175 protein-coding genes and 1 pseudogene are annotated in these 203834 nt (G+C 59.7%); 78 read left to right on the forward strand and 98 right to left on the reverse strand.

All coding sequences use genetic code 11. The features are described from left to right. Positions 1 to 171: 171 nt before the first annotated feature. From ACP7B1_RS21005 to ACP7B1_RS21025, 5 genes are all read right to left on the reverse strand, one after another. The gene (locus tag ACP7B1_RS21005; protein ID WP_346306882.1) at positions 172 to 1194 is read right to left on the reverse strand and encodes an aldose epimerase family protein; all 1023 of its coding nucleotides are present in this window, start codon (positions 1192 to 1194) and stop codon (positions 172 to 174) included. A gap of 2 nt (positions 1195 to 1196) precedes the next feature. Continuing rightward, positions 1197 to 2174, reverse strand: coding sequence for an ABC transporter permease (locus ACP7B1_RS21010; RefSeq protein ID WP_288194655.1), 978 nt, complete (start codon positions 2172 to 2174; stop codon positions 1197 to 1199). After that, positions 2171 to 3172 (reverse strand): ABC transporter permease, encoded by a 1002-nt coding sequence (locus ACP7B1_RS21015; RefSeq protein ID WP_346306883.1) that lies wholly within the window; start codon positions 3170 to 3172, stop codon positions 2171 to 2173. Before ACP7B1_RS21015 ends, ACP7B1_RS21010 begins: the two co-directional genes overlap by 4 nt. Next, positions 3169 to 4707 carry a sugar ABC transporter ATP-binding protein gene (locus ACP7B1_RS21020; protein WP_346306884.1) on the reverse strand — a complete coding sequence of 513 codons (1539 nt, stop codon included), beginning with the start codon at positions 4705 to 4707 and terminating at the stop codon, positions 3169 to 3171. Before ACP7B1_RS21020 ends, ACP7B1_RS21015 begins: the two co-directional genes overlap by 4 nt. Positions 4708 to 4810: 103 nt before the next feature. Continuing rightward, positions 4811 to 5791, reverse strand: coding sequence for an ABC transporter substrate-binding protein (locus ACP7B1_RS21025; RefSeq protein WP_403182079.1), 981 nt, complete (start codon positions 5789 to 5791; stop codon positions 4811 to 4813). A 176-nt stretch (positions 5792 to 5967) separates the two neighbouring features. Between ACP7B1_RS21025 and ACP7B1_RS21030 the strand changes: the two genes are divergently transcribed. Then, entirely contained in the window at positions 5968 to 7119 is a 1152-nt protein-coding gene (locus ACP7B1_RS21030; protein ID WP_346306885.1) for a LacI family DNA-binding transcriptional regulator, read from the forward strand. On the opposite strand, the gene ACP7B1_RS21035 is transcribed toward ACP7B1_RS21030, so the two are convergent. Both ACP7B1_RS21035 and ACP7B1_RS21040 read right to left on the reverse strand, forming a co-directional pair. Continuing rightward, complete coding sequence (locus ACP7B1_RS21035) at positions 7088 to 8452, reverse strand: sigma-54-dependent transcriptional regulator (protein ID WP_346306886.1); 1365 nt, start codon at positions 8450 to 8452, stop codon at positions 7088 to 7090. The genes ACP7B1_RS21030 and ACP7B1_RS21035 overlap by 32 nt on opposite strands. Before the next feature lie 2 nt (positions 8453 to 8454). Then, entirely contained in the window at positions 8455 to 10326 is a 1872-nt protein-coding gene (locus ACP7B1_RS21040) for a sensor histidine kinase (protein ID WP_426137236.1), read from the reverse strand. A 232-nt stretch (positions 10327 to 10558) separates the two neighbouring features. Here ACP7B1_RS21040 and ACP7B1_RS21045 point away from each other — a divergent pair, with 232 nt between their 5' ends. Next, on the forward strand, positions 10559 to 11884 hold the full coding sequence (locus ACP7B1_RS21045; RefSeq protein ID WP_223614765.1) for a dicarboxylate/amino acid:cation symporter: 1326 nt from the start codon (positions 10559 to 10561) through the stop codon (positions 11882 to 11884). Between the two features lie 47 nt (positions 11885 to 11931). Here ACP7B1_RS21045 and ACP7B1_RS21050 read toward each other — a convergent pair whose 3' ends face one another. The 7 genes from ACP7B1_RS21050 to ACP7B1_RS21080 form a co-directional block, all read right to left on the reverse strand. Continuing rightward, positions 11932 to 13293 carry an FGGY-family carbohydrate kinase gene (locus ACP7B1_RS21050; protein ID WP_346306888.1) on the reverse strand — a complete coding sequence of 454 codons (1362 nt, stop codon included), beginning with the start codon at positions 13291 to 13293 and terminating at the stop codon, positions 11932 to 11934. Positions 13294 to 13299: 6 nt separating this feature from the next. Beyond that, positions 13300 to 13623 (reverse strand): L-rhamnose mutarotase, encoded by a 324-nt coding sequence (gene rhaM, locus ACP7B1_RS21055; RefSeq protein WP_346306889.1) that lies wholly within the window; start codon positions 13621 to 13623, stop codon positions 13300 to 13302. Continuing rightward, a complete protein-coding gene (locus ACP7B1_RS21060) occupies positions 13620 to 14621 on the reverse strand; it encodes an ABC transporter permease (RefSeq protein ID WP_346306890.1) in 1002 nt (333 codons plus the stop codon). The genes rhaM and ACP7B1_RS21060 overlap by 4 nt, the downstream gene beginning before the upstream one ends. Beyond that, positions 14618 to 15616, reverse strand: a complete 999-nt coding sequence (locus ACP7B1_RS21065; RefSeq protein ID WP_346306935.1) for an ABC transporter permease — start codon at positions 15614 to 15616, stop codon at positions 14618 to 14620. The genes ACP7B1_RS21060 and ACP7B1_RS21065 overlap by 4 nt, the downstream gene beginning before the upstream one ends. 11 nt (positions 15617 to 15627) lie before the next feature. Continuing rightward, a complete protein-coding gene (locus tag ACP7B1_RS21070; protein ID WP_346306891.1) occupies positions 15628 to 17148 on the reverse strand; it encodes a sugar ABC transporter ATP-binding protein in 1521 nt (506 codons plus the stop codon). Between the two features lie 68 nt (positions 17149 to 17216). After that, a complete protein-coding gene (gene rhaS / locus ACP7B1_RS21075) occupies positions 17217 to 18212 on the reverse strand; it encodes a rhamnose ABC transporter substrate-binding protein (RefSeq protein ID WP_346306892.1) in 996 nt (331 codons plus the stop codon). 44 nt (positions 18213 to 18256) lie between these two features. Continuing rightward, positions 18257 to 19069 carry a DeoR/GlpR family DNA-binding transcription regulator gene (locus ACP7B1_RS21080; protein WP_346306893.1) on the reverse strand — a complete coding sequence of 271 codons (813 nt, stop codon included), beginning with the start codon at positions 19067 to 19069 and terminating at the stop codon, positions 18257 to 18259. Positions 19070 to 19283: 214 nt separating this feature from the next. On the opposite strand from ACP7B1_RS21080, the gene ACP7B1_RS21085 reads away from it, so the two are divergent. The 7 genes from ACP7B1_RS21085 (at position 19284) to ACP7B1_RS21115 (ending at position 27981) form a co-directional block, all read left to right on the forward strand. Then, positions 19284 to 21374, forward strand: a complete 2091-nt coding sequence (locus ACP7B1_RS21085; protein ID WP_346306894.1) for a bifunctional rhamnulose-1-phosphate aldolase/short-chain dehydrogenase — start codon at positions 19284 to 19286, stop codon at positions 21372 to 21374. Positions 21375 to 21396: 22 nt separating this feature from the next. Further along, the gene (gene rhaI / locus ACP7B1_RS21090) at positions 21397 to 22689 is read left to right on the forward strand and encodes an L-rhamnose catabolism isomerase (RefSeq protein WP_346306895.1); all 1293 of its coding nucleotides are present in this window, start codon (positions 21397 to 21399) and stop codon (positions 22687 to 22689) included. 143 nt (positions 22690 to 22832) lie between these two features. Beyond that, the gene (locus ACP7B1_RS21095) at positions 22833 to 24362 is read left to right on the forward strand and encodes an ABC transporter substrate-binding protein (RefSeq protein WP_346306896.1); all 1530 of its coding nucleotides are present in this window, start codon (positions 22833 to 22835) and stop codon (positions 24360 to 24362) included. Positions 24363 to 24449: 87 nt separating this feature from the next. After that, positions 24450 to 25391, forward strand: coding sequence for an ABC transporter permease (locus ACP7B1_RS21100; protein WP_346306897.1), 942 nt, complete (start codon positions 24450 to 24452; stop codon positions 25389 to 25391). Further along, positions 25391 to 26260: an ABC transporter permease gene (locus tag ACP7B1_RS21105; RefSeq protein WP_105733398.1), complete on the forward strand. Its 870-nt coding sequence runs from the start codon at positions 25391 to 25393 to the stop codon at positions 26258 to 26260. Before ACP7B1_RS21100 ends, ACP7B1_RS21105 begins: the two co-directional genes overlap by 1 nt. Positions 26261 to 26262: 2 nt before the next feature. Continuing rightward, on the forward strand, positions 26263 to 27474 hold the full coding sequence (locus ACP7B1_RS21110; RefSeq protein WP_346306898.1) for an amidohydrolase/deacetylase family metallohydrolase: 1212 nt from the start codon (positions 26263 to 26265) through the stop codon (positions 27472 to 27474). 9 nt (positions 27475 to 27483) lie between these two features. Continuing rightward, on the forward strand, positions 27484 to 27981 hold the full coding sequence (locus ACP7B1_RS21115; RefSeq protein WP_346306899.1) for a RidA family protein: 498 nt from the start codon (positions 27484 to 27486) through the stop codon (positions 27979 to 27981). Positions 27982 to 27983: 2 nt separating this feature from the next. Here ACP7B1_RS21115 and ACP7B1_RS21120 read toward each other — a convergent pair whose 3' ends face one another. After that, the gene (locus tag ACP7B1_RS21120) at positions 27984 to 28817 is read right to left on the reverse strand and encodes an IclR family transcriptional regulator (RefSeq protein ID WP_374042759.1); all 834 of its coding nucleotides are present in this window, start codon (positions 28815 to 28817) and stop codon (positions 27984 to 27986) included. Positions 28818 to 28930: 113 nt separating this feature from the next. Between ACP7B1_RS21120 and ACP7B1_RS21125 the strand changes: the two genes are divergently transcribed. Next, positions 28931 to 30142, forward strand: a complete 1212-nt coding sequence (locus ACP7B1_RS21125) for an aminotransferase class V-fold PLP-dependent enzyme (protein ID WP_346306900.1) — start codon at positions 28931 to 28933, stop codon at positions 30140 to 30142. 40 nt (positions 30143 to 30182) lie between these two features. Further along, on the forward strand, positions 30183 to 32033 hold the full coding sequence (locus ACP7B1_RS21130) for an ABC transporter ATP-binding protein (RefSeq protein ID WP_346306901.1): 1851 nt from the start codon (positions 30183 to 30185) through the stop codon (positions 32031 to 32033). Between the two features lie 4 nt (positions 32034 to 32037). Here ACP7B1_RS21130 and ACP7B1_RS21135 read toward each other — a convergent pair whose 3' ends face one another. From ACP7B1_RS21135 to ACP7B1_RS21145, 3 genes are read right to left on the reverse strand one after another with little or no spacing between them, the layout of a single operon-like run. After that, complete coding sequence (locus tag ACP7B1_RS21135) at positions 32038 to 33234, reverse strand: ABC transporter substrate-binding protein (protein WP_346306902.1); 1197 nt, start codon at positions 33232 to 33234, stop codon at positions 32038 to 32040. Positions 33235 to 33264: 30 nt separating this feature from the next. Beyond that, positions 33265 to 34284, reverse strand: a complete 1020-nt coding sequence (locus ACP7B1_RS21140) for an N-acetylglucosamine-6-phosphate deacetylase (RefSeq protein WP_346306903.1) — start codon at positions 34282 to 34284, stop codon at positions 33265 to 33267. Then, on the reverse strand, positions 34281 to 35018 hold the full coding sequence (locus ACP7B1_RS21145) for a glucosamine-6-phosphate deaminase (protein WP_346306904.1): 738 nt from the start codon (positions 35016 to 35018) through the stop codon (positions 34281 to 34283). The genes ACP7B1_RS21140 and ACP7B1_RS21145 overlap by 4 nt, the downstream gene beginning before the upstream one ends. Before the next feature lie 124 nt (positions 35019 to 35142). Between ACP7B1_RS21145 and ACP7B1_RS21150 the strand changes: the two genes are divergently transcribed. From ACP7B1_RS21150 to ACP7B1_RS21165, 4 genes are all read left to right on the forward strand, one after another. After that, positions 35143 to 36321, forward strand: coding sequence for an ROK family transcriptional regulator (locus ACP7B1_RS21150; protein WP_346306905.1), 1179 nt, complete (start codon positions 35143 to 35145; stop codon positions 36319 to 36321). A 79-nt stretch (positions 36322 to 36400) separates the two neighbouring features. Then, positions 36401 to 37591 carry a glycine C-acetyltransferase gene (locus ACP7B1_RS21155; protein ID WP_346306906.1) on the forward strand — a complete coding sequence of 397 codons (1191 nt, stop codon included), beginning with the start codon at positions 36401 to 36403 and terminating at the stop codon, positions 37589 to 37591. A gap of 10 nt (positions 37592 to 37601) precedes the next feature. Next, positions 37602 to 38639: an L-threonine 3-dehydrogenase gene (tdh, locus tag ACP7B1_RS21160; protein ID WP_288194286.1), complete on the forward strand. Its 1038-nt coding sequence runs from the start codon at positions 37602 to 37604 to the stop codon at positions 38637 to 38639. A gap of 102 nt (positions 38640 to 38741) precedes the next feature. Continuing rightward, complete coding sequence (locus ACP7B1_RS21165; protein ID WP_426137237.1) at positions 38742 to 39848, forward strand: (5-formylfuran-3-yl)methyl phosphate synthase; 1107 nt, start codon at positions 38742 to 38744, stop codon at positions 39846 to 39848. A gap of 14 nt (positions 39849 to 39862) precedes the next feature. Here ACP7B1_RS21165 and fae read toward each other — a convergent pair whose 3' ends face one another. The 5 genes from fae to ACP7B1_RS21190 all read right to left on the reverse strand — a co-directional run bounded on the left by fae (position 39863) and on the right by ACP7B1_RS21190 (position 46109). Continuing rightward, the gene (gene fae / locus ACP7B1_RS21170; protein ID WP_223614787.1) at positions 39863 to 40345 is read right to left on the reverse strand and encodes a formaldehyde-activating enzyme; all 483 of its coding nucleotides are present in this window, start codon (positions 40343 to 40345) and stop codon (positions 39863 to 39865) included. 72 nt (positions 40346 to 40417) lie between these two features. Beyond that, positions 40418 to 41158: an FkbM family methyltransferase gene (locus ACP7B1_RS21175; protein ID WP_346306908.1), complete on the reverse strand. Its 741-nt coding sequence runs from the start codon at positions 41156 to 41158 to the stop codon at positions 40418 to 40420. 321 nt (positions 41159 to 41479) lie between these two features. Further along, positions 41480 to 42745 (reverse strand): glycosyltransferase family 1 protein, encoded by a 1266-nt coding sequence (locus tag ACP7B1_RS21180; RefSeq protein ID WP_346306909.1) that lies wholly within the window; start codon positions 42743 to 42745, stop codon positions 41480 to 41482. Continuing rightward, complete coding sequence (locus ACP7B1_RS21185; RefSeq protein ID WP_346306910.1) at positions 42742 to 44865, reverse strand: capsular polysaccharide biosynthesis protein; 2124 nt, start codon at positions 44863 to 44865, stop codon at positions 42742 to 42744. The genes ACP7B1_RS21180 and ACP7B1_RS21185 overlap by 4 nt, the downstream gene beginning before the upstream one ends. Further along, entirely contained in the window at positions 44862 to 46109 is a 1248-nt protein-coding gene (locus ACP7B1_RS21190; RefSeq protein ID WP_346306911.1) for a capsular biosynthesis protein, read from the reverse strand. Before ACP7B1_RS21190 ends, ACP7B1_RS21185 begins: the two co-directional genes overlap by 4 nt. A gap of 477 nt (positions 46110 to 46586) precedes the next feature. Between ACP7B1_RS21190 and ACP7B1_RS21195 the strand changes: the two genes are divergently transcribed. After that, complete coding sequence (locus tag ACP7B1_RS21195) at positions 46587 to 47789, forward strand: Wzz/FepE/Etk N-terminal domain-containing protein (protein ID WP_346306912.1); 1203 nt, start codon at positions 46587 to 46589, stop codon at positions 47787 to 47789. Then, complete coding sequence (locus ACP7B1_RS21200) at positions 47786 to 48532, forward strand: ABC transporter ATP-binding protein (RefSeq protein WP_426137238.1); 747 nt, start codon at positions 47786 to 47788, stop codon at positions 48530 to 48532. The genes ACP7B1_RS21195 and ACP7B1_RS21200 overlap by 4 nt, the downstream gene beginning before the upstream one ends. 17 nt (positions 48533 to 48549) lie before the next feature. Here the strand turns inward: ACP7B1_RS21200 and ACP7B1_RS21205 are convergent, their stop codons facing one another. After that, positions 48550 to 49308 (reverse strand): class I SAM-dependent methyltransferase, encoded by a 759-nt coding sequence (locus ACP7B1_RS21205; RefSeq protein WP_426137239.1) that lies wholly within the window; start codon positions 49306 to 49308, stop codon positions 48550 to 48552. Positions 49309 to 49361: 53 nt separating this feature from the next. Further along, entirely contained in the window at positions 49362 to 50171 is an 810-nt protein-coding gene (locus ACP7B1_RS21210) for an ABC transporter permease (RefSeq protein ID WP_346306915.1), read from the reverse strand. A 240-nt stretch (positions 50172 to 50411) separates the two neighbouring features. On the opposite strand from ACP7B1_RS21210, the gene ACP7B1_RS21215 reads away from it, so the two are divergent. Next, positions 50412 to 51506, forward strand: coding sequence for a capsule biosynthesis protein (locus ACP7B1_RS21215; protein WP_346306916.1), 1095 nt, complete (start codon positions 50412 to 50414; stop codon positions 51504 to 51506). Positions 51507 to 51536: 30 nt separating this feature from the next. Here the strand turns inward: ACP7B1_RS21215 and ACP7B1_RS21220 are convergent, their stop codons facing one another. The 11 genes from ACP7B1_RS21220 to ACP7B1_RS21270 form a co-directional block, all read right to left on the reverse strand. Next, positions 51537 to 52376: a tetratricopeptide repeat protein gene (locus tag ACP7B1_RS21220; RefSeq protein WP_346306917.1), complete on the reverse strand. Its 840-nt coding sequence runs from the start codon at positions 52374 to 52376 to the stop codon at positions 51537 to 51539. Beyond that, positions 52373 to 53353, reverse strand: a complete 981-nt coding sequence (locus ACP7B1_RS21225) for a hypothetical protein (RefSeq protein WP_346306918.1) — start codon at positions 53351 to 53353, stop codon at positions 52373 to 52375. The genes ACP7B1_RS21220 and ACP7B1_RS21225 overlap by 4 nt, the downstream gene beginning before the upstream one ends. Then, positions 53331 to 55598, reverse strand: coding sequence for a glycosyltransferase family 4 protein (locus ACP7B1_RS21230; protein ID WP_426137240.1), 2268 nt, complete (start codon positions 55596 to 55598; stop codon positions 53331 to 53333). Before ACP7B1_RS21230 ends, ACP7B1_RS21225 begins: the two co-directional genes overlap by 23 nt. Positions 55599 to 55809: 211 nt before the next feature. Further along, entirely contained in the window at positions 55810 to 57003 is a 1194-nt protein-coding gene (locus ACP7B1_RS21235; protein WP_346306920.1) for a Hint domain-containing protein, read from the reverse strand. Between the two features lie 61 nt (positions 57004 to 57064). Beyond that, on the reverse strand, positions 57065 to 57769 hold the full coding sequence (locus tag ACP7B1_RS21240) for an outer membrane protein (RefSeq protein WP_346306921.1): 705 nt from the start codon (positions 57767 to 57769) through the stop codon (positions 57065 to 57067). 147 nt (positions 57770 to 57916) lie between these two features. Continuing rightward, positions 57917 to 59059, reverse strand: a complete 1143-nt coding sequence (locus ACP7B1_RS21245) for a hypothetical protein (RefSeq protein ID WP_346306922.1) — start codon at positions 59057 to 59059, stop codon at positions 57917 to 57919. A 9-nt stretch (positions 59060 to 59068) separates the two neighbouring features. Further along, positions 59069 to 60400 (reverse strand): glycosyltransferase family 1 protein, encoded by a 1332-nt coding sequence (locus ACP7B1_RS21250; RefSeq protein ID WP_346306923.1) that lies wholly within the window; start codon positions 60398 to 60400, stop codon positions 59069 to 59071. Between the two features lie 54 nt (positions 60401 to 60454). After that, complete coding sequence (locus ACP7B1_RS21255) at positions 60455 to 61318, reverse strand: FkbM family methyltransferase (protein ID WP_346306924.1); 864 nt, start codon at positions 61316 to 61318, stop codon at positions 60455 to 60457. 109 nt (positions 61319 to 61427) lie between these two features. Then, a complete protein-coding gene (locus tag ACP7B1_RS21260) occupies positions 61428 to 62579 on the reverse strand; it encodes a polysaccharide biosynthesis/export family protein (RefSeq protein WP_346306925.1) in 1152 nt (383 codons plus the stop codon). A 114-nt stretch (positions 62580 to 62693) separates the two neighbouring features. Beyond that, complete coding sequence (locus ACP7B1_RS21265) at positions 62694 to 63686, reverse strand: helix-turn-helix transcriptional regulator (RefSeq protein WP_346306926.1); 993 nt, start codon at positions 63684 to 63686, stop codon at positions 62694 to 62696. A gap of 491 nt (positions 63687 to 64177) precedes the next feature. After that, complete coding sequence (locus ACP7B1_RS21270) at positions 64178 to 64450, reverse strand: hypothetical protein (protein ID WP_346306927.1); 273 nt, start codon at positions 64448 to 64450, stop codon at positions 64178 to 64180. Positions 64451 to 64839: 389 nt separating this feature from the next. On the opposite strand from ACP7B1_RS21270, the gene ACP7B1_RS21275 reads away from it, so the two are divergent. Further along, positions 64840 to 65739: an alpha/beta hydrolase gene (locus ACP7B1_RS21275; protein ID WP_346306928.1), complete on the forward strand. Its 900-nt coding sequence runs from the start codon at positions 64840 to 64842 to the stop codon at positions 65737 to 65739. Positions 65740 to 65765: 26 nt separating this feature from the next. After that, positions 65766 to 66533, forward strand: a complete 768-nt coding sequence (locus ACP7B1_RS21280) for a 4'-phosphopantetheinyl transferase family protein (protein ID WP_346306929.1) — start codon at positions 65766 to 65768, stop codon at positions 66531 to 66533. On the opposite strand, the gene ACP7B1_RS21285 is transcribed toward ACP7B1_RS21280, so the two are convergent. The 3 genes from ACP7B1_RS21285 to ACP7B1_RS21295 are packed head-to-tail and all read right to left on the reverse strand — an operon-like array spanning position 66530 to position 72142. Next, a complete protein-coding gene (locus ACP7B1_RS21285; protein WP_346306930.1) occupies positions 66530 to 67876 on the reverse strand; it encodes a lysine N(6)-hydroxylase/L-ornithine N(5)-oxygenase family protein in 1347 nt (448 codons plus the stop codon). The two genes, ACP7B1_RS21280 and ACP7B1_RS21285, sit on opposite strands and share 4 nt — an antisense overlap. Before the next feature lie 36 nt (positions 67877 to 67912). After that, positions 67913 to 71896 (reverse strand): non-ribosomal peptide synthetase, encoded by a 3984-nt coding sequence (locus tag ACP7B1_RS21290; RefSeq protein ID WP_426137241.1) that lies wholly within the window; start codon positions 71894 to 71896, stop codon positions 67913 to 67915. 39 nt (positions 71897 to 71935) lie between these two features. Further along, the gene (locus tag ACP7B1_RS21295) at positions 71936 to 72142 is read right to left on the reverse strand and encodes an MbtH family NRPS accessory protein (RefSeq protein WP_346306931.1); all 207 of its coding nucleotides are present in this window, start codon (positions 72140 to 72142) and stop codon (positions 71936 to 71938) included. A gap of 260 nt (positions 72143 to 72402) precedes the next feature. Between ACP7B1_RS21295 and ACP7B1_RS21300 the strand changes: the two genes are divergently transcribed. From ACP7B1_RS21300 to fhuB, 7 genes are all read left to right on the forward strand, one after another. Then, positions 72403 to 73344 carry a GNAT family N-acetyltransferase gene (locus ACP7B1_RS21300; RefSeq protein ID WP_403182557.1) on the forward strand — a complete coding sequence of 314 codons (942 nt, stop codon included), beginning with the start codon at positions 72403 to 72405 and terminating at the stop codon, positions 73342 to 73344. Further along, a complete protein-coding gene (locus ACP7B1_RS21305) occupies positions 73341 to 74768 on the forward strand; it encodes an MATE family efflux transporter (protein ID WP_403182225.1) in 1428 nt (475 codons plus the stop codon). The genes ACP7B1_RS21300 and ACP7B1_RS21305 overlap by 4 nt, the downstream gene beginning before the upstream one ends. Continuing rightward, a complete protein-coding gene (locus ACP7B1_RS21310; RefSeq protein WP_346307731.1) occupies positions 74765 to 75952 on the forward strand; it encodes a PLP-dependent transferase in 1188 nt (395 codons plus the stop codon). The genes ACP7B1_RS21305 and ACP7B1_RS21310 overlap by 4 nt, the downstream gene beginning before the upstream one ends. 185 nt (positions 75953 to 76137) lie before the next feature. Beyond that, positions 76138 to 78300 carry a TonB-dependent siderophore receptor gene (locus ACP7B1_RS21315; RefSeq protein WP_346307730.1) on the forward strand — a complete coding sequence of 721 codons (2163 nt, stop codon included), beginning with the start codon at positions 76138 to 76140 and terminating at the stop codon, positions 78298 to 78300. 13 nt (positions 78301 to 78313) lie between these two features. After that, a complete protein-coding gene (locus ACP7B1_RS21320) occupies positions 78314 to 79093 on the forward strand; it encodes an ATP-binding cassette domain-containing protein (protein ID WP_346307729.1) in 780 nt (259 codons plus the stop codon). Positions 79094 to 79110: 17 nt separating this feature from the next. After that, positions 79111 to 79980 carry an ABC transporter substrate-binding protein gene (locus ACP7B1_RS21325; RefSeq protein WP_346307728.1) on the forward strand — a complete coding sequence of 290 codons (870 nt, stop codon included), beginning with the start codon at positions 79111 to 79113 and terminating at the stop codon, positions 79978 to 79980. Then, positions 79981 to 81978, forward strand: coding sequence for a Fe(3+)-hydroxamate ABC transporter permease FhuB (gene fhuB, locus ACP7B1_RS21330; protein WP_426137242.1), 1998 nt, complete (start codon positions 79981 to 79983; stop codon positions 81976 to 81978). Here the strand turns inward: fhuB and ACP7B1_RS21335 are convergent. Then, on the reverse strand, positions 81965 to 82483 hold the full coding sequence (locus ACP7B1_RS21335) for a sigma-70 family RNA polymerase sigma factor (protein ID WP_346307284.1): 519 nt from the start codon (positions 82481 to 82483) through the stop codon (positions 81965 to 81967). The genes fhuB and ACP7B1_RS21335 overlap by 14 nt on opposite strands. Positions 82484 to 82806: 323 nt before the next feature. On the opposite strand from ACP7B1_RS21335, the gene ACP7B1_RS21340 reads away from it, so the two are divergent. Next, positions 82807 to 83286 carry a class I SAM-dependent methyltransferase gene (locus ACP7B1_RS21340; RefSeq protein WP_346307285.1) on the forward strand — a complete coding sequence of 160 codons (480 nt, stop codon included), beginning with the start codon at positions 82807 to 82809 and terminating at the stop codon, positions 83284 to 83286. A gap of 34 nt (positions 83287 to 83320) precedes the next feature. Here ACP7B1_RS21340 and ACP7B1_RS21345 read toward each other — a convergent pair whose 3' ends face one another. Then, positions 83321 to 85054 (reverse strand): adenylate/guanylate cyclase domain-containing protein, encoded by a 1734-nt coding sequence (locus ACP7B1_RS21345; RefSeq protein WP_346307286.1) that lies wholly within the window; start codon positions 85052 to 85054, stop codon positions 83321 to 83323. Positions 85055 to 85319: 265 nt separating this feature from the next. On the opposite strand from ACP7B1_RS21345, the gene ACP7B1_RS21350 reads away from it, so the two are divergent. Beyond that, positions 85320 to 86411: a glycosyltransferase family 4 protein gene (locus ACP7B1_RS21350; protein WP_346307287.1), complete on the forward strand. Its 1092-nt coding sequence runs from the start codon at positions 85320 to 85322 to the stop codon at positions 86409 to 86411. Beyond that, positions 86408 to 87178 (forward strand): polysaccharide deacetylase family protein, encoded by a 771-nt coding sequence (locus ACP7B1_RS21355; RefSeq protein ID WP_346307288.1) that lies wholly within the window; start codon positions 86408 to 86410, stop codon positions 87176 to 87178. Before ACP7B1_RS21350 ends, ACP7B1_RS21355 begins: the two co-directional genes overlap by 4 nt. Here ACP7B1_RS21355 and ACP7B1_RS21360 read toward each other — a convergent pair. After that, positions 87175 to 88005, reverse strand: coding sequence for an MBL fold metallo-hydrolase (locus tag ACP7B1_RS21360; protein ID WP_346307289.1), 831 nt, complete (start codon positions 88003 to 88005; stop codon positions 87175 to 87177). The two genes, ACP7B1_RS21355 and ACP7B1_RS21360, sit on opposite strands and share 4 nt — an antisense overlap. Before the next feature lie 200 nt (positions 88006 to 88205). On the opposite strand from ACP7B1_RS21360, the gene ACP7B1_RS21365 reads away from it, so the two are divergent. Next, the gene (locus ACP7B1_RS21365; RefSeq protein ID WP_346307290.1) at positions 88206 to 89975 is read left to right on the forward strand and encodes a metallophosphoesterase; all 1770 of its coding nucleotides are present in this window, start codon (positions 88206 to 88208) and stop codon (positions 89973 to 89975) included. Positions 89976 to 89993: 18 nt separating this feature from the next. Here the strand turns inward: ACP7B1_RS21365 and ACP7B1_RS21370 are convergent, their stop codons facing one another. The 3 genes from ACP7B1_RS21370 to ACP7B1_RS21380 form a co-directional block, all read right to left on the reverse strand. Next, positions 89994 to 90443 carry a cyclic nucleotide-binding domain-containing protein gene (locus ACP7B1_RS21370; protein ID WP_105733445.1) on the reverse strand — a complete coding sequence of 150 codons (450 nt, stop codon included), beginning with the start codon at positions 90441 to 90443 and terminating at the stop codon, positions 89994 to 89996. A gap of 45 nt (positions 90444 to 90488) precedes the next feature. Further along, a complete protein-coding gene (locus ACP7B1_RS21375) occupies positions 90489 to 93203 on the reverse strand; it encodes an ABC transporter ATP-binding protein (RefSeq protein WP_346307291.1) in 2715 nt (904 codons plus the stop codon). A 287-nt stretch (positions 93204 to 93490) separates the two neighbouring features. Then, complete coding sequence (locus ACP7B1_RS21380) at positions 93491 to 94549, reverse strand: histone deacetylase family protein (protein WP_346307292.1); 1059 nt, start codon at positions 94547 to 94549, stop codon at positions 93491 to 93493. 220 nt (positions 94550 to 94769) lie between these two features. On the opposite strand from ACP7B1_RS21380, the gene ACP7B1_RS21385 reads away from it, so the two are divergent. Both ACP7B1_RS21385 and ACP7B1_RS21390 read left to right on the forward strand, forming a co-directional pair. After that, positions 94770 to 95450 carry an outer membrane protein gene (locus ACP7B1_RS21385; RefSeq protein ID WP_223614829.1) on the forward strand — a complete coding sequence of 227 codons (681 nt, stop codon included), beginning with the start codon at positions 94770 to 94772 and terminating at the stop codon, positions 95448 to 95450. A 55-nt stretch (positions 95451 to 95505) separates the two neighbouring features. After that, complete coding sequence (locus ACP7B1_RS21390) at positions 95506 to 95922, forward strand: SMU1112c/YaeR family gloxylase I-like metalloprotein (protein ID WP_346307294.1); 417 nt, start codon at positions 95506 to 95508, stop codon at positions 95920 to 95922. Here the strand turns inward: ACP7B1_RS21390 and ACP7B1_RS21395 are convergent. Beyond that, positions 95906 to 96796, reverse strand: a complete 891-nt coding sequence (locus ACP7B1_RS21395) for a LysR family transcriptional regulator (RefSeq protein WP_346307295.1) — start codon at positions 96794 to 96796, stop codon at positions 95906 to 95908. The genes ACP7B1_RS21390 and ACP7B1_RS21395 overlap by 17 nt on opposite strands. A 113-nt stretch (positions 96797 to 96909) precedes the next feature. On the opposite strand from ACP7B1_RS21395, the gene ACP7B1_RS21400 reads away from it, so the two are divergent. Both ACP7B1_RS21400 and ACP7B1_RS21405 read left to right on the forward strand, forming a co-directional pair. Next, complete coding sequence (locus tag ACP7B1_RS21400; RefSeq protein ID WP_346307296.1) at positions 96910 to 97650, forward strand: SDR family oxidoreductase; 741 nt, start codon at positions 96910 to 96912, stop codon at positions 97648 to 97650. 305 nt (positions 97651 to 97955) lie between these two features. Next, a complete protein-coding gene (locus ACP7B1_RS21405; protein WP_346307297.1) occupies positions 97956 to 99707 on the forward strand; it encodes a cation:proton antiporter in 1752 nt (583 codons plus the stop codon). A gap of 18 nt (positions 99708 to 99725) precedes the next feature. On the opposite strand, the gene ACP7B1_RS21410 is transcribed toward ACP7B1_RS21405, so the two are convergent. From ACP7B1_RS21410 to ACP7B1_RS21425, 4 genes are all read right to left on the reverse strand, one after another. Continuing rightward, complete coding sequence (locus ACP7B1_RS21410) at positions 99726 to 100367, reverse strand: response regulator transcription factor (protein WP_346307298.1); 642 nt, start codon at positions 100365 to 100367, stop codon at positions 99726 to 99728. Continuing rightward, a complete protein-coding gene (locus ACP7B1_RS21415) occupies positions 100364 to 101797 on the reverse strand; it encodes a HAMP domain-containing protein (protein WP_346307299.1) in 1434 nt (477 codons plus the stop codon). The genes ACP7B1_RS21410 and ACP7B1_RS21415 overlap by 4 nt, the downstream gene beginning before the upstream one ends. An 18-nt stretch (positions 101798 to 101815) precedes the next feature. Beyond that, complete coding sequence (locus tag ACP7B1_RS21420; RefSeq protein WP_346307300.1) at positions 101816 to 102163, reverse strand: hypothetical protein; 348 nt, start codon at positions 102161 to 102163, stop codon at positions 101816 to 101818. A 262-nt stretch (positions 102164 to 102425) separates the two neighbouring features. Beyond that, positions 102426 to 103127 (reverse strand): acid phosphatase, encoded by a 702-nt coding sequence (locus ACP7B1_RS21425; protein WP_105733456.1) that lies wholly within the window; start codon positions 103125 to 103127, stop codon positions 102426 to 102428. Between the two features lie 214 nt (positions 103128 to 103341). On the opposite strand from ACP7B1_RS21425, the gene ACP7B1_RS21430 reads away from it, so the two are divergent. From ACP7B1_RS21430 to ACP7B1_RS21455, 6 genes are all read left to right on the forward strand, one after another. Then, positions 103342 to 105432 (forward strand): FUSC family protein, encoded by a 2091-nt coding sequence (locus ACP7B1_RS21430; RefSeq protein ID WP_426137243.1) that lies wholly within the window; start codon positions 103342 to 103344, stop codon positions 105430 to 105432. 74 nt (positions 105433 to 105506) lie between these two features. Then, on the forward strand, positions 105507 to 106703 hold the full coding sequence (locus ACP7B1_RS21435) for an RHE_PE00001 family protein (RefSeq protein WP_346306033.1): 1197 nt from the start codon (positions 105507 to 105509) through the stop codon (positions 106701 to 106703). A gap of 157 nt (positions 106704 to 106860) precedes the next feature. Next, entirely contained in the window at positions 106861 to 107955 is a 1095-nt protein-coding gene (locus ACP7B1_RS21440; RefSeq protein WP_346306034.1) for a siderophore-interacting protein, read from the forward strand. Between the two features lie 190 nt (positions 107956 to 108145). After that, entirely contained in the window at positions 108146 to 109114 is a 969-nt protein-coding gene (exbB, locus tag ACP7B1_RS21445; protein ID WP_426137244.1) for a tonB-system energizer ExbB, read from the forward strand. 12 nt (positions 109115 to 109126) lie between these two features. Further along, positions 109127 to 109576 (forward strand): TonB system transport protein ExbD, encoded by a 450-nt coding sequence (gene exbD / locus ACP7B1_RS21450; protein WP_346306036.1) that lies wholly within the window; start codon positions 109127 to 109129, stop codon positions 109574 to 109576. Further along, a complete protein-coding gene (locus ACP7B1_RS21455; protein ID WP_346306050.1) occupies positions 109576 to 110439 on the forward strand; it encodes an energy transducer TonB family protein in 864 nt (287 codons plus the stop codon). Before exbD ends, ACP7B1_RS21455 begins: the two co-directional genes overlap by 1 nt. 20 nt (positions 110440 to 110459) lie before the next feature. On the opposite strand, the gene ACP7B1_RS21460 is transcribed toward ACP7B1_RS21455, so the two are convergent. The 8 genes from ACP7B1_RS21460 to ACP7B1_RS21495 form a co-directional block, all read right to left on the reverse strand. After that, positions 110460 to 110897, reverse strand: coding sequence for a type II toxin-antitoxin system VapC family toxin (locus ACP7B1_RS21460; protein WP_426137245.1), 438 nt, complete (start codon positions 110895 to 110897; stop codon positions 110460 to 110462). Next, positions 110897 to 111136, reverse strand: a complete 240-nt coding sequence (locus ACP7B1_RS21465; RefSeq protein ID WP_346306038.1) for a FitA-like ribbon-helix-helix domain-containing protein — start codon at positions 111134 to 111136, stop codon at positions 110897 to 110899. Before ACP7B1_RS21465 ends, ACP7B1_RS21460 begins: the two co-directional genes overlap by 1 nt. Positions 111137 to 111197: 61 nt before the next feature. Further along, positions 111198 to 112790 carry a GMC family oxidoreductase gene (locus ACP7B1_RS21470; RefSeq protein ID WP_426137246.1) on the reverse strand — a complete coding sequence of 531 codons (1593 nt, stop codon included), beginning with the start codon at positions 112788 to 112790 and terminating at the stop codon, positions 111198 to 111200. 1 nt (position 112791) lies between these two features. After that, entirely contained in the window at positions 112792 to 113721 is a 930-nt protein-coding gene (locus tag ACP7B1_RS21475) for a branched-chain amino acid ABC transporter permease (RefSeq protein WP_245421075.1), read from the reverse strand. A 55-nt stretch (positions 113722 to 113776) separates the two neighbouring features. Then, positions 113777 to 114664 carry a branched-chain amino acid ABC transporter permease gene (locus ACP7B1_RS21480; protein ID WP_223614846.1) on the reverse strand — a complete coding sequence of 296 codons (888 nt, stop codon included), beginning with the start codon at positions 114662 to 114664 and terminating at the stop codon, positions 113777 to 113779. 3 nt (positions 114665 to 114667) lie between these two features. Then, positions 114668 to 115378: an ABC transporter ATP-binding protein gene (locus ACP7B1_RS21485; RefSeq protein ID WP_223614847.1), complete on the reverse strand. Its 711-nt coding sequence runs from the start codon at positions 115376 to 115378 to the stop codon at positions 114668 to 114670. Continuing rightward, positions 115371 to 116114, reverse strand: coding sequence for an ABC transporter ATP-binding protein (locus ACP7B1_RS21490; protein WP_223614942.1), 744 nt, complete (start codon positions 116112 to 116114; stop codon positions 115371 to 115373). The genes ACP7B1_RS21485 and ACP7B1_RS21490 overlap by 8 nt, the downstream gene beginning before the upstream one ends. Positions 116115 to 116197: 83 nt before the next feature. After that, on the reverse strand, positions 116198 to 117403 hold the full coding sequence (locus tag ACP7B1_RS21495) for an ABC transporter substrate-binding protein (RefSeq protein WP_346306042.1): 1206 nt from the start codon (positions 117401 to 117403) through the stop codon (positions 116198 to 116200). A 303-nt stretch (positions 117404 to 117706) separates the two neighbouring features. Here ACP7B1_RS21495 and ACP7B1_RS21500 point away from each other — a divergent pair, with 303 nt between their 5' ends. Then, positions 117707 to 118618, forward strand: coding sequence for a LysR family transcriptional regulator (locus tag ACP7B1_RS21500; RefSeq protein ID WP_346306043.1), 912 nt, complete (start codon positions 117707 to 117709; stop codon positions 118616 to 118618). On the opposite strand, the gene ACP7B1_RS21505 is transcribed toward ACP7B1_RS21500, so the two are convergent. The 10 genes from ACP7B1_RS21505 to speB form a co-directional block, all read right to left on the reverse strand. Beyond that, a complete protein-coding gene (locus tag ACP7B1_RS21505) occupies positions 118600 to 119724 on the reverse strand; it encodes an NAD(P)/FAD-dependent oxidoreductase (protein WP_346306044.1) in 1125 nt (374 codons plus the stop codon). The genes ACP7B1_RS21500 and ACP7B1_RS21505 overlap by 19 nt on opposite strands. Further along, a complete protein-coding gene (locus ACP7B1_RS21510; protein ID WP_426137247.1) occupies positions 119721 to 120500 on the reverse strand; it encodes a carbon-nitrogen hydrolase family protein in 780 nt (259 codons plus the stop codon). Before ACP7B1_RS21510 ends, ACP7B1_RS21505 begins: the two co-directional genes overlap by 4 nt. After that, a complete protein-coding gene (locus tag ACP7B1_RS21515) occupies positions 120497 to 121297 on the reverse strand; it encodes an ABC transporter permease (RefSeq protein WP_346306046.1) in 801 nt (266 codons plus the stop codon). Before ACP7B1_RS21515 ends, ACP7B1_RS21510 begins: the two co-directional genes overlap by 4 nt. After that, positions 121294 to 122148, reverse strand: a complete 855-nt coding sequence (locus ACP7B1_RS21520) for an ABC transporter permease (RefSeq protein ID WP_346306047.1) — start codon at positions 122146 to 122148, stop codon at positions 121294 to 121296. Before ACP7B1_RS21520 ends, ACP7B1_RS21515 begins: the two co-directional genes overlap by 4 nt. Further along, positions 122145 to 123182: an ABC transporter ATP-binding protein gene (locus tag ACP7B1_RS21525; RefSeq protein WP_346306048.1), complete on the reverse strand. Its 1038-nt coding sequence runs from the start codon at positions 123180 to 123182 to the stop codon at positions 122145 to 122147. Before ACP7B1_RS21525 ends, ACP7B1_RS21520 begins: the two co-directional genes overlap by 4 nt. A 129-nt stretch (positions 123183 to 123311) precedes the next feature. Continuing rightward, a complete protein-coding gene (locus ACP7B1_RS21530; protein ID WP_403182323.1) occupies positions 123312 to 124400 on the reverse strand; it encodes an ABC transporter substrate-binding protein in 1089 nt (362 codons plus the stop codon). A 68-nt stretch (positions 124401 to 124468) separates the two neighbouring features. Next, the gene (locus ACP7B1_RS21535) at positions 124469 to 125116 is read right to left on the reverse strand and encodes an amino acid ABC transporter permease (RefSeq protein ID WP_346306049.1); all 648 of its coding nucleotides are present in this window, start codon (positions 125114 to 125116) and stop codon (positions 124469 to 124471) included. Next, complete coding sequence (locus ACP7B1_RS21540) at positions 125113 to 125781, reverse strand: amino acid ABC transporter permease (RefSeq protein WP_223614856.1); 669 nt, start codon at positions 125779 to 125781, stop codon at positions 125113 to 125115. Before ACP7B1_RS21540 ends, ACP7B1_RS21535 begins: the two co-directional genes overlap by 4 nt. A 3-nt stretch (positions 125782 to 125784) precedes the next feature. Then, positions 125785 to 126594, reverse strand: coding sequence for a transporter substrate-binding domain-containing protein (locus ACP7B1_RS21545; RefSeq protein WP_223614857.1), 810 nt, complete (start codon positions 126592 to 126594; stop codon positions 125785 to 125787). 75 nt (positions 126595 to 126669) lie between these two features. Beyond that, complete coding sequence (speB, locus tag ACP7B1_RS21550; protein WP_346306392.1) at positions 126670 to 127734, reverse strand: agmatinase; 1065 nt, start codon at positions 127732 to 127734, stop codon at positions 126670 to 126672. A 223-nt stretch (positions 127735 to 127957) separates the two neighbouring features. Between speB and ACP7B1_RS21555 the strand changes: the two genes are divergently transcribed. Next, the gene (locus ACP7B1_RS21555) at positions 127958 to 129004 is read left to right on the forward strand and encodes a LysR substrate-binding domain-containing protein (protein ID WP_346306393.1); all 1047 of its coding nucleotides are present in this window, start codon (positions 127958 to 127960) and stop codon (positions 129002 to 129004) included. Between the two features lie 11 nt (positions 129005 to 129015). Further along, complete coding sequence (locus tag ACP7B1_RS21560) at positions 129016 to 130191, forward strand: aminotransferase (RefSeq protein ID WP_346306394.1); 1176 nt, start codon at positions 129016 to 129018, stop codon at positions 130189 to 130191. 39 nt (positions 130192 to 130230) lie between these two features. On the opposite strand, the gene ggt is transcribed toward ACP7B1_RS21560, so the two are convergent. Then, complete coding sequence (ggt, locus tag ACP7B1_RS21565) at positions 130231 to 131976, reverse strand: gamma-glutamyltransferase (RefSeq protein WP_346306395.1); 1746 nt, start codon at positions 131974 to 131976, stop codon at positions 130231 to 130233. A gap of 149 nt (positions 131977 to 132125) precedes the next feature. Between ggt and soxR the strand changes: the two genes are divergently transcribed. Next, positions 132126 to 132596: a redox-sensitive transcriptional activator SoxR gene (gene soxR / locus ACP7B1_RS21570; protein WP_346306396.1), complete on the forward strand. Its 471-nt coding sequence runs from the start codon at positions 132126 to 132128 to the stop codon at positions 132594 to 132596. Between the two features lie 58 nt (positions 132597 to 132654). Here soxR and ACP7B1_RS21575 read toward each other — a convergent pair whose 3' ends face one another. The 6 genes from ACP7B1_RS21575 to ACP7B1_RS21600 all read right to left on the reverse strand — a co-directional run bounded on the left by ACP7B1_RS21575 (position 132655) and on the right by ACP7B1_RS21600 (position 138840). Beyond that, positions 132655 to 133794: a Gfo/Idh/MocA family oxidoreductase gene (locus ACP7B1_RS21575; protein ID WP_346306397.1), complete on the reverse strand. Its 1140-nt coding sequence runs from the start codon at positions 133792 to 133794 to the stop codon at positions 132655 to 132657. A gap of 14 nt (positions 133795 to 133808) precedes the next feature. Further along, the gene (locus tag ACP7B1_RS21580; RefSeq protein WP_346306398.1) at positions 133809 to 134555 is read right to left on the reverse strand and encodes a sugar phosphate isomerase/epimerase; all 747 of its coding nucleotides are present in this window, start codon (positions 134553 to 134555) and stop codon (positions 133809 to 133811) included. A gap of 22 nt (positions 134556 to 134577) precedes the next feature. Further along, positions 134578 to 135678, reverse strand: coding sequence for a sn-glycerol-3-phosphate ABC transporter ATP-binding protein UgpC (locus ACP7B1_RS21585; protein ID WP_346306399.1), 1101 nt, complete (start codon positions 135676 to 135678; stop codon positions 134578 to 134580). 50 nt (positions 135679 to 135728) lie between these two features. Then, entirely contained in the window at positions 135729 to 136625 is an 897-nt protein-coding gene (locus ACP7B1_RS21590) for a carbohydrate ABC transporter permease (RefSeq protein WP_426137252.1), read from the reverse strand. A gap of 2 nt (positions 136626 to 136627) precedes the next feature. Next, the gene (locus ACP7B1_RS21595; RefSeq protein ID WP_105733483.1) at positions 136628 to 137521 is read right to left on the reverse strand and encodes a carbohydrate ABC transporter permease; all 894 of its coding nucleotides are present in this window, start codon (positions 137519 to 137521) and stop codon (positions 136628 to 136630) included. Positions 137522 to 137595: 74 nt separating this feature from the next. Further along, entirely contained in the window at positions 137596 to 138840 is a 1245-nt protein-coding gene (locus ACP7B1_RS21600; RefSeq protein WP_346306401.1) for an ABC transporter substrate-binding protein, read from the reverse strand. 350 nt (positions 138841 to 139190) lie between these two features. Between ACP7B1_RS21600 and ACP7B1_RS21605 the strand changes: the two genes are divergently transcribed. Further along, positions 139191 to 140237 carry a LacI family transcriptional regulator gene (locus ACP7B1_RS21605; RefSeq protein WP_426137248.1) on the forward strand — a complete coding sequence of 349 codons (1047 nt, stop codon included), beginning with the start codon at positions 139191 to 139193 and terminating at the stop codon, positions 140235 to 140237. A 12-nt stretch (positions 140238 to 140249) separates the two neighbouring features. Here ACP7B1_RS21605 and ACP7B1_RS21610 read toward each other — a convergent pair whose 3' ends face one another. The 5 genes from ACP7B1_RS21610 to ACP7B1_RS21630 are packed head-to-tail and all read right to left on the reverse strand — an operon-like array spanning position 140250 to position 145635. Next, on the reverse strand, positions 140250 to 141017 hold the full coding sequence (locus ACP7B1_RS21610) for an SDR family oxidoreductase (RefSeq protein WP_346308511.1): 768 nt from the start codon (positions 141015 to 141017) through the stop codon (positions 140250 to 140252). 35 nt (positions 141018 to 141052) lie between these two features. Beyond that, a complete protein-coding gene (locus ACP7B1_RS21615; RefSeq protein WP_346308510.1) occupies positions 141053 to 141910 on the reverse strand; it encodes a PCC domain-containing protein in 858 nt (285 codons plus the stop codon). After that, complete coding sequence (locus ACP7B1_RS21620) at positions 141903 to 142706, reverse strand: SDR family oxidoreductase (RefSeq protein ID WP_346308509.1); 804 nt, start codon at positions 142704 to 142706, stop codon at positions 141903 to 141905. The genes ACP7B1_RS21615 and ACP7B1_RS21620 overlap by 8 nt, the downstream gene beginning before the upstream one ends. After that, positions 142706 to 144607, reverse strand: coding sequence for a TRAP transporter large permease subunit (locus ACP7B1_RS21625; RefSeq protein ID WP_346308508.1), 1902 nt, complete (start codon positions 144605 to 144607; stop codon positions 142706 to 142708). Before ACP7B1_RS21625 ends, ACP7B1_RS21620 begins: the two co-directional genes overlap by 1 nt. An 11-nt stretch (positions 144608 to 144618) precedes the next feature. Then, the gene (locus ACP7B1_RS21630; RefSeq protein ID WP_288192232.1) at positions 144619 to 145635 is read right to left on the reverse strand and encodes a TRAP transporter substrate-binding protein; all 1017 of its coding nucleotides are present in this window, start codon (positions 145633 to 145635) and stop codon (positions 144619 to 144621) included. Positions 145636 to 145872: 237 nt separating this feature from the next. On the opposite strand from ACP7B1_RS21630, the gene ACP7B1_RS21635 reads away from it, so the two are divergent. Both ACP7B1_RS21635 and ACP7B1_RS21640 read left to right on the forward strand, forming a co-directional pair. Further along, complete coding sequence (locus ACP7B1_RS21635; RefSeq protein ID WP_346308507.1) at positions 145873 to 146730, forward strand: IclR family transcriptional regulator; 858 nt, start codon at positions 145873 to 145875, stop codon at positions 146728 to 146730. After that, the gene (locus ACP7B1_RS21640) at positions 146727 to 148334 is read left to right on the forward strand and encodes an acyl-CoA synthetase (protein WP_346308506.1); all 1608 of its coding nucleotides are present in this window, start codon (positions 146727 to 146729) and stop codon (positions 148332 to 148334) included. The genes ACP7B1_RS21635 and ACP7B1_RS21640 overlap by 4 nt, the downstream gene beginning before the upstream one ends. A 2-nt stretch (positions 148335 to 148336) precedes the next feature. Here the strand turns inward: ACP7B1_RS21640 and ACP7B1_RS21645 are convergent, their stop codons facing one another. Continuing rightward, entirely contained in the window at positions 148337 to 148957 is a 621-nt protein-coding gene (locus ACP7B1_RS21645) for a class GN sortase (RefSeq protein WP_346308505.1), read from the reverse strand. Beyond that, the gene (locus tag ACP7B1_RS21650; RefSeq protein WP_426137253.1) at positions 148957 to 151179 is read right to left on the reverse strand and encodes a marine proteobacterial sortase target protein; all 2223 of its coding nucleotides are present in this window, start codon (positions 151177 to 151179) and stop codon (positions 148957 to 148959) included. Before ACP7B1_RS21650 ends, ACP7B1_RS21645 begins: the two co-directional genes overlap by 1 nt. A gap of 221 nt (positions 151180 to 151400) precedes the next feature. On the opposite strand from ACP7B1_RS21650, the gene ACP7B1_RS21655 reads away from it, so the two are divergent. Beyond that, positions 151401 to 152180, forward strand: a complete 780-nt coding sequence (locus tag ACP7B1_RS21655; RefSeq protein ID WP_346308503.1) for a helix-turn-helix transcriptional regulator — start codon at positions 151401 to 151403, stop codon at positions 152178 to 152180. Here ACP7B1_RS21655 and ACP7B1_RS21660 read toward each other — a convergent pair. The 4 genes from ACP7B1_RS21660 to ACP7B1_RS21675 all read right to left on the reverse strand — a co-directional run bounded on the left by ACP7B1_RS21660 (position 152177) and on the right by ACP7B1_RS21675 (position 157035). Next, positions 152177 to 153145 (reverse strand): ABC transporter permease, encoded by a 969-nt coding sequence (locus ACP7B1_RS21660; RefSeq protein WP_223614879.1) that lies wholly within the window; start codon positions 153143 to 153145, stop codon positions 152177 to 152179. The genes ACP7B1_RS21655 and ACP7B1_RS21660 overlap by 4 nt on opposite strands. Continuing rightward, entirely contained in the window at positions 153142 to 154656 is a 1515-nt protein-coding gene (locus tag ACP7B1_RS21665; RefSeq protein WP_346308502.1) for a sugar ABC transporter ATP-binding protein, read from the reverse strand. The genes ACP7B1_RS21660 and ACP7B1_RS21665 overlap by 4 nt, the downstream gene beginning before the upstream one ends. Before the next feature lie 92 nt (positions 154657 to 154748). Continuing rightward, a complete protein-coding gene (locus tag ACP7B1_RS21670; RefSeq protein WP_346308501.1) occupies positions 154749 to 155648 on the reverse strand; it encodes a substrate-binding domain-containing protein in 900 nt (299 codons plus the stop codon). A 226-nt stretch (positions 155649 to 155874) separates the two neighbouring features. Then, positions 155875 to 157035, reverse strand: a complete 1161-nt coding sequence (locus ACP7B1_RS21675) for an FUSC family protein (RefSeq protein WP_346308500.1) — start codon at positions 157033 to 157035, stop codon at positions 155875 to 155877. Between the two features lie 118 nt (positions 157036 to 157153). On the opposite strand from ACP7B1_RS21675, the gene ACP7B1_RS21680 reads away from it, so the two are divergent. Next, complete coding sequence (locus ACP7B1_RS21680) at positions 157154 to 158536, forward strand: FAD-containing oxidoreductase (protein WP_346308499.1); 1383 nt, start codon at positions 157154 to 157156, stop codon at positions 158534 to 158536. A 166-nt stretch (positions 158537 to 158702) separates the two neighbouring features. Next, entirely contained in the window at positions 158703 to 159092 is a 390-nt protein-coding gene (locus ACP7B1_RS21685; protein WP_223614884.1) for a nuclear transport factor 2 family protein, read from the forward strand. A 33-nt stretch (positions 159093 to 159125) separates the two neighbouring features. Here ACP7B1_RS21685 and ACP7B1_RS21690 read toward each other — a convergent pair whose 3' ends face one another. Further along, positions 159126 to 160166 (reverse strand): dipeptidase, encoded by a 1041-nt coding sequence (locus ACP7B1_RS21690; RefSeq protein ID WP_346308498.1) that lies wholly within the window; start codon positions 160164 to 160166, stop codon positions 159126 to 159128. A gap of 335 nt (positions 160167 to 160501) precedes the next feature. Here ACP7B1_RS21690 and ACP7B1_RS21695 point away from each other — a divergent pair, with 335 nt between their 5' ends. The 7 genes from ACP7B1_RS21695 to ACP7B1_RS21725 all read left to right on the forward strand — a co-directional run bounded on the left by ACP7B1_RS21695 (position 160502) and on the right by ACP7B1_RS21725 (position 168112). After that, entirely contained in the window at positions 160502 to 162100 is a 1599-nt protein-coding gene (locus tag ACP7B1_RS21695; protein ID WP_346308512.1) for an ABC transporter substrate-binding protein, read from the forward strand. Beyond that, positions 162097 to 163110 (forward strand): ABC transporter permease, encoded by a 1014-nt coding sequence (locus tag ACP7B1_RS21700; protein ID WP_346308497.1) that lies wholly within the window; start codon positions 162097 to 162099, stop codon positions 163108 to 163110. The genes ACP7B1_RS21695 and ACP7B1_RS21700 overlap by 4 nt, the downstream gene beginning before the upstream one ends. Then, positions 163107 to 164009 (forward strand): ABC transporter permease, encoded by a 903-nt coding sequence (locus ACP7B1_RS21705; protein ID WP_223614888.1) that lies wholly within the window; start codon positions 163107 to 163109, stop codon positions 164007 to 164009. Before ACP7B1_RS21700 ends, ACP7B1_RS21705 begins: the two co-directional genes overlap by 4 nt. 8 nt (positions 164010 to 164017) lie before the next feature. Next, positions 164018 to 164848, forward strand: a complete 831-nt coding sequence (locus ACP7B1_RS21710; RefSeq protein ID WP_426137249.1) for an ABC transporter ATP-binding protein — start codon at positions 164018 to 164020, stop codon at positions 164846 to 164848. Then, positions 164845 to 165585, forward strand: a complete 741-nt coding sequence (locus ACP7B1_RS21715) for an ABC transporter ATP-binding protein (protein ID WP_346308495.1) — start codon at positions 164845 to 164847, stop codon at positions 165583 to 165585. The genes ACP7B1_RS21710 and ACP7B1_RS21715 overlap by 4 nt, the downstream gene beginning before the upstream one ends. A gap of 11 nt (positions 165586 to 165596) precedes the next feature. Further along, entirely contained in the window at positions 165597 to 167111 is a 1515-nt protein-coding gene (locus ACP7B1_RS21720; RefSeq protein WP_346308494.1) for a serine hydrolase domain-containing protein, read from the forward strand. Between the two features lie 92 nt (positions 167112 to 167203). Further along, positions 167204 to 168112, forward strand: a complete 909-nt coding sequence (locus ACP7B1_RS21725) for a LysR family transcriptional regulator (RefSeq protein ID WP_346308493.1) — start codon at positions 167204 to 167206, stop codon at positions 168110 to 168112. Positions 168113 to 168165: 53 nt separating this feature from the next. Here the strand turns inward: ACP7B1_RS21725 and ACP7B1_RS21730 are convergent, their stop codons facing one another. The 6 genes from ACP7B1_RS21730 to ACP7B1_RS21755 all read right to left on the reverse strand — a co-directional run bounded on the left by ACP7B1_RS21730 (position 168166) and on the right by ACP7B1_RS21755 (position 173781). Next, positions 168166 to 169035 carry a D-amino-acid transaminase gene (locus ACP7B1_RS21730; RefSeq protein WP_346308492.1) on the reverse strand — a complete coding sequence of 290 codons (870 nt, stop codon included), beginning with the start codon at positions 169033 to 169035 and terminating at the stop codon, positions 168166 to 168168. A gap of 41 nt (positions 169036 to 169076) precedes the next feature. Further along, complete coding sequence (locus ACP7B1_RS21735) at positions 169077 to 170147, reverse strand: P1 family peptidase (RefSeq protein ID WP_346308491.1); 1071 nt, start codon at positions 170145 to 170147, stop codon at positions 169077 to 169079. 138 nt (positions 170148 to 170285) lie between these two features. Then, on the reverse strand, positions 170286 to 170606 hold the full coding sequence (locus ACP7B1_RS21740) for a DUF982 domain-containing protein (protein WP_346308490.1): 321 nt from the start codon (positions 170604 to 170606) through the stop codon (positions 170286 to 170288). Positions 170607 to 170647: 41 nt separating this feature from the next. After that, entirely contained in the window at positions 170648 to 171319 is a 672-nt protein-coding gene (locus ACP7B1_RS21745) for a hypothetical protein (RefSeq protein ID WP_426137250.1), read from the reverse strand. Between the two features lie 331 nt (positions 171320 to 171650). Continuing rightward, positions 171651 to 172976, reverse strand: a complete 1326-nt coding sequence (locus tag ACP7B1_RS21750; protein WP_346305090.1) for a GGDEF domain-containing protein — start codon at positions 172974 to 172976, stop codon at positions 171651 to 171653. A gap of 46 nt (positions 172977 to 173022) precedes the next feature. Further along, positions 173023 to 173781, reverse strand: a complete 759-nt coding sequence (locus ACP7B1_RS21755) for a transporter substrate-binding domain-containing protein (RefSeq protein ID WP_223614896.1) — start codon at positions 173779 to 173781, stop codon at positions 173023 to 173025. Positions 173782 to 174056: 275 nt separating this feature from the next. Here ACP7B1_RS21755 and ACP7B1_RS21760 point away from each other — a divergent pair, with 275 nt between their 5' ends. From ACP7B1_RS21760 to ACP7B1_RS21775, 4 genes are all read left to right on the forward strand, one after another. After that, the gene (locus tag ACP7B1_RS21760) at positions 174057 to 176147 is read left to right on the forward strand and encodes a putative bifunctional diguanylate cyclase/phosphodiesterase (protein WP_346305089.1); all 2091 of its coding nucleotides are present in this window, start codon (positions 174057 to 174059) and stop codon (positions 176145 to 176147) included. Positions 176148 to 176310: 163 nt separating this feature from the next. Continuing rightward, on the forward strand, positions 176311 to 177327 hold the full coding sequence (locus ACP7B1_RS21765) for an ABC transporter substrate-binding protein (RefSeq protein ID WP_223614898.1): 1017 nt from the start codon (positions 176311 to 176313) through the stop codon (positions 177325 to 177327). Positions 177328 to 177430: 103 nt separating this feature from the next. Next, positions 177431 to 178249 carry an ABC transporter ATP-binding protein gene (locus tag ACP7B1_RS21770; protein ID WP_223614899.1) on the forward strand — a complete coding sequence of 273 codons (819 nt, stop codon included), beginning with the start codon at positions 177431 to 177433 and terminating at the stop codon, positions 178247 to 178249. A 17-nt stretch (positions 178250 to 178266) separates the two neighbouring features. Next, positions 178267 to 179145 (forward strand): ABC transporter permease, encoded by an 879-nt coding sequence (locus tag ACP7B1_RS21775; RefSeq protein ID WP_346305088.1) that lies wholly within the window; start codon positions 178267 to 178269, stop codon positions 179143 to 179145. Between the two features lie 16 nt (positions 179146 to 179161). Here ACP7B1_RS21775 and ACP7B1_RS21780 read toward each other — a convergent pair whose 3' ends face one another. Together ACP7B1_RS21780 and ACP7B1_RS21785 are read right to left on the reverse strand one after the other, a co-directional pair. After that, a complete protein-coding gene (locus ACP7B1_RS21780) occupies positions 179162 to 180604 on the reverse strand; it encodes a sensor histidine kinase (RefSeq protein ID WP_346305087.1) in 1443 nt (480 codons plus the stop codon). Next, complete coding sequence (locus ACP7B1_RS21785) at positions 180594 to 181262, reverse strand: response regulator (protein ID WP_105733521.1); 669 nt, start codon at positions 181260 to 181262, stop codon at positions 180594 to 180596. Before ACP7B1_RS21785 ends, ACP7B1_RS21780 begins: the two co-directional genes overlap by 11 nt. Before the next feature lie 236 nt (positions 181263 to 181498). Between ACP7B1_RS21785 and ACP7B1_RS21790 the strand changes: the two genes are divergently transcribed. Continuing rightward, positions 181499 to 182485: a DUF1402 family protein gene (locus tag ACP7B1_RS21790; protein ID WP_426137251.1), complete on the forward strand. Its 987-nt coding sequence runs from the start codon at positions 181499 to 181501 to the stop codon at positions 182483 to 182485. Between the two features lie 11 nt (positions 182486 to 182496). On the opposite strand, the gene ACP7B1_RS21795 is transcribed toward ACP7B1_RS21790, so the two are convergent. Next, positions 182497 to 183210: a transglutaminase-like cysteine peptidase gene (locus tag ACP7B1_RS21795; protein WP_346305086.1), complete on the reverse strand. Its 714-nt coding sequence runs from the start codon at positions 183208 to 183210 to the stop codon at positions 182497 to 182499. Between the two features lie 248 nt (positions 183211 to 183458). Here ACP7B1_RS21795 and ACP7B1_RS21800 point away from each other — a divergent pair, with 248 nt between their 5' ends. The 5 genes from ACP7B1_RS21800 (at position 183459) to ACP7B1_RS21820 (ending at position 189278) form a co-directional block, all read left to right on the forward strand. After that, positions 183459 to 184025 carry a DUF4337 family protein gene (locus tag ACP7B1_RS21800; RefSeq protein ID WP_346305085.1) on the forward strand — a complete coding sequence of 189 codons (567 nt, stop codon included), beginning with the start codon at positions 183459 to 183461 and terminating at the stop codon, positions 184023 to 184025. 95 nt (positions 184026 to 184120) lie between these two features. Further along, the gene (locus ACP7B1_RS21805; RefSeq protein ID WP_346305084.1) at positions 184121 to 184399 is read left to right on the forward strand and encodes a metal/formaldehyde-sensitive transcriptional repressor; all 279 of its coding nucleotides are present in this window, start codon (positions 184121 to 184123) and stop codon (positions 184397 to 184399) included. Beyond that, complete coding sequence (dmeF, locus tag ACP7B1_RS21810) at positions 184396 to 185334, forward strand: CDF family Co(II)/Ni(II) efflux transporter DmeF (protein ID WP_346305083.1); 939 nt, start codon at positions 184396 to 184398, stop codon at positions 185332 to 185334. Before ACP7B1_RS21805 ends, dmeF begins: the two co-directional genes overlap by 4 nt. A gap of 316 nt (positions 185335 to 185650) precedes the next feature. Further along, positions 185651 to 188428 (forward strand): autotransporter outer membrane beta-barrel domain-containing protein, encoded by a 2778-nt coding sequence (locus ACP7B1_RS21815; protein WP_346305082.1) that lies wholly within the window; start codon positions 185651 to 185653, stop codon positions 188426 to 188428. A 343-nt stretch (positions 188429 to 188771) separates the two neighbouring features. Further along, positions 188772 to 189278: a Csu type fimbrial protein gene (locus ACP7B1_RS21820; protein ID WP_346305081.1), complete on the forward strand. Its 507-nt coding sequence runs from the start codon at positions 188772 to 188774 to the stop codon at positions 189276 to 189278. A gap of 50 nt (positions 189279 to 189328) precedes the next feature. Here ACP7B1_RS21820 and cfa read toward each other — a convergent pair whose 3' ends face one another. Then, positions 189329 to 190519, reverse strand: coding sequence for a cyclopropane fatty acyl phospholipid synthase (gene cfa, locus ACP7B1_RS21825; protein ID WP_346305080.1), 1191 nt, complete (start codon positions 190517 to 190519; stop codon positions 189329 to 189331). A gap of 96 nt (positions 190520 to 190615) precedes the next feature. After that, positions 190616 to 191701: a diguanylate cyclase gene (locus ACP7B1_RS21830; protein ID WP_346305079.1), complete on the reverse strand. Its 1086-nt coding sequence runs from the start codon at positions 191699 to 191701 to the stop codon at positions 190616 to 190618. A gap of 455 nt (positions 191702 to 192156) precedes the next feature. On the opposite strand from ACP7B1_RS21830, the gene ACP7B1_RS21835 reads away from it, so the two are divergent. The 10 genes and pseudogenes from ACP7B1_RS21835 to ACP7B1_RS21880 all read left to right on the forward strand — a co-directional run. Further along, entirely contained in the window at positions 192157 to 193185 is a 1029-nt protein-coding gene (locus ACP7B1_RS21835) for a substrate-binding domain-containing protein (RefSeq protein WP_346305078.1), read from the forward strand. 69 nt (positions 193186 to 193254) lie between these two features. Next, a complete protein-coding gene (locus ACP7B1_RS21840) occupies positions 193255 to 194790 on the forward strand; it encodes a sugar ABC transporter ATP-binding protein (protein WP_346305077.1) in 1536 nt (511 codons plus the stop codon). 22 nt (positions 194791 to 194812) lie between these two features. Further along, a complete protein-coding gene (locus ACP7B1_RS21845) occupies positions 194813 to 195802 on the forward strand; it encodes an ABC transporter permease (RefSeq protein WP_346305076.1) in 990 nt (329 codons plus the stop codon). A gap of 2 nt (positions 195803 to 195804) precedes the next feature. Next, positions 195805 to 196809: a sugar-binding transcriptional regulator gene (locus ACP7B1_RS21850; RefSeq protein ID WP_288192261.1), complete on the forward strand. Its 1005-nt coding sequence runs from the start codon at positions 195805 to 195807 to the stop codon at positions 196807 to 196809. Continuing rightward, positions 196806 to 197798, forward strand: a complete 993-nt coding sequence (locus ACP7B1_RS21855) for an aldo/keto reductase (RefSeq protein ID WP_346305075.1) — start codon at positions 196806 to 196808, stop codon at positions 197796 to 197798. The genes ACP7B1_RS21850 and ACP7B1_RS21855 overlap by 4 nt, the downstream gene beginning before the upstream one ends. An 11-nt stretch (positions 197799 to 197809) precedes the next feature. Next, positions 197810 to 199554, forward strand: a pseudogene (locus tag ACP7B1_RS21860) (glycerol-3-phosphate dehydrogenase/oxidase). Next, entirely contained in the window at positions 199527 to 200369 is an 843-nt protein-coding gene (locus ACP7B1_RS21865) for a class I fructose-bisphosphate aldolase (protein ID WP_223614916.1), read from the forward strand. The pseudogene ACP7B1_RS21860 and the gene ACP7B1_RS21865 overlap by 28 nt, the downstream one beginning before the upstream one ends. Positions 200370 to 200402: 33 nt before the next feature. After that, entirely contained in the window at positions 200403 to 201932 is a 1530-nt protein-coding gene (locus ACP7B1_RS21870; RefSeq protein WP_346307343.1) for an FGGY-family carbohydrate kinase, read from the forward strand. Next, positions 201929 to 203545 (forward strand): GMC family oxidoreductase, encoded by a 1617-nt coding sequence (locus ACP7B1_RS21875; RefSeq protein ID WP_346307342.1) that lies wholly within the window; start codon positions 201929 to 201931, stop codon positions 203543 to 203545. The genes ACP7B1_RS21870 and ACP7B1_RS21875 overlap by 4 nt, the downstream gene beginning before the upstream one ends. 146 nt (positions 203546 to 203691) lie before the next feature. Further along, positions 203692 to 203834: FAD-dependent oxidoreductase (locus tag ACP7B1_RS21880; protein ID WP_426137254.1), on the forward strand; the 143-nt coding region annotated here is incomplete at its 3' end.

Consider the following 203834-nt stretch of genomic DNA (forward strand, 5'->3'; position numbering starts at 1 on the left):
CCATCTCGCCCGAGCCGATCAGCCCGATGCGGATCGGACGACCCGCATCCGCCCGCGCCTGCATGTCCCGCGCCAATCCCGTCAATGCCACATTGCTCGCCATACCAAAACGCTCCTCATCCGGCTGCTTTGCGTTCCGGCATAGGACGGGAGACGGCGCTTGGCAACAGGCTAGATCTGCAAGAAGCGGAATTCCGTCTGCTGCCGGTAGGTCTCGCCGGGCCGCAGCACGGTACCGGGGAAATGCGGCTGGTTGGGGCTGTCGGGAAAGTGCTGGGCCTCCAGGCACAGGCCCGCATGCGGCCCGTAGCGCCTGCCGCCAAGGCCGGTCAGTCCGGGGGCGATCATCCGGCCGTCGTAGAATTGCAGGCCGGGTTCGCTCGTATGAACCTGCAGTTCAAGGCCATTATCCGCGGCGAGCGACGCGGCATGGCGCAGGCCGTCCCTGAGTGCGCCGCTCAGCACAAAATTGTGGTCATAGGCCGCGGGCGGCTGCGCGCCGATCAGGCGCGACGCGCGAAATTCGAAGGGCGTTGCGTCGACCGGCAGGATGTCGCCGGTCGGAATGAGGTCGTCCGCGACCGGCGTATAGCTGTCGGCGAAAATCTGCAGCCGGTGGTCGCGGATATCGTCGGACGCGTCGAGATTGAAATAGCTGTGCTGGGCGAAACTGGTGACTGTCGGCGCATCGGTGGTCGCTGTGATGTCCATGCACAGCGTCGAATCCGCGGTGAAGCGGTAGGTGCAGCGCACCTTCATTGCCCCCGGGAAACCCTGGTCGCCGTCGGGCAGCCGCAAGGCGAGCGTGACCGACGAGGCGCTCCAGTCGGCGATGGTCCACAGGCGCTGCGACGTCCCCATCGCGCCGCCATGCAGGGTCTGTTTCCCGCCTTCATTGCGGTCGAGCTGGTATTCCCTGCCGTCAAGGGTAAAGCGACCACGGGCAATCCTGTTGGCGTAGCGCCCGACCAGCGCGCCGAAATAGGGCGACTGGACGGGATAGGGATCGAAGTGGTCGAAGCCGAGCACCACCCGTTGCGGCGTGCCATCCGCCAGCGGGATGTGCAGGTCGCGGATAACAGCGCCCCAGTTCAGCACATGCGCCAGCGCACCGGATGGCGACTGGATCGTCGCCTGAAACACCGGTTCCCCGGCGAACATTCCGAAGGGCTGGGGGCCGAGCAGCGCGCGCACGCTCAGTGGTCCCGCACGGCTGCATTGCCGCGCGCGGCGAGCTTCGCCTGCAGGACAACGACAATGAGCAGAAACAGGCCGCGAATGACCGACTGCCAGTAGGCGGAGAGCGAAATCCAGCCTTTGCCGTTCTCGAAATTGAGAACGTTGAAGAGAATGCCGAGGAGCAGCACACCCGCCAGCGTTGCCCCGACCGAACCGACGCCGCCGGTCAAAAGGGTGCCGCCGACGACCACGGCGGCAATGGCAAAAAGCTCCCAGCCGACGCCCTCAATCGGCTGACCCGCGCCGAACTGCGAGGCGAGGATGACGCCGGCCAGACCGGCGAGGCCGCCGCTGGCAAGATAGACCAGGAACTTGATCCGGCCGACCGGCAGGCCCATCATCCGCGTCGCATCCTCATTGCCGCCGACGGCCAGCACGCCGCGTCCGGTGCTGGTGAAGTTGAGGATGATCCAGCCGGCGATATAGGCGGCAAGCGCTATCCATGCCGGGATGGGGAAGCCGAAAAAGTTGTCCTGGCCGATGCTGGTAAAGCCGCTGTCATAGGAGACCGAAACCGACTGGTTGTCGGCGAGCAGCAGGGCGGTGCCGCTGGCCGCCAGCATGGTTGCGAGCGTGGCGATGAACGGCATGATCTTCAGCCGGGTCACCAGCGCGGCATTGACGAGGCCGACGCAGAGCCCGGCGCCGACGCCGGCACCAAGCCCGATCCATGCACCCTGCGGGCTGAAGAGCGCGGCGACCACGCTGCCGAGCGCTGCGGTCGACCCCACGGAGAGGTCGATGCCGCCGGTCATGATGACGAAGCACATGCCAAGCGCCACCAGCGCGAACATCGAATTGTAGCGCAGCACGCTCGATATGTTGAAAAAGCCGAGGAAATAATCGTAGCGCAGCCAGCCGAACAGGACGAGCAGCAGCAGCGCGACCACCACGCCGTACCTGCCGAGCAGGGATATCCATCGTGTCCGGGTCATGCGTGCGCCCTGCCTTGCTGCTGGATCCAGACGGCCAGGATGATGATCCCCGCCTTGACCACCAGTGCGGCGGCATCGGGCACGCCATTGGCGAGCAGCGTGTAGCGCACCAGCTGGATCGTCATGGCGCCGATGAGCGTGCCGATGATGGTGGCCTTGCCGCCGCTCAGCAGCGTGCCGCCGACGGCGACCGCGGCGATGGCGTCAAGCTCCATGCCGAGCCCGACCAGATTGGCGTCGCTGGAGGAGTTGATGGCGATGACGACGAGCCCGGCCAGTCCCGCGCACAGGCCGCTGATTGCGTAGACCAGCAGCTTGACCTTGGCGACGGCAATGCCGGACAGTTCTGCCGCCCGCTCATTGCCGCCGATGGCGATGATCTGGCGGCCAAACACCGTCCGTTTCAGCATCCACGCGGCGGCAAGGACAATCAGCAGCATCAGGATGACCTGCACCGGAATGCCGAGCACCCGGCCAAGCCCGATGAACTGGAACTGCGGCACGCGGAATGTCTGCAGATTGCCGTTGGTCATGACCTGCGCGATGCCGCGCCCGGCAATGAACAGCACCAGTGTGGCAACGATGGGCTGGATGCGGAAGGCGGAGATGAGCCAGCCATTGAACAGGCCGAACAGCCCGGCAACGGCGATGGAAACGAGCATGGCAGCGGCAACGGCGAGATAGATGTTGCCGATGGGCATGATCTTGCCGAGGAAGATCATCGGGGCGAGGGCGCCCGAGATGGCCATGAGCGAGCCGACGGAGAGGTCGATGCCGCCTGTTGCAATGACCAGCGTCATGCCGACAGCAACGATGACGATGGTGCAGACCTGGGTGAGGTTCACATTCAGCGTCTGTATCGTTGCAAAATTGCGGGTGAATACCAGGTTGAACAGGATCAGCAGCAGCAGCGCGATCAGCGTGCCGTAGCGCGCGAGGAAGTCGAAGGGATCGAAACGCCGGGCTGTCGTGCGCGCCACTTGGGGTGTGCCGGTCATGCCAGGGCCTCCTCGACAGCGGGCGCGTTGCCGTGGGCCATGGCGCCCATGAGCGCATCTTCGGTGGCGGCGGCGCGGCCGAATTCGGCGACGCTGATACCGTCGCGCAGCACAAACACCCGGTCGGCGCCCTCGATGACCTCTTCCAGCTCGGAGGAGATCATCAGCACGGCCAGTCCCTGATCCGCCAGCGATTTGATCAGCGACTGTATTTCGCCCTTGGCGCCGACATCGATGCCGCGCGTCGGTTCGTCGAGAATGAGCAGGCGCGGGTTCATCGCCAGCCAGCGCCCGAGCAGGACTTTCTGCTGATTGCCGCCGGAAAGCTCGCGCACCTTCTGGTCCGGTCCGGAGCATTTGATGCCGAGCTGTTTGATGAAACGTTTCACGATCTCCTGCTGCGCCTTCTCGTCGATCACCCCGGATTTGGCGAGTTTCGGCATCAGCGCCAGCATCATGTTTTCTGCGACGCTCATGTCCGGCACGATGCCTTCGCTCTTGCGGTCTTCTGTGCAGAAACCCATGCCTGCGGCGATGGCGTCGGAGGGCCGCCGCGGTTCGAACGTCTTGTCGCCATAGGTCATGGCACCCGCCTTCAGGCGGTCGATGCCGAAGACCAGCCGCGCCGTTTCGGTGCGGCCCGCGCCGAGCAGTCCGGCAAAACCGGCAATCTCGCCGCTGCGGATGGTGAAGGAGACGTCCTGAACGATCTGCCCGACAGCGAGATTGTCGGCGGACAGCAGGACCTTGCCGATGTTCTTTTCATCGCGCGCGGTGAAGGCGGTGGCGTGGCCCTCGGTCTTTTCAATGCTGCGCCCCAGCATGGACGAGACGAGCTCGATCTTTTCAATTCCATCCATGCGGGCGGTCCTGATCGTCCGGCCGTCGCGCATGATCGTCACGCGGTCACACACCGCATAGAGTTCATCCAGCTTGTGGCTGACGAACACCACGGAAACGCCGTCCTGTTTCAACTGGCGGATGACGTTGAAGAGGACGCCGACTTCGCGCTCATCGAGCGAGGAGGTCGGCTCATCCATGATGACGAGCTTGGCGGAAAACCCGATGGCGCGGGCAATGGCCACCATCTGCTGGGTTGCCGTGTTGAATTCCATCAGGGGACGGCGGACATTGACCCGGATATTGAAGCGCTGCAACAGGTTTTCAGCCTCCCGGTGCATGCTCGCCCAGTCGAGCAGGCCGAAGCGGCGTTTCTCCCGTCCAAGGCAGATGTTCTCCGTCAGGGAACGGTAGGGCACCAGATTGATTTCCTGATAGATGGTGCTGATGCCGTTCGCCTGCGCCTGCTGCGGCGAGGCGACTTCAAACGGCTTGCCGTCGAAACTCACGTCGCCGGCGTCCCGCCGGTGATAGCCGGTCAGCACCTTGATGAGCGTCGATTTTCCCGCGCCGTTCTGGCCGATCAGCGCATGCACCTCGCCGCGTGCCACGGTGAACGAGGCGGCGGAAAGGGCAGGGATACCCGCAAAGCGCTTGTCGATGCCTGTCATCGACAGAAGAATATCGGTGTCCATTGCAAAGCCGTTTCTGAAATCATCCGGAGCTTTTGCCTGGATGCAGGGTTGCACCAGACATGAAAAAGCCAGCGCTCCATGGAAGCGCTGGCTTCGTCAGATATCAATAGGCGGAGCTCAACAATTTTGCCGCATTGCCGGCATCGTAGAACTGGTCCGGATTGATGATCTTCGGGGCGATTTTCTCCCCGGCGGCATAGGCGGCTGCCGTATCGTAGGCCTTGGGGCCGAAGCGCGGATTGCATTCGACCACCGCGGCAATCTTGCCGTCGACCACGGCCTGGACCGCTTCCTTGCCGCCATCGATCGACAGGACGAGGATGTCCTTGCCGGGCACCTTGCCTGCCGCTTCAATGGCGGAAATCGCGCCGATCGCCATCTCGTCATTGTGGGCGTAGATGACATTGGCGTCGGGATGCGCCTGCAGCAGGGTTTCGGCGACCTGACGGCCCTTGTCACGGGCAAAATCGCCGGTCTGCGAGGCAACGATCGAGAAATCCGAATGCTTGGCGATGACGTCGTCAAAGCCCTTCTTGCGGTCGTTGGCCGGCGAGGAGCCGGTCGTGCCTTCCAGTTCGATGATCTTGGTCTTGCCCTTCGCATTGGCCACCAGCCATTCGCCGATGCGCTGGCCCTCTTCGATGAAGTTGGAGCCGATGAAGGTTACATAGTCGTCGCCGGCCTTGGCGAGGGATGGATCGACGCTGCGGTCAAGCAGGATAACCGGAATGCCGGCGCTCTTGGCGGCCTTGATCGCCGGAATCAGCGGCTTTTCCTCGCGCGGGGCCAGGAAAATCAGGTCGACGCCCTGTGCGATCATCGAATTGACGTCGGCAACCTGCTTGGCCGCGGAGCTTGCCGCATCCGTGTAGACAAGCTGCCAGCCGCGCTTCTTGGCCTCTTCCTGCATACTGGCCGTCTGGGCCAGACGCCACGGATTATTGCTTTCCGTCTGGGCGAAGCCGACCTTGTAGGTGTCTTTCTTCTTCAGCGGCGGCGACGCGGCGAAAACACTGCCTGCAGCCATGGCGGCGACGAGGCCGGCGGCCGAGGTGAGCAATAGGGTACGACGGGTGATGGACATACGAATTTTCCTCCCAGAAATTCAGAGCGTGGAAATTCCACTGGTCTGATCATCTTCATTTATAAAAATTAGTCAATAATTATTTATGTTGATTAGCCGGTGTTTCGCTGCATAATCATTCCCACGCGGTTTGATTGATTCAGCCGTGCTTGCATGTGGCAAAGGGCTGTTTTCGAATGAATGACACAGTGGATGATGTGACCACTGAAAAGAAAAAGCCCGTCCGGGTCACGGCCCGGCGCAAACGCGTCAACAAGCGCGTGACGATGACCGATATCGCGCGCATCGCCGGCTGTTCGCAGGCAACGGTTTCCTTCGTGCTCAACAAGACGCCGGGCATCAAGCTGGCGGCGGAAACGCGCGAACGCGTGATCGAGGCTGCCCGCTCGCTCGGCTATGCCGCGCCCAACTTTGCCCACCTGGACAGCCATGATGCCTATGCGCCTGCGGTCGACGGCAAGATCGGCTTCGTGGTCGACCAGCTGGCAACCAGTCCCGAAGCGGTCGTTGCCATTGAGGGCGCGCGGCAGGCCTCGTGGAATGCAGGCAACATCATTCTGGTTGCCCAGACATTGAATGATCCCGAGATGGAGCCGCGCACCATCCGCGCCCTGCGCGAGCAGGGGATTTCCGCGCTGATCTATATGGCGATCTTTACCCGCGAGGTGACGTTGCCGGATTACCTCTACAATCTCGATATCCCGCTGGTGCTCCTCAACTGCTATACCGCCGACTATGCCTTTCCGGCGGTCGTTCCGAGCGAGATTGCCGGCGGCCAGCACTCGACCCGCCACCTGATCCAGCATGGCCACCGGCGCATCGGCATCATCACCGGTGAGCCGTGGATGGAGGCGGCGAAGGACCGGCTGCGCGGTTATCGCCGGGCGCTGGCGACCGCCGATATCCCCTTCGATCCGGAACTGGTGATCGAGGGCGACTGGTCGGCAAGCGCGGGCTACAAGGCGACGAAGACGCTGCTGGCGCTGAAGGACAGGCCCACTGCCATTTTCTGCCAGAATGACCGGACCGCCATCGGCTGCTACGAAGCGTTGAAGGAAGCGGGCATCCGCATCCCGGTGGACATTTCGGTCATCGGCTATGACGATGAAGAAATATCACGGCACCTGCACCCGCAATTGACAACATCCGTTCTGCCGCACCGGGCGATGGGCCGCTGGGCCATCGAACAGCTCGACAGCTATGCCCCGGGGAGCGAAACGCGCTACCCCATCACCAAGCTCGAATGCCCGCTGGTCGAGCGTCTCTCGGTGGCGGAGCGCACCAGGCAGATATCCGCTAGATCTGGTCCGGGGGTGACTTTCCTTTGACATAATCAGCCCGGTCGATGCCGTGGCGCTGAAGCTTGTCGTAGAATGTCTTGCGCGGAATGCCCAGGGCCTCGATCGTTGTCCTCACATCGCCATTGTTGCCCGTCAGGGCCTCGCGGATGAGCCTTGCCTCATGGCGTTCCATGGCTTCGGGCAAGGTGAGCGTGCTGGTCTGCGACGGCGTCTGTTCACTGGTCATTTCATCCAGACCCAGCGCAACCCGCTCGGCGAAATGCGCGAGTTCGCGCACATTGCCGGGCCAGTCATGATCCATCAGCCGCGCGCGCATCGCCGCGTTTATGTCCTGCGGTTCCGTCTTGAAGCGGATGGCGGCGCGGTGCAGGAAATGCGTGAACAGCAGCGGAATATCCTCCTTGCGCTCGCGCAAGGGCGGTATTGAAACCGTGACCACGTTGAGGCGGTAGAACAGGTCTTCGCGAAAATTGGCGCGTTGTTCGGGGCTGCCAAGATCCACCTTGGCAGCAGCCACGACGCGCAGGTCCACGGGCCTGTGTTCATTGGTGCCAAGCGGCGTGATTTCCCGCATTTCCAGAACGCGCAGCAGTTTGACCTGGGTGGCCAAAGGCATGCTCTCGATCTCGTCGAGGAACAATGTACCGCCGCTGGCATGTTCGATCCGCCCAATACGCTTGTTCTGCGCGCCGGTGAAGGCTCCGGCCTCGTGGCCGAACAGCTCGCTCTCGATCACCGATTCCGGCAGGGCGCCGCAATTGAGCGCGACAAAATTGCCCTGCCTGCGACGGCTCCATTCATGCAGGAGACCGGCGGCCACGTCCTTGCCGCTGCCTGTCTCGCCGGCAATCAGCACATCCACATCGGCATTGGCCACATGACGCAGCGTCTTGCGCAGATTCTGCATCACGGGTGTCTGGCCGATCAGCGGCACCGTTTCGTCGGAGGCCTCCATGAATTGCCGCAGCTGGCGATTTTCCATGACAAGCTGGCGCTTGTCTGCGGCGCGGCGGATGCTCTGGACGAGGCGCTCGGCCGGATAGGGTTTGGCGATGAAATCGTAGGCGCCTTCCTGCATGGCCTCGACGGCCATTTCGATATCGCCATGCCCGGTGATCAGGATGACGGGCAGATCCGCGTCCATCGCGCGCAGGCGCCGGAAAAATTCCAGCCCGTCCACATGCGGCATGCGGATATCGCTGACGACGACGCCGGCGAATTCCGGTGTCAGGAAGCGCAGGGCACTCATGGCATCGGCGAACGGAATCACGCTGAACCCGGCAAGTTCCAGCGTCTGCCTGTTGGCGTTGCGCAGGTCGTCATCATCGTCAACAAAGGCGATTTGCGGCTGGAAACCCATGATCAGGCAACCCTTTTGAGATGGACGGTGAATCGGGTTCCGGCGCTGCTGCTGTCCACTTCGATGCGTCCGCCATACTCGGCGACGATGTCATGGCAGATGACCAGGCCAAGCCCGAGCCCGCGGTCCTTGGAGGTATTGAAGGGGGTAAACAGCGCCTGCATGATGTCCTCGGGAATGCCGGGGCCGTTATCGGCCACGGTCAGCTGCACCTCGTCATCGGCAACGGCATAGCCGACGCTGATCCGGCTGGATGGCCCGCCTTCGGTTGCCTCCAGCGCGTTCTGCATCAGATTGATCAGCACCTGTTCGAGCCGGATGCGATTGCCATGCACCCTCAGCCCGGCCGGCGGCGTCTCGGTCGTGATCTTGCCGACGGTCTGGCGGAAACGGCTGCCGAGCAGCAGCAGCGCGCCTTCGATGACGTCGCTGACGTCAGCCGGACCGGCATCGCCTGTGCCCTTGCGCGAGAAGGTGCGCAGTTCATCGGTGATGCTGCCGATGCGTTCGGTCAGGCCCGCGATGGCCGACAGGTTTTCCCTGGCCGGTTCGACCTGATTGCGCGACAGAAACGTCCCGGCATTGTCGGCATAGGCGCGGATGGCTGCCACGGGCTGGTTGATCTCATGCGCAACGCCCGCCGTCACCTGCCCGAGAATGGCAAGGCGGTTGGCCTGCACCAGTTCCTGCTGCACCGTCTGCAGTTTGTTTTCGGTTTTCTGCCGCTCCTCCGCCTGCATCACCAGTTCGGCATGGGCGGTGCTCAGCGCTTCGGTGCGTTCCGCCACGCGGCGCTCCAGTTCGAGGCGCGCCAGTTGCTGCTCCTGCAGGCGCTGCAGCGCCAGGCCGCGGCGATGCAGGAAGAACGCGGTAAAGCCGAGGACAGGCGCAATGACCGCCAGGGCGGCGAGCTGCGCCGCGCGGATGGCTTCGCTCACCGCCGCGCCGGCAGGCGTCAGCAGTTGCAGCGTCCAGCTGGTTGTCGGCACGGGGACGCGGACCCGGACATATTCCGCGTCCTGGCTGGAGCCCGGCAGCTGGGCGGTTACCCTGTCCGGTGTCGCCTGGGTCAAGGCGGGCGCAACGTTCAAGGGTTCGAGCGGCGCACTGCCGAACTGCAGGCTTTCTCTGATAGGGCCGACCTGTTCGTCCGGGATCGGCGCCTGCGCCATGAACCGCCACTCGGGAAAGCTTGTGATCAGCACGATGCCGCGCGGGTCGATGACGTAGGAAGGGTCGCTGCTGCGACGCCAGTCGGCCTCAAGTTCGTCGAACTCGACCTTGACGACAATCACGCCCAGCAGGCCGGATGGGCCGTCGATGCGCCGCGAAATATACAGGCCCGGCCGTTTGCTGATCGTGCCGAGCGCATAGTGCTCGGCACTGCCATTGGCGAGTGCGCGCAGATAATAGGGGCGGAAACTGTAGTCGACGCCGACAAAGCTGGTCGGTTCCTGCCAGTTGCTGGCCGACAGGGCCGTGCCCTTTGCATCGAGGAGATAGATGACGGACGCGTGCGTGCCTTCGATCAGGCTTTCCAGCTTGCGGTCGACAAGATGCAGCATGCTTTCGCTGCGGGATGACAGCGCGCTGATGAGGTCGCGGTCCTGCGAGAGGACGAAGGGCAGGGAGCGTTGCTTCTCCAGCACGGTCCGCAGCAGGACGGCATTGAGTTCCGCCGCGCTTCTCGCCCGGGTTTCCAGCGCGACATAGGCGCGGTTGCGGCCGTAGTCATTGGCGGCCAGCAGGGCGCCGAGAATGATGAAAACGGCCAGGGCGCCATAGACGATTTTGCCCATGGTGCTGAATCCCCCGGTTCGGGGCAGCATATCGGCATCGTTTGGCAGGGGGCGGTCCATGGCTAATTTGTGCATATATCCGCACGATTGACAATCTGTTTGTGCGAAATTCCGCACGTTTTTATATCCTGCGCCCGAAGGATAAAAATAATATGTAATAAAATCAATATTTTATCAAATAAATCAAGATTGGCACGGTGCTTGCTTATGCCTTTTCAGAGAACGCATGCGTTGTTCTCGAGAACAAGAAGGGCCCGGGAGGCTGACAGGGTTTCTGCCAGACGCGGCTCGCACCATGGAGGAAGACATGAGTCCTGTGACCATCAGCGCAGCACCGCAGCCGCGCGTCAAGAAACCTATCTATACCCATCTGTATTTCCAGGTCATCGTTGCCATCACCATCGGCATCGCGCTTGGCCACTATTATCCCGATGTCGGCACCAGCATGAAGCCGCTCGGCGATGCCTTCATCAAGCTGGTGAAGATGATCATCGCTCCGGTCATTTTCCTGACCGTGACGACCGGCATCGCCGGTATGAGCGATCTGCAGAAAGTCGGCCGCGTCGCCGGCAAGGCGATGATCTACTTCCTCACCTTCTCGACACTGGCGCTGATCGTCGGCCTTATCGTTGCAAATGTCGTGCAGCCCGGTGCCGGCATGAACATCAATCCGGCAACGCTCGATCCGGCCTCGGTCGCCACCTACACGCAGCAGGCGCATGAACAGAGTGTCATCGGCTTCCTGCAGAACATCATTCCGACGACGATCGTCGGTGCCTTTGCCTCCGGCGACATTCTTCAGGTGCTGTTCTTCTCGGTTCTCTTCGGTGTATCGCTGGCCATGGTCGGCGAGCGCGCAGCGCCGGTCACCAACTTCCTGCACGTGCTGTCGGCACCGGTGTTCAAGCTGGTCGCCATTCTGATGAAGGCTGCTCCCATCGGTGCCTTCGGCGCCATGGCGTTCACCATCGGCAAGTACGGCATTTCGTCGGTTGCCAACCTGCTGTTCCTCATCGGAACCTTCTACCTGACCTCGATCCTCTTCGTGGTCATCATCCTCGGTGCCGTCGCCCGCTACAACGGCTTCTCGATTTTCGCCCTGATCCGTTACATCAAGGAAGAACTGCTGCTCGTTCTCGGCACCAGCTCATCCGAAGCCGCCCTGCCGACGCTGATGGCGAAAATGGAAAAGGCGGGCTGCAAGAAGTCCGTTGTCGGCCTCGTCATCCCAACCGGCTATTCCTTCAACCTGGACGGCACCAACATCTACATGACATTGGCTGCGCTGTTCATTGCCCAGGCAACCAACACGCCGCTGACCCTGACGGATCAGGTTCTGCTGCTGCTGGTGGCCATGCTCAGCTCCAAGGGTGCTGCCGGTATCACCGGTGCCGGCTTCATCACGCTGGCGGCAACGCTGTCCGTGGTTCCGGCCGTGCCGGTCGCCGGCATGGCGCTGATCCTCGGTATCGACCGCTTCATGTCGGAATGCCGCGCGCTGACCAACCTCGTCGGCAATGCGGTCGCAACAATCGTTGTCGCCCGCTGGGAAGGTGAACTGGACAAGGGTCAGCTTGACCGCGCACTGCATGGCGGTGTCAGCGAAGACGAAGCCCTTGCCTATGCCGGCTGACAGCCGGTAACTACTGAAAGGGAAAGGCGGGCTTCGGCCCGCCTTTTTCATGCAAGGTGGTCCCGCCATATCGCCGCATAGGTGTCGAATGCGGCATCGAGCGGCTGCACGTTTCCCGCCTTTGCCTGCACAGGGATTGTCGCGCCCGCCAGAATCGCCGCGCCAAGGCTGGTTCCCGTCGAACCCGGCAGGGCCGCCACGTCACGCCCCGTCAGGCTGCGCAAGGCAGACAGATACACCGCATTGCGGGCGAAGGGACCTTCGACCATCGTGGTGCCCTCAGCCCCGATCAGCCCGAGGCTGACATGAGTCATCAGCGCGGCATAGAGCGAGGCTGCGGCGGTCCGTTCGGCAGGTGTCCGGGCTTCGCCGTTCGGCCATACGGCCTCCCGGTCTGGAAACGGCCCTGTTCCCTTGACGAGACTTGGCAGGAGCATCAGCTGATCGCGGATGACCCGGTCGAGCGTTGCGGTATCGGGCGCGACGGCATTGCCGCCCGTCAAAAGGTCAAACTCCCGCCCACCCATGAAACGGGCTGACGGCACCGCCTTGCCATAGGCGTCGACATTGGCAAGCGTGTCACGCGCCTGATCGAGCCTGTCCAGTTGCCCGCCCACGGCAAACAGCACCACCCACGTGCCCGTTGAGACGACGGAAAATGGCGAGCTGCGCGTCATCAGATGCGGCAGCAGCGACGCGTTGGAATCGTGAATGCCGCAAAAGACCGGCACAGGATTTCTGATGCCCAGCTGATGTTGAAGAGTGGGCAGCACATCGCCGATATGATCGAAGGCTGGGCGGATCGGCGGCAGGAGCGGGCGCAGGTCCAGCGTTTCGACAAGGCTGGAATAATCACCTTCCCGCGGATTCCACAGATCCGTATGGCAGCCGAGCGACGTCACTTCATTGACCGCAATGCCGGTCAGCCGCCACACCCAGTATTGCGCATAGGTCAGGGTGGTTCTGACATCCCGGAACCGTTCGGGAAACTGCGACTTCTGGTAATGGATTTGCGCGCCGACATTCAGTCCGCCGGCCAGATAGGGCGAGGCGGTCTCGGCAAAGTCCGGCCGCATGTCCGCATAGGCGCGGCGCACCGCGTCGGGATAGCTGTGTTCATAGTCGATGACGGGCATGGCCAGGCCGTCGTCTCCGAGCAGGGCTACCGCTGCGCCATGGGCTGTGACGGATATCGCGTCGAAGCCGGGTGTTGCGGCGAGTTCCGTCAGCGAGGCCAGAAAAAACGTCCAGAGGGCGTCGGTATCGTAATGCGGATAGGGGCCGCCAGTGACCACGCGGTTGGGCGTGCTGCGTGCTGCAAGCTCAACACCGCTGGCAGCATCAACCACAACGACTTTGGCGTTGGTCTTGCCAACGTCAATGACAGCGATATGGCGCGGCTTGCCCATACCGGTTCAGGCCAGATGGAACAGGCAGACCAGATCGGTCTGCACCGGCGAATTGTCGGGGTTCGTCATCATGATATCGGCCATGTGCGCCCACCATTTTTTCATCATGGGATGAGCGGGAAGATCAGCCATCCCATGCACTTTCGGGCGGTTCAGGACACCGAACAGGGTATGGGTGTCGCGATCAAGGTGGATCGAATAGTCCTGCACGCCCGCATTGTGCAGGAGATCGGCCAGTTCCGGCCAGATGGCATCGTGCCGCCGGCGGTATTCCTCTTCCATGCCCGGATGGAGGGTCATCTTGAACGCATAGATCTCTTGGTTGCTCATGCGTGTTTCCTGTGCCTGAAGCGGCGGATGATGATCGGCAGGGTGATGGTGATGATCAGGAGCAGGCCGATGAAGATCGACATGACGATGCCCGGCACATTGAGCAGCCCGAGCCCGAATGTCACCAGCCCCATGACAAAGGCGGCGATGACCACGCCGCCGATGGTTCCCGAGCCGCCAAGGATGGAGATGCCGCCGAGAACCACCATGGTGACGATTTCAAGTTCCCAGCCTTGCGCGATGGACGGCCTTGTCGAGCCGAGGCGCGAGGTGAGACAGACCGCGGCGATGCCTGACATCAGCCCGGTCATCAGGAACAGCGTGAACTTGATACGCTCGACGCGGATGCCGGAGAAACGCGCCGCAAACTCATTGTTGCCGATGGCAAAGACGCGCCGGCCGAAATTGGTCGCGTGCAGGAGAATGGCAAAGAGAATGGCCAGGGCGGCAAACAGGGCGAATTCGAAGGAAATGACCCAGAAGACATACCCCTGGCCGAAATAGGCGAAGGAGGCGGGGTAGCCGCCATAGGCCTTATCGCCAAGCACGATATAGGCGATGCCGCGAAACAGGCTCATCGTGCCGATGGTCACGACAATCGACGGCAGGCGCAGCCCGGCGACGAGAATGCCGTTGATCACGCCGCAGCCGATGCCGACCCCGAGGCCGATGGCAATAAGGCCTGGCGTGCCCACGCCCATCTGGGCCGCAGCGCCCATGGCCGTCGAAGCAAGCGCAATGATCGCCGCGACGGACAGGTCGATTTCACCGGCGATGATCAGGAGCGCCATGGCGAAGGCCACCATCGCCTTCTCGGTGAAGTTGAACGTGGCGTCGGACAGGTTCCATGCATTGAGGAAGTAAGGGGATGCAAAGGAGTTGGCGATGAAGATCAGGATCGCGACAACCAGCAGCAGCGCTTCCCAGCTGGCAAACAGCCGCGTTGCGGAGGTGCCGAGCCGGTCCGGGATGTGACGTTTTTCGCTGACCACACTCATGCGATACCCTCGATTGTTTCCGATGCCCCGCGGTCACGCAGGATGATGCGGCCGCGCCGCCGTTCCTGCCGCGCGTTGAAGATCACGGCGGCGATGATCACGCCGCCGGAAATTGCCATTTGCGAGAACGGCGAAATGTTGATGACCGGCAGGGCATTCTTGATGACGCCGAGAAACAGCGAGCCCAGCACCGCTCCGGCCACCGAACCGATACCGCCGAGGGTCGAGATGCCGCCGATGACGCAGGCCGCAACACTGTCGAGTTCGAAGCCTGCGGCAATGTCCACATAGGCCACCGCATAGCGCGATACCCAGAGGTAGCCGCAGAGCCCGGCGAGCGTGCCCGATATGACAAAGGCGAAAAAGCGCGTGCGCCCGACATCGATACCCGCATAGACCGCCGCCGTTGGGTTGCCGCCGGAGGCGTAGATTGCCCGGCCGAGGAAGGTGCGCGACATCACGATATAGATGACGGCGACGATGACGATGGCCGTCCAGCCGAGCACCGGCAGGCCGAGGAAAAGCTGGCGCGGCGTCTGCAGGAAAGGCTCGGTCATCTGGTGGGCGTTGACCCAGCCGCCACCGGACAGAACGAAGGCCATGCCGCGATAGATGGTAAGCGTGCCGAGCGTGACGACAATCGAGGGAATGCCGAGCTTCCAGACGAACAGGCCGTTGATCGCCCCGAGGACCGCACCGACGCCAAGCGCGATGACAACGATCAATGCCAGCGGCAGGCCGGGATGCGCCGCGTTGAGCATGGCGACGGCCATGCCGGTAAAGGCCACATTGGACGCGACGGAGAGGTCGATGGACTTTGTCAGGATGACAGTCATCTGCCCAAGGGCCAGAATGATCAGGATCGACGTGTCGTTGAAAATATTCGACAGGTTCGACGGGCTGGCAAAGCCGGGCGAGCGGGAAGAGAAAACGCCAAGCAGCACGGCGATGATCACCACCAGCAGCATTTCGCGAAATTTGAACAGTTGCTTGATCATCCCGATCCTCACGCGTTGCCCGTTGCGGCGCGAACCAGCGTCTCGGCGCTCATGTCAGCGCGCTCGAAGAGACCGGCGGACAGGCCTTCGCGCATCACCAGCACGCGGTCCGACATGCCAAGGATTTCCGGCAGTTCCGACGATACCATGATGATGCTGAGGCCTTCGCCGGCAAGTTCGCTGATAAAGGCGTGGACCGCTGCCTTCGAGCCGATGTCGATACCCTTGGTCGGTTCATCCAGAATGAGGATTTTCGGTTGCGTGGCGAGCCACTTGCCGATGACGACTTTCTGCTGGTTGCCGCCGGAAAGCGTGCCGACCGGCACGGAAAGCGCGGCGGCCCTGAGGTCGAAGCGTTCGGCGTATTTTCGCGCCAGCGCCAGTTCTTCGGCGGCGCGCAGGAAACCCGAACGGGATGTCCGTCCAAGCGACGGCAATGAAATGTTCTGGTAGATCGGCAGTTGCAGCACGGCACCATGGCGGCCGCGCTCTTCCGGCACATAGACGATGCCCGCATGGATTGCATCGCCGGGCGAGCGGATCTGAATCTCTTTGCCGTCCAGTTCCAGCCTGCCGCCGGACGGCCGGGTCACGCCGAACAGGGACTGGCAGATTTCCGAGCGGCCCGCGCCGACAAGGCCGTAGATGCCGAGGATTTCACCCTTCCTGAGTTCGAAGGAAATATCGCGAAATTCGGTGGGATGGCTGTACTTCTCGACTTTGAGCACGGTTTCGCCGAGCGGGATGTCGACCTTCGGGAAGGCATGCTCGATGGAACGGCCGACCATGAGGCGGACAATGTCGTTCTGGCTGATCTCAGCGAGAACCCCGTTGCCCACGGCCTTGCCGTCACGGAACACGGCATAGTTATCGGCGATTTCATAGACCTCGTCGAACTTGTGGCTGATGAAGAGAATGGCCTTGCCCTGCGCCTTCAGCCGCTTGACGATCTGGAAGAGGTCGTCCACCTCCTTGCGCGACAGGGCGGCCGTCGGCTCGTCCATGATGACGATGCGCGCATCGACCGACAGCGCGCGGGCAATGGCAACAAGATGGCGCTGGGCGATGGAAAGATCCTTCAGCCGCGTGCGCGGGTCGATATTGCTTTCGAGCGAATGGAGGAGGGCGAGCGCCCTGGCGTTGACGCCCTTCCAGTTCACCAGACCCAGTGATGTCTTCGGCGCGTGGCCGATGAAAATGTTCTCGGCGACCGAGAGTTCGTCAAACAGCACCGTTTCCTGATGGATGGCGGTCACGCCGTGATCGATGGCATCCTGCGCGTTGCCGAAGGTGACGGGCTTGCCGTCGATATAGATCTCGCCTTCGTCGGACTGGTAGATGCCGGTCAGAATCTTGACGAGCGTGGATTTGCCCGCACCGTTCTCGCCGATGAGCGCCGTCACCTCGCCGGGAAACAGGGCGATGTTGACGTCATTCAGGGCTTTCACACCCGGAAAGGTCTTGGAGATGGCCCGCATTTCCAGAATGGGGGTTGCAAGGGGTGATTCAGCAAGGGCTGCGGTCATCATGGGCAATACCGAAGGGTTAAAAAATGCCCGGCAGACGGCCTGCCGGGCTTTGCGGCGCGATTGCCGGATCAGAAAATCTTGGAGAACTGATCGATGTTCTTCGCGTCATAGACGAAGGGATCAGCCATGGCGGCCTCGCCATTGTCGCCGATCTTGATCTTGCCCATGCGTCCGGCAGTGATTTCGCTGCCGGGTTTGCCGTCGGTATCACCCTTGACGAGGTGATAGGCGATCTGCGTGGCGGAGTAGCCAAGATCGATCGGGTTCCAGATGGCGAATTCCTTGGTGGCGCCTGATTTGATGGCGCCGGCCATTTCCGAAGGCAGGCCGAGGCCGGTCACGTAAACCGTGCCGATCTTCTTGGCATCGGATACCGCCTGCGAGGCGGCCAATACACCCACAGTGGTTGGCGCGACAATGACCTTGACATTCGGCTGCGAGGTCAGGAGGCCCTGCGCTTCGCGGTAGCTCTTGTCAGCGAGGTCATCGCCATAGACTGTCGTGACGAGGTTGAGGCCGGGGAAATTCGGCAGCTGCTTTTTCATCTCGGCAATCCAGGTGTTCTGGTTTGTCGATGTGGTCGTGGCCGAGAGGATGGCGAAGTCGCCCTTGCCATCAGGCAGATGGGCAGCGGCAAGCTGCAGGCACATCTTGCCGATAAGCTCGTTGGATGACGGATTGAGATGGACGATGCGGCCATCCTTGGCCACGGCGGAATCCCACGAGATCACCTTGATGCCGCGCGCCATGGCCTTCTTCAGAGCCGGGACGACAGCGTCAGGGTCGTTGGCGGAAATGGCGATGGCATTGACGTTCTGCGCGATCAGCGCATTGATGACCTCGATCTGGCCTTCGGCCGTCGTCGATGTCGGTCCGGTGTAGATGACTTCGACGCCGCCCAACTCCTTGGCGGCTTCCTGCGCGCCCTTGTTGGCTGCTTCAAAGAAGCCGTTGCCGAGTGATTTGGCGACGAGACCGATCTTGATCGTTTCTGCCTGTGCATGCGATGCGAACATGGCAAGGGCCAAGGCCGATCCCAGTGCGAGTTTCTTCAACAGTTTCATTTCATCCTCCCTAGATTGAAATACGCCGCTTCGGCGCCTGGTTTTTATGCGATCGAAGCGGAATCCCTTGATTTGTCCTGAGCTCCCACCTTTGCGATGATGAGCTCGACCCCGGCATCCTCCACCATCTTCCGGTCGGCATCCGCAATGCCGTCATCGGTGATGATTGTTGCGACCCGCTGCAACGGGCACAGGATCAGGCTCGACCGGCGCTCGAACTTGCTGGAATCCACCAGCAGCACCAGTTCATCCGCCTGATTGATCAGCTTCTGCTCGCCCTGAATGATCAGCGGGTCCGATTCCATCGCGCCGAACGGACCGACCCCGACAGCGCCCATGAACATGCGCTTGCCGTAGAAATTGCGGGTCACGTCATTGTCGAACGGCGAGAGGATCATGCTCTGCTCGCGATAGATCATGCCGCCGGGAATAATGACGGTGCTCTTGGAGTTCTTCACCAGATGTTCGGCGATGGCGAAGGAATTGGTCATGATCTGCAGGCGGCGGGTGGCGAGATAATGCACCATCTGGAATGTCGTGGTGCCACCGTTGAGGATGATAGCGTCGCCCTCGTTGCACAGGCCCACGGCTTCGCGGGCAATCGCCCGCTTCTTGTCGATGTTCTCGGCTTCCGAGACGCGGAATGGCCGACCGGCAAGCGCGGTCTGCTGCGGCGGGTGAATGGCTTCCGCGCCGCCGCGCACCCGGCGCAGCTTGCCCTGGACATGCATGGAGGCGATGTCACGGCGGATCGTTGCTTCCGACGCTTCCGTCAGTTCGGCAATGTCCTGAATGGTGATGAACGGCTTTTCCTGAACGGCACTCAGGATAATTCGTTGGCGCTCACGTTCGTGCATTTTTCCCTCCACTGCTGCGAACATTGCGCAAAGAAATGCGCGGTGTCAATCAACTTCAGTCAAAATTATTCATACTGCACTGCACAATTGCAATTTTATGATTGAATTTGATCATTTATGATTGACAGCAAATCACTCCCTGCTTCATAGCTAGAGAAAATTCACATGGCTGCGGCGCGTTGTCAGGCCATCAGATCGTCTTCGGGAGGCAAGCATGGCGAACAAGGTCCAACTTCTGGATAATCGTTGGGATGATCAAAAGGCTGCCACGCTGGATGAACCCGGCAAGCTGCTCTACCGCTCCAATCTGCTGGGTGCCGACAAGCGCATCACCAATTACGGCGGCGGCAATACCTCGGCCAAGGTTTCGGAAACCGATCCGCTCACCGGCAAGCCGGTGGAGGTGCTGTGGGTGAAGGGATCGGGCGGCGATGTCGGCACGATCAAGCTCGATGGTTTCGCCACGCTTTATATGGAAAAGCTGGAATCGCTGAAGTCCATCTACAAGGGTGTTGCGGACGAAGACCGCATGGTGGGTTTTCTGCCCCATTGCACCTTCAATCTCAACAGCCGCGCCGCATCGATCGACACGCCCCTGCACGGTTTCGTGCCGTTCAGGCATGTGGATCATATGCACCCCGATGCGATCATTGCCATTGCCGCCTCGAAGAACTCGCGAGAGCTGACGAAAGAAGTGTTTGGCGACGAAATCGGCTGGCTGCCCTGGCGCCGTCCGGGCTTTCAGCTCGGCCTCGATCTTGGCGCCTATGCGGCGGCGCATCCCAATTCAAAAGGTGTCGTGCTGGAAAGCCATGGTCTGTTCACATGGGCCGATGACGCCAAGGAATGCTACGAGCTGACGCTCGATATCATCAACAGGGCGATTGTCTGGTTCGACGCCAAGACGGCGGGCAAACCCGCATTCGGCGGGGAGGCAACGGCGAGCCTCGACGCGTCGGCGCGCCGCGCCATAGCCGCGCGGCTGATGCCGGAAATCCGCGGCAAGATCGGTGTAGCCGAACGCAAGCTCGGCCATTTCGACGATCAGCCGGCGGTGCTCGAATTCGTCAACTCCCGCGACCTGCATCCGCTGGCGGCACTCGGGACCAGCTGCCCCGATCATTTCCTGCGCACGAAAATTCGCCCGCTGGTGCTGGATGTCGATGCGGCCAATCCGGACGCCGCTGTCGAAGCGCTCGATGCGGCGCTGGAAGCCTACCGCACCGACTATGCCCGCTATTACAACGCGTGCAAACATGACAACTCGCCAGCCATGCGCGATCCCAACCCGGTCATCTTCCTCATTCCCGGCGTGGGCATGCTGTCCTTTGCCAAGGACAAGGCAACGGCGCGTATCGCCGGGGAATTCTATGTCAACGCCATCAATGTGATGCGCGGCGCATCGTCTGTTTCGGACTATCAGGGACTACCGGAACAGGAGGCCTTCGATATCGAATACTGGCTGCTCGAGGAAGCCAAGCTGCAGCGCATGCCGAAGCCGAAATCCCTGGCGGGCCGCGTGGCTTTTGTCACGGGCGGCGCCGGCGGCATCGGCCGCGCCACGGCAGAACGGCTGCTCGGGCAGGGCGCCTGTGTCGTCCTTGCGGATATCGATGCGGAGGCCCTGAAGGCAGCCCATCAGGATTTTGCCGCGCGCTACAGCGCTGATGCCGTGCGCGGTGTACAGCTCAACGTGACGGATGAAGCGGCTGTGATCGCCAGCTTCGCCGAGGCCTCGATCGAGTTCGGCGGCGTCGATATTCTCGTTTCCAATGCCGGCATCGCCTCATCCGCCCCGATAGAGGTTACCGAGCTTGCCATGTGGAACCGCAACATGGACATTCTGGCGACAGGCTATTTCCTCGTATCGCGCGAAGCCTTCCGCCTGTTCCGGCGCCAGAAGATTGGCGGCAACGTGGTCTTCGTCGCATCCAAAAACGGGCTTGCCGCCTCGCCCAATGCCAGTGCGTACTGTGCTGCCAAGGCCGCGGAAATCCATCTCGCCCGTTGCCTCGCGCTGGAGGGGGCGGAAGCCGGTATCCGCGTCAACACCGTCAATCCGGATGCCGTGCTGCGCGGCTCGAAAATCTGGAACGGCGAATGGCGCGAACAACGGGCGGCCTCATCCAACCTGCAGGTGGATGAGCTGGAAGAGCATTACCGCAAGCGGTCGCTGCTCAAGCTCAACGTGCTGCCGGAAGACATTGCCGAGGCGATCTATTTCCTTGCCTCCGACGCGTCTGCCAAATCGACGGGCAATATCATCAACGTCGACGCTGGCAACGTGCAGAGCTTCACGCGATAAAGGCAGTCCGGGGGAGGACAACATGGCTGAACAGCATATTTCCGGCGATCTGATCGCATCCGAGAACGACAGGCGCGGTGCGGCGCAGAGCAGCGATTTCGAGGCGCTGGGCGCGCATCTTGCCCGCCGCAACATCGATATCGAGGCGATCACGGCCAAGGTGGCCGATTTCTTCGTTGCGGTTCCCTCATGGGGCGTCGGTACCGGCGGCACGCGCTTTGCCCGGTTTCCGGGGCAGGGCGAACCGCGCGGCATTTTCGACAAGCTCGATGACTGCGCGGTCATCCACCAGCTGAGCCGCGCGACACCCAATGTCTCGCTGCACATCCCGTGGGACAAGGCCGACCCGCAGCAGCTCAAAGCCCATGCGGAGGCGCTCGGCCTCGGTTTCGACGCGATGAATTCCAACACCTTTTCCGATGCGCCGGATCAGGCGCATTCCTACAAATACGGCTCGCTCAGCCATGCGGATGCGGCGACGCGCAAGCAGGCCATTGCGCACAATATCGAGTGCATCGAAATCGGCGACGCCATCGGCTCGAAGGCCCTGACGGTATGGATCGGCGACGGATCGAATTTCCCCGGCCAGAGCCATTTTGCCCGGTCGTTCGAGCGCTATCTCGACGCCATGGCGGAAGTCTACAAGGCGCTGCCGGACGACTGGCGCATTTTCTCCGAACACAAGATGTTCGAGCCCGCCTTCTATTCGACCGTGGTGCAGGACTGGGGCAGCAACTATCTGATCGCCCAGACACTGGGGCCGAAAGCCTTCTGCCTCGTGGATCTCGGCCATCACGCGCCGAACACCAATATCGAGATGATCGTGTCGCGGCTGATCCAGTTCAAGAAACTGGGCGGCTTCCACTTCAACGATTCGAAATATGGCGATGACGATCTGGATGCGGGTTCCATCGATCCGTACCGGCTGTTCCTGGTTTTCAACGAGCTGGTCGATGCGGAGGCGCGCGGCGCCGAGAATTTCCATCCCGCGCATATGATCGATCAGTCGCACAATGTGACCGATCCGATTGAAAGCCTGATCTCGAGTGCCAATGAGATTCGCCGCGCCTATGCACAGGCCCTGCTGGTCGACCGGGCAGCTCTGGATGGCTATCAGGACGGCAACGATGCGCTGATGGCATCGGATGTGCTGAAGCGCGCCTACCGGACGGATGTCGAGCCGATACTCGCCGAAGCCCGCCGCCGGGCGGGGGGCGCCATCGATCCCATCGCCGCCTACAGGGCCAGCGGCTACCGGCAAAAGGTCGGAAAAATCCGGCCGGCCAGCACGGGCGGCAGCGGCGGCATTATCTGAACGGTTTGCCGGCTGGTTGCATGATCAAGGCAGCGCCCCTCGCGCTGCCTTTTCTTTTTTGTTTGACAGCGCCTGATACATTTGGTCTTATTCTACTATAAAACATTATATAACATAATAATAGAATAACAAAGGGAACTGTCATGAAATCACTGAAACTCGCACTCCTGTTGGGTTCGGCGCTGGTTGCCCTCAGCCCTGCGGCCTTTGCCCAGACCAAGGGCGGCGTCATCAATGTCGCGACCATCGGCGAGCCGCCGACACTTGACGCCATGGCATCGACGGCCGATCTGGTCGGCATTGTTTCGCAGCACATTTTCGAGACACTCTACACCTTTGATGAAAACTGGAACCCGACCCCGCTTTTGGCGGCAAGCCTGCCGGAGATTTCGGCGGATGGCAAAATCTACACGATCAAGCTGCGCACCGGCGTCAAGTTCCATGACGGCACCGACATGGATTCCGCCGACGTTGTCGCCTCGCTGAAGCGCTGGACCCAGATCGCCTCGCGCGGCAAGCAGGTCGCGCCTCTCATCACATCCATTGACGCGGTGGATGCCTCGACCGTCCGCATCACGCTCAATGCCCCGCATGCACCGCTGCTGTCGCTGCTGGCGTTCAACAATGCCGCAGCGATCATCCTCCCAAGTGAAAAGCAGCAGAACCCGATGACCGACCCGGTCGGCACGGGCCCTTACAAGCTGAAGGAGCGCAAGGCGGACCAGTATATCCAGCTTGTCCGCTTCGACGGCTACAAGTCTCCGGAAGGGCGCGAGAATGGTTATGGCGGCACGCGTCATCAGTATCTCGATGAAATCCGTTTCGTTCCTGTCCCTGATGCCAATACCCGGGTCGAAGGCGCGATTTCCGGCCAGTTCGACTATGCCGACAGTCTGCCTGTCGAGGCCTATGACCGCCTGAAGGGCCAGAAGGTCACAGAGCCGGTACTGCTGAAGCCCTTCGGCTGGCCGGTCTTCGTGCTGAACACGGCGCAGGGCCTGACCAAGAACCAGGATATGCGTCTGGCGATCCGCGCTGCGCTCAACGTCGAAGACATGCTGGCCGCCGCTTTCGGCAGCAAGGACTTCTATGCGCTCAATGGATCGTTCTATCCGGCGTCCTATAGCTGGGCCAGCGATGCGGGCGTCAAGGATGGCTATAATATCGGCGATCCCGAAAAGGCGGCGACGCTTCTGAAGCAAGCCAATTACGACGGCAAGCCGGTGCGCATTCTCACCAGCCGCCAGTATGAGTTCCATTACAAGATGGCACAGGTCGCGGCGGAATATCTGAAGGCCGCCGGGATCAATGTCGATCTGCAGGTGGTCGACTGGGCAACGCTGACGCAGCGCCGTGCCGACCCTGCACTCTGGGATATCTATATCAGCCACAGCCCGTTCCTGCCGGAACCCGCGCTGATCGGCGCCCTGTCGACCAGTGCGCCGGGCAATTGGGATACACCGGCCCGCAAGGTGGCGGTGGATGCCTTCAATGCCGAAACGGACCCGAAGAAGCGCATCGCGCTGTGGGCGGACGTTCAGAAGGTGATCTACGCGGAAGCGCCGATCATCAAGATCGGCGATTTCAACGCGCTGTCGGCCAAATCGCCCAAGCTGGAGCACTTTACCCCGGCGCCCTGGCCCTATTTCTGGAACGTGTCGCTCAAGCAGTAATCTGAAGCGTTCGGGCGCGGGCGGTCGCAAGCCGCCTGCCGCCAGTCCCTTCGTATCGTAGCTCCCGCAGCAGGATCCAACCGGCCCATGCTCCGTTACATCTTCCAACGCTTTATCGGCATGATTGTCGTGATGTTTCTGGTGGTGACCATCGTGTTCATCATCGTGCGCGTCACGCCCGGCGATCCGGCGGCCGTCATGCTCGGACCGGAAGCGACCGCTGCCGATATCGCGCAGTTGCGGACAGCCCTCGGACTCGACCGCTCTATCCTTGTCCAGTACGTCTATTTCATCGGCCAGCTGCTGCAGGGCGATCTCGGACGGTCGATCTTTCTCGACCAGCCCGTGCTGACGGCATTGGCGCAGCGCGCCGAGCCGACATTTTTCCTTACGGTTTTCTCCATCCTCATCGCCAGCGTCATTGCGATCCCCATCGGGGTCTATGCAGCCTACCGGCGCGGATCGGTCTTCGATCAGGCCGCAACGGCGCTTGCCATGCTGGCCGCCAGCATTCCCAGCTTCTGGCTCGGCCTGATCCTGATGCAGGTGTTTGCCGTCCGCTTCGGCATCTTCCCGGTCTCGGGTTATGGCGGGCCGGACACGACGCTGGGCGAGCGGCTGTATCATCTCGTTTTGCCGGCTTTTGCGCTGGGTATCGTTTCATCGGCGCTGATCATGCGGTTTACCCGCGCTTCGATGCTGGATGTGCTGGGGGATGACTACATCCGCACGGCGCGCGCCAAGGGCGTTGTCGAACGCAGTGTCGTGCTCAAGCACGCCTTCAAGAATGCGCTGATCCCGATCATCACCGTCGTCGGCCTGACGGCCGCCGTGCTGATCTCCGGTGCGGTGGTAACGGAGACGGTCTTCGGGCTGCCCGGTGTCGGCAATCTCGTCGTCTCGGCCGTGCTGCGCCGCGATTACCCCGTCATTCAGGGCGCACTCCTCATCATCGCTGGGCTCTACGTCCTCATCAATTTCGCCATCGACATGCTTTACCTCGTCGTTGACCCAAGGGTGCGCTACTGATGACCGATATCGTTTCACCCGTTCCCGCCAGCGAGCGCAGCAAATTCCTGCGGGTTCTCCTGCGCCGCAAGACCGTCCTGTTCGGCCTGATCGTTCTGGCAATCTTCATCACGCTTGCCATTCTCGCACCGCTCATTGCCCCCTATGCGCCGAACAAGCTGTCGATTGTCAACCGGCTGAAACCGCCGAGCGCCCAATGGATTTTCGGCACGGACGAGTTCGGACGCGACGTATTTTCGCGCACGATCTATTCCGCCCGGCTGTCGCTGCTCGTTGGTTTTGCCGTGGTGGTGCTCGCCTCGCTCATCGGCGTGACCCTCGGCATTCTCGCCGGTTTCTTCCACAAGCTCGATGCGCCGATCACCCGGCTGATCGATGCGATGATGGCATTCCCCGATATCCTGCTTGCCATTGCCCTAGTTGCAGCGCTCGGTCCGTCGCTGACGACGGTGATCATCGCGCTCAGCATCGTCTATGCGCCGCGGCTTGCCCGCGTGGTGCGGGCCTCGACACTGGTCATCCGCGAACTGCCCTATGTGGAAGCCGCCCATGCGCTTGGCATTTCGACGCCGCATATCCTGACGCGCCACATCCTGCGCAATCTGCTCTCGCCTATCCTCGTCCAGGGAACGTTCCTGTTTGCCCATGCCATGCTGGCGGAAGCCGGCCTGTCGTTCCTCGGTCTTGGCGTCAGCCCTGAAGTGCCGACCTGGGGCACGATGATTGCCGCCGGGCGGCAATATGTCGGTCAGGCCGACTGGATGACCCTGTTTCCCGGCATTGCCATCGTCCTCTCCGTTCTCTCCCTGCAGATGGTCGGCGACGGCTTCCGCGACCTCCTAGACCCCCGCCTCAGAAAGGATCTCTGATCATGCCCGCCCCCTCCGCAACCGACGGCCGTTTGCTGCTGACCAATGTCAAGCCGGTTGCCTTTGGCCCCAATACACCTTCCGGCACCATCGATATCCTGATCGGTGCGGACGGAAAAATCGCCGAATTCGGCCCCTCCCTGAACGTCGTCGGCGATGCCAGACGCATTGACATGAAGGGCGCCTGGATTTCGCCCGGCTGGACCGACCTGCATGCCCATGTCTGGCATGGCGGAACCGATATCTCGGTCCGCCCGCAAATCTGCGGTGTCGAGCGCGGCGTGACGACCATCGTTGATGCGGGCTCGGCCGGCGAGGCGAATTTCCACGGCCTGCGCGAATATATCATCGAACCGGCAAAGGAGCGCATCAAGGCTTTCCTCAATCTCGGCTCGATTGGCCTTGTCGCCTGCAACCGCGTCAGCGAACTCAGCGATATCCGCTCCATCGATCTCGACCGCACGGTCGCCTGCGTCAACGAAAACCGCGACCACATTGTCGGCCTGAAGGTGCGTGCCAGCCATGTCATCACCGGCTCCTGGGGTGTGACACCGGTCAAGGTCGGCAAGAAGGTGGCAAAAATTCTCAAGCTGCCGATGATGGTGCATGTGGGCGAACCGCCGGCGCTCTACGACGAAGTGCTGGAGATTCTGGGACCGGGCGATATCATCACCCATTGCTTCAACGGCAAGGTCGGCGCCAGCATCATCGAAGACGAGGATCTGTTCGAACTGGCGGAACGCTGCGCCGGTGAAGGCATCCGGCTCGATATCGGCCATGGCGGCGCGTCGTTCTCGTTCCGCGTGGCGGAAGTCGCCATCAGCCGCGGCCTGCTGCCATTCTCCATCTCGACGGACATCCACCTGCACAGCCTGAACTATTCCGTGTGGGATCTGGGAACGACGATGTCGAAGCTGCTGAGCGTCGGCATGCCGTTCGACAAAGTCGTCGAGGCCGTGACGCTCTCGCCGGCATCGGCCATCGGCCTGCCGACCGACAATCTCCTCTCCGTCGGTAAGCCGGCCGAGTTCACCATCTTTGAACTGGTCGATTCAGATCTCAGCGTCATCGATTCGCTGGGCTATGAAGCGACGCTGCACAAACTGTTCGAACCGCGCATGGTGATTCTGGGCACCGAAACCATCGCGGCGAGCCGCTATCAACCGGTGAAGCCCGAGCTGGTCAATCACCGCCATACCCATTCATACCGCTAAGGAGCTCGCGTGAATCCTTCATCCAGTCCGGCTGTCGACGCCGGCACATCTCCTTACATCAGGCTGAAGGCGCTGGGCATCGTGCTGCCGCCGGCACCGCGTCCGATTGCCAATTTCGTCACCCACATCCAGGAAGGCAACATGCTGTACCTCTCGGGCCAGGGCCCGCGCGAGGATGACGGCTTCATGCATACGGGAAAAGTGGGCGATAATGTCAGCGTCGAGGACGCCTATGCCCATGCCCGGCTGACCGGCATCAACCTGCTGGCGGTCCTGCAGTCCGCCCTGGGCGATCTTGGCCGCGTCAAGCAGGTGGTCAAGCTGCTCGGCATGGTTAATGCCGTGCCTGACTTTGCCGATCATCCGCTTGTTATCAACGGATGCTCCGATCTGCTGATCGACGTGTTCGGCGATGCGGGACAGCATGCCCGCTCGGCCGTGGGCTTCGGCTCACTGCCGGGCAACATCACCGTGGAGATCGAGGCGATCATCGCCTTGAGGGACTAGGATCAGGAATGACTGCGCCAGCCCATCACCGTTTCGATCCGTTCGGCAGATGCCTTGACCTCGGCCGTGTAGCGCTCGGGGTCATCGGCAATCTTCTGCTCGGGCAGAACAATGGAGATGGTGGCAACGCAGGTGCCCTTGTCGTCGCATACGGGCGAGGCAACACAGGCAACGGCGTAGTCGGATTCGCCCGCCTGGATGGAAATGCGCGATTGCAGCGCCTCGGCAGCGGCTTTCGACAGCGCTGCCGGTTCGATGACGGCCCGGCCGGTGGGCGAGGATTTGGCGCAGCGCTTGAACAGATCCAGCCGTTCGGCTTCGGGCAGATGGCCGACAAGCAGGCGGCCGGATGCGGTCCAGTTCAGCGGTACGCGCGTGCCGACGCGCGACGTGACATGGAAATGGCCGGGACCATCGGCCATGGCCAGAACCATCATGTGATCGCCGTCGCGACCGCAAACCTGTACCGTTTCACCCGATACGCGGCTGAGATTGTGCATTTCGTGGTTGGCGACGTCGAGAAAATCCAGCGAGCGGGCATAGGCGAGACCGTAGTGGTAAAGCCGTGCGCCCAGCCAGACGGAGCCGTCATTGTTGCGGGAGAGAAGGTTCTTCTCAACCAGATCGTCAATGATGACGTAGACGGTCGACAGCGGCGCACCGATGGCCTTGGCAATGCCGTAGACACCGGCCGGGCTGCCGGTTTCGTAGAGATAGTCCAGAACCTGCAAGGCCCGGTCGATGCCGCTGACACGGGAACGGCGGCCCGTCGCTTCCGGTTGTTCGGTTGTCTCAAGACCGGGGGCAGCGCCCATGTCTGATGTCTTTGCGTCCACGTTCAGGCTCCTGGCAGGCTCGATTGATGTTCAAACAGTTTATTACATTATAATGGCATATATGCCTAGAAAATGGAATGTGTTGCAAGCGGCAACATTTCGAGGAGATTAGCATGACAGACTCTCACAACCCCGACGATATTCGCGAAACGCTCGGGTTGCGACCCGTTATCAACGTGTCCGGCACGATGACCTCGCTGGGGGCGTCGATCGTGGTTCCGCAAGCGGTCGCCGCCATGACGGCAATCCTTCCGCAGTTCGTCGAGGTCAACGACCTGCAGAAGAAGGCGAGCCCGGTGATTGCCCGGCTGACCGGGGGCGAGGCCGGCTTTGTCACGGCGTCCTGCTCCGCCGGCATCAGCCTTGCGGTGGCGGCGGCCATGACGGGGAACGATCTTGCCGCCGTCGAACGCCTGCCCGATACCACGGGTCTGAAGGACGAGGTGATCATCCAGATGGGCCATGTGGTCAGCTACGGCGCTCCGGTCGATCAGGGTATCCGGCTGGCCGGTGCCAAAGCCGTTCTGGTCGGTCAGGCGACATCCTGCTACCCCTATCATCTCGATGGGGCGATCAACGAGCGCACCGCCGCTGCCGTCTTTGTTGTCTCGCATCACACGGTTCAGTACGGCCTCGTTGCCCTGCAGAAGTTTGCCGAAGTCTGCCACGCTCGCGGCGTGCCTGTGATCGTCGATGCGGCGTCGGAATATGATCTGAAGATTTTTCTCGAACAGGGCGCCGACATTGCGCTCTACTCGTCGCACAAGTTTTTGGGCGGTCCGACCGGCGGTATCGTCGCCGGCGCCAAGGATTTCGTCCGCAACACCTTCCTGCAGAACATGGGCATTGGCCGCGGCATGAAAGTGGGCAAGGAGAGCATTCTTGGAACCATCGCTGCGCTCGAAGCCTGGGAAAAGCGCGACCATGCGGGTATCCGCGCGCGGGAAACCAGCTATCTCAACCTCTGGCAGCAGACGCTTGCGGGCAAGCCGGGCGTCACGGCAGTCATCGAGCCCGATCCGACACACAATCCGCTCGACCGCCTGCGCGTCACCATCGACCCGCAGGCCGCCCATATCTCCGCCTGGGATCTCGCCGATGCACTGGCACAGGGCGCCCGCCCGGTGATCGTCCGGGACCATGAGGTCGAACACGGCTACTTCTATATGGACCCGTGCAATCTGCATCCGGGAGAAGAAACCATTGTGGCCAGCCGCCTGACCGAAGAGCTCGGCAAGGCGCGCGCCTCCAACGCGATCATCTCGACCCCGGTTGAAAACCGCTACGCGCGCCGCATGGCCGGCCTCATGCGCTGGCCCGACTGACCGGCGCATCGCCATCTGCCAAAGGAAAGGATTTGTACTCATGGACAATCGTCAGCCTTCCCATCCCGGCAACAGGGGCAATGCCCCTGCGCCGGTTCTGTCGGTCGCCAATCTGACGACATCCTTCCAGTCTGACGGCAAGTGGCGGCCGGTCGTGCGCAATGTCTCGTTCGACGTGGCGCCGGGCGAGACGGTGGCCATCGTCGGCGAATCCGGTTCGGGCAAGAGCGTGACGTCGCTGTCCATCATGCGGCTGTTGCAGAAGGACAAGAGCCGCATCGAAGGCCGCATCATGCTGGACGGCAAGGACATTCTTGCGCTTCCCGAGAGCCAGATGCGGGCGGTGCGCGGCAATGATGTCGCCATGATCTTTCAGGAGCCGATGACCTCGCTCAATCCGCTGTTCACCGTAGGCCAGCAGATCAGCGAAGCCCTGCTCTGCCATTCCTCCATGTCGCGGGCGGAAGCCAAGGCCGAAACGATCCGGCTTCTGGAGAAGGTGCGCATTCCCGCCGCGCAATCGCGCTTCGACGAATATCCGCACCGCTTCTCCGGCGGCATGCGCCAGCGCGTGATGATTGCCATGGCGCTGGCCAGCAAGCCGAAGCTGCTGATCGCGGATGAGCCGACGACGGCGCTAGACGTGACGATCCAGGGCCAGATTCTTGATCTGATCAAGCTGCTGCAGGAAGAAGAGGGCACATCCGTCCTCTTCATCACCCACGATATGGGCGTGGTCGCTGAGATCGCTGACCGCACCGTCGTCATGTATAATGGTGAGGCGGTGGAAACCGGCAGGACCGAGGACATCTTTGCCCGCCCGCAGCATCCCTATACCCGCTCGCTTCTTTCCGCTGTTCCCATTCTTGGCTCGATGAAGGGACACAAGCGTCCGTTGCGGTTTCCGGTGGTGGACCGGGCAACCGGCACGTCGGACGTGCCTGTCGAGGCCGCCGACACCGTCAAATCGCAGGTAAAGCCATTGCTCGAGGTGAAGAACCTCACCACCCGCTTCAATATTCACTCGGGGATGTTCGGACAACTGGAAGGCCGCGTGCATGCGGTGGAGAATCTGTCCTTCACCCTGCAGCCGGGCGAGACCCTGTCGCTCGTCGGTGAATCCGGTTGCGGCAAGTCGACGACCGGACGCTCGATCATGCGTCTGGTGCAGCCGCTCAGCGGCGAGGTGCTGCTGAACGGGGAAGACGTGCTGACCATGGAGCCGAAGCGGCTGCGCGATATGCGCCGCACCATGCAGATGATCTTTCAGGACCCGTTCGCCAGCCTCAACCCGCGTATCACTGTCGGCGCTGCAATTGCCGAACCCTATCTCGAACACAAGCTGGGAACGCGCGCGCAGGCAAAAGAGCGTGTTGCCGATCTCCTGGAGCGGGTCGGGCTGACTGCGGATATGGCAAGCCGCTATCCGCATGAATTTTCCGGCGGTCAAAGGCAGCGCGTGTGCATTGCCCGCGCACTCGCACTCGATCCGAAACTGATCGTTGCCGATGAATCCGTCTCGGCGCTGGACGTGTCGATCAAGGCGCAGGTCATCAACCTTTTGCTCGATCTGCAGGCGAGCCTCAACCTCGCCTATCTCTTCATCTCGCACGATATCGCCGTGGTGGAACGGGTCAGCCATCGCATCGCGGTGATGTATCTCGGTGAAATCGTCGAGATCGGATCGCGTGAAGCCATCTTCGAGAACCCGCAGCATCCCTACACACGCAAGCTCATTTCAGCCGTGCCGGTGCCCGATCCGTCGCGGCGCGGCATCAAGCGGCCGGTCTCCAATGACGAGATCAAGAGCCCGGTGCGCACGCCGGACTTCATTGTGCCTGTGCGGCAATACAATGAAGTCTCGGCGGGGCACCTGGTTCAGGTGCAGTAAGCCCTTACTTCGCTTTCTTGGAACCGACCAGTTCGTCCCATTTGCGGAAGGCGATGACCATCTTGTCCGGCTTCAGCGGCAGTTCGATCGGGTTGTTGGCGATCAGCCCGGCATATTCCTCCCGGCCGAACTGCTTGATCACGTCCTGGCTGTGCTGCGGTGCCATGGACAGCGGCACGTTCTTCACCGCCGGACCCGGATAGAGATAGCCCTCGTCATAGGAATAGGCCTGCGCCTTGGGGGTGAGCAGGAAGGCCATCAGGTCGAGGACGACAGCGGCCTTGTCGTCGGCGATGCCCTTGGGCATGCACATGAAGAAGGCGTCGGAAACCCAGTGGAAACCCTTGAGGGTGCCGATCTTTGCCGTTTCGGGCACGATGCCGAGCGCGCGCGGATTGATGTCCCAGCCGGTGGTGCTGATGATGATGTCGCGCGATCCTTCGCCGAATTCCTTCATCGTCGCGCCGGTTCCAGCGGGGTAATAGTCGATGTATTGGCCGAGATCGGCGAGATAGGCCCAGGTCTTGTCCCAGCCATTGACCGGATCCTGCGGGTCCTTGTCGCCGAGAATATAGGGCAGTCCCATCATGAAGGTGCGGCCGGGACCGGAATTGGTCGGGCGGGCATACATGAAGCGCCCCGGATTTTCCTTGGCATAGGCCAGAAGTTCTTCCGCGCTGGTCGGGACCTTCTTGACCCGTTCCGGATCATATTCGATCAGCGGGCCCGAGGGATAATAGTTGACGACGACACCGTAGCCGTCGCCCTGCGCCTTGTGCAGGGCGAGCGCGGCGGGTTCGTAGTTTTCCTCGATCCCCGGAAACTTGTCGGCGAAATCCGGCAGGATTTTCAGCCATGTCTCATTGGCAAGCCCGGCCGCCAATCCGTCGCTGCCGGTCAGAACGATATCGATATCGACGCGGCCCGCGCTCTGCTGCGCCTTGAGCTTGCCGGCGAGCTCCGTCACCGGCGCCTTGGTGAAGATGATCCGCGACGCCCGTTCCGGGTAGGTTTTGGCATATTCCTCGAATGCGGGCTGGATCAGCGCCAGCGCACCGCCCACGTCCATCACGGTGATCACGACCGGCGTGGAGGGCAGGGCGGGTGTCTTGGCCCAGGCGGGCATCGCGCCCGCCATTGCCGATGCGGTCATGCCGCCCAGCAGCACCCGGCGGCTCATTCGAAACTGGTCATTTCCCATTTGCATTCCCCTTTATTGTTCTTGGATGTTTCAGTTGCAGTTTCTGATCTCGTCGCCGACGCGGACGCTGCGGATGGCCATGCTGTCCGACCAGTCGATTTCCGCATGCGGCAGGGTGATGTTGCGGGCGCGCAGGGCCGGAGCGAGCGCAACCAGCAATCGTGTCGATGCCATTTCAACCGCCTGTTCGAAGGACGCGATGCCCCAACGGACAAGATTGCGCACCCCGTCATCGAGACAAAGGGACGATCCGGCTAGCCCCGTCGTTCCAGGCAGGCGCACGGTGCCGTCTGCGGTGCGTTCGATGCGCATGCCGGCGAAATCATAGGCGCCTGTGGGAACGGCGGCTGCGGCAACGGCATCGGTCACCAATGCGGAGCGCTCAAAGCCCTTGGCCCGCAGCAGTGATTTCAGCGCCTTGGGCGGAAGATGAATGCCGTCGGCAATGAAGGTCGCCAGCAGCCGGTCTTCGCCGAGCTGGGCAAAGAGCGGATTGTCGAGCTTGGGCATGATCTGCGGCAGGCCGTTGCCGAGATGCGTCGACAGGCTCGCCCCGGCCAACGCCGCGGCCTCCACCATGGCGAAATCCGCAGCGGAATGGCCGATTGAAACCAGAATATCCCGTGCCGCCATGGCCCGGATGAAATCGAGGCCGCCGGATATCTCAGGCGCGACGGTCACGAGAAGGATGGGCCGCTTGATCGCCTCTTGCAGACGCGTGACCAGGGCGGGATCAGCCGATGTCATGGCCTGTGCGGGATGGCACCCGGAAAAGCCCTGCGCCGGATTGAGAAACGGCCCCTCCAGATGATATCCCGGACACATCAGCGGACCGAGACGGCTCGTACTGACGCAGCGGTCGAGCGCGGTAAAGCGCGCCTCCAGTTCATCGGGATAGGCGGTGATGATCGTCGGCAGGCATGTGGTGACGCCCGTTGCCAGCATGGCCTCCAAGGCGTGGTCCAACGCTTCCGGCGTCAGGTCGGCGGCGTTGAAATCCACCCCGGCAAACCCGTTGACCTGGATATCGACGAGGCCCGATGTGATCATGACAGTTTTGACGCCGAATCCGGATCGAGCAGCAGGATTGCCTGCTGATGGGTCTGGACGATCGAGGCGGGATGACGCGGGTCGACCGGACCTTCCAGTGCGTCCTTGACAGCCTGCGCCTTGCGCGCATCAGGCACCGAAAGGATGACGAGGCGGCTCTTGAGGATTTGCCGGATGCTCATCGAAATGGCCTGCTCAGGCACGGCGTCCAGCGACGGGAACCAGCCTTCACCCATCTGCTGCTTGCGGCAGGCCTCGTCCAGCGTCACGACGATATAGGGCTCTTCCGTATCGAAATCGGCGGGTGGGTCGTTGAAGGCCAGATGGCAGTTTTCGCCGATACCGGCAAAGCAGACATCGATATCGTGTTCGGCGATCACGGCACTGAGTCGCTTTGCTTCGGCCTGCGGATTGCCCTCGGCATTGACCGGATGAAACGTTACATCGCCGCCGAGCGGCGCAACGAACCGCTCCTGCAGATATTTGCGGAAGCTGGCGGGGTGGGTGATGTCCATGCCGACATATTCATCGAGATGGAACGCCGTAACCCGCGACCAGTCGATCTCCTCTGCCGCAACGAGATTTTGCAGGAGTTCGAACTGGCTGGCGCCCGTGGCGACAATGATCGACGCCTTGCCCTTTTGCGCAATCGCCTGACGGATCGCCGCTGCGCCAAGCGCGGCGCCGGTCGCGCCAAGGACCTGCTTGTCGGATAAAATACGCGCATCGACCATGGGCTTTACCAACCTTCTTGCATATGCTTTTCACCGTGGCCGCCATTGTAAGCATAGCTGTCCATGGCACTGCAAGGTATTTTAGAATAATATTGTTCAAAAATAAGAACGAAGGCGTTCCCGCATGATTCTGACCGTTGACGAGACACATTATGACGATGCCCACCAGCGTGACTGCGCCCGGGTCGTGGCGCTTGTCTCCGACGGCGGTCAGCATTCCCGGCCCGGCATTGCCGAAGCGCTCGACATGACCTCGACCACCACGTCAAAAGTGGTGGGGGACCTGATCGCCCGCGGCCTGCTGGTGGAAACGGCCGGCGAAAAAAGCGGGCGGGGCCGCCCTGCCATCCGGATCGGCCTCAACACGCAGCGTTTCGCCGCAACGGTCATTCACGTGTCGAGCCGTTCCCTGCGCGGCACGCTGGTGGATTTCGGCGGCCGGACGCTGGAACGCTTCAGTCTCGATATGCGGGCCGACGCCGACTGCGGCCAGATGACGACCGCCATGCAGGATCTGGTCGCGCTTCTGGCGGACAAGTGTCCAGCGGGAATGCAGCACATCGGGACATCCGTGTCCGTATCCGGCGTTGTCGATGTCGAAAGCCGCACCTGGCTGCTCACCTCGCGCTGGCCGAAGATTCGTGATTTTGACCTGGCGGCGGCGCTGGCGCCGGTCACCCCGGAGGTTCTGGTCTGCCGGCACCTTGATGCCGAACTCAATGCCCGCATGCTGCAGGACCCGGTTTACGGCACCGACAATACATTGCTCCTGCACTGGGGCTGGGGCATCGGCCTGGCCTATAGCGTGAATGGCGATCCGTTCATCCGTGCGGGCGGACCGTTCGGCGAAATCGGCCATTGGCGTTTCAACCTGCTGGAAGACCGCCCCTGCGGCTGCGGCAATCATGGCTGTCTTGAAACGGCGGCGTCGCTCTGGGCGCTGCTGCCCCGGATGCTCGAACGATGGCCGTCCCTGTCCGAGAACGAGGAAGTGCTGGCCGGGCAAATGGCCCGGCGGCCCCTGCTCGACATGGACGATATGCGCACCGGGGTCGAGCTCATGGCGCGATCCCTCGCCAATGTCTGCCGCCTGCTTTTTCCCAAGCGGGTTATCGTGACCGGGCCATTCATTGCCAATGCGGATGTCTGGCAGGCGTTTGAGCAGGCTTTCCAGGCGGAAGGCCTGATCGGCACGCTGGAACTGCCGGTTCTGATCGCGGACAAATCAAGCGAGGAGTTCGCCATTCTCGGTGCCGTCCGGCCGCTGTTCAATCTGGGGCTTGAGACATTCATCCGATCGTGAGATGACACTGCCTGCGAATATCCGATTGCACCAACGCCACGGCCCCGCCGGAAGAACACAGCAGGACATCATACCGATCATGACGCAGCAATTCATCGATCACCTCACGAGCGAGCTGAAAGGCTTGAAGGAGTCCGGACTTTACAAGTCCGAACGTGTCATCACCTCCAAGCAGGCCGGGCAAATCGAGGTCTCCGGCGGTGCCCGGGTCCTGAATTTCTGTGCCAACAATTATCTCGGTCTTGCCGACAATGCGGAGCTGGCGGAAGCCGGAAAAGCCGCACTCGACCGTTACGGCTATGGCATGGCGTCGGTCCGTTTCATCTGCGGCACGCAGGAAGAGCACAAACAGCTTGAGTCGCGCATCTCCAGCTTCCTCGGGCTGGAAGACACAATCCTCTATTCCAGCTGCTTCGATGCCAATGGCGGCCTGTTCGAGACGCTTTTGGGTGAAGAGGATGCGATCATTTCCGATGCGCTGAACCATGCCTCGATCATTGACGGCGTGCGCCTGTCGAAGGCAAAGCGCTTCCGCTATGCCAACAACGATATGGCGGCGCTGGAAGAAGAACTGAAGAAAGCCGAAGGCAGCCGGTTCAAGCTGATCGCCACCGACGGCGTCTTTTCCATGGACGGCATTATCGCCAATCTCGGCGGCGTGTGCGATCTCGCTGAAAAATACGGCGCCATGGTCATGGTCGACGACAGCCATGCGGTCGGTTTTGTCGGCAAGCATGGTCGCGGCTCGGCCGAACATTGCGGCGTGGAAGGCCGGGTTGATATCATCACCGGTACGCTGGGCAAGGCGCTGGGCGGCGCCTCCGGCGGTTATACCTCCGGGAAGGCCGAAGTGATCGACTGGCTGCGCCAGCGGTCGCGACCCTACCTCTTCTCCAACACGCTGGCGCCTGTTATCGCGGCAGTCTCGCTGAAGGTCTTCGACCTGATCGACCGGGGTGCCGACCTGCGGGCGCGCCTCAGTGCCAATGCCGCGCATTTCCGCAAGGATATGAGCAAGCTCGGCTTCACGCTCGCCGGTGCCGATCATCCGATCATCCCGGTCATGCTGGGCGACGCATCGCTGGCGCAGGAAATGGCAGCACGCATGCTGGACAAAGGCGTCTATGTCATCGGTTTTGCCTTCCCGGTCGTGCCGAAAGGCCAGGCGCGCATCCGCACCCAAATGTCTGCTGCCCACACCACGGAAGATGTCGCCCGCGCTATAGACGTCTTTGCCGAAGTCGGGCGTGATCTCGGCATCATCAAATAGGAAAAACACCATGTCGAACATGATGAAGGCACTGGTAAAGGCCAAGGCGGAACCCGGCATCTGGATGGAACATGTTCCCGTGCCGGAGCCGGGTCCCAACGATGTGCTGATCCGCGTGAAGAAATCCGCGATCTGCGGCACCGACGTTCACATCTACAATTGGGATCAGTGGGCGCAGGCGACGATTCCCGTGCCGATGGTTGTCGGCCATGAATTCTGCGGCGAGATTGCCGACATTGGCTCGGCGGTCACCAAATACAAGGTCGGGCAGCGGGTTTCCGGCGAGGGGCATATTGTCTGCGGCACCTGCCGCAACTGCCGGGCGGGCAGGGGGCATCTGTGCCGTAACACGCTGGGCGTCGGTGTGCATCGTCCCGGCTCGTTCGGCGAATATGTGTGCATTCCGGAATACAATGTCGTGCCGATTCCAGACGATATTTCCGACGAGATCGCCGCGATTTTCGATCCGTTCGGCAATGCGGTTCACACCGCGCTGAGTTTCGATCTGGTGGGCGAGGACGTGCTGGTCACGGGCGCCGGGCCCATCGGCATCATGGGCGCGCTGGTTGCCAAGCGCTCGGGCGCCCGCAAGGTCGTCATCACAGACATCAACCCGTCCCGCCTTGCGCTTGCCAAGCAGTTGGGCATCGATCACGTGGTCGATGCGTCGAAGGAAAACCTTGCAGATGTCATGCGCCAGATCGGCATGACGGAAGGTTTTGACGTCGGCCTCGAAATGTCCGGCGCGGCGCCGGCCTTCCGCGACATGATCGACAAGATGAACAATGGCGGCAAGATTGCCATTCTCGGCATCGCGCCGACCGGCTTCGAGATCGACTGGAACAAGGTCATTTTCAAGATGCTCAACCTGAAGGGCATTTACGGCCGGGAAATGTTCGAAACCTGGTACAAGATGATTGCCTTCGTGCAAGGGGGGCTTGATCTGAGCCAGATCATCACCCACCGCCTGCCGATCGATGATTTCCAGGCGGGCTTTGATGCCATGCGCTCGGGAAGCTCGGGCAAGGTTGTTCTGAGCTGGCACTGAAATACGTGCCCTGTTTCGCAATGACGCCATTTCATGGCGTCATGATCGGCGCGGATATGCGCCGATAGATGTAGTTCATGGTGCATCCGGAGGTTTTTGCCCATGACCAAGATGCTTGCCATTGTCCGCAGTCCTGAAGAGGCGGACATCGTCCTTCAGTGCGGCGCCGACATCATTGATGTACCGGCATCTGATCTGCAAGCGCTGCAGACCTATGCAAAAGCCGCGCGCGGCAAGGCCGTGCTGTCCGCAACACTGCCGGAGGCGGCGCGCGCATCCCATGCCGGGGAACTGACCGGTGCAGGACTTGGGTTCATCGGCATTCCGGTCGAGACGTCCACGCCGCTGCATTCCCTCCCCGACTTGCCCGCTCCGGCAAAGTGGATGGCGGTCGTTCATGTGGACCTGATGAGCACGTTGCCCGACGTGTCCAGCCTGTCGTCCCGGGGCTTTGCCGTGATCATGCTGGATACGAGCAACGGATCACGGCTTTTGAACCATGTGTCGCTCGCCCAAATCGATGCTTATGTCCGGGAGTGTCACGCGCTTTCGATCCTGGTCGGCATCGCCGGTGCGCTTGAAACGCCGGATATTCCGCGTCTTCTCAGTTTTCAGCTGGATATTCTGGGCTTCAGGCAAGCATTTTTCGAGAATGCCCATGCGGGCACGATCAACGTTGAGGCGGCTTCGCGAATCCGCGATCTCATTCCTCCCGAGCGGCAGGACAGTCTTGCGCCCGGTGTCGATTATCAATTGCTGGCGGCGCGCGGCTATTTCCCCGATCCGGCCGAAGAGGGGCTTGGGACGGACAAGATTTTCGTGCGTGATTTCGTCCTGCCCGTTCATATCGGCGCGTACAGTTTCGAGCACGGCATTGCCCAGAAGATGCGTTTCGACGTCACCGCCGATGTCCTGCGGGTAACCCGCAATCCCGAGGACATGCGCCACATCGTGTCCTACGACCTGATCATGGACGGTATTCGCGCCATCGTTGCCCGTGGTCACGTCGAGCTGTCGGAAACACTGGCCGAGCGCATTGCTGCGTTCATCCTCGAGAATCCGCGTGTCACTCGCGTGGTGGTGCGGGCGGAAAAGCTGGAACTGGGGCCAGGGGGCGTGGGCGTCGAGATCGAGCGCAGGCGCGAGACACAGATCGCGCCGGTCCTGCCCGCGAACGCGCCCGTGCCACATCGCAGGCGCGATCACTGATCATCGGGCGGCGGTTATGATTTCAGGCCGAGTATTTCCGCGGCGGTCGGCCGTCCGGTCACCGCGCGCTGAATGGCCTCTTTTGTCGCCTGGTAGTTGTAGTCGTGTATCCTGCTGTCGTCGCGCGCCTGCCAGTGAATGAAAACACCGACGCAGATAAACAGGTTGTCGGCTTCCTCGAGCGGGATCACACCTTCCGCCACGCAATCGCGAACCGCCTTGGCAATACCCGATTGCGCCGGTCCGAACAGCTGCATGGCCTGGCCGGATCCGCGGATTGTGACCTTGTTGTACATCACCGTATTGGGCTTGCAGGGCAGATTCGGTTCAATGACGGCCAGAACCGAGGTAAAGCCGTCCTTGTTGTTGGTCAGCGCGTTGCAGAATGCGGTTTCCACCGCACTGCCGCGCGGCCCGATCAACAGATCGATATGGGCAACCTCATTGCCTTCGCCGACCAGGGATTCGCCCACCATGACTCTGTTGATGATCTGCATGCCGATTCCTCCATCTCGCGCAGCTATAGCCCAAGATGCGGATGCGGGGAAAGAATTGTATTCTGCAGCCCGTCAGAGTGTCAGATCGAGCGCTCTCAGCCGTTGCGCGACGTCCTGTTTGCGGTCGGGGTGGACGGCAAGGATGTTCGCCACATGGTCGGCCGGAAAGGCCATGTTTGTGGCGTGAGCGGTCGTCAACGGCCGGAGTGCCCCGGAGAGGACCTCCCACATGTCGTAACCCCAATCGGCCAGGTGTTCGAAAATCTTGCCGGGCGTTGTCTTTGACAGATTGGCAAGGAGCTCGCGATTGATCTCGACGAGGATCGTTGGTTTTGAAGCGCGAATTGTGGCCGCCGCGCCGATGAGAAACAGCCCTTCGGCTCCCTCGATATCGACCTTGATGGAATCGGGTTTCAGCCTCTTTGCCAGGGCATCGAGCGTTTCAACCTTGGTGCTCCGCTCGCATTGCGCACCACTGGAGCCGGGGACGAGACTCGTCGCGCCGGCATTGATCGTGTATTCGGCGCCGTTCAGCTGCATGGTGCCCGACGCATCGGCCAGCGCGAGCTGGTGCAGCTTTATGGTTTTTGCAAGCCTGTTTTCGGCAATCGATTTGTTGAACAGATTCCACAGATACGGCAGTGGTTCAAACGCGACGATCTTGCCGCGGAAGCCGGGTTTGCTGGCCAGCGACAATGAATAATATCCGACATTGGCGCCCACATCGACGAATATGCCGTCATCGGGCGCAATCGCCTTGATGATCTCGACGTCGAATTTCTTGTGCTGGCCGCTGAAAATGCCGAAACTCATGTAATACTGTCGAAGGTCCAAATATATCTTGAAGTTACTTTTTGTTTCGTAGAGTACCTCCACGTTTTCGCGCACGAAATTCTCGAAAACAACGTCCGCATGCCTATGGTGAAATTCCGGGGATGAGAGAAAGCGCCGCCGGTGCTCTTCAAGCGATAGATCCGAGACATCAAGCAAATTCTCTGAAATTAGTTTCACTTCTTCAGCATTTGCTTCGCGTCCAAGGATAAATTTGTAGCAACTCATAATGTCATTGTAACTCGTCATGACGCCTTCACATTCATTCGAATTGACCTGCTACGGAAATAGAAACTCTGCCTGCTAGCGTGCAGTCTGAACAGCACTTGCTAACAATTCATCCAATACTTGGAAATGCCCGTTCCAATCTTGTGGTGTGTGTCGTGATTTACTGCGGTATTCGCCGGCATGCGCTTCGATTGCCGCCCGCCAGCCAAGGCCATCACAGGGATCGAGCAGCGTTGCCTGGTCGCCGACAATTTCCTTATGGGACGGAATGTCCGACGCGATGACAGGCGTTCCCGTCGCCATGGCTTCGGCAACCGGCATGCCATATCCCTCGACGAAGGAGGGGGCGAGCAGGGCGGCGGCACCGGACATCAGATCGGCCAACGCGGCATCGCCGAGATCCGGCACTTCGAGCACCATGTTGCGCAACTGGGGGCACCGGTCCAACGTGGCAAAGACCTGCGCGTTTTCCCAGCCGCGCTTGCCCGCGATCACCAGGCGCGGCGCGCTGTCGCCATCGCGCTCGACGAGCCAGCGCCACAATTGCAGGAGCAGGATGTGGTTCTTGCGCGGTTCAATGGTTCCGACAATGACGAAATAGGGGTTTTGGGTGCGGGGCGTGCCTGTGCGGCGGACCTGGCGAAAGCTGTTCTCGATCCCCGGAGGCAGAATCGCCATGGGCGGTGCCACGCGTCCGCGTTCATCGGCAAATGACCGCAGCGAACGCGCCGTTGTCTGGGAATTGCACAGGATAAGACCGGCATGCCGCAGCACAGTCTCCATCCGCTGCAGGTGGCGCTGGGGCTCCTTCCTGCGGACAAATTCGGGATGGGTGACAGGGATGAGGTCGTGGACGTAGAAAACGCCGCTGCGGCGCTTTCCGTCAAGCCATGAAAAGGCGGCAGGCCTGTCGAGGTTCGTATGCGAGACATGGACGAAAGGGGTGTTGCGCGCCATCGGCCCGGCCGGAAACAGGGTCCGCAAGGCCTTTCCGGCGACCAGACCCCATTGTTTCACCTTTGCCGGCTTTGATCCGGCCGCGGCGGGCCTGATATCACACCAGGATATCCGTCCATCGATGGCCGCATAGAGCTGTTCCAGCTCGGCAGACTGCTTCGGGCTCAGCGCCGTGCCGGACCAGCGCGCACTCAGGTCGGTTATCAATCCCGTTGCACGGCCCTCATTGATCGCAATCGGCTTGTTCCGCCCCATTTCGACAAAAAGCGAGCAGCGTTCCCTGGCCCAATGGGCGTATTGCAGTTCAAAGCGATCAATCCCGGTCGGCGTCGAATAATGCGCGCGCCCGATCAGGCGGGAGATGTCCATGGCTATTGCGTTCATCGTGCCCACCCAATCCGGCGTAATGACCGGCGCAACACGCCGGTCCTGTTGTGTCGCGTTGCGTGAATTTCATCGATAACGTCTTCCACCTCGCAGGGCAGACCGGTGTTCCCGGAGAGATAGCGGGGATAGAGAATGAGAACGCCGGCCATGAGCGCATCGAGCGATAGCGTGCGGCGCAGGCGAATCGGCGTGACGGCGTCATGGGTCAGGCCCCAGCCCGCATAAAACGGCAATCCGTAGCACCACACCGGCCGTTGCCGGACCAGGGCTTCGAAGCCCAGCTGCGACGTGGCGACGTGCACCTCGTCACTCGCATCAAGCAGGGTGTCGAGCGCGACATTGCCGACGACAAGGTCGGCCAGCGTGCCAAGTGCAGCGGCATCGGCAAGGCCTTGCCGCTTTCCCGCCAGCAGATCGGGGTGTTCCTTGTACACCACGAAGGCATCCGGGCGGCGCGTGCGCACCATCTGCAGCAATTGGAGGTTCGAGATGCCGCCGGTGAGGCCAAGCCGCAGGGAGGCATCGTCCGGCACCTGTCCGGCGATGGTGACGATGCGGCGGCCGGCGGCGAGCGTGCGGTAGTCGGGCGATGCGGTGGCGTCGAGATTGTATTTGCTGATCCCGTATTGAATGATCCGCTGGCGCAGGCGGGCCGCCCGGGCGAGCAGCAGCGGGTCGAACGATGCCGTGCGCAGCAGCCTCTCCAAACCGCTTTCGCGGGCGGCATCGTAGTAGAGCGCCTCCCGGTCGATGCAAAGCGAAGAGGCGGGCGTCAGGTTGGCGCCGAGCCCCGCAGACCGGATGAACCCATCTTCGATGCGCAGAACCGGCAACGGTGCGGAGAAGGTATTCCCCCGATGGGGTTCGTCGGCATTCTGACCCCAGCGCACGAGACAGTCCGCCTGTGCCAGCTGTTTTTTCGTCGGCACCTCACCGCAGAAACTGACGCTGGACCAGGGGCCCTGCAGCAGACGCCGGATTGTCGGCCGCTTATGGCGCGAGAAGCCGGCGCAGAGATAGTTGCCGCGCCGTTCCAGCGCGTGGTGCCGCCAGGCGACAAGCCGGTCGATGGCCTTTTCGGCCGTGGTTTGCCGCCTTGTCACGGGGTCGACATAGAGGGCGTACTGAAGCAATGTTGCCGCGACAAAAGCATCGAGAGTCACCCGGTGTGTGCGGCGGTTCAAAGCGGCATTGGCAACAGGGCCGTCGGCCCAGTCCCGTGTCAGACCCCAGCCGGCATAAAACGGAACACCAAACGTCGTGACGGGGATTGACCGCAACAGCGCGTCGAAACCGAACTGGCTGGACACGGTCCAGACTTCATCGACGACATCGAGCAAGGCATGCGGCGATACGTTGTCGTCGATAAAGCGGATATTGGGTCTGCCCGCGAGATGGCTGAGATACCCCCTGGCATAACCGGCAACACTATCCGGATGGCTTTTGACCAGGACCGTTGCCCCGGGCACGGCGCAGGCTTCATTGGCCATATGCCGGAACGCGTGTTCATCGGCACCCGCTCCCCTCACCGAATGATCGCCGGCCACCTGATCGATGAGCAGGATCCGCCGGCCATGGGTTGCGGGCAGGGCGACCGGCCGGTCGGGGAAATGATTGTACTTCGTCAGCCGGTGTTCAACGATCATGGCGCGCAGCGTGCGGGCGCGGGCGAGGTCCGGCTTGTCGGCACCCCACTGCAGCAATTCTTCCAGGCGCGATGGCCTGGCGGCATTGAAATAGATGCCGAGATCGTCCGCCACCATCGAAACCGGCGGCGCCCCTGCCTTGCCAAGGCCAACCGAGCGGAGAAAGCCGTCTTCCAGCGACCAATAGGGAATGCCGCGCATGGTAGCCAATCGCTTTCCCAGACGGGCAAGCGGCTTTTCACCCCAGCCGACAACACCGTCGGCGCGGTTCCAGACCATTTCAGCCGACCTTATCGCGGCGGTGCCGAGCGCTGGTCCAATGAGGGGAAACCGCAGCCTCGTCGGCAGAAATGCCAGCAGCGCGGCGCCCTGCGGCGGCAGCCAATTGGCCTGCTCTGCCGCTCCAATGGCCGCCGCGCCGGCGTTTGCCGGGCCTGTTGCTTGCAAGGGGAGTGATCGGGCGAAACTCATGGCGTTCCGTTCGGAATGTCGGGCGACAGCGCGGGTATATTGACCGCAATCATCTTCAGATCCCGCTGGATGCGTTGCACGACGCGTTTGCTTGTGGCTTCGGTCAGGTTGCGCAGGTAGAAACTGCCGTTGACGAGGCTTTCCTCGTGCATGCGCGCATTGAATGCCTTGACGGCGTCGCGGCGGGGCGGAACCGGCGATGTCCAGAAGCCATCCATTCCGGCCGTGTCACCCGGCTCGCCGCCATGGCGGCGGCCCCAAACCAGATCGCGCTTGTTGTAGATTGCTTCGCCGAGGGAAAGCACGGGCTTGCCATGGTTCAGCGCCAGCAGTCCCGAGGTGCTGTTGACCGTTATCAGCCCCAGGGAGTGCCGTATCAGCAAGCCGATGGAGCCATCATCGACCACATGGACCCGCTCCGCGCAGCCGGCGATGCGTGCCAGTTCCATGGCAAATGGCCGGTAGCTCTTGTGGCCGCGGTCCATCGGATGCACCTTGATCACCAGATGGTGCGCCGGGGCGGCATGTCGGCGGAATGAGCGGATGCTTTCGGTGATGAGCTTTTCCATTGTCCAGCCGCGGCCATGCCGCAGCAGCTGCTGGTCGTCGTGCACCTGCAATGCAATGACGAAATACTGGTTCTCCAGATTCTCGATCAGATTGAGCATCATCGCGTTGTTCGCGGGATAGTGGCGTATTTTCCGGCAGAAATTCCGCGTCCAGAGAACAGCTTCCGACAGAATGCCGCGGCTGCGATGATGGACGTTGCCGCGAAAGAACACGGCACCAGCCGTCTTTGCCAGGTAGTAGCGGACGGCAAACAGGGTCATGGCGCGGAAAAGGTTGCCCTTGACGGGTTCTATCGGGAGCGCCGACGATGCAGGCCGCGCCGGCTGGGGCCTGCGAAGGGGCGACAGCGCATTGTTGCCATCCCATTCGCAGGTGATGAAATTGGGGCGGATATAGCCTTCCTCAAAGCAGGAGACGGGCACGCCGGCGCGCAGCGCAACCATGATCGCCTGGCGGTGGTAGGGCCGGCTGTCGCCGAACAGGATGATCGCCTCCGGCCGCCTGCTGCGTATGAACGCGTCCAGCCAATCTGACCAGGCATCCATGGAACCGCAGAAGTTGAGCGTGCCGGGACCATGCGAAAACAGCCAGTCTCCGCCGTTGAAGTTGATCTTGAGGACATCAAAGCCCTGTGTTTCGAACGTGCCGGAGAGGATGCGAAAGAATGGGCCCACGGGCCCCTGAAGCAACAGGACAAGGGGTTTTTGCGAGGAGATGCAACGGTTTGCCCGTCCGCGGATCGGAAAAGGAACGATTGTGCCAGATTGCCCGGATTTCTCCTCCACAGGTCGTCAAGCCCCTTCGCAATCGGTTCCGCATTGACGTTATGTCAGCAGAGCCCAAAACAAACGCAATTTCAGGTAGTTATTCCATTCGGATTTTTGCGGCGCTATACTAATTCCGCCAGAACAAGTATATTTACGACAATAAGATGTGTATTTGTCTTTTCATTGTTGTTGATGAACATTTGTATTTTATCATATTTGATTATATCAATAGTTATATTCAGTTGTAATTGCAGAATATTTATTTTCATTATATCTTGGCGTTGTAGTGGATGGCATCAGGCCACTGGCGGAGATGAATATGAGTTTGGCATTATCCGGCAAACATTCTGAACCCGATGCCGCGACAACCGGGTGCTTCTTGGCATGACGCGGCTCAGTCCCAACGACGAATTCATCGACTACCTGACGCTGGTTGATGTCAGCCAGTCCGAAGCTGCGAAAGCGCGCAAAGACCATTGGACGATACGCCTGATGGCGCTGTTGCGCCGGCATGTGCTGCTTATCCTGATGGTCATTCTCCCGACGACGCTTGCCACGGTGTATTACGGGGTCATTGCTTCGCCCCAATATGTATCCGAAACGCGCTTTGTCGTGCGCAGCCCAAACAGAAATGCAGCGGGCCTGCTCAGCGGATTTTTGCAGAGTACAGGCTTCGTTCGCGCCCAGGACGACAGCTATGTGGTGATGGAATATATTGAATCGCGCGCCGCCGTTGCCACGCTTGAAGCGAAAACCGACCTGCGCGCGATACTGTCCCGGCCCGACATCGATTTTCTGACGCGCTTTCCCCGCATCTGGGGCGATGCGACGGAAGAGGCGCTTTACAAGCACTATCTCAAAATCATGAAAGTCGGCACGGATTCGGGCGGCGGCATCACCACCCTTGAAGTGCGCGCGGCACGGCCTGAGGACGCGCAAAAACTGACGGAAGTGCTGCTCGACGGCGCAGAAGCGCTGATCAACCAGCTCAACGAGCGGGCGCGCCAGGACGCCATACGCTACGCCAAGCTCGAGGTTGCCGACAGCGAAAACCGGATGGCGGAGGTGCAGAAGTCGCTGACGGAATTCCGCAACAAGGTTGCAATGATCGACCCCGGCAAACAGTCGGCGGTCATGCTCGACATGATTGCGAAGTTGTCGGACGAGGTGGCGAAGAACAAGGCCCAGTATACGGCGCTGATCCAGCAGGCGCCGCAAAGCCCGCGGATACAGTCGCTTCGCAGCAGCATCGATGCAATGGAGACGCAGATCAGCATGGAGCGGGCCCGGGTCGTAGGCGGGGATGCTTCCATGGCGCCATTGATTGCTCAGTATGAGCAATTGCTCCTGCAGCGCGAACTCGGCATGCGGATGCTGGAATCGTCATCGACGTCGCTCGAGAATGCAAAGATCGAGGCGCAAAGGCAGCAGCTTTATCTCGAGCGGATCGTCAATCCCAATCGCCCTGACCATGCCTTGTATCCAAGGCGCCTGTGGTCGATCCTGCTGACCTTCGTGATGTGCTTTGCCGCATTCTGGATCGTCCGTTTCATGCTCAACCAGATCAACGAGCACGCAGAGACATGAGCAATTCGGACACACTGACGTTCACCCATCCCGGTGGTGCTCCGCCTGCATTCACCGCCAATATCCCGTCACCCGACGGATCGCCGAAAGACGGCACCATCGGCGTGTATAATCTGGTCAAGGAATATCCGGTCCATGGCGGAACCCGGCGCGTGCTTGACGATATCACTTTCGAAGTGCGCCCCGGGGAGAAGATCGCGATACTCGGCCACAATGGTGCGGGCAAATCCACGCTGGTCCGTTTGATTGCGGGCATTGAAAAACCAACGGCCGGCCGGGTCGTGCGCTCCATGTCGCTTTCGTGGCCCATCGCCTTGAGCGGTGGTTTTGGCGGATCGATGACCGGATATGACTGCATGCGGTTTCTGTCACGCATCTATGACAGACCGCTCGATGAGATACGCGACAGTGTCGAGACCTTCAGCGATCTCGGCAAATATCTGCAGATGCCGATCAAAACCTACTCCTCCGGAATGCGCGCGCGCCTCTCCTTCGGTCTGTCCCTTGCGATCGATTTCGACTGCTACCTGATCGATGAAGTCATCGCGGTTGGCGATCAGCGCTTTCAGCGCCGGTCATTTGACGAGCTGTTTGTGAAGCGCAGGGATCGCGCGATGATTATCGTTGGCCATACCCTTGATATCATCGCCGACCAGTGCAAATCGGCGCTTGTCCTGAAAAGCGGAAGGGGCCGGGTCTTCGACGATGTCAAGTTTGCGTTCAGTATTTACGCTTCGTTGTAGATGGTGCAGGCGCTCGTTCAATCGCGCCGGGCGATGAAGTAATAGGCATGAATACCCGTTGCCGACTGATCGTGGAGAAGATGGACATTCGTCATCTGGTTCTTGTGGAACAGAGCCAAAACCGTATTCGCATCATAGTCATACATCTGTATGTCCGGATGGCTGTAATTATCCCGGTCAACAAAGACTGTTTCGTTCTTGTAGTAGTCGTTGCGAAAATACATGACCCGGTCATTGTAATACTCGGCCTTGTTCGCTGTCTTGAACAGCGGGATATGCAGTGAAGCAACCCCTCCGCTTTTCACACATTGCAACAGATCGTTGATGATGAAATAGCCGCGACGCGGCTCGATGTGCTGCAACACGATGTAGCTGTTCAGCCAATCGACTTTGACGCCTTCCTTGACGAGCGTTTCAGCACTTTCAACACATCGGACGTTATCAAGGCCATGACGGGCAACGTTCTGCAGGGTGATGGAGCGCATGGTCTCCGATATATCGATGCCGATGGCGTTTTTTGCCTGCTCTGCCAGCGGAATGAGCAGCCTGCCGACGCCGCAGCCAAAATCGATGACGGATTCCGTCGGCGTCGAAAAGCCGGGAATAAGACTTTTGATCTTCGCCCTGAGATTAGCGATATCGGCGCGGCCCGTGGCGAAAAACGTCTGCAGATGTTTTTTTGTCAGTTTCTTTGATTTGAACTCGTCCTCGGTCAGTACCGCCCAATAGGCATTGTCTTGCGCCAGTTTTTCCCAATCTTCATTTGTATCGCGCATGGGATCCTCCGCTGTTGCTGGTCAGCTTGTTTGGTAAACGGCAGCCTTTGCTCTCATTCAAACTTGACGTGTCCTTTGACGCGTTCAATGAGGTAAAAGCCCACGGCATTTGTGAGCAGGCATGCCGTGAAAATGTATGAGACATCGTAAAAGGGCTTGATCGTATTGCCAAAGGTGCCTGCCCGGAACATCTCGTAACAATGCACTGTCGGCACATAGAGCGCCAGTTTCTGGGCTTCGTGGGGCAGCCAGGACACCATGAAGAACATGCCGGAGATAGGCAGCATCAGATACTGAAGCGGCGCGACCAGCTTTTCAACAACCTCAAATATTTCCGCCAGCGCGGCCAGAACGAGCCCGACGGAAAAGGCAAACCATGCCATGAACAGCCAGCCGGCCAGGACGAGGCCAAGATCGGCAAACGGTTCGATAAATCCTGCCAGATAGGCGCCGTGATAGACAACCAGCAGGGCGAAAGTGGTTCCGCCGATCTCCAGCAAAGCCCGGGACATCAGCGCATCGGCGAGGCCGATCTGCCGGTGGTACATCAAAGGCAGATTTTGACGGATGCAGCTCACCATGTAGGACGAAACGTGCCGCCACAGGGTCAGGGGCATATAGCCGCTCAGAACGAAGGCGGTTACCGTCAGCCCGTGCGCCTCATGACGCATCAGGGTCCACATCAACATGACGCCGCATGTCAGAATCATCGGTTCAAGTATCAGCCAGAGGAAGCCGATGTTTTCGCGTCCATAGCGGGTTATCATCTCCCGCATGATCAATGCGCCCAAAACACGCCGCTGCGCGCGCAGGCCAGTAAAAAAACGGGATCTGGTGTTATATTGAGGCAAGACAGCTTTCATGGAATGTCTTCTTCAAGTTATATCCGCAGAACGTCAAATGAAACTTTATACGTTCTTTTCGTCTGTGCAAGCGCGATCTAAATACTTCACAAGTCATATATTTTAGACATATACTCTTTTTGTTTCAGTTTGAATGAAATGAGACGTGCAATATTCAATTTCGTTGCTGCAAAGGATTAAAATCATAAATAGTCTGGCGCATAATTCTTTTGTTCCGTCCTCAAGGGGGAAAAATGGGGCGTGTTTGCCAGGCTTTGGCAGATGCGGCTGCCCTTGGTCGTCATCGTGCTTCCCGTTCTGTTGGTCAGCGTCTACTACGCATTCATCGCGGCGCCGATTTATGTTTCACAATCGTCTTTTGTCGTGCGTGTCTCGGCGCCACCCTCGTCGTCAAGTTTCGGCAACCTGCTGCAGAACAGTGGCATTACCCGATCCCAGGACGACACATTCTCCGCGCAGGAATACATCCGGTCCCGCGACGCCTTGCAGCGGATGAGTGACGACCTTCCCATCCGCACCTATTTCGATCGTCCGGAGGCGGATGTTTTTGCGCGCTTCCCGGCGCCGTGGCAGACCGGCCTGTTCGAAGAGCTCTACCGGTATTTCTCGCAGCGGGTGCAGGTCATTCACAACGACACAACCGGCATCACGGTTCTCCGGACATCGGCGTTCCGGCCGGACGATGCCTATGAGATGAACCAGAAGTTGCTTGAACTGGGCAGCGAGCGGCTTCTGAAAATGAATGAGCGGGCGCGCGGCGATGCCATTCGCTTCGCCACCACCGAGGTGGGCAATGCCGAGCAGCGCATGATCGATGCGCAGAAGGCGATCACGCTTTTCCGCAACAGGGAATTGATGATCGATCCGGGGCAGAACTCCGTATCGCTGGTTGAACTGATGAGCCGGCTGAGCGCCGAGCTCGCCGCATCGCGCGCCAGTCTTGCCGAGACGCGGGAAACGGCGCCGGATTCCAGTTCGATCCCTTTCATCACCAGCCGTATCAGCGCCCTGGAAGAGCAGCTGAAACTCGAGCAGCAAAAGGTGGCGGGAACGGACAGCTCCATCGCCCCCAGAATTGCGGATTATGAAGGGCTGATCCTGCAGCGGGAATTTTCCAACAAGGCGCTCCTGTCCGCGCTCGATTCGCTGAAGACAGCAAGGGCGGATGCCAGGCGGCAGCAGCTTTATCTGGAGGTTGTCGTGCCAGCCAATCGTCCTGACAAGGCGGAACTGCCGACGGCCATACGGAACATCACGATTGTTCTGCTGGTGACGTCCATCGGCTACCTGCTCGCCTGGCTGCTGCTCACCGCAATCCGGGATCACAGCAACTAGGGTGTATTGAACTGAGACGCCCGCCATCGTTCACGCGGAGAAGCAGGTGTATATTTCGCTGATGCAGGCTTGAATTTCGCGCTCATGCGATGAGGTTGCATCAACGTAGCCGGAACGTTTGAATTGATGGTTCCGCGCCCTGATGTAGTGGGTGAGCGCTGTTCGATAGTCGCCGGCAATCTTGTGCAGATGCCCGAGCTGAACCTCCACATCTTCCAGGCTGTCAGGGTTGAACGCATTGGCATAATCGCGGTACTGGCCATAGAGCTTCAGCGCCGCGTCGAAATCCCCGTCTTCCTTCGTGACATTGGCGAAGACGGCAATCATGTCGGTCTGGCCATTGTCGACGACCAGTGCACGCAGGGCAGCGCGGGCCTGTGACCATTTGTTTTCCTCCACGAGCCGCATGGCATCGCGGCGGCTCTGGTCGAGGCCGGGGCGGCTGGAACCGTTGCGCGCGATATTGACGTGGCGGGCGATTTCCCGGTCATCGGGGGCAAGCTGATGGGCCTTTTCATACCAGATGAACGCGGCCTTCAGGTCACCCTTGCGATTGAAGAGGTGGCCGAGCTGAACGTGAATATCGACATTGCGGGGATGCAGGCCCTGATATTTGCGGTAAGCGGTTTCTGCGCGGTCGTAATTCCCGAGTTCCTTTTCGGCGTGGCCAAGCTGCACGAGCAAATCCGTGCGTGCCGGGCTATCGGCAATGGCGCGGCGGTAAAAGGTGACTGCGCTTTGCCAGTCACCGCGATTGCGGGCGGCATCCGCCTGTGCCCCGGCGGACAGCTGTGTCTCAACCGCAGCACCATTCTCTGCCGGTTTCGGCTGGCGTCTGGCTGCCTGCCCGGAGAATGGCAGGCGGATCATGACTGTGCCTCGCGAACCATCGATATATCGCGCAGCCGTACCCACGACGTCTCGCTGTGTGTATCGACAATCTTTACACGCAGTTCAACGAAGCGGTGTTCGGCACGGATCTCGGTTGAAAGATTGCCGGTGAAAGAGCCTGCTATCGTCACTTCCTGAAGAATATCGAGGCCGGAATTGGCAACCAGCTGTATGGCCAGCTTGGCATTCATTTCCTGAACCAGATCGATCTGGATACGCCACGACCCCGTCTGAAAGCTGCGCTTCGGCCCGACGAGCAGCCAGCCAGGGCTGACCTTCCATCCATTGTCGACAACGTTGACCGGCTGGCGCAACAGGTCCGGCCCGATCATCCAGCCGGACCCCGGAACCTCGCGCACGAAAATCAGCGTCTCCTGACCGTTCAAATCATAGGAGAGGCCAGCCGGCATGGTCCGCGCGGCACTGCTGTCGTCCTGCACGCCTTGCGCATGGCCCGATTCCGCCAGTGTATCCCAAAGCGACACCCGGCCTTCGCGGCGGGCAACACCAACAATCGTCTTGATGACCTCCTCGCGCGCCATCGTGCCCCGCCGCAGGTCGAACTCGAACGCGAGCCGCTCCTTGTCGGTGGGCTCGCGCCCGAGAATCTTGGAAAAACTGTACCGCAGAAATGCCACATCGCTGTCAGGTGCAAAACGGGCAAAATTTTCGATCAGCGCGAACTGGTCTGCTGGCCGGCGTATGACCTGTGCCGAGAAGTCGCCAATCTTCTCGCTGGTTTCGGGGGCAACGGACCGAAGGGCGTCGATGACTTTCATCCTGTTGGTTCCGTTGCGAATGGCCTGCGCCAGATCATGCCGGTCGTCCGCGCTCAGATCCGTTTCTGCGAGGTTGAAGGCGGCGGCCCAGGCGTCGACGAATGCGTCGGCCGGCAAGGAAAAGACATCCTTGGGCAGGGCTTGCAGCGGTATCTTATGCAGCTCGGCGATTGTCATGTTTGCGTCCCAACATCTGTTCGATCATCACAACGTGCCGCGCAGCCACGCGCGGATAGGAATTCCATTCCGCCGCCTGCCGGCGGTCGGCGTCACGCAAACCCAGAAGGTCCGGGTTCTGGGCGAGACTGACCAGAGCTTCGGCGACGCAATCCACATCCACCGAGCGCACGACATGGCTGATAGGCCACATGTCCCGCAACACCGATGAACGGGAGCACAGGAGGGGGCGATCCGCCGTCATGGCAATCCGTGCGGCGCCGGTCGCCGTCTCGGTCGAGGCGCCGTAGAGAAAAGCCAGCAGGTTGCATTGGGCCAGCTCGTCGCTCAGCTCATTCTCGTCGATGAAATCAAAGCGGGCTGTTGCAACGTCATGCAGGTCAAAGTGTGTCAGAAGATTCTCGATCAGCACCCTGGATGCCCGGGACTCGTCATTCGGAACCATGCAATTGAGCAGTTTGAGGCGCAGTCGCGGTTCGAAAAGCCGCGCTTTTGCAAATCCCTGCACCAGGATGTCGATGTTCTTGTGCGGCATCAAAAAGCCGAACGAACCGATGGTGAATGCGGATGGATCGGGTTGCGCACCCCCGCCCATCGCCTCACGCACCCCGTGGGGAACAACAATGGCGTTGGGATGTCCCGCCTTGGCCAGGAGGCCCGCGTCCTCTGCCGAATGGACAAACACGATATCGAAGCTCTTCGTCCAGTCCAGATTGCCGCCGCGCTGCGTTTCCTTCACGCTGTGCATGGTTATCACGCGCAGCTTGTGGTTGATCTGCAGCAGGGTTTTCAACAGCAGTTCCATGTCCGGTGTTGAGAAGTGGCCGGGATGATGCTGCATCCACAGGACGTCGCCCTTTGCCTCCTCGATTTCCGCGATGAACCGCATGAGCGAGGTAAGATCATAGCCCCACGGCCGCGATGTGATATCGGCGGTTTCGGCCGTCCTGGCGGCTGCGCTGTCCGGCAGGGCATCATCGAGAATGCGGCGCGCATAGATATGGGAGAAACGGCCGGCCAGCGCCGGGGTGGAAAACAGGTGCCCGGCATAGGTCGCAAGGCCGCACTGCTGTTGCCACGACGAAATGAGGTCGATGGTCCATGGCCGCTTGGGGGAGACGATCAGTTTTACCGGTTTGGCGATGGCCGCAAGAACCCTGGCAGCCACCGAATTCCATCCGGTGTGCGCGTCCAGAAAACGTTGCGCATTTTTGCTGCGCATGCGCGCCTCCTCCTCATTGTCGAGCGCTGCGCGCATTTGCGCGCCAAGATGCAGGGTGGAAGGCTCGGCCCACAAGCTCAATGAGCCCGATACATGGGCCAGCGACGGCGCCATGTGATAGTCAACCAGCCATGCGGTTGAAGGGGTGCAGAAATCCACCTGGCCGCTGTAGCCGGTGGTTACAACGGGGATTCCCAGGCGCATTGCCTCCGCCAGGGGCAGGCCGAACCCTTCGCCCCTGCTTGGTGCAACGACAAGCGATGCGGTCCGGTACAGCGCAAGCAATTGCTCGGGATCGCAATAATCTTCGATCAGAATGACGGGTGGCGCCTGTTTCAGCTGCTCTTCGAAGCGGGCCATGACGGATTTGAGGATATTGTCCGGATTGGGAAAAGTCTTGATGACGAGCTCAACGGGCTCATCGTGTTTGAATGTCCTGGCGTAGGCCTCGACAAGCGCATCCACGCCCTTGCGCGGAAAACAGGATGACACGTGCAGAATCCGTGCCTTGCCATGCGGCGGCAGCGGCGATTCCGCGGCAAGTCCGGCATGGGCCTGGATGTGGTCCGTCCCGTTGCCGACAACTTCGACCGGAATGGTCAAGCCGGATTGAATGAAGGCCTGTTTGACGAAATTGGACGTTACCATCAACAGATCAAGATCGCGGTTGAAACGCGAGACAAGATATTGCGGTACTTCCAGCTCTTCCCAGGCAAAATTGACATAGGCATTGAAGCGTCCAAGCATGTCATGGGTCGCCGGCGGCCAGGTGTTGCGCACGTGAATATCGAATGTCTCACCGACGGGATAATGGGCAAGCAGCCGGCGTTTGACGTCCGGCATGGCATTCAGGCGGGAATCGGTTTGCCAATCGGATTCGTGCGTGTAGCAGACGATTTCAACGCCTGATGCAATCAGTGCTTGTGCAAGGAAGCGGTTGACGATGGCCAGGCTGTAATCGCCCTTGAACACGCCATCAAAGAAAATGCGCTTGCCTGCAAACCTGGCAAGCAAACCTCTCATATCGTCTATATCTGCATCGAGCGAATAAGGTGAAGTAAATAATTCACTGCGCATTCACTGCTCTCCGAGTATATTTGAAGCTTATTTCATACTGAAAAATAGAATTTGTAAATAAAATATATTGTTATTTATAAGGGTATTATTTCACGTGTGGTTAAAATTACAGATTGCAGCGACATATACCGCTGCAATCTGTATTTATGTTTTTATATTAAGACGCTTTTGCTTCACTCGTGGTGTAACCAAGAGCGGCTTCACGTTCGGCGATCAATGCGCGTGCTTGATCAACGGCAGGGCCCCAGTAAGCCAAGGGATAGCAAGCCTTCGCCTGTTTCGCCTTGGGAGATGTGAACTGGATAACACCCGGTTCTAGGAATGCGCTCTTGTTGCCGAGATCAAGATAGGTCTCGGTCTGGGCGCCTTCAGCCCAGATCACGTCATGTTCTTCGAGTTCGACATGATAATAGTCTACAGGCGTGAGCGTGATTTCCTGCGTCACTGTCGTTCCGTTGATCAGCAGTTTTGCTGGAACAAGCACTCCATCCAAGAACATGCAATGGTCCGGCGAAACGGAAAGATCTCTTTGCGGCACGTTGTCTGCAATGGCACCGGCACGGATGCGAACCGGCAAATCATTGCGAGGTTTATCAAGTGTTTTGGGATCAATGGTGCGGCGTCCGATCCACGTCACTGCAACCGGTCCTTTGTTCAAGCTGAGCACGATATCCCCGGTCTTTAGCCACTCGACGGCAACTTGGCCGTCCGGTGTGGCAATCAATGTGCCTCGAACGAAGCACGGCGTGACAAATGTCAGGGTGTCGGTCGAGTCGACAAAATTGTACGTCGCGCCGGCTGGTATTGTATAGGTTGCGAGTGTAGGTCCCGGCAGACCAAGACCTGGGCTAGGTCCAAGGAACGAGACGACATTGCCAGATTGGGTGACAGACGCCGCACCGTTGACGGTGACCTTGTCGCCTGTATTGGCGTTGATGATATTTGGGGGCGTGCTGAGTGTAAGCGCCAACAACGGAGGATTGTATGTGAAATGTCCTGTGCCAGCGGCATTGGCAAAGTCGATGGTGGTGCCGTTCAACAGGCTGGCAGCAACAGGAGCAGCGAGGATTGTCAGATTGGTACCCGCGCCAATATTGTAATGGAATGTTGAGCCTGCTGTTACGCTGAGAAGCGCGGTATCGACCGTAAGATTGGCATTGTTCACGAGATTGATCGTCGTGCTGGTGACAACACCGGCACCCGCGACATTGGTCAGCGTGACATTGACACCATCCACAGTGAGGATGCCGTTTGAAACCAGGCCCAAATTCACCGTATCGCCGTTACTGGCATTGCTGGAATTGATGGTCTGGTTGGTGTTGGATACAAGTTGAACGTTTAGCAAAGTCATGACAAATCCCTCTCTGTTAAGAGCTGAGTGTTCGTTTCTTGCATTCCCAGAGTGGGGCGGATCAGAACTTGTAGTTCAGGCCGACGCGCACGCTGTGGAAGTCAGACGTTGCGTCTGTCGAAATGAAGTCATTCCCGACCGTATGCGTGCCGAGATTGATGTACTGGTATTCGAGTTTGGCTGTGAGGTGGTCTGTGAAGGCATGTTCGATACCGGCGCCCGCAACCCAGCCGGCCCGGGTCTTGCTCTCGCTGGCGGCGTTGCCGATGCTGTCGGAAATCGAGTATTTGACGTTGCCGTACGCCAGGCCGCCCGTTCCGTAAATCATCGTGCGGTCAAATGCATATCCGAGGCGCGGACGAACGGTACCGAACCAGTCGATCTTTGAGTGGGCATCGAAGTTCACGCGGCCAAGCGGACCGGAAATGCTGTCGCTGATGTCGCCGCCCTGGAAATCCGCTTCCAGGCCGAGAACGAAATTGTTGATCTGATAGTTGTAGCCGACCTGCGCGCCGCCGAGAAAGCCGTTATCTTCCAGGGTGCCGATGCTGCCGAGGAAGTTTCCGCGCTCACGGAATCCAACGCGATCATTTCCAGAAAATGCATAGCCAGCGTTCACACCGGCATAGAAACCCGTCCAGGTAAAAGCCGGTGCCGTGAACACTGCTTCCGGGGGAGCTGTATCAGTGACGGCATCGGCGGCATAAGCATTGCCCGATAAAACTGCGGCTGCAAAGAATAGACCGATAGCACCAAGTTTCTGCATAACTTTCACCTTCAAGAGACCAACTTCGAGGTGAAGATTGCCATAGATTATAATTACGATATATACTTTAATTACATTGATTTATCTAAATATAGTCGCCAGATGTCTGTGCTTGTCGCGTTTTGTATTGCGGTGGGAAATATCGCATCAGTCCTGATGGTTAACGGATTCCAGTTTCATTGCGTCCGCATCTTGTTCGGGCTCCGGATCCGAACCAGACTGGTAATCTTCGGGAGTGCCAATCTCGCTATCGACCGGACTTAAGTCGACATGCCAGTGCGCTATTGCGCCCTCGATGGAGCCTGTTTCTGTAAAGAGGCGAATTTCAATCGGTATTTTAGGCCGTTCAACCCGGAAGGTGGTTTCCGCTGCGAACGACCCTGTTCCGGATGGGCGAATGCGGATTTTACCCAGTACGTCCTCGCTGTAGATTTCGATCGTAAAAATCTGTCCGTAGATATTCTGATCAATATCCAGAAAAAACCGGACGTTCCATTCGCCGGCCGGAAGATGGAAGTAGGGACCATAGACGAGGCAGCGGGCCCGTCCAACGAGGTCGATTTCACCTGTCGCGGGCTCGCCTCCCTTGTCGGCAAGCAGGAAGCTTTCCTGTGGCCAGGTGAGAGAAGCGACCTGTCCCTTGAGTATTTTGCCATCAAACGGTTCAATCGCGTGCTGTACAATCTTCAACAGCCCTTCCACCTCATCCGGCTGATGCACATCGTGCGGGCTGATCCTGGCGGCGGACTCCTCAAGGGTCGGAATGTGCCCGGTTTCTGTGGTTGAACCGGTGCTGTCCATGCCCAATTGTTCCAGGCACCGGATCATGCCGGCGGGTGTCAGCGAGACACCGAGCTGCCGGCACAGTTGAGCGATGATGCGGTGGATGCGCACATTGCCGATTTTTGTACGGTCCAGATGGACGAGAAAGGGGTGTGGGCGCATTTGCGAAACGCAGGCAATGCTGGCTGACAGAGAGCGAACGAGTGCTATATCCTGCTCCGCGAACTGATGGATGAGATGCGCAATGGAATCCAGGGCGCTCTCGCTGAAGATGATGTAAGGAGTCTTGGAGCGGCATAGAAATGCGCACAACGCCGCATCGGGGTAGAGCGAAGACAGGATGACATTCTGGCTGCTCCGGCTTGTCCAGGCATTGCGCATGTCGTCCAAAGTTTCCACGGACGCGTAATTGTAATCGTCGAATGCTTCGTCCGCTATGACTTTCAGGGCATGGATTCCCCAGGTCGACATCAGACCTGGTATCCCCAAAGCAATCTGAAGGGTCATCTGGCCTGTCTACCTCCCGCCGTTGAAGACGTTGTCGTACAGTGAACTGACAGCCTGATGATAACGCGCAGGCGAGAAAAGTTCAGCCTGTTTGGGTCCGAGATTGGCAAGATGGTTGCAAAGGTCGTCATCGCGGGCAAGCGCCCTGACCGCATTGCGCAGGGAATCCGTGTCGTAAGGATCGATCAGCAGGGCAGCGTCACCGGCAATCTCCGGAACGGACCCTTCCGTTGATGTCAGGACCGGTGTGCCAAGCTGCATGGATTCGAGGACCGGGAGACCAAAGCCCTCATAGAGGGATGGGAAGAGCACGGCGCGGGCGCCGCGGACAAGACTGATGAGAAGAGAATAGGAAACGAAGTCGAAACGATGGATGCGGCGGCCAGGAATAACCCGGTTTTCGACGTGTGTGTAGAAGCGAAACCGCTCGTCGTCGATGAGGAGCTGTGTCTGGTCGCCTTTCCAACCCGGCGCGCCGACGATGATCAGGGGAAAATCCACCTTGGCCGAGAGATAGGCTTCAACCAGCCTGGACAGGTTTTTCTTCGGCTCAAAGGCGCCAAAGAACAGAAAGTATTTCTTCCAGTCGAGATTGAAGATGCCGGCAATCTCATCGGCCGCCACGCCCTCCGGTTTTTCACGTAAATCCAGAGGGACGTGGACAGCCTGATACGTATTGGTGATGCGTTTCTCGTCTACCCCGAGGATGCGAATGATATCCTGCTTGGAGGTTTCGGAGACCGTGACAATGTGATCGGCCGATTTGGTCAGATGGCGCAGCAGCTTGTAGTGGTATCGCTTGTTGTCCTCGGTCAGATAGGGCAGGCGCAATGGAACCAGGTCATGAATCGTGCAGATGTTCAGGCCTTTGCGCGCTCTGAGCGGCAGCGGATATGTGCAGTGAAGAAGATCAGGAGCCTTGTCGAATGACAGCGGCAGGCTTTTCCCGAAAGTCTTGAAGTGCTGGCGGGCCAACGCAAAAATATCATTGTGCGCATAGAGAAACTCTGAATCCATCAGGTTTCCTTGCAGCGATTTGACAATGACGGTGCCGGTCAGCGGAATGGGGGTAGGGGTCGCCCCCAACGGGGCGCCAATCTGCCGGCGCAGCCAGCGTTTCGCCTGCGCAACCGGAGCCAGTTTTCTGTTTGAATTATCGTCGAAAAGGATGACTTCCCGCAGGGCCGGATCTTTGGGGAGCTTGCCGCGAACCGAATGCACAATGCCCGTCTTGTAGTCGAGCTGGCGCGCGGTTTGGATCAGACCGCGCGTATAGGTGGCCACGCCTGTGCCCTTTTGCATGGATAGATTGAGACCATCATACAGTATGGTTCTTGCCAAGTCGGCTTCCTTTCAGGGCAGCGCAGAAATGCAAATCAGCCCAAAATCGTACAATCATGCCGGTTCATGAGCCGACAAGACAAGCAGCCAGTCATCGCCAGTGTCGTTTGCAGAGAGCTGTTCGAGCGTCACAACATGGGTCTGCCCCTTGAAATCGAGGTGCCGCAACGTGCCGTAGACCGCCGTCAGCCGGCGAATGAACTCAACGCTGTCTGCATACCGGAGCGCATTAAACTCCATGACAATCATGGGCTTATGGCGTTCGATGGTTTCTTGCATCGCATCAAAAATATGTTCCTCGGCACCTTCCGCATCGATTTTTATGAAGTCCACCCGCTCGTAGGACTGACACAGCTGATCGAGCGTCGCCGTGCGAACATTGACGAGGGACCCCGAGACGGCGTCCGCGGCGAAGCCGGGCTCCACCACTGCCGCGTTCTTGGGCTCATTGTGAGGGATGTAGAGGGAGGCAAGCTTGTCGTTGGTATCGTTGAGTGCGGTTTGTTCGAGGCGGGTACGACGCAGAAAACCGTTCAGATCGATGCTGCGCCTGAGAAAATCCATGGCATGGGGGTTGGGTTCGATCGCAAGCAACTGCCCCGACGCACCGACAAGCTCCGCCAGCAGGACAGAATAGTAACCGAAATTTGCCCCCACATCGACGGCGACCATGCCGGTGTGCACGTTCCGGGCACAAAACTGTGTCAGCCAGATTTCCCAGTACCCGTCCAGGAGAAGGTGTGATCCAAAACCGCGGTCCCGGGTGTCGATATAGAATTTGTAGCGGCCCAGAATGCGCGCAACCGCTGTGTAGTCGCCGAGATAGGCGCTGCGTGCGAGGTTTTGGACGGCCAACTCCAGATCCGGGCGCTTGAAGCTTGCAATCTCATGGAGGTGAAGCAACGATTGGGATGGCATTGTTTACTCTCACGGCTGCTGCTCCCCAGGGGAAGCATAGGACGGTCATGGTCTCGTTGTTCAAGTCCCCGCATATCGGCGGATCAGGCGTTACTTTCTCTTGCCAGTTTCATTTCGTTGCCGCCGCCGCGCTTATGCCGATCGAGGTGGCGGACAGGGCAGGGGATGCGACACCCTGGAAGATGGCCATGACCTTCTGCCATTCGGCCCCGGACGCATTGGCAATGTAAATGACGTCGCGCGGCTGCATTTCGAATCTTTGCATTGCCAGCATCGTGCTCGTGTTCTTCATGTTGAAGCGGTACACCACGGGAATATATTCGCCGGAGTTGAGAAGCGGGTTGCCGGCGGCAAGAAAGCGTCTGGCAACGGAGGCGAGTTCGTAGCGCAGGACGAAGACGCCATTGGCGTCTGCGCGGTTGTCGTTCAGGCCTGCCGCCTTGGCCAGCGCGTCGGCCATGGAAATCCGGGATGCTTCAAACGGAATCTCGGCATTGCGTCCAGCCGCACCCAGCACAAGAATGGTGCGCGGTTCGCGCACGACAGTGATGAGATCGCCGGATTTCAGGCGTATGTTTTCCGCCGGATTTTCGATAAGCACATCGAACGGAATACGGGCGGTCGCGCCATTGCGCGTCAACCGGATGATGCTCTCGCTGGCTGCTGCCCGGATGCCGCCCGCTGACGCGATGGCATCCAGTATGCGTTCGCCGGCACCCGAAAGGGAAATCCGCGCGCCGGAGGCAACTTCGCCGGTGACGGTGACGGAATTGGCCGTGCTGCGCTGAATGGTGACAAGCGCCTGGGGCTGGACGGCCTTGCCGTCAAGGGCCGCTGCGATCTGGCGCTCCACTTCGGAGGGAGTCCGTCCGGCGACGGCAATGCGCCCGGCATAGGGCACGGCAATCGTGCGATCACCCGAAACGGTTTGCGGCGGAATGACCGTCGATCCGCCGGAGGATTGTTGAAAGCCTGCTGCGGTGATGTTGCTGCCGAACAGGCTGCCGGGCGGCGCTTCCCACAGGTTGACGCCAACCACATCGCCGACCGCAATGCGCAGATCGCTCGTGCGCGGCCCGGCGCCAAAGCGATTGACGAGGCTTTCGCGCGGCCGCGTTGCCGCATAGGAAAGCACGGCGTCGTTCACATCGACCATGGCGTAGTTGGTGCGCGTTTCCGTTTTCCGCTGCTCGACGATCTGGGCGGTTGAAGGACCCGAACCGGGAAGTGCGCAGCCGGAGAGGGCAATGGCAGACATCATGGTGAGAACCAGCCCCGCCGATGCGGATCGTCTCGGCTCCAAATACCGATGAAAGGGATAGGGTGGCATCACGATGCTTGGCAGTGAAGGTCCAGCTTGCCTTTTCAGCATGTCTTACGTGCTCTTTTCGTGAAATCGCATCATTGCCGACGGGCTCATTCCATAGGCATTCCGATACAGGGACGAGAAACGTCCCGGATTTGAAAACTGCAGGTGCATGGCCAGGTCGGTGACATTGCGCGCACTGCCGCTGACGATTGCATCATGCGCCGCCGACAATCGGTATGCGCACAGAATGTGCATGGGGCTGGTATCGCGATATTCCTTGAACATACGCTGCAGTGCGCGGGAACTGCAGCCTGCCGCCGCCGCAATGTCATCGAGCGTGATCGAATCATGAATGTTCTCACGCATGAATGCTTCGGCGCTCTGCAGATAGCGCGGTGAAATTCTCCGGGAGGACTGGCTGCTCAGGGCGCTGACATTGTCAGGCCTGGTCATGAACAGCTTGGCGAGCAGCAATCGTTCATAGACGCCTGCCAGGACATCGCGGCCTGAACCTGCCGCCGCCGCTATATCCTCGCTCACATAGCAAAGCGTCTGGTACAGCGCGGAAGCGCTACCGGTACGGAAATCATGCAGGGGCGAAAATGCGAGCTCCTGAAAGTACGGGCGCCGCATCAGGCGTTCGAAGTGTTCACGCAATGTCGGTACCGGAACAAGATAACTCACCCAGGAGCTGGCCGGATAAAGTTTCGCCTTGACCCCCGGGCGGTCGAACACGCCGGTGGCGGTTCCAGCCGGAATATTCTGTATCTTGCGGTTCTTGGTATCGATGAGATCAACCGCGCCCTTGAGCACGAATACAAAGCTTAACGTTGCACCAATACCATTGGACGCAACTTCCAATCGGCCGCTTGTTTCACCATAAACAATGGATGTCTGATGTAATGGACACACCTGGCGTTTGAAGCCATAACGTCCCTGTTCATCAGGGTAGCCCGACCAGCGCCAATTCCCGTCCATCTTTTCAACGTTGCTGGATATGTCACCGCTTGAGCTCGAAAGAGATCTGTATTCAGAACGTTCCATCGGATTCTTATACATTCACTCCCCCCAAAAAACCCAAATACCTCAAGCAACTTCTACAACGGAAGTTCAAGATCAACTTTAGACGTTCAAGGAAGTTCAGACTACGAGAAGTTTTACAGAAATAGCAACTAAAGAAATTGTCATCACAAGTTTTTCACTTATTTTGATTAATTCAGAATTTAAATACAAGTTTACATATCCCGTACAATACAAAACAATTGTTCAAGTCGTGAGATTTTTGAACACTTTTTTCAATATATATATTGACGTAAGCGAGAATAAATTGACGTTTATTATATATGTTTGTCGTGATGTGTATAATTTACACGTGCGATGCCAAATCGCGCACGCCGGGGGCGGAGGGCACCTTGTATGGATGAAACGCCGCGGCGAATCAATGCAGGGATCGCACCCGCGATCCCCCGAAGGCATTTTACACGACCAAATTATGGGTGTCCGTGACGGGGCAGAGGTGCCCCACGGTGCCGATTCTACCGGAAAATGCGCTATATTTTACCGTTCGGATTGAGTGGCGATGCATCGACGGCCGCCTGAATCGTTCTTGACGTGACGGATGGGCGCGCTCGGTTGGCGGCATCGATCATTTCGTTGGTTGGATCACGCAAGACATTATACACGATCGTAATGGCCGCCTTGGCATATTCCCGGTATGTCTGACGGATAAAATCCGGAATGCTGTCCCAGCTCTGGTTTCCAGTATATTTCTGGGCGTGGATAGCCTTTGCCATGGATTCGATTAGCTTTTCATGTGCATTCATATATTTCTTCTCACTTCTTTGATAACTCCAAGGCAAAAAGAACGATCAATATGTAATTTACTTATACATACGAAGAGAGAGAATTCCTGTATCTGAGTAAACATCGGAAATTAACTGCGTTGCTGCAAGGGGCTTTCCATAATTGTTCCAAAGGAAATGGAATATATGGTTAGCGCAGCTTTGTTGCAGGCGAGAGCCTATGGTCCCGCACCTGTTTGGCGATGATGATGTCCAGCACTTGGCGCCGCGTCGCAACGGTCCTTCCAGCGCCAGTGGATAATAAATATTGACCATTATAGTCATGTTTAATAACAGGGTAGCCGGATTTGCACTATGCAAGCTGCTCCGATGGCGGAAGGGTTCTCCTTCCCTTCACAAGATACGGACCAATGACAGCATTCTCCAATTCATCACCGGCCATGATAGGCAACACCACCTTTCATGACGTGGTCTCGAACCAGAATGGCCTGGTGTACCGCGTTTTCATCTACCGTCCGGGCGGGGAGCCGCCAAGCGATGGATGGCCGGTGCTTTATATGACCGATGGCAATGCGGTGATCGGCACGGCGGTCGACGCGATGCGGGCGCAGGCGAGTTATCCCAGCGGCACCAATGTGGCTTATGGCGTGATTGTCACCATCGGCTATCCCGTGGACGGCGCCTATGATCCGTTGCGACGTTCCTGGGATCTCGGGCCGCCGCCCGGACAGGTCTATCCGCCGTTCTATGAAAACACTCCTGAAGTCAGGACCGGCGGGGCCGGGGAGTTCCTGACGTTCATCGAAGATCAGATCAAGCCAATGATCGAAGCGGATAGTCCCATTGACCGCAATCGCCAGGCGATCTTCGGTCATTCCTTCGGCGGCCTCTTCGTGCTCTACAGTCTCTTCACCCGCCCATCGGCCTTCACAACCTGGATTGCGGCGAGCGCGTCGATCTATTGGGAAAATTGTGCGATCAACGCCTTTCTTCCCCAATTCGAAGCTGCGCATGCGACGCGGCCGGGGGCGGCGCTTTATCTCTCCTGCGGCGAGTACGAGACGGACAAGCTGGCGCCATTCCAGCGCGGTGCGGCCGACGAGGCGGAGCGGCTGGCACAGAAGAAAATCACGTTGAATGATGTTCATTCCGTCGAACTCATGCGTCGGTTGAACGCTCTGCCTGACCAGCCGGTCCGGACGCAGTTCGAGATTCACGCCGGTGAAAACCACATGTCTCTGCTGCCGGTCGCGGTCAATCGTGCCATTCAGGCTGCTTTCGCCGTTGTAAAGCTGCGCGAGGACGGTTGAACACAGCCGGGGAAGGGAGCGGCCCGATGTTGCCATATGATCGTCTCACGGATTTGCCGGAGGCCAGCCCGGCCCGGACCCTCGGGAATCCTGCTGCGATTGATATCTGGTGGTGGGCCTTTACCGAAGGCCAAACGGATTGGAATGAGGTCAGGTCCGCACTCACGCTGCCGGAACAGGAGCGGGCGGCTGCGTTCAGGTTCGACCGGGATGCCATCGGGTTCATGGCAGGGCGTTACCTCCAGCGCAGCGTCCTGTCGCTCTACACCGGAGATGCGGCGGAGGACTTGAACATTGCTGCCGGCGAACACGGCAAACCGTATCTTGCCGGCGAAACGGCGCTGGCATTCAATCTCAGCAATACAAACGGTCTGGCGGTGCTCGCGGTCAGCCGGGATTGTGCCGTTGTCGGGATAGATGCCGAAATGCGCTCGGCGACACTTGAGGCCGGGACGGCGCAACTCATCTGCTCTGCCGCTGAATCTGCGACGCTCTCCATGCTTCAAGGCGCCGAGCGTCAGGCACTGCTGCTTGCGCTCTGGACACTCAAGGAGAGCTTTTTGAAAGCGACAGGCCACGGGCTGGCTGTCGAGCCACATCGGCTGACTGTGCGGGTCGATCCGGTAAGCCGGGCAATCCGCGTGGAGCATGATCTGCCGGGAGATCGGGACAACTGGTGCCACCGGCTGCTTCTGTCCCCAAGCGGGCATATGATTGCGGTTTGCGCACAATCGGATCGGACAGGGCTGGTATTTCGCCAGCACAGCCTGCCCGACCCCATTTTCCAATTCTAATAATCTACGGCGATGGACTGGCCGAGAGTCTCGTGACCGCTCGACAGCCAATTGACCTGCGAGTCATGCGGCTCCAGATCGAAGTGCTCGTGGCCCGTGAGCGTGTTGATGATGTGGGCGCTGCGCCATGCCATCAGGCTCAGTTGAGAATCGGCAATGCCATGGCTGTAGCGCCCGGCGTTCTGGGCAAAGATGCGGTTCTGCTTCGGACCGTTCCAGTTGAGACAGTATTCGTCATTGAGGGCGGGGCGGCTGTGACGGTCGAACTGGATACGGTCCTGCAATCCGGCGAGGGCCTCGGGCAGCTTGAACTGGTAGCCTGTGGCGAGAATGATGGCATCGGCATGGGCAACCTCGACACCGCCATCAAAGCGGTTGCGCACGATCAGCCGATAACCGTCCTTGTCCGCTTCCACCTGAATCACATCGCGATTGGGCGAGAGCTTTGCCTCGATGCTGCGGCCTTCCAGATAGCGCAGACTGTACAGCCGGCGGTAGATCGCATTGATCGTCGACAGGGAAAGGCCGTCGCTGGTCAGGATCGAAGCTTTCAATGCTTCGAGCTTCTGGTCATTGTTGAGGTTGAGGTAGGCATAGACATATTCCGGCGAAAACACCTGATTGGAGAAGGCCGTGTCGTTGATCGGTTCGAAATTGTGCCGGCGGCTGAACCAGTTGAGCTCTTTCAGATTGGCTTTGGAGTTGAGCAGGGATTCAACCACTTCGCCGCCGCTCTGGCCGCCGCCGATCACCGCGATGCGGGCGGCATTGAGGTCCGGCAGCCGGAATTTTGCTTCGCAATTGTGGAAGCAGCGTTCGCCGAGGAACGGTGTCGCCCAGGAGGGCACGAATGGGCTGGTTCCTGTTCCCAGCACGATGTTCTTTGCCGCCACACTGCCATTGTCGAACTGCACCACGAACCTGTCCTTGTCGTGTTTGACCTCGCGCACGGCAGCATCAAATGAAACATTGTCGAGCTGTCCGGCGACCCAGGCGAGATATTGCGCAAACTCCCGGCGCGGCACGGCATCGTAGTGGGCGTTGAGGAACGCATAGAGGCGCTTGTGCGCCACGAGATAGGACACGAACGACCATGGATTGGTCGGCATGACGGGTGTAACGAGGTCCTTCAGATAGGACGATTGCAGTTCGACATCGGGCAGCATCATGCCGGGATGCCAGTCGAAATTGGCCCGGCGCTCGTAGAAATGCGCCTTGAGGCCGCCGACGCTGTCGAGCAGCGCCGCAAGGCTCAGGTTGGAAGGTCCGACACCGATACCCGCCAGATCGAGGGTCTCGTTCGGCTGGCGCGTATGATCATTGTTCGCAAACATGGCAGTCATCAGAATTCCTTTCCGTGATCTTGATTCCAAAGGCCCCTATCGGGCCTCGTCCAGCCGGTGGGAGAGGCGGCTGTGGAATGCCTGTGATCCGATTACGTGCAGATGGTTGGTGCCAGAGATGATTTCCGCCGGATTGGCCCGGGGGGAGTAGCGCCGCCAGTCGATCAGGTTGAGACCCCGATTCAGGCTGTCGTCGGCCGCCCAGGAATGGATCGGCACGTCATGCGGCTGCAGTTCGTGACGCCTGAAAATCAGAGCGTTGTCGATGAGGATCCAGAATGTGTGTTCGCGGCTGCTGATATCGGGACCATCCGTCGGCAGATCGTCTTTCTCATCGCCGACAAAGCGCAGGAACTGCTCATAGGTATCCTCGTCCATGACGTTGAGCAGGCGGTCCCATTCGGTGCGCATGGCGGTGCGCGACAACCATTCCTGCACGGTCGCGTGCAACTGGTCGCGTTCGCCCGGCTTGAAGCGCGGCTTGGCACCAATGGCGAACTCGGTGCCCAGATCACAGACGTCGACCATGGTGATCAGCCGCAGATCGATCTCGTTGCCGAGCTTGCGCGCGGTTTCATAGGCCAGAAGTCCGCCCCACGACCAGCCGAGGAAATAGCAGGGCTGGCCTTTGCTCTCGCGGCGGATGTAATCCACATAGCCTTGGATGATATCGTCGACGGATGAGCCGATTTCCTTCTGTTCGGAGAGCGAATAGCAGATGAAGCCGGTAGCAGGCTGATTGGCGCCGAGATAGTCGACGAGTTTGACATATTCGCGCGTGCTGACGAGAAGGCCGGGGAAGCAATAGAGCACGGGTTTGGTTCCCGATGCGCGCAGGACAATCACTTCGCTGCCCGCCTCGCTATTGCCGTTTTCAACCACCTCCGCGAATGCGCGGATCGTCGGATTGTTGAAGAGGTCGGCAATGGTCGTGCGGTTCTGCGGCTTGCGCTGCCGCAGGGCGGTGAGGATGCGGATGGCCCCGAGGGAATTGCCGCCGATGGCAAAGAAATTGTCCTCGACGCTGATCGGGCTGGTTTTCAGGATGTCCTGCCAGATATCGCGGATTTCTGCCTCGATGGTGTTTTCCGGTTCGACAATGTTGCGCTTCATGGGTGTGGGCGCGGGTAGGGCGAACCGGTCGAGCTTGCTGTTGGGATTGATCGGCATGGCTTTCAGCGGAACGATGGCCGAAGGCACCATATAGGCGGGCAGCATGCGTTCCAGCGCGGCGTGCATCTGCGCTACGTCGAGCTCGAAACCCTGCTTCGGCACGACATAGGCCACCAGCATCTTCTGCCTGGTGGCTTCGTCGTCCCGCAGGACGACAAGAGCCTCGCCGACACCGTCAAGCTGCAGCAGCGCTGCTTCGATCTCACCGAGCTCGATGCGGTAGCCGCGCAGCTTGACCTGATGGTCGACACGCCCGACAAACTCGACCGTGCCGTCTTCGCGCCAGCGGGTCAGATCGCCGGAACGATAGAGACGCCCGCCCTCCTTGGAAAACGGGTCGGGAATGAAGCGGTCGGCAGTGGTATCGGCTTTGCCGATATAGCCGCGGGCCATGCCTTCGCCGGCAATATAAAGCTCGCCCGTCACGCCGATGGGGCAGGGATTGAGGTCGGGATCGAGGACATAGACGCGGCGATTGCCGACAGCACGGCCGATCGGCGCATAGGTGCCTTCGAATTTCTGCCCGGCACGCACTTTCCAGACCATCGGTGTCATGATGGTCTCGGTGGGGCCGTACCCGTTGATCAGCCATTCCGACTTCAGGGCCGTGGACAGGAGATCGAAGGTCTGCTGTGCCAAACCCTCGCCGCCGAAGGAATAAAGCCGCATCGGCGGCGCGCTGTCGGTGAGATCAGCCCATTCCGCCAACTGCTGCAGGTAGGTGGTGGGAATGCTGGCATTGTTGGCGCCGTGCTTGCGCATGGCGGTCAATGTTTCCTCCGGGGTCCACAGGGGCTGGTCTGGCAGAATGATGCTGCCGCCTTCCATCAGCGGGTTCATCCAGCGCTCGTGTCCGCCATCGGAGCTGAAGGGCAGGAACGGCAGTTCGCGCGAGTCCGCGCTCATGCCGTAGACGCGCGAGGTGTTCTGCATGTGATGGGTCAAGGGACCATGCTCGACGGCAACGCCCTTGGGCAGGCCGGTCGAACCGGATGTGTACATGATATAGGCAAGCTGGTCCTTGTGGACTTTGACGTCGGGGACGCTGTCCGGCTCCTCTGACAGATCGAGTTTGTCGAGTTCGAGGATGACCGCATCGAGGCCTTCCGGAATGCGGTCAAGCAGCCAGCTGTGGGTGAGGATGACCTTCACGCCGCCATCGCGCAGAATGTGGTGGTTGCGGCTGGTCGGATGATCCGGCTCAACGGGGATATAGGCGCCGCCCGCCTTGAGCGTGGCGAGAATGCCGACGATGGCTTCGGGAGAACGCTTGACGGCGATAGCCACACTGATGTCGGCACCGATGCCGAGCTTGATCAGCCGGTGCGCCAGCCGGTTGGCGCTGCGGTCAAGCTTGGCGTGACTCCAGACTTCGTCGGCAAAGATGATGGCGGTCTTGTCAGGCGTGCGCTGGGCATGGGCGGCGATGTGTTCATGCACCGCCCGGTCGTCGTTGATAGTGTCATCCTCATAGGGAGCCGAGAGAACATCGAGTTCATCCTCGGCGATGAGGTCGATATCCTTGATGCGGACCTGTTCGCCGGCAATGGCCTGGGAGAGACCGCGCTGGAAATGAATGGCGGCGCGCTCGATCAGTGCCGGCTCATAGATGTCTTCGGCATAGTCGAACAGACCGGCGAGCGCACCGTCTGTCTTCGGGGTCAGCACCAGTGCCAGTTCCGCATCCGAGCGCGGCGCGACGGCCGGCACATGGTCTTGCGCCAATGCGGAATGCCGGGGCGGCTGACGGAACTCGAACAGGGATTTGACGATCGCGTCCTGTTCCCGTTCCTCATGCGTCTGGATTTCCTGCACGAGGCGTTCGAACGGAACGAGATATTCCGTTCCTGTGGCAACCGCCGATGCAAGCGCTTTGCAAACATCCAGGAAGGCAGTGCGCGACGTCAGTTCAAGCTTCAGCGGCAGGATTTGCTCGCTGCGCGCTATGGTCTCCTGGCTCGTGGATCCAAGCAAGGCTCCATACTGCAGCGAATAGGTGCCGCTGTAGCGGGCCAGGAGAACAGCAAAGGCGGCGGAAAGCAGCTCTTCAACCTTCAACCCTTTCAGCGTTGCATAGGACTGGATGCCGGTCCAAAGCTTTGCGTCGAGTGTGAATGGCACGCGTTTGCGTCTGGCGCCGGCATATCCGGCAGCATTGAAGCGTGTGGGCAGGGTCGTCGCATTGTACTCCTCGCCAATCAGATCGCGCCAATGGGCGAGGGCCGCCGCAAAGTGCGGCGTTTCCAGCGCTTCTTCTTCGCGCACGCCGCGCTGCAGGCTGTCGCTGGGAAGCACGGGCAATTCCCTGCCCTCGGCGAGCGCGATGAGATCGCCGCGCAGGACGGCAAGCGCTGCCTCATCGCAGACGATGGGATGCAGCACGATTGTCGAGATCAGTTGGCCGTCATTTCCGGCAATCAATTGATAACGGGCGGAAACACCGTTCAGGAGATCGAAGGGGCGGGCAATGAAGCCCGCCTTTTCCGTTTCGGCTTCTGTCGCGCTCAGGGGATTGCTGTCACTACCAACAATCTCATTGGAGGGAACGTCGCCAGGAACGGAAAACTGCTCAATGCGGCCGCCGGCAAAGCGGCGAAAGCGCGTGCGCAAAGCGCTGTGCCGCTGCGCCAGCCGGTCGAGGGCGCCCTGCACCTGATCAAGTGTAACGCCCTTCTCCCATTGCAGGGAAAGCACCTGGAAGGGAAAAACCGTTGCGTTGCCGATCTGCTCGAGCGACCAGATGCGCTTTTGCGCCAATGTCAGTGGAAAGCTTTCGGCCACGCCGCTGGCGATGCCATCCATGGCAACCGGTTCATTGGGTTCGGGTTGGGCGAAGAGTTTGTTCATGGTGTCACCGATCTGTTATCTGAAAGGGATTGCCGGCAATCACGCCATGGCCTGCCGCAGGGCAAGCGGCCGCGGATCAACCCAGATTTTCTTGATTTCAACCAGGCATTCCTCGCGGGTGCCGCAAAAACTTTCCTTGCTCCAGCCGACGGGCAGAGCCTTGTCATTGGACCAGACGGAATAGCGGTGTTCCTGATCGCGAACGATGCTCCAGGTTTCTGGCGACGTCTCGGCATTCGACATCATGCGGGCTCCTTGCAGAATAAAGACATGACCAAGAGACGGATGAACCCGCGCCCGATTTAAGCGGAACGGGAGAAAAATTTTTCAAAGTTTTGGCTAAATCGAGCGGTGCGCCGGCCGTCTCTGTAGCAACCATCTTGTCAAAACTTGTCAGCGAGCAGGCTGCGGAGCGCACCATGACCCTTGTTTCCAATATCTCCCAAGAAGCCAATGTTTCGCCGCTTCCAGCTTCTGGTCTGTCGTGCTTCCTGAAATCCGCCGAAATGAAAACGCCGGGCCAGATGCTGATTTCGACCGTGGCCGGGCGCTATCTCGCGGATGTCGAGCCAAGGGCTGGAAGTGTCAGGGTTCGTTTGCCGGATTTGAATGCCGACGAAACCGTTTCGGTTCTGGCCTCGGCCATCGAATTTCTGTCGGCGCAGTCGCGCAATATCAGTCTGGTTGAAGTTGACAATGTGCAGTCATCGGATTTTCCGCTGGGGACGCACAGCGGCAATTCCTTGACCGTCGATACCAGGGAATTCTGGCAATGGCCGATGCCATGGATTGCCAATCCCGCCTGGCCGCACCCGCAGGTGCACATCATGACCAATGGCCAGTATCATCCCAAACGCCCGCGCAAGCCGGTCGGTGTTGTCTATGAACGTTACATTCCCTGGCTCGATCAGGTGCTTTCGTTCCGGGCTGCGGATCCGCAGACGGATCTCGAGCATTTCCATCGCTGGATGAATGACGAGCAGGTCAATGTAATCTGGGAAGACGGCGGGGACAGGGAGAAGCACGCGGCCATTCTCGAGGAGCGGCTGCATGATCCGCATGTCCTGGCGCTGATCGGCTGTTTCAACGGTGTGCCGTTCGGCTATTTCGAGGTCTATTGGGCTAGGGAAAACCGGCTTGGACCCTATTACGATGCGCAGGATTACGACCGTGGCTGGCATGTCGCCATCGGTGAGCCTGCCTATCGCGGCAAGCAGTGGATCACGGCGTGGCTGCCGTCGCTGATGCATTTCATGTTTCTCGACGATCCGCGCACCCAGCGCATTGTCGGCGAGCCGCGCGCCAGCCACGAGCAGCAGATCCGCAATCTCGACCGCTCGGGCTTTTCCAAGGTGAAGCACTTCGATTTCCCGCATAAAAGGGCCATGCTGGTCATGCTGCTGCGCGAGCGCTTTTTCGACGACAGGCTTTGGGTGCCCGCACCATGAATCCTGAAGGAATCGGGCAAGAGAAGCCAAGGCGCACCTATTTTGCGCCCGACGATCTCAACGATCCGGCGCTGACGCGCCTGATCTTCCGGCTCGGCCTGCCGGCCGTGGCGGGCCTGTCGATCAACGCGGTGCATCATACGATCAACATGGTGTTTGTCGGCATGATCGGCGCCCACGAAATTGCCGCCATCACAGTTGTCCTGCCGATCCTGATGATGATCGGTGCCATCGGCGAGGGGCTTGGCGTCGGGGTGGCGACCGCCGTCGGGCGTGCGCTGGGCAGCGCCAATCCGCAGCGCGCCAATGTGACGGCATCGACGCTCGTGGTTCTGACCGTGCCGCTCGGTATCGTGCTCACCGCAGGCATCCTTGTCTTCCGGCGTGAACTGCTCGGCCTGTTCGGTGCCAGCGAAGCGATCATGCCGCTTGCCGAATATTATCTGATCATCGTCGCCTTTTCCGTGACGCTGACGATGCTGCAGATCGTGTCGGATTTCATCGCCATCTCGGAAGGCAATACGCGTTTCAGCATGTGGACACTGCTCGGGTGTTTTGCCCTGAATATCATTCTCGATCCGATCATGATCTTCGGGTTTGGCTTCGGGCTTGCAGGCGCCGCCATGGCAACAATCCTGTCGCAGATCGCAGCGATTGCGGCCTACGCGCTGTATTTTCGCAAGCGCATGGGCACATTGCACCTGTCGGCGCGCTTTGCCGCATTCCGGGCGGATATATTGAAACCGGTATTCTCCATCGGCCTGCCGACGACGCTGACCAGCATGCTGAGCAGCATCAGTTTCGCCGTGCTGTTTACCTATGCCGGGTTCTATCGCGGCGACAGCGGCATTGCCGGTGTCGGTATCGCACTGCGGGTTCTCACTCTGGGCATGCTTCCCATCGTCGGTCTGTCGCTCGGCGGCCAGGCGGTCCTGAGCTTCGCCTGGGGCGCGGGGAAGACGCCGCGATTGCTGGCGGCATCGAACCTGCTCCTGATGCTGACCTCGGTTTTTTCCGTGGCGTACGGGCTTGGTGCCGTTCTCCTGCGCTACCCCATTGCAGCCATTTTCACCGATGATCCGGAGATCGCCCGGATCGCCGCGCTGACCATCATCGTCACCCATATTCCCTTCATCTTTTTCGGCATGCGGCAAATCCTTGTCGTGCTCCTGCAGGCACAGGGCAGAGCGCGGCTCGCCGCCACGATCAGCATCGCGCAGAACGGCTATTTCCTCCTGCCGCTGCTGTTTGTCCTGCCGCATTTCCTCGGCTTTGACGGCCTTCTTGCCAGTCTGTTTCTTGCCCCGGCGCTGACCGCACTTCTCTCCGCCGTCATTCTTTTCACCGCGCTGCGCCAGCTGCGCGGCGACACCGATCTTCCCATCGCAACCTTCAACAACACCGTGTCTGAGAGGGCATCATGAACAAATCCATGCCACCCCATGAATTCGATCCAATGGAAATGCCGGATGACCTGTTTTCGCCGGTCGATGCGGCTGCTTTCAACGCGGTTTCGCCGCCGATCTTCCAGACGTCGCTCTTCACCTACGACACCTATGAAGCCATGGAAGATGTGTTTGCCGGGCGTGCGCGCAACTACATCTATTCGCGCGGCGACAACCCGACGGTGCGCGAATTCGAACTGCTGACCGCCCGCCTGGAAGGCGCGGAAGACGGACGCGGTTTCTCCAGCGGTACGGCCGCGATCACAGCGACCATTCTCAGCCTTGTCGAGTCGGGCGACCGCGTGGTCGCCGTCCAGCATCTTTACAACGACATCTACCGGCTGTTCGTGAAGCTGCTTGCCCGGTTTGGCGTCACGGTGGATTTCGTCGATCCGTCCAACCACGATGAAGTGCGCGCCGCCTTGCCGGGCGCCAAGCTGCTTTATCTGGAAAACCCGACATCGATGGTGTTCGAATTGCAGGACATCGAAGCCCTGACGTCCATGGCCAAGGAATATGGCGTGACGAGCGTCATCGACAATTCCTGGGCAACGCCGCTCTTCCAGAAGCCGATCCAGCACGGCGTCGACATCGTCATCCACGCCGCTTCGAAATATCTTGGCGGCCACAGCGATACGGTGGCGGGCGTCGTCGTCGGGCCGCGTGACCTGATCGCCAAGATCAACAGCTCGACCTATCCCTATATCGGCGCAAAACTCTCGCCATTCGAAGCGTGGCTGCTGCTGCGCGGCATGCGTACGCTGAAAGTGCGGCTCAAGGAACACATGCACAACGGGCTCGTCCTCGCCAAGCACCTGCAACAGCACAACGATATCGCCCTTGTCCGCCATCCCGCTTTTTCGGATCATCCGGGCAAGAAGACGCTGACGGGCTTTTCCGGCCTCTTTGCCTTCGATCTGAACCCGGACATCGATGTCGCGCGCTTTGTCAACGCACTGCGCCATATCCGCCTTGGCGTCAGCTGGGGCGGACCGGAAACGCTGGTTGTTCCTGCCAAGGCCGCCTTGCAGATTCCTGACCGGATGACCTCCTTCGTGCGCTTTGGCGTCAATCCGCAGACGATCCGTTTCGCTGTCGGTCTGGAGGAGCCCGAGGTCATCTGGAACGACATTCAGCAGGCCCTCCACGCCGCCAGGTTGTAGGCAGGACACAGGCAAAACAAAGTTGGTCAAGGCGGGTGAAAAAGACGGACATTTCGTCGAACGCGCCTTGACTCGGACAACATGACAAATGTAGTCATGTTTTGAATATGAGAATAATACTCATATTAAATATCAAATAGTCTCAGGGTTTTAACGGGGGTTTGGTCATGCGGGGTTGCAGGACGATGATTTGGAACGGGGTCAATTCAGCCGGGCGCAAACAGCGTTCGCACAAACGTCTGCTGATGACCACATCGCTGGCAACGCTCATGACTGCCCATCTCGCCTATGCGCAGCAGGCGCCGACCATCGAGCTCAATCCGATTGTCATCAACAGCGGCGACGATGCCACTGGCCCCGGCAACGGCTATCTCGCCAACAGCACCTTGACTGGAACAAAGACGAGCACGCCGCTGCGCGAAGTTCCCCGTTCTGTTTCCATTATCACGCGCGAGCAGCTGGATGACCGTCCGTCGCAGCGAATCGAGGATGCGCTGGCCTATACGGCGGGGGTGACCAGTTCGCCCTGGGGTGTTGACGAACGCTATAATCAATTCATGATCCGTGGTTTTGACGTCGGCCCTTATGCGGTATCTCGCGACGGGCTGCCGCAGCGGACCATTGATTTCTCCGGCTTCAAGGCTGAGCCCTACGGACTTGAGCGCATCGAGGTGATCAAGGGGGCAGCGTCGGTGCTCTACGGTCAGAACGGTGCCGACGGTCTGGTGAACCTGACCACCAAGCGGCCAACCAAGGACCCGCTGTATAGCGCCTATGCCGGTTATGGCTCGCATAATACCTATGAAGTCGGTCTTGATGCCGGCGGTCCGCTGGACAAGGAAGGCGTGTGGACCTACCGCCTGACGGGTCTGTTCCGCGAGGGGCATGAGGCGATTGATTTTTCCAAGAACAACCGCGTGTTCATTGCACCGGCGATCACCTGGTCGCCCAGTGCCGACACCTCTCTGACGGTCTTCGCCAACTATCAGTGGGATAAGCTTCCGCCCAATACGTTCCTGCCCGTTGCGAGCCCGCTTCATCCCAACCTGCCGAAGTTCTCGCGCAATTTCACAACATCGGATCCGGATTTCGACCGCTTCAACGCCAATCATGGCTCGATCGGTTATTCCTTCGAGCACCGCTTCAACGATGCCTGGACGGTTCGCCAGAACGTTCGCTATACCTCGCAGGACACGGATTACCGGCACCTCTATTACACGCAGATGCTGGATGAGCAGACCCTGGGCAGAGCCGCCTTTACGGTTGATGAAACGGCGACCATCTTCAGCGTCGACAACAGTGCGCAGTACGACTACCAGTCCGATCATATCAAGAACACGCTGTTGATGGGCCTCGATTACAATCGCTACACGGTTGACGGTCACAACGGATATGCACCCGGACCCGGTCTCAATTTCGAGAACCCGGTCTATGGCATTGACGTGCCGATGCCGGGCACGATTGTCGACCGGAAGACCACGACAGACCAGGTTGGCATCTATGCGCAGACACAGACCAAGATCAACGATCGCTGGCTGCTCAATCTCGGCGGGCGGCAGTCCTGGTTCGAGGAAAAGACGGATGACCGCCTGAGCAATACGAGGACGGATACATCGGACAATGCCTTTACCGGCAATGTCGGCCTCGGCTATCTCTTCGACAATGGCATCACACCCTATGCCAGCTACTCCACCTCGTTCGTGACCAATATAGGCCAGGACGCCCTGACCGGTTCCCCTTATGCGCCGTCAAAGGCGCGGCAATACGAGGTCGGCGTCAAGTATGATCCCGATTTCATGCCGGCGCATTTTACCGCTGCCTTGTTCGACATCACGAAAACCAATGTACTGGCCTTTGTCAGCGACGGTGCATATCGCCAGATCGAAGAAGTGCGCCATCGCGGCTTTGAGTTCGAATCCACCGTCGATCTCTTCCACAATGTCAGCCTGACAGGCAGCTACACCTATCTCGACGCTGAAATCACGGCCAGTTCTCTGCCCGAAGTCGGCAACCGCACGCCGATGGTGCCCAAGAACCAGGCATCGCTCTGGGCCAAGTACACCTTTGACTCCGGCCTTCTTCAGGGGCTGAACATCGGCTCCGGCATACGCTATGTCGGCAGTTCCGTCGGCAGCGGCGCCAGTGGCAAGCAGGTGAACGTTCCTGACTATACGCTGGTCGATGCGGCCGTCAGCTATGAGAAGAACGGATGGAAGGGCGCGCTCAAGGTCAGCAATCTCTTTGACAAGGGCTACTATTCCACCTGCTCGACCGACTATGACAATGCACCGATGTGTATCTACGGCGAAGGCCGGACAATCAAGGGTACCTTGTCGGTCAAATTCTAAGGTCAAATATCAAATGAACGGAACGTCCTTTTCCCTCAGTGGTGTCGGTTTCGATATCGACGGAAGAACCCTGCTTCATCCACTGACACTGGACGTTCCGAAAGGGGAGGTGGTCGGCATTCTCGGCCATAACGGTTCGGGCAAGTCGACGCTGCTGAAAATCCTGGCCCGGTTCCAGGCGCCGACGCGGGGGCAGGCTGACTATCACGGCCAACCGCTCGCCTCGTTCCGCCCCAAAGACTATGCCAGGAAGGTTGCCTATCTGCCGCAACAGACACCGGACACCGATGGCATGACGGTCAGGGAAGTGGTTTCGCTGGGGCGTTATCCCTGGCACGGGGCGCTTGGCCGCTTCTCGCTCACCGACCGCACCAAAGTGTCCGAAGCCCTGGAGTTGACGGGACTGACGCCGTTTGCCGACCGTATCGTGGACACGCTGTCCGGCGGCGAACGGCAACGCGCCTTTCTCGCCATGCTCATTGCGCAGGATACGGAATGTCTTCTGCTGGATGAGCCGATCTCGGCGCTCGATATCAACCACCAGATCGAAGTGATGAGCCTCATCCGCATGCTGGCGCATGAGCATGATCGCTCGGTGCTGATCGTCCTGCACGATATCAACATGGCCGCGCGCTTCTGCGACCGGCTGATCGCCCTGTCGGGCGGCAGGCTTGTGGCCCATGACGAGACCGATGCGCTGATCACGGCCGACAAGCTCAACGCCATTTACGGGGTCCGCATGGGTATTTTCCGGCATCCGGAAACACAGTCGCCCATAAGCTACGTTCTCTAAGGATCGGGATATTGATGATGGCCGCGCTGCGCCGCCGCGATTTTCTGTTCGGCTCAAGCCTTCTGCTCGCATCGCCGCTGCTCGCGCGTGCTGCCAGGGCTGCGCCGCCGCGCATCATTTCGCTGGACTACGGTTTGGCACAGACGCTGATCGAATTCGGCACGCCGCCCGTTGGCCTGATCGACACACAGGGCTGGTATGACTGGGTCATGGAACCGCCCCTGCCGCCGGGCATTGCCAATGTCGGTTCGAACTATGAGATCAATATGGAAATGCTGCAGCTGCTGCAGCCCGATTTGATCATTTCTACACCCTATCTCGAATGGATCAGGCCGCAGCTCGAGACAATCGCGCCGGTCAAATCATTTCCCATCCATGCGCTCGGATCATCGCCATATCCGCACATCGTTGCCGCAACGCTGGAGCTGGGGCAGATCGTCGGGCAGCCGCAGCAAGCGCAGGCCCTGATTGACCGCACCGAGCGGGATCTGCTGGCGGCGAAGGCGGCAACCCGGCGTCTCGCCGAGCAGAAACTGGCCATCATGACGTTTTTGGACGCCCGCAACATTCGGGTGTATGGCCCTGGCGGTATCTTTCAGGACGTTTTCGACCGGCTCGACCTGCACAATGCCTGGACAAGACGAACCAATGAATGGGGTTTCAGCGATGCCGGGCTTGCCGATCTCATTGCCATTGGCGACAGCCGCATTTTCTACATGGATCCGGTTCCGCCGGATGTTCTGGCCGGCTTGGCGGGAAGTCCTCTATGGCAGGCCATGCCCTTTGTTCAAAGGGGCCATGCCGAGCGCATGGCCAGTGTGCTGATGTTCGGCGCCTTGCCGTCGGTCTCCCGCTTCGCCCGTCTTCTGGCGGAGGTAAAAGTCTAGATGTTGCGTACATCGTCATCCCAACGTCTGATCTGGACCGGTGCCCTGTGGCTGGTTGCGCTCGGCGTTGCTGCTTTCAATCTGTGGCCGATGATCGGCAAGCTCGGTCTTGATGCCGTTTTCCTGCCTCCGCAGGCAAGCGACGGTGAGGCGGTTCTCCTGCACTACAGCCTGTTGCCGCGCCTTGCCATGTCCGTCGTCTGCGGCTTTGCCCTCGGGCTGTCCGGCACACTATTCCAGCATGTGCTGCGCAATCCGCTGGCATCGCCCTCGACGCTGGGCATCGAGGCCGGGGCGCAACTGGCGCTTGGCGTGGCGATCCTGTGGTTTCCGGCCTTGCTTGGCTGGAGCCGGGACCTCACCACTGCCATTGGCGGGTTCGCGGCCATGGCCATCGTCTTTGCTGTGGCGTGGCGTTTCCAGTTCCAACCTGTCACCGTCATCCTGACGGGTCTCGTCATGGGGCTTTACTGCACCGCAATCACGACCATTCTGGTGCTGATGAACAACCATTATCTCGCCGGTCTGTTCGTCTGGGGCGGCGGTTCGCTCAATCAGAATGACTGGCGCGATGTGAGCGCACTCCTGCCAAAAATCGCTTTCTTCACGTTTCTGGCGTTTCTTCTCGCCCGGCAACTGAATGTACTGACCCTTGGCGACGCGGCACAGGGGCTCGGCATGAAGCTTCAAACCACGCGTGCCTTGACCCTCGTGGTTGCCGTCGCGTTGACGACATTCACCGTGAGCGTGGTCGGCATCATCGGCTTCCTCGGCCTTGCCTCGCCGGCCATTGCCCGGGCGATCGGCGCGCGGCGCATCAAGGATCGGCTGATCGTCGCGCCCCTTGTCGGTGCGGGGCTGCTTGTCCTGATCGACCAGCTCCTGCAGATGCAGGCGGCCGTGACCGGCATCCTGCTGCCGACCGGCGCCGTGACGGCGTTGATCGGGGTGCCGGCATTGCTGATCGTCATGTTGCGCCGCAAGGCCGTGGGGCAGCCGACAGCCGCTGCATCGCCGGTGCGCAGGAGCCGGAATCCGGCGCTGATCCTGACCGCGCTTGCCGGTCTGCTGCTGCTTGCCTGCATTGCCGCCATCTTTGTCGGCCGCGACATCGATACGGCCTGGGCCATTCATACCGGCGCCACGCTGGACGCCCTGCTGCCGTGGCGGCTGCCCCGGCTGATTGCGGCGCTGTCTGCCGGAACCATGCTGGCGCTTGCCGGCAGCCTGCTGCAACGGCTGACCGGCAATTCCATGGCCAGCCCCGAGGTGCTTGGCGTCAGCGCGGGTACGGCCTTTGGGCTGCTCTGTGTCCTGTTTGTCGTGGCGCAGCCCGATTATATCGGCAGGCTGCTGGGCGGTTTTCTCGGCGCATCCGCCGTGCTTGTGGCGCTGTTTGCCATGAGCTGGCGCAAGGCGCAGTCGGGCAACCAGTTCCTCATTATCGGCGTCTCTCTGAGTGCGTTCCTGACAGCGCTGATTTCAGTCATTCTGGCATCGGGCGATCCGCGCGCCATGTCGCTGATCAGCTGGATGACGGGATCGACCTACAGTGTCACCGGTGCCGCGGCGGTTATTTCGCTGATCTGCGCTGTAGCGGCAATGGCGGTGGTGCCGGTGTTCCTGCGGCCCTTGCAGCATTTTGCGCTGGGCGAAATGTCCGCCCATTCCCATGGCGTCAATGTCAGGACATTCCGCATCCTTATCCTCGGTTTTGCCGCCCTGTTGACGGCCATCGCTACGCTCGTCGTCGGGCCGTTGAGCTTTGTCGGTCTGATGGCGCCGCACCTGGCCCAGCGCATCGGACTGACACGCGGATTTCCGCATCTTCTCGGTACGGCTCTGTTTGGCGCGTTGTTGATGGCGGTCGCGGATTTCATCGGCCGCACGGCCTATTTCCCCTGGCAATTGCCGACGGGATTGATCGCGACGCTGCTGGGCGGTCCGGTGTTTGCGTTGCTGCTCCTGCGCCCGCACAAGGCGGCTAAGCGACTTTGAGCGATTGCTCGCAGTAGCGGTGGGCATCCTTGATCATGAAGTTCACCAGGGTGCGCGAGACGCCCAGTTCTTCCGCAATATCCTTCTGCGGAACACCTTCGATGCGGTGGCGGATGAACGCGTCATGGGTGCGCTTGGGCAGGTCGTTCAATGAGGTCATGACCCGGTTGAGCGCCTCTGTCATCACGATACAATCGAGCGCGTTGACGCAAGGCGCCGGCACGGAATCCACACCGTCCATCGGCATGAGATTCTTCTTCTCGTATTGCCGCTTGCGCGCCTCATCGAGCGCAAGATTATAGACCATGCGGCAGGCATAACCGACCGGGCAATGAATGCAATTTGTCTGCATGGTGCAAGCTTTGACGATGGCGTCATGAAATATATCTTCCGCCTGTGCATGGGAGTGCACTACACTTTCGGCAATAGATATCAGTTTATTTTTATATTTAACCAGTGCATCAATAAGAACATTTTCATCATGAAGACTCTTTTCTTTAGGCATGATCTTTATTCTTTTTTGCATAGGATTGTATTGCCGCTCATGGCAACATGAGATACGGCCAGAAATATTTCGAATTTTGAAATATCCAGCTTTGCAACTATCGCGAGTGCAGCTATACAAGAACATGAGAAAAAGAGTCAAGTTAAAGAAAATACGATTTGGAGAGGCGCCGTGAAAGCGCCGGCAAGCCGGGGATTCGAGGGTGGTTCCGCCCGAAGCGATCAAAAAGAATCTACCGGATATGTCGTTCGGTGCGGTCGACCCGGCTGCATCGGCCTGCTAAGCCAAGCCTGTAGTGAATTGACAGTGGATACCCGATCACCATGAGCCGTCTTGACAGCTTCATCCGCCGCGTGACGGCCCAACGCGATGTTCTCAACCATATCAGCGACACGGTCAGGGAATTGCCGGGGCCGGTGCTGGAGCTGGGTCTCGGCAATGGCCGCACCTACGATCATTTGCGCGAGCGGTTTCCGGATCGGCGGATCATTGCGTTTGATCGGGCATCCCATGCCTACAAGGCTTCCACGCCCGATCCGGAAAACATGGTTATCGGGGAAATCAGGGAAACCGCACAGAGCTTTACCGGCATCGATGCGGCGCTGGTGCATGCGGACATCGGCACGGGCTATCCGGACCAGGATGCCATTACCCAGACATGGCTGCCGCAGCTGGCCGCCGGATTGCTGGCCCGTCACGGTATCGTCGCCAGTGGCCTGGCGCTGGATCATCCCGCGCTCGAACTGCTTCCCTTGCCTGCCAGCGTCAAGCCGGGACGTTACTTCCTTTATCGCCGCCGCTGATCTCGCGTGCCAAAGGGCATGTGCCGCGCGCCCTTTACGCGAAACGAATGCTGCTTTCCTGCGGAACAATGTAGACCCGAAGCGGAAGCGCCCGCCCGCGAATGGCAACATCCCTGACCTCAAGCCCTGCGGTATCGGAAGCGGCGAGGGTGACGACCGGTTCAGAAACCACGAGGGTCACGTCGAATTCCTTCGCAACGGCTTCCAGCCGGCTGGCGACATTAACGGTGTCGCCAATCGCGGTCAGGCTCTTCACCGCCCCGTACCCCATCGCGCCGACAATGGCCGGACCTGTGTGAATGCCGATGGCAACGCGCAGGGGCATGCTCAGCTCACCCGCTAGCTCATCGTTCAGCCGTTCGATTTCCTTGACGATGATTGCAGCCGCCTTCAACGCGTTCTTGCAACCGTCGGCGGCAGAACCCGTCAGGCCAAACAGCGCCATTGCCCCATCGCCGATGAATTTGTCGAGCCGTCCTCCCGAACGCTCGACGGCCTGGCCGACGATGGCGAAGTACCGGTTGAGCAGGAAAACGATATCATAGGGCAGCCGGGCTTCCGTCAGCATGGTGAAACTGCGGATATCGCAAAACAGGATGGCGATTTCGCGCTCCCGTCCGGGGCTCGCCTGCTGGCTGCCTGCCGGTACGATGCTTTCAAGACTGGGCACGAGAAGCGGTGCAACACTGATATTGGCGGTTGGATGCAATTGACAGGCGAGACGCACGCCATAATCCGCCCCGATACGGGTGAGGGTGGTCTGCTCGATCGGTTCGGGCGGAGGCAGCGTCTCGGCGCCCTCCAGAACCTGGACACGGCAGGTTGAACACCGGCCTTTGCCGCCGCAGACCGCGTAATGCGGTATGCCGCCGAGGCGGCTGGCTTCAAGGACGCTGAACCCGAGGGGAACGCGCACGCTTTCGCCATCGGCATAGCGGATTTCAATCTGGGTCGCGCGCTCGCGCCAGCGGCGGCGGATTCGCAACGCGACAACCAGCGCCAGCCCGCCGCCAAAGGCGCCATACAATCCGGTCTTGATCAGAAATTCGTCTTGCTTGACCTCGGCGCGTTCGGCCGGGGAGGCGTAGCGCGTGGCATTGAAGTTCTTGTGACCCTGATAGCCCGACGAAGGGAACGCGCCGTAGCCCGAGGCGGGCGACATGTTGGCGATGGTCCGGCCGGTATTGGCAAAACCAAGCAGGGCGAGCACCGGCAAAAGGATGGCGACGGTCAACAGCACCGGTGCAGCGCTTTGATACCATTGCCGGTAGCGCAGCCAGAAATGGATGCCGATACAGCCGTGGCACCAGATGACGATCAGGGCGAGGGTCTGCTTGACGCCGTTGAAGGGCGAGGTGATCCAGAAACCGCGTATGATCGCTTCGTAGCTGTCGTAGTAGTTGGATATCTCATGGCGGATGCGCGTGCCGACCACGTGGTCGATGATGAGCAGCGGGATCACCAGCCCCAGAATGATCTGCAGCGCTTCACCCACCGGCATGTAGAACGTGCGTCGCAGGTAGAGTGACCGCATCGCGAGCATGACATGCGTGACCGCAGCGCCGTAGAAAAGTGTGGTGCCGACGGGATTGCGCCAAATGGCGAGAAACCATCGGCGCCCTTCCTCGGCGGCGGCAAGCGAGATGAGGTTGAGCGCATGATTGGTCAGATGCAAGGTCAGGAATGTGAGCATGATCAAGCCCGATACCAGCCGCGCCCTGCGCAGGGACCGCTCGGAAAGCATGGGTGCTATCGTTGTTATCGTCATGAATACCGCATCAATTCCCGCATCTTGTCAGCCATATGGGTTCCCCTGTCCTCCGTCGCCGTGCAAAGCTTATGCGAGCCCATCTGATTTGGCGAGCGGGAGGCGAGCGATCAAGCGCAATGATGGCTTTTTGACAAACAATCATGGCGGCACAGATCAAAAGATTGTTAGTGTCAGACGTCAGGAACCGGCTATAGATTTGGCGGAATCGGCAAGCGTTCGCCGAAATGGTTGAAACGATTGTGAAATACTGGATTGCGTGCGCATGCAGGTTGCCTTTTACGCGCCCTTGAAATCACCCAATCACCCGACGCCGTCGGGCGATCGTGAGATGGCTCGGCTGCTCATGTCAGCGCTGCGCAAAGCCGGACACCAGGTCGAAGTCGTGTCGGAGCTGCGCAGCTTCAGCGCATCGCCGGCAATCGAAGAGCGTGAACCCATCGCCGCGGCGGGGCGCGCCGAGGTTGAGCGCCTCGCAGGCCTCTGGCAGACTGGACGAAAACCTGATCTCTGGTTTTGTTATCACCCCTATTACAAGGCGCCGGACCTGATTGGCCCCGTCATGGCAGCGGCGATGGATATTCCCTACATCACCGCGGAAGCATCCTATTCGCCGCGCCGCAATGCGCTTGGCTGGGCCGGGACGCAAATTCTCGTGGCCGAAGCGGTGCGCGCAGCAGCGGTCAACCTGTGTTTTACGCAGCGCGACATGGATGGGCTCGCAAGCAATATTCCCGGCGCGCGCCTTGCCCGGTTGCAACCGTTTATCGATACCGCGCCTTTTCGTGAAAGCAGCATCGGGCATGATCCGCATCGGCTGGTCACCGTGGCGATGATGCGGCGGGGTGACAAGTTCCGCAGCTATGAAATGCTGGCCAAGGCTCTGTCACGGATTGCCGAACGGCCCTGGACCCTGATGATTGCCGGCGACGGTCCGGCCCGCAATGACGTGCAGGCGCTGTTTGCCGCATTCGGTGATCGCATTCAATGGCTCGGACAGCGGAACGCCGGTGACATTGCCGCGTTGTTGGGTCAGGGTGGTACCTATGTCTGGCCCGGTTGCGGCGAAGCCTACGGCATCGCCTATCTTGAGGCACAGGCAGCGGGTTTGCCGGTTGTTGCGCAGGCAACGGCTGGCGTTCCTGAAGTGGTCGAGGATGGTGTGACCGGTTTCCTGACGCGGGACGATGATGTGCCGGCTTACGCCGCCGCCATCGCCAGCCTTTTGGATGACAATGATCTGCGGCAGTCCATGGGTGCGCGGGCGCGGCGGTTTGTTCTGGAGGAGCGATCGCTGGAGAATGCGGTACGACAACTGGATGCTGCGCTGACACAATTCATGGGACGGAGCCGATGACGGAAGACCCAATCTGGCAGCCTCTGCAGGCGGAACTCGCGCGCTGGATCCATGCCAGCCGCAGTGCAAAATTCTGGTTGCGCGATGACGATGCAGTCGAGCCGACCGCCGCGCTGGACCGCCTCATCGGGCTGGCCAACGATTTTGATGCGCCGGTGACGCTCGCGGTGATACCAGCCCATACCGGCGAGGCGCTGGCGGAGCGCCTTGCGGCGGAGCGCCGGATCTGCGTGGCGGTTCACGGCTGGTCGCATGAAAACCATGCGCCGAAGGACCGGAAGAAGCAGGAGCTCGGCCCTGACCGGCCTCAGGAGTTGGTGCTGCGGCAATTGCGCGAGGGATGCGTGCTGCTCGCCAGACTTTATCCCGATCGGTTTGTGCCCGTTCTCGTGCCGCCCTGGAACCGGATCGATGCGGCACTCCTGCCCTATCTCAACGCTTGCGGGTTCAAGGCGCTCTCGGTGTTTGGCCCGGCCAAGCCGGTGGAAACGTCGGTGCCGCACATCAACACCCATGTCGATCTGATGGACTGGCACGGCACGCGCGGCTGCCGCGACCACGCGGAACTGGTCGGCGCCATCGTGGAACAGCTGCGGCTGCGGTTTGACGGAAGCGGTGAGCCAATCGGGATTCTGACCCATCATCTTGTTCACGACGAGTCGGCATGGGTCTTCCTGACCAAGCTCTTTCAGGTCGTTGCACGAACACCGGGCGGGCGCTGGCTCTCTATTGCCGATCTGATGAAGAGCCAGAAGCCGGGGGGTTAGAGATCGATGACCTGGCCATCGCGGGCGGCAAATGTCCCGCTGAAGCGCTCTCTGGCCAATGTCTCGAATGCGTCGATCTCGTCATCGGTGCGCGAGGGGGCGTGATGGAAGAGCGCCAGTTTGCCGATCTTGCCGGCCGCCGCCAGCTTGACACCGTGCTGCCATGTGGAATGGCCATAGCCGAAGCGGCGCGGCATCTCGTCTTCCGTGTAGGTACAGTCGTAGACGACGAGATCGGCGCCATCGATCAGGCGCAGCACGGCCGGGTCAAGGATACCGGCTTCGTGTTCCGTGTCGTAAATGAGCGCGAGCACCTTGCCCGCCCATTCGATGCGGTAGCCGATACAGCCGCCGGGATGGTTCAGGCTGTCGGTCCGGATAGTGACGCCCTCGCGCGGTGTCAGCACATCGCCGGAGCGGAAATCGCGAAAGCCGAGACTTGCCTTGCAAATATCCGGCTCGACGGGGAACCAGGGCGGCCGCATGAACTGGCGGACCATTTCCCGGGTGGTCATGATCCCCGCCAGGTGGCCGGACCAGAGCCGTACATTCATCATCGGATTGTAGAGGGGGGCAAAATACGGCAGACCGATAATGTGATCATAATGGCTGTGGGTGAAAATGATATCGATCTGGTCCACGCCTTCCACCGACAGGGCATCACCTGCCTGACGCAGGCCGGAGCCCCCGTCAAAGATCATTCTATGTTCACCGCAACGCACTTCGATACATGACGTGTTTCCGCCATAGCGTTCAAATTCGGGGCCGGAAACTGGTACGCTGCCACGCGTTCCCCAGAATTTCACCCGAAATATATCTTCACTCATACGTTTCTCACACCCAATTCCCCGTTTTTTTGGTCATCGTAACCAAACTGCAGACGTTATGCGAGGCTTGGATTTTGTTTTATTGGCTAAGTGCGCAATAAAAGTCTGCCATTCAGCATATGTAGGCGATAGCGATTTGTTTTTTAAGCTTTATGACAATCGCTGATACAAATGTATAAAATCATCGGAACCTCTGATTCATGTCCTCATCCGCATTTCCGCCTGTCGCCATCATCGCAGATGCCCATTTTCATGATCTTTACGGCGATTATGATTTTGCCGGGGTAGAGGCCGGCGGCCGGCGCATGACAGCGCGGCGCCTGACGGATACGGTGCGCTCCACCCGGGTTTTCAACGAAAGCTATTTTGCCCTGCGCACGGCTCTGGACGAGGTCGTGCAACGGGGAATCAAGCAGGTCGTGCTGCTCGGGGACTATTCCGATGACGGGCAGGTTGCGACGCTGAGCGCGCTGCGGCAATTGCTGGACGGCTACACCGAGGCGCATGGGCTGGTCTTTACCGCTACCCCGGGAAACCACGACATATTCGGCCCCGAAGGGCGGCATCATGCCAAGCGCCTGCTCAATCCCGACGGCACGTACACCATCGTCGCCAGTGACAGCGCATTCATTGACGAGGATGCGGACGGGATGGTCGTAACGGACAAGATGTTCTGCGCAGGCTATCCCGAGGGATTGCGGGCTCTGCCGGATCTCGGGTTCTTTCGTCGCGCGGACGATCTGCACTGGGAAACGCCCTTCGGGCCGGACGATGCGCCGGAACAGCGGCTCTATCCGGTGCGCTCGGCCGACGGCACCAACGAATACCACCTGATGGATGCATCCTATCTTGCCGAGCCGGTGGCGGGCCTCTGGCTGTTGATGATCGACGCCAATGTTTTCGAACCGCGTGACGGGGATTTCGAGCGCGGCAGTTCCGGCGCATTCATCGACAGCACCAATGCCGGCTGGAATGGCATGCTGCGGCACAAGCGGTTTGTCATCGAATGGATCAAGGACGTCACGAGGCGGGCGGAGCTGGAAGGTAAGAAGCTGCTTACATTCTCGCATTATCCGATGCTGGATATCCTCGATGGCACGCATGACGATGAAAGGCAGGTCATCGGCAACACGGGCTCGGTCAAGCGGATGCCGCTGCCGGATGTTGCCGCCGCGATGATGGATGCAGGCGTCCGGATTCACTTCAGCGGTCACCTGCATGTCAATGATACCGCGAGGGTTGCGCAGGATGCGTCCTGGCTGATCAATATCGGTGTGCCGTCACTGGTGGCATTTCCGCCCGCGTTCAAGGTCGTCACCTTCGAGACGCAAACCCTCAATGTTGAAACCGTCGGGATTGACCGACAGGCGATCGATCCGCGCCTGAACGCCCTGTACCGGACCGAAATCGATCTGACCGGCAAGAAGATCGGAAAGATGCTCGATGCCGCGGATTACGGGGCCTTCATCTGCGAACACGTCGATCAGCTGGTCGTGCACCGGTACCTGCGGCGCGAGTGGCCCAAGGACCTGGCGCGGGTTCTGCCGCTGCTCACTATTGGTGACCTGCTCACACTCAGCCTGTTGGACCAGCCTGTGGATATGGATGCGACCATCATCCTTGTCCATGCTGAGCGCGGGCGCGCCGAGACCAAAGCCAGGCTGGATGCCTTGCTGGCGGGCAGGGAGGTTGCCCTCGAATCTTTCGACGGGATCACCGTGCAGGAATTTCTGGGTGACTGGTACCGCCTCAGAATGGGCAGCGAAATGGCGCTCGATCGCATATCAGCGGGAAGACTGGCCATCTATCACATCCTGATCGATGTTTTTGCCGTGTCCGATGCATTGGAAATGGGCGGCGCGCAGGAGCAGTTTGCCCGGATTGTGCGCATGATGGGCTGCTATCTCCAAGGATTGCCGTCGCGCCATTTCAAGATCGATCTTGCCACCGGCAGTATCGAAAAAGTCTGATAGTTTGAAAAATGCCGGTCAGTGCTTGCTGCGCTCTTCCGAGAGCTCCGCTGTGGTATGGCTGAGCCGGCTGGCGAGAACCCGCATGATTTCGATGGTCATCTCTGGATAGTCGCTCAGCAGCTTGAGAAAATGCTCCTTGCTGATGCGCAGGGCTTCAAGCGGGGTTGAGGCCGTAACCGTGGCCGTGCGCAGGACATCGCAAAGGATCGCGATCTCGCCGACGATGGAATCGTGCTCGACTTCGGCAACCTTAATCTGTCCGTTGGGCGTATCGACGCTGACCTCGGCCGTACCCGACAGAATAACGTAGGCGGCATCGCCCATGTCGCCTTGCCGGAACAAAGCCTGATCGGCGCGATAGCTGACGCGATCTGACGTAAAGGCCAGAAGCTTGAGCTTCGCTGGCGCCACACCAGAAAACAGCGGAATCCGCCGCAACATTTCGACTTCGTCTTTCAGAAGCATGAACGTCCAATACCCCCAAGTGCCACTCTACCCGGACATAGAGTATTACGATACCAGCTCTTTGAATATACCGTTTTTCTCCAAAAGAGTCGCGTGCGTTCCATCTTCAACCAAAGCCCCGCGATCGAATACAAGGACGCGATCGAACAGGTTTGCCAGTGAAGAATTAGCCAGCACCCAGATAATCGCGGGTGCGTGACCTTCCTCATGCAGATCCTGCATGATATTGCGCGTGATCTGATCCTGGACACGCTGGTCGAGTGCAGGCAGCGGGCGATTGAAAATCACATAGTCGGACCGCTTGAGCAGAGCCCTGGCGACATTCAGCTTCTGCCTTTGCACATTGGTGATGCGTTTGCCGCCTGATCCGACGTCGAAATCAAGGCCGATGGACAAGACGCTGTCGTAAAGCCCGAGTTCGTCAAAGAGATTGCGCAGGATGACGCGAATTCGATCCGGTCCATCGGCCTGCGCGTATCCGATCCTTCCGAACAGAACATTGTCCATCAGGTTAGCCGAAGTAATGAAGTTCTTGGGATCGTAGCGTTCAATGACGGCCTTGAGATCATCCGGCAAATTCTTGTGGAAGCGAAGCCGTGCCTCGACAATTTTTGCCATGAGTTCATCGGTCAACAGACCGAAGCGGTGCCGCGGCTCGATGTAAGCAAAACTCAGACGGATGATATTCGATCGTTCGTCGGGCGAGGCGGCGTCAAAATCGCGTCCCTGCAGCTTCTGCAGCAGCAATTGATAGGCCGGAATATCGTCCGCCGTCATAAAGGTCAGCTGCTGGAAGAACGGATGGTCCGGCGGCAGGTCCTCGAACAGTTCGATGGCGTTGGCCGCAATTTCCAGACCCATCTTGTACAGATCGACATTGAGGCCGCTCTCGCGCAGGATCGAGCGGAAATAGGGATGGGCGGCCAGTCGAAGATTGGTCATCATCGGCCGCTTCACCGTGCCGAAGAGGAGATTTTCACCGATGGTTGCCTGCGGATTATAGACCTTCGGTTCAAACGGAACGACCAGCCCGTCAAGGTTCTCGTCCTGGAGGGTTTTGCGCAGGGCCTGCCGCAGTTCGACGATGCGGCTCGTCAGGTCGGAATGGGTTGCGGTGTCCACCTGCGAGCGAAGCGCCAGATCGACAATGTCCTGCGAGATCATGACCGCTTCAAGCACCGGCCGCACGACCGTGAAAAGATCCTGGGGTCCCGTGACACCGGCAGATTGGTAGTCGACCCAGTCGCTGTTGAGATCAAGGTCCGGGTTGCCGGCAAGCCGCGCTTCGTTGATGTTCCATTTGTATTTGGCGGACTTGGTCCCGTCATATTCGACTTTGGTCAGGGGCGCATGCTTGAGGCCATAGAGAAGGTTGTCGCGCAGCGTTCCGTGGAAGAAATAGGCGTCGGAGGCGGCATAGGCGATGCGCCGCCCGGTGATCGATTCCGGCAGCTCGAGAATATCGGTGCCGTCAATGGTGATACGGCCGGAATCGGGCCAGATCAGGCGGCCGAAGGCTTCCGCCATCGCCTCACCGCCGCCGCCGCTTGCACCGACGATGGCCACCGTCTCGCCCAGTTTGATCTCGAGCGAGACGTGCTCGACGAGGCGCGCGCCGCTATCGTCGGACAGGGTCAGGTTCACCGCATTCAGCGAATGTTCCAGTTTTCCCACCGGTTCGCGCACAACCGCCTGGATATGCGGATCGACCAGCATATCGACATTGAACTGCTCGACGACCTGCGCATATTTCACCTGTACATCCTGGCGCGACTGATCCCAGTCGATCAGTTCCTTCAGCGGTCCGGGCAAATCCTTATAGGCATTGATGACCGCAACCAGCTGGCCGATATCCAGCCGTCCCTGCAGGGCGAGAACGCCGCCAATGGAATAGAACAGGAAGGGCGTGATCTGTGCGAGGAAGTTGTTGATGAACTTGACCAGGAATTTCCACTGGTAAAGATCGTAACGGATGGAGAAGATCAGCCCCAGACGCGCCGCAATATCCGCGCGTTCATAATTGGACGTGTCGTTGCCGTGAATGGTGCCGATACCATCGACGATCTCACCGACGCGGCCCGAAAGTTCGCGTGCCGTCAACTGACGCTGCCGCCCAAGCTCCAGCAAGCGTTTGCGCATGCGCGGAATGACGACGCCCTGCACCGCAACAATCCCGGCGGCAATCATGCCAAGCCAGAAATTCTGCAGAATGATGAAGACAAGCGCCGTGATGGCCTGTCCGCCGAGGAGGGCTGGCTGAACGAACGCATCGCCGGTGAAACCGCCCATCGGCTCCACCTCATCCTTGATCATCGTTGCAATTTCGGCCGATTTCACCCTTTTGAACTGGCTCGGGGGAAACCGCAGAACGCGATCGATCAATTCAAAGCGGATACGGCGCAACATGCGCTCGCCCAGCCGGCCCTTATAGGTGTTGATGTAGAGCTTGAAGAGGCCGTTGATCACCACAAGCAGCAGAAACACCAGGCTCAGCGCCATCAGCATTTCGAAGCGCGTCAGCTGGAGCCCTTTGAAGAACATCACCTTGCCGAAATAAGGCAGCGTATACTGGATGCGCATGAAGGTCTGCGTTGCGCCTTCGACTTCGAATCCGGTGCCCTGTATGGGGCCGTTGACAATCTGTTTCGGCAAATCGAACGACAGGAAATACGGGATCATCGAGGCCGCAACGACCATCAATATCCATATTTGCTGGAACCGTGTGTTCGACCAGATATAGCGCGTTAAACTTTTTTCCATGGGTAACCGTAAGCTGTCAAATAAGCTGAATTCTGAACAATTCGAATAGGTTGTATTCCGGTGAGAGCCTCCTTTTGAAACCGTTCGGTGCAATGACATGGAGGGCAAAAATGGATGGTAGTGTCTATATCTTCCGGGATTGGCAGGAATCCCCCGAACCTTTCAACTGTTCAGTTTACAACACAGGGTAGCCGAACGCTATATGGTCACGCCCAATTGTATGGATATCCGGAGCTGGGGCACGGACGTTTTTCAGTCCCCGCTTTGCACGGCGGAAATGTCTCCGTTTACGGCTTGTCCCGCGATGCCCGATAAGCAGCCATGAAGCGGGGAGCCGCTTCTGCAACGGCGCTCAGCGAATAGCCGCCCTCCTGCACGATAACCGCAGGCAGGTTGACAGCCCCCCACAGAGCGCCGATTTCCGCATAGGCGTCCGTGGTCACCTTCAGGCGTGAGAGCGGGTCGTCGTGGTGGGCGTCCCAACCCGCCGATATCACCAGCGCCGTCGATCCATGCGCGGCCACGGCGGTGGCAAGCCGACGGTTGGCGTCGATAAATGCGGCATCGCCGCTGCCTTCGGACAGAGGCAGGTTGAGATTGGCACCCTGGCCCGCGCCTGCTCCCGTTTCATCGGCATAGCCGCTGTAGTGCGGATAGTAGTTGGATGGATCGGTGTGGGTGGAGCCGAAGAACACGTCGTCACGGGTGTAGAAAATGGCCTGGGTGCCATCGCCGTGATGGGTGTCGAAATCGATGATGGCAACGCGATCATGGCGCTTGCGCAGATGCTGGGCGACAATGGCTGCATTGTTGAAATAGCAGAAGCCCGCGGCGCGGTCCGCATAGGCGTGATGGCCGGGCGGGCGGCAAAGGGCGAATGAATGGCGCGCGCCATTCAGGACGGCATCGGCGGCGGCAATGGCCGTCTGGGCCGAGGCATAGGCAGCCGCGTAGGTGTGCTCCATCATCGCGCAGGACAGGCCGTTGATGTACCAGCCCGCCTGGCCCAGAATGCCTGTCGGGCGCGGACGTGCGCGCGCGCCGAAATCCGAGCCAGCACCCTGATAGGAATTCACATTGGGCAGAACTTCGGGCCCGTGGTTGGGCAGTTGCATGAACCTGTCATAGGCGGTTTGCAGGAATGCGACGTAGTGATCGGCATGCACGGCAAGGATGGGATCGAGCCCCGCATCGCCCGGCTCTTCCTGCGCCAATCCAAGTTCGGCCAGAGCATCGATCAGGGTATGGGCGCGTGCCGGGTTCTCAAGTGGGTCGGTGATCCGGCCATTGATCATGTATTGCTTGGGTTGATGGGCCATCTGCCGTCTGTCAAAGAACAGTTTCATGCGTTCCGTCGCTTTGTCGCGGTGAGTCGTAGCGAAACCTTATTCGCTGCCGCAGGCAATGCAATCCGGGAAGTCCTGCTGCAACCGAACCGCCCCGCCCTGATTGGTATTTCACGGGGCTTTGCTTTTACTGATCATGCTTAACCGGAACTTAACGGGCTCATCCTAAGGTAGAGATAAGGGGCGGGGTCCCCAGAGTTAATCACCTTGGGGATTGATAATGCGTTATACGAAAACGTTCCTTTCTGCTGCCTCTTTCTTCTCTCTGCTTGGCAGTCATGTTCTTGCGGCTGATCTTGGTCCGGCGACTTTTCCGGAACGGGCGCCGTATATGCCGGTTGAGACTGCATCAGGCTGGTATCTGCGCGGCGACGTTGCCTACAATTTTTCGTCGACGGTCAAGGCTCATGTTGATTATCCCGGCGGCAGCACGCCGAGCGAATATGAGTTGAAGCGGGGCTTCTCGCCCTTCATCGGCGTGGGTTATCAGTTCAATAACTACCTGCGTGCGGACGCAACCGTCGGTTACAGTCAGCGCGACAGCAACTACTATGAAACGACGACGGATCTGTGGGAAGCCATGGCGAACGCCTATGTCGACCTTGGCAATTACTACGGAATTACACCCTATGTGGGCGGCGGCATCGGCTTTGCCAATGTCAATTACGACTATCAGGGTCCCGTCGACGCGCGGCTTAAATCTGGCGGCACAAACCGTTTTGAATGGGCGCTCATGGCCGGTATTGCAGTTGATATAACCCCGCGCCTCAAGCTGGATCTGGGCTATCGCTATGCGGATATCGGCGGTAAGGACCTGTATCAGAATGGCGATGTGACCATCCGCGACGATGGCATCAAAACCCATCAGATCCGGGCGGGTGTTCGTTTCAACACCTGGTGATCCGCACTGGCATGCCGGTTTGCCACCGCTTTCCGGGACAGCAGACAGGAAACCAATGTTCTCGCGCTTTCATCATGTTGCCGTCATTTGCAGTGACTATGATCGCTCGAAGCAGTTTTATACCGAGACGCTCGGCTACGGGATCATTGCTGAAAACTGGCGCCCGGACAGCCAGTCATGGAAGTGCGACCTGAGATCCGGCGATACCCAGATCGAACTGTTTCACTTTCCGCATTCTCCCGCGCGTCCGTCGCGCCCCGAAGCCTGCGGGCTGCGGCACCTGGCGTTTGCCGTCACCTCCGTGGAGGACACGCTGGCCTGGCTGCATGCGCGGGGCGTTGCAACCGAACCGGTGCGGATTGATCCCTATACCAAGCGCGCATTCGCCTTCTTCGCCGATCCGGATGGACTTCCCATAGAAGTTTATGAGGTGGGTCAGGAGCAGGATCCGGAAGTCAAGGAAGGTGCGTAAACCTCTGTGATATCCAGTCAATGAACACGCGCACTCTTGGCGAAAGCTGGCGGTTGCGCGGATAGAGCAGGGAAACCGGGGTCGGTGAGAGCGGGAAATCAGGCAGAACATGGACAAGCGTGCCTGCGGCCAGGTCGGCTTCGGCGTGATAGCGCGGGATTTGGATCAGTCCGAGCCCCAGTCTTGCGGTCGTGACATAGCTCTCCGCCGCATTGACCCAAACGGGTGCCGGCAGGGTGATTGTGCGAATGGTGCCTTTTACGAGGAACTCAAGCGGCAGGATCGTGCCTGTCGCGGTTGAACGAAAGCCAACCATCTGATGCCCGGCGAGTTCATCCGGATGCTGCGGCATGCCGAACCGCTCGATGTAGCCGGGTGAGGCCAGCGTGATCTCGTCGAGCATGCCCACGCGCTTGGCGATCATATCGCTGTCGGCGAGATCGCCGACGCGCAGCACGCAATCGACACCCTCACGCACGAGATCAACGAGACGATCCCCTTCACTCATATAAAACTGTATCCCGGGATAGGTCTGCAGGAATGCCGGCAGTCCGGGCAGAAGGAAGTGCCGGGCCAGCGTACCGTGCACATCCACCCGCAGCGGCCCTTTCGGTTTTGCCCCGGCAAACGCACCTTCGGCGTCCTCAATGTCAGCCAGAATGGCGAGACACCGCTGGTAATAGGCCTCGCCATCCAGCGTCGGGCTGACATGCCGGGTGGTCCGTTGCAACAGGCCGGTGCCCAGCCGCGCTTCCAGCTGTTGCACCGCATTGGTCACGGTCGAACGCGGCAAGCCGATGTCTTCCGCCGCCAGCGTGAAACTGCGGCGCTCGACGACGCGGGCAAAAACCCGCATGGCATCCAATGTGTCCATTGTTCTCAATTCTCGAATAGTGATGCCAGTTATCGCATGATTATCCCGAAAAACAAATGATGCATAGTGCCTTCATCAACAGCGCTGCGGCGCAGAGATGAAGGAGAAAGACCATGACACAAGCCAAAAAGAAGATCGCAATCGTCACCGGCGCATCGCGCGGGATCGGTGCAGCCATCGCCCGGCGCCTGGCGTCGGATGATTTTATAGTCGTCATCAATTATTCCGGCGACGCTGCGCCAGCTGAAGAACTGGCCCGCCGGATCGAAGCGAGCGGCGGCAGGGCTTTGACCGCCAAGGCCGACGTCAGCGATGCGCAGGCCGTTGCGCGCATGTTCGATGCGGCCGAGGCGGCCTTCGGCGGTGTCGATGTGCTCGTCAACAATGCCGGTATTCTCAAGACGCTTCCGCTCGCCGAAACCAGCGATGCGGAGTTTGACCGCCATTTCGCCATCAACGTCAAGGGAACGTTCAATACCCTGCGCGAAGCCGCCAGGCGGTTGAATGATGGCGGCCGGATCGTCAATTTCTCCAGCACCACCCTCGCGCTGAACATGCCGGGTTATGCCGTTTACAACGGCACCAAGGCTGCCGTCGAAGCGTTCACCCGCGTCTTTGCCAAGGAACTGCGCGGCCGCAGCATCACCGTCAATGCCGTGGCTCCCGGACCCGTCGCCACCGACCTGTTCCTGAATGGCAAGAGCGATGAGCTTGTCGCGCAGTTTGCCAAGATGCCGCCGCTCGAGCGGCTGGGCCAGCCGGATGACATCGCCAGCATTGTTGCCTTTCTTGCCGGCCCCGATGCCGGCTGGATCAATGGGCAGATCCTGCGCGCCAATGGCGGCGTCGCCTGACCGGTATCTCCTGCCAACAACCGTCACGAAACAAGACGGACCATGATCATGAACAAGCAAATTATCGTCGTCACCGGCGTTGCCGGCCAGGTCCGCCCCGGTCGATCCGGTAGGCATCCTTTCGCCGCGGCCCGGCCAGACACCACGCGGATGTTGCCAGACGGCCCCAGCTTGCCCGAACCGCCGATCTTTGGCCTGTCCAGTGCGAAATTGGGCTATGTTCGGCGCAATCTAGCTTGTATGGGTTGGAGCCGGGCCAACCGTGCCTGGACGGAGCGGGAATTCATAAAAACCGAAGGGCGGACGTGCATCACGAAGTTTCCTTAATTGCCACTGTGGCTGTCAGTTTTGTTTTTGCGGCCGTGTGCGGTTATCTCGCGGATCGTCTGCGTCTGCCGCCGCTGGTCGGTTATCTCGTCGCCGGAATTTTGATGGGGCCCATTACACCGGGCTTCATCGCCGACGCTGCGCTTGCATCGCAGCTTGCCGAGATGGGTGTCATCCTTCTGATGTTCGGTGTCGGCCTGCATTTCTCCGCCTCCGAATTGCTGGCTGTCCGCGGTATCGCCGTGCCCGGTGCGGTTGCACAGATCGTGTTGGCGACCGCGCTTGGTGTCGGCCTCGCCTCGCTGTGGGGATGGGGGATCGGTGCCGGGCTGGTTTTGGGTCTGAGCCTTTCGGTTGCCAGCACGGTCGTGCTTCTGAAGGCGCTGGAAGAGCGCAATCTCGTCAACTCCGCCAATGGGCGCGTCGCCGTCGGCTGGCTCATCGTGGAAGATCTGGCGATGGTGCTGGCGCTGGTGCTCCTGCCGGCCCTCGCAGAAATTCTGGGTGCGCATGCCGGCGGTGCGGCCGGACAGGCCGCTGCGGGCGGAATGCCGCTGGTGCTGACCATTGCGATCACCCTGCTCAAGGTCGGGGCCTTCGCCGTCATGGCGATCTTCCTGGGCCCGAAGGTCGTGCCGTGGCTGCTGACCCTGGTGGCGCGGACGGGATCGCAGGAGTTGTTCACCCTCTCGGTTCTTGCCATTGCGCTCGGTATTGCGTTCGGAGCGACGGAGATCTTTGGCGTGTCCTTCGCGCTGGGCGCGTTCTTTGCTGGCGTCGTGATGAGTGAGTCGAATCTCAGTCACAGGGCCGCGGCGGACTCGCTGCCGCTGCAGAATGCATTCTCGGTGCTGTTTTTCATTTCCGTGGGCATGCTGTTCGACCCGTCGATCCTGCTGCGCGAACCCATGGCTGTGCTGGGTGCGCTCGCGCTGATTATTTTCGGCAAATCGCTGATTGCCTTCTGCATCGTGCTTTTGCTGCGTTTCCCCGTGGGCATGGGCCTGACGGTTGCGGCCAGCCTGGCGCAGATCGGTGAATTCTCCTTCATTCTCGCCGGTCTCGGTGTGACGCTCGGCCTGCTGCCACGGGAAGGCCAGGACATTATCCTGGCCGGCGCAATCCTCTCGATCACCATCAATCCGCTGGTGTTTCTGGCCGCCGAGGGCGTGGAGAACAGCATCCACCGCCGGTGGCCGGTGTTTTTTGCCGGCTACGGCAAACGGCGGGAGGAAGCGCTGGCGCGTGAACTCGGCGATATCCGGGCGATCAACGAGGAGCGCAACCGGCAGCACCAGCTCAAGATGCAGCAGCTGATCGACACTTTCCCGTTGTTTGCGCAAGTGGATGAGCACGCACAGGAGGAACTCCTGCTGCTGTTCAAACCCAAATCCGCATCCCCCGGCGAACGGATCATCCGGATCGGCGATCGCGGCGATGGGATGTATTTCATTGCGTCGGGCGCGGTGGAGGTCCAGCTCGACAGCGAACCGGTGCGGCTTGAGCCCGGAGCATTCTTTGGGGAAATGGCGCTGCTGAGCGGCGGACGGCGCACGGCGGATGTCGTCGCCATCGATTTCTGCGAGTTTCTTGTGCTTGATCGCCGTGATTTCAACGTCTTCATGTCGCGGCATCCGACCCTGCGGGCGGCGGTCAGCAACATGGCGCGGGAAAGGGCGGAAATGAACACCTTGCGGCGCAATCCGGACCGGACCTCCGGCGCTGCCTGAGCAGGGTTTCCGTTGGGGTTATTGCTTCATCAGGCCGGCGCGCCAGGCCAGGGCGACCGCCTGGGTGCGGTCGGTCAGGTCCAGCTTTGACATGATGCTTCCCAGATGAGCCTTCACTGTCTTTTCAGTGATGTTGAGCTGGGCGGCGATCCTTGCATTGCTGCCGCCTTCGGCCAGGCAGCGCAGAACTTCAAGCTCGCGGGCCGTGAGGTCCTCGAACTGGCGCGGCTGCGGGTTGCGGATCGAATTGAGAAGGCGCTGCGCCACGAGGGGGTGCAGTGTCGGCGTCCCCTTGCTGGCCGCATGAATCGCATTCATCAAATGTTCGCCGCGCATGGATTTCAGCAGGAACGAATGGGCCCCCGCCTCGATAGCCTTGAAAGCCAGCCGGTCGTCGTCACTGGATGTCAAAATCATGATGTGGGTTTCGGGGCTCGCCTTGCGGATGAGGCCGATCATGGCTTCCGCAGCGTCGCCCATTCCCGGCATCATCAGATCCAGCAGGAGAACGTCGGGGCGGTGTTCGCGCACCATCAAGATGGCGGTCTCGCCGTTTTCGGCCTCCGCAAGGACGGTGAAACCGGGATCGATGCGCAGCAGCCCGCGAATACCTTCGCGTACCACGGCATGATCATCGGCAATGACTATTGTTGTGCTCATGATTGCCCCGCCACGGGTAGCTTGAACGACACATCGATGGATGTGCCGGTTGATTCCGATTGGATTGTTATAATGCCGCCCGGCAATGTGTTCGCACGCCAGCGCATGTTCGACAATCCCATGCCAAAGGGAGCCTTGCCGATATCGAAACCCTGGCCGTCATCGGCAATGCTCCAGTGCCAGCGGGCACCGGGCTTGCAGTCGATGCGAATGGTGCGGCACTGCGCATGGCGCAGGGCGTTTGCCACGGCTTCGTGGGTGATCATGAGCAATTCCTGGGCTATTTCCGGGACGCCGTCAAAAGTGGAGCGGGCGCCTTCAGGCCAATTGATCGACCATTGTACGCCTGACCCCGCCAGCAGATCGCGGACACTGCGCAGCAATGTTTCATACAGGCCGTAATCGGCAATCGCGGGCAGGTTGAAGCCGGAAACCACGTTTTCCAGGTCCTGCTGCAAATGATCGGCCAGACGCCGGGCCGATTCCACCGTCGGCAGCAGCGGCGCGTGCCCCTGCGCCTCATATTCCAGTTCGGTGAGCTTCAGACCAAGCACAAAACTGCGCTGCTTGGCGGTGTCATGCAGGTCGCGCGCGATGCGGTTGCGTTCCACCGATATGGCCAGCGCCTTCTGCGTATCAAAGCTCTTGGATATTGCATCCGCCATGCTGTTGAAGCGTTGCATCAGGCGCCCGAATTCGTCTCTTGAACCGTCCTTGATGCGGGCCCGCAGATCGCCTGCGGCCCATTGGTCCGCGGCGTTTGTCGCCCGCTTGATTCGCCGGAACAGCCGCCAGACAAACAGGGCTGCAACACTCGCCCCCATCGAATTGATCAGAATGAACGTGCGGATATAGTCATAAACGGTGGCATCGAGCACTTCGTCGTAAAGCTCCCATTGCGACCAGTAATGAAGCCCGATCAATGCCTGGGTGTTGTTGGCCAGCGGCAGTGCTACCCGCTTGACCATGGCCCAGTCGTCATTGTCCCTTTGAATGAAATTCGGCTGTTCGGCATGCACCGCCGCGCTCAGCGCCTTGCCGAGCAGGGGTGTCGCGTCCGGCTGGGTGGCACATACCACGCCGTTATCATCAATGATCCGGACCTGCATCCGGCCGCTATGAAAAAACGAAAACATGATGCCGAAATCGGATACCCGCGTGACACCGGATCGCACCACATTCCAGAATATCTTGCTGGCCAGAACGGTGCAGGCTTCCTTGTCGCGCGGATCGGTGCCTGACGCCAGAGCGGTCAGCTGTTGTTGATCGAGGCCATTGAAGAAGCCCCGGATGCTGCTCTCGTAGCGGCCGGAGGAAAACTGGCTCATGAGGATACTGACGAGGAAAAGCGCGCCGAAGCCGACGATCATGAACATCAGCACCAGTTTGACGAACAGACCACGCAAACGAAGAGCATGCAAAAAACTCACGTTTTCATTCCTCGCCGGTTATTTAAGCCGACGTCTCACTGGCCGGTTCCTTGTTCCATACCACTCGGCGGAGCGAATGCCACCCTTGCTCTTGTAGCGGGGCTTCGGCGTTGTGCGTTGACTCTCAGGCAATCGATAGGACGGATGGGTGCGCATTGACGCTGATTCCGTCTGATTGGCGGATTCATCCTGTCGCGCGGCTGTCCCTTTTCTCCATCCGCCTGCAAAATTCAACAGGATCATCACTCTGTCGCGCAAAGCGTTCCAGAAATCAGACGAGAGAAGGGGTATCAGCACGAGGCCAAGCAGAAGCGACAGGGCAAAATATTCAATGGAAAGCAACTGTATCTGATAACGCATGATCATGCGGCCGTCGCTGATGCGTGGCCAGGAACATCGGGTTCAACCTGCGGTGCGAGCCACGTCTGGTTTGGTCTGAACATAGCTGTCTCTTCCAGTTATCACGCTTTCGTGAAGCGTTGGGCCGGAAAGTACCCCTGTTCCATTGTTGGTGCATCGGGCGAAGGTCAGGCTCGTACGTACGACTAAAGTCGTAGATGGTTAACCCGCCATGCGCGAAGAACACGCATGGCGGGCATTGTCGGGGAAATGGCTGGCGCAGATGCTATCAGGCGCCGCCGAGACCCAAGGCAGCGCGCAGCTCTGCCTTCGCAGGCTCGTATTCGGCCTTGAAGTCATCATGCTTCATGATTGTCGCGGCAATGACGCTGCCGGAAATGCGGCCCATTTCCACGTCGGAACGGTAGTGAATGCCGCCGACGATGCGGTTATTGCCGTATTCCCAGGCACGGGCCATGATTTCCGCTTTCTTTTCCGGGACCATGTTGGACAGAACAATGCCCATCAGCGTGCCAACGGTTGTGTGACCGGACGGCCAGGCACCGGAATTGGAAGGCTTGACGGCAGGCTTGACGAGTTCGCTCAGCTGATGCGGGCGCGGGCGCTTGAAGACGTCCTTTGCCGGATCAACGACAGCGCCTTCGGTTTCAACAACCCGGTCGAAAAAGGCAGCAAGCTTCGGCAGTTTGTCCTTGTTGAAATCCGGACCCAGAACGTCGGCGAAACGCCAGACATTTTCTTCGGCATCGGCCTGGGCGCGGGCAACCATCTCCGGTGTCCGCGTCACTTGCAAGGTAAGAACTTCGCCGATTTCTGCCTTGGTCTGTGCCGAATCATTGGCGGGAGGCGGAGGCAAAATGGTCAGGAGGTCGATTTCCTTACTATCGCTGAAAGGCTTGACCTCGCCGGCATAGGCGGCGGTAAGGCCGACAAAAGCAAACGCTGTCAGCAGACTGAGCAATCTACGCATAAAATGGTCCTCGTTAGGGTGATGGTCGCCATGCGATCATGCGCCCGTTGGATGTCACGTTTGTGACACAATGGGACCATTGAAGGCGTTGTTGCACGGCAAAGGTCGGGATGAAGCCGAGGTGGCAAGAAGACGCACGGCCACGCAGCGTCTTTCCGTTGTGCCGCCTGCCTGTGAAATATATTGAGGGCGGGGAGCTGCCAGATCGGACGCCATGTTTCAATCCATCCACACCATCATGCAACATCCCGCATGGCCCGGCCGGACGGCCTGGGTATTTGCGCTGAGAACGAATGTCGCGGCGCTCTTTGCCCTCACGGCAGCCTTTGCGTTGAACCTGCAGCAGCCGCAATGGGCAATGATGACTGTCTTTATCGTGTCGCAACCGATTGCCGGCATGGTCATCAGCAAGGGATTGTTTCGTCTGGCCGGAACACTGATCGGGGCTTTGGCGGCGATGGCCATCACCGCCGCGACAGGTGATATGCGCTGGCTGTTTGTGGCATCGATAGCCCTTTGGGTGGCATTGTGCACCTACGCGGCCTCGATGTTGCGGAACCCGGAATCCTACGGTGCGGCTCTTGCGGGCTATACCGCCGTCATTATCGCACTCCCGGCGTTTGGCCATCCGCATCTCCTGGCCGAATTTGCCTATGCGCGCTGCACCGAGATTATGCTCGGCATCGTCTGTGCCGGTGTGGCCAGCCGCTTTTTTCGACCGCAGCTTGCGCGGACGGCGCTGGTGGAAGGCCTGGAAAACTGCATCGCCGATCTGGCGCGCTATACCAGCGATGCGATTGCCGGACGCGATGCCGGGCACCTGAAGGCCGCGCACAGGAAGCTGATCGCGGACACGCAGGCGCTTGCCGCCATGCGGGCTCACGCCCGGCTGGAAGCCCCCAGCCTTGTCACGCATGGCCGCCATTCCCGCCATACAGTGGGGCATCTCATGTCATGCCTGTCGATTGTGAACATCCTCGTCGCGCATCGGGCCTCGTCCGACGGGACATGGAGCAGCCTGCGTGACAAACTCGGGGTATTGCTGGATGACATGGCGCGCGACTTCAAGGTTGACGCCGTTGAGCCGTGGCTTGGCAGGGTTGATATCATCGCAGCCGAAATAGCGGAGCTGAAAGGCAGGCCGTGGGGCGATGACAGCATCGGCATGATGGCCCGTTTGACGCTGCTGGGTGAGTTTCTCGACGGGCTCAAGGCGACGTTGAACGGTCTTTCGGCGCTGCGCAGCCGCTCGCAATATATGGCTGGCAGCAGGAAGCCGCCGGCATTGCCGGTCTACCGCGATCACAGCACGGCGCTGGTGAATGCGGTTCGCGCTGTTGCCGCGACAACTCTGATGACGGCCTACTGGATGGAAAGCCGGCATGCGGATGCGGCAGCGGCGGCGATTATCGTCGCAGTGGTGTGCAGCCTGTTCGCGTCGATGCCCAACCCGCTGCAGACGAGCTGGGGATTTTTCAAGGGCACGTTGTACGCCGTTCCGTTTGCCTTTGTTTTGGGACAGTTGATCCTGCCGTCTTTCCCCGGTCTGTTCTGGTTTGCCCTTTTCATCGTTCCCATCCTCGTACCGGCGGCGCTGCTGATGGTAGATCCGCGCCATGTCGGGCCGGCAACCGCTTTCGCCATCAATTTCATCGTCTTCCTCAAACCGCATGAGGCGATGGTGTTTGAACCGCATGTTTTCATGGAAACCTCACTGTCGGTTCTGGTCGGCATCCTCATCGGACTTCTCGTCTTCATTGTTGTTCTGCCGAAGCGGCCGCAGGTGACGGTGAACCGGATGATGGGCGCGTTGCGAACGGATATTGTCCGCCTCTGTCTGCGTGACCGGGTTCCGAGCCCGTCCGCATTCAACAGCCTTGCCTATGACCGCATCAACCAGTTGATGCCGATTCTCAGGACCATGCGGGAGGCGGGGGAAACCCTGCTGGACGACGCCCTGTCATCGGTCACCCTCGGGGCGGAAATCATCCGGTTGCGGCGGCTGTTGTCATGGGGGCGACTGGAGAACGATATTGCCGATCGCGTTTCGGAAAACCTCGCGCAATTGGCGAAAATGATAAGTCTGCAGACGCAGGATACCGGAGCCGTCGCAGGCTATGTCGCATCCGCCCGGTCAATGGCAGCGGGCATTCCCGGGATGTCGGCGCGGCCCCTGGCGCTGCAGGCCGCGGCGTCGCTGCGGCTGATCGCCGTCATGATCGAGGACCATCCCTCTCTGGTCCTCGGCGCCCGCGCCCGGTCGGGCGCGGATAAAAAGGGCGCCTTCCGCTTCGGTATTCTTTGATATCCGGATGGATGAACGCCGTTTTCCATCTTGGGCAATAGCTTCACTTTCACTATTCCCCTATCATGATTTCAATGGCTTATGATTCTACGAACTATTCCCTGAAAGACCTGCTTCGCCCGGTTGTCGCCGCCGAAGACGCTTTGGCGCGGCTGGACGAACGGGTGGCCCGCAAGGGCGATTTCGGTGCGCTGGGCAGCCGCCAGTCCAAAGACGGCTTGTTGCGCGAAAACGAAGGCTGGATTGCCCGGTCGCATTTCATGGAAGCCTGCAACGCGCTGTGGCTGGCGGGCGAACTTGTTCATGTGGAGGACCTTGTCCTGCATGACGCCCGCATGGATATCAGGACGCCAACCCATGAATTGACCCGGGCGCACGCAATTCTGCGAACCCGGCGTCAGATCGCCTCCAGTCCGGCGCAATGGGCACTGAGCCCGAAGGGCATTGCCAGCCTGCGCGGGCGCTGGGGTAGCGATGCGCTTCTCGCGCCGATTATCAGCGAACCGGTGCGCGGGTTCGACATCGAGGCTGCCTCCGAGCCGGGGTCAGAAGCGGAAAGTGCTTTCGAGGAAGAACTGGCAAGGCTGGATGCGCTGCTCGACCGTTCGGAACGCCTGCTGAAGCAGCCCAAGGAAACGCGTGACACTGCACCGGCCAGAGCGGAAGCAATCTCTCCCGGTCATCTGACGCCGGATGGAGATTCTCTGATTTACGATCCGGACTGGGATGAAGACGGCAGGATGGAGGAATGGTTCGTGGTCATGGATCGCACCCGCGATCTGCCGCCGATGCTGGCTGCGGCTCTGCTCTGGGATGCGTGGGAGGAAATCGAACCATTGCAGCACCAGCATTGGCTTGGCCCCATGCTGGTGGCCTCCATGTTGCGTGAGCGCATGAAGACGCGGGCGCATCTGGCGGTCCTCAATGCGGGGTTGCGCGCGATACCACGCGATCGCCGCCGCGCCCGTGACCGCAACACGCGGCTCACCGCCTTTCTGGAAGCTGCGCAATCATCGGCCATTGCCAGTCTGAAGGAGATCGACCGGTTGAGCCTCGCCCGCGTCCAGATGGAACGCAAGCTGAAGGACCGCCGCTCGACCTCCAGCCTGCCCGGCATGATCGATCTCATTCTGTCGCGGCCGATGGTTTCAACGGCGCTGATTGCCAAGGAGCTGAAAGTGACGCCGCGGGGCGCGCTCAATCTCATTGCCGAATTGGGCGTGCGGGAGATGACCGGGCGGGGCCGCTATCGTGCCTGGGGTATCGTCTGACGACCTGTGAAGGGGGCTGGCAGGCTCGCTTCCGGGCAGGCGGAAATTTTTGTCTTAATACTTGACTCAATTATTCATCTTTTAATATGGTCCCGGCGGCCCCGCATGATCATCCGCAATGGATGGACAGCGGACGCGCAATGCCAGGAGAATACCCATGTCTGCCATGCCGACCGTTCTGAGCAGCTCCGCTACGGTTAAACTTCAGGCGCCGCAGGACATGCTGGACAAGCTCTGCAACGTCTTTTCCGAGCATGCGCGCGTCGAAAGGGATGACGCGGAGGGGCGCATCGAGACGCCCTATGGCAAGGCGCATCTGACAATTGCCGGCGATATCTTGTCTCTCGATGTCGAGGCCGATGATGAAACATCGCTGGCCTATGTCCGCATGGTGCTGGCTGACAGCCTTCTGGGCTTCGCCGGCGCGGAGAAGCCGCAACTGTCATGGGTGGGCGATGGTCTGGCCGGCACCGAACTGCCTTACTTTCGCGAAATGCGGGTGGTGAGTGCCCGCGATCTCACGCCCCATATGCGGCGCATCCGCTTGCGCGGTGCTAATCTTGCCCGGTTTGCGATTGGCGGCCTGCATATCCGGCTGCTGTTCGCGCCGGAAGGCCGGAAACCGGTTTGGCCGACCATGGGGCGCGATGGCCGTCCGGTCTGGCCGGAGGGGGACGATGCGCTGATCGCCCGCGTCTATACTATCCGTACCATCGACATTGAGCGCGGCGAAGTCGATATCGACATGGTCGTTCATCCCGGCAACGATACGCCGGGATCAACATGGGCATTGAATGCCAAACCGGGCGGCATTGTCGGAATGACAGGCCCCGGCGGCGGCAGCGTGGAAGACGCGGGGCGATATCTCCTGGTCGGCGACGAAACGGCCCTGCCTGCAATTGGCCGGATTCTGGAAACGCTGCCTGCGGGGGCCGAGGCAACCGTCATTCTTGAAATCGACAGCCCCGCTGACAGGCAGCCCCTGCAATCCGCAGCAACAGTCGATGTTCGCTGGGTGTATCGCGATGGCGCACCCGCCGGGACGACCGGCCGGCTCGCCGGGATCGTTGAAGGTCTCGATTCCTCCGTCATTTCGCCCGACACATTTGTCTGGGCCGGTTGCGAATTCACTGATTTCAAGCAAATCCGGGCGCATCTGCGCAAGGAGCGAAAACACGAGCGCTCCAAACATCTCGTTGTGGCCTACTGGCGGCGCGGTTTTGACGGCGACAATGCCAGACGGGACGATTGAGGCGCCCGAAATGCCCCCGAAATGACATTGTCCTAAAACTCGGGGTTGCAGAAGTTAATAGTTGATTATTATACTCAACAATATTACAGCCGCTGCACCAGATCAAACGCCACGCATCGGACCCGCTGAGAGCCGGCGGAGTTTGCCGGCCCGATGGCTGAGATGGCGGAAGGAGCGAAAGATAAAAGTCATGCGCAAAAACACAGGCGGATTTCCAGTGAAACGGAATGTTTCAGGGCGTATCAGGGCAGGGGCGGTCGTCCTTCCGGTCCTGTTGTTGCTGGCTTCTCCAGTGATCGCGCAAGAAGGCGCGCCGCAGGCGGCGCAGCCTCAGGCCATCCAGCAAAGCCCGGTTGAAGCCACCCCGGCACCTCAAGCGGCGCCTGCGCCCATTCTCCAGGCCGCTCCGGCGTCGACCGCACCGGCTGCCGTCACCAAGGCAACCCTCCCGCACAATCTGTCTCCCTGGGGTATGTTCATGGCGGCGGACTGGGTGGTGAAGGGGGTGATGATCGGACTGGCCTTCGCGTCGCTCGTGACCTGGACTGTCTGGCTGGCCAAGACGCTGGAACTGGCCGGCGCCAGGGTCCGCGCCTATCGCGCGCTGAATGCCATCGGCAGTGCGCGCACCCTGCGCGATGCCGAAAAGGCACTGGAAGGCCGCGGCGGACCGGGAGCCCAACTGGTCAATGCCGCACGCGAGGAAGTGCGCCTGTCGCAGGAAGCGCAGAGTTATGCGGGTGCTGACGGCTTGAAGGAACGTGTTTCCTCCCGCTTGTCGCGCATCGAGGCTCAGGCCGGCCGCCGCATGAGCCGGGGCACGGGCGTGCTCGCGACCATCGGCTCAACGGCGCCCTTCGTCGGTCTCTTCGGCACGGTATGGGGCATCATGAATTCCTTCATCGGCATTTCGGAATCGCAGACGACAAATCTTGCCATTGTCGCGCCGGGTATCGCCGAAGCCTTGCTTGCTACCGCCATCGGTCTTGTCGCCGCGATCCCTGCAGTCGTCATCTACAATGTGTTTGCCCGGTCCATCACCGGCTATCGCCAGTTGTTGGCCGACGCCTCGGCGGGTGTTGAGCGGCTTGTCAGCCGCGACGTGGATTTCGCCCTGATGCCGCCGGTGCATCAGCCCCGCGCCGCAGCGGCAGAATAGGGGGTACGGATCATGGCCGGCGGTATCAGGCACAATGTTTCCGATGACGACTTGCAGGAAAACCACGAAATCAACGTGACGCCCTTCATCGATGTCATGCTGGTTCTGCTGATTATTTTCATGGTGGCCGCACCGCTCGCCACCGTCGATATCAATGTCGACCTGCCGGCGTCGACGGCAGCGCCCGCCACCCGGCCCGACCAGCCGCTCTATCTCACGCTGAAGGACGATCATACCATTGCGATCGTCAATGACACGGTGACGAAGGAAACGCTGGGCGCCTTCCTCGATCAGAAGACGCAGGGCGACAAGGAAACGCGCGTGTTCCTGCGTGCCGACCGGGCCGTGGACTATGGCGCGCTGATGGATTTGATGAACACGTTGCGTGACAACGGTTATCTCAAGATCGCCCTCGTCGGGCTCGAAAGCGCCCCGTCGGTGCCCGTTGGAAGTGCGCAGTGATGTCGGGCGAGCCGACAGCACGCGGGGTGGGACGGTTTCAGCTGAACTGGCGCGAAATAGGCCTGTGGTCTGCCGCCGGCATTGTAATGGCCGGCTTGCATGCCGGTGCGGGATGGTACGGATATCGGTACCAGCCGGAAGCGGCGGCGGGAGATATTGCTGCCGCTGTGATGATCGATATGGAGCCGCTGCCGGCTCCCGTGATCCCGGAAGCCGTTGCCGAGCTGCCGCCGGTCGAACCGGAGAAGATCAGACCGGAGCCTGTCCAGCAGGAGGCCAAGGCGCCCGACATGCCGCCGGAAAAGCCAGTCGAACCCGAGCCTGAGCCGCAGCCTGTCGAACAGCCAGTGCTGGAAGAGCAGATAGTCCCGGAGGAGCCGCAGCCGGAAAAAACGGTTGAACTGCCAAAGGCGGAAGTCCCGTTGCCCATTGTGCGTCCCGAACAGAAAAAGCCGGATGTGCCCAAAAAGGATATGCCGAAGAAGGTCGTTCGCAAGCCGGTGAAGACACAGGTCACGGACGTGAAAAGCGATACCGTTGTGGAAGCCAGGCAGCAGCCAAGCGTGTCGCGGGCCAGTTCTGCCAGTGCTGCCCGCAGCTGGAAAGACAAGATCAACTCCTATCTGGCACGTTATTCCCGCCGTGCCCGTGGCGGCGGTCATGGTTCCGGTAGGGCGAGTGTGGCGTTTACGGTCACGCGCGATGGCAATATCATTGCTTCGAGGATCGTCGGCAGTTCTGGAAATCCGGGGCTTGACCAGTATGTCCTCGATCTGGTCCGCCGTGCATCGCCCGTCCCCTCGGCGCCGGATGATTTTCAGGGCGGGAGTCAATCCCTGTCCATCCCCATTTCCATTCAATGATCCTGAGAATGACGATGAATTCAGGTGCGCTCACTAACCTGAAGGGGCGTCATGCATCGCGGGAAGGTTGTGCCCACTGCCTTCTGCTGGACGATGCGAAGTAGTCTTTCATCTGCAGTGACAAACAGGCACTGCCGTTGTTTCGCGAGCGCAAGATAAATGCAGTCATAGGCGGGGTGGCCGAGCAGAATTGCCAGCCTTGTCGTCTCTTCCAGAAGCCCGCGCATGCTGATCAGTTCAATGTCTGCCTGTTGCAGCAGCCGGCTGGCCAGTTGGGCCTCTTCCAGCATCAGCTCGTTCCGCTGCACTTTCTTCCACAGAATGTTGGCGCATTCGGCGACGAGAAGGTCAGGCGCCGCGAAATGATAGCGGCCGCGCAATCTGAGCGCCTGCTCCGTGCCTTCCTCTTCAATGACCCATTTGATGGCGACGCTGGCATCGATGATAAGGGTTTCCATCAACGCTCGTCGCGTCCTTCGCGGAGCAGTTCTTCCGAAGGCGTTTGCTTCCGGTTCATCGTCAGTTTGCGCAACTGGGCGGCAAGATCATCAAAGGAAGGCTCGATCTCGGTCGCCAAAGCCTGGCGCAGAATTTCGCGGTGTTCCGCTTCCGCCGAGCGACCGTGGCGCGCCGCGCGCAACTTGAGTTTTACAATGAGATCATCATCGAGATTTCTTACGTGCAGGTTTCCGGCCATGCGTACCTCCATTGATCTCAATGATAGCAAAGAGATCACAGCGGTTCAAGCAGATCGGCTTTCAGGCGCGGGCGATCATTTCCGCCGCCTTTTCCGCAATCATGATCGTCGGCGCGTTGGTGTTGCCTGAGGTGATCGTCGGCATGATCGAAGCATCGGCGATGCGCAACTGCGCGATCCCACGCACGCGCAGCTGAGGATCGACCACCGACTCCTGATCGGCGCCCATGCGGCAGGTGCCGACGGGATGAAAGATCGTCGTGCCGATTGCGCCTGCCGCCTCGATCAGCTCCGCCTCGCTCTGATAATGCGGTCCCGGCTTGAATTCTTCCGGCCTGTAGCGCTGCAGCGGCTTTTGCGCCACGATGTTGCGGGTGATGCGGATTGAATCCGCCGCGACACGGCGGTCGCTGTCCGTCGTCAGGTAATTCGGCCGGATGGCCGGATGGGCCCGGTAATCCGGTGATTTGATGTGAACGGAACCGCGGCTTTCCGGCCGCAGATTGCAGACGCTGGCGGTAAAGGCGGGGAAGGGGTGGACGTTTTCGCCGAACTTTTCCAGGGATAGCGGTTGCACGTGATACTGCAGGTTCGCCGTCGCAAAAGACGGGTCGGAACGGGTAAACACCCCCAGCTGGCTCGGTGCCATCGACATGGGGCCGGACTGGTTGATGAGGTATTCCAGTGCAATCGATGCCTTGCCCAAAAGGCGGTTGGCCTTTTCGTTGAGTGTCGCAATGCCCGTCACCTTATAGGCGCAGCGCAGTTGCAGGTGATCCTGCAGGTTTTCACCGACCGAGCGCCGTTCAAGAACCGGAGTGATTCCGGCGTTCTGCATGACATCGCCGCGGCCGATGCCGGACAATTCAAGAATCTGCGGCGAGCCGACGGCGCCTGCCGCCAGGATCACCTCGCGGCGGCAGTGGATCGTGCGGATGGTTCCCGCCTGTTCGATTTCGACACCCCTGGCCGTCAGGCCGTCGACAACGAGCTTGCGGACATGGGTGCCGGTTTCGACCGTCAGGTTCGCCCGCTTCATTGCCGGGCGAAGAAACGCCTTTGCCGTGTTCCAGCGGATGCCGCGTTTCTGGTTGACCTTGAAATAGGAGCTGCCTTCATTGTCGCCGCGATTGAAATCGTCGGTGCGCGGGATCCCCGCCGCTTCGGCAGCATCCCTGAACGCATCGAGAATATCCCAGTGCAGGCGCGCTTCCTCCACGCGCCATTCGCCGCCCGATCCGTGAAATTCGTCGCTGCCGAGATAGTAATCTTCCGACTTGCGGAAATAGGGCAGGACATCGTCCCAGCCCCATCCGGCACAGCCATCCTGCCGCCACAGATCGTAATCGCGCGCCTGCCCGCGCATATAGATCATGCCGTTGATCGACGAGCAACCGCCAAGCACCTTGCCGCGCGGGTAGTTGAGGACGCGGCCGTTGAGGCCAGGTTCAGCCTCGGTCGAAAAGCACCAGTCCGTCCGCGGATTGGAGATGCAGTAGAGATAGCCCACCGGAATGTGGATCCAGGGGTAATTGTCCTTGCCGCCCGCCTCAAGCAGGAGGACGGACACGTTCCGGTCTTCCGACAGCCTGTTGGCCAAGGTGCAGCCCGCCGTGCCTGCCCCGACGATGATGTAGTCATAGCTGGCTGTCATGTCAGTGCCCGGAGCTGCTCTCGAGTTTCTTGCCGAACCGCGAGGCGTAGAGCTCGCCGATAATGCCGCGGCGGAAGACGAGGACGCAGACCATGAAAATGATGCCGGTGATCACCGTGACCGGAAATTCCGACGTGGCGAGATAGTTTTCCAGCGCCGTGATGAATCCGGCCCCGACGATCGGGCCGACCAGTGTGCCGATACCGCCAAGCAGGGTCATGAGCACGACCTCGCCGGACATCTGCCAGCTGACATCGGTCAGCGTTGCAAACTGAAAGACAATCGCCTTCAAGCCGCCGGCAAGGCCGGTGAGCGCTGCCGACATGACGAAGGCCGCAAGCTTGTAGCGGGCAACGGAATAACCGAGCGAAATGGCGCGGTTCTCGTTTTCCCGTACGGATTTGAGGATCATGCCGAAGGGCGAATTGATGATGCGCCAGATGATAAACACACCGATGAGGAACACGGCCAGCACGAAGAAATACATGTTGAGTGGATCATTCAGATCGATGAAGCCGAGGAGCTTGCCGCGCGGCACACCCTGAATGCCGTCTTCGCCCTTGGTGAAGGATGCCTGCAGGCAGAAGAAGAAGAACATCTGCGACAGGGCGAGGGTGATCATCGTCGAATAGATACCCTGACGCCGGATGGCAAAGAAACCGATGATCAGTCCAAGGATCGTTGCGCCGAAGACGCCGAGCAGGATGCCGAGTTCCGGCGGAAAGCCCCATTCCTTGACGGAATGGGCGGTAAAATAGGCGGCTCCGCCAAAGAATGCCGCATGGCCGAAAGAGAGTATGCCGGTATAGCCGAGAAGCAGATTGAAGGCGCAGGCGAACAGCCCGAAACACAGCACTTTCATCAGGAAGACCGGGTAGAAATGGAAGGGCGCGAGAATGAGCGCCGCGACGCCGATGAGGATCAGCAGCATTTCAAGATTGAGAAACCTGCTTTTCTGGCCTGGGGAAACTGTCGTATCGGTCATGTCAGACCTCCTTTCCGAACAGGCCTGCCGGACGGACAAGCAGAACGATCGCCATGATGACGAAGATCACGATATTGGAGGCCTCGGGGTAAAACACCTTGGTCAGGCCCTCGAAAATACCGAGCATGTAGCCGGTGACGATGGCGCCGAGAATGGACCCCATGCCGCCGACAACGACCACGGCGAAGACGACAATGATCAGGTTGGTGCCCATGAGCGGGCTCACCTGATAGATCGGTGCCGCCATGATGCCCGCAAGCCCGGCAAGCGCGGCGCCGAGGCCATAGGTAAAGGTCAGCAAGATCGGCACGTTGATGCCGAAGGCCCTAACAAGCGTCGGATTTTCCGTCGCCGCGCGCAGATAGGAACCCAACCGGGTTTTCTCGATCAGAAGCCAGGTGGCAAGACAGATGGCAAGGGAGGCCAGCACCACCCAGGCACGGTATTTCGGCAGGACCATGAAGCCGAGATTATAGCTGCCGGTGAGAGCGGCGGGCACCGCATAGGGTTGTCCCGCCGCACCGTAGTAATAGCGGAAGGTCCCTTCGATCACCAGCGCAAGCCCGAAGGTGAAGAGCAGGCCATAGAGATGATCGAGATTATAGAGACGCGAGAGTGCGACGCGTTCAACGATCGCACCGGCGACGCCGACGATGACGGGTGCAAGGATCAAGGCGGGCCAATAGCCGATGCCGAGCTGGGCAAGCAGCAGATAGCCGACAAAGGCGCCCAGCATATATTGCGCGCCATGGGCGAAATTAATCACGCGCAAGAGGCCGAAGATGATCGCGAGGCCAAGGCTGAGCATGGCGTAGAAGGAACCGTTGATGAGGCCGATCAGCAATTGTCCGAGGAAGGCCTGCAGGGGAACGCCGAAGATCATGGTCATGGGTCAGACTCCCAGCGCTTCGTTGAGCATGGACATGCGTTCCGGCAGTTCCCGGACGTGGAAATTATCGATGATCTTGCCGTGATCCACCACGTAGAAGCGATCCGCGACCTTGCTGGCGAAACGGAAATTCTGCTCGACCAGCAGAATGGTCATGCCGCGCTGCTTCAGCGTCACCAGCACTTCGCCGATGCGCTGCACGATGACCGGGGCAAGGCCTTCGGTCGGCTCGTCAAGCAGCAGCAGTTTGACCCCCGTGCGCAGGATGCGGGCAATGGCCAGCATCTGCTGCTCGCCGCCGGAAAGTTTGGTTCCGGGGCTGTTGCGCCGCTCTTTCAGATTGGGAAAAAGATCATAAATCTCCGGTATCGACATGCCGCCCTTGGCAACGATGGGGGGCAGGTTGAGATTCTCATCGACCGAGAGTGTCGCGAAGATGCCGCGCTCTTCCGGCACAAAGCCGATGCCGGCATGGGCCGTGCGGTGCAGGGGCACGCGCATCATATCCCTGCCGTCAAAGGCGATGCTGCCAGTGCGCTTGCGGATAATGCCCATGATCGAGCGCAGGGTCGTGGTCTTGCCGACGCCGTTGCGGCCGAGCAGGGTAACGGTTTCACCCTCGTGAATATCGAGATTGACGCCATGCAGCGCGTGGCCTTCGCCATACCAGGCATGGAGATCGCGGACGGCGAGGAGGGGTTTGGCATCACTCATGTTCGGTCCCCATATAGGCAACGCGCACCCGTTCATCCTGGCTGACCGTCTGGTAGTCGCCGGAGATGAGAATCTCGCCGCGCTGCAGGACGGTGACCTGGTCGCAAAGATCGGCAACGACCTTCAGATTGTGTTCGACCATCAGGATTGCCCGGTCGCGGGCTACCTCGCGAATGATCTCGGCAACGATGTGCACGTCCTCGTGGCCCATGCCCGCCATGGGTTCATCCAGAAGCAGGACCTTGGGATCGAGCGCCAGCGTCGTTGCGATCTCCAGCACGCGCTTGCGGCCATAGGAGAGGTCAGCGGCCAGTTTGTTGTGGGCGTCGTGCAATCCAACGGCTGTAATCAGTTCCATGGCCCGATCATTCAGCCGGTTGAGCGCGCTGGTCGGCAGCCAGAACTGCGTCGACAGGCCGGCCGGGCGTTGCAGGGCCACGCGCACATTGTCGAGAACGGTCAGATGCGGGAAAACCGCAGAAATCTGGAACGAGCGAACCAGCCCCATACGGGCGACTTTCGCCGGGTCGGTTCTGGTGATGTCCTGATCGAGCAGGGTGATCGTGCCGCTCGACGGCTGCAGAAACTTGGTCAGGAGATTGAAAACCGTGGTCTTTCCCGCGCCGTTGGGGCCGATCAGTGCGTGGACTTTTGCGTGATGGATATCCAGATCCACATTATTGACGGCGATGAAACCGCCAAAATCCCGGCGCAGGCCGCGGGCGGAGAGAACCACCCGGGATCCGGCGTTACCGGCGCTGCCGGGAGAGGCATGACCTCCCCCGAATGCCGTACTGCTCAACGAAGCTGTCATCCGGACTACTTGGCCAGATCGCAGCCGCTTTCGGCTGGCTTTATATAGGCCTCATCGCCCGGAACCGTAGCCAGAACCTTGTAATAGTCCCATGGTTCCTTGCTTTCCGATGGCTTCTTGACTTCCATCAGATAGACATCGCTGATCAGGCGGCCATTGGCACCGACCTTGGCGCCGCGCCCGAAGACGTCATCGACAGGCATTTCATGCATGGCAGCGGCAACTTTTTCCGTGTCATCGGTGCCGGCTTTCTGAATGGCTTTCAGATACTGCATGACCCCGGAATAGGTCGCGGCCTGGATCATGTTCGGCATGCGGCCGGTGCGCTTGAAGAATTTGCGGCCGAACTCACGGGACTGGTCGTCGCGATCCCAGTAGAAGCTTTCCGTCAGGGTCAGACCCTGGGCTGCTTCAAGGCCGAGGCCGTGCACTTCCGCCAGGGTGAAGAGCAGCGCTGCCAGGCGCTGGCCGCCCGATACGATGCCGAATTCAGCGGCCTGCTTGATGGCATTGGCGGTGTCAAGACCGGCATTGGCCAGACCGATCACCTTGGCACCGGATGACTGCGCCTGCAGCAGGAAGGAGGAATAGTCGGCTGTCGCCAGCGGATGACGCACGGAGCCGACCACTTTACCGCCCTTCGACGTCACATATTTGGTCGTCTGTTCTTCCAGGGAGTAGCCGAAGGCGTAATCGGCAGTGAGGAAGAACCACGTGTCGCCACCCTGTTTGACGAGTGCACCGCCGGTGCCGACAGCGAGAGCGTGGGTGTCATAGGCCCAATGGAAACCATAGGGCGAGCACTGCTTGCCGGTCAGTTCGGCCGTGGCCGCACCGGTCACGAGATCGATCTTCTTCTTTTCCTTGGAGATGCCCTGCACGGCGAGCGCGACGGACGAGGTGGTCAATTCCATGATTGCATCGACCTGCTCCGTGTCATACCACTGGCGGGCGATATTGGAGGCAATGTCCGGCTTGTTCTGATGGTCGGCGGTGATGACCTCGATCGGCGCGTCGAGAACCTTGCCGCCAAAATCTTCGGCGGCCATCTTCGCCGCTTCGAACGACCACTTTCCGCCGAAATCCGCGTAGACACCGGATTGATCGTTCAGGATACCGATCTTGACTTTGCCGTCCGAAATGCCTGCACTTGCAGCGGGCATAACGGTTGCAGCCATCAGGGCAGCGGTTGCAATTGCCAATAATTTCATTCTGTTCTCCTCCCAAAGAAATGCCGCTCACAGGATCATCGTATGATGGACCGTCGCGGACTTGATCGTCTCGGCTGAAAATGACCCAAAGCCATGACGCAGAGATGTCTGCGCCCAATCGGTTCGGTTTCCTCCTCAATCCGGTCAGCCATTCCTCTCTGCCGGATATTTCTTGCCCCTATGATTGTCCCGTTTCTTGTTGCAGGCAACCACTCGTTGAAAAAACTGTAGCATTGACAAATAAGTACACAAACACCTATTTTCGCACAGAATAAGTACAAATATGTACATATGGGGTGCGACTTGCGGCAATATACGTGGGACGATCTGCAATATTTCCTGGCGGTGGCGCGGACCGGCCAGCTCACGACGGCAGCCCGCCGTCTGCGCACCAATCACGTCACTGTCTCCCGGCGGATCGACCGGCTGGAGGAGGCACTTTCGGCGCGTCTTTTCGAGCGGAATCCGCGTGGATACATTCTGACGGCACTCGGCGAGAAGCTGATTGAATCGGCTGAAATCATGGAGCGCGAAGCCGAGCGCTTTCAGAACGAGGCCTCCGGCGGAACGGTCTCGCTCAGCGGTGTCGTGCGCTTGAGCATTCTGGAGGGGATAGCCAATTTCTTTCTGGCGAACCGCCTGCCTGTCATGGCGCAGTCTTACCCCAGCCTTTCCGTGGAAATGGTGACGATCCAGCAGATTGTCTCGCTGTCGCGCCGCGAGGCGGATTTATCGATCACGCTGAATCCGACCCGCACGGGCCCCTATCATCAGGAAAAACTGATGCCCTACCGCTTGTTCATCTATGGGGCGAAAGACTATCTCGCCCGGCATCCGGCGATCCGGCAACGCGCCGATCTCTCCGCTCACCGCTTCATCGGCTATATCGAGGATATGATTTTCACGCCCGGGCTCGACTATATGCGCGAGATTCTTCCCGGCTTGCGGCCGGCCTACCAGAGCTCAAGCATTTTTGCCCAGTTGAGCGCCGCCCGCTCGGGTTTCGGCCTTTGCATCCTGCCCTACTTCATTGCCTACAATTATCCGGAACTTGTGCCGGTGCTGCCAAAGGAAATGCACCTCAATCGCGATTACTGGCTGATCTGCCATGAGGACATCGTCAACACGCCGCGCATCCGCGTGCTCAGCGATTTCATCCGCTCGGAGGTCGGCAGCCAGACGGCGATTTTTGGCGGCTATCCCCTGCTTGATTGAAAGCGGGCAGCAGACAGGCGCGGGGCGATGTTTGCCAGACCATCCGGCAAGGATTGCTGGCGGATGAGCTTGGCAGCAAGCTGCGATAGCGCCGGTGCAGTCTGGATACCATATCCTCCCTGTCCGGCAAGCCAGAAGAACCCGTCGAGTTCCGCGTCAAATCCTGCAACGGGTGTGCGGTCCGGCGCGAAGGTGCGCAGCCCGGCCCAACTCCGTTCGACACGGTTGACCGGTATCGTGACCGCCTGTTCATAGCGGTAGAGGCCTTCGGCGAGGATCATGTCGTCCACATAGGCGTCATGCGGTTCCACCGGGGTCTCATCACCGGGCGAGACGAACAATCGTCCGCCGTCAGGCTTGAGGTACCAGCTCTCATTGGCATCGTCGACCACCGGCCAGCTGCGGGTGTCGTATCCCTCCGGCGCGGGCAGCACGGCGACCGAGCGGCGCAAGGGGGTAAACCCAAGCGGCTTGCCGCCGAAAATGCCTGCGATGACATCGGCCCATGCGCCGGAAGCGTTGATGACCGTAGGAGCGCGGAATGTCTGACCCGGTGTTTCGACCAGCCAAAAGCCGTTCGCCCGGTTCGCGCGGATGACTTCGCATGACGTGCGAAGTTCGGCGCCAAGGCCCGTCGCCTTGCGCAGCCAGCCTTGATGCAGGGCATTCACGTCGATGTCCTGTGCTTCAGCCTGATAGCAGACCGCCTTGATATGATCGCGGTTGAGGATCGGCACCATTTCCACGGCCCGGTCTACGCTGATCTCCTCGACATTGACGCCGTTTTTGATCATGTCCTCGCAGCTTGCAATGCCTGTTTCATCGGCGATGGTGAGGGCACCACGGGGTGTCAGCAGCGGTTCGGCAAACAGGTTCGTGTCACGCTGCATGAACATGGGCGCGCTGAAATGATTGAGCGCGCGAATGACATCGTTGCCGTAATTGGGGAGGAATATGGCGACCGAACGTCCCGTCGAATGGTAGGCCGGCTGGCTCTCCCGTTCGAGTATGATGACCTTGTGCGTATGGGCAAGTTCGGCGGCTACGCCAACGCCGGCAATGCCGGCGCCGATGATGAGAATGTCGGTGTCGATGATGTCGGTCATATCCGCGTCAGGTCTTTCAGATAGGGATTGCTGTCAATCGATGCTGCAAAGGCGTGCCGGTCGATGTCGGCAAAAACCAGGTGTTCATTGGCGTCCGTGCAGGCAGCGACGAGGCTGCCATCCGGCGCGGCTATACGGGAGAGGCCGGCAAAAGTGAAGCGTTCGTCGCTGCCGGCGTGATTGACATAGGCGACAAATATCTGGTTTTCGAACGCGCGTACCTGAATCATGTGCGCGGCGATGAATTCTCCGGATGGGCCCGCGGGAAGCGCCGTCGGCACGAGGATCATCTGTGCTCCCGCCTGCGCCAGGCGGCGGACATTCTCCGGAAATTCCACATCGTAGCAGATCAGCATGCCCAGTTTCAGCCCGGCAAGCGGGACAATGCAGCTGGCCGGTTTTGCCGGGGTAAACAGGGCCCGCTCATAATCGCCAAAGAGATGCGATTTCCTGTAAATGGCAGGCTGGGTATCGCCGCAGACAAAGGCTGCACTGTTGTAGATGTGATCGCCATCCCGTTCGGCAAAACCCGCGATAATGGCTATGGCGTTGGCCTTGGATATGGCCTGCAACCGATCGATCTGTCTGCCATTGGCCGGCTCTGCCAATGCCGTGACAGTCTCTCCCGCACCGTAACCGGTCAGGGCGAGTTCCGGGGCGACCAGCAGGTCGGCACCGGCTTTGGCGGCAGCTTTTGCGGCTTGCTCGATGCGTGCCAGATTAGCGCTGACATCGCCGCAAGCCGCCTGCATCTGGAGTGCTGCGATCCGCATCATTTGTCATCCGTGGCCATGGCACCAAGCAGCTTGGGCAGGTCGCCGAATTTTGCAACCAGCGAGAAGATCACGGCGGCGGTGGCGACGAAGAGAATGGTCACCGAGGCCATGGTCGGCGTATAGCCGTAGCGCAGTGCATTGAAAATCTTGATGGGGAGCGTTTCCAGCGTAAAGCCGACGGTCATGTAGGCAACGATATATTCGTTGAGCGACAGCACGAAAGCGAAGGCATAGCCGGAAACCAGATAGGGCAGGATCAGCGGCAGGATGACCGTGCGGAAAATGGTGCGGTCACTCGCGCCCATGGTGGCCGCAGCCTCGACGAAGGAGCGGTCGATGGATGAAAAGCCGAGCGACAGGGTCACCAGCGGCAGGGTGACGAAGAAGATCGCGTGGCCGATGACAGCGGTCCATGGCTGACCATAGAAGCCGGTGGTGGCCCAGAATGTCAGAAGGCCGAGCGCGGTGATGACCGGCGGCAGCGTGAACGGTGCAATGCCGAGAACCTGAAAGATGTTGGCCCACGGTGCAATGCGCCGCCACAGGAACCATGCAAGCGGCAGCGCAATCAGCACGGCCAAAGCCGCCGATGTGGTGGCGAGGACGACCGAGGCAATGAGAGCACTGCGCCATTCCGGATTGAGGAAGATTTCGCCGTACCAGGCCAGCGAAAAGCCCTGCGGCGGAAAGGCAAGCGTCTGCTTCGCGTTGACCGACACGCCGGCAACCACGATGAGCGGAAGCGCCAGAAACAGGCCGATGACAAGGAAGTAGAAGCGTCGCAGTGCGGTCATCATGCCTTTTCTCCCTTACGTCCGATCAGCAATGTCAGGGCCACCAGACCAAGCGTCACAAGCACCAGAAACACGGCCATGGCCGCCGCAAACGGCATGTTGGATTGGTAGATCGCCTGATCGGTGATGAGGACGGAGAGCGTCCAGTGCTGCGGCCTGCCAAGAATCTGCGGCAGCAGATACGAGCCCAGCGCGAAGATGAACACCATGATCAGCGTCGCCATGATCGTGTTGCGCAGCGCCGGCACAAGCACGTTGAAGAAGGCGCGTATCGGCGACGAGCCCAATGTCCGCGCCGCCTCCATCAAGGTGGGATCGAGCCGGACAAGGGCGGGGTAAAGGACAAGCACCGTATAGGGAAGCGCCTGATAGACCATACCCGTCAGCACCGCGCCAAAGCTCGGCGACAGGGCGACGGCCTGTTTCATCAACCCCAGTTGGACAAGAATGTTGGTGATCCCCGCCGTGCGCGAAAACAGGGTGGACCAGGCAAAGCCGATGATGACTTCCGACAGCGACAGTACGGAGAGCAGCGCCACGAGCCAGATCACCTGCAACCGGCGCGGCAGCTTCGACAGGAGATAGGTGAAGGGCAGGGCAAGGACAACGCAGCAGATGGCGACGGTGACCGCCAGCATCAGCGAGAAGCCGAGGACGCCGCCGAAAAAGACGCTGAGAAAGCGCTCGTAGTTGGAGAAGACGAAGGCAGGCGTATAGAAGCCGCCCTGCTGGCGCTGGAAAAAGCTTACGGCGATCATGGTGCCGAACGGCACCACGAAAAACACCAGCAGCATGCCCGCAGGGAAAAACAGCGGCCCGTAATCGGCTATGGATTGGGGGGCTTCGCGCTTCATTGCTTCAGCACCACGCAGACATCGGGGGCGAGCACGATGCCGACCTGTTGTCCGGCTGTCACCTCAGGCCGGGCACGCGGCGTCGAGACGGCGATGATCTGCTTGCCGCCCGCTTCGACGAAAGTCTCTATGGTGCCGCCAAGATCGCGCACGAAGGTCACGGTGCCGTTGATGGCGCCATTGCCCGGCGCCGTCAGGTGCACGTCTTCCGGCCGCACGGAAATCGTTGCTTTCTGCAGGCCTGCAGGCAGCAGAAGACCGGGCACGTTGTGCCCGAAGATGGTGGCGGCGCCCGAACTGTCGGCCGTCGTTTCGATGAGATTTGTCGAGCCGATGAAGTCGGCGACAAACGTATCGGCGGGTTTGCGGTAGATTTCGATCGGCGAGGCGGCCTGGCGGATATGACCGCCATTCATGACCACCACCGTATCGGCCATGGTCATGGCTTCGCGCTGGTCGTGGGTCACCACGATGGTGGTGATGCCGAGCTTCTGCTGCAACTGCCGCAGTTCCACCTGCATGGCTTCGCGCAGTTTTGCATCGAGCGCCGAGAGCGGCTCGTCGAGCAGGAACAGTTTGGGTGAAAGCGCCAAAGCGCGGGCGATGGCCACGCGCTGGCGCTGGCCGCCGGACAGTTTCGAAACGGGCCGGTCGCCGTAGCCGGGCAGGTGGATCAGGGCCAGCAGTTCATCGACGCGCTTTTTCTGGTCTTCGCGGCCTTTGCCGCGAATGCGCAGGGGATAGGCGATATTTTCGCCCACGCTCAAATGCGGGAACAGGGCCAGCGACTGGAACACCATGCCCAGATTGCGCTTGTGGGTCGGGACCTTGGTGATGTCTTCACCGTCGAGAAGGATGGAACCGCCGGTCGGGTCGTCGAGCCCGGCAATCATCCGCAGGAGCGTGGTCTTGCCGCAGCCCGATGGCCCGAGCATGCATACAAACGTGCCGTGCGGCACGGAAAGCTGCACATTCTCCACGGCGGTAAATGTACCAAATTGCTTGGTTACACCGTTCAATACCAGTCCGGACATCGAGCCCTCGTTTCATTCGTCATCGTTAAAAAGAAACCCGGTTCGCAATAGGCCGGGTTTCACCTTTGTACAATCAGGCAGGCTGCCGCCGGTTCCGGAAAGCCTATCCGCAACCGGCGGCAAACGCGATCAGCCAACGATCAGCTCGGTCCATTTCTGGTTGAGGAAGTCGGCCTTGGTCGTCAGCAGGTCGTAGCGCGGCAGGATCGGTTCGATATCCGACGATACAGCCGCGAACTCCTTTTCATTCAGGTCGAGCAGTTCGCGCTTGACCGTCGGAGCCGTCCCCACCTTGCGGGACAGGGTCGCCTGAATGGCCGGCTGGCTCATGTAATTGATGAAGATATGCGCTTCGTCGATCTTCTTTGACGCGCGCGACACCGCCCAGCAGCCTGAATCCTGGATGCCGCCTTCCTTCGGGAAGGTGGAGCGGACAGGATGCCCCTCGGACGCTGCCAGGCCGGTAACGTCGTGATAATACTGGCCCATCGGGATTTCACCTGATTTCAGCGCCTGTTCGAACTGCGCTTCGTCGCGGTACCACAGCCGGACATTCGGCTTCACTTCGGCCAGCTTGTCGAAGACCTTGAGGATACCTTCCTCCGTATCGAGGGCATTGGTGCCGCCGAAGAAGGTTTTTGCCGTCACTTCCAGAAGGAACGAGTTGGAAACGAGGGCAAGCAGGCCGAGTTTGTCGGCGTTTGCCGGATCCCAGAATGCCTGCCAGGATGTCGGCGCTTCCTTGTAGACATCGGTGTTGGTCACGAGCGTGATATACCATGCGACCGCGCCGATACCGGCGATGCGCCCATCGGGATATTTGTTGATGAAACGGTCGAGCAGGTTCTTCGCGTTCGGCAGTTTCGCCGTGTCAAGCGGCGTCCAGAGTTCGGTCGACTGGCCCTTGATCATGGCAACCTGCGACATCATCGAAATATCGGCGGGGGCAGCACCGGCCTTGGCAGCCTGTTCAAGCTGAACCAACCAGGCTTCGCCCGTCGGTTCTGCAACGGATTCAACGGCAATGCCGGTTGCCTTGGTGAATTCGGGGAAAATGTTCTTGTCGAACGAATTCTTGAAGTAGCCGCCATAGACGCCGATTTTCAGGGACTTGTCCTGTGCGCGCAGCACGGACGGCATGGCAAGCATTGCGGTGCCCAAAGCCCCGGCAGCCAGCACGGTGCGCCGGTTGACGGCTGTTTTGATAATTGTATCCATAATCCGATCTCCTTCTTGTTGGCCAGTTTCTGGCTGATTCCCACTCTTTTACCAACACTGCGCGCGCTCTAGCGCTGTGCGGTACGAAGTTCCAGTTTCTTAGTGTAGCGCGTCAGCGGATAGCACAGAACAAAATAGATCAGTGCCACCAGCCCATAGACGGTGAAAGGTTCGAAAGTTGCATTGTTGATGGCGTTCGACGTCCTGACCAGTTCCTCGAATCCGATGATCGACGTCAAAGCCGTGCTCTTGATCAACTGCACGAGAAAACCGACTGTCGGTGCGCGTGTTATGGCAAAGGCCTGCGGCAGGATGACCAGCCGCAACTGCGCGAAATAATGCAGGCCAAGACTGCTGCCGGCGTCCCATTGTCCGTTCGGCAGCGATTGCACGCCGCCCCGCCAGATTTCGGCGAGGAATGCACTGGCGCAAAGCGTCAGACCCAGCACTGCGGCCGTCCAGGCTTCGATGCGGAAGCCGAGCAGCGGCAGGCCGAAGAACAGCAGAAACAGCTGCATCAGCAGCGGTGTTCCCTGAAACAGGCCGATGTAATATTGGGCGCTGCGGCGCAGCCAGTTGCGTTTCGAGATACGTGCCAGAAGGATAGCCACGCCGACGACGGCACCACCGGTAAAAGCGACGACGGAAAGCAATACTGTCCAGCGGGCCGCCAGCAGCAGATTGCGCGCTATGTCCCAGAAGGTGAACTCGATCATGCCATGCCTCCGGCAATCGATCGGCGTCCGGCCGCATAGAGCAGCCTGCGCAGGGCGATACTGAGCCCGAGATAGACCAGGGTCACGATGAAATAGGTTTCGAAAGCGCGGAAGGTACGCGCCTGAAGCATGTCGGCCTCGTAGGTCAACTCCCGCACGGCGATCTGCGAAACCACGGCGGATTCCAGCATCATGATAACGATCTGGCTGGTCAGGGCAGGGAAGATAACCTTCAGCGCCTGAGGCAGTATGATCTTGATGAAGATGATCCTCGGGCGAAGGCCAAGCGCCTTCGCCGCTTCGGTCTGTCCCTTGTGAACGGCATCCAGCCCGGCGCCAACGATCTCCGTGCTGTAGGCCGCCATGTTCAGGGTCATGGCAAGGATCGCTGCCGCCACGGGATCAAGGCGGATGCCGAGGCGCGGCAGGCCGAAAAAGATGAAGAACAGCTGCACCAGAAACGGTGTATTGCGGATGAGCTCGACGTATCCGGCAACCAGCTTGCGCAGGATCGCATGGCGGCTGCGGCGCCCGATGGCGCCGAAGATGCTGAGCAATGTGCCAGCGACTGAGGTCACGACGATCAGAAAGACCGTCATGGCCGCACCGCTGGCAATCATGCCGAGCGCATCGTTCAACCAGCCGAAATCGAGCGCATAGCCCACAGGTCAATCCTTGAGATTGGCAGGATTGAGCGGTGTCTTCAGCCAGGCCTCGGAACTCTTGTTCAGCGAGCCATCCGCCAGCATCTTCGCGACGGCATCGTTGACAGCCTGCTTGAGACGGTCCTCTTTCTTGTTCAAGGCAATATGCGAGGGAGACGTCAGAAGCTGGAATTTCTGTTCCGGTGCAAGGGCTTCCTGCCGCGCGAGCACCTGCGCGCCCACGTCGTTGCCCACCACCATGAGCTGCGTCTGACCGGAGATGAAGGCCTGGATAACGGCGTTGTAATTGTCGAAGCGCTTCACATCGGCCGAAGCCGGTGCCGCCGCAGTCAGGGATGTATCTTCCAGCGTGCCGCGATTGACGGCAATGCTCTTTCCGGCGAGATCGTCCTTGTTCTTGATCTCAAGCGCCTTCGGCCCGATCACCGCGATGTAGTACGGCGCGTAAGGCGCGGCGAAATCGAGGACCTGTTCGCGTTCTTTGCTGTAGCCGACGCTCATCAGCAGGTCGACGCGATGTTCCGTGAGGTAGGGAATGCGGTTCTGGCCGGTAACGCTGACAGTCTTGAGCTTGACCTTCAATGCGTCGGCAAGAGCCTGGGCCACGTCGATATCATAACCCTTCAGGGTCATGTCGGCGCTTGCCGACGAGAAAGGCGGGAAGTCGGCAAAGACACCGACATTGATAACGCCGGCTTTGGTGATGTCGTCGATGGCATCGGCGCGCGCCGCCGTTGCCGACATGGCGATGGTTGCACCACCCAGCAGCAGAAGCGCGGCAAAGGATGATTTGAGCGTGGTTTTGAATGTCATGGCAGTCCCCTTCTTGTTATTATGTGACGGTGCGGAATCGTCTCGCCGCACCGTTTGTTGGTCTGTTGATGCGTGTCAGTCGCGTTTTCCTGCAACGAATGGGCTGAACACCATCAGGCTCAGGATTTCGAACAGCACCTGTGCGCTCGCATGGGCCGTGTTGGTGGTCGCGTCATATTGCGGTGCCACTTCCACCACGTCGCCGCCCACCAGGTTGATGCCCTTGAGGCCGCGGATCAGTTCGAGCACTTCGCGGGTGGTCAGGCCACCCACCTCGGGCGTACCGGTGCCTGGCGCAAAGCTCGGATCGACGCTGTCGATGTCGAACGACAGATAGGTCGGACCGTCGCCGACGATCTTGCGGGCCTTCTCGATGATGGCGGGCATGCCGAGGCCGGTTACCTCTTCCGCATGGATGACGGTCATGCCGGATTCGTACGAGAATTCCCACAGATATTCCGCCGAGCCGCGAATGCCGATCTGGACTGTGCGGGTCGGATCGAGGACCCCGTCGAGTACCGCATTGCGGAATGGCCCGCCATGATGGAACTTCGTCTGGTCGAAGGCGCCGCCGGTATCGCAGTGGGCATCGATATGGATCATGCCGACCGGACGCTTCTTGCCGACGGCCTTGAGAATCGGATGGGTGATCGAATGATCGCCGCCGACGGCAAGCGGCACCACGCCGGCGTCGACGATCTGGTTGAACCGGCGCTCGATATCGTCATGGCTCTGTTCCAGCCGGTAGCGGCTGGCAAAGGGAACGTCGCCGATATCGGCAACGCGCAGGTCAAAAACGGGCGCGCAGCCGAGCACATGGTTGTACGGTCCGATGCGTTCGATGGTGCGCACGGCGCGCGGACCGAAGCGCGAGCCGGGACGGTTGGTGACGCCAAGGTCCATCGGAACGCCGACAATGGCGACCTGCAGATTGCCGAAATCCGGTGTCGCTGCATCGACCGGCATATAGGGTGCGGTGAGGAATGTCGGAATGCCCGCATAGGGTGCAAGCCGTGTACCACTCTTGGAGAAAATCTTGTCCGCAACCTTGCGGAAGGTTGGATCGAACAGCTCGCCGCCATGGCTTTCGCCATACTTGGCCCGAAGATCGCTCAGCTTCTTCTCATCCCATGATGTCATGACACTATCCCGTTCTCTGAAAGCTCGGGGGAAACGCGGGAGGGATTGCCCTTGCGAGGGTTGTCCGATGTGATCCGCTTCTGTCAGTTCCCCTGGGCTTTTCGCCTTTGTTGGCCACATTATCGATGCAAAGGCGATGGAAAAGCAATTGACATTGTTGTAGGGATTAGTGTGAGAAAATCTCACATGACAAATCCGAATTTGATGTCTATTGGAGTCTCCCATGACGCTTGGCCGGTTGCCTCCATTGAATCCCCTGCGCGCCTTCGAAGCGACGGCGCGGCACGGTTCCGTGACCGCTGCTGCCCGCGAACTCAACGTGACCCACGGTGCCATCAGCCACCAGATCAAAGCATTGGAAGCAACGCTCGATGTGCAATTGTTCGAGCGCGGTGCGCAGCGGCTGAAACTGACGGCGCAGGGCGCGCTGCTGCTGCCGACCATTTCCAAGGCATTCGAGGATATTGCGACGGCAACGGCCCTGATGAAACGCCCCACGACCAAAGGCGAATTGACGGTGACCTGCGTGCCGGCACTTCTGTCGCTCTGGCTCATTCCGCGCATGAACCAGTTCACCGAACAATATCCCGATATCCGGCTGACACTGATTGCCACCAATGAGGCGCATCATCTCCAGTCGCCGGATGTGGATGTCTGCGTGCTCTACGGCGATGGCAAATGGTCGGACTGCTGGTCACGTTTGTGGAGCACGCTGAAGCTCTTTCCTGTGGCCAGCCCGACGCTGCTCAACAGCCGTCCGCTGCGCTCGGTCCGCGACCTGCGCAACCATGTGCTCCTGCATGGCGATGACGGGCGCGAATGGAACACCTGGCTGGCAGCCGCCGATGCCACGGATCTGGCGCGCGGTGCCCAGCATTTCATGAGCGATGCGCGGCTCTCGACGGAGGCTGCGCTTTACGGGCAGGGCGTTTCGCTTGGCGATACGATCACCGCGAGCAACCTGATCGCCAAGGGTGAACTCATCGTTCCCTTCGACCTGACCGTGCCCGCCAATGACGCATTCCATGTCGCCTGCCGCAACGAGGTGCGCAATGCGCCCATCGTCAAGGTGTTCATCGACTGGTTCTTCGCATCGCTGGAAACCGATACCATCACGGAACCGCAGACCTCGGCCCGTCGGATCATCCGGCGGCGCAATGGCAAGATCAGTGCGCCCGAGCGCGCGGCGGCACCGCCATCCATTCCCACAACACGAGCCAAAAGGCCTGACCGCACGCAGAAGCGGCGTGCCAAGGCCGATACCCGATAGGACGATCATCCATGACTGCTGCTGTGCTGAACCCGCTCGTCACCCGCCTGTCTCCCCCGCCTATTCCGGCCGTGCAGGCCTGGGGCCGGGCCTATGCCGGCGGACATGGTCCCTTGATCGACCTGTCGCAGGCGGTTCCCGGCTATCCGCCGCATCCGGACATGCTGCGCTGGCTGGGCGAGGCGGCGTCCTCTGTCGCCTATGCCAATTACGGGCCGATCGAGGGCGAAACGGTTCTGCGCGATGCCTATGCCGCGCATGTGTCGGCACTTTATGGCGCTGGAATCAGCGGCCGGAACATCCACATCACATCGGGCTGCAACCAGGCCTTCATCTGCGCCGCCATGGTCGTGGCCGCCGCAGGCGAAACGGTGCTTGTCACCGATCCCTTTTATTTCAACCATGAAACCACGCTGTCGATGCTCGGTATCAAGACGGGGTTTGTCGCCTGCGGTGCGGCAGACGGTTTCGTGCCGACAGTGGAGGCGGTGGAAAAAGCGCTGGTGCCGGGCGTGCGTGCCCTGGCGCTGGTCACCCCGAACAATCCGACCGGCGCGGTGTATTCACCCGAGCGGCTCAAGGCGATATTTGCGGTCTGCAGGAAGCATGGCATCTGGCTCATTCTGGACGAAACCTACCGCGACTTTCTCGCCGATGGCTCCGGCGCACCGCATGGTCTTTTCAATGAAAGCGGCTGGGAAGACAACCTCATCCAGCTCTACAGCTTTTCCAAATCCTTCTGCATTCCCGGACACCGGCTGGGGGCGGTAACAGCGGGTGAAACCGTTGTCACGGAAATTGCCAAGATCATGGACAATCTGCAGATCTGCGCGCCGCGCGCACCGCAGATTGCCGTAGCGCATGCGCTTCCCGCATTGAGTGACTGGCGCGCCGCCAACCGGCTGGAAATTGAAACCCGTGCCCAGGCCCTGCGTGAGACCATGTCCGGTCTTGGCGGCTGGAAGCTCGAAGCCGTCGGTGCCTACTTCGCGTTTGTCCGCCACCCCTTCCCGGGCAAGACCTCGGTCGAAGTGGCCGAACAATTGGCCAGACAGGCGGGCATACTGGCCATTCCCGGTGAATATTTCGGCGTCGGGCACACGCAGTTCCTGCGCTTTGCCTTTGCCAATGCGGATTCGGCGACAATCCGGCAGCTGCGTGGCCGCATGGTCGATTTCAGCATCTGACAACAGGGGCTGGCGACATCGTTGCCAGCCCCTGGGGTTTCAGTAGCCTTTTGCTTCGCCTGAGCTGGCGCGGCTGTCGATGGCGCCGTTGTAACGCGCGCCGTCACCCTTTTCGATGTCGGAAAGGCTCGCGCCGCCGACGAGGATGCCTGCGGCCTGGCCCCAGATCGACCAATCCTTGTCGATCTGGACAGTGTGGCCCATATCGCTCAATACCTTGCGCGTATCTGCCGAGAGGGCATAGGGCTCCATGTAGACTTTGTCGGGCAGCCACTGATGATGAACGCGCGGTGCATCAATGGCTTCCTGGATGTTCATGCCATGATCGATGACGTTGAGGATCGCTTCCAGCGTGATGGTGATGATGCGCGAACCGCCGGGGCTGCCGATCACCATGAACGGCTTACCGTCCTTGGAAATGATCGTCGGGCTCATCGAGGAGAGTGGCGTCTTCTTCGGCGCGATGGCGTTGGCTTCGCCCTGTACCAGCCCGTACAGATTGGGAACGCCGGGCTTGGAGGTGAAGTCGTCCATCTCGTTGTTGAGAAGCACGCCGGTTCCAGGCGCAACGACACCCGCGCCGAAGGAGCCGTTCAACGTATAGGTGACTGCAACCGCATTGCCATCATTGTCGATAATGGAATAGTGCGTGGTTTCGTGGCTCTCGCCGAGGCCTTTCGGCATCAGCTCTTTCGATACACCGGCTTTGAACGGGCTGATCTTCTCGCGAATTTCCTTGGCATAGGCCTTGTCGAGCAATTTTGAGACTGGATTGTTGACGAAATCCGGGTCGCCAAGTGCTGAGTTGCGGTCGACATAGGCGTAGCGCATGGCCTCAACCATGGCATGTACGGTTTCGGCGGAACCATAACCAAGATAGGAAAGCGGATAACCTTCGAGCACATTGAGGATTTCGCAGATGATGACGCCGCCGGAGCTTGGGGGCGGCGACGACACGATGTCATATCCGCGATAATTGCACTTCACCGGCTCCAGCTCGCGCACCGAATACTGCTCGAAATCCTGCTTGGTTAGAATGCCGCCCTTGTCCTGGCTGGCTTTTGCAATGGCATCGGCAGTAGTGCCCTTGTAGAAGGAATCAGGCCCCTTGTCGGAAATGCCGGACAGGGTCGCGGCAAGATCGGTCTGGACGAGCGTTTCGCCAACCGCATAGGGTTTGCCGTCAGGCTTCAGAAAGATCGCTGCAGCCGCCGGATCCTTGGCAAGCCGCTTGTTGCCGGCCTTAAACGAATTGATATCGCCCTGAACCAGCTCGAAACCATCCCGCGCAAGACGGATCGCCGGTCCCAGCAATTCCTCGCGTTTTTTGGTGCCGTACTTCTCACGCGCCAGTTCGAATCCTGCAACGGTTCCCGGCACGCCAACCGCCAGATATCCGTCGAGGCTTAGACCTTTGACGATATTGCTCTTGTCATCGAGATACATGGTTTTGGTGGACGCCAGCGGAGCGCGCTCGCGAAAATCGAGAAAGGTGGTCTTACCGTCCTTGAGGCGAATCGTCATGAATCCGCCACCGCCAATATTGCCTGCCGTAGGGTAAAGCACAGCGAGCGCATAACCAACGGCTACCGCCGCGTCCACGGCATTGCCGCCACTTTTCAAAACGTCAACGCCGACTTCCGTTGCCAGATGCTGGGCTGATACGACCATGCCATGCTCGGCTTTTGCCGGTTCAGGCGATGCTGCAAAGGCTGTGGTGATGGGGATTGTGCTCAAGGCGAGGGAAACGGTGAAAGAAACCACCGTTGTGAAACGGGTCTGCATACTTTTCCTCCTGCTGGCAATCTCGGGAACGGCTAGAGGAACCTCTCCCGCATGTGATGTCCAGTATGAAAGCGACTTGTACGCAAGTTTTACAAAGTTTGCGGAGACCGCTATGAACCTGAAGTAATGTTAAGGTATGGGTTGAGCGGATGACAATCAAACCAAGTGAGCGGCACAGGCAGTTGACGGTGGGGGAAGTGGCGGCACGCAGCGGCGTGGCGGTTTCGACGCTGCATTTCTACGAGAGCAAAGGTCTTATTCACAGCGAACGCAACCGTGGTAACCAGCGCCGCTACTCGCGCGAAGTTCTGCGGCGTGTTGCCATCATCAAGGTGGCGCAACGGACGGGCATACCACTGGCATCGATTGCCGAAGCCCTGTCGACCCTGCCGCAGGGACGGGCTCCGACGGCCGCGGACTGGCGGCGGCTCTCGGCAGGCTGGAAGGCCGATCTGGATGACCGGATCAACAAACTGATCGGCCTGCGCGATCAGTTGAACTGCTGTATTGGGTGTGGTTGCCTGTCGATGCAGGAATGCCCCTTGCGCAACCCCTGGGATGAGCTGTCGGAGCAGGGACCGGGGCCGCGATTGCTCGATCCGGCACCAAGCGCCGATTAAAGCACGGGCCAGGCCCCTCTGCCGCACGGGGCAGAGGGGGTGAATGGCCTTGGGAGGCTTATTTCTTCCTGAGCAGGGATTTGGCTTCCTTGATCCCAAGTGCTTCGGGGCGGGTACAGCTGGTCTTGATGTCGATGAACTTCCTTTCTTCACCGGAGCGCAGGATCGAAACCATGACATCGACACCGTGCAGCGCCCGGTCGATGGAGCAGCGGATATCGCGGCCCTCGAGAATCGCTGCCGCCATGTCTGCAAGCCCGGCCGTGCGGTAATTGGCCATCATGCCGACGGAATGCTTCTGGTTGGGAATGCCGAAAGGATGCGCCCAGCTTTTCAGTGATTTCGCCTTCTTGCCCGGCTTGGCCAGTTTGACATCGCCGCCGAAGAAGTTCGGATCGGGCAGGAACAGCGAGCCATCCGTGCCGTAGAGTTCCATGTTCGGGTGATGATGCGCCCAGACATCCCAGCTTGCCGACAGGGTGATGGACGCGCCGCTGGCAAATTCAAGCAGGGCCTGAATGGTCGTCGGTGTCGTCACCGCGATGGTTTCACCCCGGCGCGGTTCGCTGGTGATGGTGCGGGTCGGTGTAGCCATCGATGTCAGGGCGGCCACCCGCTTCACCGGTCCGATCAGGTTGATGAGATTGGCGATGTAGTACGGGCCGAGGTCAAGGATCGGGCCACCGCCCGGACGGAAGAAGAAGTCCGGATTGGGATGCCAGTGCTCCATGCCGTGGCTCATGACATGGGCGGTTCCCGATGTGATCGTGCCGATCTGGCCGTCATCCACCGCTTTGCGCGCCAGCTGGTGCGCGCCGCCCAGATAGGTGTCCGGCGCGCAGCCGGCTTTCAACCCCTTCTTGTTGGCGAGTTTCTGCAACTCAAGGCCATCCTTGAGCGACAGGGTCAGCGGCTTTTCCGAATAGAGATGCTTGCCGGCCGACAGGATCTGGTGCGAGACGGCAAAGTGCGCGTCCGGCACCGTCAGGTTGACGATAAGGTCGATGTCATCGCTTGCAAGCAGCTTGTCGATGCTGCGTGCCTCGATGCCAAATTCCTTGGCGCGCGCTTCCGCCGCCTTCTTGTTGAGGTCAGCGACGGCGCGGATTTCGATGCCCTTGAACAGGGGGCCGAGCCTCAGATAGGTGGCGGAAATGTTGCCGGCACCGATAATGCCAATACCAAGTGTTTTTGCCATGATGCTGTCTTTCTTCAAAATGCCTTGACCGTGGCGATGGAACGGCGGGCAAACCGTTCATCGTCCGACGGGTTGTCGTGTTCCATGACGAAATACCGGACCGGCGTGGCCTTCAGTGCTGCAAAGAGCGCTTTCCAGTCGACCGTGCCGTAACCGACATCCGCCCAGCCGTCTTCCTTGGTGTTTTCGCCAGCCGTGGCGATGTCCTTGACGTGCACCGCGCTGATGCGGGAGCCGTAATCCCCGATCCACCGGAACGGGTCTGCGCCGCCGCGGATGATCCAGGCGATATCCGCTTCCCAGGAAATGCTCGGCGCGGCATCGAGGATGAGCTTCTGCGGGATCGAGCCGTCAGGCAGTGCCTTGAACTCGAAATCATGGTTGTGCCAGCCGAAAATATATCCGGCCTTGCTGTAGGTGGCATGCGCCGCCTCAAGCCGCTTGCCGAAATCCGACCAGCCGGACGCGTCCGAGGGGCGTTGCTCGACGGCCAGATGCGGGCAATAGATGGCTTTCATGCCCAGCGTTCCGGCAATGTCGAGCACCTTGTTCGGCTCGTTTTCCAGGAGGTCGATACTGAAATGGCCTGATGCCATGGTGAGGCCATGGGCGTCGAGTGCAGCCCGGGTTGCCGCTGCATCCGCGTAAAGCCCGCCATAACCTTCCACCTGCGCATAACCATTCTTCTGCAGGATCGGAAGAATTCTATCGAACGGGGGAAAGTTGCGGGAACTGTAGAGCTGGTAGGAAAAGTCAGTCACGGTCAGTACTCCATAAGGTTTGTCAGATGCGGTCTTCAGTCTGGGAGTCAAAAAGCGAGGCGAGGGCTGGATCGAAGGTGAGGTGCACGGTTTCGCCGTTCTGGTAGCGGCGGCCGGAATCCACGCGTACCGACACGGCTTTGCCGGCGACTTTCAGCCAGACAAGGCTGTCGGCGCCCATGGGCTCGTCGAGGTCGACGGTCGCCTTGCATGAACGGCCCGCCGGGCCGGGCTGATCGCTGAGCGCAATGTGCTCGGGACGCAGGCCGAAAATGACAGAGCGCCCGACTTGCAAGGATTCCTGTGCCACGTAGTTTTCCAGGGAGATATCGAGGTCGGCGATACGGAAGACGGGTTTGCCATCTTTCTCCGCAATCTCGCCCTTGAGGAAATTCATCGACGGCGAGCCGATGAAACTGGCGACGAACAGGTTGCGCGGCTTGTTGTAGATGGTGAGCGGCTCGTCCAGTTGCTGGATCAATCCGCCTTTCATGACGGCGATGCGGTCCGCCAGCGTCAGGGCCTCGATCTGGTCATGGGTCACGTAGATCATGGTATTGGCGAGTTTCTGGTGCAGGCGCTTGATTTCGACACGCAGCTCCGAGCGCAGCTTGGCATCCAGATTGGACAGGGGCTCGTCGAACAGGAATACGTCGACGTCGCGCACCAGGGCACGGCCGATGGCGACACGCTGGCGCTGGCCGCCGGAAAGCGCGCCGGGCTTGCGTTGCAGAAGCGGCCCGATCTGCAGAATATCAGCCGCATTGGCGATCCGCTTGTCGATCTCCGCCTTGGGCAGGCCCGCCACCCGCAGGCCGAAGGAAAGGTTTTTCTCGACCGTCATCTGCGGATAGAGCGCATAGGACTGGAACACCATGCCGATGCCGCGATCTTTCGGCTCCTTCCACGTGACGTTCTTGTCCTTGATGAAAATCTGTCCGTCCGAGATCTCAAGCAATCCAGCGATGCAGTTGAGCAAGGTCGATTTTCCGCAGCCCGATGGTCCGAGCAGCACGAGAAACTCGCCATCGGCCACGTCGATATTGAGCTCCTTGAGCACACTCACCGAACCGTAGTTGAGCGAAAGCTCCTTGATTGAAACGCTGGGGCTCTGCTGGGTCATACCGATCCGCTCCGGTGAAACTGTTGTAGAAAGGTTGGCTGCATCCGCGATCATCCTTTGACGGCGCCAGCGGCAATGCCCCTGACGAAATATTTGCCTGAGAAGAAGTAGACGAGCAGCGGCACCAGGCCGGTGAGGATGGTGGCTGCCATGTTGACGTTGTATTCCTTGACGCCCTGCGTCGAGTTGACGATGTTGTTGAGCTGCACCGTCATCGGCACGTTTTTCGTGCCGGCAAAGACGACACCGAAGAGGAAGTCATTCCAGATGCCGGTGACCTGCAGGATGATCGCGACGACGAAGATGGGCGCGGACATCGGCACCATGATCTGGAAGAAGATGCGCCAGAAACCCGCCCCGTCGACGCGGGCCGCCTTGAAGAGTTCCGCCGGCAGCGAGGCGAAGTAGTTGCGGAACAGCAGGGTGAGGATCGGCATGCCGAAGATGGTGTGAATCACGATGACACCGGTCAGCGTTCCGAAGATGCCGAGATTGCGGGTGATGATCACGAGCGGGTAAAGCATCACCTGATAGGGAATGAAGGCGCCGAACAGGAGGATGCTGAAAAACACCTCCGAACCTTTGAAGCGCCAGTTGGCCAGGGCATAGCCATTGACCGATGCGATGAGGATCGAGGCGATGACGCTCGGTATGGTGATCTTCACCGAGTTCATGAACCCGACCTTAAGGCCCTCGCAGTAGAGGCCGGTACAGGCGCTGTCCCAGGCGGTGCTCCACGACTGGAAGGTGATCTCCACGGGCGGCGAGAAGATATTGCCGAGGCGGATTTCCGGCATGCCTTTCAGCGAGGTAACCATCATCACGTAGAGCGGCAGCAGGTAGTAGATCGCCGCCACCAGCAGGACGCCGTAAATCATGATCGTCGATGGTGCGAAGGTCGTCGTGGGACGCTTGCCGCGTGGTTCGGCTGCGGTCTGGCTTGCCATGGTCATTTGCGTTTGCCCTCGCGGAATTCCATCAAGGCCCAGGGAATGAGGACGATGAGAACGGTGGTCAGCATGATGGTGGAGGCGGCAAGGCCCTGTCCGAGGTTGGCGCGCCGGAACATGAATTCGTAGACATATTTGGCCGGGACTTCGCTGGCATTGCCGGGGCCGCCGTCAGTCAGCGCGACGACGAGATCGTAGACACGCACGATACCGGCGGCGATCAGGACAATGGTGGTGATGAAGACCGGGCGCATCATCGGAATGATGATGAAAAGATAGGTCTTCCAGATCGGGATGCCATCGACCCGCGCGGCCTTCCAGATTTCCTCGTCGATGTTGCGCAGGCCCGCCAGCATCAGCGCCATGACAAGGCCGGTGCCGTGCCAGAGGCCGGCAATGACGATGGCGTAGATGGCATAGCGCTGGTCATTGAGGATCGAGAAGGTGAAGTTTTCAAAACCGAGATCCCGCACCACCCGCTGGATGCCGTAGGTGGGCGTGAGTATCCATTGCCAGACCAGGCCCGTGACGATGAACGACAGGGCATAGGGATAGAGAAAGATGGTGCGGAAGGTGTTCTCGAAACGGATTTTCTGGTCCATCAGCGCCGCGAGAATGAAGCCGATGACCGATGAAAAGAACAGGAGGAAGACGCCGAAGATCGCAAGGTTGATGGCGGAGATGTTCCAGCGCGGCGTATTGAACAGGCGGGTATACTGGTCGAACCCGACGAATGTCAGCTCCGGCAATGCCCGCGATGCCGTGAAGGAATAAACGACGGTCCACAGCGTGCAGCCGATGAAGACCACAAGAACGGTTGCGATCATCGGCAGAGCCGCAACCTTGGCATTCAGGTTCTTGAACAATGTATTTGGACGCGCGGTGGAACTCATGGCGTTCTCCGTCAACTCTTCGCACGACCGCCCGCCGCTTGCGCGACTGGCGGGAGCGAGGAGGATGGTCGGTTCTACTGGGCTTGCTTGATGATATCGACGAAGCGGGCCTGCGCATCATCGACGGACATGTGGGCGTCGGCGAAGAACTCCTTGGTCAGGTCCTCGATTTGCCCCTTGGTATCGGCAGTCAGATTCTGGTTCAGGGACGGCAGGATATTCTCCGGCTTTTTCAGGATCTCGATGCCTTTTTTCATGCAGGCATTGGCGGCTTCCAGATCGACATCGCCGCGCACCGGCAGCGAGCCCTTGGCCAGATTGAAGGCAACCTGCGTTTCCCTGGAAAGGAGCAGGCTCGCCAGCTTCAGCTGCGCCTTGGTCACCTCGGGGTTCTGGTTCTTGGGGAAATAGAAGGCATCGCCGCCCGTATCGAGAATGGCGTTGCCGCCCAGCCCGGGCAGGCAGTCATAATCGGTTCCGGCGACCTTTTTCGCCACGCCGAACTCACCTTGCGCCCAGTCGCCCATGACCTGTGCCCCGGCCTTGCCGGTCATGACGAGCGTGGTTGCCTCGTTCCAGGAGCGGCCGACATAGCCGGGATCGACCAGGCTGCGGGCCTGTGCGTACGCTTCCCACACCGCTTTCATTTCCGGACCAGCGGCGGCTTCGGCATTCTTGTCCTGATAGACCTTCAGGAAGAGGTCCTTGCCGCCGAGCGAGGGGATCATGACGTTGAAAATGCCGGTCACCTGCCAGGCATCGCCGGTGGCGAGCGGGATGATACCCTTTTCCTTCAGCTTGGGCGCCGCCGCAACGAATTCCTGCCAGTTCGCCGGAACGGGCAGGCCCGCATCCTTGAAGGTGTTGGGATTGATCCACATCCATTGCCAGGAATGGATGTTGACCGGCACGCAATAAATCTTGCCGTCATGTTTGCAGGCATCGAGCAGCTTTGCGGGGCGGATGAAATCGGCCCAGCCTTCCTTGGCCGCAAGTTCCGAAAGGTCGGTCATCATTCCGGCCTTGACCAGGTCTTCCGCGTCGCGGCCCGTATTGAGCTGGGTTGCGCCCATCGGATTGCCGCCCAGGATGCGGCTGACGATGATCGGGGTTGCCGTCGAGCCGCTGCCGGCAATGGCGCCGTCGACCCATTTGTCACCGCCCTGCTTGTCAAAGGATTCCGCAAGGACCCTGGCCGCAGCCGCTTCGCCGCCCGAAGTCCACCAATGGGTGACCTCCAGGTCCACGGCGCCGGCCATGCCGGTCGTCCATAACAATGTGGATGCAGCCAAAATGGCCAGAGATGTCCGGTAACGCATCGTATCCTCCCAAATCTGAAACGTTACAGGTACGGTAATTGAAAACTTGGAATGAGGCAATCAGGCGCATCCGATTTTTTTCGATCATCGACATAATCCACAGGGCTGATAAATATATACAATAAAAACAAATTATTATGCTTAATCTGGTCAAATACCCAGCCTCCGGATTTCCGAGTTTTTCTCAAAATGAGGGAGATATCAATCTAAACACTTGGTCTAATAGGCATGGATGTTTCTTGAATTAGCACAGAATCTGAAACGATACAGAAAGTTGCAGAAGGCATCTTGAAGATCGCTCTTCGCGGGTCCATACAGGAGTTGGGTTTCGGTTAACCGGTTGAATTGACATGAACGACAAGCAGCATCACCCTGATGACGGGGAAAAAGTGGCGGCTCTCGCCGAAGGCGAGAGGCCGACGCTGAAAACCATTGCGTTTATGGCAGGGCTCGGGGTGACGACCGTTTCGCGGGCGCTTAAGGACGCGCCGGAAATCGGGCAGGCAACCAAGAACCGCGTGCAGCTGATCGCCAAGCAGATCGGCTACAGGCCCAATCGCGCGGGTGTGCGCCTGCGGACCGGCAAGACGAATGTGATCAGCCTGGTGCTCAATGCGCAGAGCGAGATCATGGGACTGACCTCCAATCTCGTCTACGGTATTTCCGAAGTCCTGGCCGAAACGCCATACCATCTCATCGTGACGCCGTACTCGCCCGAGAACGATCCGATGCAGCCCATCCGCTATATCATTGAAACCGGATCGGCTGACGGGATCATCATGTCCCAGACCCAGCCGTCCGATCCGCGTGTGCGTTATCTGACGGATCATCATTTTCCTTTCGCCACGCACGGGCGGACGCGAATGGGTATCGAGCATCCGTTCCACGATTTCGACAACGAAGCCTATGCCTATGCGGCGGTGAAAAGCCTGGTTGAGCGCGGCCGCCGCCGGATCGCCATGGTTGCCGGGCCGGGCCCGGCCCATACCTATTACTGGCATCTCGACGATGGTTTCAGGCGGGGCCTGCAGGAAAGCGGGGCAGTGCCTGTTATGCTCGACCATTGGAATGGCAGCATTTCGTTGGACGATGTGCGCAACCGGACGGAAATGTTCATGCGCCAGCCCAATCCGCCGGATGGCATCATCTGCTGCACCGGCGGCCTGACCGTCGCTGTTGTCGCGGGCATCGAGGCAACGGGCATGAAACTTGGCCGGGACATCGATCTGGTGTCGAAGCAGACGACGCATTTCCTGCAATGGTTCCGCCCGGAAATCATTGTGTTCAACGAAGATGTGCGGCATGCCGGGCGCGAGCTTGCCCGCGCCGTGTTGCGGCGCATCGAAGGAGCGGACCCGACGCAGTTGCAAAGCCTGAGCTACCCGGAGGCCGAGTAAGCTAGCGGTTTGCTAGCCGATGAGGCCACCGGCGGTGAAGCCGCCATCGACCGCCAGTGTTTGGCCCGTCACATAGCTTGAACGGTTTTCATTGAGAAGAAAGGCGATCGTGCTGGCGATTTCCTCCGGCTGGCCGTAACGCCGCTGCGGCACCGTTTTGCTCCAGCCCTCCCGTATTTCAGGCGTATGCACGGCGGCGGCCAGGGGTGTCTCGACCGGGCCGGGCGCAATGGCATTGACGCGGATGTTGTAGGGCGCAAGTTCGACCGCCATCACCTTGGTCAGGTTGATGATTGCCCCCTTTGACGCGCCGTAGGCCGACCGCCCGATATTGCCGCGCATGCCCGAGATCGAAGCGAGATTGACGATGGCACCGCCGCCATTCGCTGCCATGATGCGCGCACCGGACTGTGCGACCAGAAATGTGCCGATGACGTTGATCTCGTAGATTTGCCGGAACATGTCCGCCGTGGTATCGAAGAACGGCGTATCGCGGTCGATGCCAGCTGAACAGACAATCCCCCTGATCGGACCGAACCCTGCTTCCGTCTCCGCCATGAGTGCCTCGACCGCGTGCTCGTCGGTGACATCGAGCTGGGCAAAGCGGATGCGGTCGGGATGGGCCTTGCCGAGATCTGCCTTCACCGTTTCCTTCACGTCTCGATCCGCGACGACAACTTTCCATCCGTCCTTTGCGAGGGCATGGACTGTGGCGAGACCGATTCCCGATGCGCCGCCGGTGACGAGAGCCGTTCGCTCATCGGTGTCGAATGTCGTCATGACGATGGTCCTCTCTGTTGCGGAAGAAGAGGTGGTCAGGCCTCTTCCAGACACAGTTCAAAGGTGATGCAGACGGGATTGTTGCCACGCACCAAATCACCGGACGTAATGCCGCCCTTGGTATCGACCATGGTGATCTCCACGCGGGTCGCACTGGAGTCCGCCGAAACAAACCCGCCGGTGATGAACACTTCCGTCGCGATATCCTCGACGCGGCCCCCATCGGCGTATCGGGCGCCGATCAGGCTGCCGACGCCGCCGCGCAGATGTGCCCCGGCAAAACCATGCTTGCGGCAGATCGCTTCGAGCGCGCCGGTGATGTCTTCGTTCGGGCGGACACGGGCGATGATTGTCCGCGGACCGGCGTCATCGGCCGCAGGTGCGCTGACCGGCACGGGATGGAAAATGGTGAATGCCGTTTCCGCATCCGGCTCCGACACCATGCGGATGGTCTCGACACCCCAGACCGTGGCGCGGATCGGCCGGCTGACGATTGTTTCGTGCGGCAGGATGTGGCCGGCGCAGCGCCTGCCATCCGGTTCGATCCAGGTGGCGTGGCAATGGATGAAGGCTGCACCGTCCCGCTCGCCGAACGTGACATTGCCACGTTCCATCAAAGTTTCACCCACGGGCGAAAATGTATCGCTGTACCACGCCGCATGAAGACCATCGGTCGAGAGCGCCGGCATGAGATAGTGGAACGGAGCAAAAGCGCCGCCTTCGATGACAAGCGCTGCGGCGCGCAGATTGGCGGCGGCAAGCGGAATGGCAATGGCGTCGTTGAGGCTGAGACCCGGCTGGAGCTCAAAGCTGAATCTACGCCCGGTGCCGGCGAAACTCTCGAACCGTTCCGCCGCCGCCGGGCCGGGTTGCTGCAACCGGCGCTCAGGCACCGACCACCGCCGAACAGCTCTGTCCGCCATCGACGGGCAGGCAGACACCCGTGATGAATTTTGCTTCGTCGGAGGCAAGAAAGACGGCGGCATTGGCGACATCGAACGCGCTGCCCATCTGCCCCAGCGGAACAAGGCGATTGCGTGCGGCGACCATCTCTTCGTTCGATGTGTAGTTGCCGGAAATCTGCTTGTAGATCAGCGGCGTATCGATCATGCCGGGCATGATGCAATTGGCGCGGATGCCGTGTGGTGCGTATTGCAGGGCAAGCGCCACAGTCGCCTGATTGACCGCGCCCTTGGCCGCGTAATAGGCGAAATAGGGATAGCCGGTCCAGCGGATGGCCGCCAGCGAGGAAATATTGACAATCGCCCCGGATTTGCGCGCCTTCATATGCGGCAGGACGGCCTTGGCAGTTCGGAACACCGAGCCGACATTGATATCGAGCGACATCCGGAATTTTTCGTCATCGAGGTCTTCCGGTCCGCCCGCTGTGGCGACGCCGACATTGTTGTGCAGGATGTCGATCCGGCCATAGCGCTCGATCGTGGCGTTCACGGCCTCTGTGACGGACGCGCTGCTCGTGACATCCGAGGTAACCGCCATGGCGGAAAAGCCCTCCGCCGCAATGATTGCTGCCGTTTCGTTGGCTGCTTCCTGTTGCAGGTCGATGCAAATGACGGTGGCGCCTTGGCGGGCGTAGGCGACGGCGGCAGCCTTGCCGTTGCTCCATCCGGGGCCGGACGAGCCTGCCCCGAAAACCATGGCGATTTTATCTTTCAGTCGTTCAGTCATCAGAGGAAGCCAATCGAAATCCACGGGACGGCAGCCACGAGAATGATGCCGAGAATGAGGGCGGCGAGATAGCCCCAGATGGGCCGCATGCCCTCGTCGGGATTGACCCGGCCAATGGCGCAGGCCGCATAATAGCCGACGCCGAAGGGCGGGGCGAAAAGGCCGATGCCCATCGAAAGGATCACGACCATGGCGTAGTGCACCTCATGCACGCCGACCTGCCGGGCGATGGGAAACAGCAACGGGCCGAAAAGCACGATGGCGGGTATGCCTTCCAGAACGCTGCCGAGAATGATGAACGCGACAATCGAAACGGCAAGGAATGTGATGGGACCACCGGGCAAGCCCGTCATGGCGGCGGCAAGTTCGCGCGAGAAGCCGGACTGCGTCAATGCCCAGGCCATCCCGGTCGCTGCGCCGATGATCAGCAGGATGGCGCCGGAGAGCGAGGCGGTATCCACCAGCATCGGCTTCAGCCGTGCCCAGTCGAACTGCCTGTAGATGAAAAGCCCCGCCACGATGGAGTAGACAATGCCGATGGTCGATACTTCCGTTGCCGTCGCCACACCCTCGACGACGGAGGCACGGATGATGAAGGGAAGCGCCAGGGCAGGCAGGGCGATGACAAAAGCCCGACCGATCTGCCGCCCGGTGGCGCGCGTCACATGCGACAGGTCCTCATGGCGGTAGCGCCGCCAGACGACGAAACACAGCATCACAGCGAGAACAACGCCGGGGAGCAGGCCGCCGGTGAACAGCGCCGCGATGGACACGCCGGTGACCGAGCCGATGGTGATGAGCACGAGGCTGGGCGGAATGGTCTCCGTCTGTGCGCCGGTGGCGGAGAGCAGGGCAACCAGATCGCCCGGCTTGGCGCCGCGTGCCTTCATTTCCGGGAAGAGCACCGGCGCGACGGCGGCCATGTCGGCGGCCTTGGCGCCCGATATGCCGGAGACCAGATACATCGCGCCGATCAGCACGTAGGACAGGCCGCCGCGCACATGCCCCAGGAGGCTTGCCAGGAACTGCACCATGGCGCGCGCCATGCCGGTCATTTCGATGAGCACGCCGAGAAACACGAAGAGTGGCACGGCGAGGAGAATAAGGTGCGACATGCCTTCGTCCATGCGGCCGATGACCACGATCATCGGCACGTTCGTCGTCAAAGCGAGATAGCCGAAGGTGGCAAGACCGAAGGAAAAGGCGATGGGAACGCCGCTGAGAACGAGGGCTGCAACGACACCCACGAAGAAGATCAGCAGATTGATGTTGCCCAGCGGCTTCAAAGAAGGGCCAAGCAGCCAGAAGACAAGCGTCAGCACGCCGATAAGGGCAATCGCCGTCACCACATGCCGCAGGTTCGACACCTGAAAGAGTTTGATAAGCGCCGAGACGATCATCAGTCCGGCACCGACGGGCAACGCCGCCGCGCGCCATGCATTGGTTATCTCCAGGGCCGGCGTGGTGATATAGGTTTCTTCGTGGGCATAGTCATAGGCGGGATAGACGATGAGCAGGAGAAATGCCATTGCGCCAACAATGGCGATGACATCGAAAAACGCCCGGCGCTGCGGGTTCATCATGCCGACCAGCGCCGTCATGCGCATGTGCTCGCCGCGCCGGAATGCCACCACGGCACCCAGCATGGCGAGCCACAGGAACAGGATTGAAGCGAGTTCATCCGACCAGATCAGCGGTTGATGCACGACATAGCGGGCGATGATGCCGGCAAACAGGATGACCACCTCGGCAACAACGAGGATTGCCACGGGAAACTCGACGAGATGGCCAAGCAGCCGGTCGAGTTTTGATGCGATGGAGTGGTCATTGCGGGGCGGGGGAGAAAGCATGCTTTCGCCCTCCGCCGCCACGGCGCCTTCGGTCAGTCTGAGCCCTGCCATCGGGTTCGCCCCTATGCCAGCTGGCCGACGACTTTTTCCAGAAGACCCCAGGCCTCCTCGCCATACTTGCCCTTCCATTCGGAGTAGAAGCCTGCCTTGCGCAGGGCATCGCGGAAGGGCACGGGGTCCGGCGTATTGAATTCAAGACCCTTGGTTTTCAAATCGGCCTGCAATGTTTCGGTGAGCTTGGCCACATCGTCGCGTTCGGCAAGGCCGGCGGCGTTGATGTGCTTGGCAACGACGGTTCTGATATCGTCGGGCAAGGCTTCCCAGGCGCGGCGGTTCGACAGGAACCAGAAGCCGTCCCACATATGGCTGGTCAGCGAGCAGTATTTCTGCACTTCATAGAGCTTGGCCGTCGAGATGATGGCGAGCGGGTTTTCCTGGCCCTCGACAACTTTGGTCTGCAGCGAGGAGTACACTTCGTTGAAGTTGATGCTGGCGGGTGATGACTGGAAAGCGGTGAACATCGATGTCCACAACGGGCTGACCGGAACACGGATCTTGAAGTTCTTCAGATCATCCGGTGTGGTGATCGGCTTGGTGCTCGATGTGATGTGGCGGAAGCCGTTGTCCCAGATCTTTTCCATGGCGACGAGATTCGATTTCTCGATCTGCTTGCGCACATGGGCGCCGAGATCGCCATCCATCGCCTTCCAGACGGTGGCGCTGTCGGGGAAGGCAAAGCCGATGCCATTGATCGACGCGGCCGGAACGAGTGTCGAGAGGATCAGGCCGGAGAGCGTGAAGAATTCCACCGCGCCGGAACGGAGCTGGCTGAGCGTGTCCGTATCGGAACCGAGCTGGCTCGACGGGAAGATCGACAGTTCGAAGCGTCCGCCGGTCTCCGCCTTGATCTTGTCGGCGGCTTCCTGCGCCCGGATGTTCATCGGATGCGACACCGGCAGGTTGTTGGCGTATTTATAGGAAAATTCGGCAGCATGGGCGGGACGCCGCATGATGAATGGACTGGCAACGAGCGTTGCAGCGGTGCCGGCCAGGACCTGGCGGCGTGACAGATTATTCATGTGATTTCCTCCCGAACAGCATGGCGCATTCCCCCGGAACTCATTGAACGAATGCAACCTCCATCGCACCGATTCAAATCATAGGTCCATATTATAGAATGCAATTCCTCCTAGAATTGGATAAAACAATAAACAAATGCTGGCATCTTGCAATATTTTTTATGCCATAGTTCAATAGAACAACAAAATGATCCACAATATGGATCAAAATGCGCGTGGGAGAGCATGGAAGAAAAGATGACGGCACCAGCCAGTCTCAACGGGTCGCAAAGTGTCGACAGGGCGCTGGGTCTTCTCAGTCTTGTCAGCTATTTCGGCGATCAGGGCGGATCGCTGAGTGAGATTGTCGAGCAGGGCGGCCTCAACAAGCCGACGACACGGCGTCTGCTGCTTGCACTCATCCGCTCGGGGCTGGTCGAACAGGATACGCAGACCCGGCGCTACTATCTCGGGCAGGAAGCCTATGTGCTGGGAACGCTCGCCACCCGCCGTTACGGCCTGTTGCAGATCACGCGCGACAGCCTCAGCATTCTCTCCGCCAAAACGCAGGATACCAGTTTTCTCTCCATCCAGCGCGAGACCTATGCGGTGTGCCTGCACCGGGAGGAGGGCACATATCCCATCCGCACCCATGCGCTGCAGGCGGGGTACAGGCATCCTCTCGGCGTCGGCGGCGGTTCATTGGCTATCCTTGCAACGATGCCGGATGACGAGATCGATATCATCCTGGCCGCCAACGAGGCGGTGCTGCTTGCCGATTACCCCAATCTTCCGCCGTGGCAGATCAGGGAGGATATCGCGGCAACGCGGGAACAGGGTTTTGCCCTCAACCCTGGGCGTATCCTTGCTAATTCCTGGGGCATCGGCCTTGCGATCCATTTTCCGGATGGGCGGGCCGCCGGTGCGCTGAGCATCGCGGCCATCGACAGCCGTATGCAGCCGGCGCGCCAGCAGGAACTGGCGGAGCTGATGCGTATCGAGGCGAAAAAGATCGAGGCGCGGCTGGCCCATCTCCAGCCGCTCAACGACCGGCCGAAACGGACTTTGGCTGCCGGTGTGAAATCCAGAGCAAGACCCGAACGGATGAAAGCATGAGCAGCACCGACGCAGCCCTGATCACGGCCATGTCGAAACGCGTGATGAACCTGTCGGGTTTCCTGGCGCAGACCGCGCGCCGCCTGCCTGAGGAAACAGGTTTTGTCTGGGGTGAAAAAAGCTGGAGCTGGAGCGTGCTGCAGCGGCGTGTCGATGCGATGGCTGCGGCACTGCAGAGCGAATTCGGTGTCGTCAAGGGCGACCGCATTCTGATCCAGTCGCAGAACTGCAACCAGATGTTCGAATCCATGTTCACCTGTTTCCAGTTGGGCGCCGTGTGGGTGCCGGCGAATTTCCGCCAGACACCGGATGAGGTCGCCTATCTCGCCAAGGCGAGCGGAGCCAAGGGCATGATCTGCGGTCACCTCTTCCCCGACCATGTCGCGGCAAGCCGGGACATGAACCCCGATCTCGCTTTCGTCATTGCCATCGGCAAGGCGGATTTCGGCGACGATTACGATGACATCGTCGCCCGCTTTGACGGCCGGAAAGTTGCAACGGCCGCCGTCGATCACGACGATCCCTGCTGGTTCTTTTTTACATCTGGGACGACGGGCCGGCCCAAGGCGGCTGTCCTCACCCATGGCCAGATGGCTTTCGTCATCACCAATCATCTCTGCGATCTCATGCCCGGCACCACGGAAAAAGATGCTTCGCTGGTGGTTGCGCCGCTGTCGCATGGCGCGGGCATTCACCAACTGACCCAAGTGGCGCGCGGTGCGAAGACGATCCTGCTGCCGACGGAGAAGTTTGACGTTGCCGAAGCGTGGAGGCTGGTCGAGAAATGGCGTGTGAGCAACATGTTCACGGTGCCGACGATCCTGAAAATGCTGACGGAACACCCGTCGGTGCATGAGCGCGATCACTCCTCCCTGCGCTACGTGATCTATGCCGGTGCGCCCATGTACCGGACCGACCAGATCCATGCGTTGAAGACGCTTGGGCCGGTGCTCGTGCAGTATTTCGGTCTTGGCGAGGTGACCGGCAACATCACGGTCCTGCCGCCTGCCTATCATACGACGCAGGATGGTCCCGATGCACGAATCGGTACCTGCGGCTTTGCGCGGACCGGCATGCAGATCGCCATTCAGGACGACACCGGCCAGGAGGTTCTGCCAGGCGAAACCGGCGAGATCTGTGTCATCGGGCCGGCGGTATTTGCGGGTTATTACGACAACCCCGAAGCCAATGCGAAAGCCTTTCGCGATGGCTGGTTCCGCACTGGCGATCTCGGCCACATGGACGAGGCGGGTTTCGTCTACATCACCGGCCGGGCATCCGACATGTATATCTCCGGCGGTTCCAACGTCTATCCGCGCGAGATCGAGGAAAAGATACTGACCCATCCGGATATCAGCGAAGTGGCGGTGCTTGGCATTCCCGATCCGGTGTGGGGCGAGGTCGGGCTGGCGGTCTGTGTTGCCCGCGCCGGCAGCGCCCCCGATGGCGAGGCCGTCATGGCGTGGCTGAACGGCAAGATGGCGCGCTACAAGCTGCCGAAGCGTTTCGTCTTCTGGCCGGATATGCCCAAATCCGCCTATGGCAAGATCGCCAAGAAGCTCATCAGGGAAGAACTGATCCGGCGGGGTGAACTGGACAGCTGATCTCATTCCAGCATCTGCGCTTTCACCAGATAGCGCATCGGTCCCGATGTAGCAGCATCGAAAGGCCAGCAGGTGGCAAGAACCAGATTCTTGCCGGCGGCATTGGTATCAATGCCGGACTGATCCCAGCGGACGACCGATGTTTCCGTGACCTGATAGATGAACGCCTTGCCGTCGCGCCGGGTAATCTTGACCGCATCGCCGATCTGCACGTCCTTCAGAAAGGCAAAATGCGTATCGCGGTGTGCGGCATAGACGGCGGTGCCATCCTCGCCTGCTTCTGCACTGCGGTCCACATGACCCGGGCCGAAGGCCAAGGCCTGACCGCTTGCGCCGTGCAAGGCGATGGAGGTTTCGCCGATACGCGGGAATTCAAGCCGTGCGACCGGCCAGGTATCCGCCCATGACCAGGGTTTGACCGGCTGGCCGGTTTCGATGCTCCGGGTAAAGGCACGGTCCAGAAGCACCTGCGCCACCATGGCTTTCGCGTGAATCCACAGGCCTTGGCTGACCAGTACCAGCCCGACCAGAGCCATCACGATCATTCCCGCCCGCAGGACAGGGCGGAAAACCGCCCTGCCTTTCTGCTTGGAGACGCCGTACCGTGTGCGGATCATGCTCATCATGCTTTCCCCATTGTCTTGCGGCTGAAGAAGAACATCCCGGCGCTGGCGAGGAACAGCATCAACCCGGCGATCATGCGCAGTTCCGCATCGGTTGCCGTCTGCGGCAGGGGAAGCTGATCGGCAGGAGCCTGTTGGACAACCGGCTTCTTGCCTGCCGCCAGCTTGGCAAACTGGACGTCCGGACCATTGTCGAGGCTGGCCTTGCGTGTTGCCTGTTCACCGAACACCTTGTCGAAATCCCAGCCTGCCGGGAGATTGAGCGGAACGTCGGCGCGGTTCAGCGGCTTGTCCTGCGGCCGTGTTGGATTTGTGTCGACGGCAACCAGACTGGTCAGGCGCGAGACGAGACTGTTTTCAAGTGCGAGTTTCAGAATGCGCTTGTCGGCTTCGTCACGGCTGATCTTGCCGAGGGTGCTTTCAACTTCCGCATCGGAAATCTTGCGGCGGGCCCAGAGTTTTGACAGGCCTTCGCCTTCGGCGGCCTTGGCAACCGGCAGCGTGACCTCCCAAGGCTGCGTGCCGATCATGCCCTTGATTGTCAGGATGCCGGAGAGCGAACCGAGCTTGGCGGCAATGACGAGCGGCTCGCCGCGATAGAGATCAGGCAGAATGGCCGGTGTTACATCGGCATTGCCGGAGGAGAAGGTGGCGCTGAGGTTGGTGATGATGGGACTTTCCAGCTTGGCAAAGAGATTGCGCATGCGCTCGTCCACCTGATCTGTTGAGCCGATGGAGGTAAATGTGCCTCGGCCAAGTTCAGCGGCGCGGTTCATCAGATAGTTGTTGGGAGCCGAGCCGATACCGACCATGAAGACCCGCGAACGGCCGAGCTTGGCGGCGATGGTATCGAGCAGTTGCTGTTCGTTGCCGATGGCGCCGTCGGTGAGGAACACGATCTGGCGGACAAAGGACTGATCATTGGGGCGCCGGTCATTGAGGGCTGCTTCCAGCGGGGCAAGCATTTCCGTGCCGCCGGATGCTTCGAGATCGCCGACAAATTCGCGGGCCGTGGCAACATTTCCGCGGTCGGCGGCAACAGTGTCCTGGAACAGCGCGGTCATGGTGTCATCAAAGCGGATGACGTTGAACCGGTCGGCGGGCTTGAGGCGGCTCAAGGCATAGTCAAGGCTGGCCTTGGCCTGATTCATCGAGGTTCCACCCATCGAGCCTGAGTTGTCGATGACAAAGACGATTTCGCGCGGGCGCTGTTCCTGCTTCTGTTCGACAACCGGCGGCGTGACATAGGCGAGGGCATAATCATGTTTGCCGACCGTTTCGCGGAACAGGCCGACAGCGGGTGCCTTGGCATTTTGCGGTTTCCAGGTCAGTTCGAAGTCACGGTCGGCTTGGTTGTCACCCGCCAGCGAGATGACCTGCGTCTGGGTGTCGATGGTTTCGGTGTTGATGGCATGGTGATGGCTCTTCACCTCGCCGAGGGCAAATCCAGCCTGCAGACGGACCTTGATGCTGACCGGATTGACCGGGGCGTTGATGCGCGGATCAAGCACGGGTGGCGTGATCTTGCTGCGATCGGGGACAGGATCGGCTGTGGTGCCCCAGCCTGAACCATCGGCCGCGAGGTCGGCGGTCTGCGTGATCGGTGCAGGATTGTAGCGCGGCGCGACAACCAGCGGCACGCGCAAGGAAAATTCATCGCCGGACAGGCGCACAGGCTCCTGATAGTCGATCTGCACAACAACCTGTTCGTGCGGGCCGATATTGGCGACGGAATTGGTGAAAAGGTTCGGCCGCTGCTGTTCAACCAGGCTGGCTTTCTGGCCGGCTGCCTTCGCCGTTTCATAGATGGCCTTGGCTTCCTTCTTTTCCTTGATGTTACCGACGATCACACGCTTGCCGACAACCATTTTGAGGGCATGCACGGCGCTGTCTTCCGGCAGCGGATAGGCGTAAACCGCCTCGACCCAGCCATTGGACGGGTTGGTGAATATCTGGGTGATGCGGGCGCGAGCCGTCGGACCGCTGACGACGATGTCGACATCCGTGGCGACACGCGGCGCTTCGATGTAGCGACCGGCTTCCGAACTCTTCAGCAGAAGCGTGCCGGATTTGACGTCATCGAGGGTGACAAGTGGCGAGCGGGCGGTTTCGGCATGCGCCGTCGCCAGGCTGAAAAAGAATACGGCGAGCGCAATAAATGGCAGACCAACGACGTTGATCAACCAGAGTGCCTGGCAGGTACGGCGCAGCCAATGGGGCATCGCTCGAGGAGATTGCTGGGTATGGAAGGTTGCGGTTTTCATCGGGAAAGCTCCTGTTGGTGCTCCCATCGGGAAGCTTTCCCCATTTCATACATGGGCCTTTTTGCCGCCAGCGTAAGCTTCGGGAATGTTCCGCACGGCCCCGTCACGAGATGTCTTGCCCCTGACGGCCTTGTGTGGATATGTGAAGGAATGTACGTGATTTGACGGGAGCGGGGCGTATGGCCGGGGATATCGACAGTCAGCTATCGGAGCGGCAGAACCAGGCGGTTGCCACGAAGATCCGCGAGGAGATGGCCCGCCGCCGGGTTTCGCGGCAGTATCTGGCCGACCAGGCGAAGATCAGCCTGTCCACCCTGGAAAAGGCGCTTTCCGGCCACCGGCCGTTTACATTGGCCACGACCATTCGGCTTGAAGAAGCACTTGGCATGCGCCTGCGTGCGGCTGACCTGCTCGATAGCCCGGTTACGGTGAACAGTGGACATGCCAGCGAGGAATTCGGCGCCTATTCCCGTGCAGGAACCGGGTGGATTGAAGGCCGGTATCTGACGTTGCGCCCTTCCTTCGGTGATCCGAAGGCAATCTTTGCCTATTGCACCGAGATCGGCTGGAACGATGCCGCATCCAATCTGCGGTTCATCGAAAAGGAACGGCTCGATGCGGCCTTTACCCAGCAAGGTACGGTGGCGATCCCGAATCTCTCCGGCCACATCTATCTCGCGACCAATACATCGGGCCAGCAGCGCCTGATCATCGTTTCGCGCCCGTCCATTACGGGCGAAATGTACGGAATCCTGACAACATTGCAGGCGGGACGCGGCGCGCAATTGACGCCGATCTCCGCACCTATCGTTCTCATTCCGATGGCATCCATACCGGACGCGCAGTTCGGGCGCATCGCGCCCGATCACGGCAGCTACGCGTCCTATCTCGCCTATCTCAAACGCACGGTGGAGGAACCGTTCGCCGTGTTCCTCCCCGGGCCTGCCGGTCGGGATTAGGCCCGCATCGATTTGCTGCGCACGTCCAGCCAGACGGCGAAGAGAATGACGATGCCCTTGAAGATGAGCTGGTAGAAATAGGGGACGGCCAGCATGTTCATGCCATTGTTGATGACGCCGATGATGAGCGCACCGAGAATGGTGCCGACCATGGTGCCGACGCCGCCGGCAAGGCTGGTGCCGCCGAGCACGACCGCGGCAATCGCGTCGAGTTCATAGCCCATGCCGGCATTGGTCTGGGCCGAGGAAAGGCGCGAGGACAGCAGGATGCCGCTGATCGCCGCCATGACGCCTGAGATCATGAAGATGATGATCTTCAGCCGGTCGACGCGGATGCCGGAATAGATCGCCGCCTCGCGGTTGCCGCCGGCCAGATAGGCGCGGCGGCCGAAGATCGTGCGGGAGAGGACGATGTGGTTGATGGCAAAGAGCGCAATGACGATCCAGATGATGATGGGAAGGCCAAGCCAGCTTTCGCTGCCGATGGCCAGCCATGTTTCATTCTCGATGGAAGCGGGCGCGCCGTTGGTCGGCAGGCTGACAGCGCCGCGATAGATGCCCATGGTCGCAACCGTGACGATGAAGGACGGCAGCATGAGTTTTGCCGACAGGACGCCGTTGAGCCCGCCCATGATGGCGCCGGCCGCCAGGGTGATCAGCACAGTCGGCGCAAAGCCAAAACCCATGGAAAAGGCCTGTGCCGCGACCATACCCGCCACCGCGATGATCGAGCCGACGGAAAGATCAATGTCGCCGAGCAGTATCACATAGGTCATGCCATAGGCAGCAACTGCAATCACAGCCACTTGCTGCATGATGTTCATGAAATTGTTGAAGGCGAGAAACCGCGGGCTGATCGAGGAAAAGACCAGGCACAGGATGATCAGCGAGATGACGATGCCACCATATTGCCGGATGAGGGGGGAAGCCAGAAGCGCCTGCTTCGTCTCGGTCGAATTGCTCATTGGTGTATTCCTGCTGCATAGGTCATAACGGTTTCGGGGCTGAGGCCCTGCGCATCCAGCGTTTTTGCCACGCGCTTGTCGTGCATGATGACAAGCCGGTCGCTGAGGCCGAGCACTTCGGGCAATTCCGACGATACCATCAGGATCGCCGTCCCGGCGGCGGCAAGCTCGCGGATGATGCGGTAAATCTCGAATTTCGCACCGACATCAACGCCGCGTGTCGGTTCGTCAAGAATGAGTATTTTGGGCTGCGTCTGGAGCCATTTGGCAATGACGATCTTTTGCTGGTTGCCGCCGCTGAGCGAGCCGGCAGGGGTATCGATGGAGGCGGTCTTGATGGCAAGGCGCAGGACTTCCGTCTTGGCCGCCGCCCGTTCGCGGGCCGGGCGGGTAAAGCCGAACTGTCCGGCCAGTTGGCCCAGCGCGACCATGTTGATGTTGCGCTCGACGCTGTGCTGCAGCACCAGTCCCTCTTCCTTGCGGTTTTCCGTCACGAAGGCGATGCCGTGACGGATCGCATCGGCCGGGGAGCGCAGATGCACGGGATTGCCGTTGAGGCGGATCGTTCCGGCCGGTTGCCCGAAACCGAACAAGGCCTTCATCACATCGGAGCGGCCGGAACCGATCAGGCCGAAGAGACCGACGACTTCGCCCGGCCGCACGTCCAGCGAGACATTTTCGAATTTTCCTGTTTCGGACAGGTTCTCAACCGCAAGGACCGGAGGCACCGCAGATGAGGGGCGTTCGACAAGGCGCGGCGGATAAATGTCCTTCATCTCCCGCCCGACCATCAGGGCGATCAGGCCTTCGATGCTCGTGTTCTGCTTCTCCGTTGTCGCGACAAAAGAACCGTCGCGGATCACCGTGATATCATCGGAAATCCGCATGATTTCCTCCATGCGGTGCGAGATGTAGATGATGGCCGTTCCCTTGGCCTTCAGGCGTTCGATGATGGTGAAGAGGATTTCCGCTTCGCTGTCGGACAGCGAGGATGTCGGCTCGTCCAGGATGACCACGTCGGCGGGACGGCTGAGCCCCTTGGCGATTTCCACCAGCTGGCGCTGGGCGATGGACAGATCGCCGACCTTGGTGCGCACATTGACGGGCAGGCCGAGGTCTTGGACGATCTGCGCGGCCTGTGCGTTGAGATCGCGTTCATTGATGAAGCCGAACCGGTTGGGTTCATGCGTCGCCAGAATGTTTTCGGCAACCGACAGGTTGCGGCAGAGGCTGAGCTCCTGGAAGACGATGCTCAATCCCAGTGCCTTTGCTTCGATAGGGTTTTTCGGCGCATAGGGCTCGCCGCGCAGCGTGATCGAGCCCGATGTCGGCTGGAACAGGCCGACGAGAATTTTCATGAGCGTGGATTTGCCGGCACCGTTCTCGCCCAGCAGCGTGTGCACACGCCCGGGCCGCACGGAAAGGTTCATGCGCTTGAGTGCCGTCACGGGACCGAAGGTCTTGGCGACGTCCTTGATTTCAAGCACGGGTGCGTTGGATGAAACGGCCATGAATGACAGTCCTTACCGGAGGTCTTCCTGAACTGCCACCCGCGAGGCGGTCCTGCGCGGGTGGCACTGTTGATTGTTGACGTTGGCGGGGGTTACTTTTCTTCGCCTGCCTTGGTGACAACGCCCGGAACGATCGGCTGCTTGGCGTCAACGGTCTCGCCCTTGATGACCTTGCCAGCGGTCGCAACCGCAACCTTGCCCATCTGGTCCGGATACTGTGCGATCACGCCGACCATGACAGGATCGTTCTTGACCGCATTGCGGGCTTCTTCCATGCCGTCGAAGCCGATGACCTTGACCTGATCCTGCAGCTTTGCCGACTTGACGGCCGAGGCAGCGGCAAGGGCCGCATCGTCGCCGAAGCCGAAGATGCCGACGACATCGGGGTTCGCCTGCAGGATGTTCTGGGCGGCGGCAAGCGCCTCGGGACGGGTGATGCCGGTCTGGATGGAGACGATCTTGATATCGGGATGCGCGGCAATCGCCTTCTTGAAGCCTTCGACGCGATCAACCACCGACTGCACCGTCGGGTAGTCGATGACAGCCACATTGCCCTTGTCGCCGATCTGCTTGGCCATCAGCTCGCCAGCCTTGACGCCGCCGGTATAGTTGTCGGTGCCAACATGCGAGGTGACTTCAACGCCCTTGGCGGGAACGTCCACGGTGATCACCTTGATGCCAGCCTTCTGCGCCTTGGCGATGGCGGATTTCACGCCCGTGCTGTCCACAGGCGAAATGATGATGACGCTGACGCCCTTGGTGATGAAATCTTCCACATCGGCGAGCTGCTTGTTCAGGTCCTGATTGGCAATCGCGATTTCAAGCGGCAGGTTTTCCGCCTTGGCTTCCGCGGTCATTGCCGAAGCAAGCGAGATATAGAACGGATGCTGCTGGGTGAGCAGCGAAGCGCCGATACCTTCGGCAAAAGCGCCGGTGGCCATCAGTGCGGCGGCGCCAGCAAGCAGCAGTTTGGTGAAATGGGTACGGATCATTGTTCCCTCCAGAACAGTTGTTTTCTCGAAAGCCGGCAGATGGGCATTGGCGATACACAACCGGATACTGCATGGCCGTTCTGCCGTGCTTCGTCCGTTGGCGATGGCCGATGCTCCTCCCACCTTCGTCCGCCGCATGGATGTTCAATTTATGTTGCTGTGTCAATATAAAAATTTGCGCGCGTAAAGTTTATTGCAGAAAGATGATCCGCATTCGCCACTGCATTTATTCGTTTGATGATGGCTGCTTGATGTCAGGACCGTCATTTCGCGGCGTGTGATCACGGAAGAGATAGTGGGAGGCAAGGAGAACCGGCTCCAGGATGACCACGCCGAACAGGATGCCCGCAAGCCGTTCGATACCGGGTTCCAGCGCGGCACTGGTATAGGTGTCGGGCACGAGGACGACAAGAAAGGCAAGGACGAACTGCGTTCCGATATAGCTGATGGAGGAGTTGCTGTTTTCGATATGCCGCCCGACAAGCACACCGATACACACGCCAAGCGTCATGAGGACGGGCGAATGATGACTGCCAAGCAGGATGAGCGTGGCGATGAGGCCGCCGACGCTGCAGCCGACAAAGCGCAGCACAAGCCGCGATGTGATCGGGTTCAGCACGCTTGCGGCCAGACTGCTCACCGGAATCATCATCACGGCCATGATGGTAATGCTCGACTGGCTAAGGGAGGTGATGCCCGTCCACAGCCATATCCATGGAATCAGCCCCAGAGCGATGGCGGCTTGCAGCGCATGCTTTGCTGCGCCCCTGTGCCAGATCACAGAGTGTCTTATCGCGGTCTGCGCGGGCGTTTCCCGGGATTGCCGCGGCAGCCGGCGCCGGATGGTGAAGGTTGATACTGCGCTGACGAGAATGCAGGCGAGAGTGCCGGCAAGGATTTCGACAAGGCGCGACTGGGCGAACGGCAGCACCGATTCCGATGGATGTTTCATGCCGTCGATCAGTACCATGCAGAATGTCAGCCCGGTGAACAGCCAGGCATAGCTGCGTTTTCCGACGAGGGCGAAGTAAAGGGTGACGCCGCCGATAATGACAAGCGACAGGCTGAGAAGGAACGGCTTGCCGATGACAAGCGGGGCCAGGGCCAAAGCGGCACCCGCACCCGCCGATGTGCCGATAATGCGCAGAATGCCGCGGGTGAGACTTTCCGATACATGCGAGCGCATCACCATGTAGCCGCTGAACGCCGCCCAGCCGACGTTTTTCGCCCCAAGGACGTGCGCGAAGATGATGGCGAGCAGCACGGATATGACGCACTCGAACTCGTCGACCATCCGCGGTCCGGGCCTTGCCAACGACCGGAGTTCCCGCACGCTTGCGGTTGCGAAAACAGTAAGGCTGGCTGTGGCTTGCCGCAGATAGTTCATCGTTTGCTTCTACCGGTCTTGCGGTCGGCTGTCGATGTACCGCTTTCAAAGACGACGTGGCTTTCGAACCAATGCCGCTCTTGTTACTCTCGCTCACCCTTAACACTGGAGCATTGCCATGGGCCACGCATTCGACGCGATCATCATAGGGGCGGGGCAAGCGGGTCCATCGCTCGCCGACCGGCTGACTGCGGCTGGCATGAGCGTGCTGATTGTCGAGCGAAAACTGTTTGGCGGCACCTGCGTCAATACCGGCTGCATGCCGACGAAGACGATGGTTGCCAGCGCCTATGCGGCGCACATTGCCCGGCGCGGCGCTGATTATGGCCTTGTGATAGAACAGCCCATTCGCGTCGACATGAAGCGGGTGCGGCAGCGGGCCGATACAGTTTCGTTCAATGCCCGTACGGGTGTCGAGACCTGGTTGCGCGGCATGCGCAATTGCCGGGTCGTCGAGGGGCATGCCCGGTTCGTCGACGCTCATACGATTGCTGTCGACGGAGTGCTTTTTCAGGCGCCGCGCATTTTCATCAATGTGGGCGGGCGCGCCAACATTCCGGACATGCCAGGTATTCGGGATGTGGAGTATCTCACCAATACGACCATGATGCAGCTCGATACCTTGCCTCGGCATCTGGTGGTGGTTGGCGGCAGCTATATCGGCCTCGAATTTGCGCAGATGTACCGGCGCTTCGGATCGCAGGTCACTGTCGTTGAGAAAGGTCCCCGGCTGGTTGGACGCGAAGACGCCGATGTGTCCGAGGCGATCAGGTCCATCCTGGACAATGAAGGCATCACATGCCGTCTCGATGCCAATTGCATCGCGTTCAAACCGCATGCCGACGGCACGGAAGTTCATCTCGATTGCGATTCCGGCGCGCGCAGCGTGGTCGGCTCGCATGTGCTGCTGGCGATTGGCCGCCGCCCAAACACCGACGATCTCGGTCTGGACAAGGCAGGCATCGAGATGGACGAGCGGGGTTACATCAAGGTCGATGATTTTCTGGCGACGAGTGCCGACGGCGTCTGGGCGCTTGGAGACTGCAACGGGCAGGGCGCATTCACCCACACGGCCTATAATGATTATGAGATCGTGGCGGCCAACCTCCTGGATGGCGAGAGCCGCAAGGTCAGCGATCGGGTTCCCGGCTATGCGCTCTATATCGACCCGCCGCTCGGCCGGGCGGGAATGAGCGAAACCCAGGCCAGGGCAACGGGCCGCCCCATTCTGGTGTCGAAGCGGCCCATGACCCGGGTTGGCCGAGCCGTCGAGAAGGATGAAACGCAGGGCTTCATGAAGATCGTTGCCGATGCGCAGACACAGCAGATCTTGGGCGCGGCGATTCTGGGTACCGGCGGCGATGAGGCGATCCATGGCATCATCGACGCGATGAGCGCCAAGGTGGGCTATCCCACGCTGAAATGGGCGGTGCCTGTCCACCCCACCGTTTCCGAACTGATCCCGACAGTTCTCGGCGATTTGTCCGCCCCGGCGCTCTGACAAGAGCCCGCGTCAAAGTGGAGCGACGGCGCAACTTGTTCCGGAGAAAATTAGAGGTTATTGCCTTGTTCAGATATGACGGATAGCCTTTATGCGTGTTTGCGGTTGAGCCCACGCCCTCCGGTGGTTTCGGCCGATACGGAATAAAAGGGGAGGAGATGATGAGATGACCACTGCATTCGATACAGCCGATGAAGCCGCCATTCAGCAGTGCGAAGAACGCCTGAGGTCTGCGATGCTGCGCAGCGACGTTGAAGCGCTCGATGTGTTGCTGGCCAACGACCTCATTTTCATCGATCATCAGGGACGCCGGATTGAAAAGGCGCAGGACCTTGAAGCGCATCGCAGCGGTGTCCTGGCGCTCGAACAGATCGACGTCCTCGACAGCATCATCCGGCCGCTCGGCAATGCAGTCCTGGTTTCGTTGCGGGTCAGGTTTACCGGAACCTATTACGGCGAAAAGTTTTCTGAAAAACTGGCCTTTACCCGTGTCTGGAGCCGCACGGCGGATGACTGGGCCGTTACCCTGGCCCATTGCTCCAGAATCACCATGTAGACAAAAGCAGAGAACCGACCGGCGAAACTCCGGTCAGTTCGTCCACGTGCGTTCGAGAACGCTTATCCAGTTGCCGTGGCAGATCTTGTCGAGCGCCTCCCCATCATAGCCCGCCTGGCGCAGGGCATCGACCAGCAATTGCAGGTCGCCGGCATCGCGCATGGCGGCTGGAATGGTTGTGCCATCGAAGTCCGATCCGAGTGCAACATGATCGATCCCGATGCGATCGACGATGTAATCGACATGCCGCACCAGCTCACTCAAATCCGTGTCGGGATTTCTCACGCCGTCCTGACGCAGGAACAGGACGCCGAAGTTCAGGCCGACCAGTCCGCCTGTATCACGGATCGCGTCGAGCTGGCGGTCCGTCAGATTGCGGCTGTGCGTGCACAGCGCATGCACATTGGAATGCGAGGCCACGAGCGGCGCGTCCGATATGGCCGCAATGTCCCAGAAGCCCTGTTCGTTCATGTGGGAAAGATCAACCATGATCCGCAGCTCATTGCAGGTGCGGATCAGCTGTTTGCCATGGTCGGTCAGGCCCGGCCCGATATCCGGGGAACTGGGAAAGCGGAAGGGCACGCCATGGGCAAAAATATTGCTGCGGCTCCACACGGGTCCGAGCGTGCGCAACCCCGCCTGATGCAGGACGTAGAGTGCATCGAGGTCGGGTCCGATGGCTTCCGCGCCTTCGATATGGAGTACCGAGGCAAACGCCCCGTCTTTCATTGCATTGCGGATATCATCCGCCGTCCGACAGATGCGCAGGCGGTCTTCCGCCTGCCGTTCGATCCGTGTCAGAAGCGCGGCCATGGCCAGGGTGGTGTTGAGCGCACTTTCCATGTCCGGCGTGTTGTAATCGCCATTGGTATTTTTCTGCGGCGATGGCGTCGGAACGTAAATCGCGCACAGTCCTCCCGCCAGCCCGCCCTTTTTCGCGCGCGGCAGGTCGATATGACCCACATTTTCCCCCTCGATGAAGCGCTTCTCCGGCGACGGTTCGGTCGACATCCAGAGGCGGAGCAGGACATCGTTGTGCCCGTCGAAAACCGGGACGATTGAATGGCTGGTCATGGGTCAGGAAACCTTGGTGCGTTTTGCGGTGGCGGGAGCCGAGTCCCGAAGCTGTCACCAGCTTTGGCGCGAATACCGGCAAATGGCAAATGCGTTTTCGGTCGCTGCCCATGCGCGCAACGCATCGGCACGTCTGTTCCGTACCTCTGTTCCTGCCGCATGCACAGTGTGCATAGGTACTGCCAAAATCGGCATTGGCCGCCCGTTCGACCAGCATGATAGAGCCTGCTTAAAAAATTGACACGCAAGAAATTTGGGCGGCGAGCCAGTCAGACGATGTCTGCGGCGGGGCGGCGTCCGGGAACAAAAGAACCATGAGCAAAGGGGCACGCACCATGATCTCAAGACGCAATCTGTTGATTGGCGGCGCAGCGATACCGTTTCTATCCTATGTCAATCTGACCCAGGCATTTGCCGATACGCCGAAGGACATCCTTGTTGTCGCGCAGCAGATCGACAACATGACAAGCCTCGATCCGCATGAAAGCTTTGAGGCGGTCGGCAGCGAGATTGCCGGCAATATCTATCACAAGCTGGTGCATCCCAATCTCGAAAATGCCGATCAGGTCGATGGCGGCCTGGCCGAATCATGGGAGGCCGATGCCGACGGCAAGGTGTTCACGTTCAAGATGCGTGCGGGTGCAAAGTTTGCCAGCGGCGCGCCGGTGACGGCCGAAGACGCGGCATTTTCCCTGCAGCGCGCCGTCAAGATGAACAAGGGACCTGCGTTCATCATCACGCAGTTCGGCTTTACCGCCGAGAATGTCGAGCAGCAGATCAAGGCCGTTGACGACACGACATTGAAGATCACCGTTGAAAAGCCGGTTTCCCTGTCCTTCCTGCTCTATTGCCTGTCGGCCAACGTCGGCAGCATCGTCGAGAAGAAGATTGTCCTGGAAAACGTGGCGGGCGACGATTTCGGCAATGGCTGGCTGCAAAAGAACAGCGCAGGTTCGGGCGAGTGGGTGCTCATGGCCTGGAAGCCCAGCGAAAGCGTCACGCTCAAGGTCAATCCGGAAGGCGCCTATAAGGGCAACATCAAGCGCATCATCCTGCGCCATGTGGTCGATCCGTCATCCCAGCTGCTGATGCTGCAGAAGGGCGATGCCGATATCGCGCGCAACCTGACGACCGAGCAGCTGCGCACGCTTCAGGGCGACGAAAACTATACGCTGGTGCAGAAGGGCGTGGCTTCGCTGGTCCTTATCTCGCTCAACCAGAAGAACCCGAATCTGGCCAAGCCGCAGGTCTGGCAGGCGGTCAAATGGGCGATCGACTACAAGGGCATCCAGCAGAACATCGTGCCGCTGACGCACAAAATCCATCAGAGCTTCCTGCCCGAGGGCTTTCCCGGCGCGGTGAACGACACACCCTTCCAGAAGGACGTCGAAAAGGCCAAGGCACTTATGGCCGAGGCGGGCCTTGCCGGTGGTTTTGATATCGTCATGGACCATTATTCGGCCCAGCCCTATCCGGATATTGCGCAGGCTCTTCAGGCGAACCTTGCCGAAATCGGCATCCGCGTTCAGCTGCAGGCGGCCGAGAACCGCCAGGTCCTGACGAAAATGCGTGCCCGTGAACATCAGATGGCACTGTCCGCCTGGGGTTCGGACTATTTCGATCCGCATGCCAATGCCGATGTCTTCAACATCAATCTCGACAACTCGGACAATGCAAAGACCAAGCCGTTCCTCTGGCGCTCGTCCTGGCAGGATGCGGAAATGACCAAAAAGGCCGAGGAAGCCCGCGACGAGAAGGATCCGCAGAAGCGCATCGAGCTCTACGAAGCCTTGCAGAAGGCGCATATGGAGCACAGCCCCTTTGCCCTGATGCTGCAGACAAAAACCACGGCTGCCTGCCGCAAGGCTGTTTCGGGCATGCGCCTTGGCACATTGTCTGACTCCCACTCCTATGCAGGGATCGCAAAGGCTTGAACGCGCGGATAAAAAATCTGTCCAGCCTTCTCGGCAGTGTCTTCCTGACACTGCTCGGGCTGACGGTGATCACGTTCATGATCGGCCGCGTCATGCCGGTCGATCCCGTGATCGCCGCCGTGGGCGACAATGCGCCCGAGGCCGTCATCGCCCGGGCGCGGATCGAAATGGGGCTGGATCAGCCGGTGGTGGTCCAGTTCCTCCACTATCTCGCGCAGATCGTTCAGGGTGATCTCGGCAAATCCATCCTGACCCGCAATCCTGTGGCGACCGATATCGCGCGTTATTTCCCGGCCACGCTGGAACTGGCAACCGCGGCGCTCATTCTTGCCGCCGTGATCGGCATTCCGCTTGGCGTCTGGGCCGCGGTTCGGCAGGGAAGCTATGTCGACCAGACCATCCGCGTCATCTGTCTCGCCGGCCATTCCGTTCCGGTTTTCGTGCTGGCGATGATTTCGCTGCTGGTGTTTTACGCCGTGCTCGGCATTGCGCCGGGGCCGGGGCGTCAGGACATCATTTTTCAGGATATGGTGCCGCACGTCACCGGCATCCTGACAATCGACTCCATCATTGCCGGGGATTGGGATGCGCTTTATGACGCGCTCATCCACATGATCCAGCCCGTCTGCATCCTCGCCTATTTCAGCATGGCCTACATCACGCGCATGACCCGCGCCTTCATGCTGGATGCGCTCAAGGGCGAGTTTGTCATTACCGCGCGTGCCAAGGGGCTGTCTGCCGCCGCCGTTGTCTGGAAACATGCCTTTCCGACCGTCGCGGTCCAGCTCGTCACGGTTCTCGCGCTCACCTATGCCGGTTTGCTGGAAGGGGCTGTTGTGACGGAAACGGTGTTCAGCTGGCCGGGCCTTGGGCAATATCTGACCATCTCGCTGATGAATGCGGACATGAACCCGGTTGTGGGCGCAACGCTGCTGATCGGCCTGATCTATGTCGTCCTCAACCTGCTCGCCGATATCTTATACAAACTGCTGGATCCACGCGTCCGATGATACAGACATCTTTTCGTAACTGGGCGCTGGATGAAACCCCCGCCTCGCGCTCGCAAGCCAATTGGGGACGCCGGTACCGTATCTGGCTGAGCCTGAAGTCCAATCCTCTGGCGATGATCGGCCTCGGCATCATTCTTCTGTTCGCCCTGCTGTCACTGCTGGCTCCCTTGATCGCGCCCTATGATCCGAGCTTGCAAAATCTCGGCAACAGATTGGCGCGTCCCTCGGCTGTGCATTGGTTCGGAACGGATGAACTGGGGCGGGATATCCTGTCGCGCATCCTGTTCGGCGGCCGCGTCACCCTTGGAATGGTGGTGTCGGTGGTAGCTGTCGTCGCGCCGATTGGTCTGGCTGTGGGCTGTGTTGCCGGATATATGGGCGGTGTGGTCGATTCCGCGCTCATGCGGATCACCGACGTGTTTCTGGCGTTTCCGCGTCTCATTCTTGCTCTTGCCTTCGTCGCTGCGCTGAAGCCCGGCGTGGAAAGTGCAATCCTGGCGATCGCCTTGACCGCATGGCCGCCCTATGCGCGCCTCGCGCGGGCGGAAACCATGACGATCCGCAACACCGATTATGTCGCCGCGTACCGCCTGACCGGCGCCTCGCGCTGGCGCATCATGCTGCGCCATATCGCGCCGCTGTGCGTGCCGAGCCTGATCGTGCGCACCACGCTCGACATGAGTTCGATCATCATCACTGCGGCCAGTCTCGGTTTTCTCGGCATGGGCGCGCAGGCGCCGTCCCCGGAATGGGGCGCGATGATTGCCACGGCCAAACGCTTCATCTTCGAACAGTGGTGGGTTGCGACAATCCCGGGAATAGCGATCTTCATGGTATCGCTCGCCTTCAACTTCCTGGGTGATGGCCTGCGAGACGTCCTCGACCCGAAGCAGAATTAGGAAACAGGATGCTGGTCGATATCAAGAACCTTCGTATTGCCTTTGAAACGCGAACAAGCCGGTTCGAGGCCGTGCGCGGCGTATCCATGCAGCTGGGTACCGAAAAACTCGGCATCGTCGGCGAAAGCGGTTCGGGCAAGTCCCTGACGGCGCGCGCCCTGATGAAGCTTCTGCCAAGCAATGCCAGGATTGAAGCCGACAGGCTTGCGTTCGATGGCATCGATATTCTCGGTGCTTCGGAGCGCGGCATGCGCCAGATTCGCGGAAAGCGCGCCGGGTTCATTCTGCAGGACCCGAAATATTCGCTCAATCCGGTGAAGACGGTTGGCAGCCAGATTGCCGAATCATGGCGCACCCACAAGAAGGGCAGCCGGAAAGAAGCGGCGGAAGCCGCCATTGAACTGCTGGATCAGGTAATGATCCGTGACCCCCGTAAGGTGGCCGGTGCTTACCCCAACGAGATTTCGGGCGGCATGGGACAGCGCGTCATGATCGCCATGATGCTGGCACCCGATCCGGAACTGCTGATCGCCGATGAGCCGACCAGCGCACTCGATGCAACGGTGCAGGCGGAAATCCTGCGTCTCATTGACGATCTGGTGTCGCGCCGGGGCATGGGCCTCATCCTGATCAGCCATGACCTGCCGCTGGTCTCGCATTTCTGCGACAGGGTTGCCGTCATGTATTCCGGCCGGGTTGTGGAAGAGCTCAAGGCTTCCGAGCTCGCCAAGGCACAGCATCCCTATACGAAGGGCCTGCTGAATTGCATGCCGTCGCTGATGCACCCCAAGGAAAGACTTCCCGTTCTCACTCGCGATGCAGCGTGGCTCAACCCATGATCAAGGTCGATCAACTCAGAATCTCATTCGGCACGCATGAAGTTGTCCGCGGCGTTTCCTTTGATGTTGCCAAGGGCGGCAGCTTCGGCATCGTTGGGGAAAGCGGATCGGGCAAATCAACGGTTCTGCGCGCGATGGCCGGTCTCAATGAAGACTGGAGCGGGCGCGTCGCCTTCGACGGCACGGATGCGCCGCTGAAGCGTCCGCCGGCTTTTTTCCGTCAGGTGCAGATGGTGTTCCAGGATCCGTTCGGTTCGCTGCACCCGCGCCAGACTATCGACCGGATTCTCAGTGAACTCCTTCTGGTGCACAAACTGCCGGACGTTGAAAAACGCATCAAGCAGGCACTTTCGGACGTTGCCCTGCCGCAGACCGTGCGCTTTCGCTATCCGCACCAGCTTTCCGGCGGCCAGCGCCAGCGTGTTGCCATTGCCCGCGCGCTGATTGCCGAACCGCAGGTCCTGCTGCTGGATGAACCGACCAGCGCGCTTGACGTGTCGGTGCAGGCGGAAATTCTCAACCTCTTGGCGGATCTGCGGCAAGCGCGGAATTTGACCTATGTCCTCGTCAGCCACAATCTGGCGGTCATCGCGCATCTGTGTCCGCAGCTTGGCGTCATGCTGAACGGCGAGATGGTCGAGCAATTGAGCGCCGATGATCTGCGGGCAGGACGCACGAAACACGCGCATACATCGGCGCTTCGCACGTTGAGCATCAATCTCGAAGAACCGGCATAACGGAGGACAGGATGTCCGTCAGTTTGAATTGGGTGGCCGCTGCGGCCTGTGCCGAAAACTTTGCAAGTCAATGGCCGGCCAACGAGCCGGGCGGGGCCATCATCGGTTTCGATAGGCAAGGCATCCGCTTCGCCTATGCCGGAGGTTTGGAAAGCCTCGCGGCAGGCACGGCGTTTTCAGCAGACAGCGTGGTGCGCTACGCCTCGGTGACCAAGCATGTTTTTTCGGCAATGGTGCTTGAAAACTCCGGTCTTGTCGCGCTGGATGATCGCCTCGGTGACCATCTTGCGGAGCTGCAGGCGCCGCTCGCCGACGTGACCGTTGGCCGTGCCCTGGACATGAGCGGCGGTCTGCCGGATGTGCGCGAATGCCTGACGCTTCTCGGGCTGTCCGTTTACACGGAAACACAGAAACAGCCGCTCCTGGATTTTCTCAGTTCATTGACACGGCTGAACTTCGATGCCGGTACGGACGTTTCGTACTCCAATACCGGTTATCGTCTGGTCGAAGCGGCTCTCGAACGCAAGGGGAAGACCTTCGACGCTTTCGTTCAGAATGAGATTGCCGGTCCGCTGGGTATCTTCCTCAAGGCACCGGAAGTGTGGAACGACCCGGTTTCCGGTCTTGTGCCGGGCTATTTCAAGGATGGTGAAACGTGGCAGCTCAGTGCTGCCGGCCTGCATATCTCCGCGTCCGGCAGTCTGACGGGGAGCGGCAACAGCCTTGCCGTATGGCTGCAGCATTTGCTTGCAGGCGGTGATCGCCATGCGGGCCTGCTCGCGACACTTTCCGCCACCCGCTGTATGGGCGATGGCCGCCCATCCGACTACGGACTTGGTCTGCGCTGGTCGGAACTGGCAGGGCGCCGCTTCGTCGGCCATGGCGGTTCTCACCCCGGTTACAAATCCTATTTCCTTCTCGATGGGGAAGCGGGAACCGGGTTTGTCGTTGTGTCCAATCGCGACGATACCAACGGTTACAAGATCGCCCTGGCCGCGATGGGTGCCCTCACGGGGCTGCCGCTGCCACAGACAAACTGTACCATTCCCGACGGTCTCTACGTCACGGAAACCGGCCCGTACTGGATTGAAATGGCCGGCGGCATTGCCACCTATCTCGACGCCGAGGACACGCTCTATGACGATGGCGACGGCTGGTTTTCATCGCGATCCGCTTCCTCGCCGATGCGGCTGCGCTGGACCGGCACGGCTCTGGAAGGCGAGGCGGGTTATATCAACCGGCGATTCCTGCCGGTAAAGCCGGGACTGGCATCCGCAGATCTCAACGGCCATTGGGTCGCTGCCGAATATGGGGCGCGTTTCGATATCCGCGATGGCATGGTAAGCATGGGGATCGGCCCGACGCGCCATGCCATGCCATTGGTTCCCCTGGGCAATGGCCGTTTCCTCTTCACTCTCATCGATGGACCCTGGCGCAAGCGCATCTGCCTGCATTGCCTTGCCGATGGAAAAGTCGAGCTGGTTCTCAGCCGCAGCCGCATGATGGAATATACGCTGGCACGCTGATTTTGATTTGAAATCCGCATCGCTTTCCGTAATACGGGAAGGCGCCCGCCCACCGCGGGTGCCTTTTTGTTTTTTAAGCAGGAACCGTCCCATTGGAAATCAAGTGGCTCGAAGACTTTCTCGCGCTGGCGAATACGCTGAATTTTTCGAAAGCTGCCGATGAGAGACATGTCACGCAGTCCGCTTTCAGCCGCCGCATCAAGCAGTTGGAGGCCTGGCTTGGAACAACCCTCATCGACCGGGCGACCTATCCGTCCCGCCTGACCGATGCGGGAGACAAGTTTGTGCCCGTCGCGCAGGAGGCGTTGAAGACGCTTCATCAGGCCCGGCGCAAATTCAAGGTGGACGAAGGGATCGATGCGCACACGATCACCTTCACGGCGCTGCACACCCTGTCATTCACCCTTTTCCCGGAATGGCTGAAGGCGCTGAACACCAAAACCGGACCGGTCCTGTCCCGGTTGCGCCCGGACTCCGGCATCATGGAACAGAACGCCAATTCCCTGGTGGATGGCGAATGTGATTTCCTTTTGACCTATGCCCACGCGTCGGTGCCGTTGCTGCTCGATCCCCTGGAGTTCGAGTATCAGCTGCTCGGTTCGGAAAATATCATTCCGGTGTCGGCACCCGCCGCTGACGGAGAGCCGTTGCACGCGCTTGGCCACGAGGGGAAACCGGTCGCCTATATCAGCTATGAAAAGGCTTCGTTCTTCGGCCAGCTGATGGCTGATCTCTTTGCCAGGCGGCAGCCGGACTACACGCTTGTGCATGAGGGCAGCATGGCCGTCGGACTGACGGGCATGGCGCTTGCCGGCTGGGGTGTCGCCTGGGCACCGGAGAGCCTGACACGAGCCGATCTCGCGCAGGGCGCGCTGGTCCGGGCTGCCGATCCAAGCTGGGATATCAGCGTCGACATCCGGCTTTACCGGTCCCGGCAAAACCGGCGGCCCGTGGTTCGCCGCGTCTGGCAAGCCATCGCTGAAATGACGTCATCGCACTGACGCCGTCCGATCCGCCTTGCCGATATGGAAAGGCAGATCCGCGGCGCCGAGGGTCAGACCGCCGTCTTGTACGCGTGCTCGATATACAATTCACGCAACCGCCGCATGACAGGGCCGGGTGTACCGTTGCCAACGGGCAGGCCGTCGATCGTCGTGACCGGCAGAACAAAGTTGGATGCGCTGCTCATGCCCGCCTCGGTGGCGGCAAGAGCCTCAGCGAGGCTGAACGGGCGCTCCTCGATACGCATGCCGGTTTCCTGCGCCAGCTGCAGAAGAGCGAGACGCGTGCATCCCGGCAGCGTCTTGCTGCTGTTGGCACGGGTGACGATCGAGCCTTCCGGTGTCACGATATAGGCCGTCGAGGATGCGCCTTCCGTGACCAGTCCGTCTTCGATCATCCATGCTTCCTGGCAGCCCGCTTCCTTGGCGATACGCTTGGCCAGGACCTGCGGCAACAGGCAGGTGCTCTTGATATCCCGGCGCGCCCAGCGCATGTCGTCGACGGATTTGATCGCGAGCCCCGTATTCACAGCCGGCAAATCGATCAGCTTCTTGACCTGGGTGAACATGATAAGGGTCGGTTCGAGGTCATCTGAAAACAGAAAGTCCCGTTCCTCGGCACCGCGCGTCATCTGCAGATAGATCAAGCCCTCGACGAGCGCATTCCGCTCGATCAGGGTCTTTTGAATCTGCTCGATCTCTTCGGGCGAGATCGCCATCCGGATGCCGATCTCATTCGTCGACCGTTGCAGCCGCGTGGTGTGAGGCTTGCTGTCAACCAGTTTGCCGCCAAGAACGGCCGTGACTTCATAAATCCCGTCGCCGAAAAGAAAGCCGCGATCAAAGATGGAAATATGTGCTTCCGCAGCGGGAACGAACGCGCCGTTGACGTAGGCGATGCGGCTGTCGGCCGTGTGTTTCATGGGAACTCCTTGGTATGAAAAAGGGTGCGCCGGCCGGGAAATCACCGGCGGGCGAGGCGCTTCAATGTCGCGAGCGAGATGGCCTCGACCCGGTTGGGGCTTGATGTGCCAGCATTGAAACCTTCGGTGGTTTGCGCCATGCACAGGGAATTGAGGATGCTTTCTTCCGTTGCTTCGATGGCTGCCTCGAACAGCGGCGACACAAGCTCATTGGGCAAATCCGGTATTGCCGTGACTTTCTTGCGCTGCTTTTTCGTGCGGCGAACCTCGGTTGCGGTGGAAAAGGCGAGGGCGTAGTCGCCCGAACCATTGCTCAGCGCCGCACCGGTTCGGGCGAGGCCGCCAAAAGCGCGTGTGGCCAGACGCTTCAGATTGCGGTCCGACAGGGGCGCGTCGGTGGCCACGATGATGACGATGGAGCCGTCCCGGTCTTCACTTGCCGAACTGGCATAGGGTTGGCCATCGATGCGCAGATGCCCGCCATAGTTGGACTGGACGAGAATGCCGACGGTATAATCCTTGCCGCCTGTGCTGACGCGTCTGGAACTTGTGCCGATGCCGCCTTTCAGGCCGAAGGCCACCGTTCCCGTGCCCGCGCCGACGCTGCCTTCCGCGACAGGGCCGTCGGTGGCCGCTGCAAGCGCTGCGGCCATCTCCTCGATGCTGGGGCGCCCGCTGCGGATGTCATTGAGACGGGAATCATTGGTTTCGCCGACCACGGCATTGATGGAGACCAGCTGGCCGTTGTCCGGCTGCGACAGGGTCCAGCGGTTGATGGCTTCGATGGCCCTGCCGGTTGCCAACGTGTTTGTCAGAAGGATCGGCGTTTCCATCTCGCCCAGCTCTTCGATCTGGGTCGATCCGGCGAACTTTCCGTAACCGTTGAGCACGGCAATCGCGGCCGGTACCTTGTCCTGGAACAGGTTGCCGCCATGCGGCAGGATCGCGGTGGCGCCGGTGCGGATGGTTTCGCCTTCGACAATCGTCACGTGCCCCACACGCACGCCAGCCACATCGCTGATCGCGTTGAGCGGACCGGGCGGATAGTGGCCGGGAGCAATGCCGATGTCCCGCGCTCTCGATCGTTGTGTGTTGCCGTTGGCCTGTGCCATCCCGTGCGCTCCCTTATGGCGTTTTCATAGCGCTCTTCGGCACGGGATGGCATCGCAAATGTGGAATAGTTCTATGTCGAATGCGCAATAAGCACGGCACCGCAATTTACCGCGACCACAGCGATCAGGCGAGGCAGGCTAATGCAGAGGCTTGACCTCAAGGAAAATGCCGGCCTCGCGTGCTGCATCGACAAATGCACGCCGGGCCTTGTGGGCTGGTTTCCACCCATCAAGGGCGTCCATACAGGATTGGAGTGCTTTCCGGTATTTGGGGCCGTGATTGCGCGGCCAGTGGATTTTGAGACATTCTACCGCTTCCCATGTGCTGTAGATCATCCTCTGTCCCGCAATGCCCAATCGTACTGCAACGGGGACAGAAAAACGTTTTTCACTCATCTCTTCCTCTTTTCCATCGCATGATTCCAACATCTCGATGATCGCAGGATTTTGGGGCAGCAATGAGTCATCCCTGCCGCAACCGGCGTTCCCGCGTGCTTGTGTCAGAGCGATGTGGGGACATCGCCATGATCTACCCTGCGTGAGAATTCCGTTTCCAGGCCCTGTGCAAGCCGTGCCGCCTGACCGATCCAGTCTTCCCGTTCAATGCGTCCGGGAAAGGCGAGGTAGCTCCCGACCCATTCCGCATTCTGATGGTTCCACGCCGCGATTTGGCTGAACGTCCAGATGCCGAGCTCGTTGAGTTTGATCTCGTTGGTATGGCCGACGCCAGCTATCCGTTTCAGATTATCAGGGGTTGCAACCCTGTCGATTGATGGCGGGCGCTGTCCGGGATGACCGTCGCTGGCCAGAGCCGTTGCGGCCGGCGCGGCGGCAACCGGTGCCGCCGCTGGGGCCATGGCGGGTTGCTGTTGGACAGCCGGTTCGGCGGCGCGCAGACTTGCCAGCCAGCTGCCGGCGAAATAACCGACGATGTAGCTGCCGACAAGCAGCAGAGCCGCTTCCAGAGACTGCCCGGCAAGACCCGGCAGCCATTTCAGCACCGCGACGACGAGGCCGATGACGAAGAGCAGACAAAGCAGTCTAAGCCAGCCTGGCCAGGAAACCGGCCGCCATGCCTGGACCGATCGCTGGAAGGTCATGAAACCCACTGCAATACCCAGAAGAAGCGCAATCAACATCCAAGGCCAGTACGTCGAAAGTAGATAGGTCATTGCCGTTCTCTCCTATTTGACAGAGAATTCGATCGGGCGATCAAGCGCCTTGCCTATATCAGTATCGTTCGATGCAATCGGATATGGGGAACCGAGGCCGGCGTCAGTCAGCCGCTCGGGTGATAGGCCGGCATTTGCCAGGCAAGTGGTGCTGGCCTTTGTCACTTTGAGGGCCGACTCATCGCATTGTCCCCGGATGAATAAAACCTTAAGTTGCAGCGACAACCTATACGTTTCCGCGCCTTCTTTCTAGTGACGCAATTTGTCCGGATTCTTCCCGATTGATCCACACAGCGTCAGAACGGCGCGCGTTGGCTGCCCGGTTACCGGCTCAAGCGACGATCGGTACGGCAATGTCGCGTCCGGCGATTGCCTTGACATTGTTCCGCCCGCTGTGTTTTGCCCGGTACAGCGCTTTGTCGGCATTTTCCAGAATCTGTTCCGAACTGTCGAAAACGCCGCTTCGCATCGACGCGACGCCAAGGCTGGCGGTCATTCTTATGATGTCGTCCTGCGGGGCCTTGATACGCAGGCCGCTGATGGCGGTCCTGATGGCCTCTGCCACGCAGACACCGTCTTCCAGGCTGCAGGCGGGAAGAACAAGGGCAAATTCTTCTCCGCCGTACCGCGCGATATGACATACCCGGTCCGAGCAGACGCCGCTGAGGACGCTGGCGGCGGCTTTGAGACACGCATCGCCGGCCTGATGGCCGTAGCGGTCATTGATGGACTTGAAGTGATCGAGATCGACCATGACGATGGCCAGATCATCGCCTCGCTCGACGGATGTGTTGAACGCCTCAACGAGTTTTCGCTCAAAACTGCGCCTGTTGGCGAGCCGGGTCAGGCCATCCTCCTCGGACAGGGTGTGCAGAATGGTATTGGTCTTCAACAGATCGCGTGACACCCGGCCGTAGGCCTGAATGGCATCGAAAATGGTTGAGAGCTCCCGGAACAGCGGATGGCGGAATTTGACGTCGCCCGCTTCCTGCCGGTCAATCGACCCGAGATAGTTGATCGCCGTATGGATGGGGGCAATGATGTGGCGGGCCACAACGAACAGCGCGCCGATGGCGATTGCCACCGGGAGTATCAGGATGACGATCCACGCCAGCTGGATCATCCTGGCGGTCTTCTGAATGTCGCCGGACATCGCATAGGCGAGCGCCGCGGCATCCGTCGTCAGGTCCTGTGTCAGGCTGTCCGTCAGATGCATGGCCGATTGATAGGCCTCGAGCGCCTGCTTATCCAGCTGTCCGGCCGAAATCCCTTCGGTTTTCGTTTGGGCCAGTGCCTCGCTTCGCCTGATCTGTTCCCGCTTGGCAATGATGCGCTTTACCTGTTCGGCGACTTCCAGCACCTTGTCGGCCAGTTGCGCATTGTTATCCAGGGTGAAGCTTCGGGCGAGGACATGGGTCTGCAGCTGCACCTGCCGTTCCAGTTCGCGGTCCCGGGCGAGATAGGCCGAGCGGACAAGCGAGGCCAGCCGTTCGATCTTCAGGGCATTGCGGTTCTGGGCCAGGACGAGCGGCAGCTGGTTTTCCTGCGCGTAATCGGCGTTGCTTTCGATCTTTTGCAGCAGGAAGAATGAATAGCCGGCCGCCGCAACGGCATAGACGAGGACAAGCGCAATCAGGAGCTGGCCTGCAGCCCGCATTGAAATTTGCATTCCCTGAAAAGGATTACGCATGTCGGGTAACGGCCTAATAGATGCTGAAGGGAAAGTAGTTGTTGTTGATCCGGTCATAGGTTCCGTTGAGCCGAATCTGGCTCAACGCCTCGTTGACCTGCTGGATAAGCTCGGTATTGCCCTTCGAGGCCGTCACATGCGATGTGCTGCGCAGGAGATCGCTGGTGAGCGGATCACCGACATAGTCGAACCTGGAGTTTTCGGGTGACTGCAGAAAGGCAAGCAGTTCTATCGAGTCCGCCAGCATCAGCTCGACACTGCCGGAGGTCAGCAGTTTCTGAGCGGAGGGCTGATCCGCGGCCAGAATGATCGTGCTTTCGGGATAGACTTTCTTGAGATACTCGGCCTGCATCGTATCCTTGCCCGCGCCGATTTTAATGCCCTTCAAGGCAGCGGGGGAAATGTCATGGAATTTCTGCGGATCGCCGGCAAAAGCCGAATGGGAACGGTAATAGGGCGTGGAAAATTCCATGCGCTTCGCGCGTTCATCGGTCAGCGACATGCTGGCAACCACGAGATCGTATTCGTGCTGTTCAAGCCGCGTGATGATCTCCACCCACGGCACCGTGACGATTGAGCAGTTTGCGTCCATCTCCTTGCAGAGGGCATGGGCGATTTCAACGTCGAAACCGGTCAGCTTGCCGGAGGCATCGATGAAATTGAAGGGAGGGTAGGCGCCCTCGGTCGCTATTCTCAGTGTCTGCTTTTCCGCCGAAGCCATACCGCCGAGCGAAACCAAAGCTGCAATTGCAAGAGCCAATACCGATTTCATCTTGTGTGCCCCAAATAGCATTTTGAACCATTTGGTTGCCTCGAAATGAATAAAGTGTAACCGGCGCCCCGCGATGTCGCGACATGATTTATTTTGATTGAACAGCTCACGTTCAAATTTAGAAAAACCGGCTTCGGCGGGACGTTCGTGTGCCGCCCATTGGACGAGCTGGAAATCAACCCAATAATAACCTGATCCGTTAATTCAACATCAAGTGTTTGTCCGTAGTTGAAGACCACGGGAGGATGCAAACAGGGACAGAGAGAACCGTAATCATGATGTTGGTGATGGCGTGTATCGGCGGAAAACACAACATTTGGCTTGTTCTCCTTGCGGCTTTCGTTTGCGTATCGGGTTCATGGGCAATTTTCCGCCTGTTCCAACGGGCGGCGAATACAACAGGCCCGGAAAAAATCGGATGGCACTTCCTGACGGCAACGGCGGCAGGATCGGCGATCTGGTGTACCCACTTCATCGCCATGCTGGCCTATGATCCGGGAGCGCCCGTCGCCTTCGATGCCGTCCTGACGATCGTTTCGCTTCTGGTCGCAATCGGCGGGGCGCTGGTAAGCTTCGTCATAGCCACGAGCGGATCGGGCCGGCTGCCTTCCATCGTCGGCGGTTCGCTGTTGGGTGTATCCATCGCAGCCATGCATTATACCGGCATGTTCGCCTATCGCGTCCAGGGTATCGTCGATTGGGACATGACCTATCTGATGGCCTCGATTGTTCTGTCGGTCGTCCTTTCAGCCGTTTCACTGCACCTTGCCGTCAATGGCAAATTCAACAGGCGATTGGCCGCTGCGTCCGGCGTGCTGGCGCTTGCCATTGTCAGCCTGCATTTTACCGGCATGACGGCGTTCAAAATAACCCCGTTGTCGACGGCGGGTGCGTTCACCGATCACGCGGCCCTGCAGGCCATGGCCCTCGCGATTGCGCTGGTGGGCATGATTGTCGTGGGTACGGGGCTTGTCAGTTACCTCATTGATGACCGCACACGGGCGGATTCGTATCAGCGGCTGCGCCAGATGGCGATGAACGACAGTCTGACGGGTCTTCCCAACCGGGCCAGCTTCAATGACCGCCTTGACCGGGAAATCCGCGCCGCCGGCAATACCGGAAACCGGATTGCGCTGGTCTGCATCGATCTCGACCGCTTCAAGGAAATCAACGATGTCCGTGGGCATAGTTCCGGCGATGAGGTTCTGCGCACGCTGGCGCTGCGCATGAGCGATCTGTTGCACGACGGCGAATTCGTTGCGCGGCTGGGCGGAGATGAATTTGCCGCCATTCATCACGCACACAGCGGAGAAGCGCTGAACGGGTTTCTCGCACGCATTGAAACGGCGATGTTCAAGCCCATCCGCATCGGCGATTTTGACGTGAACCCTGGAGCGAGCATCGGCGTCGCACTCTATCCCGATGATGCCGATACCAAGGAAATGCTGATCAACAATGCGGACCTTGCCATGTATCGCGCCAAGGCCGACCGGACCACGGCAGTGTGCTTCTACGAACAGGGAATGGACGAAACGGTCCGGGCCCGCCGCACATTGGCGGGGGAGCTGCGCGAGGCGCTCGACAACAATGAACTCGACCTGCACTATCAGGTGCAGACCGCTGTTTCGACCGGCGAGGTTCGCGGCTATGAAGTCCTGCTGCGCTGGAAGCATCCGAAGCACGGTTTCATCCCGCCATCAGAATTCATCCCGCTTGCGGAGGAAACCGGTCTGATCCTGCAACTGGGCGAATGGGTCCTGCGGAGGGCCTGTGCCGCCGCCACATCCTGGACGCCTGCCTACAAGATTGCGGTCAATCTGTCGCCCGTTCAGCTTTCGCATGCGGACTTGCCGAAGCTGATCCATGAAATCCTGCTGGAAACCCAGCTGCCCGCCAGCCGCCTCGAGCTCGAACTGACGGAATCGACGATCATCGCCGATAAGGTCCGGACCCTGCATATCCTGCGCCAGATCAAACAGCTGGGTGTCACCATCGCCCTCGATGATTTCGGAACGGGATATTCGTCGCTTGAAACCCTGCGGTCGTTTCCCTTCGATACGATCAAGCTGGACCGTTCCTTCATGAGCGAAGTCGAGACGAGCCCGCAGGCAAAGGCCATTATTCGCGCGGTTCTCGCGCTGGGCAAGAGCCTCAGCATCCCGGTTCTGGCCGAGGGCATCGAAACACAGAGCCAGCTGTCGCTTCTGGATGCGGAGGGGTGCGATGCGGCGCAAGGCTTTTATCTGGGCAGGCCCGCCCCGCTGGACCAGATCATGATCAGCGGCCAGATCAGCAGGATTGAAGACGGCATTGCAGCGGAAATGCCGCTGCCGCAACCAACTGCTATTCTGGCATTGTCGGCCTAGAATTCCGCGGTTCCACAGGGGCATCGCAGAACAGAAAAACGGCTTTTTGCCGCTGAAAGCTAACTGAAAGGTTGCGTCATCTATAGTACCCCTGCATCCATAAGAACACACCCACGGTGTGACAAAGAATTGAGGGTGCGGGAAACAAATCGAGGACGGAACAATGGCACTTTCACGCTCTTTTTTTCACACGGCTTCTTTTGCCGTTTTGATGGCCGCCAGCACATTCGGTGCCGGATCCGCCGCTCATGCCGATGACAAGATCACCATCATGGTGGGCGGCTATGAAAAGCACATCTATTTGCCTGCAAAGCTTGCCGAAGCGCTCGGCTATTTCAAGGACGAAGGCCTGGATGTTGAATTGCTCAACGAACCGGCCGGTGTCGATGCCGAAAACCAGCTGCTGGCAGGCGCCGTCCAGGGCGTTGTCGGTTTCTACGATCACTGCATTGACCTGCAGGCCAAGGGCAAGCTTGTTGAATCGATCGTTCAGTTCAGCCAGGCGCCGGGCGAAGTCGAACTGGTTTCGACCAAACACCCCGAGATCAAGTCTGCGGCTGACTTCAAGGGCATGAGCCTCGGCGTCACCGGGCTTGGCTCCTCCACCAATTTCCTTACGCAGTATCTGGCTTTCAAGAGCGGCTTGCAGCCCGGAGAGTTTACATCCGTGCCTGTCGGTGCAGGAGCGACATTCATTGCCGCCATGCAGCAGGACAAGATCCAGGCCGGCATGACAACTGAGCCGACAATCTCGCGCATGCTCAAGACCAAGGAAGCAAGCGTCCTGATCGACATGCGCACGATTGAAAGCACGCGGGCTGCTCTCGGCGGAACCTATCCCGCCGCATCGCTCTATATGGAAACATCGTGGGTCGATGCACACAAGGAAACGACGCAGAAGCTGGCCAATGCCTTCGTCAAGACCTTGAAATACATCAACACCCATAGTGCGGATGACATTGCCGACAAGATGCCGAAGGATTTCTACGTCGGCGACAAGGAAGGTTATGTAAAAGCGCTTGCCGACGGCAAGGGCATGTTCACCGCAGACGGCGTTATGCCGGCGGACGGTCCGCAGACCGTACTGAACGTTCTGTCGAGCTTTTCCAAGAACGTCAAAGGCAAGCAGATCGATCTTTCCAAGACCTTCACGTCTGAATTCGTGAAAGCTGCCAAATAACCTTTCCGAGCTTATTGCTTCCGGCCGCCAGCGGCTGGAAGCGATCCCTTGGTATCGGGCATTGCGTGCACGCCCGTTATTCAGCACGCCCCAGGTATTTGCCATGAAAGACAATGCATCCCAGACCCCTGCCATTGAATTGATCAATGTCAGCCGCCGCTTCGTTTCACCGACCGGCAAGTCACTGACTGCCTTGCGCGATTTCAACATGGTGGTCGAACCCGGCGAGTTCGTCGCCGTTGTCGGACCGACAGGTTGCGGCAAGTCCACAACACTCAATCTCGTCACCGGACTTGCCCGGCCAAGCGCCGGCGAAGTGCGCCTCATGGGCGGCCCGGTCAATGGTATCGATCCGAGAGTCGGCTTCGTGTTTCAGACCGACGCGCTGTTCCCGTGGCGCAATGTCATTGACAATGTCATGGCCGGCCCGCTCTTCCGGGGAAAATCCCATGCGGAAGCCACCCGCAGCGCCAGAGACTGGCTCGCCCGTGTCGGGCTGTCCCGCTTCGAGCAGCACTATCCGCACCAGCTTTCGGGCGGCATGCGCAAGCGTGTGTCCCTGGCCCAGACTTTCATCAATGAACCTGAAATTCTGTTGATGGACGAGCCATTCTCGGCGCTGGACGTGCAGACCCGGACCGTGATGCACGAAGAGCTGTTGCGCCTGTGGGCGGAACGCAAGGCCTCGGTCATCTTTGTGACGCACGACCTTGAGGAGGCCGTCGCCCTCGCGGACAAGGTCTATGTGCTGACCGCCGGACCCGCAACGGTGAAATCCGTCTATCCCATCAATCTCCCGCGTCCGCGCGTGGTTGCTGACATTCGCTACGAGCCCCGTTTCATCGAATATTGCCGCACGATCTGGGAAGATCTGCGCGATGAAGTGGAAATGAGCTATCGACGCGCCAGTCAGGCAGCCTGAACCGGAGGAATTTCATCATGACCGATACCCCATTGGAAAACATTGCTCCGATTTTCCGCGCCGGAACCTCCGACGCAGAAATAGAGGCTGCCGCTCTCAAGGCAATGCAACGCCGCAAACACGCTGTCTTGTTCTGGCGGCTTGTCATCCTGGTCGGCATTCTCGGCATCTGGGAACTTGCAGCCAACAGGCTTTGGATCGATCCGTTTTTCTATTCCAGCCCAAGTGGCATTGTCATGCGCCTGTATGAATGGATCACGGAGGGCACCGCCGAAGGGTCGCTGTGGTTCAATCTGTGGGTCACCATGGAAGAAGCATTGATCGGCTTTTTTGCAGGCTCCATTGCCGGTGTTCTGGTTGGCATCGGCCTTGGCCGCAACCAGTTCCTCTCCGATATTTTCTCGGTTTACATCAAGGCGATCAACTCGATCCCGCGCGTCGTTCTTGCCCCGATCTTCATCATGATCATGGGGCTGGGACTGGCATCCAAAGTGGCACTGGCCTTCATCATGGTGTTTTTCGTGGTGTTCGCCAATGCATTTCAGGGCGTGCGCGAAGCCGACCGCAACATGATTGCCAATGCCCGTATTCTCGGGGCGTCCAACTGGCAGGTGACGCGCACGGTAATCGTACCATCGGCGATGAGCTGGATTTTCGCCAGCCTGCACGTCAGCTTCGGCTTTGCCATCATCGGCGCGATCGTTGGTGAATTTGTCGGCGCACGCTTTGGTATCGGTCAGTTGATCTCGATCGCCAAAGGCACATTTGATGCGGCCGGCATGTATGCCGCCATCATCCTGGTGATGCTTGTTACGCTGCTGGCGGAAATGATCATGACCATGATCGAAACCCGGCTGGCAAAGTGGCGCCCGCAACAGCATACCGACATGCAGTAATTCAGCATGCCAGCGATCAAGACAGGACCGGTTCGCTCCGGTCCTGTTTTATTGTTGGCAGCTTGATGTCCACGGTCAATCCTCCGCTCGGGGATGTGCCCAAGCTCACCGTACCATCAGCGCCGTCGACGACTTCCTTGACGATGGCAAGGCCCAAGCCGCTACCCTCGGGCTGCACGTCCATGATGCGGTAGAACCGCTCGAAAACCTTCGCTCTTTCATCGTCGGGTATGCCCGGCCCGTTGTCTTCGACGCGAAGCTGCACCCATTCATCACCTTTGGAAACGGAAACCGTGACGGTGCCGCCAACCGGCGTGTAGCGCAGGGCATTGTCGATGAGATTGACGATCATCTCGGACAGCATCGGGCCGTCGCCTTCGACGAAAGCCGGTTCGCTGGCCTCGAAACCGAGATCGATCTGGCGGCGCAAGGCCGTTTCGGCATAGGTGTCGAGGACCTGCCGTGTTGCCGCGGTCATATCAACCCTGTCGCGCCGCGGCCTGCGGCTGCCCGGTTCGGCGCGCGACAATGTCAGCAGCTGACTGGCGAGGCGGGCGAGCTGCTTGGTGCTGGACCGGAGAGCTTGCAACGCCTCGTTGCGGCGGTCATTGTCCTGTTCCCGCGCGGCAAAGCTTGCCTGGGTCGCGACCAGGGTCAGGGGGGTGCGCAACTGGTGCGCCGCGTTGGAGACGAACCGCCTCTGTGCAGCCATCTGGCTTTGTACGCGCTCCATATAATCGTTGAGGGCGTGGACCAGGGGACGCAGTTCGGTCTGCACGGTTTCGGGGGAAAACGGATCAAGCCGCTCCCGTCCCTGTTCGCGCACCGCATCGCGCAGGCGCAGGACCGGGGTGAGCCCGCGCTGCAGCCCGACAATGGCGACAAAACCGGCGACGAGAACCAGAAGCACCTGTTTGGTGAAATCCGACAGCCAGAGCCTTTGCCGCATTGCCCGTTCGCCATTCAGCGTCACCGCGACCGACACGGACACTTCGGCATCCCGCGCCAGCCCGATCACCGGGTGGTTCAATGTCAGCACGCGTACCGGAGAGTCTCTGAACATCGCATCCTCGCCCACCTGTTCCTTTTTGGGTTCGGGCAGGTTGTCGAAGCCGGAGACCAGGGTTCCCCATGCCGTCAGCACCCGGTAAAAAACCCGGTCGCCATGGCCGATATCGAACATCTCGAGCGCAGCGGGCGGAATATCCACGGCAACTGTCCCGTTGGTGTCCACTGTCACAGCTTCGGCAATCACCCGGGCGGACGCCAGCAGCAGCTGATCGCTGACCAGATCGGCGGTGGCCTCGGCAGATTGAAAGCTGATGACGAGATTGACGCAGATCACGCCGATCAGCGGAAGAACGATCCAGAGCAGAAGCTGGACCCGCAGGCTCTCGCTCAGCCGTTTCCACAAACGGTGGAATTTCGACTGCGTCTGGGGCTTGCCGTCATTCACCATGGCGCAAAAGATAGCCCATGCCGCGCAATGTCGCGATTTTCACCGAACTGCCTTCCAGCTTCTTGCGCACCCTGTGAACATAAATCTCTATGGCATTTGCATCGGCCAAATCATTGAAACCGAAGACACTTTCGCACAGGACAGTTTTGCTGACCGTCGTTCCCGCCTTGAAGATCAGGTGCTCCAGCACCGCATGCTCGCGCGGTGTCAGCGACATGAGCTTGCCCGACAGAAAGAACTGCCGCGTCCTGCCGTCGAACAGCAATTCACCCAGCTCGATCTCGGGATTGGCCCGGTTATGCCCGCGGCGGAGCTGCGCCCGGATCCGCGCCTCCAGTTCGGCGATCTCGAATGGTTTGGCCAGATAGTCGTCGGCGCCTTCGTCAAGCCCTGCAACCCGCCCGCCAAGGCTTGCATTCGCGGTCAGTATGATGACCGGAACGGTACTGCCGCTCTTGCGCAGGCGCCGCAGCACGGTCATTCCGTCCATTTTGGGCAGCGACAGATCGAGAATGACAAGGGCATAGTCGGCGACCCGCAGTGCATGGTCGGCATCCTCGCCATTATAGACGGTATCGACGGCATAATGGGCCTGCCGCAGCGCCTTATCGAGCCAGGATGCCAAATCACGATTGTCTTCAACGAGGAGTATGCGCATGCGCGTAGGATATACTACGGGTGCAGGAATTTACCAATGTGCCTGGTCTTTTTATGGACAAACATGATTCTTGCATCTCGCCAGCACAGGGATTCATGATAAGAGCGCCTGGTGTGGAAAAGAGCCGCAGGTGCCGACCCAATCTTTACCACAATCATACCTGCGTGACATTCCTACCTGTATATTTCGAGCGCATGCTTCCCCTATGCTTTCGGTCAAGAATGGAGACGTACTTTATGAGCTTTCCCGCGGTATCTCGCTTGGCCGCAATGCTGGTCATCGGCATTGGCATCGGTAGTTTCCTTGGGCAACCGGCCGATGCTGCCAATGAGGTGCTGGTGCCGCCGGGCAACCGTTCCGAGACGCAGCCACCCATCCCCAAGACATCGGCGGACCGGGCAAAAGCGTTCAACACGACATATGACGAAAAATACAAGCAGATCGTTGCGCTGCTCACGCGCGAGACAAAGCTGGTTGCGCAGATCAAGGATGCCGCCCGCGCCTATCACATCGATCCCATTCACATCGTCGGTGCGCTGGTCGGGGAGCATACCTACAATGTCAGTGCCGTCGGCAAGGTGCAGACCTATTATGTCAAGGCGCTGGCCTATGCCAATGCGGACTTCTCCTTCCGGTACAAGGGCGTCACGATCCAGGCTTTTGTCAAAAGGCCGGAATTTGCCGCCTGCGCCGCGCTGACAGCTAGCGCCGAGCTGTGGAATTGCCGTGATCAGGTCTGGGATGACCGATTCAGGGGCAAGACCGTCGATGACGTGGCCTATGAACCCATTTCACTTCAGCGGGCATTTTTCCAGCCGTTCTACGGCGGTCAGACGTTTGGCCTCGGTCAGATAAGCCCGCTGGCAGCCCTGGAGGTGACGGACCTTGTCTCGCAGGTCAGCAAACTTCCAAAGCTTTCCCCTGATCAGCCTCAGGCGGTTTATCGCGATGTCATGGATCCCGACCGCAGCGTCGTCTACATTGCGGCAATCCTGCGCGATGCCATCGACGCCTATGCGGCGCAGGGTTTCGACATTTCGAAGAATCCCGGCATCACAGCGACCCTGTACAATGTCGGGCAGCCACGGCGCCGGGCCGCCGAGTTGCGGCAGGCGATCGCAAGCGGCAGCAACCGCAAATATCCGGTCGAAAACTATTATGGCTGGCTGATCAATGAAAAGCTCGATGACCTCGAAGGCATTCTTCAATCGAACGGGCAATGATCGGCGTCAGATCAGTTTCTTGCCTGAAGGTTTGCGGTGGAGGCTCTTGATGCGTCTCCGCGCAGATTGATGGAGACCCAGATGTTGGGATTTTGCTGCGACTGACGCTTGAGGAAATTATAGCCGGTGACGTCCCATGGCCGGACCTGGTCAGCCAGATTGTCGAGGACGAAATCGCCGCGGTCGGTCTTTACCGTCAGGATCGTGTGACCTTCGTCGTTCAAATCGCGCACGATGGTCATGAGCAGCGCCTGCCGTGGAAATCCGGCATCGAGCAGAAGCTTGCGCTTGTAGAGAGCATAAATCTTGCAATCGCCCTTGCCGTCGACCGGGTAATCCCAGTGATCCATCATCGTGCCCCAATGCTCTAGATTGCTCATCGGTTCGATGGAGGCATTCACCTCGCGGTTGATGCGTTCAAGGTAATTCCATGTCTCGGCTGTGAGTTTGACATCGGCTGCCGGCAGCGGCGAGACATTGCACTCCGCGGGACGCCGGCCGCAAAAATCCACCCAGCCATAGGGAATGCTCGTCTTGCCGCCGGTGGCTGCAGCGCTTGCCGCCGAGGGCTTCGTGTTGCCGGGGATCGCGCCGAACAGGGCCGCGCGGCGCTCGAAGGACACGGAGCGTGCCGTGGCCGCCGTGGACGGATTCGAGGAACCCGCATGCGTCAGCGATGAAAGGCCCAAAAACACACAGATCGCAACGCTCAACACACGCAACATTGCCGCTACCCCAACAAACTCTTAACAAGGAGTTAACGCCAAAACGGCTGCGTCAATCAATCAAATGTTAAACAAATGGTTAATGGTCGTCGGGCGCGTTGCAAGGTTTCTCCGCTCGTGTCGATCGGCAATGAGGTGTAGCGTCTCATTGTGGATTGCGGGACAAGAGGGGATGCATCATTCGCAATCATCACAATTCGAACACACTGCGAGCGATCCCCTGGCGTCAGGAGAATGGGAGAATCTCGATGGAAGAAATCTCGTCTGAAGCATTTGAACACACGGAGCATGCGCAGCACGCCCTGCACAGCGAGAATGCCTTTCTCGCCATTGTTGCGGTAACGATTGCGGTTCTTGCAGTCGTCGCTGCGGGGGTCGGCAGTCTGGAAACAATCGAGAGCGGCGGGGCCACCGCGGCCAAGACCCAGGCCGTGCTCTTCCAGAACAAGGCCACGGATAACTGGAATTTCTTCCAGGCCAAGAGCCTCAAGAAAAACATGTACGATATTGCCGCCGCGCAAGGCGGACCAAAGGCGGCCGACTTTGCCGCCCAGTCGCAGCGCAATGAAGCGGAAAGCCAGGAGATCCAGAAAACGGCGCGGGATTTCGAGGTCAAATCGGAGGATGCATTGCAGGAAGGCCTCGTCCATGAAGGGCGGCACCATCACCTGACAATCGCAGCGACTTTCCTGCACATAGCGATCGCGGTCGCGACCATTGCCATTATCACCGGCGGCCGCCGCTGGCCCTGGTATGCATCCATTTTTCTGGGGGTCATCGGCACAATCATAGCCGGCGCGACCTACGCGATCTGAGCGTTTTTTTTCTCGTTTGATCATCAGCGCCTCCGATCAAGGGGGCGGGCAGAATATGTTGCATCTTTCCGTTATATAGGGTAGGGGGGTATATTATGTCACACACAACCAAAGATAAAGCCAAGCTCCTCGCCCGCGTCCGCCGACTTAAAGGGCAGATGGAGGCAGTGGAGCGCGCGCTGGAGGCGGAAGTTGCCTGCGGTGAAATCCTCAATCTCGTCGCATCCGTCCGTGGCGCTGTAAACGGCCTGGTTGTCGAGCTGATCGAAGATCACGTTCGCATGCATGTGGTCGATCCGGACAAGGATCCCGATGTGGAACGGGCCCAAGGCGCTGCGGAACTCATTGATGTCGTAAGGAAGTATCTCAAATGAAAAATCACCATGCGGCACAGTCAAATGCCGGCGCGCACGACCATATATTCCTTGGCCAGAACCACGCGCGCAACGAACGGCGCACCTGGATGGTTATCGCCTTGACCACGGTCATGATGATTGCTGAAATTGCCGCCGGAACCGTCTACGGTTCAATGGCGCTGGTGGCGGATGGCTGGCACATGTCAACCCACGCGGCGGCAATGCTGATAGCAGCCTTGGCCTATCTCTATGCGCGAAAGCACGCGCACAATTCGCGTTTCACGTTCGGAACCGGAAAATTCGGTGATCTGGCGGCCTTTGCCAGTGCGGTTGTTCTGGCTCTGATTGCACTGCTGATTGCCTGGGAAAGCTTTGTCAGGCTGGCGAATCCCGTTCCAATCAATTTTCCCCAGGCAATATCGATTGCCGTGGTTGGTCTTGCGGTCAATCTGCTTTCCGCCTGGCTCCTGCGCGATGATCATTCGCATCATGGAGACCATGATCATCATCACGATCATGCGCATGCGCACGACAATAACCTTCAAGCGGCCTATATCCACGTGCTCGCTGACGCACTGACCTCGGTGCTTGCTATCGGCGCTCTTGTAACGGCAAGTCTCTATGGATGGCTTTGGCTCGATCCGGCCATCGGCATCATTGGTGCGCTGGTCATCGCCAATTGGTCGTTTGGGCTCATCCGGCGTGCCGGGGGCGTGTTGCTGGACTATGTTCCGTCAAGCGAGGATCTGCCGGAAGAAATCCGTTCGGCCATCGAACGGGAAGGGGATGTGATCACGGATCTGCATGTCTGGCAGCTGGGCCCGGGTCATCACGGCGCCATTGTTTCGCTGGTGAGCGATCATCCGAAAGCACCGTCTTCCTATCGCGCAAAGCTGTCCCACATTCATGATCTGTCGCATGTGACGGTCGAGGTTGAGCATAAGGCAGCCTGACGACTGCGACAGAATTGATTCCCATGCAGCAATGATTCTCATGGGGTTGCCTTTGGAAAGCGTGTATTTCCGAGGTTGGCGTTAACCTTTTCTGGGTACCTGCTTGTAGTGAATAAACGCGCAACAGAAGGCATTGCGCGTTTATTCCACACTCCTTGAAAGTAGCAGTGCTTAATTGTGTTATTTTTGCCACTCGATGTTTATTCCGTGTGGATTAAGCAGAGAAATACTCTGAACTGACTAGCCTCATTTCAACAAAATATGCATTTTGTGCTGCTTGGGTGCGTGTTCGCACCGGAATGCTGGGGGAGCCACCATGCGTTTTTCCGTGTTGCACACGCGATTTCTGTCTCTTTTTACCACAACAGCACTCATCTCAATTGCCAGTCCAACCATAGGTTGGGCGGCGTGCAGCAGCCTTGCGCCGGTATCGGGCCAGACGGTCACCTGCGATACCTCGGCACCCAATCCCGCGACGGCGGGCGTGCATGCGGTAGCCGGAAGCTCCGGCGTCAATGTCAATATTGGCAGTGGTGCCCAGTTGAATATTGTCCGCAGCCCCACCGAGAACTCCGGTGTCAGTGTCGTGGATGGCAGCACTGTCGTGAACAACGGCGCGATATCGCTGACGGGATCGGGCAGCACCGGACTCAATCGCGGTGCGGGTCTGGTTGGCACCGGAAGCAACAACAGCCTGACCAACAACGGTTCGATCAGCACGACCAACCAATACAATGACGGCATGGCCGCAGACGGCTCCGGCAATACGCTCACAAACAATGGCACGATCACGACAACGGGACCCAACGCTTACGGCATGACGGCCAGTTGGGGGCAGAGCGGCGGCGGATCGCCGAACAATACCCTTATCAACAATGGAACGGTCACAACCAACGGAAGCAATGCGCGTGCGGCCTCCATTCTCGGGCAAAACGGAACCGTCATCAATACCGGTACATTGACGACAACCGGCAACAGCGCTCCAACGGTTTACATGCAGGGCACCAATGCCCGTCTCACCAACAGCGGTGTGATTCATGCGCAGGGTGGCGCGGCATCCGGTGGCCTGCCTTCGGACGGCGTGTTTTCGAACACGCTGGGGTCGAGCTTCAACGCGACAATCGAGAATTTGGCCGGCGGTCAAATCATCAGCGATCAGGGGCCCGCGATCCGCACGCTGAACGGCGCGACCAAGATCACGAATGCCGGATTGCTGAGCGGCGGCAATGGTTTCGCCCTGAGCGGCGGCACCGGCAATATCGACTTCACGCTGCAGACCGGCTCAAAAATCATTGGAACCGCCAATGGCGGGGGCGGCAGCAATCAGCTGACCCTTCAGGGGGCCGGGTTGATCGACAACGCCTTCACCAATTTCCAGACGATGTACATGAAAGGTACTGACTGGACATGGGCGGGAACCGGAGATTTTCACGACAGTTTCATCCAGACAGGCAACTTCACTCTGCAAAAGGACCTGACCGGCAATGTCACCGTATCCCCGGGAGCGAAGCTGCTCGCCGGAGGTGGCTTCAATCCATCGATCACACCATATGCCGGCGGACCGGCAATCACTGTCACCAATGCGGGTGTCATCGATTTGACCAATGGTTCGGGTGCTGCGGGAGACCGGCTGACCATCGTGGGCAACTATGTCGGCAACAATGGCTCACTTCTCCTGAACACCGTTCTTGGCGATGACTCCTCCGCATCGGACAAACTCGTTCTATCCGGTGGAACGGCGACCGGTACAACCGGCATTGCCGTTACCAATGTCGGAGGGACCGGCGCTGCGACGGTGATTGACGGCATCAAAGTGATCGATGCCGTGAATGGTGCCACAACGGCCGGGAGTGCATTTTATCTGAGCGGCCGTGCCGCGGCCGGGGCTTACGAGTATTTTCTGTTCAAGGGGGGCGTCAGCGCGAACACGACCCAGAATTGGTACTTGCGCTCGGAATATGTCACCCCCACGCCGACGCCGGACAATCCAACGCCGACCGGACCTATCATTGCGCCAACCGATCCGGCAACGCCAAACGTTGTGCAGCCGCCCGTTCCAGGCGGACAACCGCCGGAACCGGGTGCAACACCGGTTACCCCGGTCGTTGAGGAGCGGGGCGGGGTGTCCGTGAGCGTCGTGCCGCTGCTTCGTCCGGAAGTCGCGACCTATTCCGCACTTCCGCCGGCCGCCAGGCTGGCAACGCTGGCAACGCTGGGCACGTTCCACGAGCGCCGCGGCGAGCAGAGCGTTCTCACGCCGGGCAGCGATCTGTCGGCGGCCTGGGGACGCGTTTTCGGTCAAAGCATCGAGCAGGGCGGGGCAGGCACGGCATCACCCTCGATTGACGGATCAATTTGGGGATTCCAGACGGGTATAGATATCCTGCGCCGGCAGAGTGAAGGCGGCCATCGGGATATTGCGGGTATCTTCTTCGGTTATGCCGGCATGAATTCCGATGTCAAAGGTCAGGCCCTTGGCTGGAACAATTTGAGCACGGGCAAGATCAAGGTCGACGCGACAAGTGTCGGCGGTTACTGGACGCATATCGGTCCCTCCGGCTGGTATCTGGACGGTATTGTGATGGGGACCTGGTATGGCGGCAATGCGCGCTCGGTGAGCGGAGCCGGCATAGACAATGATGGCAGCGGCATTACCGTGTCGCTCGAAGGCGGCTATCCCTTCGCACTGACCGACAACTGGCTGCTTGAACCGCAGGCGCAGCTCATCTGGCAGCGCACCTGGCTCGACAATCAGCAGGATGCGTTCTCCGGTGTTTCGTTCGACAGCAACGATGCCGTGACAGGCCGTATCGGTGCGCGGCTGCAAGGCAATTACCAGACCGCGCGTGGATTGTTCCAGCCCTACCTCAAGGCCAATCTCTGGCACAATTTCAAGGCCACCGATACGGTGCTGTTCGGCACCGATCCGATCACGACCCAGGCGGAAAGCACGTCACTCGAATTGGGCGGCGGTATCGTCCATAACTTCACCAAGAATGTCAGTGCTTTCGCCACCGCCGACTACACCTTTGACGTGAGCGGCGAGCGGAAGCGCGCCTTCGAGGGGAATATTGGCCTGACCGTGAAGTGGTAGCAGCCAGTCTTGCAAGCCGCCCTGGCATTGTGGCTCGTGGAGCGCTCATTTGAAGCGTTCCACGTGTTCACCTTCAATTGCGCGGCATGTTGCAATGGAAAGCCATGTATCAGATAGATGAATGACAGGGCGGATGGGTTAATATTCCGCAACCAGATGCTTAACGTAAATTCATTTACAAAGGATACGTGATTAAATATTTCCTCGTTGAGGGTGAATAGTAGCCATTCGATAATTTCTTTTAAATATATAAGAATTAAGTATTATGCAGTGAATAACTACTGAGTCCTTTATAGAGAATCGGAGGTGCTTGCCAGCGGCAAGCAAACCTTGAGGAGGATGAATGAGTTTCGGATATTCGGTGCGCAAGTTCACGACAGTCGGTCTGGCCGCTTTGCTTGGCCTTTCCAGTCCGGCATTGGCCGCCACGACAACCGGTACCTTTACTGTCCAGATTGCTATTCAGGCATCCTGTGTCCTGGTGAGCACCGCGACGCTCACCTTCACCGCCGTGGGCGTGATCGCGGCAAATGACGATGCGTCCACCACGCTTTCCGTTCAGTGCACCAACACGACGCCGTACAATATCGGCCTCGATGCGGGGATCGGCGTGGGTGCAACGGTCGCTTCGCGCAAGATGACCGCGCCCGGCGGCGCGCTGGTGAACTATACCCTCTATTCCGATACCAACAGAACCACCGTGTGGGGGCAGACCATCGGTACCGATACGGTTTCAGCGTCGGGTAGCGGCGCGGCGCAACCCTATACGGTATACGGGCGGGTTCCCGTCCAGACAACGCCAGCGCCCGGCACCTACACCGATACGATCACGGTGACCGTCACCTATTGAGGATAAGCCGAATATGTGCGGCTGATCTGCCGCACGGGCCTTGCTCTCGTTCAGGAATGCCGCTGATATCCTCCGGCAACACCCTGGGGTGAGAGGACCGTCTGCCAAAGCTGGATCTGACGCGCCCGAAAGCATCCGGCCATGCACAACAGGTAATAGCGCCACATGCGATAGAAACGCTCGCCATATTTGGAAGCAAATTGCGGCCATGCGGCCTCGAACCGCGCATGCCATGCCAACAGTGTCCTGTCGTAGTCGGCACCGAAATTGTGCACGTCCTCGATGACGAAGCGGCCATCCACGCTGGTGGATATCTCAGCCAGGGACGGCAGTTCGCCATTGGGGAAGATATACCGGTCAAACCACGGATCGATCACGTTCCGGGTGCGTTTCCGCCCGATTGTATGCAGCAGGAACAATCCGTCATCCGACAGGCTGCGCCTGCAAGCGTCAAAGAAAGCGGCGTAGTTCTTGTGCCCGACATGCTCAAACATGCCGATCGACGCAATCCGGTCGAATTTCTCAAGTCCCTCGACATTGAACGATCGGTAATCCGCGAGGCGGAATTCGACGGGCAGGCCCTTCAATGTCTGTTGCGCGAATTCCGCCTGTTCCCTGGAAATGGTCAAGCCGACACAGGAGACGCCATAGTTCTCGGCGGCAAACTGCATCAGACTGCCCCAGCCGCAACCGACATCCAGAAGGCGCATGCCCGGTTGTAGACCGAGCTTGCGGCAAACGAGATCGAGCTTTGCACTCTGGGCGTCGTCGAGATTGCCGGCGTCTTTCCAGTATCCGCAGGAATAGGTCATGCGGCGGTCAAGCATCGCGGAAAACAGGTCATTACCAACATCGTAATGTTCCTTTCCAACCTGCCAGGAGCGCCTGCTGTTCTGCAAGTTGAGCAATCGCGCCCGCAATGTTTGCAACACGTCCTTGGCCGTCACATGTTCGGTCAGATTGGCGCGAAATATGCGGTCAAAGAACTGATCCAGCGCCGCACAGTCCCACCATCCGTCCATGTAGCTTTCGCCGAGGCCCAGACTGCCTTGCCCCAGGATGCGGGTTGCGGCTCTCGGATCCTTGATCTGGATATCCCAGGGGGCGTCGCCGTTGACGCGAATACCGGCACGGCCCAGAAGATTGCTCAATGTACCGAGTGCTGAAGACTTGCTGCCGTTGGCCGGTGCCGGCTGTGGTTTGGCTTCTCTCTTTGATGCGTCGTCGAAATCCACGTCCATGTTTGCTCCAGCGCTGGTGCTTCAAGTGTACCGTTGGGATCGAAACCTGATTTGCAGCCATATGAGCAGAAAGGACGACGCAATGTCAAAAATTGTTCAGGCGACTTCCACCCGATTGCGTCCGCTGGTTTTCGCGCGATAGAGCGCCCTGTCTGCCGCTTTCAGCAATGCTTCCATGCTGGTGTGCTGCCCGTTGAGACTGGCAACGCCCGCACTGACCGTGACGGTTACGTTCTCAAGGTCCGTGGAAAAGCGCGCAAGCTCGATCTCGCTGCGCACCCGCTCGGCGAGTTCATTGGCTACGTCCTGCGGCGTATTCGTCAGCAACAGGACGATTTCCTCGCCGCCGTAACGGACAACGACGTCGGTGATGCGGACATTCCTGCGGATGATCGCGGCGACATCCGCCAGCACCATGTCACCCGTATCGTGACCCCACCGGTCATTGATGGCCTTGAAATGATCGATGTCGATCATGACCAGGGAACAATGGGCTGCCTTGGACTTGTTGTCATTCATGGCCCGAAGCGCCGCGCGATCGAAAGCGCGCCGGTTCTGCAGCTTTGTCAGCGGGTCCACCCAGGCTTCGTGCTCCAGAGCCCGCATGATCCGCAGGCGGGACTTTTCCCGCTCGAGAAAATCCGAGAGAATCACGACATTCACAATGTTGGCGACGACGACGGCAAAGAGGGGAAATCCGACGATCGTTGCAATGATGTCGCGCGGCAACAGGCTGATCGAGACGAGCGACAATGAGGCGAGCATGCCTGTCACAACGGAACGGATAAACCCGATCGGAAGCTTGCGCACGGGGATAAGCGCGACCCCGCACCCTATGGCGCAAATCAGGACAATCGAAATCAGTCCCGGTACCACCCCCACGCCGCCAAGCCAGATTCGGTATCCCGCCATGAACAGGGCGGCAACGATTGTGCCGACAGGCCCGCCATAAGGGTATGCGATGGCAAGCAATGCTGTTCGTCCGTCAAAGATGACCCCCGGTGCGATAACGACCGGATCATTCATCGACAATATGCCGCCAAGCGCCAGCAGAACGCCGACAGCCGCGCCCTTTTTCCACCCTTTGGAAAAGGTGCGGATGACAATGGAGTAGCTAAGGATGACAAGCGCCGTCAGACCAAGGATACGAACAACACCGGTCAACAATATGCTGTAGTCCATGTGGCCCTCTTGGTGTTTGTGCATCAAACCTGGCCGCAGCAGATGATGAGCATATCAGATCAGCGAAGACAGAATGTGGCAAGCGCTTGCCGGTCACATTTTGTCACTGCCTTCACTTGCCGTGTATAGGTTGAGAAAAGGTCAATTCGGCGCGAGATGGATGAAACGTTTCATGGCGGGTGCTGTTTTCGCCGGCGCGGCCGGATTGCAATCGTCACCAACCGGAGGTGCCATTCCAGCGGGTTATCAGGCACGGCATATCCGTGTCTGACCGGGCAAATCCTGAATTGCATGAATTATAATTCACGTTATGAATTATATTGACAGTCGCTTTGTCATACGCTTAGTTATCCCTGCCAGCACTCGAGGAGGATTGCTGGTCTTCATAAGGAACAGCGGCGGCCATTCAAGGCGCCACACACCAATGGGAGGGGCTTCGGCCTCGAGGAGGACACTTGCGCACTTTTCTGGGCACGACCGCCATGGCGGTCCTTGCGACCACACTCTTTGCATCTTCGGCAAGCGCGGAAACGGAAAATCCGTTCCGCTGCAAGCCGGGTGAAAAATACGTCATGAACGTCATGGTTTCGGGCGTTGAATACTGGTTTCCCGTTTATGAAATGTTCAAGCAGGCGGGCAAGCAGCTGGGCTGCGAGACAGCCTATACGGGCACACCGGAATATGACGTCAACAAGCAGATAGCAAGTTTCGATCAGGCGCTGGCGCAGAACCCTGCCGGTATTCTGGTGCATCCAATGAATTCCGACCCCTTCATCGAACCGATCAACCGGGCGGTGGATCAGGGCACGGCGGTCGTCACCTTCGCGGCCGACTCGCCGCTGTCCAAGCGGATTTCATTCATCACCTCGGATAACAAGCGTGAAGGTATCTACGCCGCCGACGCCATCGCCACGAAGCTGGGCGGCAAGGGCGAGTATGCCGTTCTGGAAAATCCGGGCCAGGACAATCATGACCGCCGCGTCACGGCCTTTATCGACCGGATGAAGGAAAAGTGGCCGGATATGAAGCTGGTCGGCAGGGCGGCGTCGAATCAGGACCCGACAAAGGCGTATCAGGGCCTGATGAGCATCGCCCAGGCCAATCCCAATCTGGCAGCCGTCTTCATGCCGGAAGCCAACTCGGCGATTGGCGCCGCGCAGGCCAACAAGGAAAGCGGCGGCAAGATTCTCGTCATGTGCGCCGACGTCAATGCCAATATCCTTGATATGATCAAGGCCGGTCAGGTCTTCGGCTCGATCAATCCCAATCAGGGCATGCAGGGCTATATGGGCTTCATGCTCCTCTGGTTCGCCAAGCATCCGGAACTGATCGATCCCATGAACGATGCCAAGCGCGCCGGGTCCAACCCGATGAGCATCCCCTTCGTCGACAATGGCCTGTCCATTGTAACAGCCGACAATGCGGATGACTTCTTCTGGGACAAGTACCTCAAGCGTCGCGGCACCAAGGGCATCGACGAGTAGTCTTCGCAGACGGCTATCCGGGCCCGCAAGGTCCGGATAGCCTCGGCGAACGGGAGGGAGGAAGGCGCGATGGCATCGGAACCGGTCTTGAGTATCCGCGGTATCACCAAGCATTTCGGTGCGGTGAAAGCGCTGATGGGCGTCGACTTCACCCTGGCGCGCGGCGAGGTCCATGCGCTTTGCGGTGAGAACGGTGCTGGAAAATCCACGCTCATGAACATTCTTGCCGGCGTCCTTCAGCCCGATGACGGTGAGATTCTGCTTGATGGCAAACCGCGGAAGATCGGATCGCCTTCGGTTGCGCAGTCACTGGGCATCGGACTGGTGCACCAGGAAATCGCGCTCTGCCCCGACGCCAGCGTCGCCGAGAACATTTTCATGGCCACCACAAGCCGCCGCCGGTCGTTTCTGATGAATTACCGCAGGCTGGAACGCGACGCGCAGGCGGTCATGGACCGGCTGGCGCCCATCGACGTCCGGCAAAGGGTCGGCGACCTGGCGATTTCCAGCCAGCAGCTGGTGGAGATTGCCAAGGCACTCACGCTCGACTGCCGGGTGCTGATTTTCGACGAACCGACGGCGGCGCTGACGGAAGCGGAAACGCGGATACTCTTCGGCATCATCCGGGAACTGAAGGCGCATGGCATTTCCATTATCTATATCAGCCACCGGATGGCGGAGATTTTCAGCCTGTGCGACCGGGTCACCGTGCTGCGCGATGGCCGCTATGTCTCCACCGAAGATATTGCCGATGTCACCCCCGATGACGTGGTGCGGCGCATGGTGGGACGCGAGATCACGCAGCTCTATCCGCCCAAGCAGATCGAAACCGAGCGCTCGGGCGAGACAATCTTGTCGGTTCGCGCGCTTGGCGACGGGGACCGTTTCAGCCGCGTGTCGTTTGATCTGAAGCGCGGCGAAATCCTCGGGATTGGCGGGCTTATCGGGTCCGGGCGCACCGAGATTGCCGAGGGCATCTGCGGCTTGCGTGCGGCAGTCGAGGGTGAGGTTTCCCTGCACGGCACGTCGCAGACCATTCGAACCTATGCCGATGCGGTCCGTGCCGGCATTGTCTATCTCTCCGAAGACCGCAAGGGCTCGGGCGTTTTCCTGGACCTGTCGATTGCCCAGAACATCTCCGTTCTCAACCTGAAAGCGGTGACAGGTCATCTGGGTTTGATCGATGCCAAGGCCGAAGGCCAGCTCGCCCGCGACTTTGCGCGCAGGCTCGGCGTGCGGATGAACCATGTCGACATGCCGGTGTCATCGCTCAGCGGCGGCAACCAGCAGAAGGTGGCCATTGCCAAGCAACTGGCGGTCCAACCCAAGGTTATCCTGATGGACGAGCCGACGCGCGGCATCGATGTGGGTGCGAAATCCGAAATTCACCAGCTTCTGCGCGAACTCGCCCGCTCCGGGATCGGCATTGTTGTCATTTCCTCCGAGCTTCCGGAGCTGTTGGGCCTGTGTGACCGGGTGCTTGTCATCCGCGAGGGAACGGTGGCCGGTGAACTCGGCAGCGATGAAATGAGCGAAGAAGCGATTATCCGGCTCGCATCCGGACTGAAACATACAACGACGCATGCACCAGAACATGCAGCCTGAAGAGCGATTGGGAGATACACGAATGGCGGTCGAGACGATGACGGCAAAAACGGTGCGGGGTTCATCCTGGAAGAAATTGGGCTCGATGCGCGAAGCCGGCCTGATCGCCATCATTCTGGCGCTCTGCATCGCGATGAGTTTTGTCTCGCCGCATTTTCTGACGCTTGGCAACTTCCGCGCCATGCTGATGAGCTTTTCCGTGGAAGGCATTGTCGTTGTCGGCATGACGATCCTTTTGATCGTCGGCGGCATCGATCTCGCCGTCGGTTCGGTTGTCTGCTTTGCCATGGTGCTTTCCGGCACGCTGTTCCTGGCCGGGCTCGACCCGTGGACGGCCTCGCTCATCGGCATTCTGGCCAGCGGGCTGATCGGCTGTGTCATGGGGTTCTTCGTCACGGTGGTGGGGCTCAACCACTTCATCACCTCGCTGGCCGGCATGGTGATCGTACGCGGCCTGTGCCTGATCATCACCAAGGGAACGCCGCTTTCGCTTTTCACCCTGCCGCCCGCATTCAAGGCGGTCGGGCAGGGCTCGTTTTACGGGGTACCTTACGTCATCCTCATCTTCTTCGCGGTCGTCATGCTGTTCGATTTCCTGCTGCGGCGCGCCACCGCCCTGCGCAAGGTTTTTTATACCGGCAGCAATGAAAAGGCGGCGCTTTATTCAGGCATCCGCACGAAGCAGGTCAAATTCTGGGTAACGGTTCTCTGCTCGACGCTCGCGGGGTTCGCCGGGGTGATCTACATGTCGCGCTTCGGCGCGGCGACACCGACCTTCGGCGTCGGCATGGAGCTCAACATCATTGCAGCTGCGGTTATCGGTGGTGCATCGCTCAATGGCGGGTCCGGCACGATCCTTGGCGCCATCCTTGGCATAGCGCTGCTGTCGCTCGTCACCAGTTCGCTGGTGCTGCTCGATGTCTCCGTCTACTGGCAGGACATGATAAAGGGGTGCATTCTTCTGACGGCCGTCTCCATCGACCATTTCCTGCACAAGCGGAAGGCCTCCTGACCATGGCGATTATCAAACTCAATCCGAAACACGCGGCGCCGCGCGAGGAAATCGTCATCGCGCGGCAGATGCACCAGGCGCTGGTCCTGCACTTTCTCGAGGGGTTGACCCAGGCGCAGATTGCCGACCAGCTCGGGCTTTCCCAGCCGACGGTCAACCGCCTCATCAAGCGCGGCCGCCAGCTTGGCCTCGTCGAGATCAAGATCAAATCGCCGGTCGAGCCGCTGGTCGATATGGAGGAACAGCTGCTGGCGCTGGGCGGCATCAGCCGTGCCATTGTCGTGCCGACGGTGTCCGACAATCCGCAGACGGCGCTTCAGGCGGTCGGCGAGGCTGCGGCGCGATTGCTGATCGAGGAGATCACCGATGGCGATACGATCTGCATTACCGGCGGCAAGGGTGTCAGCGCCGTGGTTGCCGGATTGCAGGCGCCGCGCCGTTTCGATGTCGAGGTGATCCCGGCCACCGGCTGCGTCCAGGGCAAGCACTATACCGATGTCAACCATGTCTCGACCCTGATGGCCGACAGGCTCGGCGGGCGCGCCTACCAGATTCACGCGCCGCTGTTTGCCGACAGCCCTTCCGAACGCGCCATGCTGATCAACATGCGCTCGGTCGCCGATGTCTTCAAACGGGCGCGCGAGGCCAAAATCGCCGTCGTCGGTATCGGCTCGATCCTCACGGATGACTCGAGTTATTACGACCTGCATCCATCATCGAGCACGGATCTCGAGGCGATCGAGCGTTCCGGCGCGCGCTGCGAATTGCTGGCCCACCTGCTCGATGAGCGCGGACAGGTTTGCGATTACAGCCTGAACGGTTCACTGGTCTCGCTGACGCTGCAGGAGTTCGCCTCCATTCCGACCAAGATCGGGGTTGCCAGCGGACCGAACAAGGCGCGGCCGATCCTCAGCATCATGCGCGGCAATCATCTGGACACGCTGGTGACGGACGAGGCGACGGGACAGCGCATTCTGGACATTGCCGCTGAAGGAGAACAGGCATGAGCAACGAGCAATTGACGCGGGCAATCGGCAAATCCGGCGTGCAGGCGTCGGCCGTGGGGCTGGGGACCTGGGCCATCGGCGGCTGGATGTGGGGCGGCACCGACGAGCAGGAATCGATTGCCGCCATCCAGGCATCGCTGGATGCGGGTGTCAGTCTCATCGACACGGCTCCCGCCTACGGGCTTGGGCGTTCGGAGGAAATCGTCGGCAAGGCTCTCAAGGGACGTCGCGACAAGGCCGTCATTGCCACCAAATGCGGTCTCGTCTGGCACACAACCAAAGGCACGCACTTTTTCGATCAGGACGGCAAGCCGGTGCACCGCTATCTCGGGCGCGATGCCGTTGTTCACGAGGTTGAGGAAAGCCTGCGGCGTCTCGGCACCGATTACATCGATCTCTACATCACCCATTGGCAGGACCCGACCACGCCGATTGAGGAGACGGTGCGGGCCATGGAGGATTTGCGCAAGGCCGGCAAGATCCGTGCCATTGGCGCAAGCAATGTCAATCTCACTGAACTCAACGCCTACATCGCCACCGGCGCGCTGGATGCGATCCAGGAACGGTTCAGCATGATCGACCGGGAGCTTGAGACCGAATTGCTGCCGGTAACGCGCAAAGATAACGTTTCATTGCTGAGTTATTCGTCGCTGGCGCTGGGTCTGCTGTCCGGGACTGTTGATCCCGGGCGCGTGTTCTCCGGCGATGACCAGCGCAAGGACAATCCGCGCTTCTCAGTCGATAACCGATTGAAGGCAAAACAGTTTGCCGACGCCATTCGGCCTGTCGCGGACAAACACGCAGCCAGTATCGCCCAGATCGTCATCGCGTGGACGCTGGCGCAGCCGGGCATCACCTTTGCGCTGTGCGGGGCGCGCAACCCCGATCAGGCGCTCGACAATGCGCGGGCGGGAACCATCCGGCTCGGCACAGACGACCTCTCGGCCATTGACGCGGCCATCGCAGTGCAACTGGCAGACATGAGGTAACAGGCTGCATCATGAACCGTGAAGAGATATTTGACGGACTTCGTCGAAGTCCGAAGGTGGACGTGTGCGTCGTCGGCGGCGGTATCAACGGCATCAGCGTCTTCCGCGAGCTGGCGCTGCAGGGCGTCAATGTACTGCTCGTCGAGAAGCATGACTACTGTTCCGGTGCCAGCGCTGCCCTGTCGCGCATGGTGCATGGCGGCCTGCGTTATCTTGAAAACGGTGAATTCAGCCTGGTGCGGGAATCGCTGGCCGAACGCGACCGCCTGTTGAAAAACGCGCCGCATCTTGTTGCGCCGCTGCCCACGACCGTCCCGGTCTTCGATATTTTCTCCGGTCTTGCCAATGGCATCGTGCGGTTTCTGGGGCTGAGCCGCAGACCAAGCCGGCGCGGCGCGGTTGCGGTCAAGGCGGGCTTGAGCATTTATGACTTCCTGACCCGCAAGCGGGCCCTGATGCCGCGTCACCACTTCCGCGGGCGCCACGCGACGCTGGCCAAATGGCCGGCGCTCAATCCCGCCGTCAAAAGCTCCGCGACCTATCACGATGCCTGGGTCAAGCATCCCGAACGCATCGGGATGGAGGTGCTGAGAGATGGCCTTGCGGCGGGTGATCACGCCTGCGCCCTGAATTACGCCGAACTGCGGCGGTCTGCTCACGGCTTCGTCGTCCACGATCACGTCACCAGCGCGGCCACGCCAGTCGAGCCCGCCTTCATCATCAATGCGACAGGCGGGTGGATCGATATCGCCAATGCCGGTCTGTTTTCGCAGGAAAAGCGGCCGGTGCCGCTGATGGGCGGCACGAAAGGATCGCATCTCATCATCGACAATGCGGACCTCGCCGGAGCCCTCGACGATCACATGATCTATTACGAGAACGAGGACGGACGCATCTGCATCCTCTTTCCCTATCTCGGCAAGGTTCTCGTGGGCTCGACCGATATCCGCGTTGACGATCCTGAGAGCGTTCGGTGCGAGCCGGATGAGCGGGATTATATCCTGCAGTCACTGGCCTTTGTCCTGCCCGGTATCCGCATCCGGCCGGAAGACATTGTCTTCCAGTTCTCCGGCGTGCGTCCCCTCCCGGCCAGCAAGGATGATTTTACCGGTCGTATCCCGCGCGATCACTACTGCACGATCATCGAACCATCCGATGGCGCGCCGCCGGTGCTGTGCATGATCGGCGGCAAATGGACGACATTCCGCTCCTTCGGTGAGCTTGCCGCCGACATGACGCTGGAACGCCTGCACCGGACACGGGAGGTAACAACGACAGCCCGTCCCATAGGCGGCGGACGGGCATTTCCGGAGGATATCGGCCAATGGATTTCGCGGATTTACGGCGAAACAAGCGTTCCTCCCAAACGAATTGCAGAGCTCTTTGAGCGATACGGTACTGATGCCGAAGCGATTGCACATTTTATCGCGGCCGACCGGGATAAGACCATGCCGCATCCCGGTTATTCGGTTCGGGAGCTGTTGTTTCTCATTCGCAACGAAGCGGCCGAGCATCTTGACGATCTGCTGTTGCGACGCACCACGCTCGCCATCAGCGGCCAGCTATCCCTCGACATGACGGAAACGGTGCTCGATGTGCTCGCACGCGAAAAGGGCTGGTCGCCCGCCCGCCGGAAAGCAGAGCTTGACCGCTTCCTCACCCTTCTTGCCGGGCGCCACGGCGTTGGCCTCGGCACACTCACCGCACGCAATGAACAAGGAGTACGATATGCGCAACAATCTTAAGGTCCGGATGAACCGGCTGTTCGGCGCGGGGCGCTGCCTCGACGTGGCGATCGATCACGGCGTGTGCAATGAGCCGTCATTCCTGAATGGTCTTGAGGACATGGCGGGTGTCGTCCGTGCGCTGGTGGCGGCAGGCCCGGATGCCATCCAGATGAATTACGGCCAGGCCGATCTTTTGCAGGATGTCGCCGGCAAGGACAAACCGGCGCTGGTCATGCGTATCGACATGGGCAATCCGTACAATGCCATCCGCCATCGCGACATGTGGGCGGTGCTGCAGAACGAGGCCGAGCCGCTGATCGGTGCAATCCAGATGGATGCGGCCTGCGTCGTCGTCAATCTTTTCATGCTGCCCGACGAGCCGGACCTGTTCCGTCAGTGCGTGCAGAATATCGCGCGGGTCCGCGCCGACTGCGACAAATACGGCATGCCTCTGATGATCGAACCGCTTGTCATGCAGCCTGTCACGGAACGCGGCGGTTACATGGTGGATGGCGATGCCGACAAGATTGTCACGCTCACCCGCCTTGCCCGCGAAATGGGCGCTGATATCATCAAGGCGGACCCGACGACGGCGGCGGAGGATTTTCACCGCGTGGTGGAGGCGGCGCGATGTCCTGTTCTTGTGCGGGGCGGCGGCAAGGAGGACTTGCGCATCGTCTTCGAGAAATCGGCGGCCCTGATGCGGCAGGGAGCCGTGGGCATGGTCTATGGCCGGAACATCTATCAGCATGCCAATCCGAGCGCAGTGGTGCGCGGGTTGATGGCCATTATTCATGACAATGCCAGCGGCGAGGATGCCTACGCGCTCTACCAGCAGGGCTGAGAATGAAAACAAGAACCTGAGGAGGGGTTCCGTATGGGAGAGTATCTTTTGGGTCTTGATGCCGGCAACACCATCATCAAGGCCATCATCTTCGACCGGCAAGGCAATGAGATTGCGGCGGCTGCCGAGGAGGGGCATAGCAGCATGCCGCATCCGGGGCACGTCGAGCGCGGGCTGGACGAGCTTTGGACCAATGCGCGCCGGGTCATTCAACGCTGCATCGCCGACGCCGGAATAGGCCCCGAGCAGATCGCTGCCATCGGCTGCGCCGGGCATGGCAACGGTCTTTATACCCTTGACCGTCAGGGCAATCCTTTGCTGGCAATCCAGTCCCTGGACACACGGGCGGCGGATCTCGTGGAAGAATGGCAGGCGGAAGGTGTCGGCGACCGCACCTATCCGATCGGCCTGCAGCGGCCCTGGCCGTCACAGACCCCGACGCTGCTTGCCTGGATCAAACGCCATCGACCGGAAACATTCGCGCGGATCGGTACGGCGTTCCTGTGCAAGGATTTCATCGTCAACCGCCTGACGGGAAAGCGCGTGAGCGAGGTGTCCGACATGGCCGGATGCGGTCTGCTCGATGTCGCGCAGCGGCGGTATGACCGCGAGCTGATGGCCGCCTTCGGGCTCGGCGATTGCATGGACCTGCTGCCGCCGCTCATTGAAAGCGCCGATATCGCCGGAACGGTCACGCAGGTCGCCGCCGACCAGACCGGACTTGCCGCCGGCACGCCGGTCATTGGCGGGCTTTTCGATGTGATTGCCTCGGCAATCGGCTCGGGTGTAACCCGCACGGGTGCAGCGTCGATCATCGCCGGTACCTGGAGCATCAATCAGGTCGTCGTTGACGCGCCCCGCCTCAAAAAACCGTTCTTCATGTCGTCGACCTTCGATCGCGAGCGTTACATGGCGATTGAATCGAGCGCGACGTCAGCCGCCAACCTTGAATGGCTGGTGCGTGAGTTCTTCCACGGCGAACAGCCGGATGGCGGATCGCCATTCGATCGCTGCTGTGAACTGGCGGCGGCGGTGGAACCGGCCGCCGACGATCCGATCTATCACCCGTTCCTCTACGGCGCGCAGCAGGACGGCAATGCGCGGGCAGGTTTTTATGGCGTCGCGGGCTGGCATACGAAAGGTCACCTGATCCGGGCCTTGCTCGAAGGCGTCGCTTTTGGCCATCGCCAGCACATCGAAACATTGCGGGACGCAGGCGCCAATTTCGACGAGGCGGTGCTGTCCGGCGGCGGTTCGCGCAGCCTGATCTGGCCGCAGATTTTTGCCGATGTCCTGGGGGTTCCGGTGACAGTGGCGCGGTCGAGCCAGACGGGCGCGCTTGGCGCAGCAATCGCCGCAGGTACAGCGGTCGGCATTTTCCCCGATTTCGACGCCGGTGCCGCGGCCATGGTCGTGACGGAGCGGTCCTATCGGCCGGATGCTGCAAGGGCTGGCCATTATGCCAGGCGTTATCAGCTCTACCGGGATATCGCCGATGCCATGGCGCCGGTCTGGAAGCGCATGGCCGCGCGTGACGCCGTGATGGCGGAGGCTGCAGCGTGAGCAATGCATCGCCAATAGATGAAGGCGCCTATGATTTTATCATCGTGGGGGCCGGATCGGCCGGCTGCGTGCTGGCGAACCGCCTGTCAGCCGATCCGAAAAACCGCGTGCTCCTGCTCGAGGCGGGCGGCAGCGACCGCTATCACTGGGTTCACATACCCATCGGCTATCTCTATTGCATGGGCAATCCGCGCACGGACTGGATGATGAAAACCGCTGCGGAGGCAGGGCTGAACGGCCGCTCGCTTCCCTATCCGCGCGGCAAGGTGCTGGGCGGCTGTTCGTCGATCAATGGCATGATCTACATGCGGGGGCAGGCCGCCGACTATGACGGCTGGCGGCAGGCCGGGAACGCCGGCTGGGGCTGGGACGATGTCCTGCCCTATTTCCTCAAATCCGAAGACAATTACCGTGGGTGTTCGCCGCTGCATGGGGCAGGGGGCGAATGGCGCGTGGAACGGCAACGCCTGTCCTGGCCCATCCTCGATGCGTTCCGCGATGCGGCCGAAGAGCTTGGCATTGGCAAGACCGATGACTTCAATGGCGGTGACAATGAGGGCTCCGGCTATTTCGAGGTCAATCAGCGCGGCGGCGTTCGCTGGAACACCACCAAGGCGTTTCTGCGTCCTGTCTTGAAGCGATCCAATCTCCGGGTATTGACCGGCGCGGAGGTGCAAAGGCTGGAGTTCGACGGCAAGCGCGCAACAGCCATTCGCTTTGAACGAAACGGTCAGGTTTGCAAGGCTGCCGCTCGCGAAATCATCCTGTCGGCGGGGGCGATCAACTCGCCGAAAATCCTTGAACTGTCGGGTATCGGAAATTCTCATTTCCTGAAGCAGGCGGGTCTTGAACCGGTTCATGACCTGCGCGGCGTCGGCGAGAACCTGCAGGACCATCTGCAGATCCGTACGGTTTTCCGCATCGAAGGGGCGAAAACGCTGAACCAGCTCTACCACAACCTCTTCTCGCGCGCCGGGATGGGACTGGAATACGCGTTGCGCCGTTCGGGGCCATTGTCGATGGCACCGAGCCAGCTTGGCATTTTTGCCAAAAGCGACCCCGCGCTGCTGACACCCGATCTCGAATACCACGTCCAGCCGCTCAGCACGGATCGTCTCGGCGAACCGCTGCACCGCTATCCCGCCGTGACCGTGTCCGTCTGCAATCTGCGCCCGGAAAGCCGTGGCAGTGTCCATGTCACCGGACCCGATGCCAGCCGGCAGCCGGAAATCCGGCCAAACTACCTCTCCACGCCGGGTGACAGGCTGCTGGCGGCCCGGTCGATCCGCCACGCGCGCAATCTCATGGCAACGCAAACCTTGAAAAAGTATCGTCCGTCCGAGATGCTGCCCGGCACGCAGTACCAGAGCGACGACGAATTGATCCAGCGCGCCGGGGATATCGCGACCACGATTTTTCATCCTGTCGGGACCTGCAGGATGGGCAGCGACGACCGGTCCGTTGTCGACCATGCCCTGCGGGTGCACGGTGTCGCGGGCCTGCGCGTTGTCGATGCGTCCATCATGCCAAACATCGTTTCCGGCAACACCAACTCGCCTGTCATCATGATTGCAGAAAAGGCTGCTGATCTCATTCTTCGCGGGGCGCAATAGCCGCCGGAGAACAGTCCCGTCCGCAATATATCTTGCCGGGGGAGTTGATGCGCGTTATATTTTCTTTTGGTTTCGTATTTGTTTCGCAGTGGTGCTATATTGGCTGGCGCTGGCGGGCAGGACGGTTGCGAAGAGGGAGATGAGCGGTGGCACAGGACGGGATCTACGATATTTTCGTGATTGGCGGCGGCATCAATGGCTGCGGCATTGCCCGCGATGCGGTGGGGCGCGGCTACAGCGTGTGTCTGGCCGAGATGAACGACCTGGCCAGCGGCACCTCGTCGGCCTC

The organism is Phyllobacterium sp. SL163, assembly GCF_049896885.1.
In the GTDB taxonomy this organism is placed as follows: domain Bacteria; phylum Pseudomonadota; class Alphaproteobacteria; order Rhizobiales; family Rhizobiaceae; genus Phyllobacterium; species Phyllobacterium calauticae.

Coding starts and splice junctions, on each gene's coding strand:
- ACP7B1_RS21010 (WP_288194655.1), bottom strand. CDS start 2,174: ATGACCCGGACACGATGGATATCCCTGCTCGGCAGGTACGGCGTGGTG.
- ACP7B1_RS21015 (WP_346306883.1), bottom strand. CDS start 3,172: ATGACCGGCACACCCCAAGTGGCGCGCACGACAGCCCGGCGTTTCGAT.
- ACP7B1_RS21020 (WP_346306884.1), bottom strand. CDS start 4,707: ATGGACACCGATATTCTTCTGTCGATGACAGGCATCGACAAGCGCTTT.
- ACP7B1_RS21025 (WP_403182079.1), bottom strand. CDS start 5,791: ATGTCCATCACCCGTCGTACCCTATTGCTCACCTCGGCCGCCGGCCTC.
- ACP7B1_RS21030 (WP_346306885.1), top strand. CDS start 5,968: ATGAATGACACAGTGGATGATGTGACCACTGAAAAGAAAAAGCCCGTC.
- ACP7B1_RS21035 (WP_346306886.1), bottom strand. CDS start 8,452: ATGGGTTTCCAGCCGCAAATCGCCTTTGTTGACGATGATGACGACCTG.
- ACP7B1_RS21040 (WP_426137236.1), bottom strand. CDS start 10,326: ATGCACAAATTAGCCATGGACCGCCCCCTGCCAAACGATGCCGATATG.
- ACP7B1_RS21045 (WP_223614765.1), top strand. CDS start 10,559: ATGAGTCCTGTGACCATCAGCGCAGCACCGCAGCCGCGCGTCAAGAAA.
- ACP7B1_RS21050 (WP_346306888.1), bottom strand. CDS start 13,293: ATGGGCAAGCCGCGCCATATCGCTGTCATTGACGTTGGCAAGACCAAC.
- rhaM (WP_346306889.1), bottom strand. CDS start 13,623: ATGAGCAACCAAGAGATCTATGCGTTCAAGATGACCCTCCATCCGGGC.
- ACP7B1_RS21060 (WP_346306890.1), bottom strand. CDS start 14,621: ATGAGTGTGGTCAGCGAAAAACGTCACATCCCGGACCGGCTCGGCACC.
- ACP7B1_RS21070 (WP_346306891.1), bottom strand. CDS start 17,148: ATGATGACCGCAGCCCTTGCTGAATCACCCCTTGCAACCCCCATTCTG.
- rhaS (WP_346306892.1), bottom strand. CDS start 18,212: ATGAAACTGTTGAAGAAACTCGCACTGGGATCGGCCTTGGCCCTTGCC.
- ACP7B1_RS21080 (WP_346306893.1), bottom strand. CDS start 19,069: ATGCACGAACGTGAGCGCCAACGAATTATCCTGAGTGCCGTTCAGGAA.
- ACP7B1_RS21085 (WP_346306894.1), top strand. CDS start 19,284: ATGGCGAACAAGGTCCAACTTCTGGATAATCGTTGGGATGATCAAAAG.
- rhaI (WP_346306895.1), top strand. CDS start 21,397: ATGGCTGAACAGCATATTTCCGGCGATCTGATCGCATCCGAGAACGAC.
- ACP7B1_RS21095 (WP_346306896.1), top strand. CDS start 22,833: ATGAAATCACTGAAACTCGCACTCCTGTTGGGTTCGGCGCTGGTTGCC.
- ACP7B1_RS21100 (WP_346306897.1), top strand. CDS start 24,450: ATGCTCCGTTACATCTTCCAACGCTTTATCGGCATGATTGTCGTGATG.
- ACP7B1_RS21105 (WP_105733398.1), top strand. CDS start 25,391: ATGACCGATATCGTTTCACCCGTTCCCGCCAGCGAGCGCAGCAAATTC.
- ACP7B1_RS21110 (WP_346306898.1), top strand. CDS start 26,263: ATGCCCGCCCCCTCCGCAACCGACGGCCGTTTGCTGCTGACCAATGTC.
- ACP7B1_RS21125 (WP_346306900.1), top strand. CDS start 28,931: ATGACAGACTCTCACAACCCCGACGATATTCGCGAAACGCTCGGGTTG.
- ACP7B1_RS21130 (WP_346306901.1), top strand. CDS start 30,183: ATGGACAATCGTCAGCCTTCCCATCCCGGCAACAGGGGCAATGCCCCT.
- ACP7B1_RS21135 (WP_346306902.1), bottom strand. CDS start 33,234: ATGGGAAATGACCAGTTTCGAATGAGCCGCCGGGTGCTGCTGGGCGGC.
- ACP7B1_RS21140 (WP_346306903.1), bottom strand. CDS start 34,284: ATGATCACATCGGGCCTCGTCGATATCCAGGTCAACGGGTTTGCCGGG.
- ACP7B1_RS21145 (WP_346306904.1), bottom strand. CDS start 35,018: ATGGTCGATGCGCGTATTTTATCCGACAAGCAGGTCCTTGGCGCGACC.
- ACP7B1_RS21150 (WP_346306905.1), top strand. CDS start 35,143: ATGATTCTGACCGTTGACGAGACACATTATGACGATGCCCACCAGCGT.
- ACP7B1_RS21155 (WP_346306906.1), top strand. CDS start 36,401: ATGACGCAGCAATTCATCGATCACCTCACGAGCGAGCTGAAAGGCTTG.
- tdh (WP_288194286.1), top strand. CDS start 37,602: ATGTCGAACATGATGAAGGCACTGGTAAAGGCCAAGGCGGAACCCGGC.
- ACP7B1_RS21165 (WP_426137237.1), top strand. CDS start 38,742: ATGACCAAGATGCTTGCCATTGTCCGCAGTCCTGAAGAGGCGGACATC.
- fae (WP_223614787.1), bottom strand. CDS start 40,345: ATGCAGATCATCAACAGAGTCATGGTGGGCGAATCCCTGGTCGGCGAA.
- ACP7B1_RS21175 (WP_346306908.1), bottom strand. CDS start 41,158: ATGAGTTTCGGCATTTTCAGCGGCCAGCACAAGAAATTCGACGTCGAG.
- ACP7B1_RS21180 (WP_346306909.1), bottom strand. CDS start 42,745: ATGAACGCAATAGCCATGGACATCTCCCGCCTGATCGGGCGCGCGCAT.
- ACP7B1_RS21185 (WP_346306910.1), bottom strand. CDS start 44,865: ATGAGTTTCGCCCGATCACTCCCCTTGCAAGCAACAGGCCCGGCAAAC.
- ACP7B1_RS21195 (WP_346306912.1), top strand. CDS start 46,587: ATGACGCGGCTCAGTCCCAACGACGAATTCATCGACTACCTGACGCTG.
- ACP7B1_RS21200 (WP_426137238.1), top strand. CDS start 47,786: ATGAGCAATTCGGACACACTGACGTTCACCCATCCCGGTGGTGCTCCG.
- ACP7B1_RS21205 (WP_426137239.1), bottom strand. CDS start 49,308: ATGCGCGATACAAATGAAGATTGGGAAAAACTGGCGCAAGACAATGCC.
- ACP7B1_RS21210 (WP_346306915.1), bottom strand. CDS start 50,171: ATGAAAGCTGTCTTGCCTCAATATAACACCAGATCCCGTTTTTTTACT.
- ACP7B1_RS21220 (WP_346306917.1), bottom strand. CDS start 52,376: ATGATCCGCCTGCCATTCTCCGGGCAGGCAGCCAGACGCCAGCCGAAA.
- ACP7B1_RS21225 (WP_346306918.1), bottom strand. CDS start 53,353: ATGACAATCGCCGAGCTGCATAAGATACCGCTGCAAGCCCTGCCCAAG.
- ACP7B1_RS21230 (WP_426137240.1), bottom strand. CDS start 55,598: ATGAGAGGTTTGCTTGCCAGGTTTGCAGGCAAGCGCATTTTCTTTGAT.
- ACP7B1_RS21235 (WP_346306920.1), bottom strand. CDS start 57,003: ATGACTTTGCTAAACGTTCAACTTGTATCCAACACCAACCAGACCATC.
- ACP7B1_RS21240 (WP_346306921.1), bottom strand. CDS start 57,769: ATGCAGAAACTTGGTGCTATCGGTCTATTCTTTGCAGCCGCAGTTTTA.
- ACP7B1_RS21245 (WP_346306922.1), bottom strand. CDS start 59,059: ATGACCCTTCAGATTGCTTTGGGGATACCAGGTCTGATGTCGACCTGG.
- ACP7B1_RS21255 (WP_346306924.1), bottom strand. CDS start 61,318: ATGCCATCCCAATCGTTGCTTCACCTCCATGAGATTGCAAGCTTCAAG.
- ACP7B1_RS21260 (WP_346306925.1), bottom strand. CDS start 62,579: ATGATGTCTGCCATTGCCCTCTCCGGCTGCGCACTTCCCGGTTCGGGT.
- ACP7B1_RS21265 (WP_346306926.1), bottom strand. CDS start 63,686: ATGTATAAGAATCCGATGGAACGTTCTGAATACAGATCTCTTTCGAGC.
- ACP7B1_RS21270 (WP_346306927.1), bottom strand. CDS start 64,450: ATGAATGCACATGAAAAGCTAATCGAATCCATGGCAAAGGCTATCCAC.
- ACP7B1_RS21275 (WP_346306928.1), top strand. CDS start 64,840: ATGACAGCATTCTCCAATTCATCACCGGCCATGATAGGCAACACCACC.
- ACP7B1_RS21280 (WP_346306929.1), top strand. CDS start 65,766: ATGTTGCCATATGATCGTCTCACGGATTTGCCGGAGGCCAGCCCGGCC.
- ACP7B1_RS21285 (WP_346306930.1), bottom strand. CDS start 67,876: ATGACTGCCATGTTTGCGAACAATGATCATACGCGCCAGCCGAACGAG.
- ACP7B1_RS21290 (WP_426137241.1), bottom strand. CDS start 71,896: ATGAACAAACTCTTCGCCCAACCCGAACCCAATGAACCGGTTGCCATG.
- ACP7B1_RS21295 (WP_346306931.1), bottom strand. CDS start 72,142: ATGATGTCGAATGCCGAGACGTCGCCAGAAACCTGGAGCATCGTTCGC.
- ACP7B1_RS21300 (WP_403182557.1), top strand. CDS start 72,403: ATGAAAACGCCGGGCCAGATGCTGATTTCGACCGTGGCCGGGCGCTAT.
- ACP7B1_RS21305 (WP_403182225.1), top strand. CDS start 73,341: ATGAATCCTGAAGGAATCGGGCAAGAGAAGCCAAGGCGCACCTATTTT.
- ACP7B1_RS21310 (WP_346307731.1), top strand. CDS start 74,765: ATGAACAAATCCATGCCACCCCATGAATTCGATCCAATGGAAATGCCG.
- ACP7B1_RS21315 (WP_346307730.1), top strand. CDS start 76,138: ATGATTTGGAACGGGGTCAATTCAGCCGGGCGCAAACAGCGTTCGCAC.
- ACP7B1_RS21320 (WP_346307729.1), top strand. CDS start 78,314: ATGAACGGAACGTCCTTTTCCCTCAGTGGTGTCGGTTTCGATATCGAC.
- ACP7B1_RS21325 (WP_346307728.1), top strand. CDS start 79,111: ATGGCCGCGCTGCGCCGCCGCGATTTTCTGTTCGGCTCAAGCCTTCTG.
- fhuB (WP_426137242.1), top strand. CDS start 79,981: ATGTTGCGTACATCGTCATCCCAACGTCTGATCTGGACCGGTGCCCTG.
- ACP7B1_RS21335 (WP_346307284.1), bottom strand. CDS start 82,483: ATGCCTAAAGAAAAGAGTCTTCATGATGAAAATGTTCTTATTGATGCA.
- ACP7B1_RS21340 (WP_346307285.1), top strand. CDS start 82,807: ATGAGCCGTCTTGACAGCTTCATCCGCCGCGTGACGGCCCAACGCGAT.
- ACP7B1_RS21345 (WP_346307286.1), bottom strand. CDS start 85,054: ATGACGATAACAACGATAGCACCCATGCTTTCCGAGCGGTCCCTGCGC.
- ACP7B1_RS21350 (WP_346307287.1), top strand. CDS start 85,320: ATGCAGGTTGCCTTTTACGCGCCCTTGAAATCACCCAATCACCCGACG.
- ACP7B1_RS21355 (WP_346307288.1), top strand. CDS start 86,408: ATGACGGAAGACCCAATCTGGCAGCCTCTGCAGGCGGAACTCGCGCGC.
- ACP7B1_RS21360 (WP_346307289.1), bottom strand. CDS start 88,005: ATGAGTGAAGATATATTTCGGGTGAAATTCTGGGGAACGCGTGGCAGC.
- ACP7B1_RS21365 (WP_346307290.1), top strand. CDS start 88,206: ATGTCCTCATCCGCATTTCCGCCTGTCGCCATCATCGCAGATGCCCAT.
- ACP7B1_RS21370 (WP_105733445.1), bottom strand. CDS start 90,443: ATGCTTCTGAAAGACGAAGTCGAAATGTTGCGGCGGATTCCGCTGTTT.
- ACP7B1_RS21375 (WP_346307291.1), bottom strand. CDS start 93,203: ATGGAAAAAAGTTTAACGCGCTATATCTGGTCGAACACACGGTTCCAG.
- ACP7B1_RS21380 (WP_346307292.1), bottom strand. CDS start 94,549: ATGAAACTGTTCTTTGACAGACGGCAGATGGCCCATCAACCCAAGCAA.
- ACP7B1_RS21385 (WP_223614829.1), top strand. CDS start 94,770: ATGCGTTATACGAAAACGTTCCTTTCTGCTGCCTCTTTCTTCTCTCTG.
- ACP7B1_RS21390 (WP_346307294.1), top strand. CDS start 95,506: ATGTTCTCGCGCTTTCATCATGTTGCCGTCATTTGCAGTGACTATGAT.
- ACP7B1_RS21395 (WP_346307295.1), bottom strand. CDS start 96,796: ATGGACACATTGGATGCCATGCGGGTTTTTGCCCGCGTCGTCGAGCGC.
- ACP7B1_RS21400 (WP_346307296.1), top strand. CDS start 96,910: ATGACACAAGCCAAAAAGAAGATCGCAATCGTCACCGGCGCATCGCGC.
- ACP7B1_RS21410 (WP_346307298.1), bottom strand. CDS start 100,367: ATGAGCACAACAATAGTCATTGCCGATGATCATGCCGTGGTACGCGAA.
- ACP7B1_RS21420 (WP_346307300.1), bottom strand. CDS start 102,163: ATGATCATGCGTTATCAGATACAGTTGCTTTCCATTGAATATTTTGCC.
- ACP7B1_RS21425 (WP_105733456.1), bottom strand. CDS start 103,127: ATGCGTAGATTGCTCAGTCTGCTGACAGCGTTTGCTTTTGTCGGCCTT.
- ACP7B1_RS21430 (WP_426137243.1), top strand. CDS start 103,342: ATGTTTCAATCCATCCACACCATCATGCAACATCCCGCATGGCCCGGC.
- ACP7B1_RS21435 (WP_346306033.1), top strand. CDS start 105,507: ATGGCTTATGATTCTACGAACTATTCCCTGAAAGACCTGCTTCGCCCG.
- ACP7B1_RS21440 (WP_346306034.1), top strand. CDS start 106,861: ATGTCTGCCATGCCGACCGTTCTGAGCAGCTCCGCTACGGTTAAACTT.
- exbB (WP_426137244.1), top strand. CDS start 108,146: ATGCGCAAAAACACAGGCGGATTTCCAGTGAAACGGAATGTTTCAGGG.
- exbD (WP_346306036.1), top strand. CDS start 109,127: ATGGCCGGCGGTATCAGGCACAATGTTTCCGATGACGACTTGCAGGAA.
- ACP7B1_RS21455 (WP_346306050.1), top strand. CDS start 109,576: ATGTCGGGCGAGCCGACAGCACGCGGGGTGGGACGGTTTCAGCTGAAC.
- ACP7B1_RS21460 (WP_426137245.1), bottom strand. CDS start 110,897: ATGGAAACCCTTATCATCGATGCCAGCGTCGCCATCAAATGGGTCATT.
- ACP7B1_RS21465 (WP_346306038.1), bottom strand. CDS start 111,136: ATGGCCGGAAACCTGCACGTAAGAAATCTCGATGATGATCTCATTGTA.
- ACP7B1_RS21470 (WP_426137246.1), bottom strand. CDS start 112,790: ATGACAGCCAGCTATGACTACATCATCGTCGGGGCAGGCACGGCGGGC.
- ACP7B1_RS21475 (WP_245421075.1), bottom strand. CDS start 113,721: ATGCTGCTGATCCTCATCGGCGTCGCGGCGCTCATTCTCGCGCCCTTC.
- ACP7B1_RS21480 (WP_223614846.1), bottom strand. CDS start 114,664: ATGACCATGATCTTCGGCGTTCCCCTGCAGGCCTTCCTCGGACAATTG.
- ACP7B1_RS21485 (WP_223614847.1), bottom strand. CDS start 115,378: ATGAGTGATGCCAAACCCCTCCTCGCCGTCCGCGATCTCCATGCCTGG.
- ACP7B1_RS21495 (WP_346306042.1), bottom strand. CDS start 117,403: ATGAAATTATTGGCAATTGCAACCGCTGCCCTGATGGCTGCAACCGTT.
- ACP7B1_RS21505 (WP_346306044.1), bottom strand. CDS start 119,724: ATGACCGACATCATCGACACCGACATTCTCATCATCGGCGCCGGCATT.
- ACP7B1_RS21510 (WP_426137247.1), bottom strand. CDS start 120,500: ATGATGCGGATCGCAGCACTCCAGATGCAGGCGGCTTGCGGCGATGTC.
- ACP7B1_RS21515 (WP_346306046.1), bottom strand. CDS start 121,297: ATGATGACCGCACTGCGACGCTTCTACTTCCTTGTCATCGGCCTGTTT.
- ACP7B1_RS21520 (WP_346306047.1), bottom strand. CDS start 122,148: ATGAAGCGCGAAGCCCCCCAATCCATAGCCGATTACGGGCCGCTGTTT.
- ACP7B1_RS21525 (WP_346306048.1), bottom strand. CDS start 123,182: ATGTCCGGACTGGTATTGAACGGTGTAACCAAGCAATTTGGTACATTT.
- ACP7B1_RS21530 (WP_403182323.1), bottom strand. CDS start 124,400: ATGGATACAATTATCAAAACAGCCGTCAACCGGCGCACCGTGCTGGCT.
- ACP7B1_RS21535 (WP_346306049.1), bottom strand. CDS start 125,116: ATGATCGAGTTCACCTTCTGGGACATAGCGCGCAATCTGCTGCTGGCG.
- ACP7B1_RS21545 (WP_223614857.1), bottom strand. CDS start 126,594: ATGACATTCAAAACCACGCTCAAATCATCCTTTGCCGCGCTTCTGCTG.
- speB (WP_346306392.1), bottom strand. CDS start 127,734: ATGACATCATGGGATGAGAAGAAGCTGAGCGATCTTCGGGCCAAGTAT.
- ACP7B1_RS21555 (WP_346306393.1), top strand. CDS start 127,958: ATGACGCTTGGCCGGTTGCCTCCATTGAATCCCCTGCGCGCCTTCGAA.
- ACP7B1_RS21560 (WP_346306394.1), top strand. CDS start 129,016: ATGACTGCTGCTGTGCTGAACCCGCTCGTCACCCGCCTGTCTCCCCCG.
- ggt (WP_346306395.1), bottom strand. CDS start 131,976: ATGCAGACCCGTTTCACAACGGTGGTTTCTTTCACCGTTTCCCTCGCC.
- soxR (WP_346306396.1), top strand. CDS start 132,126: ATGACAATCAAACCAAGTGAGCGGCACAGGCAGTTGACGGTGGGGGAA.
- ACP7B1_RS21575 (WP_346306397.1), bottom strand. CDS start 133,794: ATGGCAAAAACACTTGGTATTGGCATTATCGGTGCCGGCAACATTTCC.
- ACP7B1_RS21585 (WP_346306399.1), bottom strand. CDS start 135,678: ATGACCCAGCAGAGCCCCAGCGTTTCAATCAAGGAGCTTTCGCTCAAC.
- ACP7B1_RS21590 (WP_426137252.1), bottom strand. CDS start 136,625: ATGGCAAGCCAGACCGCAGCCGAACCACGCGGCAAGCGTCCCACGACG.
- ACP7B1_RS21595 (WP_105733483.1), bottom strand. CDS start 137,521: ATGAGTTCCACCGCGCGTCCAAATACATTGTTCAAGAACCTGAATGCC.
- ACP7B1_RS21600 (WP_346306401.1), bottom strand. CDS start 138,840: ATGCGTTACCGGACATCTCTGGCCATTTTGGCTGCATCCACATTGTTA.
- ACP7B1_RS21605 (WP_426137248.1), top strand. CDS start 139,191: ATGAACGACAAGCAGCATCACCCTGATGACGGGGAAAAAGTGGCGGCT.
- ACP7B1_RS21610 (WP_346308511.1), bottom strand. CDS start 141,017: ATGACGACATTCGACACCGATGAGCGAACGGCTCTCGTCACCGGCGGC.
- ACP7B1_RS21620 (WP_346308509.1), bottom strand. CDS start 142,706: ATGACTGAACGACTGAAAGATAAAATCGCCATGGTTTTCGGGGCAGGC.
- ACP7B1_RS21625 (WP_346308508.1), bottom strand. CDS start 144,607: ATGGCAGGGCTCAGACTGACCGAAGGCGCCGTGGCGGCGGAGGGCGAA.
- ACP7B1_RS21630 (WP_288192232.1), bottom strand. CDS start 145,635: ATGAATAATCTGTCACGCCGCCAGGTCCTGGCCGGCACCGCTGCAACG.
- ACP7B1_RS21635 (WP_346308507.1), top strand. CDS start 145,873: ATGACGGCACCAGCCAGTCTCAACGGGTCGCAAAGTGTCGACAGGGCG.
- ACP7B1_RS21640 (WP_346308506.1), top strand. CDS start 146,727: ATGAGCAGCACCGACGCAGCCCTGATCACGGCCATGTCGAAACGCGTG.
- ACP7B1_RS21645 (WP_346308505.1), bottom strand. CDS start 148,957: ATGAGCATGATCCGCACACGGTACGGCGTCTCCAAGCAGAAAGGCAGG.
- ACP7B1_RS21650 (WP_426137253.1), bottom strand. CDS start 151,179: ATGCCCCATTGGCTGCGCCGTACCTGCCAGGCACTCTGGTTGATCAAC.
- ACP7B1_RS21655 (WP_346308503.1), top strand. CDS start 151,401: ATGGCCGGGGATATCGACAGTCAGCTATCGGAGCGGCAGAACCAGGCG.
- ACP7B1_RS21660 (WP_223614879.1), bottom strand. CDS start 153,145: ATGAGCAATTCGACCGAGACGAAGCAGGCGCTTCTGGCTTCCCCCCTC.
- ACP7B1_RS21665 (WP_346308502.1), bottom strand. CDS start 154,656: ATGGCCGTTTCATCCAACGCACCCGTGCTTGAAATCAAGGACGTCGCC.
- ACP7B1_RS21670 (WP_346308501.1), bottom strand. CDS start 155,648: ATGATCCGTACCCATTTCACCAAACTGCTGCTTGCTGGCGCCGCCGCA.
- ACP7B1_RS21675 (WP_346308500.1), bottom strand. CDS start 157,035: ATGAACTATCTGCGGCAAGCCACAGCCAGCCTTACTGTTTTCGCAACC.
- ACP7B1_RS21680 (WP_346308499.1), top strand. CDS start 157,154: ATGGGCCACGCATTCGACGCGATCATCATAGGGGCGGGGCAAGCGGGT.
- ACP7B1_RS21685 (WP_223614884.1), top strand. CDS start 158,703: ATGACCACTGCATTCGATACAGCCGATGAAGCCGCCATTCAGCAGTGC.
- ACP7B1_RS21690 (WP_346308498.1), bottom strand. CDS start 160,166: ATGACCAGCCATTCAATCGTCCCGGTTTTCGACGGGCACAACGATGTC.
- ACP7B1_RS21695 (WP_346308512.1), top strand. CDS start 160,502: ATGATCTCAAGACGCAATCTGTTGATTGGCGGCGCAGCGATACCGTTT.
- ACP7B1_RS21705 (WP_223614888.1), top strand. CDS start 163,107: ATGATACAGACATCTTTTCGTAACTGGGCGCTGGATGAAACCCCCGCC.
- ACP7B1_RS21710 (WP_426137249.1), top strand. CDS start 164,018: ATGCTGGTCGATATCAAGAACCTTCGTATTGCCTTTGAAACGCGAACA.
- ACP7B1_RS21715 (WP_346308495.1), top strand. CDS start 164,845: ATGATCAAGGTCGATCAACTCAGAATCTCATTCGGCACGCATGAAGTT.
- ACP7B1_RS21720 (WP_346308494.1), top strand. CDS start 165,597: ATGTCCGTCAGTTTGAATTGGGTGGCCGCTGCGGCCTGTGCCGAAAAC.
- ACP7B1_RS21730 (WP_346308492.1), bottom strand. CDS start 169,035: ATGAAACACACGGCCGACAGCCGCATCGCCTACGTCAACGGCGCGTTC.
- ACP7B1_RS21735 (WP_346308491.1), bottom strand. CDS start 170,147: ATGGCACAGGCCAACGGCAACACACAACGATCGAGAGCGCGGGACATC.
- ACP7B1_RS21745 (WP_426137250.1), bottom strand. CDS start 171,319: ATGACCTATCTACTTTCGACGTACTGGCCTTGGATGTTGATTGCGCTT.
- ACP7B1_RS21750 (WP_346305090.1), bottom strand. CDS start 172,976: ATGCGGGCTGCAGGCCAGCTCCTGATTGCGCTTGTCCTCGTCTATGCC.
- ACP7B1_RS21755 (WP_223614896.1), bottom strand. CDS start 173,781: ATGAAATCGGTATTGGCTCTTGCAATTGCAGCTTTGGTTTCGCTCGGC.
- ACP7B1_RS21760 (WP_346305089.1), top strand. CDS start 174,057: ATGATGTTGGTGATGGCGTGTATCGGCGGAAAACACAACATTTGGCTT.
- ACP7B1_RS21765 (WP_223614898.1), top strand. CDS start 176,311: ATGGCACTTTCACGCTCTTTTTTTCACACGGCTTCTTTTGCCGTTTTG.
- ACP7B1_RS21770 (WP_223614899.1), top strand. CDS start 177,431: ATGAAAGACAATGCATCCCAGACCCCTGCCATTGAATTGATCAATGTC.
- ACP7B1_RS21775 (WP_346305088.1), top strand. CDS start 178,267: ATGACCGATACCCCATTGGAAAACATTGCTCCGATTTTCCGCGCCGGA.
- ACP7B1_RS21780 (WP_346305087.1), bottom strand. CDS start 180,604: ATGGTGAATGACGGCAAGCCCCAGACGCAGTCGAAATTCCACCGTTTG.
- ACP7B1_RS21785 (WP_105733521.1), bottom strand. CDS start 181,262: ATGCGCATACTCCTCGTTGAAGACAATCGTGATTTGGCATCCTGGCTC.
- ACP7B1_RS21790 (WP_426137251.1), top strand. CDS start 181,499: ATGAGCTTTCCCGCGGTATCTCGCTTGGCCGCAATGCTGGTCATCGGC.
- ACP7B1_RS21795 (WP_346305086.1), bottom strand. CDS start 183,210: ATGTTGCGTGTGTTGAGCGTTGCGATCTGTGTGTTTTTGGGCCTTTCA.
- ACP7B1_RS21800 (WP_346305085.1), top strand. CDS start 183,459: ATGGAAGAAATCTCGTCTGAAGCATTTGAACACACGGAGCATGCGCAG.
- ACP7B1_RS21805 (WP_346305084.1), top strand. CDS start 184,121: ATGTCACACACAACCAAAGATAAAGCCAAGCTCCTCGCCCGCGTCCGC.
- dmeF (WP_346305083.1), top strand. CDS start 184,396: ATGAAAAATCACCATGCGGCACAGTCAAATGCCGGCGCGCACGACCAT.
- ACP7B1_RS21815 (WP_346305082.1), top strand. CDS start 185,651: ATGCGTTTTTCCGTGTTGCACACGCGATTTCTGTCTCTTTTTACCACA.
- ACP7B1_RS21820 (WP_346305081.1), top strand. CDS start 188,772: ATGAGTTTCGGATATTCGGTGCGCAAGTTCACGACAGTCGGTCTGGCC.
- cfa (WP_346305080.1), bottom strand. CDS start 190,519: ATGGACGTGGATTTCGACGACGCATCAAAGAGAGAAGCCAAACCACAG.
- ACP7B1_RS21830 (WP_346305079.1), bottom strand. CDS start 191,701: ATGGACTACAGCATATTGTTGACCGGTGTTGTTCGTATCCTTGGTCTG.
- ACP7B1_RS21840 (WP_346305077.1), top strand. CDS start 193,255: ATGGCATCGGAACCGGTCTTGAGTATCCGCGGTATCACCAAGCATTTC.
- ACP7B1_RS21845 (WP_346305076.1), top strand. CDS start 194,813: ATGGCGGTCGAGACGATGACGGCAAAAACGGTGCGGGGTTCATCCTGG.
- ACP7B1_RS21850 (WP_288192261.1), top strand. CDS start 195,805: ATGGCGATTATCAAACTCAATCCGAAACACGCGGCGCCGCGCGAGGAA.
- ACP7B1_RS21855 (WP_346305075.1), top strand. CDS start 196,806: ATGAGCAACGAGCAATTGACGCGGGCAATCGGCAAATCCGGCGTGCAG.
- ACP7B1_RS21865 (WP_223614916.1), top strand. CDS start 199,527: ATGCGCAACAATCTTAAGGTCCGGATGAACCGGCTGTTCGGCGCGGGG.
- ACP7B1_RS21870 (WP_346307343.1), top strand. CDS start 200,403: ATGGGAGAGTATCTTTTGGGTCTTGATGCCGGCAACACCATCATCAAG.